The 230,686-nt window shown below is 45.5% G+C and carries 189 protein-coding genes, 1 pseudogene and 1 riboswitch (2 of these 191 cut by a window edge); of the genes and pseudogenes, 139 read left to right on the top strand and 51 right to left on the bottom strand.

Going from position 1 to position 230,686, the window contains the following annotated elements:
* Together ACFTRD_RS10895 and ACFTRD_RS10900 are read right to left on the bottom strand one after the other, a co-directional pair.
* Positions 1 to 260, bottom strand: the start of a protein-coding gene (locus ACFTRD_RS10895; protein WP_379379636.1) for an HXXEE domain-containing protein. It extends 367 nt beyond the left edge of the window; only the first 260 of its 627 coding nucleotides appear in the window; it begins with the start codon at positions 258 to 260; its stop codon lies off the left edge, out of view.
* A gap of 24 nt (positions 261 to 284) precedes the next feature.
* Positions 285 to 866 (bottom strand): TetR/AcrR family transcriptional regulator, encoded by a 582-nt coding sequence (locus ACFTRD_RS10900; protein WP_379379638.1) that lies wholly within the window; start codon positions 864 to 866, stop codon positions 285 to 287.
* A gap of 292 nt (positions 867 to 1,158) precedes the next feature.
* Here ACFTRD_RS10900 and ACFTRD_RS10905 point away from each other — a divergent pair, with 292 nt between their 5' ends.
* Positions 1,159 to 2,064: a poly(ethylene terephthalate) hydrolase family protein gene (locus tag ACFTRD_RS10905; RefSeq protein WP_379379640.1), complete on the top strand. Its 906-nt coding sequence runs from the start codon at positions 1,159 to 1,161 to the stop codon at positions 2,062 to 2,064.
* 153 nt (positions 2,065 to 2,217) lie between these two features.
* Here the strand turns inward: ACFTRD_RS10905 and ACFTRD_RS10910 are convergent, their stop codons facing one another.
* The gene (locus ACFTRD_RS10910; protein WP_379379642.1) at positions 2,218 to 3,333 is read right to left on the bottom strand and encodes a GntR family transcriptional regulator; all 1,116 of its coding nucleotides are present in this window, start codon (positions 3,331 to 3,333) and stop codon (positions 2,218 to 2,220) included.
* Between the two features lie 406 nt (positions 3,334 to 3,739).
* On the opposite strand from ACFTRD_RS10910, the gene ACFTRD_RS10915 reads away from it, so the two are divergent.
* The 12 genes from ACFTRD_RS10915 to bshB2 all read left to right on the top strand — a co-directional run bounded on the left by ACFTRD_RS10915 (position 3,740) and on the right by bshB2 (position 24,874).
* Entirely contained in the window at positions 3,740 to 5,119 is a 1,380-nt protein-coding gene (locus ACFTRD_RS10915) for an ABC transporter substrate-binding protein (protein WP_379379644.1), read from the top strand.
* Between the two features lie 73 nt (positions 5,120 to 5,192).
* Positions 5,193 to 6,086 carry a carbohydrate ABC transporter permease gene (locus tag ACFTRD_RS10920; RefSeq protein ID WP_379379646.1) on the top strand — a complete coding sequence of 298 codons (894 nt, stop codon included), beginning with the start codon at positions 5,193 to 5,195 and terminating at the stop codon, positions 6,084 to 6,086.
* A gap of 12 nt (positions 6,087 to 6,098) precedes the next feature.
* Positions 6,099 to 6,917, top strand: a complete 819-nt coding sequence (locus ACFTRD_RS10925; RefSeq protein ID WP_379379648.1) for a carbohydrate ABC transporter permease — start codon at positions 6,099 to 6,101, stop codon at positions 6,915 to 6,917.
* Positions 6,918 to 6,957: 40 nt separating this feature from the next.
* Positions 6,958 to 9,711 (top strand): alpha-mannosidase, encoded by a 2,754-nt coding sequence (locus ACFTRD_RS10930; protein WP_379379650.1) that lies wholly within the window; start codon positions 6,958 to 6,960, stop codon positions 9,709 to 9,711.
* 140 nt (positions 9,712 to 9,851) lie between these two features.
* On the top strand, positions 9,852 to 15,419 hold the full coding sequence (locus tag ACFTRD_RS10935; RefSeq protein WP_379379652.1) for a glycosyl hydrolase family 28-related protein: 5,568 nt from the start codon (positions 9,852 to 9,854) through the stop codon (positions 15,417 to 15,419).
* A 45-nt stretch (positions 15,420 to 15,464) separates the two neighbouring features.
* Entirely contained in the window at positions 15,465 to 16,688 is a 1,224-nt protein-coding gene (locus tag ACFTRD_RS10940) for an enolase C-terminal domain-like protein (protein WP_379379654.1), read from the top strand.
* 34 nt (positions 16,689 to 16,722) lie between these two features.
* Positions 16,723 to 17,580, top strand: a complete 858-nt coding sequence (locus ACFTRD_RS10945; RefSeq protein ID WP_379379656.1) for an NAD-dependent epimerase/dehydratase family protein — start codon at positions 16,723 to 16,725, stop codon at positions 17,578 to 17,580.
* An 18-nt stretch (positions 17,581 to 17,598) separates the two neighbouring features.
* Positions 17,599 to 19,290: a carbohydrate-binding protein gene (locus tag ACFTRD_RS10950; protein WP_379379658.1), complete on the top strand. Its 1,692-nt coding sequence runs from the start codon at positions 17,599 to 17,601 to the stop codon at positions 19,288 to 19,290.
* Between the two features lie 51 nt (positions 19,291 to 19,341).
* Positions 19,342 to 20,670, top strand: a complete 1,329-nt coding sequence (locus ACFTRD_RS10955) for a family 43 glycosylhydrolase (protein ID WP_379379660.1) — start codon at positions 19,342 to 19,344, stop codon at positions 20,668 to 20,670.
* A gap of 330 nt (positions 20,671 to 21,000) precedes the next feature.
* On the top strand, positions 21,001 to 23,472 hold the full coding sequence (locus ACFTRD_RS10960) for a family 43 glycosylhydrolase (protein WP_379379662.1): 2,472 nt from the start codon (positions 21,001 to 21,003) through the stop codon (positions 23,470 to 23,472).
* A gap of 359 nt (positions 23,473 to 23,831) precedes the next feature.
* Positions 23,832 to 24,176 (top strand): YojF family protein, encoded by a 345-nt coding sequence (locus ACFTRD_RS10965; RefSeq protein ID WP_379379664.1) that lies wholly within the window; start codon positions 23,832 to 23,834, stop codon positions 24,174 to 24,176.
* 23 nt (positions 24,177 to 24,199) lie between these two features.
* Complete coding sequence (gene bshB2 / locus ACFTRD_RS10970; protein ID WP_379379666.1) at positions 24,200 to 24,874, top strand: bacillithiol biosynthesis deacetylase BshB2; 675 nt, start codon at positions 24,200 to 24,202, stop codon at positions 24,872 to 24,874.
* 222 nt (positions 24,875 to 25,096) lie between these two features.
* Here bshB2 and ACFTRD_RS10975 read toward each other — a convergent pair whose 3' ends face one another.
* Positions 25,097 to 25,771: a class I SAM-dependent methyltransferase gene (locus ACFTRD_RS10975; RefSeq protein WP_379379668.1), complete on the bottom strand. Its 675-nt coding sequence runs from the start codon at positions 25,769 to 25,771 to the stop codon at positions 25,097 to 25,099.
* Positions 25,772 to 25,906: 135 nt separating this feature from the next.
* On the opposite strand from ACFTRD_RS10975, the gene ACFTRD_RS10980 reads away from it, so the two are divergent.
* Together ACFTRD_RS10980 and ACFTRD_RS10985 are read left to right on the top strand one after the other, a co-directional pair.
* A complete protein-coding gene (locus tag ACFTRD_RS10980; RefSeq protein WP_379379670.1) occupies positions 25,907 to 26,065 on the top strand; it encodes a hypothetical protein in 159 nt (52 codons plus the stop codon).
* Between the two features lie 30 nt (positions 26,066 to 26,095).
* Positions 26,096 to 26,506, top strand: a complete 411-nt coding sequence (locus tag ACFTRD_RS10985) for a hypothetical protein (protein ID WP_379379672.1) — start codon at positions 26,096 to 26,098, stop codon at positions 26,504 to 26,506.
* 175 nt (positions 26,507 to 26,681) lie between these two features.
* On the opposite strand, the gene ACFTRD_RS10990 is transcribed toward ACFTRD_RS10985, so the two are convergent.
* Both ACFTRD_RS10990 and ACFTRD_RS10995 read right to left on the bottom strand, forming a co-directional pair.
* Positions 26,682 to 27,479, bottom strand: a complete 798-nt coding sequence (locus ACFTRD_RS10990; RefSeq protein WP_379379674.1) for a DUF817 domain-containing protein — start codon at positions 27,477 to 27,479, stop codon at positions 26,682 to 26,684.
* Between the two features lie 151 nt (positions 27,480 to 27,630).
* Positions 27,631 to 28,488, bottom strand: coding sequence for a bifunctional 5,10-methylenetetrahydrofolate dehydrogenase/5,10-methenyltetrahydrofolate cyclohydrolase (locus tag ACFTRD_RS10995; RefSeq protein WP_379379676.1), 858 nt, complete (start codon positions 28,486 to 28,488; stop codon positions 27,631 to 27,633).
* A 52-nt stretch (positions 28,489 to 28,540) separates the two neighbouring features.
* A riboswitch (ZMP/ZTP riboswitch) is annotated at positions 28,541 to 28,622 on the bottom strand.
* Positions 28,623 to 28,852: 230 nt separating this feature from the next.
* On the opposite strand from ACFTRD_RS10995, the gene ACFTRD_RS11000 reads away from it, so the two are divergent.
* From ACFTRD_RS11000 to ACFTRD_RS11010, 3 genes are read left to right on the top strand one after another with little or no spacing between them, the layout of a single operon-like run.
* Positions 28,853 to 29,335 (top strand): MarR family transcriptional regulator, encoded by a 483-nt coding sequence (locus ACFTRD_RS11000; RefSeq protein ID WP_379379678.1) that lies wholly within the window; start codon positions 28,853 to 28,855, stop codon positions 29,333 to 29,335.
* Positions 29,336 to 29,346: 11 nt separating this feature from the next.
* Positions 29,347 to 29,931: a nitroreductase family protein gene (locus ACFTRD_RS11005; RefSeq protein ID WP_379379680.1), complete on the top strand. Its 585-nt coding sequence runs from the start codon at positions 29,347 to 29,349 to the stop codon at positions 29,929 to 29,931.
* A gap of 17 nt (positions 29,932 to 29,948) precedes the next feature.
* A complete protein-coding gene (locus ACFTRD_RS11010) occupies positions 29,949 to 30,434 on the top strand; it encodes a nitroreductase family protein (protein ID WP_379379682.1) in 486 nt (161 codons plus the stop codon).
* 171 nt (positions 30,435 to 30,605) lie between these two features.
* On the opposite strand, the gene ACFTRD_RS11015 is transcribed toward ACFTRD_RS11010, so the two are convergent.
* The 3 genes from ACFTRD_RS11015 to ACFTRD_RS11025 all read right to left on the bottom strand — a co-directional run bounded on the left by ACFTRD_RS11015 (position 30,606) and on the right by ACFTRD_RS11025 (position 33,722).
* On the bottom strand, positions 30,606 to 31,868 hold the full coding sequence (locus tag ACFTRD_RS11015) for an MFS transporter (protein ID WP_379379684.1): 1,263 nt from the start codon (positions 31,866 to 31,868) through the stop codon (positions 30,606 to 30,608).
* A gap of 40 nt (positions 31,869 to 31,908) precedes the next feature.
* On the bottom strand, positions 31,909 to 32,814 hold the full coding sequence (locus tag ACFTRD_RS11020; protein WP_379379686.1) for an ArsR/SmtB family transcription factor: 906 nt from the start codon (positions 32,812 to 32,814) through the stop codon (positions 31,909 to 31,911).
* Positions 32,815 to 33,059: 245 nt separating this feature from the next.
* Complete coding sequence (locus tag ACFTRD_RS11025) at positions 33,060 to 33,722, bottom strand: MBL fold metallo-hydrolase (RefSeq protein ID WP_379379688.1); 663 nt, start codon at positions 33,720 to 33,722, stop codon at positions 33,060 to 33,062.
* Between the two features lie 247 nt (positions 33,723 to 33,969).
* Here ACFTRD_RS11025 and ACFTRD_RS11030 point away from each other — a divergent pair, with 247 nt between their 5' ends.
* The 4 genes from ACFTRD_RS11030 to ACFTRD_RS11045 all read left to right on the top strand — a co-directional run bounded on the left by ACFTRD_RS11030 (position 33,970) and on the right by ACFTRD_RS11045 (position 38,724).
* Positions 33,970 to 34,887 carry a hypothetical protein gene (locus ACFTRD_RS11030; protein ID WP_379379690.1) on the top strand — a complete coding sequence of 306 codons (918 nt, stop codon included), beginning with the start codon at positions 33,970 to 33,972 and terminating at the stop codon, positions 34,885 to 34,887.
* A gap of 285 nt (positions 34,888 to 35,172) precedes the next feature.
* Positions 35,173 to 35,808 (top strand): glycoside hydrolase family 11 protein, encoded by a 636-nt coding sequence (locus tag ACFTRD_RS11035; protein WP_379379692.1) that lies wholly within the window; start codon positions 35,173 to 35,175, stop codon positions 35,806 to 35,808.
* A 211-nt stretch (positions 35,809 to 36,019) separates the two neighbouring features.
* Positions 36,020 to 36,859 (top strand): formylglycine-generating enzyme family protein, encoded by an 840-nt coding sequence (locus ACFTRD_RS11040; RefSeq protein WP_379379694.1) that lies wholly within the window; start codon positions 36,020 to 36,022, stop codon positions 36,857 to 36,859.
* A 431-nt stretch (positions 36,860 to 37,290) separates the two neighbouring features.
* Entirely contained in the window at positions 37,291 to 38,724 is a 1,434-nt protein-coding gene (locus ACFTRD_RS11045; protein WP_379379696.1) for a hypothetical protein, read from the top strand.
* 79 nt (positions 38,725 to 38,803) lie between these two features.
* Here ACFTRD_RS11045 and ACFTRD_RS11050 read toward each other — a convergent pair whose 3' ends face one another.
* Both ACFTRD_RS11050 and ACFTRD_RS11055 read right to left on the bottom strand, forming a co-directional pair.
* On the bottom strand, positions 38,804 to 39,187 hold the full coding sequence (locus ACFTRD_RS11050; RefSeq protein WP_379379698.1) for a winged helix-turn-helix transcriptional regulator: 384 nt from the start codon (positions 39,185 to 39,187) through the stop codon (positions 38,804 to 38,806).
* A complete protein-coding gene (locus ACFTRD_RS11055; protein WP_379379700.1) occupies positions 39,180 to 39,542 on the bottom strand; it encodes a winged helix-turn-helix transcriptional regulator in 363 nt (120 codons plus the stop codon). The genes ACFTRD_RS11050 and ACFTRD_RS11055 overlap by 8 nt, the downstream gene beginning before the upstream one ends.
* Before the next feature lie 104 nt (positions 39,543 to 39,646).
* Here ACFTRD_RS11055 and ACFTRD_RS11060 point away from each other — a divergent pair, with 104 nt between their 5' ends.
* Positions 39,647 to 40,561 carry an arginase family protein gene (locus ACFTRD_RS11060; RefSeq protein WP_379379702.1) on the top strand — a complete coding sequence of 305 codons (915 nt, stop codon included), beginning with the start codon at positions 39,647 to 39,649 and terminating at the stop codon, positions 40,559 to 40,561.
* 228 nt (positions 40,562 to 40,789) lie between these two features.
* Here ACFTRD_RS11060 and dapA read toward each other — a convergent pair whose 3' ends face one another.
* Positions 40,790 to 41,686, bottom strand: coding sequence for a 4-hydroxy-tetrahydrodipicolinate synthase (gene dapA / locus ACFTRD_RS11065; protein WP_379379704.1), 897 nt, complete (start codon positions 41,684 to 41,686; stop codon positions 40,790 to 40,792).
* Between the two features lie 111 nt (positions 41,687 to 41,797).
* Here dapA and ACFTRD_RS11070 point away from each other — a divergent pair, with 111 nt between their 5' ends.
* Both ACFTRD_RS11070 and ACFTRD_RS11075 read left to right on the top strand, forming a co-directional pair.
* Positions 41,798 to 42,670, top strand: coding sequence for a LysR family transcriptional regulator (locus ACFTRD_RS11070; protein WP_379381304.1), 873 nt, complete (start codon positions 41,798 to 41,800; stop codon positions 42,668 to 42,670).
* Positions 42,671 to 42,728: 58 nt separating this feature from the next.
* Positions 42,729 to 43,184, top strand: a complete 456-nt coding sequence (locus tag ACFTRD_RS11075; protein ID WP_379379706.1) for a VOC family protein — start codon at positions 42,729 to 42,731, stop codon at positions 43,182 to 43,184.
* Between the two features lie 389 nt (positions 43,185 to 43,573).
* On the opposite strand, the gene ACFTRD_RS11080 is transcribed toward ACFTRD_RS11075, so the two are convergent.
* Positions 43,574 to 44,617, bottom strand: coding sequence for an SIS domain-containing protein (locus tag ACFTRD_RS11080; RefSeq protein ID WP_379379708.1), 1,044 nt, complete (start codon positions 44,615 to 44,617; stop codon positions 43,574 to 43,576).
* Between the two features lie 329 nt (positions 44,618 to 44,946).
* Here ACFTRD_RS11080 and fba point away from each other — a divergent pair, with 329 nt between their 5' ends.
* From fba to ACFTRD_RS11125, 9 genes are all read left to right on the top strand, one after another.
* Positions 44,947 to 45,813, top strand: a complete 867-nt coding sequence (gene fba / locus ACFTRD_RS11085; protein ID WP_379379710.1) for a class II fructose-1,6-bisphosphate aldolase — start codon at positions 44,947 to 44,949, stop codon at positions 45,811 to 45,813.
* The gene (gene pfkB / locus ACFTRD_RS11090; RefSeq protein WP_379379712.1) at positions 45,777 to 46,739 is read left to right on the top strand and encodes a 1-phosphofructokinase; all 963 of its coding nucleotides are present in this window, start codon (positions 45,777 to 45,779) and stop codon (positions 46,737 to 46,739) included. Before fba ends, pfkB begins: the two co-directional genes overlap by 37 nt.
* 185 nt (positions 46,740 to 46,924) lie before the next feature.
* Positions 46,925 to 47,725, top strand: coding sequence for a DeoR/GlpR family DNA-binding transcription regulator (locus tag ACFTRD_RS11095; RefSeq protein ID WP_379379714.1), 801 nt, complete (start codon positions 46,925 to 46,927; stop codon positions 47,723 to 47,725).
* 70 nt (positions 47,726 to 47,795) lie between these two features.
* The gene (locus tag ACFTRD_RS11100; RefSeq protein ID WP_379379716.1) at positions 47,796 to 49,088 is read left to right on the top strand and encodes an ABC transporter substrate-binding protein; all 1,293 of its coding nucleotides are present in this window, start codon (positions 47,796 to 47,798) and stop codon (positions 49,086 to 49,088) included.
* Positions 49,089 to 49,103: 15 nt separating this feature from the next.
* Positions 49,104 to 50,039 carry a carbohydrate ABC transporter permease gene (locus ACFTRD_RS11105; protein ID WP_379379718.1) on the top strand — a complete coding sequence of 312 codons (936 nt, stop codon included), beginning with the start codon at positions 49,104 to 49,106 and terminating at the stop codon, positions 50,037 to 50,039.
* A gap of 21 nt (positions 50,040 to 50,060) precedes the next feature.
* Positions 50,061 to 50,885, top strand: a complete 825-nt coding sequence (locus ACFTRD_RS11110; RefSeq protein ID WP_379379720.1) for a carbohydrate ABC transporter permease — start codon at positions 50,061 to 50,063, stop codon at positions 50,883 to 50,885.
* An 18-nt stretch (positions 50,886 to 50,903) separates the two neighbouring features.
* Positions 50,904 to 52,205: an alpha-galactosidase gene (gene melA / locus ACFTRD_RS11115; protein ID WP_379379722.1), complete on the top strand. Its 1,302-nt coding sequence runs from the start codon at positions 50,904 to 50,906 to the stop codon at positions 52,203 to 52,205.
* A complete protein-coding gene (locus ACFTRD_RS11120) occupies positions 52,202 to 53,155 on the top strand; it encodes a carbohydrate kinase family protein (RefSeq protein ID WP_379379724.1) in 954 nt (317 codons plus the stop codon). Before melA ends, ACFTRD_RS11120 begins: the two co-directional genes overlap by 4 nt.
* 52 nt (positions 53,156 to 53,207) lie before the next feature.
* Positions 53,208 to 54,755 (top strand): choice-of-anchor Q domain-containing protein, encoded by a 1,548-nt coding sequence (locus ACFTRD_RS11125; RefSeq protein ID WP_379379726.1) that lies wholly within the window; start codon positions 53,208 to 53,210, stop codon positions 54,753 to 54,755.
* A 1,006-nt stretch (positions 54,756 to 55,761) separates the two neighbouring features.
* Here ACFTRD_RS11125 and ACFTRD_RS11130 read toward each other — a convergent pair.
* The gene (locus ACFTRD_RS11130; protein WP_379379728.1) at positions 55,762 to 56,637 is read right to left on the bottom strand and encodes a helix-turn-helix domain-containing protein; all 876 of its coding nucleotides are present in this window, start codon (positions 56,635 to 56,637) and stop codon (positions 55,762 to 55,764) included.
* Positions 56,638 to 56,789: 152 nt separating this feature from the next.
* On the opposite strand from ACFTRD_RS11130, the gene ACFTRD_RS11135 reads away from it, so the two are divergent.
* Positions 56,790 to 58,196 (top strand): family 4 glycosyl hydrolase, encoded by a 1,407-nt coding sequence (locus ACFTRD_RS11135; RefSeq protein ID WP_379379730.1) that lies wholly within the window; start codon positions 56,790 to 56,792, stop codon positions 58,194 to 58,196.
* Positions 58,197 to 58,318: 122 nt separating this feature from the next.
* On the opposite strand, the gene ACFTRD_RS11140 is transcribed toward ACFTRD_RS11135, so the two are convergent.
* Both ACFTRD_RS11140 and ACFTRD_RS11145 read right to left on the bottom strand, forming a co-directional pair.
* Positions 58,319 to 58,687, bottom strand: coding sequence for a LysR family transcriptional regulator substrate-binding protein (locus ACFTRD_RS11140; protein ID WP_379381306.1), 369 nt, complete (start codon positions 58,685 to 58,687; stop codon positions 58,319 to 58,321).
* Positions 58,638 to 59,234 (bottom strand): LysR family transcriptional regulator, encoded by a 597-nt coding sequence (locus ACFTRD_RS11145; protein WP_379379732.1) that lies wholly within the window; start codon positions 59,232 to 59,234, stop codon positions 58,638 to 58,640. The genes ACFTRD_RS11140 and ACFTRD_RS11145 overlap by 50 nt, the downstream gene beginning before the upstream one ends.
* Before the next feature lie 190 nt (positions 59,235 to 59,424).
* Between ACFTRD_RS11145 and ACFTRD_RS11150 the strand changes: the two genes are divergently transcribed.
* From ACFTRD_RS11150 to ACFTRD_RS11175, 6 genes are all read left to right on the top strand, one after another.
* Complete coding sequence (locus ACFTRD_RS11150; protein ID WP_379379734.1) at positions 59,425 to 60,141, top strand: acetoacetate decarboxylase; 717 nt, start codon at positions 59,425 to 59,427, stop codon at positions 60,139 to 60,141.
* A gap of 43 nt (positions 60,142 to 60,184) precedes the next feature.
* A complete protein-coding gene (locus tag ACFTRD_RS11155) occupies positions 60,185 to 61,222 on the top strand; it encodes a ketopantoate reductase family protein (protein WP_379379736.1) in 1,038 nt (345 codons plus the stop codon).
* Between the two features lie 479 nt (positions 61,223 to 61,701).
* Positions 61,702 to 63,360, top strand: coding sequence for an extracellular solute-binding protein (locus tag ACFTRD_RS11160; protein ID WP_379379738.1), 1,659 nt, complete (start codon positions 61,702 to 61,704; stop codon positions 63,358 to 63,360).
* Between the two features lie 75 nt (positions 63,361 to 63,435).
* The gene (locus tag ACFTRD_RS11165) at positions 63,436 to 65,274 is read left to right on the top strand and encodes a sensor histidine kinase (RefSeq protein WP_379379740.1); all 1,839 of its coding nucleotides are present in this window, start codon (positions 63,436 to 63,438) and stop codon (positions 65,272 to 65,274) included.
* 3 nt (positions 65,275 to 65,277) lie between these two features.
* Positions 65,278 to 66,849, top strand: coding sequence for a response regulator (locus tag ACFTRD_RS11170; protein ID WP_379379742.1), 1,572 nt, complete (start codon positions 65,278 to 65,280; stop codon positions 66,847 to 66,849).
* A gap of 201 nt (positions 66,850 to 67,050) precedes the next feature.
* Positions 67,051 to 69,099, top strand: coding sequence for a glycoside hydrolase family 16 protein (locus tag ACFTRD_RS11175; protein WP_379381308.1), 2,049 nt, complete (start codon positions 67,051 to 67,053; stop codon positions 69,097 to 69,099).
* A gap of 248 nt (positions 69,100 to 69,347) precedes the next feature.
* Here ACFTRD_RS11175 and ACFTRD_RS11180 read toward each other — a convergent pair whose 3' ends face one another.
* Both ACFTRD_RS11180 and ACFTRD_RS11185 read right to left on the bottom strand, forming a co-directional pair.
* The gene (locus ACFTRD_RS11180) at positions 69,348 to 70,922 is read right to left on the bottom strand and encodes a M56 family metallopeptidase (RefSeq protein ID WP_379379744.1); all 1,575 of its coding nucleotides are present in this window, start codon (positions 70,920 to 70,922) and stop codon (positions 69,348 to 69,350) included.
* A gap of 9 nt (positions 70,923 to 70,931) precedes the next feature.
* A complete protein-coding gene (locus ACFTRD_RS11185; protein WP_192267077.1) occupies positions 70,932 to 71,306 on the bottom strand; it encodes a BlaI/MecI/CopY family transcriptional regulator in 375 nt (124 codons plus the stop codon).
* A 297-nt stretch (positions 71,307 to 71,603) separates the two neighbouring features.
* Here ACFTRD_RS11185 and ACFTRD_RS11190 point away from each other — a divergent pair, with 297 nt between their 5' ends.
* From ACFTRD_RS11190 to ACFTRD_RS11200, 3 genes are all read left to right on the top strand, one after another.
* A complete protein-coding gene (locus ACFTRD_RS11190) occupies positions 71,604 to 72,230 on the top strand; it encodes a hypothetical protein (protein WP_379379746.1) in 627 nt (208 codons plus the stop codon).
* A 282-nt stretch (positions 72,231 to 72,512) separates the two neighbouring features.
* Positions 72,513 to 76,583, top strand: coding sequence for an S-layer homology domain-containing protein (locus ACFTRD_RS11195; protein WP_379379748.1), 4,071 nt, complete (start codon positions 72,513 to 72,515; stop codon positions 76,581 to 76,583).
* A gap of 196 nt (positions 76,584 to 76,779) precedes the next feature.
* The gene (locus ACFTRD_RS11200) at positions 76,780 to 77,784 is read left to right on the top strand and encodes an ABC transporter substrate-binding protein (protein WP_379379750.1); all 1,005 of its coding nucleotides are present in this window, start codon (positions 76,780 to 76,782) and stop codon (positions 77,782 to 77,784) included.
* A gap of 304 nt (positions 77,785 to 78,088) precedes the next feature.
* Here ACFTRD_RS11200 and ACFTRD_RS11205 read toward each other — a convergent pair whose 3' ends face one another.
* Positions 78,089 to 78,940 (bottom strand): MurR/RpiR family transcriptional regulator, encoded by an 852-nt coding sequence (locus ACFTRD_RS11205; RefSeq protein ID WP_379379752.1) that lies wholly within the window; start codon positions 78,938 to 78,940, stop codon positions 78,089 to 78,091.
* Positions 78,941 to 79,120: 180 nt separating this feature from the next.
* Here ACFTRD_RS11205 and ACFTRD_RS11210 point away from each other — a divergent pair, with 180 nt between their 5' ends.
* Positions 79,121 to 80,140, top strand: a complete 1,020-nt coding sequence (locus ACFTRD_RS11210) for a Gfo/Idh/MocA family oxidoreductase (protein ID WP_379379755.1) — start codon at positions 79,121 to 79,123, stop codon at positions 80,138 to 80,140.
* Position 80,141: 1 nt separating this feature from the next.
* Positions 80,142 to 81,125: a Gfo/Idh/MocA family protein gene (locus ACFTRD_RS11215; RefSeq protein ID WP_379379757.1), complete on the top strand. Its 984-nt coding sequence runs from the start codon at positions 80,142 to 80,144 to the stop codon at positions 81,123 to 81,125.
* Between the two features lie 101 nt (positions 81,126 to 81,226).
* Here the strand turns inward: ACFTRD_RS11215 and ACFTRD_RS11220 are convergent, their stop codons facing one another.
* Positions 81,227 to 82,144 (bottom strand): LysR family transcriptional regulator, encoded by a 918-nt coding sequence (locus ACFTRD_RS11220; RefSeq protein WP_379381310.1) that lies wholly within the window; start codon positions 82,142 to 82,144, stop codon positions 81,227 to 81,229.
* Positions 82,145 to 82,253: 109 nt separating this feature from the next.
* Between ACFTRD_RS11220 and ACFTRD_RS11225 the strand changes: the two genes are divergently transcribed.
* The 3 genes from ACFTRD_RS11225 (at position 82,254) to ACFTRD_RS11235 (ending at position 85,792) form a co-directional block, all read left to right on the top strand.
* Positions 82,254 to 83,645, top strand: coding sequence for an MFS transporter (locus ACFTRD_RS11225; protein ID WP_379379759.1), 1,392 nt, complete (start codon positions 82,254 to 82,256; stop codon positions 83,643 to 83,645).
* 87 nt (positions 83,646 to 83,732) lie between these two features.
* On the top strand, positions 83,733 to 84,659 hold the full coding sequence (locus ACFTRD_RS11230) for a helix-turn-helix domain-containing protein (RefSeq protein WP_379379761.1): 927 nt from the start codon (positions 83,733 to 83,735) through the stop codon (positions 84,657 to 84,659).
* A 140-nt stretch (positions 84,660 to 84,799) separates the two neighbouring features.
* Complete coding sequence (locus tag ACFTRD_RS11235) at positions 84,800 to 85,792, top strand: aldo/keto reductase (protein ID WP_379379763.1); 993 nt, start codon at positions 84,800 to 84,802, stop codon at positions 85,790 to 85,792.
* 25 nt (positions 85,793 to 85,817) lie between these two features.
* Here ACFTRD_RS11235 and ACFTRD_RS11240 read toward each other — a convergent pair whose 3' ends face one another.
* Genes ACFTRD_RS11240 through ACFTRD_RS11250 form a run of 3 tightly spaced genes read right to left on the bottom strand, consistent with a single transcriptional unit; the run spans position 85,818 to position 87,767 of the window.
* A complete protein-coding gene (locus tag ACFTRD_RS11240; RefSeq protein WP_379379765.1) occupies positions 85,818 to 86,447 on the bottom strand; it encodes a DUF2306 domain-containing protein in 630 nt (209 codons plus the stop codon).
* A 50-nt stretch (positions 86,448 to 86,497) separates the two neighbouring features.
* The gene (locus ACFTRD_RS11245) at positions 86,498 to 87,532 is read right to left on the bottom strand and encodes a DJ-1/PfpI family protein (RefSeq protein WP_379379767.1); all 1,035 of its coding nucleotides are present in this window, start codon (positions 87,530 to 87,532) and stop codon (positions 86,498 to 86,500) included.
* 19 nt (positions 87,533 to 87,551) lie between these two features.
* Positions 87,552 to 87,767, bottom strand: coding sequence for an SHOCT domain-containing protein (locus ACFTRD_RS11250; RefSeq protein WP_379379769.1), 216 nt, complete (start codon positions 87,765 to 87,767; stop codon positions 87,552 to 87,554).
* Between the two features lie 199 nt (positions 87,768 to 87,966).
* Between ACFTRD_RS11250 and ACFTRD_RS11255 the strand changes: the two genes are divergently transcribed.
* On the top strand, positions 87,967 to 88,650 hold the full coding sequence (locus tag ACFTRD_RS11255) for a response regulator transcription factor (protein ID WP_379379771.1): 684 nt from the start codon (positions 87,967 to 87,969) through the stop codon (positions 88,648 to 88,650).
* A gap of 1 nt (position 88,651) precedes the next feature.
* Positions 88,652 to 89,983 (top strand): sensor histidine kinase, encoded by a 1,332-nt coding sequence (locus ACFTRD_RS11260; protein WP_379379773.1) that lies wholly within the window; start codon positions 88,652 to 88,654, stop codon positions 89,981 to 89,983.
* Positions 89,984 to 90,097: 114 nt separating this feature from the next.
* On the opposite strand, the gene ACFTRD_RS11265 is transcribed toward ACFTRD_RS11260, so the two are convergent.
* Positions 90,098 to 90,943 (bottom strand): AraC family transcriptional regulator, encoded by an 846-nt coding sequence (locus ACFTRD_RS11265; protein ID WP_379379775.1) that lies wholly within the window; start codon positions 90,941 to 90,943, stop codon positions 90,098 to 90,100.
* Positions 90,944 to 91,337: 394 nt separating this feature from the next.
* Between ACFTRD_RS11265 and helD the strand changes: the two genes are divergently transcribed.
* The gene (gene helD, locus ACFTRD_RS11270; RefSeq protein ID WP_379381312.1) at positions 91,338 to 93,764 is read left to right on the top strand and encodes an RNA polymerase recycling motor HelD; all 2,427 of its coding nucleotides are present in this window, start codon (positions 91,338 to 91,340) and stop codon (positions 93,762 to 93,764) included.
* A 129-nt stretch (positions 93,765 to 93,893) separates the two neighbouring features.
* On the opposite strand, the gene ACFTRD_RS11275 is transcribed toward helD, so the two are convergent.
* Positions 93,894 to 94,778 (bottom strand): aminoglycoside phosphotransferase family protein, encoded by an 885-nt coding sequence (locus ACFTRD_RS11275; protein WP_379379777.1) that lies wholly within the window; start codon positions 94,776 to 94,778, stop codon positions 93,894 to 93,896.
* A gap of 331 nt (positions 94,779 to 95,109) precedes the next feature.
* On the opposite strand from ACFTRD_RS11275, the gene ACFTRD_RS11280 reads away from it, so the two are divergent.
* On the top strand, positions 95,110 to 96,516 hold the full coding sequence (locus tag ACFTRD_RS11280; protein ID WP_379379779.1) for a phospholipase D-like domain-containing protein: 1,407 nt from the start codon (positions 95,110 to 95,112) through the stop codon (positions 96,514 to 96,516).
* A gap of 82 nt (positions 96,517 to 96,598) precedes the next feature.
* On the opposite strand, the gene nrdF is transcribed toward ACFTRD_RS11280, so the two are convergent.
* Genes nrdF through nrdI form a run of 3 tightly spaced genes read right to left on the bottom strand, consistent with a single transcriptional unit; the run spans position 96,599 to position 100,035 of the window.
* Complete coding sequence (gene nrdF, locus ACFTRD_RS11285) at positions 96,599 to 97,561, bottom strand: class 1b ribonucleoside-diphosphate reductase subunit beta (RefSeq protein ID WP_379379781.1); 963 nt, start codon at positions 97,559 to 97,561, stop codon at positions 96,599 to 96,601.
* A 43-nt stretch (positions 97,562 to 97,604) separates the two neighbouring features.
* Positions 97,605 to 99,689 carry a class 1b ribonucleoside-diphosphate reductase subunit alpha gene (gene nrdE, locus ACFTRD_RS11290; protein WP_379379783.1) on the bottom strand — a complete coding sequence of 695 codons (2,085 nt, stop codon included), beginning with the start codon at positions 99,687 to 99,689 and terminating at the stop codon, positions 97,605 to 97,607.
* Positions 99,676 to 100,035, bottom strand: coding sequence for a class Ib ribonucleoside-diphosphate reductase assembly flavoprotein NrdI (gene nrdI, locus ACFTRD_RS11295; protein ID WP_379379785.1), 360 nt, complete (start codon positions 100,033 to 100,035; stop codon positions 99,676 to 99,678). Before nrdI ends, nrdE begins: the two co-directional genes overlap by 14 nt.
* Before the next feature lie 368 nt (positions 100,036 to 100,403).
* Here nrdI and ACFTRD_RS11300 point away from each other — a divergent pair, with 368 nt between their 5' ends.
* From ACFTRD_RS11300 to cydC, 13 genes are all read left to right on the top strand, one after another.
* A complete protein-coding gene (locus ACFTRD_RS11300) occupies positions 100,404 to 101,132 on the top strand; it encodes a response regulator transcription factor (protein WP_379379787.1) in 729 nt (242 codons plus the stop codon).
* Positions 101,133 to 101,160: 28 nt separating this feature from the next.
* Positions 101,161 to 102,006, top strand: coding sequence for a sensor histidine kinase (locus ACFTRD_RS11305; RefSeq protein WP_379379789.1), 846 nt, complete (start codon positions 101,161 to 101,163; stop codon positions 102,004 to 102,006).
* A complete protein-coding gene (locus ACFTRD_RS11310; protein WP_379379791.1) occupies positions 102,003 to 102,656 on the top strand; it encodes a response regulator in 654 nt (217 codons plus the stop codon). The genes ACFTRD_RS11305 and ACFTRD_RS11310 overlap by 4 nt, the downstream gene beginning before the upstream one ends.
* A gap of 181 nt (positions 102,657 to 102,837) precedes the next feature.
* Complete coding sequence (locus ACFTRD_RS11315) at positions 102,838 to 104,196, top strand: right-handed parallel beta-helix repeat-containing protein (protein ID WP_379379793.1); 1,359 nt, start codon at positions 102,838 to 102,840, stop codon at positions 104,194 to 104,196.
* Positions 104,193 to 104,768: a nitrous oxide reductase accessory protein NosL gene (locus tag ACFTRD_RS11320; protein ID WP_379379795.1), complete on the top strand. Its 576-nt coding sequence runs from the start codon at positions 104,193 to 104,195 to the stop codon at positions 104,766 to 104,768. Before ACFTRD_RS11315 ends, ACFTRD_RS11320 begins: the two co-directional genes overlap by 4 nt.
* A 25-nt stretch (positions 104,769 to 104,793) precedes the next feature.
* Entirely contained in the window at positions 104,794 to 105,615 is an 822-nt protein-coding gene (locus ACFTRD_RS11325) for an ABC transporter permease (RefSeq protein ID WP_379379797.1), read from the top strand.
* Entirely contained in the window at positions 105,608 to 106,321 is a 714-nt protein-coding gene (gene ccmA / locus ACFTRD_RS11330; protein ID WP_379379799.1) for a heme ABC exporter ATP-binding protein CcmA, read from the top strand. Before ACFTRD_RS11325 ends, ccmA begins: the two co-directional genes overlap by 8 nt.
* Before the next feature lie 11 nt (positions 106,322 to 106,332).
* The gene (locus ACFTRD_RS11335; protein ID WP_379379801.1) at positions 106,333 to 106,551 is read left to right on the top strand and encodes a hypothetical protein; all 219 of its coding nucleotides are present in this window, start codon (positions 106,333 to 106,335) and stop codon (positions 106,549 to 106,551) included.
* Entirely contained in the window at positions 106,544 to 106,873 is a 330-nt protein-coding gene (locus ACFTRD_RS11340) for a TlpA family protein disulfide reductase (protein ID WP_379379803.1), read from the top strand. Before ACFTRD_RS11335 ends, ACFTRD_RS11340 begins: the two co-directional genes overlap by 8 nt.
* Positions 106,874 to 107,486: 613 nt before the next feature.
* Positions 107,487 to 108,851 carry a cytochrome ubiquinol oxidase subunit I gene (locus ACFTRD_RS11345; RefSeq protein ID WP_379379805.1) on the top strand — a complete coding sequence of 455 codons (1,365 nt, stop codon included), beginning with the start codon at positions 107,487 to 107,489 and terminating at the stop codon, positions 108,849 to 108,851.
* Complete coding sequence (locus ACFTRD_RS11350; RefSeq protein WP_379379807.1) at positions 108,848 to 109,864, top strand: cytochrome d ubiquinol oxidase subunit II; 1,017 nt, start codon at positions 108,848 to 108,850, stop codon at positions 109,862 to 109,864. Before ACFTRD_RS11345 ends, ACFTRD_RS11350 begins: the two co-directional genes overlap by 4 nt.
* 67 nt (positions 109,865 to 109,931) lie before the next feature.
* Positions 109,932 to 111,773, top strand: coding sequence for a thiol reductant ABC exporter subunit CydD (cydD, locus tag ACFTRD_RS11355; RefSeq protein WP_379379809.1), 1,842 nt, complete (start codon positions 109,932 to 109,934; stop codon positions 111,771 to 111,773).
* A complete protein-coding gene (cydC, locus tag ACFTRD_RS11360; protein WP_379379811.1) occupies positions 111,770 to 113,527 on the top strand; it encodes a thiol reductant ABC exporter subunit CydC in 1,758 nt (585 codons plus the stop codon). The genes cydD and cydC overlap by 4 nt, the downstream gene beginning before the upstream one ends.
* 418 nt (positions 113,528 to 113,945) lie before the next feature.
* On the opposite strand, the gene ACFTRD_RS11365 is transcribed toward cydC, so the two are convergent.
* From ACFTRD_RS11365 to ACFTRD_RS11375, 3 genes are read right to left on the bottom strand one after another with little or no spacing between them, the layout of a single operon-like run.
* The gene (locus ACFTRD_RS11365) at positions 113,946 to 114,926 is read right to left on the bottom strand and encodes a sugar ABC transporter substrate-binding protein (protein ID WP_379379813.1); all 981 of its coding nucleotides are present in this window, start codon (positions 114,924 to 114,926) and stop codon (positions 113,946 to 113,948) included.
* Complete coding sequence (locus ACFTRD_RS11370) at positions 114,923 to 116,506, bottom strand: response regulator (RefSeq protein WP_379381314.1); 1,584 nt, start codon at positions 116,504 to 116,506, stop codon at positions 114,923 to 114,925. The genes ACFTRD_RS11365 and ACFTRD_RS11370 overlap by 4 nt, the downstream gene beginning before the upstream one ends.
* Positions 116,490 to 118,316 carry a cache domain-containing sensor histidine kinase gene (locus tag ACFTRD_RS11375; RefSeq protein WP_379379815.1) on the bottom strand — a complete coding sequence of 609 codons (1,827 nt, stop codon included), beginning with the start codon at positions 118,314 to 118,316 and terminating at the stop codon, positions 116,490 to 116,492. Before ACFTRD_RS11375 ends, ACFTRD_RS11370 begins: the two co-directional genes overlap by 17 nt.
* 257 nt (positions 118,317 to 118,573) lie before the next feature.
* Between ACFTRD_RS11375 and ACFTRD_RS11380 the strand changes: the two genes are divergently transcribed.
* The 5 genes from ACFTRD_RS11380 to ACFTRD_RS11400 all read left to right on the top strand — a co-directional run bounded on the left by ACFTRD_RS11380 (position 118,574) and on the right by ACFTRD_RS11400 (position 124,338).
* Positions 118,574 to 119,590: an ABC transporter substrate-binding protein gene (locus ACFTRD_RS11380; protein WP_379379817.1), complete on the top strand. Its 1,017-nt coding sequence runs from the start codon at positions 118,574 to 118,576 to the stop codon at positions 119,588 to 119,590.
* 151 nt (positions 119,591 to 119,741) lie between these two features.
* Positions 119,742 to 121,253, top strand: a complete 1,512-nt coding sequence (locus ACFTRD_RS11385) for a sugar ABC transporter ATP-binding protein (protein WP_379379819.1) — start codon at positions 119,742 to 119,744, stop codon at positions 121,251 to 121,253.
* 5 nt (positions 121,254 to 121,258) lie between these two features.
* Entirely contained in the window at positions 121,259 to 122,299 is a 1,041-nt protein-coding gene (locus ACFTRD_RS11390; RefSeq protein WP_379379821.1) for an ABC transporter permease, read from the top strand.
* Positions 122,289 to 123,257: a galactofuranose ABC transporter, permease protein YjfF gene (gene yjfF / locus ACFTRD_RS11395; RefSeq protein ID WP_379379823.1), complete on the top strand. Its 969-nt coding sequence runs from the start codon at positions 122,289 to 122,291 to the stop codon at positions 123,255 to 123,257. Before ACFTRD_RS11390 ends, yjfF begins: the two co-directional genes overlap by 11 nt.
* A gap of 25 nt (positions 123,258 to 123,282) precedes the next feature.
* Entirely contained in the window at positions 123,283 to 124,338 is a 1,056-nt protein-coding gene (locus ACFTRD_RS11400) for an ABC transporter substrate-binding protein (RefSeq protein WP_379379825.1), read from the top strand.
* On the opposite strand, the gene ACFTRD_RS11405 is transcribed toward ACFTRD_RS11400, so the two are convergent.
* On the bottom strand, positions 124,310 to 125,257 hold the full coding sequence (locus ACFTRD_RS11405; protein ID WP_379379827.1) for an AraC family transcriptional regulator: 948 nt from the start codon (positions 125,255 to 125,257) through the stop codon (positions 124,310 to 124,312). The two genes, ACFTRD_RS11400 and ACFTRD_RS11405, sit on opposite strands and share 29 nt — an antisense overlap.
* A 197-nt stretch (positions 125,258 to 125,454) precedes the next feature.
* Between ACFTRD_RS11405 and ACFTRD_RS11410 the strand changes: the two genes are divergently transcribed.
* The gene (locus ACFTRD_RS11410; RefSeq protein ID WP_379379829.1) at positions 125,455 to 126,975 is read left to right on the top strand and encodes a glycoside hydrolase family 43 protein; all 1,521 of its coding nucleotides are present in this window, start codon (positions 125,455 to 125,457) and stop codon (positions 126,973 to 126,975) included.
* 84 nt (positions 126,976 to 127,059) lie between these two features.
* Here the strand turns inward: ACFTRD_RS11410 and ACFTRD_RS11415 are convergent, their stop codons facing one another.
* On the bottom strand, positions 127,060 to 127,833 hold the full coding sequence (locus tag ACFTRD_RS11415) for a helix-turn-helix transcriptional regulator (RefSeq protein ID WP_379379831.1): 774 nt from the start codon (positions 127,831 to 127,833) through the stop codon (positions 127,060 to 127,062).
* Positions 127,834 to 128,009: 176 nt separating this feature from the next.
* On the opposite strand from ACFTRD_RS11415, the gene ACFTRD_RS11420 reads away from it, so the two are divergent.
* The 5 genes from ACFTRD_RS11420 (at position 128,010) to ACFTRD_RS11440 (ending at position 136,669) form a co-directional block, all read left to right on the top strand.
* The gene (locus tag ACFTRD_RS11420; RefSeq protein ID WP_379379833.1) at positions 128,010 to 129,839 is read left to right on the top strand and encodes a family 43 glycosylhydrolase; all 1,830 of its coding nucleotides are present in this window, start codon (positions 128,010 to 128,012) and stop codon (positions 129,837 to 129,839) included.
* A gap of 19 nt (positions 129,840 to 129,858) precedes the next feature.
* Positions 129,859 to 131,418, top strand: a complete 1,560-nt coding sequence (locus ACFTRD_RS11425) for a glycoside hydrolase family 43 protein (protein WP_379379835.1) — start codon at positions 129,859 to 129,861, stop codon at positions 131,416 to 131,418.
* Positions 131,419 to 131,551: 133 nt separating this feature from the next.
* Positions 131,552 to 133,240, top strand: a complete 1,689-nt coding sequence (locus tag ACFTRD_RS11430; protein ID WP_379379837.1) for an extracellular solute-binding protein — start codon at positions 131,552 to 131,554, stop codon at positions 133,238 to 133,240.
* A 58-nt stretch (positions 133,241 to 133,298) separates the two neighbouring features.
* Complete coding sequence (locus ACFTRD_RS11435) at positions 133,299 to 135,056, top strand: sensor histidine kinase (RefSeq protein WP_379379839.1); 1,758 nt, start codon at positions 133,299 to 133,301, stop codon at positions 135,054 to 135,056.
* Positions 135,041 to 136,669, top strand: coding sequence for a helix-turn-helix domain-containing protein (locus ACFTRD_RS11440; RefSeq protein WP_379379841.1), 1,629 nt, complete (start codon positions 135,041 to 135,043; stop codon positions 136,667 to 136,669). Before ACFTRD_RS11435 ends, ACFTRD_RS11440 begins: the two co-directional genes overlap by 16 nt.
* An 88-nt stretch (positions 136,670 to 136,757) precedes the next feature.
* Here ACFTRD_RS11440 and ACFTRD_RS11445 read toward each other — a convergent pair whose 3' ends face one another.
* Positions 136,758 to 137,525, bottom strand: a complete 768-nt coding sequence (locus ACFTRD_RS11445; RefSeq protein ID WP_379379843.1) for a helix-turn-helix domain-containing protein — start codon at positions 137,523 to 137,525, stop codon at positions 136,758 to 136,760.
* Positions 137,526 to 137,819: 294 nt separating this feature from the next.
* On the opposite strand from ACFTRD_RS11445, the gene ACFTRD_RS11450 reads away from it, so the two are divergent.
* From ACFTRD_RS11450 to ACFTRD_RS11515, 14 genes are all read left to right on the top strand, one after another.
* A complete protein-coding gene (locus ACFTRD_RS11450; protein WP_379379845.1) occupies positions 137,820 to 139,181 on the top strand; it encodes an extracellular solute-binding protein in 1,362 nt (453 codons plus the stop codon).
* Between the two features lie 112 nt (positions 139,182 to 139,293).
* Positions 139,294 to 142,191: an extracellular solute-binding protein gene (locus tag ACFTRD_RS11455; protein ID WP_379379847.1), complete on the top strand. Its 2,898-nt coding sequence runs from the start codon at positions 139,294 to 139,296 to the stop codon at positions 142,189 to 142,191.
* Between the two features lie 58 nt (positions 142,192 to 142,249).
* Complete coding sequence (locus ACFTRD_RS11460) at positions 142,250 to 143,167, top strand: carbohydrate ABC transporter permease (RefSeq protein WP_379381316.1); 918 nt, start codon at positions 142,250 to 142,252, stop codon at positions 143,165 to 143,167.
* A 2-nt stretch (positions 143,168 to 143,169) separates the two neighbouring features.
* Positions 143,170 to 144,045 carry a carbohydrate ABC transporter permease gene (locus ACFTRD_RS11465; protein ID WP_192267117.1) on the top strand — a complete coding sequence of 292 codons (876 nt, stop codon included), beginning with the start codon at positions 143,170 to 143,172 and terminating at the stop codon, positions 144,043 to 144,045.
* A gap of 15 nt (positions 144,046 to 144,060) precedes the next feature.
* The gene (locus tag ACFTRD_RS11470; RefSeq protein ID WP_379381318.1) at positions 144,061 to 145,524 is read left to right on the top strand and encodes a hypothetical protein; all 1,464 of its coding nucleotides are present in this window, start codon (positions 144,061 to 144,063) and stop codon (positions 145,522 to 145,524) included.
* On the top strand, positions 145,508 to 146,143 hold the full coding sequence (locus ACFTRD_RS11475; protein ID WP_192267118.1) for a Yip1 family protein: 636 nt from the start codon (positions 145,508 to 145,510) through the stop codon (positions 146,141 to 146,143). Before ACFTRD_RS11470 ends, ACFTRD_RS11475 begins: the two co-directional genes overlap by 17 nt.
* 15 nt (positions 146,144 to 146,158) lie before the next feature.
* Positions 146,159 to 148,729: a DUF5696 domain-containing protein gene (locus ACFTRD_RS11480; RefSeq protein WP_379379852.1), complete on the top strand. Its 2,571-nt coding sequence runs from the start codon at positions 146,159 to 146,161 to the stop codon at positions 148,727 to 148,729.
* Positions 148,726 to 149,628, top strand: a complete 903-nt coding sequence (locus ACFTRD_RS11485; protein ID WP_379381320.1) for a carbohydrate ABC transporter permease — start codon at positions 148,726 to 148,728, stop codon at positions 149,626 to 149,628. Before ACFTRD_RS11480 ends, ACFTRD_RS11485 begins: the two co-directional genes overlap by 4 nt.
* Before the next feature lie 16 nt (positions 149,629 to 149,644).
* Positions 149,645 to 150,589 carry a carbohydrate ABC transporter permease gene (locus tag ACFTRD_RS11490; RefSeq protein ID WP_379379854.1) on the top strand — a complete coding sequence of 315 codons (945 nt, stop codon included), beginning with the start codon at positions 149,645 to 149,647 and terminating at the stop codon, positions 150,587 to 150,589.
* 103 nt (positions 150,590 to 150,692) lie between these two features.
* The gene (locus tag ACFTRD_RS11495) at positions 150,693 to 152,387 is read left to right on the top strand and encodes an RICIN domain-containing protein (protein ID WP_379379856.1); all 1,695 of its coding nucleotides are present in this window, start codon (positions 150,693 to 150,695) and stop codon (positions 152,385 to 152,387) included.
* A 268-nt stretch (positions 152,388 to 152,655) separates the two neighbouring features.
* Complete coding sequence (locus ACFTRD_RS11500) at positions 152,656 to 154,974, top strand: helix-turn-helix domain-containing protein (protein WP_379379858.1); 2,319 nt, start codon at positions 152,656 to 152,658, stop codon at positions 154,972 to 154,974.
* Positions 154,975 to 155,314: 340 nt separating this feature from the next.
* Positions 155,315 to 156,169 carry an ABC transporter permease gene (locus tag ACFTRD_RS11505; protein WP_379381322.1) on the top strand — a complete coding sequence of 285 codons (855 nt, stop codon included), beginning with the start codon at positions 155,315 to 155,317 and terminating at the stop codon, positions 156,167 to 156,169.
* 27 nt (positions 156,170 to 156,196) lie between these two features.
* Entirely contained in the window at positions 156,197 to 157,126 is a 930-nt protein-coding gene (locus ACFTRD_RS11510; RefSeq protein ID WP_379379860.1) for a carbohydrate ABC transporter permease, read from the top strand.
* A 34-nt stretch (positions 157,127 to 157,160) separates the two neighbouring features.
* On the top strand, positions 157,161 to 158,810 hold the full coding sequence (locus tag ACFTRD_RS11515; protein ID WP_379379862.1) for an ABC transporter substrate-binding protein: 1,650 nt from the start codon (positions 157,161 to 157,163) through the stop codon (positions 158,808 to 158,810).
* 184 nt (positions 158,811 to 158,994) lie between these two features.
* Here ACFTRD_RS11515 and ACFTRD_RS11520 read toward each other — a convergent pair whose 3' ends face one another.
* A complete protein-coding gene (locus tag ACFTRD_RS11520) occupies positions 158,995 to 160,137 on the bottom strand; it encodes a family 8 glycosyl hydrolase (RefSeq protein WP_379379864.1) in 1,143 nt (380 codons plus the stop codon).
* Positions 160,138 to 160,440: 303 nt separating this feature from the next.
* Between ACFTRD_RS11520 and ACFTRD_RS11525 the strand changes: the two genes are divergently transcribed.
* The 5 genes from ACFTRD_RS11525 to ACFTRD_RS11545 all read left to right on the top strand — a co-directional run bounded on the left by ACFTRD_RS11525 (position 160,441) and on the right by ACFTRD_RS11545 (position 167,980).
* Positions 160,441 to 162,687 carry a glycoside hydrolase family 95 protein gene (locus ACFTRD_RS11525; protein WP_379379866.1) on the top strand — a complete coding sequence of 749 codons (2,247 nt, stop codon included), beginning with the start codon at positions 160,441 to 160,443 and terminating at the stop codon, positions 162,685 to 162,687.
* A 189-nt stretch (positions 162,688 to 162,876) separates the two neighbouring features.
* Positions 162,877 to 164,091 (top strand): SGNH/GDSL hydrolase family protein, encoded by a 1,215-nt coding sequence (locus tag ACFTRD_RS11530; RefSeq protein WP_379379868.1) that lies wholly within the window; start codon positions 162,877 to 162,879, stop codon positions 164,089 to 164,091.
* Between the two features lie 52 nt (positions 164,092 to 164,143).
* Complete coding sequence (locus tag ACFTRD_RS11535) at positions 164,144 to 164,914, top strand: alpha/beta hydrolase (RefSeq protein ID WP_379379870.1); 771 nt, start codon at positions 164,144 to 164,146, stop codon at positions 164,912 to 164,914.
* A gap of 253 nt (positions 164,915 to 165,167) precedes the next feature.
* The gene (locus ACFTRD_RS11540) at positions 165,168 to 165,488 is read left to right on the top strand and encodes an ArsR/SmtB family transcription factor (RefSeq protein WP_192267130.1); all 321 of its coding nucleotides are present in this window, start codon (positions 165,168 to 165,170) and stop codon (positions 165,486 to 165,488) included.
* Positions 165,485 to 167,980, top strand: coding sequence for an FAD-dependent oxidoreductase (locus tag ACFTRD_RS11545; RefSeq protein ID WP_379379872.1), 2,496 nt, complete (start codon positions 165,485 to 165,487; stop codon positions 167,978 to 167,980). Before ACFTRD_RS11540 ends, ACFTRD_RS11545 begins: the two co-directional genes overlap by 4 nt.
* Positions 167,981 to 168,157: 177 nt before the next feature.
* Here ACFTRD_RS11545 and xynC read toward each other — a convergent pair whose 3' ends face one another.
* A complete protein-coding gene (xynC, locus tag ACFTRD_RS11550; protein ID WP_379379874.1) occupies positions 168,158 to 169,429 on the bottom strand; it encodes a glucuronoarabinoxylan endo-1,4-beta-xylanase XynC in 1,272 nt (423 codons plus the stop codon).
* 920 nt (positions 169,430 to 170,349) lie between these two features.
* Between xynC and ACFTRD_RS11555 the strand changes: the two genes are divergently transcribed.
* The 5 genes from ACFTRD_RS11555 (at position 170,350) to ACFTRD_RS11575 (ending at position 174,363) form a co-directional block, all read left to right on the top strand.
* Positions 170,350 to 171,588, top strand: a complete 1,239-nt coding sequence (locus tag ACFTRD_RS11555; protein WP_062319327.1) for a saccharopine dehydrogenase family protein — start codon at positions 170,350 to 170,352, stop codon at positions 171,586 to 171,588.
* Position 171,589: 1 nt separating this feature from the next.
* Entirely contained in the window at positions 171,590 to 172,717 is a 1,128-nt protein-coding gene (gene nspC, locus ACFTRD_RS11560; RefSeq protein ID WP_379379876.1) for a carboxynorspermidine decarboxylase, read from the top strand.
* Positions 172,718 to 172,894: 177 nt separating this feature from the next.
* Positions 172,895 to 173,122: a small acid-soluble spore protein Tlp gene (tlp, locus tag ACFTRD_RS11565; protein ID WP_379379878.1), complete on the top strand. Its 228-nt coding sequence runs from the start codon at positions 172,895 to 172,897 to the stop codon at positions 173,120 to 173,122.
* Between the two features lie 24 nt (positions 173,123 to 173,146).
* Positions 173,147 to 173,335 carry a hypothetical protein gene (locus ACFTRD_RS11570; protein ID WP_379379880.1) on the top strand — a complete coding sequence of 63 codons (189 nt, stop codon included), beginning with the start codon at positions 173,147 to 173,149 and terminating at the stop codon, positions 173,333 to 173,335.
* Positions 173,336 to 173,490: 155 nt separating this feature from the next.
* Positions 173,491 to 174,363 (top strand): YitT family protein, encoded by an 873-nt coding sequence (locus tag ACFTRD_RS11575; protein ID WP_062319334.1) that lies wholly within the window; start codon positions 173,491 to 173,493, stop codon positions 174,361 to 174,363.
* 143 nt (positions 174,364 to 174,506) lie between these two features.
* On the opposite strand, the gene ACFTRD_RS11580 is transcribed toward ACFTRD_RS11575, so the two are convergent.
* A complete protein-coding gene (locus ACFTRD_RS11580) occupies positions 174,507 to 175,400 on the bottom strand; it encodes an AraC family transcriptional regulator (RefSeq protein WP_379379882.1) in 894 nt (297 codons plus the stop codon).
* A gap of 156 nt (positions 175,401 to 175,556) precedes the next feature.
* Between ACFTRD_RS11580 and ACFTRD_RS11585 the strand changes: the two genes are divergently transcribed.
* The 4 genes from ACFTRD_RS11585 to ACFTRD_RS11600 all read left to right on the top strand — a co-directional run bounded on the left by ACFTRD_RS11585 (position 175,557) and on the right by ACFTRD_RS11600 (position 178,272).
* Positions 175,557 to 176,465 carry a DMT family transporter gene (locus ACFTRD_RS11585; RefSeq protein WP_379379884.1) on the top strand — a complete coding sequence of 303 codons (909 nt, stop codon included), beginning with the start codon at positions 175,557 to 175,559 and terminating at the stop codon, positions 176,463 to 176,465.
* Between the two features lie 49 nt (positions 176,466 to 176,514).
* A complete protein-coding gene (csaA, locus tag ACFTRD_RS11590; RefSeq protein WP_379379886.1) occupies positions 176,515 to 176,847 on the top strand; it encodes a chaperone CsaA in 333 nt (110 codons plus the stop codon).
* A gap of 174 nt (positions 176,848 to 177,021) precedes the next feature.
* Entirely contained in the window at positions 177,022 to 177,537 is a 516-nt protein-coding gene (gene paiA / locus ACFTRD_RS11595) for a spermidine/spermine N(1)-acetyltransferase (RefSeq protein ID WP_379379888.1), read from the top strand.
* Positions 177,538 to 177,705: 168 nt separating this feature from the next.
* Entirely contained in the window at positions 177,706 to 178,272 is a 567-nt protein-coding gene (locus ACFTRD_RS11600) for a sugar O-acetyltransferase (protein ID WP_379379890.1), read from the top strand.
* 68 nt (positions 178,273 to 178,340) lie between these two features.
* Here ACFTRD_RS11600 and ACFTRD_RS11605 read toward each other — a convergent pair whose 3' ends face one another.
* Positions 178,341 to 178,754, bottom strand: coding sequence for a MerR family transcriptional regulator (locus ACFTRD_RS11605; RefSeq protein WP_379379892.1), 414 nt, complete (start codon positions 178,752 to 178,754; stop codon positions 178,341 to 178,343).
* Positions 178,755 to 179,063: 309 nt separating this feature from the next.
* Here ACFTRD_RS11605 and ACFTRD_RS11610 point away from each other — a divergent pair, with 309 nt between their 5' ends.
* Positions 179,064 to 180,104 (top strand): NAD(P)-dependent alcohol dehydrogenase, encoded by a 1,041-nt coding sequence (locus ACFTRD_RS11610; RefSeq protein ID WP_379379894.1) that lies wholly within the window; start codon positions 179,064 to 179,066, stop codon positions 180,102 to 180,104.
* A gap of 122 nt (positions 180,105 to 180,226) precedes the next feature.
* On the opposite strand, the gene ACFTRD_RS11615 is transcribed toward ACFTRD_RS11610, so the two are convergent.
* The gene (locus ACFTRD_RS11615; protein WP_379379896.1) at positions 180,227 to 181,102 is read right to left on the bottom strand and encodes an AraC family transcriptional regulator; all 876 of its coding nucleotides are present in this window, start codon (positions 181,100 to 181,102) and stop codon (positions 180,227 to 180,229) included.
* 233 nt (positions 181,103 to 181,335) lie between these two features.
* On the opposite strand from ACFTRD_RS11615, the gene ACFTRD_RS11620 reads away from it, so the two are divergent.
* From ACFTRD_RS11620 to ACFTRD_RS11635, 4 genes and pseudogenes are all read left to right on the top strand, one after another.
* Positions 181,336 to 182,556, top strand: a complete 1,221-nt coding sequence (locus ACFTRD_RS11620; RefSeq protein ID WP_379379898.1) for an MFS transporter — start codon at positions 181,336 to 181,338, stop codon at positions 182,554 to 182,556.
* Positions 182,557 to 182,930: 374 nt separating this feature from the next.
* Positions 182,931 to 183,275 carry a rhodanese-like domain-containing protein gene (locus ACFTRD_RS11625; RefSeq protein ID WP_379379900.1) on the top strand — a complete coding sequence of 115 codons (345 nt, stop codon included), beginning with the start codon at positions 182,931 to 182,933 and terminating at the stop codon, positions 183,273 to 183,275.
* Positions 183,276 to 183,285: 10 nt separating this feature from the next.
* Positions 183,286 to 183,585 (top strand): annotated as a pseudogene (locus ACFTRD_RS11630) (NADPH dehydrogenase); the annotation flags it as partial.
* Positions 183,586 to 183,885: 300 nt separating this feature from the next.
* A complete protein-coding gene (locus ACFTRD_RS11635) occupies positions 183,886 to 184,323 on the top strand; it encodes a MarR family winged helix-turn-helix transcriptional regulator (protein WP_379379902.1) in 438 nt (145 codons plus the stop codon).
* Between the two features lie 86 nt (positions 184,324 to 184,409).
* Here ACFTRD_RS11635 and ACFTRD_RS11640 read toward each other — a convergent pair whose 3' ends face one another.
* A complete protein-coding gene (locus tag ACFTRD_RS11640; RefSeq protein ID WP_379379904.1) occupies positions 184,410 to 185,084 on the bottom strand; it encodes a YetF domain-containing protein in 675 nt (224 codons plus the stop codon).
* Positions 185,085 to 185,423: 339 nt separating this feature from the next.
* Between ACFTRD_RS11640 and ACFTRD_RS11645 the strand changes: the two genes are divergently transcribed.
* The 3 genes from ACFTRD_RS11645 (at position 185,424) to ACFTRD_RS11655 (ending at position 189,997) form a co-directional block, all read left to right on the top strand.
* The gene (locus ACFTRD_RS11645; RefSeq protein ID WP_379379906.1) at positions 185,424 to 187,553 is read left to right on the top strand and encodes a M1 family metallopeptidase; all 2,130 of its coding nucleotides are present in this window, start codon (positions 185,424 to 185,426) and stop codon (positions 187,551 to 187,553) included.
* Positions 187,554 to 187,830: 277 nt separating this feature from the next.
* Positions 187,831 to 189,276: an amino acid ABC transporter substrate-binding protein/permease gene (locus ACFTRD_RS11650; RefSeq protein ID WP_379379908.1), complete on the top strand. Its 1,446-nt coding sequence runs from the start codon at positions 187,831 to 187,833 to the stop codon at positions 189,274 to 189,276.
* A gap of 4 nt (positions 189,277 to 189,280) precedes the next feature.
* Entirely contained in the window at positions 189,281 to 189,997 is a 717-nt protein-coding gene (locus ACFTRD_RS11655) for an amino acid ABC transporter ATP-binding protein (protein ID WP_379381324.1), read from the top strand.
* A gap of 278 nt (positions 189,998 to 190,275) precedes the next feature.
* Here ACFTRD_RS11655 and ACFTRD_RS11660 read toward each other — a convergent pair whose 3' ends face one another.
* Positions 190,276 to 191,655 (bottom strand): sugar phosphate nucleotidyltransferase, encoded by a 1,380-nt coding sequence (locus ACFTRD_RS11660; protein ID WP_379379910.1) that lies wholly within the window; start codon positions 191,653 to 191,655, stop codon positions 190,276 to 190,278.
* An 11-nt stretch (positions 191,656 to 191,666) separates the two neighbouring features.
* A complete protein-coding gene (locus ACFTRD_RS11665; protein WP_379379912.1) occupies positions 191,667 to 192,482 on the bottom strand; it encodes a DUF6492 family protein in 816 nt (271 codons plus the stop codon).
* Between the two features lie 198 nt (positions 192,483 to 192,680).
* On the opposite strand from ACFTRD_RS11665, the gene ACFTRD_RS11670 reads away from it, so the two are divergent.
* Positions 192,681 to 193,442 (top strand): YheC/YheD family protein, encoded by a 762-nt coding sequence (locus tag ACFTRD_RS11670; RefSeq protein WP_379379914.1) that lies wholly within the window; start codon positions 192,681 to 192,683, stop codon positions 193,440 to 193,442.
* Between the two features lie 166 nt (positions 193,443 to 193,608).
* Here ACFTRD_RS11670 and ACFTRD_RS11675 read toward each other — a convergent pair whose 3' ends face one another.
* The 3 genes from ACFTRD_RS11675 to ACFTRD_RS11685 all read right to left on the bottom strand — a co-directional run bounded on the left by ACFTRD_RS11675 (position 193,609) and on the right by ACFTRD_RS11685 (position 196,695).
* Positions 193,609 to 194,439, bottom strand: a complete 831-nt coding sequence (locus tag ACFTRD_RS11675) for a carbohydrate ABC transporter permease (RefSeq protein ID WP_379379916.1) — start codon at positions 194,437 to 194,439, stop codon at positions 193,609 to 193,611.
* Position 194,440: 1 nt separating this feature from the next.
* The gene (locus ACFTRD_RS11680; RefSeq protein ID WP_379379918.1) at positions 194,441 to 195,313 is read right to left on the bottom strand and encodes a carbohydrate ABC transporter permease; all 873 of its coding nucleotides are present in this window, start codon (positions 195,311 to 195,313) and stop codon (positions 194,441 to 194,443) included.
* A 68-nt stretch (positions 195,314 to 195,381) separates the two neighbouring features.
* Positions 195,382 to 196,695 (bottom strand): ABC transporter substrate-binding protein, encoded by a 1,314-nt coding sequence (locus tag ACFTRD_RS11685; protein ID WP_379379920.1) that lies wholly within the window; start codon positions 196,693 to 196,695, stop codon positions 195,382 to 195,384.
* Between the two features lie 206 nt (positions 196,696 to 196,901).
* On the opposite strand from ACFTRD_RS11685, the gene ACFTRD_RS11690 reads away from it, so the two are divergent.
* The 3 genes from ACFTRD_RS11690 (at position 196,902) to ACFTRD_RS11700 (ending at position 201,440) form a co-directional block, all read left to right on the top strand.
* A complete protein-coding gene (locus tag ACFTRD_RS11690) occupies positions 196,902 to 198,665 on the top strand; it encodes a cache domain-containing sensor histidine kinase (RefSeq protein ID WP_379379922.1) in 1,764 nt (587 codons plus the stop codon).
* Between the two features lie 18 nt (positions 198,666 to 198,683).
* The gene (locus tag ACFTRD_RS11695) at positions 198,684 to 200,198 is read left to right on the top strand and encodes a response regulator transcription factor (RefSeq protein WP_379379924.1); all 1,515 of its coding nucleotides are present in this window, start codon (positions 198,684 to 198,686) and stop codon (positions 200,196 to 200,198) included.
* Positions 200,199 to 200,306: 108 nt separating this feature from the next.
* Positions 200,307 to 201,440 carry a serine hydrolase domain-containing protein gene (locus ACFTRD_RS11700; RefSeq protein WP_379379926.1) on the top strand — a complete coding sequence of 378 codons (1,134 nt, stop codon included), beginning with the start codon at positions 200,307 to 200,309 and terminating at the stop codon, positions 201,438 to 201,440.
* Positions 201,441 to 201,579: 139 nt separating this feature from the next.
* Here the strand turns inward: ACFTRD_RS11700 and ACFTRD_RS11705 are convergent, their stop codons facing one another.
* Positions 201,580 to 202,521 (bottom strand): DMT family transporter, encoded by a 942-nt coding sequence (locus ACFTRD_RS11705; protein ID WP_379379928.1) that lies wholly within the window; start codon positions 202,519 to 202,521, stop codon positions 201,580 to 201,582.
* Between the two features lie 310 nt (positions 202,522 to 202,831).
* Between ACFTRD_RS11705 and ppsA the strand changes: the two genes are divergently transcribed.
* From ppsA to ACFTRD_RS11785, 16 genes are all read left to right on the top strand, one after another.
* A complete protein-coding gene (gene ppsA, locus ACFTRD_RS11710; RefSeq protein ID WP_379379930.1) occupies positions 202,832 to 205,429 on the top strand; it encodes a phosphoenolpyruvate synthase in 2,598 nt (865 codons plus the stop codon).
* Positions 205,430 to 205,716: 287 nt separating this feature from the next.
* Positions 205,717 to 205,992, top strand: coding sequence for a phosphopantetheine-binding protein (locus tag ACFTRD_RS11715; RefSeq protein WP_379379932.1), 276 nt, complete (start codon positions 205,717 to 205,719; stop codon positions 205,990 to 205,992).
* Positions 205,993 to 206,059: 67 nt separating this feature from the next.
* A complete protein-coding gene (locus tag ACFTRD_RS11720) occupies positions 206,060 to 207,370 on the top strand; it encodes a hypothetical protein (protein WP_379379934.1) in 1,311 nt (436 codons plus the stop codon).
* 21 nt (positions 207,371 to 207,391) lie between these two features.
* A complete protein-coding gene (locus tag ACFTRD_RS11725; protein WP_379379936.1) occupies positions 207,392 to 208,498 on the top strand; it encodes a glycosyltransferase family protein in 1,107 nt (368 codons plus the stop codon).
* The gene (locus ACFTRD_RS11730) at positions 208,470 to 209,645 is read left to right on the top strand and encodes a radical SAM protein (RefSeq protein ID WP_379379938.1); all 1,176 of its coding nucleotides are present in this window, start codon (positions 208,470 to 208,472) and stop codon (positions 209,643 to 209,645) included. The genes ACFTRD_RS11725 and ACFTRD_RS11730 overlap by 29 nt, the downstream gene beginning before the upstream one ends.
* Before the next feature lie 60 nt (positions 209,646 to 209,705).
* Complete coding sequence (locus tag ACFTRD_RS11735) at positions 209,706 to 210,689, top strand: ABC transporter ATP-binding protein (protein WP_379379940.1); 984 nt, start codon at positions 209,706 to 209,708, stop codon at positions 210,687 to 210,689.
* Positions 210,686 to 211,495, top strand: coding sequence for an ABC transporter permease (locus tag ACFTRD_RS11740; protein WP_379379942.1), 810 nt, complete (start codon positions 210,686 to 210,688; stop codon positions 211,493 to 211,495). Before ACFTRD_RS11735 ends, ACFTRD_RS11740 begins: the two co-directional genes overlap by 4 nt.
* A gap of 12 nt (positions 211,496 to 211,507) precedes the next feature.
* A complete protein-coding gene (locus tag ACFTRD_RS11745; protein ID WP_379379944.1) occupies positions 211,508 to 212,311 on the top strand; it encodes an ABC transporter permease in 804 nt (267 codons plus the stop codon).
* 66 nt (positions 212,312 to 212,377) lie between these two features.
* A complete protein-coding gene (locus ACFTRD_RS11750) occupies positions 212,378 to 213,421 on the top strand; it encodes a hypothetical protein (RefSeq protein WP_379379946.1) in 1,044 nt (347 codons plus the stop codon).
* A 218-nt stretch (positions 213,422 to 213,639) separates the two neighbouring features.
* Positions 213,640 to 214,629: a LacI family DNA-binding transcriptional regulator gene (locus tag ACFTRD_RS11755; protein WP_379379948.1), complete on the top strand. Its 990-nt coding sequence runs from the start codon at positions 213,640 to 213,642 to the stop codon at positions 214,627 to 214,629.
* A complete protein-coding gene (gene rbsK / locus ACFTRD_RS11760; RefSeq protein WP_379379950.1) occupies positions 214,622 to 215,503 on the top strand; it encodes a ribokinase in 882 nt (293 codons plus the stop codon). The genes ACFTRD_RS11755 and rbsK overlap by 8 nt, the downstream gene beginning before the upstream one ends.
* Positions 215,500 to 215,901 (top strand): D-ribose pyranase, encoded by a 402-nt coding sequence (rbsD, locus tag ACFTRD_RS11765; RefSeq protein ID WP_192267163.1) that lies wholly within the window; start codon positions 215,500 to 215,502, stop codon positions 215,899 to 215,901. The genes rbsK and rbsD overlap by 4 nt, the downstream gene beginning before the upstream one ends.
* Before the next feature lie 15 nt (positions 215,902 to 215,916).
* Positions 215,917 to 217,398, top strand: a complete 1,482-nt coding sequence (locus ACFTRD_RS11770; RefSeq protein ID WP_379379953.1) for a sugar ABC transporter ATP-binding protein — start codon at positions 215,917 to 215,919, stop codon at positions 217,396 to 217,398.
* A 1-nt stretch (position 217,399) separates the two neighbouring features.
* Positions 217,400 to 218,371, top strand: a complete 972-nt coding sequence (locus ACFTRD_RS11775) for an ABC transporter permease subunit (RefSeq protein ID WP_379379955.1) — start codon at positions 217,400 to 217,402, stop codon at positions 218,369 to 218,371.
* A 14-nt stretch (positions 218,372 to 218,385) separates the two neighbouring features.
* Positions 218,386 to 219,315, top strand: a complete 930-nt coding sequence (gene rbsB, locus ACFTRD_RS11780) for a ribose ABC transporter substrate-binding protein RbsB (RefSeq protein ID WP_379379957.1) — start codon at positions 218,386 to 218,388, stop codon at positions 219,313 to 219,315.
* A gap of 182 nt (positions 219,316 to 219,497) precedes the next feature.
* On the top strand, positions 219,498 to 219,869 hold the full coding sequence (locus tag ACFTRD_RS11785; protein ID WP_379379959.1) for a hypothetical protein: 372 nt from the start codon (positions 219,498 to 219,500) through the stop codon (positions 219,867 to 219,869).
* Positions 219,870 to 219,928: 59 nt separating this feature from the next.
* Here ACFTRD_RS11785 and ACFTRD_RS11790 read toward each other — a convergent pair whose 3' ends face one another.
* Together ACFTRD_RS11790 and ACFTRD_RS11795 are read right to left on the bottom strand one after the other, a co-directional pair.
* On the bottom strand, positions 219,929 to 220,381 hold the full coding sequence (locus ACFTRD_RS11790) for a hypothetical protein (protein WP_379379961.1): 453 nt from the start codon (positions 220,379 to 220,381) through the stop codon (positions 219,929 to 219,931).
* 37 nt (positions 220,382 to 220,418) lie between these two features.
* Positions 220,419 to 220,865 (bottom strand): hypothetical protein, encoded by a 447-nt coding sequence (locus ACFTRD_RS11795; RefSeq protein WP_379379963.1) that lies wholly within the window; start codon positions 220,863 to 220,865, stop codon positions 220,419 to 220,421.
* Between the two features lie 173 nt (positions 220,866 to 221,038).
* On the opposite strand from ACFTRD_RS11795, the gene ACFTRD_RS11800 reads away from it, so the two are divergent.
* The 5 genes from ACFTRD_RS11800 to ACFTRD_RS11820 all read left to right on the top strand — a co-directional run bounded on the left by ACFTRD_RS11800 (position 221,039) and on the right by ACFTRD_RS11820 (position 225,667).
* Positions 221,039 to 221,611: a TetR/AcrR family transcriptional regulator gene (locus ACFTRD_RS11800; RefSeq protein ID WP_379379965.1), complete on the top strand. Its 573-nt coding sequence runs from the start codon at positions 221,039 to 221,041 to the stop codon at positions 221,609 to 221,611.
* Between the two features lie 215 nt (positions 221,612 to 221,826).
* On the top strand, positions 221,827 to 221,955 hold the full coding sequence (locus tag ACFTRD_RS11805; RefSeq protein ID WP_379379967.1) for a DUF6254 family protein: 129 nt from the start codon (positions 221,827 to 221,829) through the stop codon (positions 221,953 to 221,955).
* 236 nt (positions 221,956 to 222,191) lie between these two features.
* A complete protein-coding gene (locus tag ACFTRD_RS11810; RefSeq protein WP_379381326.1) occupies positions 222,192 to 224,765 on the top strand; it encodes a glycosyl hydrolase in 2,574 nt (857 codons plus the stop codon).
* Positions 224,766 to 224,938: 173 nt separating this feature from the next.
* Positions 224,939 to 225,376 carry a ribonuclease gene (locus tag ACFTRD_RS11815; RefSeq protein ID WP_379379969.1) on the top strand — a complete coding sequence of 146 codons (438 nt, stop codon included), beginning with the start codon at positions 224,939 to 224,941 and terminating at the stop codon, positions 225,374 to 225,376.
* A 15-nt stretch (positions 225,377 to 225,391) separates the two neighbouring features.
* Positions 225,392 to 225,667 (top strand): barstar family protein, encoded by a 276-nt coding sequence (locus tag ACFTRD_RS11820; protein ID WP_379379971.1) that lies wholly within the window; start codon positions 225,392 to 225,394, stop codon positions 225,665 to 225,667.
* Between the two features lie 160 nt (positions 225,668 to 225,827).
* On the opposite strand, the gene ACFTRD_RS11825 is transcribed toward ACFTRD_RS11820, so the two are convergent.
* Together ACFTRD_RS11825 and ACFTRD_RS11830 are read right to left on the bottom strand one after the other, a co-directional pair.
* A complete protein-coding gene (locus ACFTRD_RS11825; protein ID WP_379379973.1) occupies positions 225,828 to 228,134 on the bottom strand; it encodes an MMPL family transporter in 2,307 nt (768 codons plus the stop codon).
* Between the two features lie 47 nt (positions 228,135 to 228,181).
* Entirely contained in the window at positions 228,182 to 228,805 is a 624-nt protein-coding gene (locus tag ACFTRD_RS11830) for a TetR/AcrR family transcriptional regulator (protein ID WP_379379975.1), read from the bottom strand.
* A 348-nt stretch (positions 228,806 to 229,153) separates the two neighbouring features.
* Between ACFTRD_RS11830 and ACFTRD_RS11835 the strand changes: the two genes are divergently transcribed.
* Complete coding sequence (locus ACFTRD_RS11835) at positions 229,154 to 229,792, top strand: sugar O-acetyltransferase (protein WP_379379977.1); 639 nt, start codon at positions 229,154 to 229,156, stop codon at positions 229,790 to 229,792.
* A gap of 95 nt (positions 229,793 to 229,887) precedes the next feature.
* On the opposite strand, the gene ACFTRD_RS11840 is transcribed toward ACFTRD_RS11835, so the two are convergent.
* Positions 229,888 to 230,686, bottom strand: partial view of an MATE family efflux transporter gene (locus tag ACFTRD_RS11840; protein ID WP_379379979.1) — the 3' portion only. It continues 554 nt past the right edge of the window; 799 of the gene's 1,353 nt are visible here — the last part of the coding sequence; the start codon falls outside the window, past its right edge; it ends in the stop codon at positions 229,888 to 229,890.

A 230,686-nucleotide genomic window follows, 5' to 3' on the forward strand; every position in this document is an offset into this window, starting at 1 on the left:
AGATTAATAATCATAGCTGACTGCTGATTTAACGGATATCTCTCAGGTTCTTTACTTTGGAACAGAACTTTATTAAACAAACCTGCAAAGTAACCTGGCCATCGGTATTCTTCAAATTGATGCAGAAGAATGGCTACAAAACTTAACCATAAAATGCTGTTAATGCGCGGAAGCGTTCCCCAATCCATGATGAGATAAATACATACAAGGAGTGCAATGATCAATCCCAAGTCCTGCCAGTATTTTCTTAACATGTTCAACTGAATCATCTCCATCATTATTTTTTAATGAAAGTATCTTTCAAAGAGCAAGTCGATTTGTGCATCCATAGAAGCAATCTTCACAAAAGCTCCCTTTTCCAGAATAGGACTCATAAGTGCTGGGAGAAAAAGGGCCCCAAAAATTTGCGTCATCATTGTGATCAATCGTTCCGGTTCTTGTTCTCCGGTGATCTCTTTTAACGTATTTTGAACTTTGGGGAACCCCATTAAATTTAAAAATGAGCCGTACTCCTGTTGAGATGAGAAGTCTGCTGAACCCATAAGAATAATTCTGGATAAAAATTCGGGATATTCACGGATGACTTGTAAATAATCCACCAAAAATTGCTTCAAACGATCTCTGGCCGGGATGGAAAATTCGTCAAGTATATCGAAGGTATGCTGAAAGCTACTCAAAATCATTTTAATAGATTCGCTGATCAGATTTTCTTTGGACCCGAAGTAATAATTAACAAGGGATACATTAGTGCCAGAGGCTTCGGCAATTTTTCGGATGGTAATGCCTTCAAATCCGCTTTGTTTAGTGAACTCCAGTGTGGCCTGCATAATCTTTTCTTTTGTTTCACTTTTCTTGTCTGGTTCCATATGTAACACCTCCAACGAATTTTTCAAACAATGTTTTAAACGTTGTTTGAATTTATAATAACACGTTTTCCTAATATTGCAAGCCATACATTTGGAAGTATTGACCACTCACTAAGAAACATCATATCGCGGGCTTTTCATGAAGACATGTTCAGTTTTCGCAGATGTTTTTTTATGAAGTGAGGAAAGGTTGATGTAACAAAAAATATCTCTAAACAAAAAGCGTTATACCTGTGGTATGTTTTACCTATGAATATCCCGCTTCAATGTGAGAGGAGATTGTATGCCACAGATGAAAAGAGTAATCCGAAGCAAGTGGTTTCTATGGATGACAGGTGTTGTCTTCATTTTGATCGCTGCATTTTGCGTACTATCCTTCATCCTTGTAAATTCGGTATCGGCAACCTTCGAAACTGGAAGTATTGAAGAGAAATATGCTCTACCCGGAGCGTATGAGGTAGATACCCTGGAGATCAAGGGCAAACAAGGCGAGAAGCTGTACAGGATTTATTCACCGCAATCAACGGATGTCTTGCACCCACTCATCGCTTGGGGTAACGGAACGGCGGCATTACCTGACAATTATGATGAGTTGTTAAAACATCTGGCCAGTTGGGGATTTATTGTCATTGATACATACAGCCAAACCACAGGCACAGGAAAAGAAATTATGGCTGCGATTGAATATATGCTCAGTGAAAATGAAACGACGGTCAGCCCGTTCAACCACAGGATTCAAAAAAATCGGGTCGGTGTGGCAGGGCATTCGCAGGGATCAACGGGTGTGATTAATGCTCATACGAATTTTGAGAACGGGGATCTCATCAAAACGGTTGTATCGATTGCTCTGCCTGATCTGAAATATTGTGATCCAGAGGATGCGTATGATACATCTGCACTGAAAGTTCCGTTTTTCGTTCTCGGGGGAACCCGAGATTTTATCATATCGCCGTCAGACTCCAATAAATTGGCTTTGAGAAATGCCAATCTGCACATTCCGACCATGATGGCGATGGCGAAGGGTGCTGCACATACAGCGATAGAGCAGGACGGCGGTCAACATAGAGGTTATTTAACAGCCTGGATGAGGTATTGGTTGGTGGATGATTGGGTGGCAAAGGATGCTTTTGTTGGCAATAATGCTGAAATAGGAACGAATAAACATTGGAAGGATGTTACTTCCGCAAATTTACAATAGTATGGTTCACATAATTCGAAGGACCCTTCTGAAATGGAAGGGTCCTTCTTCGTAATTACGTGGAAAAACATTTAGAAGCATTGAAATGGTGTTATTTACTGCCACTATAAACGTTTTCAGTAAAGGCATCCTGTTAAACAGCAAGTAAGGTATCTATGATTTCGCCTTTGCTGTTGACTGTCTGGGAATAAGCATCGTAGGTAACTTAACCTGAAGGTACTCGCTGCTTGGATTCTCCACTTGTTTCAGGATGACTCTGCCCGCTTCTCGCCCGAGTTCAAGTTCCTGCTGGACAACAGCCGTGGGCGGAATGATACAGAACTCCGGAAATTCGACATCATCGAAGAACACGACGGATAAATCTTCCGGTACAGAGATCCCCATCTGCATCGCCGCTTGAATAACATGAGGGCTGAAATTGGAGGACAGAAGGGCCGTCATCTGCGGATTTGCCTTTAAAAACTTCTGAATCATCGTGATAACCTCTTCATTGCTGTCACTCATGGCCAGACGTGTCATCTGTATACTGCGATCAATCAGAATATGACGGTCCTCCAAGGCTTTCTCATACCCGTGCAACCTGTCCTCAATACTTGATGTACCCTCAGCAAGAGTGGAAATAAAGCCAATTCGACTGTGCCCAAGCTCATGAAGATGCTTAACCGCCTGAATTGCTGCCTCATGGTTGTCCGAGCTGATGGAGTTGGTCTCCACCCCTTTTAGATTGCGGTCCAGAAGGACAAGGGGGAAGCGATTTAGCGTAAGCGCAAGAATCTCATTGTTATAGTGCTCACCCTCAACGGGATAGATAATTAGTCCTCGGACGCCTGCCTGTTTCATTTCCTGAATTTTGAGAATCTCCGTCTCTTGTGAATCATTCGTCTTGGCAAATAACAATTGATAGCCATTCTTGGAAAGGGTGTCCTCAATTCCGCTCAGCAGATTGGCGGTGAACCGATTGTCGAGACGGGGGAGAAGGAACCCGATTGTTGGTGCTGTGAGCTGCTCTTTTACCGCTGAAGTGATGTTATGAATTTCCTCTGGACTGTGATCGTTAACAAAGGTGCCTTTACCTTGAAGTCGGTAGACCACTCCTTTATCAACCAGAGCAGTAAGGGCATTTTTTACCGTGATGCGGCTCACGCTGAATTGTTCAGCCAGTTCATTTTCGGAAGGAATTCGGCTGCCCGGTTTCCAATGTCCGCTTCGAATCTGGTCGATGATATATGTTTCGATTTTCTTGTACATTGGCTTGAAGGTTCTCACCATCGCATTTTATCTCCATTCACTATTAGTTCGTTCTAAATATATTATATTAATACAACATATACAAGTACTAAAAATCAATAACAAGTGAGTAAGACAAGAAGTTTAAAATTACGAACAAAAATGATAAAAAAACCTTATAAATAAACAATTTATTAAGAATACACTTTTTTAAGTTGTATCTAAAAATAAACATTTACAAGTAAAAGTATGTTGTTTATATTGTGTTTAAAGTTTGCTGGATAAAGCGTTTCCAACGAGCTTCGCATTCTTATCTATGTTATAAATTTTTTCTCAAGAGTTCCTTTATTGAAAAAGGGGGTGCAGCAGTTTTTAACGCCAATTTGTTGTCGTGGAATATTCATTAAGCCAGAAACGAACCAAAATTAAAGATAAGGGTGGTTGCGGGATGAAAAAAAGAGCAGGCATGATCGTTACTTTGTTAACTGTTTTCTCACTCATTGTAAGCGCTTGCGGTGATGCGCAGTCCGGGGGGACGGAACCCAAAGCGAGTAAAGAGCTGACGATGTGGACATGGAAGGTTGCTTACACGCCAGGGATTGAAGCAGCTGCGAAATTGTATGAAGAGAAAACAGGAATTAAAGTCAAACTCGAGACCTTTACACCAGATGATACGTATCGCCAAAAATTCCAGGCAGCAGCCAACTCCAAAAATTTGCCGGATATCGTGAACTGGTGGGCAACGGCAGGGGATTCCATCGAAAACTCGGTTCTCGAGCTGTCTGGTGAAGTCGACGATGATCTGTTGAACAGCTACTACAGTGCAGCAATGGACCCGATCATTGTTACACAGAGCCAGGTTGACTCCTGGAAAGAAGACAAGAATGCCACCACAATTCAAAAGTCACTGAAGACTGGACAGTTCTACGGACTGCCGCTCGATATCGGAGGATTCTTTACTTTCTATGGAAACAAGAAGTTGATCGAAGAAGCAGGGCTGACAGCGGAAGCGCCCAAAACATGGGAAGAATTCGTCACCATGATGGAGACTGTCAAAGAGAAAACAGGTACGCCTGGGCTTGTGTTTGGTGCAAAGCTGCCTGATCTGTGGGAAAACTGGGCCGGTTCGGCACTGTCCATCATGCTGAACGAACCTCAGGGTTATATTGATCTGCTCGAAAGAAAGTCCAAACTAAGCGACCCTTCAAATCTCCCGGTTGTGAAAGCGATGGAGACACTGGCAAACACAGATCTGCTTATGCCGGGAATTTTGTCAACGGATATTGACGGAGCAGACCAGGCGTTTGCTGCTGGCAAGGCCGCTTTCGATCTCGGTGGTTCCTTCACGATGTCTACGCTGCTGGCTATGGGAATGAGTCCTGAAGATATTTTCACCTTCCCGGTACCACCACTTGAAGGGTCGAAAATTAACGGCTGGACGACTGATCCATTCACGTTAACGATGTTGTCAGTGAATAAGGATTCGCAGAACAAGGCTGAAGCGCTCGATTTCATTCAATTCCTGACCGGTGATCCGGATGCAGCTGTCGCTTTTGCTAATGCGGCGTATACAGTACCTGCGCTGAACTTGGGAGATCGTGCAAATGATCTGGATCCGAACCTAAAATCAATTTCAGAAGCATTCGCTGCCGAGCCTGGTCCTTACAGCCAAGCTTCACCAGCAATCAATACGTATCGTGGCAAGCACAAAGAGTGGGAAGTGTATGCCCAGTCCATGCAATCCATGATCGAGAAAAAGATGACTGCTGAACAAGTCGCCAAGAAGTTCGACGACACCATGGAAAGTCTGAAAGCGAGTGGGAACTAGGACAATCCAAGCAATCGGCAGGCCCCGAAAGGGGCTGGCGATTTCCAAATATGAGAGCAAAAGGTGATTGATCATGATAAAAAGTCGAAATAAGTGGATGCCGTATCTCTTTTTACTGCCTGGCGTGCTTTTGTTTCTTGTCATCGGCGTGTATTCGGTCGGATTCTCGATCATGCTCAGCTTTTATAACTGGTCCGGGATTGATTTTTCCACCGCAAGGTTTGAAGGTCTGGCGAATTTCCGTCAGTTCCTGCTTGGTGATGACCCGATTGTAACCCGGAATTTCTATAATGCCGTTCTGCACAATCTGATTATTGCGGTTTCACAGGTTGTGGTCGTCGTTCCAATCGCACTTGTGCTGGCATTTGTGCTGCAAAATACGAAGGCAGCAACCTGGTACCGGACGATTTATTTTCTGCCGATGATCGCATCTGGCGTAGCTATCTTTTATGTATGGAAAGGTTTGTTTGAACCTAGTGGAGCATTCAACTCACTCTTCTTATGGATGGGCTTGGATTTCCTTGCTGTACCTGGTGGAATGCTGGGGAGTTCGTCTACTTCTTTACTTGGTATTATTTTGACATCGATATGGGGCGGTCTGCCAGGAACGCTGATTCTGTACTACGCCGGTCTGACTTCCATTGATCCGACACTCTATGAAGCAGCAAGTGTGGATGGTGCCAAGAAAACAACCATGATATTGAAAATTACCTGGCCGTTACTGAAGCCAATCACGCTTATTGCCGTCATTCAGATGGTGAACGGAGCCTTTCAGGCCTTTGAGAATGTGTTCATCATGACGGGCGGTGGACCGGCTGGCAGTTCGGAGGTTATTGGTACGCTCGTGTACCGTACCGCTTTTCTAAACAATGATTATGGTTTGGCCAGCGCCATCGGGTGGGTATCATTTCTGATTACAGGTGCCATAGCCATATTCAGTATTCGCTCATTCAAGGCAGACATCTAAAAGGAGGAGCACATGGTCAAATATATTAAGCATATCATTCTAATCTTGTACGGATTGACCTGCCTGTATCCTTTTGTCTGGATGATCGGCACTTCGTTGAAGACATCACAGGATGCACTAGCCAATCCACAGAGTCCGTTTCCACAAGCTGCACCGTTGTGGTCCACATTTGGTGACGTATGGAACAAATTGAATTTCTATCAGTTTTTTATAAACAGCGTAATCGTAAGTGTGGTCGTGATTATAGGCGTCATTCTCATCTATACCATGATGGCCTATTCGTTTGCCAAATTTGTTTATCGGGGCAAAAAATTTATCTACTACACGTTTATTGCATTGCTGCTCGTTCCAGGTGTAACCACATTAATTCCACTTTATATCAACATGACCAATCTGGGGTTGCAAAACACGTATATTGGCATGATCCTGCCCATGATTAATGGTGCTGCACCCTTCGCCATTTTCCTATTCACCAGTTACTTCCGCACAATCTCACATGAGCTTTACGAGAGCGCCGTCCTGGATGGATGCAACAATTTCAAAATCTACTACAGAATCTATCTGCCATTGGCGCTGCCAGCTATCGGAACCATTGCCATTCTGAACTTTATCGGAAGCTGGAACAATATTTTATGGCCTATGATCATCGTGGATAGCCGGGATATGTTTACGTTACCGATGGGACTCATGTATCTGGATTCATCTTCATTCAAGAAATGGAATGAACTCATGGCAGGGGCTTTGATTACGGTCATTCCAATCCTGCTTGCCTTCCCGTTCATGCAGAAGATGTATGTCAAGGGCATGACGGTAGGTTCAGTCAAAATGTAAACACACAACCACTAAATCATACAAGATTGGAATGAAATGAATGACTACAAAAACCGCGCATATTGTCGCACATTCTCACTGGGACAGGGAGTGGTATCTATCCTTCGAGAAACACCGAATGCTGCTCGTTCAGCTTATGGAGGATTTAATCGAGACGTTTGAAAATGACCCGGAATTTACGAATTTCCATCTGGATGGGCAGTTTATTGTGCTGGAGGATTACCTGGAAATCATGCCGCACAGGTCGAACCAGGTCCGCAAGTTAATTGAACAGGGCAAGCTGATTGTCGGTCCATGGTACATCCTTCAAGATGAATTCCTCGTCAGCAGTGAAGCCAATGCACGCAATCTGTTAATTGGTATTCAAGCCTCTGAACAAATGGGAGGATATGCGAAAATCGGATATTTCCCGGATTCCTTCGGCAATATGGGCCAGGCACCACAGCTCATTAGCCAGGCGGGCATTGAGGTAGCTGTATATGGACGTGGAGTGAAGCCAGTTGGATTCAATAACGAAATTCAATCTGGCAATGAGCATACTTCCAAATACTCGGAGATGTTTTGGGAGTCACCCGATGGTACTCGTGTACTGGCGATCCTGTTCGCCAATTGGTACAACAACGGCATGGAGATTCCGGTGGAACCGGAGAAGGCGAAAGCTTACTGGACCGACAAGCTGGCTGCCGCAGAAGAGTTTGCTTCAAGTTCGGAACTCCTGTTCATGAACGGATGTGATCATCAGCCGCTCCAGAAGGATCTGACACAAGCGTTAAAGACAGCTACCGAGATTATGCCAGATGTGATTTTTCGCCATTCCAGCTTTCCCGAGTACATTCAGGCTTTACAAAAAGCGAAACCACAATCATTGGATGTCATTCGCGGTGAACTTCGAAGCCAATGGACCGACGGCTGGATCACACTTGTAAATACTGCTTCAGCAAGGGTGTATATCAAACAGCAAAATGTAAAAAGCCAGACGTTACTGGAGAAAGTGGCTGAGCCGCTGGCAGTCATGGCCTCTCTGAACACGGGCATTTATCCACGGCATGAACTGTTATATGCCTGGAAGACGTTACTGAAGAATCATCCCCATGACAGTATCTGCGGGTGCAGTGTTGACGAAGTCCACAGGGAGATGATGACCCGGTTTGCCAAATCGCAAGAAGTGGCTGAAGCCATTTCGGTTCAGAGTGCTTGTACATTAGCTGAATCCGTGGATACATCTGGCTTTGACGCAGATTGTGCGTTGCCTTTTGTAGTATTTAACACTTCGGGACATCGTCGATCCAATGTGATTGTAACTAGATTAGACGTTGAGCGACGTTACTTTGATCACCAGCCTCCGCATGAAAAGTATCAGGAATTCAAGCGCGAATATGAAGCTTTTGACCCGAATGATTGGATTGTATTGAACGCGGAAGGCAAGCAAGTAGCAGCCGTAATCACACCCGTTGGACCGACATTTGGATATGATTTGCCGGATAACCGATTCCGTCAGCCTTACTGGGCCTATCAAGTGGATATAGAGCTTCATGTCCAGAACATCCCGGGTTTTGGATATCATACTTTTGCTCTTGTGCCTCAGAGTGTTTCTGGAGAGGATGCGCTTAGAGAACAGAATACCCCTAAACTTGTTGCAGGAGAGCAAGGGATGGAGAACGATTATCTGCGTATCGAGATTGCGGGGGATGGATCGTTTACCATGTTGGACAAAGTGAACGGACGTAACTATACAGGGCTTGGCATTTATGAGGATACGGGGGATATCGGAAATGAGTATATGTACCGACAACCGGATCATGAAGCTCCGTTGACTACGCAGGGGCTGCCTGCCCGGATTAAGCTGGTGCATCATACACCACTAAAAGCCGTTTACGAGATCGTGCATAAGTGGGAGCTCCCGGCCTGCGCAGATGAACTGCTGGATGAAGAGATCCGTTCCATGATTCCATTTCGTTACCGGAAATCCCGGCGGGTTGATGAAACTAGGGAGGTGAGTATTCGTACTGAGCTGAGTCTTGAAAAAACGGAGCGTTCGGTTGGCATTAGAAGCTATATCGATAATACGGTTCAGGATCATCGAATTCGCATGTTGTTCCAAACGGGACTCGAAGCAAGTCATGTTACCGTTGACTCTATTTACGAACTGGCAAAGCGCCCGATACAGCCGGAAGCGGAATGGAGAAATCCTAGCAATGCGCAGCATCAAAATGCATTTGTCAGTATCAGCAATGGTCGTGAAGGGCTGACGATTGCGAATAAAGGTCTTAATGAGTATGAAGTATTAGCTAGTCAGAACACCATTGCTGTGACACTCCTGCGTGGGGTTCGTGAGCTTGGGGATTGGGGCGTATTTCCAACGCCGGAGGCCCAATGTCTCGGACAGCACATTCTGGAAATGGAGCTCATCTCACATGATTTGGATGTTATAGAGTCCGATGCTTATGTGCAGGCGTATCAGTTCCCGGTTCCCTGGACCGTTCAACAGACAGGCGTACACGGTGGTACGTTACCCGCTATTCACGAGTTTTTGCAATGGGAGGGTGATCATCTTGCTTTTAGTGCGCTTAAACGGGGCGAGGCAAATGATGACATGCTGTTCAGGGTGTTCAATGTATCACCGGAGACGACTTCACTGAAGGTAACGCCTTCGTTTGAAGCTAAGGAAGTGTACGAAAGTACCATTGTTGAAGATCGTGGTGAAGCCATGAAGGTAGCGGATGAGGGAAGTTATGTTTTGAATGTGGGACCGGCAAAAATTCAAACGATCGGCATTCAACCCACAACACGTTAAAATAAACAATTCAGTCTTGGAGTTCTCTCCACTGCTGCGGCTTGAAAACGGATGCATCATATTCCATATACAACCATACGACAACCCTGTTTTCGTGCAGCTTGATTACATGATCAATCAAGTTAATGGGAGGTACGATTGTGAACAAACGATTATGGTTAGGTGCCAGGTGTACCATTTCAGTGCTGTTGACGATTGTCATGTTATGTTCAGGGCTATACATTACACCAGCAACCACACACGCGGCAGCCGAGAGGGAAGATATTATTGAACAGGGAGACGTTCATCTAAATGATGTGTCACCTGACTCGGTAAGTATTACGTTGGGGGAAACTCCCGATCAGCAGGGCATTACTGCTCGTCCCGGCGATGGACCTCCAGCAGGTCTCCAAGTGGGGACGTTTGACGGCAAGGCGTATTGGAAAACCAATCAGACGGTGAATCCAACGAATCCGGCGGATAACATCCTGTATTTTTACTTCAATGTTGCGGATGAATATCTGTTTGAAAATACCGATCAGGACGTATTCGTCACTGTTGAATATTACGATAACGATAGTGGAGCTATGGTTCTCCAATACGATTCGAAGCAATCCAGTTTCAAGGATGCTCCTTTGTTCCGTTATGAAAATACGGGAACGTGGAAGACCCATACCTTCAAGCTCAGCGATGCCAATTTCGGTAACCGCACCCATGATGCGGATTTCCGAATCGGGGTTAGCGGCGCAGGCGCACCAGCCAACAATCCGGAACTTCATCTGGCGAAAGTAACCGTCCATAAGCAGCCTCAGCAGCAGGCGGGTGCTCAGACCAAGGTCTATGAAACGGAATTCCCTACATCAGATATCGTCATTGCAGATCGGAGCGTAACCGATTATGGAGCAATAGGGGATGGAGTTTCAGACGATACTCAAGCGTTCAAGGAAGCGCTGGCAATAGCGGGAAATCAAGGCGGCGGAGTTGTGTTCGTGCCATCCGGAACCTACAAATTAACCGGAGAGCTGGTTATTCCAACAGGCGTTACGCTTCGCGGAGATTGGGCGAATCCCGACGAGCATGACGGGCTAGTTAAAGGAACGATCCTTGCTGTATATGGTGGCAAAGGTCAATCTAACGGGAACAGCTTCATCAAGCTGGAGCCTTCCAGTGGGGTAACACATGTGTCTATCTGGTATCCCGAACAGAATATGAATAACCCGGTGGCCTATCCATGGACGATGGAACAGCTTCCAGGTGACAGTACCACGGTGAAAAATGTAACACTCGTCAATGCGTACCAGGGGATTAAGATTGGCCCGGAATGGAACGAACTTCATTATGTGAAAGATGTATACGGCACTACACTGAAAACCGGTATCTTTCTGGATTTCACAACAGACATTGGGAGACTGGAAGAGCTTCACCTGTCCCCGGATGTATGGGCAAGCTCAGGTTTGCCGGGAGCACCTGAACGGTCTCAACTGCGTGAATATATGATACAGCAATCAGAAGGTATCGTGATGGGGCGCTCGGATTGGGAGTATATGTCGAATATTCATATCTCGGGTTACAAGACAGGGATACGAATCACGACAAGAACAGGAAGCCTTGAAACAGCCAATGCGCAGCTGTACAAGATCCAGATCGACGACTGCAACGTAGCGCTGAAGATTGAAGGCGTCAATGATTATGGATTGCTGGTAACAGACAGTCAATTCGAAGCGAGTGCTGGTCCGAATCCTGTAGCCATTTATGCAACGGAAGGCTTTCACTCCATTGCCCAGTTTAACAGCGTAACGGTGGGCGGGGAGCCCAAACATGCGGTTGTGAATGAAGGGCGTGGAACGTTGTCCTTTGAGAGCAGTTCTTTCGAGAATTGGAGTGAAGGAAGCGGAGATTACGCCATAGTTGCCAAAAGTGGTTCGCTTATACTGGGTAGTTCTACCTTCGCCAAGCCGGATCGGCACCTGCTTCTTCAGGGAGATGTGGCAACAATCAATGCCATCCATTCCGGACACGAAGGCAACCTTGCAGTGAACGATGAAAGTACCTCGGCGGAACTGAACATCCATCAGGAAGAAAATTTGGTGTTGGAAACGATCCCTAATGTTCCTTCAGTGGATATTGCTGTGCAGCCCAAGCCGGGTACTCGCGAATTGTTTAACGTAGTGAGCCAGCCCTATTTGGCTGATAACACAGGGAATACGGATTCATCCCAAGCCATTCAACAGGCATTGAATGATGCCGAGGAGGCAGGTGGAGGAACGGTCTATATGCCGGCTGGCATATACCGCGTTGAGCAGGCTTTGGTGGTCCCGACTGCCGTAGAACTGCGGGGTAATTATGATGTACCTCATCATACAATCGGGAATGGAACCGTTATTTTTACGAACTATGGAGAAAACGACCCCGATGGCGATGCCTTCATTCAGCTGAAGCAAGCAGCAGGGTTACGCGGGTTATCCGTCTATTACGACCAACAAACATGGTCTGATGCCCATCCGGTGAAGCCTTATGCTTGGACTGTGCAAGGTCAAGGGGAAAACGTATACCTGATTGATACAACCTTGGTTAATCCCTATCAGGCTGTCGACTTCGGCTCCCATGATACAAGTGGTCATTATATCGATTATGTTGCGGGATCTCCGCTCAAGGAAGGCATATATCTTGGTGGTGGGGCAGACGGAGGATACATGCGGAATGTGCAGTTCAATCCGCATTATTATGGACGAAACAATTATCCGAATCATCCATCCAATGATGAAGAATTTAATCAAATTTGGAATTATCAAAAAGAGAATCTGGACGCCTTCCGTATTGGTGATGTTACCAATCAGGTTATTTTCAATACATTTGTATACGGTTCAAAGTACGGTATTCATTTTGAAGAACAGAATGGAAGAGGGCCTGAGGCTGTCGTTATTGGTCATGGCACGGATGGCAGTAAAAAGGGTGCGGTATTGCAGCATGCGGGAACAGCAGGTCTTTTGTTTATCAATACAGAGCTTGTTTCCATGAGTACTACAGACAAGGTGTACGTGGAGGTTGGGCCCAACTTCAGCTCTAAAGCGGTGTTCTTCAATACGTCCATGTGGGGAGATACAACAAGGTCCTTTGATATTCACGGAGGAGATATTCGCATACAGCAGGCAAACTTCACAAACGTTGGTGAAATCGGCATTAACGCCATTGGAGGTGATATCACCCTCTATAATTCCTATTTCCAACAGCCTCGTACGAATCATGTGGTTGCAGGTCCAGACATCGAGAAGATGGTGATATCCAACAACCTGTTTAATGGAGGTTTTCAGATTGAGAATGAGGCCCCACCCGGAAAAGTGACGGGTACCAATCTGTTTCCTTTGGCACTCAAGCTGAACCAGCTAGGATATGATCCATCCAGACCAGGTGAACCCGGAAGCACGCTGACTTTGACGAATGTTGCAGGTGCAGCTTTGCTGAAAGGGCAGATCGAGCTGATTGAGCCGAGCGTGTATCAGTCGATGTTTAAGTCAGTGCGATTTGATGGACTGGGTATTGGAAAAAGCATGGATGTGGCGCTTCCCTATATATCAAGTGATTTGCTCAAATTCAAAGTAACGCTTGAGAACGGGTTCCGTTATGAGACTTCAGTCAAGCTGTCACAATCCTTTGCCGCACAAAAAGATGCTGCTGGAACGCTGCCGTTCATTGAGGTTTCCAGTCCGGAGCACTACAACAGTGTCGGTGGAAGCTGGGGAGGTACGAATGACCTCAGCATTCAAGCTAAAGCAAGTTGGGATGCGGAAAATCTGATTCTCCAGGTGGACGTCAAGGACGATATTCACCATCAATCCAATACCAATGGCGATATATGGCAAGGAGACAGTTTACAGCTCGGTATTGACCTTGGCAAAGAGGATGGGGCGGCCAGCAAACAGGTGAATGAGCTTGGTTTTGCACTGAATCAGGAAGGTGTCATTACGAAATGGAGATGGAGAGCTCCAGAAGGCGTTGCTACAGGGATATTGGAATCCGCTTCTGCCAACATTACCCGGGACGAGACGACCCATATTACTCAATATCAAATTAAGTTACCTTTCGGAGCACTTCATCAGGAAGGGTACACGTTCCGACCAGATAAACCCATCGGCTTTGCATTGCTTGTCAATGAAAACGATGGGGAAGGGCGATCAGGTTTTATGGAGTTTAATGGAGGGATCGGTACAAGTAAAGATGCGCGATTATTCGGAAACTTGTATCTGCTCACGGGTGATTACGTGACATTGTTGGAGCAATCGGCTGAGGTGAGTGTTCGTACTGCGGAGCAAAAGAAAGATGTTACCTCTATAGACACAGCATCCAACTTCGTCAATCTGCTGCCGGGCGGAACATTGAAGTCCTCATTACTCGTGAGACTTGCTGCTCTTACATCAGGTTCCAATCCGAATCACGGGGGACCCAATCCACAGCCAGGCTCGGGTTCGGGCTCAGGTTCAGAGCAAGGGAATGGAGCAGGCTCTCCGACTGGAGGGAAGAAAGAAGCAACCCCCGCCGCTCCTGGTGCTGTAATGAAGCTCCAGCCTAAGCTGGATAAAGCTGCAACATTGGCAACAGCCGAGCTCACCAACAAGATGATGGAGGATGCATTTAACCGCATCGCCCCTGATCAGGACGGGAAAAAGAAGCTGATTGTGGACATCGAGTCCGTGGATGGAGCTGAGGGATACGCATTGACACTTCCATCGAGCTTTTTGCAGGAAACACCATCTACCCACTGGCTGGAGATTCGAACAGGATGGGGAGTGCTGCTGGTTCCGAGCAATTTGTTGGCTAATACCCAAGGAACGCTTGGAGAGAGTATCACCTTGATATTAAGCAAGGCTGACCGAAGCCATTGGAGTTCCGAGATGAAATCAGACTTCAGAGAACGGCCTGCGATCTCATTATCTGTCATATCGGATGGCAAATCCGTTGCATGGCAAAATTCCATTACGTCAATCACAGTAAGTTTACCTTATCAGCCTAATGTAACTGAACTTCTGGACCCGGAAAAACTCGCAGTACAACGTATAACGGATGACGGTCAAATGACCTCCGTTCCGAATGGGAAGTTTCATAAAGAATCAGAACAAATGGTTTTCAAAACACGGCAAGGTGGAGTTTACGCGATTACTCACAATAATCGAACATTCCAGGATATCCGGCAGTTATCATGGGCCCGCCACGCTATCGAAGTTCTGGAGTCCAAAGGGATTATTCGTGGCATGTCAAAGGCAGAATATCAGCCTCAATCCATGATCCGCCGAGCGGATTTCGTAACCCTGCTTACCCATGCCTTAGAATTACAACCTGATCAGGGAACCAAGGTGGAACCCTTCGTGGATGTACCTGAGCAAGTTTATTACGAACAGTCCGTAAATACTGCAAGAACGCTGGGCATCATTCAAGGGGCCGGTGCCGATCGATTCTCGCCAGCGTCTCCAATTACCCGGGAAGAAGCAGCAGTTATGATCTACCGAGCTTTGCAAGTTATTGGGATGCAGCCTCGTCCTCTTCCTGAAGGCGAATCCGGTCTGAATGGTTATAAAGATAATCATTTGATTAAGGCATATGCCCGCGATGCCATTGACTCGTTAACCAGATCAACCATTATGGAAGGAAGCAATGGCAGCTTCCATCCGGAAGATACATTGACTCGTGCTGAGACAGCGGTGTTGCTGTATCGCTTATACAACCGTTTGCCTTAAATCTTCCGGTAGGAGCGAAATGGAGCATATGAGGAGAGGGAACATATGGCTAAAATTACACGGATAGAATGCATACGCACAAGGCATGACGGAAGCTGGACGATTGTGAAGATTTCGAAGGATCAGGATGGTCTTTACGGACTGGGGTCCGCTTCCGATCTTTATAATCCAGAAGCGGTGGTACAGGTCATCGAACAACTGCTGGCACCATTACTCATAGGAAGGGATGCATCCCGAATTGAAGATTTGTGGCATCTCATGCATATGAGCGGATATTGGAGAAACGGCGCAATTCTTCAGACCGCCATTGGTGGCATTGACATGGCTCTGTGGGATATCAAGGGCAAAGAAGCAAATCTTCCGGTATATCAATTGTTGGGAGGGGCCTGCCGTGCGGCAGTTCCCTGTTACGGCCATGCCGGAGGCGCTGATATCAGCGAGCTGAAAGAAGATGTATCTCGTTTTATGGAAGAAGGGTATACGGTCATTCGAGTTCAGATGGGAGGTTACGGTGGCGGGGGATTTGTCAGCGGCAAGGAAGCGAATTTGCCAAACGAGCCCTGGAGTAGCGGCCCTGTATTCGATGAACATGCGTATCTGCATGCCATCCCTGACATGTTCGAGAAGTTGCGCCTTGAATTTGGGAATGGAATTCAGTTTACCCATGATGTGCATGAGCATTTGTCTCCCATTCATGCCATACAGCTGTCGAAGCGGCTTGAGCCTTATCATCTTTTCTTTCTGGAAGATGCACTTGCTCCGGAACAGATCGGATGGTATCGACAGCTTCGTCAACAGAGCGCTACGCCGCAGGCCGTGGGAGAATTATTTGTTAATCCTCAGGAGTGGACTGGTCTGATTCAAGAGAAGTTGATTGATTTTATCAGAGTTCGGGTATCGAAAGCAGGCGGAATCAGCGCTTGCCGCAAGATCGCTACACTGGGCGAAGTCTACGGAGTACGAACAGCCTGGCAGGAGGGCGGGGAGAATGATCCTGTTAACCAGGCAGCAGCTGTCCATCTGGATATGGCTATGTGGAACTTTGGTATCCAGGAAATCAATCATTTTAAACCTCATGAGTTGGAGGCATTCCCGGGACATATCGTCAGAGAGGGCGGATATCTGTATCCCTCCAACAAACCGGGACTAGGCATTGAACTGGATGAAGTGAAGGCCAAATCATTACTAAGTGACTCATGGGATCCCGACAAATATCATCGGCCGTATCCTCTGGACCGCAAAGCGGATGGGACTTTGGTGCGACCCTAACGAAGTGACCAGAACAGACAGGAGAGATATAGGAATGAAGACGATTGCAGTTACAGGCGGAGGCGGAAAGCTGGGTTCACAGGTCATTGAGAAGCTGCAATTACAGGGTCATGATGTCGTATCGCTGGATAAACACCTGTCTGACCGGGTCCGTTGCAGACAGATTATTGTTGATTTGAACGATTATGGTCAAGTCGTGGGAGCGTTTGCCGGAGTGGATGCGATCATCCATCTGGCCGCGATTCCTGCGCCGCTTCACTACCCTCACACGTACATTTTCGCTAATAATACACTTTCTGGATACCATGTACTGGAAGCAGCCTCTTTGCTCGGTATACCAAAGGTGGTTATGGGCTCCAGTGAATCATCCTACGGATTTGCCTGGGCCAACAAACCCTTCGCTCCCAATTATTTCCCGGTGGATGAACAGCATCCGCAACAGCCGCAGGAATGTTATGGCCTGTCCAAGATCGTTAATGAGGTCACTGCCGAGATGTTTCATCGGAGAAGCGGAATGCAGATAATTTCCCTCCGTTTTTCAATGATTGTGGGACCGGGAGAGTACAGACATCTGGCTATTACGAAGGCGGAAACGTTCAAGCACATATTGTGGAGTTACATTGATATCAGGGATGCCGTGGATGCTTGTTTGGCTGCTCCGCACGTCGATTATGATGGAGCTGCTCACGTTAATGTTACCGCTAATGACACGTTAAGCGATCACCAAACGACAGAATTGCTCGCCACCTTTTATCCCGAAGTAAAAGATCTACGGACAAATTTCTCTAATCGAGAAGCCATGGTCAGTAATGGAATGGCGAAAGAGGTTTTATCCTGGGGTCCGAAGCATTCGTGGACGGATGAAGAACAGGAGCAGTTTACACGCAACTAAAATGAATAGGGGGATACTATGCTAAATTTCATGCAAAAAAACAAGAGGGTTTTGGCTTTTGCAAGTGCGGCATTATTGATTCTTACGTTGTGTTTGTCTATTTCTCCTTCCATCGTATCGGCCGCTTCCGCCTTTAATCAAACGCAGGCTTCCAGCTATAACAGTCAATCCGGAGTCCAGCTGGAAAGTTCCAGCGAGGGCGGCCAAAATGTCGCATTCATAGACAATGGCGATTACATCGTATTCAACAATGTGGATTTTGGCAGCGGTGCCAATTCAATCGACGTTAGAGTGGCTAGCAACAACAGTGGCGGTACCATTGAGGTTCGTCTGGATAGCCTTAATGGAACACTCGCGGGAACGGTAGCTGTTCCGGGTACGGGCGGGTGGCAATCCTGGCAAACCAAGTCCGGGGCGATCAGTGGTGCCACTGGTGTACACACGGTCTACCTTAAATTCACTGGCGGAACCGGAAATTTATTCAACCTGCTCTGGTTCAAGTTCAGTGCTTCTGCCGCAGGCAGCGGAGGCGATGTCGTAGGCAAATTGTATGCCGGATATCAAGGCTGGTTCAACGCAGCTGGAGACAGTTCGCCGAACGGAGGCTGGGTGCATTGGTCCAAAAATAGCAGTGCACCAACAGCAAATAACAATGTGAATTTCGAACTGTACCCGGACCTTCGGGAATATTCCAAGCTGTATCAGACAAGTCTGGCGAACCTCGGTAATGGTTCTCCTGCCAAATTGTTCTCTTCATATGACCAAGAGACGGTCAACAAACATTTTGAGTGGATGCAGACCTACAATATCGACGGTGCAGCATTGCAACGGTTCGGCGCAGATGAGAGTGACACACCTAACAACTGGAAAAGCAACCGGGACAGCGTAGCCGTCAAGGTTAAGAACGCTGCGGAATCCTATAATCGCAAGTTCTATGTCATGTATGACATTACGGGAATGAATGCGAGCAACTGGGTACAGGCAGTCAAGCATGACTGGACGACCAATGTCGTGAACAGCATGCACCTCCCATCATCTTCGGCCTATGCGAAGCAGAACGGCAAGATGGTTGTCTGTATCTGGGGCATTGGCTTCACGGATCGTCCGGGTACTGCAGCAGAGGCGGCCGATTTGATCGGTTGGTTCAAAAATCAGGGAATCTATGTCATCGGCGGTGTGCCTACGTATTGGAGAACGGGTAACAATGACTCACGATCTGATTTTATAAACGTCTACAAATCGATGGATATGATCTCGCCTTGGTCTGTTGGCCGCTTCGGTAATATTCAGCAAGCAGACAATTTCAAAACGAATCAACTTCAGCCTGACCTGGCCTTCACCCAGCAGAATGGAATTGATTATCAGCCAGTGATCTGGCCGGGTTTCGCTTGGTCCAATATGACCGGTGGCCCAAGAAACGAAATTCCGCGTTTGCATGGTGACTTCATGTGGAGGCAGGCCTACAATCTGAAGAGTATAGGTATCAATACCGGATATATTGCGATGTTTGACGAATACGATGAAGGTACTGCCGTTGCTAAGGCGGCAGAGAACAGCTCCATGATTCCATCCAATCAGTATTTTCTGACGCTGGATGCCGACGGTGTTGCCGTATCTTCTGACTTTTATCTCCGTCTTGCAGGGGACATCAATCGCATGTTCAAAAACCAGATTCCAGCGACGGCAAACCATCCAACAAGCCATCAATAGAGCCCAAAGGGCGCGATTTTAACAAGTGAGTATTCGTTCAGGAGGATTAAAATGACTACTAATGATATTGACTTTGAGACCTTACGCCAGAAGACTACATCCCTTAATCCAGCAATCACATCTATATATACAGCAGATCCTTCGGCCCATGTATGGGATGACGGCAAAGTTTACATTTACGCGTCTCATGATATGGACCCAGCCAGAGGCTGCGATCTCATGGACAGATATCATGTTTTCTCCTCGGAGGATATGGTTCACTGGTTGGACGAAGGGGAAATACTCCGTTCAGACGACGTTTCCTGGGGCAGACCGGAGGGAGGTTTCATGTGGGCGCCTGACTGTGCGTACAAGAATGGAACCTATTACTTCTATTATCCGCATCCGAGCGATTCGAACTGGAATGATTCCTGGAAGATCGGGGTTGCGACCAGTCGCTACCCAGCGCATGGCTTTACGGATCAAGGATATATCGAGGGGCTTGGCGGGTTTGCACTGATTGACCCGTGTGTACTTGTAGACGATGACAACAGCGCTTATATCTATTACGGTGGCTGCAGTGTTTGTCTGGGAGGCAAGCTCAATGAAGATATGATGTCACTGGAGGACGGCATGACAGAAATGCAAGGGCTCGAGGATTTTCACGAAGCAGCCTGGGTATTCAAAAGAAACAAACTTTATTACCTTACCTATGCGGATAATTTGGAAAACAACAACCGTATGAGATACGCAACAAGCGAGAATCCGTTTGGCCCTTGGACGTACCGAGGCATTTTTCTGGAGCCGACCGGCTGTTCCACGACCCATGGCTCTGTAGTGGAATTCAAAGGGCAATGGTATCTTTTTTATCACAATCAAGCGATCTCTGGTGAAGGTACGCTGCGCAGCGTATGTATCGACTATCTGGAGTTCGATGAAGATGGTTCCATCAGACCTGTGGTTCAGACAAGGGAAGGTGTGTCCTCCGTCGGTCCAGCTCCGATTCCTGTCCAGCAACGGAAGGTTTATGCAGGTGCATCCAGCCAGATTTTTGGCGGAGCTGAAATCAGGGAATTGCAATCCGGTCAAACCGTGGTCGGGAATCTTCAATCATCAGAAGCGTACGCCTTGTTTAAGAATATAGATGGAGGCGAAGGCGGCAGAGCATCGATTGAGCTCCATTATGCGACAGGTGAACGATTGGCTAAATTGCATCTGACGGTCAATGACCAGGATTATTCCTTGCTGAATGCGCTATCCACTGGCGGTTTGCAGGAATTCGGTGGGATCACCAATATCACCGTTCCTGTGAAGCCAGGCAATGTTAACACCATCAAAATTTCAGGTGGAAATGGTGAAATTAATCTTCTATGCGTCACCGTTATCCCACTGTTGGATTAATACGTAAGAAACTGGATATACGTCTAAACCTCAGGAGAGTTTTCCTGAGGTTTTTTCTTGTTTATATGAACGAGTGAGTTCTAAAAAATAAGCACTTTTTTCCAACAAAATGCCAAATAAATGACAACGAAATGTTATTTCTATTTGTAACTGCTTACTTTATGCTAGATTTCAACACCCGCTGAAGAGACTGGATTATGTCTGCAAATATGGTTACGAGGGTTAGTCGTTGGCAGAAGAAACAAGTTCTTAAGATGTAAGAAAAAGCGAACGAAAAGAACCTCAACTCAATTGTAAGCGGTAACAAAAAACAAACTAGGAGGAAATCATGTGAGGAAGAGTCGTCGATTCATGTTCACACTATTGGTCATTTTATTTATGGTTTCGTCAGTGCCACTATCCGCCACAGCCTATCAAAATCCGCAAACGTTACCGGATGAATGGGGACAATATGGACTCGGAGACCCCTATGTTTTGAAATTTAATGGATACTATTACCTGTATGTAAGTACAAGAGATACGGACGATGGTGTAAAAGTCTGGAGCTCCAAAGACCTGGTGAATTGGTCGTACCGTGGATTAGCTGCAACAGATCCTATTACGCACGGAGCTTATGCTCCTGAAGTCGTTTACTGGAACGGTATGTTCTACATGTATACATCACCTGCCGGTAAAGGTCATTACGTGCTGAGCAGCACAAGTCCTACCGGACCTTTCAACGTAGTAACGGGCAACCTTGGAAAGTCGATTGACGGAAATGTGTTCATTGACGATGACGGCTCGTTCAGCTTCTACCATGCCGCACAGGGCCGTATAGATGCAGCACCGATGAGCAGTCCGACTGAGATCGGAGTGAGTGCGTCAACAGGAGTGGGGATGGGAGGCTGGACCGAGGGTTCAACCGTCTTCAAACGAAATGGAAAATACTATATGACCTATACAGGTAACCACGTATTTAGCAAAGGATATCGGGTCGATGTGGCTGTTAGCACCACAGGTCCGAGGTCCGGATATGTTACGGATAGCACTAACCCGGTATTAATTCGTACAGAGGGCCCAACCGTGGGATTGGGTCACAACACTGTAGTAACAGGACCTAATCTGGACACTCACTATATGATGTATCACAACTTGGAAGGTAACGGAATAATTGGACCGCTGCGGCATCTGAACATGGACCGAATTGTATGGAATAACGACAAGATGATCGTGCAAGGTCCGACTTCAACGGATCAACCCAACCCAGAAATGCCTGTGTTCTATGACTACTTCGATCGTACTGTAATCGGAAGCAATTGGTCCAACGTGAACGGTGGTAATTGGGGCATCTACAATCAGGAACTCATGTGGCAAAATTCATTGGGCAGCTCAACTTGGTATAAACAAGTGACGGCTTCGAGCAGCGCATCGGATTATACGGCTGAATTTAACATGAAGGAAATGAATCGGGGAACGTCCACCAATCCGAGATACGGCGCTACATTCTCCTATACGAATGAGAACAATTACGGGGTTGCGCTGATCAGTTCGAAGAACAAAAGACTTGAGACATTTTTCCGAATTAACGGTGTGGATCAGGCTTGGCAAACATTCGATTTGCCTGCCGACTTCAATTATTCGAAATGGCATAACATACGGATAGAAAAATCGGGATCAACGTTTAAATACTACGTAGATGGTATGTTCAAAGCAACGCGTACCGCCAATGTAGGAGCAGGCAAAATTGGTGTTCTGACAGAGGATACGCATGCGGACTTCGGCTATACTGCTTTTAACAATGATGTAAACGGAAGCAGTGCTTGGAACGCCTCCAAGCCGATTCCAGGCACCATCGAGGCAGTTCATTATATAAAAGGAGGCGAAGGTGTCGCTTATCATGATACAACAGCCGGGAACCTGGGCGGGGCTTATCGGACCGATGCCGGGGATATTCGCCTGAATAACGAAGGACTGTTCAACTTAGGCTGGAATCAGACTGGAGAATGGTATAAATACAAAGTAAACGTCGAGTCAAGTGGATATTACGATATTGATTTTCGCATGGCAACTTCGTTGGACGGGGCTCAGATTCGAGTGTGGGATGGTGCGACCGACTTAACGGGTATCGTCAATGTACCTAATACGGGCGGATGGGATAATTGGAAAAACATATCGAAGAAAAAGGTCTATTTAAACGCCGGACAACGGGAGTTAAAGGTTGAATTTGTAACAGGCGAGGCCGATTTCTCAAGAATGACATTTCAGAAAAATGTTGATGTTACAAACGTGAGCGATAATTTTAACGATGGCAACGATAATGGATGGACCCGGTTTGAAGGAACCTGGGCGGTAGAGAATGGTGAATACAGTGCAGCAAGCTCCGGGCCTGCCAAATCTACATTCGGGGATTCAGGATGGGCGGATTATACGGTCGAGGCTGATATCAAGATGAATGACTCAGGGGGTGACGGGGGGTTGCTCGTCAGAGTGTCCAATCCATCCCACGGTACGGAACTGGGCCAGAACAATTATGATGCTTTACAAGGTTATTACGCCTATCTAACTACAAGCGGAGTCAGTCTGGGCAAGATGAATTATAATTGGGTGCTCCTCAAGAGCAATGCGCAATCATATGCTACCAATACCTGGTATCATATGAAAGTTGCTGTTAATGGTACAAACATCAAAGTGTATGTAGATGATATGGTCAACCCGAAGATTGATTATACAGACAACAGCCTAAATCCGTTCACACATGGCAAAATCGGTGTTCGCACGGCTAACAAGCACACGCATTTCGATAACGTATCTGTTTCCCCTTGAGGTCGAAAGCATAAACGCGGAGAATGAAATGGTTATAAAGAGAACTGAGACGTATAAAGCCGCCAATTGGCGGCTTTTTTGTCTTAACAATATAAGCCATCGTCATTTCTCAGTAGCTAATTCAACAAATTCATTGTTAATGAAATGATGTGGATGATATCGTGCATCATCCCCAACTTGCGTCACTTCCGAAATTGCTTGAGCCGCCGTCCATCCACGTGCAAAAAGAAGAAGATTTTACAGAAATCAGTGAGTAGAGAACTGCAAAAACATTACACTCTTTCATTTGCTGTCTATTCTCACAACACATATGTTAAAATGGATCTAGCAACTTACTTTTTATGAACAAGGAGGCCGCCATGCAGCCAATAGAGCCTCAAGACATCCAATCACGGATTGATCGTTTTCTCGATCAGGACCTATATATGCATCTCGAACTTACATCAGGTGCATACGCCAGTCACTTTGATAGTACCCGTCATCCAGGGTCGGCGTTCATTTCCAATGCGGTTATACGATATACGCAAGGATCTATCTCCGGCACGGGACCCTACCGAGTTGGCTTAAAAACAACTCACGGCTGGGTATATGCTGAGGGACTTACACACATTGACGAGCTGGAAAAGGAACGACTCATTCTGGCCGGTCACGACAGTCAAGGAAAGCTGGTTGTAGCTTTACAACTTAGTCGGGAAATGTTCTGATGAAAGCGGAGGATCAATTAAGAATGAAAAACAAACAGTACGAACATCAGCGTATTTTGGTTGTGTTTCCGCATCCCGATGATGAAGCGTTCACGGCTTCGGGAACGTTGGCGAAGTACATAGAAGGCGGTGCTCACGTCACTTATGCTTGCCTGACACTAGGGGAGATGGGACGTAACATGGGCATTCCGCCGTTCGCCAACCGGGTCACCTTGCCAGCAATCCGTAAGGAGGAACTCATAGAGTCCTCCAATGCAATTGGCATTCAAGACCTGAGGATGCTCGGTTTTCATGATAAAATGATTGAATTCGAAGACCCTGAACTTCTGGATGGTCAGATCATGGCACTCCTCAAAGAACTGAACCCGTCACTGGTCATAACATTCTATCCAGGGTACAGTGTGCATCCTGATCACGACGCAACCGGAGCTGCTGTTACGCGAACGATTGGCCGTCTACCCGCAGAAGAAAGACCTCTTGTGTATTGCTGCGCGTTCTCGAACAATCACGAGCAAGATATCGGTAAAGCGGATGTGATTGAAGATGTGACCGGATTCCTTGCCCCCAAAATGGCATCGATTCGAGCTCACCGATCACAATTCCAAGCGCCGGAGCTTGTCGGCAAGCTGGAATTGGATGATGAACAAATCCGAAACCGATTTGGACGAGAAACATTTTGGACATACCGATTCCAATAATTTTTATTTTTCAAATTGTCAGACCAAAAGTCGCCCGATGGGCGACTTTTTTGGTTTTTACCTCCCAAGTTTCTTCAAATAGAGTAATTCAAAAATAAACAGATATAACAATATTCCCGTGAACTTGATTAATGACAGCACAGGTTTGGTTTGACACGGCGATAGAGCGCAGAGATTGTAAGACCGGACCCTGAGCATTTGTTGCTCGTAATCCGGCCTTTGTTATTTTTGTGCGCAAAACACCGCGAAGTCCAAATATTTATACATGTAATCCACCATGCTGAAGCCGGCTTCCTCCAACCACACTAGCTGATCTTCCAGAGGGGCGTTGATGTCTGCTTTCCGTCGTTCAATCGAAGCCGAGATGGCCTCATCAGATAATCCGCTCCGATGAATCGATTTCAACCAGCGTTGGCGGTAATAAGTGTCCGTATCAACTGTTCTTCCCTGAACCTGGTCCGCGTTAATGAAGAGCCCACCAGATTCCAGCAGCTCGTGAACAGTACAAAATACGTTTTTCTTGTCAGCATGGTTCAGATGATGTATGGAGAGGGATGAGATAACCATATCGTAGGAACTGGTAAAATCATGTCTGGAATAATCCCCTACGACATACTGCACTTGGGTAATATCTCTAAACCTGTGACGTGCTCCTTCAAGCATTTTTTCACTAATGTCTACCAGAGTCAGCTGTGCTTTTGGGTATTTTTGCAGCAGCATTCCGGAGAGTAGTCCCGTACCAGCGCCCAAATCAAGAATACGCGGGGATTCTAGAGGGCTTTCCATCAGATCCAGAGCCATTCCATAAAACTCATCAAAACAAGGGATTAGCTGTTTTCGTTGCACATCATAGTCTTCGGCTATCCGATCGAACAGTTGCTTAACCGTAGGTTTCATTGACGCATCGCTCCTTGAGGTCTTTTTCAATATTTTACAAGAGCGATAAGCTAAGGGGAAATACTGAATATGGATAAGTCTATAGGTTAGAACTATGGGTTTCGATCCACTTTCAAGGGTAATCCCGACTACTATGTGGATATTGAAACGCTGCCCTCTGATTATGATCTGAAAGAGCTTGAGACAGCGGGGCGAGATGACTTGGCAAAAGCCGGTACGGTGTCTGACTATAGTGGAGAATTGATCAAGCACCCGCTTGGTTTCGCTGAGCTATCTACCGTTCAAGTAGAATAGTAGTTATCGTCATCTTAAGGAGTAGTTATCGTGATACAAAGAATGCGAAGCAAACGAATCTTTCGAATCACAGCGATCGTCATCTTACTTTTGCTCACATTATCCATCGCATTTGTTTATGTTAATGACAGAGCTGGAGGGTTGTCCGATCAGCGTATGTCCAAGGCAATGGGGATGAGTGATACCCTTCATATACCTGTAGGTAAAAGTCCTGAAAAAGCAATTCAGAAATTTAGAACCAATGGCGAATCATCACAAATCATTCATCAAGAACCGGTCGATGGCGGCATGATCTTGTTTACGCATAGAACGAGTCAGGAAAATAACAGCAATCTACAGGTGGAGTATGCTCGAAAGATATTATTCGGGTGGAAGTGGGTATGGGGTGGAGGTGGGCTCGGAACAAATAATCTGGTTTGTGTTCTTGCCCTCGTCAGCTAAGATCCCCTATGAGATTAAGGGATTCAACGATAAAGGAGAGCTCATAACCCATAAACAAATTGAAGATCCGAATGACAGTGGTTCCATGGTTCTAGGAGAGAGTTAAGGATTGTGCAATAAAAAGGGAACAACCCATGGTGTAAAGGCTGTTCCTTTTTTGCTATCGCCAATAAAACTATCTACGATTGGCTTTGACGTATTTTAGTTGTGCAACAATGATCACACTAATAATTACCAGTAGGAACCAAGAGCTGATCTTGCTAAAACTAACCAGTTGCCACGAGTCATGTTGGTCAGGGTATTTCCAGCCATTAAAAAATGTGGCTATATTTTCAGCCGTCCAGATGAAAAAACCTACGATGATAAAAGCCAGTGTCAATGGCATTCGATATGTGCTTAATCGGACCCGGTAGATAATCCATGTTTTCCTAAATACGATAAATACAAGCGCCGTCAGCCACCAACGAAAATCGGGAATGAAATGATGTGTAAAAAAATTGATATAGATGGCTCCGCCTAACAGAACCGAAGACGCGAACCCAGGCCAACCAGTCATGTCCATACGCAATCTGCGCCATATTTGACACATAAAGCTTGCTACACTTGCATACATAAATCCACTATAAAGGGGGACGCCAAAAAGCTTGGTAAAAGCAGGCTCAGGGTATGACCATGATCCCATCCAGACTTTATAAATCTCCAGCACCAAACCAATTAAGTGAAATATACATATGACTTTGATTTCATCACGTGTTTCCAGCCCGCTGCGGTACATAAGGTATTGCACTAGTAATAATACAAGTAGAATGGCATCATAGCGGTGAAGGAAGGGAATCTCTATAACGCTTGACAGGGCTAAGGTTCCAAAGATCGCCACAGGAAAAATGCAACTCATCGCCTGATGATAGCCAAAATGCAGGAGCTGTACTAAAGGTTTCAATTGATGTTTATCTCCTTCCCAAGCCTTGTTCATAATAATATAGATATAATCCATTTGTAAAAAGAGAAAAAAATATCTCCGAATTTTCTTGTTTTCCGTTCAAAAAGCGTATGCAATGTGACTACAGCTACTTGAGGATATAATTAAAAAGATCCCTTCGAATTGAAGGGACCTGACTGTGGATCTAATTCATTGACTTTTCAGAAAGAATGGTTGCTGACTTAATCGTATGTTCAATGAGTGTAGCAATGGTCACAGGGCCAACGCCGCCCGGTACTGGTGTAATTGCTGAAGAAGGAGCAAAGCAAGCATCATAGTCCACATCTCCGACATTTCCTTTGTTATAACCTGCATCGATAACGACAGCACCAGATTTAATCCATTCTCCTTTAACAAAGAGCGGTTTGCCCACGGCTGCAATAATGATATCGCCAAACTTCACGATTTCTTCCAGATTCATGGTTTTGGAGTGGCAGGTCGTCACCGTTGCATTCCGGTTAAGCAGCATGGCTGATACAGGCTTGCCCAGAATTGGACTTCTTCCAATGACCACCGCATGTTTGCCTTCGATTTGAATATTGTAGAAATCCAGAATACGCATAATAGCCTGTGGTGTACAGGAAGGAAATTCGGCTTCTCCAAAAGCATTAAGTGCAAAACCAAGGGTCGTTACACCGTCAACGTCTTTCTCGATACTGATGGTATCAAAAGCTGCTCTTTCATCGATATGATTCGGGACAGGGTGCTGGAGCAAAATGCCGTGTACGGAAGGGTCATCATTTAGCTTGTTGATCTCTTGAATCAATTCCTCTGTGGTGGTGTCCGCAGAAAGAACGACCTTAATGGAATGCACACCAATGCGAGCACAAGCATTTCCTTTCATACGCACATAGGTCGCTGAGGAAGGATCATCTCCGACCAAAATCGTCGCGAGACAAGGCTGGATGCCTCTTTTCTTAAGAATGGCAACCTTGGAGGCCATGTCTTCCTTCATAAAATCCGCTACCGTTTGTCCATTCAAAATCAGTTTGTCTGTACTCATATCTCACATCGCCCTTTCAATATAAAAAAGAGGCAAGGAAATAAATATTCCTTACCTCTGCCCAGGCGTACGGCTTATTACAAAACCATATGCTCCCTCACGGTTCACCGTGTTCGCCAGTTACATATGGTCGTTTAAATTGTTTAGATAGATAGTACTTGAAAAAGAAGAAATGTTCAATAGTTTGGCAAATGAGCAGACACGTTGTCAGCGAAAAAATTTTAATCATGCTCAATGTAGTTGATAACCATTATCATTCGTGATATATTGTTAATTAGTAAACAATAATTATTAGAATTCGTAATTTTATACTTGAATTTAAAACATTTTTTTTGTTTATCGGTAAATAAGGAGTGATAGAAGGATGGATTCAAAAGATCGAACAAAACAGTTGCTTTATGACCAATTTATCCGTTTATTACATGTATATGAGAATCACAAGGATACGGAAATCGAGCATTTTCTAAGTATCGCCCAGCGTGAAAGCATCGAGAAAATTCCTCAGCATTTGACCGCGATTCATATGATAGATTGCATTGGCAAGCATGAGCCTATTAACAACACGGGGATTGCCGAGGCGATGAATTTGTCCAAAGCAAGTATCACCAAGATTGGCAAGAAACTGCTGGAGGAAGGATTCGTCAAACTCACGAAAATGAATGACAACAAGAAGGAGAGCTATTTCCGGTTGTCAGCGCAAGGCAAAAAGATATTTGAACTGCATGAACGTCTGCATGTACATGAGGCTGAACATTTCTATCGTACTTTGGACAAATATTCGGAAACGGAGCTAAAAGTAATCCATCGATTTCTTCAAGACAGCAGTATAAATATTGAATCCAGGTAAAACGAAGGAGAGTGAAGCATTTGAGTCTGGCGGAATTGATCAGGGAACGCAGAAGTATTCGTAAATGTAATTCCAAGCCGGTGGAACAGGAGTTAGTTGTTGAATTGCTGCGCAAGGCCACACGGCTTCAACCATTTGTTGAAGCTGGCTCGTGGCGTGTGGTATATGCCGGAACTCCCGAAGCACGCAAACGGCTGGTGGATTGCATGCTGGAACAGATGTCGCAGAGCAAGTTGGGGAAGCTGATTCCGGGAAAACTGCTGGATGTTTTTAAAAAGAGGTTTAGCGATATTCCTGCTCATGCCATTGTTATGTCGACTGTAGGACCGGATCGTCTGACCAATGACCGCAATTATGCGGCTGCCTGCGGGATGATGCAGAGCTTCCAACTGCTGGGCTGGGAACAAGGGTTAGGAATGCTGTGGGATACAGAGTCCATGATTCAGCATAAAGGATTTTTCCAAGGGATTGGACTGCGTGAGGATGAAAGATTTGTTGGCATTCTTCATATGGGATATTACGACAAAGCGCCAAGAAGTCGGAAAAGAACGCCAGCTGAGCAGAAGTGGACTGTATTGCGAGGGCAGGCTACGTAGAAGAGGAGGATGTAAAAATGAAATTGTTCGATCTGGAAGGAGACATGAATAATCCGAGTGAGTTTTTGGATCGACCGGTACCGCAGGCGCTAATCCTTGAATTGCTCAATCATGCCGTATGGGCGCCAAATGATGGACTCCGTGAGCCATGGCGATTTATCTTTGCCGATAACCGTAATGGGAAGCTTATGCAGGGATTGCAGGAGCACGCTCCAGCGTATCTTCTGGTCCTGGTGAAGGAAGAGGCGGATCATCATAAGCGGGAAGAGGACTTTGCAGCCGTCTTCTGTCTGATCCAAAATTTTCGATTGCTGGCTCATGAGCAGCGTCTGGGTGTGCGCTGCACATTGCATGACTGGATGTACGATCGGAGCCGTGCTGAAACGTTTGGTGTACGGAGTAACGAGCGGATTGCTGCGGTACTAGAATTGGGATATGGCGCTGAACAGCTGGAAGGGAAAGCTGAAATAGCTGAACCTCAGCTTCAGTTCGAACTGTTGTAGCGAGGAAGATGTAAGGGAAGAGAATTCAAATGAATGAGGAACGACAAAACCTTGATAGGGATTGTCGTTCCTTTTTATGTGGGGGTGTGTATCAGATTTGTAGGTTACAAGCCAGCTAAACTGGATATGTACGACGAATCCAAAGATCTACCACTGTAGAAAATGACATTTCTATAATATATTAATTCCCTTGTTATGAGAATTAAATTGTGATTTATTCTGTAAAGTAGATAAATCACCATCTAAATTTTTCAGATTCGGAAGGAATGCTGCGGCGGCCGAACAAAGCAAGGGTAGAAGACCCAAAGACAAGAATAGGATAGGCAGACCGTAGCGTTCTGCCACTGCTGCACCTGCCAAAGCACCCACAGGCTGCAGTCCTCCACCAATGAGGAAACGTATCGAGTTGACTCTACCTTGCAGAGATCCAGGAACAAGCGTGCCATGCAAAGAAGAACTGAGAGAACCAAAGAAAGGCCCTGCAGCACCAGCGGCACATAAGGCAACGAGCGCAAACGGGTAACTCGGGAATAGGCCCAGCAAGGCGTTAAAAAGCCCGATGGCGGCTAGGCTGCACAGCATCACTGTCCGTCGTCTTTTGATTTCGCCCATCCACGAGATGACTACTAATCCTACTAATGTGCCACATGCGGAAGCGGTGGTCAGTGTGCCCATAGCAGCGGCATCCCGATGTAACACTTCACGTACAAAAGGAATCATCATCGTCCAGATGGCCACAGAAGACATGTTACTGATCGCAACCATTCCCATAATCGAGAGCATGGCGGGGAAACTACGATAAAAGGAGAACCCTTCATGAATATCTCTGATATACGCTTTAATGGAAAAGGAGTCCTTTGCTGACGCCGGCTTCTGCATTGCGGGCAGACAGAGCAATGTGGCGATGGCGGCGGTGTAACATACGGCGTTGATGCCAAGCGTCGGCAACGCTCCGGCGGCGGCAGTAAGCGCTCCAGCCAGGGCCGGCCCCAACAAGGCAGCTGCATTACGGCAGCCGTCGATTACCGCGAATGCACGCACCAGTTTGCGCTTACCTGACACTCCCGGAACAATAGCCATCGCTGTGGGCATGAATAGGGCAGAACATGCCCCGCTCAACCCTGCGGCCAGAAAAAGATGCCATAATTGCAAGTGGCCTGCGAGTCCCAGACTCAGCGGCAATAAGAGAGCAAGCAACCTAACAGAAGCAAGCACTGCCATGAACCGGCCCCGGTGCAGCCGATCAGACAACGGTGAGCCGATCAACCGAAAGGCCACTTCTGGAATCGTAAAGCATAGTGCCATCGCACCCATGGCCATTTTAGATGCAGTTATTTCATAGACAAGCCATTCCATAGCCAGAAGACCAAATACGTCACCAAAAGAACTAAGAGTAACAGTAGCTAATAAACCATAATAACTGCGCTTAAGCATGAGAGCTCCTCCGTATGCGTGGGTTAAAGGGACCTGATGATCATTCTTCGATATAAGCTGAAATCTGTTCCGAAAGTTTGTTGAGGGCTTCCAGACGCAGGCTGTAAGAGGTCGTTTTCTGGTTATAATGCACGATCACAAGGCCCGCTGCCCTTAATGAAATCAGGTGGTAGTGTACCGTGCTCTTAGAAAGTTTAACCTCGCTAACGATCTCAGTGAATGTTAACTGCCTTCCAGCCAACAGGCGGAGGATGTATAATCTGGTTTCGTCGGACAATGCTCGTGTTAGACGCAGCAGTTTATGTTCAGGCCGCCCCGCTGCTGGAGGGAGAATATCGGCAGAGTAGCTGGTGAAAATCACTTCATCAAAGATGGCTGAGGTGACAAAGGGACGGGCATGATATTGAGGAATTAGAATCACTTGTTTGAGCAGAGGGGTGGGATAAAGACGCATACCCTCCGTAGCCTCCTCATAGACCTCTAGGTCATTGGTTCCGTTTAGAGTGGACCGTCTGGTTTCAGCTTCTAAGGCAAGACCTTCGATAACCGCCGAATCGATTTGACTGAAATAGTGTTTATCCCATTCACGCAGCGCTTCGGTTGTCCGACTGCGCAGTTCCGGGAGATTGGAGGGCACGGACAACTTCACATTAGCAGCGATATCATACAGCTGGCCTGTAGACAGATCTTCAAGCCAATCCAAAAAAGCACTCACTGAGCGTTCTCCGGGGCAACTCCAAATATAAGGCGCAAGGCTGAAATCGCCTACAAGTTTTATCGTCTCCCGCATTTGTTGGAGTTTGGCAGGTGCGAATCGATCCTGTACTTCTTTAACCCATAGTTTTCCGGCATCCAGAGCATTATGATTCTGTTTGCTCATGAAAACCGTCAGGCTGCTTACACATTCATAAATGGGTGCGAAATCAACTTTCACTTTGTAGTTCATAACTCGAAATTTCTCCTCGTCTCTATTGTTCTATATTTATAGAACAACTCATTTGTTTTATTTTATACGAACAATTATGGGTTTGCAACAAAAAGTCTAATGATTCACTTATTCTCTTCAACGAAAAAAGACGTTCCACGGGTGGCGAGCACCTGAAGAATCGTCTTTAGGATTTATTCTGACAGCAAAATGAGCAGACATTAAAAAATAACCGAGTAATACTCTCCAAAAGTGTATATTAAACTTTAATCTTGGATGAGTTCTGCTAGCTGATCTTTCACATTTACATCACTTAATCCCCCGTGGTAACAAATGACAGATGTAATGTCTAGATCTGCATACTTTCTTAACGAGAGTTTTGCTGCGTTCATATCCGGTGTAGTCGGGGCGTGAATTCCCCCAAGCATACCGTCTACACTGTACATGGAGTCTCCGGCAATGAGAATTTTGCTTTCCTTCAAATAAAGACTGATATGCCCAGGTGTATGCCCAGGCGTGTGAATAACGCAAATCCCGCCGCAAAACGGCAGTTCCTGACCATCTATTAAGGTATCGTGTACTTTGCCCTTTGGAGGATTGTCCAAGTGACCATCTTTCAAGAGAGGCAGCTCCCCTTGGATGTACGGCTTATCCAGTTCGTGTGCATATACATTAATAGTGTTGCCACGCGTCTGCAAAATCTCCGGAAGATTCCCTATATGATCGACATCCTGATGGGTCAAAATCACTGCATTTAATTTGTCTAACGAGACGCCAGTCTTTTCCATTGCCAGACTCAGATCCTCAAATTGACCTGGAAAACCAGTGTCTATTAGAATCGTCATTTCTTGATCCTTTAAAAGAATGGGGTGGATCACATTCCCATGATAATCCAGATGGAGCATTTCAACTCCCTTTGAAATTTCCATAATATTCGTCCTCCGTAGAAAGAAATTGATAAGTAAAGTATCTCTTTGTAAACGAATCAAGTTCCTAAAAAGATATGGGGTACAGTTCCTTCAAAAATAAAATTAATGGTAAAATAAAAAAAGGAGGGGATATCATTTAGCTTACACAGCTACAATATTTGAGCAAAAAACTGAATTCAAAATGGTAAACTTTTATTATTGAGTAAATACACAGATGGTATAGAAATGTTGGAGGTGCAAGGTCATAGTGAAGAAATTAATCTTGGCAACACTATTATTCTTAACGAGTTACTTATTATTCTCATCAAATTCAACGGAAGCTTCAACAACAGTTAAAACCGCTGTACATACCTATAAAGGTCAACCGTATGTTCAAATTAGTGGTGGAAATGCAATAGTTATAAAAAAAATAAATGATACTTTAAAGGAACATACAGTAAAAGTAGCTAATGACAATAAGGCTCTCCAACAAAATAATAGTGTAGCTTGGAACAAAACGAGCGTGAAAACAACGTACAATAATAATAAAATATTATCTGTAGCATACACAGATGGGCTCAATTACAGCGATGACAATATAGGAACATATGTATCAATTATTTTTAATTTTGATCTTGCAACAGGTGACCGAATTACATTATACGATTTAGTAGATTCTGATCAAAAAAAGGCCAATCTTGTGTCTATTTTATCTCATAACCTTCAGCTCAAGTATAATAAGGGAATTAAAATTTATGAAAAGAGTATATATGATGTTCCGATAGGCTCTTTCACACCATTTTATTACTACGATAAGGGTATAGTTGTTCGATTTTATCCCTCTCAAATTGCAGAATTGTCAGAGGGGTTTATAGACATAAAGGTTCCATTCTCACAGTTAAATGAAGAAATAAATAGATTGGACCCTCGTATCACTTATTTAGATTATCTCCAAAACAATGTGACTGATTATGTTGATACTGAGATGGAATACTTTGATGGATATAGTATAAGGAATAGTTATCAACTCTTAAATGGTGAAATATGGGATCAAGTTGAGCCAAATTTTTTTAGCCTTCAATCATATTCGTTGTATCCGAAAGTACGCATATATAAAGATAAAACACGCTATTATATGTGGGTTGAGGGTACAGATGACGCAGTAGAGGTTGAGAGGATTAAATAATTTATAAGCATAGAATTTATTTCTCAGCCGCCCTTCTGGGCGGCTTTTTGCCTATTTGTTTACTTGTAGGTACAAGTCGATTTTTATAAGGACAGCAGAGATAAATCTAAACATATTAGAGATTAATCTTTAGTTTGCCAGGTTTTTATGTAACCGCTGTCATTCTATAATTTAGTTAGAAAGGAGGTAAAAGTAAAAAAAACCAATGGTAAACCGAATACACCACAGAAAATCAAACTAACCGTAGTTTTATAGTGAAAATACAAACATATCAGGAGGTAGAGTATGTTCAAATTTGGTAAAAAAATGTTAACGGTCGTTCTGGCAGCTTCCATGAGTTTTGGGGTATTCGCGGCAACCTCAAGTGCGGCAACAGATTATTGGCAAAATTGGACCGATGGCGGCGGAACAGTCAATGCTGTTAATGGATCAGGCGGTAATTACAGTGTAACATGGCAAAATACGGGGAATTTTGTAGTTGGTAAAGGTTGGAATGTCGGATCTCCAAACCGGACAGTTAACTATAATGCAGGTGTCTTTGCACCATCTGGTAATGGGTATTTGACACTCTACGGGTGGACAAGAAATGCACTCATTGAATATTACGTTGTAGATAGTTGGGGAACGTATCGACCAACCGGAACTTATAAAGGTACAGTAAACAGTGATGGTGGCACGTATGATATTTATACAACGATGCGATACAACGCACCTTCTATTGATGGCACACAAACCTTTGCCCAGTACTGGAGTGTAAGGCAGTCGAAGAGAGCGACTGGGGTCAACTCTGCGATTACATTCAGCAACCATGTGAACGCCTGGAAAAGCAAAGGAATGAATCTGGGCAGCAGCTGGTCCTATCAAGTATTGGCGACAGAAGGATATCAAAGCAGCGGAAGTTCCAACGTAACGGTGTGGTAAGTAATCTAAAGTAAGCTATTTTATGGAAGTAAAACAGTTTCTTATACATTAGGGACAGGCACAATGCCATTCCCACAGAAAAAAAGTAATATCATCAGTCCGGATGCGTTAAGGCCGTTTCTCGTCAGACAAACGGTCTTCGACGTTGCCGGATGCGAATGACAGGCATCATAGCCTATTATTTTCCCATTAGTTTAAAGGAGATCGTTCTATGAGAAAGCTATTAACGTTCTTTTTAATAGCAACAATGCTAGTGATCAGCGCTTGTTCGCAGGATAAACCTGAACCCAAGGATAACCTTATATTCGTGGAAGGCGGGACGTTTAAGAACAGCAAATCCAATTTCGCGGGGAGAGATGTGACCCTGTCGAACTTTTATATCGGTAAATATGAGGTAACTCAAAAAGAATGGGCTGAGGTCATGGGAAATAACCCCTCCGGTTTCAAGGGAGATCAATTGCCAGTGGAGATGGTGAGTTGGTATGACGTGGTGGAGTACTGCAACAAAAGAAGTATTCAAGAAGGCTTAAAACCGCATTACAATATAGATAAAAATACCAAAGACCTGAATAATAAGAATGATAACGATAATTTAAAGTGGACAGTAACCATTAATGAGGGAACTAACGGTTACCGACTGCCTACAGAAGCGGAATGGGAATATGCCGCAGGCGGAGGTCAGGAGAGCAAAAATTACACATACAGCGGAAGTAATAAAGTCGACGAAGTCGCATGGTATTGGAAGAACGCCGGAGACAAAATCTTAACCGGAGATTGGAACTGGCCTGCCATAGAGAGCAACAAAAATAAAACAAAAACGATAGGTACCCAGAAACCCAACGAGCTTGGAATCTATGATATGTCTGGCAATGTTAGAGAATGGTGCTGGGACTGGTACAGCGACGCGGAGAGCCAAACTGCTTCCTTTCGGGTGGTGAAGGGCGGGGGCTGGATCGGCGGTGTTAACAATAACGAAATCGCTTTTCGAGGCAAATTCGATGCCAATGGGTTTGGTCCCGATCAGGGTTTTCGTGTCGTTCGCGGGGAATAAGCCGGAACATCGTAAAGTGCCCTAACAATTTAAGCAAGCCTCATATGCTGCAAAGTAATTCGTTGAACATAAAGAGATGCTCCACGCTAATGTAGATTAGCCAGGGCATCTCTTTTTTGAATGCTTGTAATTCCTACTAATGCAGCGGTTGATCATGTTTCCCTTGTCCATGTCAGGAGCGTGGGTTCGTTTATCGAAGAATCCTAGCAACAAAGCAAGAAGACAGATGAATCGCCGGCTTTACTAAATGCATTGTCGTACAGTTTGGGCCTTTATTTTGCAGGATCAAAAAGTATCCTACGATACATAAATGATCGGATCATACAAAAAAGTGCGTACTACTCAACGATCTGTGAACCTGATAATCTAACAATCGTACGGCAAGCTGAAAACTGTCGTTCAATATAAAATCATACAGATGGGGTGGAAATATGCCGGAATATCAACTCAACTTGAAAGATAAACGTATCCTCTGGGGGAACGCAGTAGATGTAGAGTCTCTCATTGGCGCATATTCACAGGACTCGATTAGACCAGGCGAGAATGCGGCTATAGATTGGAAATTGCCCGATGGCATATATAGAGCAAGAGAGGCCGTCATAGAGCTCGATAAACTGCTTGAGGCGATACTGGTTCAGCTTGGCGAACCGATAAATGGCAATCCTACGGTGTTATTGGATAGCCTTCAGGCCAATTTGGCGATCTCCGGTGATGTGTCATCGCTACCGCTTGGGCCTTTGGCTTTGAAGGATAAGGCGGGTGTTGAAATTACGGCACAGGCGGCACGCATTGGTGAACAATTGGTTCTCTGGGCACGAGAGATTAATTCAGAAAAGAGGGCACTCACACAATATGGACTGGGAACCCTTGGAGAGCTGAATTTTAGAAGTCACTGCTATGGTCATACCTTAATACCGGAAGCTGTTGCTCAGGTTTTGGGACCCGTTGGGGGACCAAGAGTTATGCAGCTATATAATGAATACCTGCACCAATTTGTACTGCTGCGGGATGCATTACTTCCCTTTGCCAATTGGGAACAAGTACCCTTTGAAGTCAAGGAACACACGCAATTCAAAGGACTACGTTTTGTGGAGCCTGCCCGTAAGGTCTTTTTAACTCAATTGCTCGGGAAGGAATTAACTCACAAGGCGATTGTTCAATATGCACAGAGTGTGCTTGGTTCGGGTTTGACCTCTGCTGGTTACGGTTTTCAATATTCTCTAGGAACCGTATTGCCAGCTGGCTTGGGAGAGTCGGCTGGCGCGGCTGCCCGTTATCTTCTGAAGTGGCATCCGGTACAAACCATTGAGGCTGAAGATACAAAAGATATAGTTGCCATCTCATTCGAATATGAATATGACGATTATTATGCTGCACCACGCGAAGAAGCAGGACCGGGTATACCTGGAAGTAAGGATCACCTTCACATTTCTGAAGAGCACAGTGACAGTGATCTTCCATCCATCGCACGGTTGCTGCCGAATACGGATTCAGACCGAACGACCGTTCGTTTCAGTCTGGAGAAGGGAGGTTGCGTATTTACTGTAGATCTCGGCCAACTCTTTAGAGGCCATCGATTTTCATATCGGCCAGAAGGGAACATTAATTCCAAGAGTGCTATTATGAAGCGAATATCAACCAGTTTTCATCGGGTAGAGGACATACTGTCGCATTCCGGATTGGTGACAAATATTGATGAAGGAATCCATTTCATTCCGACGGGCAGAAATGAACTTGTGCAATGGGCTTTGTTAGGCAAGCTGTATCCTGAAAACGTGGTGTTGTTGGACAAAGGAGATGAAGAGGAGCTGGAAGCAGCTTTTGTTTCTGGGAAAGGGTATGGAACACAATTCATGGTGTTGTAATTCTTTAAACACTTATGATAGATGAATGGACGGCGGCAGCGTATTCAAATAGAGCTGCTGCCGTCCAATCACGACAACTTTAATTTGCGTTAACGATCTCACGGGGAGAGTCATCATTGTCGCAGAATACTTCGCCGGGAAATTTCTCAATATAGGTTGTGCCAAACTTGCACAACATCTGTAGCATGGGGGCCAGTTCCTCGCCTAGATCGGACAAATAATATTCTACTTTTGGTGGTGCAACGGGGTAAACCTTGCGAATAATCAGACCATCGGTTTCAAGCATTCTAAGCTGCATCGTGATCATGCGTTGGGTTGCGTCAGGAAGAAGTCGCTGCAGCTCATTAAACCGAATGGGACCTTTGGTTAAGTGATTGAGTATAGATATTTTCCATTTTCCGCTAAGTAAGCCCATAACAATTTCCGAGGTACAGCGATAGGTTTTATTTCTAAAGTTAATCATCCTTCAACACATCTCTTTCACTTTGATTTTTTACTCCCCACTCACATAAGCCTTCCAGAACGGGCAATAACGTTTCCGCTTTAAGTGTCAAACTGTATTCCACTTTAGGAGGGACTTGAGGATACTCTTTCCGTTCGACCATACCATCTGCTTCCAATTCCTTTAGTTGTGAACTCAATGTTTTAAACGTAATCGCTCCAATCTGTCTTTTCAGTTCGTTAAAGCGTACCGGTTGGTTTTCAGCCAAAAGATAAATAATGACCATCTTCCATTTGCCGCCAATAACAGACAATGTGTAGCCAAAAGGGGTGTCTTGAATATGTTTAACCTTACCTTGAAATTCAGCCATACTCATATTAGCGCTATCCTTTCAGGTAGTACCTATCATAATAGTGCGTACTACTTTTTGATTTGCGTTCAGTTTATACTAACCTTACTTTGAAGTAAAGGAGAGAGAACATGAATCAAAAAACAATACGCCTGTTAATGCCGCAGTGGCAAGGAGGGAATAATCCCAACTACTCTTTTGGAGCGGAACTGCTTGCTTGGCTTGCTCCGGATAATGATCAACCGTTGATTCAAGTTCCTGTACAAACATATGATGGAACTCCACTGGAGAACGAAAATGGTGTAAATGGTAGAAAAGAGTTAATGGAGCAATTGGAAGCAGCCCAGCATATTATTCATGCTCACAACCCTGACCGGATCATCATGTTTGGGGGAGACTGCTTGGTCGAACAAGCCCCATTTGCCTATTTGAACGAACGGTATAATGGAGAATTAGGCTTGATCTGGATTGATGCACACAGTGATTTGGTAGGATATACGGGGTATGATAACGCACATTCATTACCACTTGGTAATCTTTTGGGAGAAGGAGATGAGGAGTTTGCAAAACATGTAAAAATTCCTCTAAAACCTGAAAATGTATTTATCGCGGGGTTAGCAACGCCTACAGAGCAAGAAAGCGAAGTCATTTCAGAAGCATTTCAAAGATTAGGTATCACTACTGCAGAATCAGATACAGAAATGATTCAAAGATTGGGCATCAGAACAGCAGGAACCGAAGAACTTGCGAACAGTACTGAGTCTATAAAAGAGTGGATTAAGGAAAGCGGCATTAAACATCTGGCTATCCACCTTGATCTGGATGTGCTTGATCCCAAGACATTTCGTTCGTTATTATTCGCCAAACCTGAGGAGCCTTACATCTTTTCTCCTGCCGGTTCCATGCGATTCCCGCAGCTCCTTCATTTGATAAAAGAGCTGTCTGATCAAGCAGATGTCGTTGGTTTGGGTATAACCGAACATATGCCATGGGACGCAATAAACTTAAAGAATCTACTTAAAGAAATACCTATTCTGAACCATTAATATAATAGTTGCTCCAGTAACCTAATAAATGTATCAAACACAAAAAAGAGCCGTATTTCAATACGGCTCTAGTCAGTATAAGCTTATTATCCGAATAAAGCTTATTGTTCGACAGTAATTTGAAGTTCAGGCAAGATACTGCCAGCTTTTTATAAATCCTGTGTGTTATAAAGGACCTGTTTTCTGTCATTTTGCACGATTGGAAGGGCACTTCACAGATAATCTTGTTTAAGAAGGTACGACTATATTCATAAGTGTATCTGCCAACCTTTGTTTTGCATTTTCCGTTGCGGCGGTCAGTGGCAGTCGCAGTTGGGCAGATGAAATAAGCTGTTGCTGAGCGAGCCACCATTTGATTAAAGCTGGTGCAGGTTCTGTAAACACTTGATGGATTAGCGGTTCCAATTGCTTAAAGCTGTCTCTTGACCCATTGATATCACCAGAAGCAAAGCGTTGATATACCTCAACGTACTGTTGGGTGTGTATACTCGCAGAAGCCAGCATGCCTCCTGCAGCACCTTGGCAGAGCATGGCATGGAAATAAGCATCCTCTCCGCTTAGCACAGGCTTCATCTCATATTGAGTTAGAGCCAATAACAGATCCAAGCCACCCGAACTATCCTTCAGACCAATAACCCCGTCCAGATCCATAACTTTTCGCACAGTATCCAAAGTCATCCGACTCCCGGTTCGAGCCGGAATCTCATAGACCATGATGGGCAATCCTGTCCGGGAAACGCTGGAAAAATGCGCTAGCATCCCTTCTTGCGTTGGTCTGTTGTAATAGGGAGTAACCACCAGAGCTGCATCCGCTCCTAATTCAGCAGCCATCTCGGTCCGTTTGATGGTGGAATAGGTATCATTTGTTCCTGTCCCCACGACGACGGGAATTGTTTTGTTCAACCTGATTAGAATTTCCTTCGTTGCCTGAACCATTTGCTTTACTTCATCCCATGAGACAGTCGGAGATTCTCCTGTCGTGCCGTTTACGACCAATCCCTGAATGTCATGATTGGCAAGATGGGTAATATACTTCCGATACGATTCAATATCCAGCTTGTTGTCATTCGAAAAAGGTGCAATTACCGGTATGAAAATTCCATGAATTTGTTGTTCCTTCATCATAATCTGCTACCCCTTCACGTTATATTGAAACTAATGTATCATAGGAACCAACATCACAGTTATCTATAACAAATGATAGTTGTCATCAATATTTTCGATGAGGTGAGCAAGCTGGATTTAATCTATCTTCAAACGTTCAGAGAAGTCGCACTTCGCGAAAGCTTCACCAGAGCCGCAGAGGTGCTGGGTTATGCACAATCCAGCGTTACTACGCAAATTCAGAAGCTGGAAAAAGCATATGAAGTCAAATTGTTTGAACGCTATAGCAATAACAAAATTCGTCTGACTTCGGCTGGGGAAGAGCTGTTCAAGCTTGCCGGACAGATGTTGGAACTGTATGAACAATCCAAGGAAAAAATGGCGAAGCAGGGTGGGGGCTCCTTGACGATTGGTACGATGGATTCTATCGCTTCTTACTTTTTACCTCCATATATGCAAGCCACCCGTAAGGAATACCCGGATCTTAACATACGACTGCATACGAATCGTGAGGGGTTGATTTTGCATCAGGTCAGGGAGGGCGAAGCTGACATAGGGCTTATTCTCGCAGACGATTCGAGCGATCCAGCTTTGCAATGGATTACCATTCGCAAGGAACCGCTTCTGCTGATTGTCCATCCTCAACATCCGCTTATCGGCAAAGAGCAGGTTGTGTTGAATGATCTAATGGATATGGAGTGGATCATGCCTGAAGATACCTGCAATTACAGGCAGCTGCTGGAAAGAGTGCTTCGGGCAAACTCAATCCCCTATCGAATCGGGCTGGAACTTGGCAATCCGGAAGCGATCAAAAGAAGTATTAAGACAGGAGAAGGCATTTCCATTTTGCCGCAAATGGCTGTGATGGAGGAAATTGAGCGTGGGGAACTGAAAGCCTTATCCCTTGAACATGCAGAACTTCAACTCGAAATTCAGCTCGTTCTTCATCCAAAGAAGTGGGTGTCCAACGCACTGCACTATTTCATGGAAAGTTTGAAAAACTAAAGCACCGAAGGTGTTAGATGAGTAGGTAATAAATTTGTACACATAAGGAGATAAAACTATGGCAGAAAACAAATTACTAAGAATGGACAATATTGGCATCGTTGTAGAATCCCTTGATGACTCGATCTCTTTCTTCGAGGAGATTGGCCTGAAGCTCGAAGGGCGAGCTACTGTTGAAGGTGAATGGGCTGGTCGCGTAACCGGGCTGGGTTCACAGTGTGTAGAGATTGCTATGATGGTTACCCCCGATGGCCACAGCCGACTTGAACTTTCGCGATTTCTCACCCCGCCTACTATATCAGATCACCGAACCGCTCCTGTCAATGCCCTCGGTTATCTACGCGTCATGTTCACCGTTGAAGACATTGACGAATTGATATCCAGACTCGCGAAGCATGGCGCTCAGCTCGTTGGCGAAGTGGTTCAGTACGAGAACTCGTATCGGCTCTGCTACATTCGTGGAAATGAAGGACATCTAATCGGTTTGGCTGAACAACTCGGTAAAAATAAGTGACGTTTAAAAGAAGAGTTAACTGAAATATACATTGCTAGAGGTGACCCTCGGTCCGGGAAACAAGGGGGATCTTCGATTTGGGTTTAGCCATAAAGCATTATAACAAGCTGTTAAAAAAATAAGTGCGTATCACGAAAGGCTTAGGCTTCTACTCTAGAAACCTAAGCTTTTTGTTTGTAATGCTCAAGATTAAATGCGTTCATTCATCGTTCCTGACTGATGTAACAAAATCATTTTTAGGTACACAATGTTTGATCAAATTTTGTCGTTTAGAATCAATCGAAAAGACTTCTATTCTGTTCGAATAGAAGTCCAGGATTTTCCTCAAAAGTAGAAATTCCCCCGCTTTGAACCGTTCACCGTACCGGAAAGAACCTGACCGATTTTGCTTACAGCTTGACCCATGCGACCAGCCCATCGGGTTGATCCGGGTTAATACCTTGGCGTTCGGCATTGGCCAAAGCAGCAATTTGCGAGATGAAAATGAAAGGGATACCTCGCACCGCAGTATTAAGCGGATGAGTTGTTGTGATCTCAAGGTCGATGAATTCCTGCGGGATGCCCGTCGCCCGATCGGCAAAAGCAATAATGGTGGCTCCACGCTCCTTAATATCCCTCAACAGATTGCGTTGATGTTCAATACCGCTGTCCGACAAGGCAGCGATCACTAAAGTATCCGGACCCACGGTGACCATCGGCCCGTGCCGCACATCAAGGAGATGGTATGCGTGGGCTTGCGTCTTGGCAATTTCGGTCAGAGCGATGGCACCTTCGGCTGCCAGCCCTTGTAGTTCACCGTCTGCAAGCAGGACTGCGTTCGTCCAGTTGAAGTCGGAGACGCGGCGGATGCTTTCCTCTACATGTGCCATGTAGGCTTCACCTTGATGAATCGCCTTCTGCATATCGATAATAAGCTCCTCATCACCAGCAAGAAAAGCAGCAAGCAGCAGGTTGGCTGCATACAGATTGGTTACGGTGCGGGTCTGGCAAACGCTATGGTCGAAAGCCCAAGGCAGTTCCAGAGGGAAATCGGCGCTTTTGGATAACGGTGAGTCTGTTACACAAGAAATCGTTAATAAAGGGATATGTTGATCGGACTGGAGTATACGTAGCGCTTCAACCACTTCACTGGTGCTGCCAGATCGTGACGGCGCTATGATCAGGCTACCCTTCAGCATGGGACGATAGCGATCTGCATGGAGCATGAGATCACCCGCGGCAAGTGACATTGCAGACAGGCCAGCACGCAAACGGAAGGAAAAAGCGGCCGCTTCACTCAAGCAATAGCTCGACCCGGCGCCTACAAAGGTTACGGAAGTAATCGCTTGAGCTTGGACAAAGGCAGTAAATTCCGCTCGTTTGGCCAGTAAATAGTCATAGGTCTGCTGCAAGGCCCTATATTGTTCTTTTACTTCACGATACGTCAAACTCATAAAAGTACCTCCCGGAAATAATTTGGATTGAAAAATTCATCTCGTGATCTTTTTGATCAAATGTATAGTTATATGATTGTGTTAATCATAATTATGCCGTCATCCCCCACTAAATTGCAATAGTTTTCCAAAATAATGATTGATTTAATCAAATAAAAAGATTATTATGATCACAAGCTTAAAATTATTAAATGTTTCCCAATCTCATCTGACCCGTGAAGGGAGGTGCAGGATCGTTCGAATCGTCGCTAGGTAACCTGATAGAAGATGTTAATTTAACTTGAATCCTTGAAACAGGAAGCGACGAAACCTTAAAAGGGGGAATGGATATGCCACTGATCTCATCCACTGAAATGCTTCAAACAGCTCGAAGGGACCAATACGCCATCGCTGCATTTAACGTACACACCCTGGAGATGCTTCAGGCTGTCGTTGAAGCGGCTGTGGAAACCGAATCACCGCTGATTATTCAAACCACGGTGGGCACAGTCAACCATTTGGGTCCGGATTACATCGCCCATGCGGCTAAAACCGCAGCGGACTTGGCGGATATCCCCATCGCACTTCATCTGGATCACTGCACTGATTTTTCGACAATTATCCGTTGTATACGAGCAGGTTATACATCCGTTATGATCGATGCATCCATGTATCCTTTTGAGGAAAACGTGAACCTAACCCGCAAAGTGATGGAGGTTGCCCAAGCATCTGGTGTGAACGTGGAGGCGGAGCTTGGCAAGGTCGGCGGTGTTGAGGATGATATTGTCGTCGAGGAACAGCATGCGTCCCTGGCTGATCCCGAAGATTGCGCGCAGTTTGTTGAACGTACGGGTGTAACTACACTCGCTCCGGCAATCGGAACAGCACACGGGATTTACAAAGGGCTGCCGAACATTGATTTTGAACGAATTGAAACCATTGCGAATCGTGTATCGGTTCCTTTGGTGCTGCACGGTGGTTCAGGCATTCCAGCCGAACAAATTCATCGGGCGGTCGCGCTGGGCATGTCCAAGGTGAACATAGCCACAGAGCTGCGTATTGCGTTTTCCGAAGCCATCAAGGATGTATTCTTAATTCATCCGGAAGAGAATGATCCACGCAAATATATGGCTCCGGCGAAGGAAGCTGTTAAACGGCTTGCCATGGAGAAAATACAGTTATGCGGAAGCACTGGCAAAGCCGGCGTGGTTCGATGATCACCACAGTCACACTCCATGCGGCCATTGACCGGACGTTGTACGTTGACAAGTTTGGCGTAGACCAAGTGCATCGGGTGACCCGAGAGGTTAACGAACCGGGAGGCAAAGGCAATAATGTTGCCAAAGTAATTCGGCAGCTTGGCGGTCAAGTCACAGCCACAGGCATGATTGCCGGCAATAACGGTGTATTTATTGAGAGCAGTCTGACTGAACGGGGGATACGGACTTCTTTTATCCAATCAGCGGGAGAGTCGCGGGTCTGCCTTAACATTGTGGACGAATCCAGTGGTAGCTCAACCGAACTGCTCGGGCAGGGTCCAACCATGTCAGAAGCCGAAGTTGAAGCGATCAAGGAAAAAGTACAGGGACTTGCCACCCAGTCCAGTATGGTCGTCATGTCCGGCAGTTTACCCCCAGGTGCACCGGACACATTGTACGCAGAACTGATTCATATTGTCCGTTCAGCAGGCGCGCGAGCCTTCCTGGATACAAGCGGAACAGCTTTCAGGGTTGGATTAAGTGCAGCGCCCCATTTCGTAAAGCCGAATGAGCAGGAACTGGCCGAATGGTTGGGGCATAAGCCGAGAGACGTAAACGAATGGGCATGTTCAGCGCACAGGTTGGCGGATCAAGGTATTGATGAGGTGTGCATTACACTTGGCAGTGACGGTGCTCTGGCTATTTTAAACGGAAAAGCATATATGGTGAAGCCGCCATCCATTCAGCCTTTGAATACGGTAGGTTGCGGAGACGCCTTTGTGGCCGGCATGGCATATGCAGGAGAGCGCGGTGATTCGGCCGAGTCCAGACTGCGTACGGCTGTCGCTGCTGCGGCTGCGAATGCAATGTCTTCTAAAGCAGGTGACATCGACTCTAGTCTTTTTGAGGAGTACAAACATCTGGTGCAGATTATACCTTTATGAAGGTTGAAGATGTTGAAAATCAGCTTCTTATCCCTCATGAATAACCGCCTGCGAGATGCTTTTCTTATGGGATGCAGTTCACGTCGGCATATTGCAATCCATCCTTTCATCCTACACAATAGAGCTAGCACGGGCTGAGGTTAACGGAATATCATGCAAGCCCAGACATATTAAAGGAGAGACTTATGCAATATTCAAAGGGTGAACTGCGCAGGGCACAAACATTGGAACTGATTAAATCGCATGGAAAAATATCGCTGCAGGAGATTGTCCAAACCATCGGCTGCTCGGAAGCAACCGCAAGACGGGATTTGGACGTGCTCGAAAAAGCGGGCGAGATTATTCGGACAAATGGGGGAGCCATATATGAAGGGAGTCTGACTTCGGCGGTATCGGAGCTGCCTTTTGCCGCAAAACGCGATTTCAGACGGATGGATAAGGAACGGATCGCCGCCACGGCAGCCGCCCTCGTTGAAGAGGGGGACATTATCTGCCTGACGGGAGGTACAACAACGTTCTTTATTGCGAAAGCTCTCAAAAAGCACCGTAATATTACGATTGTCACAAACGCGGTGAATATTGCTTATGAATTGGCTGATGCCGAAGATATTCAGGTCGTGGTTATTGGCGGCGTTATGCGTTCCAAAAGCTACGAATTGTGCGGTCCGCTGGCGGAGAGCGTGATTGATAAAATTAACATTACGAAAATGTTTCTCGGGGTGGACGGAGTAACGCAGAATTTCGGCTTTACGATGCATTCCGAGCTTGAAGCCCGTATAGCCCAATTAACAATGGAACGTTCCAGCGAGGTTTATGCTGTATTCGATCAAAGCAAGGTTGAGAAAAGTGCTTTGTTTACCATTGCTCCCTTGAATCAGGTGACAGGGGTAATTACGAATAAGCAGCCGGAGGGATGGTTTGAGCAAGCGTGCAGGGAGCAGCAAATTGCTATACATACAACTACAGATCACAATGCTTCTATATAAGTACACCTGATTCTCAAACTTCCCTCTCTTCAGATGCTGGCTAATTTGCAGAACAAGGGAGGATATGCGAATGCATTTTTCCAAGTTTATGCTGATCCTTGCGATGATTTGCGTTGTAATCGCTGAAGCGGGATGTTCCAGTTCTTCCACTTCGGGCGGCGAACCATCCGCAGACTCGCAAGGCAAGGTGAATCTGGTCTTTTGGAGTCATCAGGAAGACGCCATAGTGGGCGCCTACAAGAAATTAATATCCAAATATCAGACCTTACACCCCGATGTAACGATCGAGTATCAGACCTTTCCGTATGATGTGTACAGCCAGAAGCTGAAAGCTTCATTCTCCGCGAAGAAACCGCCCGATATTGCCGAATTTTTCGGCACCTGGGTGCCCGAATATTCCAAGAACGACCTGCTTGTCGAGATCCCTGATAGTGAAAATGTAAAAAAAGCATACTATGAAGCCCCCCTGGGGGGATATTTGCGAGACAACAAGTTATATGGGCTGCCTCTGGAATACAACATTGAGAACGGCGGCATGCTGATTCATCCGCAAATGCTCCAAGAACAAGGCTTGGATCATCCACCCTCAAGCTGGAGAGAACTTGTGGATTACGCCAAAAAACTAACCGTACATGAAAGCGATATCATCAAAGTAAAAGGATTCGATTTTGTATCGGCAGACAATATTACATTCACGTTCCTATCACTAATTTTGCAGCAAGGCGCAAGTTTTATGGGCGAAGACGGACAGGTGAATTTTCACACGCCGGAGGCTCAGAAAGCGATGTCCACCTTGGTCTCGCTCGTGGCTGATGACAAAGTCGCAGATTTAACCACTTTCGGTGGTGAGCTGGATACCTCTGACTATTTTTTTCAGGGGAAGTCAGCCATGACCTATCGCGGACCTTGGACGATTGCTGCGGGACAGAACAACTATAAGGTAGATGATTTTGAATACGTATCCGTACCTTCCTTTACGGAGAATCCACCTGTTTTTGCTGCTGAATCCGGTTGGGGGCTTGCCGTATCCAAGCAGAGCAAACAGCAGGAGGCCGCGCTTGATTTCATCCAGTTCATCTCGGAGAAGGACAATCTCTCGACATGGAATACGGACACCTTTACGGTTCCAGCCAAAAAAGAAATTGCCGAAAATCCGGAATTCCTGAAGAACAATCCCCACCTAAAGCCTGCACTGGACATATTGGCATTAGGTCAATGGATTGGTCCTATAGCAGACCGGGATTTCTTCTTCAAGCAGATTAACGACAATTTCCAACTGATGGCGAGTGGACAGCAGAGTGTCGAGGACGGATTGGCAAACATCGAACGAACGATCAACGATAATCAGGATCAACATAAGTGATAGGGGTGCTGGGGCATGAGTACTGCTATATCTACCAACAAGGCGGACAAGGTTAACCCAGCGGCAAAGTCGACAGCTTACAGGGCAAAACGAAGGTTCATCATCATCTCACTCGTACCAATCTTGCTTCTGTTCGGGGTGTTTGCTTTCCTTCCCATCGCATGGAGCCTGGGCTTGTCCGCATTCAAGTATGACCCTCTCAGCTCTAACGCGGTATTTGTTGGGGCGGAGAACTATATCCGGATGTTCCAGGATTCCATATTTCTGAAGTCACTATGGGTAACCTTCAAATTTGTAATTATCGCCGTACTGATCAATATTGTCATTACGCTGTTGATCGCTTCAGCGATTCAGCGAGTCAGCATCCCGTGGCTCAAAAATCTGTTTCGGACCGTATTCTTTCTTCCTACGATCGCTCCGCTGGCGGGAACAGCCATCGTATGGAATACAATGTTCAATTACAATGACGGCTTGTTCAATATGATTCTCGCCAAGCTGCATATGGCCCCGATCCAGTGGCTCAGTGATCCGCATTATGCGCTCTACTCCGTCATTATGATGACCTTGTGGGCTGATATTGGCTATAATATCGTTCTTTTCATTGCCGGATTGGACTCCATCCCGGATATGTATTATGAAGCAGCGAAACTGGAGGGAGCGGGTCGATGGCATGTTTTTGTTCACATCACATTGCCCTTACTGCGCAGAACGACGCTATTTGTTTCGATCACGACAGTCGTGTCCTATTTTCAGGCCTTCCCGCAATTTCAGATTATGACCAAGGGCGGACCCTTCAACGAAACACGAGTGCTGTCACTGCAAATTTATGAACAGGCATTCTCCAGTTCCAACATGGGGTACGCATCCGCTATGGCAACCGTGTTTCTAATGATCATCCTGCTTGTGACGCTGCTGCAACTGCGATGGGGACGCACACAATGGGAACATTGAGGAGAACAGGAGGAGAAGGCGATGCCGCGTAAATTAAGTCTGTGGGAAGGCGTCACTATCGCAGTTCTTGCAGTTATAGCCTGTATTATGCTTTTGCCTTATGCCTGGATGGTATTGTCATCTCTGAAAAGCAACATGGACATCGTCTCGGGTTCCGGCGGGTTGTTTCCAAGTAAGCCGAGCCTGGACGGATACCGAACGGTTTTTAGCGAGGCGCCGTTTGTGACGTGGCTGCTGAACAGTCTGGTGACTTCTGTCATCATAACGGTAATCACCTTATTTACCAGTGCTCTGGCCGGATATGTATTTGCCAAGCATCAGTTTAAAGGCAAGAAACTGCTGTTCATTCTGATCCTGGCAACCATGATGATTCCTTTTCAGGTTATTATGATTCCAACGTATTTGATTACCGCTGAGTTTGGACTGGTTAACCATTTGCTGGCGATCATTTTGCCCAATCTGGTCAGCTCCTACGGTGTATTTCTGGCTAAACAATTCATTGAAGAGATTCCACAGGAGCTGCTGGAAGCAGCAAGGATGGACGGTTCAGGCGAATTCAGGCTGATGCTTCGTATCGTTATGCCGCTTATTATGCCCATGCTGTCAGCCTTGGGGATATTCACGTTCATGAACTCCTGGAATAACTATCTGTGGCCATTGATTGTATTAAATGATGAGAGCAAAATGACCGTTCCGCTGGCATTGGTTTATTTTAACGGAACGCATCAGGTCAATTACAACGTCGTCATGTCTGCTGCAGTACTGATTACGATACCGGTTATTATAGTGTTCCTGATCTTCCAGAAGCAATTTATTAAAGGCCTAGCTATGACGGGCATGAAATAACGGGTGAGGAGAAGAGTTATGACTAAAATCTCAATTATCGGAGCGGGTAGTGCATTTACGCGCGAGATCGCTATGGATATCCTGCTGATTGAAGGCTTGGAGGGTGGCACCATTGCCCTGGTGGATATCGACGAACGTCGGCTTGAGTTGGCACGCAGGCTGGTACTTCAGATCGTGGAAATGACAGGAAAAACGTGGGAAGTGCTTGCCTCTACGGACCGCAGAGAGGTAATTGGCGGTTCACAGTTCGTGATTAACCAAATTGAAGTCGGTGGGTTGGAGACGGTTCATTATGAATATGAAATCCCGTTGAAATACGGGGTAAAGCAGTGCATTGGCGATACGCTGGGACCAGGAGGACTGTTCAAGACGCTCCGTACGCTTCCCAGCTGGATGGAAATTGTGCGGGACATTGAAGCGCTCTGCCCAGACTGCATCATTCTGAACTATACCAATCCGATGTCTGCGGTTACACTCCTGACTTCCCGTATTACGGACATTCCTGTCGTGGGACTATGCCATTCGATCCAAAATACGTCGGCACAACTGGCCGAATATGCCGGAGTTCCATATGAAGAAATGTCATGGAAAGCCGGAGGGATTAACCACATGTCCTGGTTTGTGGAGCTGTCGCATGCCGGGAGGGATCTGTATCCTGTTTTATTGGAGAAAATACAAAGTCCTGAGCTGCTGCGGCAAGACCCGGTCCGCTTTGATGCTATGAAATACCTAGGAGCTTTCGTCTCGGAATCCAGCGGCCATTTCTCGGAATATATTCCGTATTACCGCAAACGCCAATCGCTTATTGATCAGCATTGCAGCACAGGTTATAACGGAGCCACAGGGTTCTATGCTGACAACTGGCCGATCTGGCGGAGGGAGAATGATGAACAGATCGTTTCACAGCTTGAAGGAACGGTACCGCTTGAGCTTCAATCGAGTAATGAATATGCAGCCATTATCATCGAAGCAGTACTAAAGAATGATCCGAAGGTCATTTATGGTAACGTCCCCAATCGGGGATTGATTGAAAATTTGCAGCCTGACGGTGTAGTGGAAGTGGCCTGCCTCGTTGATGGGAAAGGCGTTCAGCCTTGCCGCTTCGGAAGACTGCCTGAGCATTTGGCCGCATTGTGCCGCTCGAACATGGCTTTTTTTGACCTGGCTGTGGAAGCTGTACGGAGGAGTGACAAGGAAATGGCACGCCATGCACTGATGCTGGACCCGCTAACTGCCGCCGTGTGCTCTCTGGAGGAAATCGGAAGCATGTTCGATGAACTGTATGAGGCGGAACAGGGATTTGTTCCGGTGTTGAAATGATGCAGAGACAGCAAACGAGTCCCGTTGTTGTCATCGCTGGCGAGCTAAATGTAGACGTCATTGTATCCGGAACGGATGTCATGCCGGAATGGAATCGGGAAAAAATGGTTGATGGCTTCGAAATTGTACTTGGTTCCTCTTCAGCAATAACGGCCTGTGCGCTGGCAAGTCTGGGAGCAGATGTGAGATTCGTTAGCGTAGTGGGGGATGACGATTTCGGAAAATTCTGTATCGCTGAGCTGCAGCGTATGGGCGTAAATACAGAGCATGTAACCCGATTGCCGGGCATCAAGACAGGTGTGACCCTTTCCCTTTCCACACCCGTCGACCGCGGGTTGTTAACTTACGCTGGCAGTATCCCATTGTTGACACCGGATTATATTCCAGAGTCACTGTTACAGCAGGCCGCACATCTTCATTTTGGTTCCTATTATTTGCAGGATGGAATGAGACCTCATTGGACAGAACTTTTTTCGAGGTTGCGGGCAAATGGGATCAGCACGTCTTTTGATACAGGCTGGGATGTATCCAATCAATGGGACCGTGAGGGCATAAGTGCACTACTGGCGGTGACTGATTTGTTTATTCCCAGTGAGGATGAATTACTGCACATTTTCCCTGCCGACGGGGTAGCCCATGTGCTTGATTCCATGCTTTCTGCCGTGGTGGGTTTGGTAGCGGTCAAACAGGGGTCAAAAGGTGCTGCACTGCGAGAGCTGGACGGAAGTACAATATCGGCCGGATCCTACACTTTGACTCCTGTCGATACGACGGGAGCAGGCGACTGTTTCAACGCGGGAATCATATATGGATATTTGCTCGGAAAGCGGAACGATGAACTGCTGCGGTTTGCCAATGCATGTGGTGCATTGTCCACGCTTGGCATCGGTGGTACAGGCAGCTTGCCGACGATGGAGGCGGTACTTCATTTGCAAGAAGGGCTTGAATAGCAGACTCTGGCTTTACTCTGCGCAACAAATTTAATCAAAGGGAGTTGAGGGTATGTTGAAATTCGGAAAATCGCTGTTGATAGGATTAGGTATAGTTGTCGGGATCGGGCTGGCGCCAGGGATCGGGTGGTCCTCATCTGCTGCCGCAGCAGGCACGGATTATTACGTGGCGACAAATGGAAATGACTCCAATGCGGGAACGAGCAGCGCGCCGTGGAAGACACTTCAGCACGCAGCAGATGCTGTTCCAGCAGGCAGTACAGTGCACGTTCGCGGCGGTGTATATAACCAGAAGCTGAAGATCACCCGCTCCGGCTCTGCGTCACAGGGACCGATTGTATTCACTAACGATGGCACAGAGGTTCCAATCATTGACGGCACCGGACTATCCGTTAGCGGCATTGAAGGGCTGGTTGATCTGACCGATGTGAATTACGTTACCATCCAGGGTTTTGAAATCCGCAACTATACCACGGCGACTAAGGACGTCATGCCCGTAGGCATCTATGTTCACGGATCAGGCAGCTTCATCAACTTGTCTGGCAACAAAGTTCATGATATCAAAAATACGGCTACCCCAACCGGAAGTGATCTGCTTGGCCGCGACGCACATGGGATCGCCGTATATGGCACAAAGGCACCGGAATCCATTCACGATATTACGATCAACGGTAATGAACTGTACAATCTTGTGCTCGGCTCCAGTGAATCGCTGGTTCTTAACGGTAACGTAGACACCTTCTCGGTGACCAATAATGTTATTCATGATAACGACAACATCGGCATCGATCTCATCGGTTTTGAAGGTAAAGCTCCGAATACCGCATACGATCAGGTACGGAACGGACTGGTGAAGGGCAACAGAGTCTACAACATCTCTTCCAATAATAATCCTTCCTATGGAAAGTCACTTCCGAATAACAGCAATGCGGCAGATGGCATTTATGTCGATGGTGGCAAGGATAGTATTATTGAACAGAACTACAGTTACAACAATGATATCGGTATCGAGATTGCGTCCGAGCATGCCGGTAAATCTACCAGCAATATTACAGTTCGCAGCAACGCCGTCTACAACAACCGACTGACCGGCATTGCGATGGGCGGCTATGATACCAAACGCGGCTCCACAGTAAACTGTAAGATCGTTAACAATACCGTATACAAAAATGACACACTTGGCGATGGCAGCGGCCAGCTTTACGTTCAATACGACACACAAAATAACGTAATTAAGAACAACATTTTCGTAGCCAGCTCTTCAGATGTGTTGATTTACAATGAATATACCAAGAATTCTGGGAACGTTGTGGATTATAATCTTTATTTCGCCCCTGCCGGAAGTAATGGAGCCAACTGGACTTGGAAAAATAAAAATTATACAGGATTCTCCGCTTATAAAACGGGAACTGGAAACGACGCTCATTCCTTGTTCATCGATCCCAAATTTGTGAATGCTTCAGGATTCGATTTCCATCTCCAATCTTCCTCTCCAGCGATTGATGCCGGGAACACGGACACTGCAATCATCGGAACACTGGATATTGAGGGGAAACCAAGAGTTCAGGGAGCTTCTGTAAATATCGGAGCTTACGAGTAAGACCTATAATCGAATGGGAAAATACAAGTATCCGTGATGGACAAAACGTGTTCGATTACTACCGACTCGCCTAACTAACTGATCCATTTTGTCCGCTGACTCCATAAGCTAACGGGCAGGTCACCTATGTGGCCTGCTCGTTTTTTTGTGTATGGTGAAACAAAATGGGTTAGAACCATCATGCAAATATGCGTCACCTGTTTGTCCAAAATAAAGAGCAGTTGGCTGCAAATATTCAGTATTTCTACGCCTACGCCGAAGAGAAAGGATATCGCTCACAGGGGCCAATAATCATGGTAGAACGATCCTACTTGTTCCAGTGTTCACACTGATACATTGGCCTCCTAAATTTATACAATAGCGGAGTTTATTCTGATATAATTGACACTTCATTATATTATTACTGAAAGGAATGAAAAATGAGAATCTACATATGTGGATGTGCGCAGCTGTGATCAGGATATTCTGATTCGTACTATTGCGATGCTGTAGAGTTATAAATAAAAAAGCTAGAACAATATGGAATTATAGGTTATATTGTGTACATCCAAACAAAAGGAGTGAATTTTAATGTCTAACAAGGTGATTGTGCTTTAGGTCCACGAAAGGATATTTGCGGTTTAGGGATTTCTTTTGTGGACATTGCAGTGCGGGAAACCGTCCCATCAATGTTTACTGGAGGAGATCATTATTAATTTTAACGAAGCGGTTCATATTAGCAATACTCACTTACTTGCAAGCGCATGCAAGTTATTTGACTTGGAGGATTACCAAGTTCAGCTTATCCCGCCACATGAGGGCGAGGAATTGTTATATCTGATCAAATGTATGGAAGAAGCCATCCCTTACAAAGGATTTTTCCATGAGATGTATTCCACGGAAGCTCCTTTTGCATATGGGGAACGGTAGGGAAATTCACTTGCAAGCCATGAATAACCAGGTAATTTTATCAAATGGAGAGGCCGTCGGTATATACCGATTGCCTCTTTGTTTGGCTTTTGGCAAGCTATTCAAATTTGGAAGGCGGCACATGGTACACTTTTTTGAACGCTTTCGAGAACGTAAAGGGGTCGGGGTAACCCAGGAATCCGGCAATTTGCTGGATCGTATATTTTTTCTCATATAAATAGTCCCTGGCCCGGTTCATTTTAATCTGATTCATATACTGCCCGGGTGTAATCCCCAGCGTTTTCTTGAACAGTGAGATAAAATATTTCTCGGAGACGCCGGCTAGGGCTGCAAGCTCATGAACCCGAATGGGGCGATGCAGATTCGCATCGACGTATTGAAATACGCCTTGCAGAACCTCCAGATTTCCTTCCGTTTTATTCCGTTGGTCATCCTTAAGAAACTTGCCATTGTACCGCTCCTGCCCATGAAACTCCAGAATCTTTGAAATGACAAGCAGCAGGGTGGCTTTTAAATAAAGCCGACTTCCGGAAGCAACGCTGCCTAGTTTGAGCCGTCGGTAAGAAGAGATGAACAGCGCCGTTTCCTCACAGATCAGATCTCCCGGCACAATGCCAGGAAGTTGGAACTGTTCCAAAATTCGCCTTTGCTCGGCGATGCCGAAGTCAAAATGTATATAGATGAATTGGCACAACTCTCCGGTCGCGCAGGCTGTATAGGGCATATTTGGATAAAAAAATACGACATCACCCGGAACTGCGATATGTTCCATTCCATCGATCGTGATCTTGATAGAGCCGGCTGTAATGAACCACAGATCATAATCGGAATGTGATTTGTGTTCGATCCATTTTCCGTCATGAGCCTGTTCCAGGTAAGAACTCATGCGAAGTGTAACATGTTCCGAAAGTTCGTCGATGATGCTCCTATTTACAGGACGTGTATGCATAAGGTTTACTTCATCCTTCTCCACTTTATGACATCCTTCAATTTTCACTAATATATCAAAGGATTTAACTCTTGTTAAGTATCGTACTATATGACATGTTTTGAAAACTATCATCCATTCCGATTCAAGATCACTCCCCTATAATGGACTTATATCGTTACAAGGAGGCGTTATGGATGAATCCAGCAAATATGCAGCACCCAAAAGTCGTTGTCATTGGAGCAGGCAGCCTGTTCTTCGGTCGTCAGTCCATCTGGCAGATGGTTCAATCGCCCTACCTGAATCAGGGAACACTTGCGCTGGTGGATACGAACGAGGAGAGACTCACGAAAATGGTAAGACTGGCAGAGATGGTCGCTCGGGAAAACAACGTTTCTCTTAAAGTGGAAGGCTCGGTGGACCGCAGACAAGTACTGGCGGGGGCTGATTTCGTTGTACTCAGCTTTGCAGAGCAATCGGTGAAATACCGGGGAATCGACTGTCAGGTCTCTTTGAAGTACGGCATTCGCATGTGTTCCGGGGATACAATTGGTCCAGGAGGGATCTTTCGGGCAATGCGTGAACTGCCGATTATTATGGAATATGCGAAAGACATCGAAGAGTTATGTCCTGAGGCATGGGTAATTAATTACATTAATCCGTCTACAGTTCATGGCATTGCACTGCATCGTTATGCACCTCAGCTCAAATCATTTGCACTCTGCGATAGTCATCATATGCCGCATAAGAAAGCCTATTACGCCGTGCGAGCTGGTATTATTGGAGATAATAGCGAGTTCACCGAAGAGATTGACCGGAAGTTCGATTTTCGCATCGCTGGTGTCAACCATTTCACATGGCTGCTCAAAGCCGAGTATGAAGGGCAAAATGTGATGCCCAAGATCGCGGAAGCCATGCGCTTAATGGCAGGGGATGAGAACAATGGCGGCGATCGCGGTGCCAAAGCGATTTTCAACGACGCGATCACTTATGAGCTGTATGACATTTTTGGTATCATTCCCACCTGTACGGCACACACGAAGGAATACGTACGGTATTGGCAAGGTCTGGGCCAAACGTCGGACGCCATCCCGCCTTTGTCGATCTGGGAGACGGAAGACCGATATCAGCGTCACGACGAAATGTGGCAGCAGGTAGAAGGCTTTCTCTCTGGTGAGATTCCGATTACCGATTATATGAGCACCTTTGGTCCGGATCACGCAACGGACATTATTGAGAATATGGTAGGGAATTTGGGCAAAAAGTTCTTCATCAACACGCTGAATCAAGGCGCGGTAACCAATATGAATGAAGATTCGTTCCTGGAACTGCTCTGCGATGTGAGCATGGATGGCGTGAAGCCGCTGCATGTTGGCGAGATGCCAAGGGGAATTCGGGGCATGCAGGAGGTGGTACTGGATACACATGAAATTACAGCCGAGGCTGTTGTGGAGCAAAGCTATGAGAAACTGAGAAGGGCGATGCTGACCGACCCGCTTGTGAACTCCATAAGTGATGCGGACAAGATCATTGCCGAACTGCTCGAACTTGAGCGGGAGATGATCCCTGAAGGCTGGTACAAACACGGATTGACAGTTTCCTGATTATCACTAACGTTGTCGTGTGACCGGAATATACTCCGTTCATTTTGTGAGCAAATCACTTATATACAACATAGAGACCACAGCTTCCCCTACCGGGAAACTCGTGGTCTTTTGGTCTTTTTTTAACGGATATCATGACGGACCTTAAACTGGGCGGCGTTCGACTCATAGTACGAGGTAATAAATGCACGAAACTGCTGAATGGACGGAGATAACATCCGATGTTTCACCCAAGACAAACTGATCGGATATATCGCTGCCTGGTCAGCAATGGATATAAAATGCAACCCCAGATTACGGCAGACGGAAACGGGAAGCAACGCAACGCCCTGATCCAGCTTGATAATCTCGACCAGTGTATGGGAATCGACTTCAAAAGCGTGATGGGGAACAAAGCCGGCCTTCTCGCATAACATCGCAGTAAACCGGCTATATTCTTCATTATTGGCAAGGGAAAGGAAGGGTTCGCTTGCGACAGTACTTAGAGAAATATTCTAGAGAAATATTCTCATCTCCGCCGTAAGTATGTTTGGATGGCACAACCAAAACGATGTCTTCCTCAACCAGCACACGGCTTTCAATCTCTTCATCCTGAATCGGGTGGTGACCGGTGATGCCGAGATCTACGTCTCCCTTTTTCAACTGGGTGATGATGTCACTCCGGCTTGCAATCCCTTGATGAATCTGAGACTCGGAAAAACCTTGAATATATTCACTAATCAGGCCAGAGAGAAATCTGGAATTCGAGATCGAGATTCGGATCAGCTTGGAAAGCTCATGTTCCTTCTCCTGCATCGCAAGCTTTGCATTCTCAAGTTCAACAAAAATCCGGTTCACATGTTTCAGCAGGATTTCTCCCGACGCATTCAATTCGATATTTCTTCCTTTCCTGTGAAAAAGGGTGGTTCCCAATTCATCCTCCAATCTCTTGATTGTCAGACTAAGTGAAGGCTGGGCAATATTCAACTGTGCGGCCGCTTTGGAGATATGTTCCGTATACGCAACGGTTTGAAAGTATTTAAGCTGGAGCAGTTCCATTTGTATGCTCTCCTTATTTATTTGAATAAATATATATAGTGCTTATTATGTATTATATTAAATTTGAATATTAATGTAGAATTTTTTTATAAGGTACGGGACACTGATGGCATTACACACTATCATACGCGTACCACGAACCGTATTCTTGCAGCTAAACTAACCCTATTTCAAGGCAGGTGTTTTTGTGATGAAAATGGATGTGAACAACATAGCCAAAAACCTGAATACCCCTTTAACCGCCCCGGCATATCCGATGCCACCCTATAAATTCGTCAACCGTGAATACCTGAACATCATCTACCGGACAGATGAACAGGCTTTACGCGCGGTAGTTCCCGAACCGCTGGAGATCATCGAACCTTTGGTGAAATTTGAAGTGATGTGGATGCCCGATGTTTCCGGGCTTGGTGCATACACCGAAGCGGGTCAGGTCATTCCCGTGCAATTTAACGGCGAAGACGGCGATTACGTGCATTCCATGTACGTGGACAATTTTCCGGCGATTGCAAGCGGGAGGGAGCTGACCGCATATCCGAAAAAGCTTGGTGCTCCGAAATTATATACGGATTCCGATACACTCGTGGGCACACTGGACTACGGAACACTGCGTGTAGCCACCGCGACGATGGGCTTCAAACATGTAGAGCTGGACAAGGATGTCGCGAAAAAAGAAATCTGTCGTCCCAATTTTATGATTAAAATCGCTACGGACTATTCCGGCAATCTGCGAATCTGTGACTTGATCCGTACTCAAATTACGGATATCGAGGTGAAGGAGGCCTGGACAGGACCTGCCCGCCTGCAGCTGTTTGAACATGCACTCGCGCCTCTGGCGGATCTGCCGGTACTCGAAGTTATGTCAGCTTCACATATTCTTACAGACTTAACCTTAAATGCGGCGTAGCCTGTATATAACTACCTGGAGAAAAAATAAGGAGGCAACAAAGATGAGAATTGCAATTGTAGGAGCAGGTTCTTTGGGAACCATCGTTGGTGCATATCTGGCAGATGGCGGAATGGACGTTGAGTTAATTGATGCGTATCAGGAGCATGTAAATGCCCTTAATCAGACAGGTGCCAAAGTGACCGGAACCACCGAGTTTCAGGCAAAAGTAAAAGCGATCACCCCTGAGCAAAAGTCAGGGCAATATGATCTGGTGCTGCTGTTGACCAAACAGTTGTATAATGATCCAGTGCTACAGGAATTGCTTCCGTTCTTGCATGAGGACAGCATGGTATGCTCCCTGCAAAACGGAATTCCGGAAGACAACGTCGCATCCATTGTGGGTGCAAAACGTGTCATAGCCGGCTCCGTTGAATTCGGCGCTACGTTTATTGAACCTGGTATTTCAAGCCTGACCACAGCGTACACTCAATTCAAGCAGTATGCATTCCAGATTGGTGAATTGAACGGAGAACATACCGATCGGATTCAGCGTGTAAAAGAAGTTCTGGATCTTGTCGGGGGTACACACATCTCCGATAATCTTGTGGGAACCAAATGGTCCAAACTGCTGATCAACAATGCATTTAGCGGTTTGTCTGCAGCACTGAACGGTACGTATGGTGACATTCTGGACCATGAAGCGGGCATTCGAAGTGCGGTTCATATCGCGGACGAAACGATTAAAGTCGGACATGCAAACGGCGTTTCCTTTGTGAAAATGAACGGATTCGTTATCGCCTCACTGGAGCTTCTCAACGAATCAGACATTGCTGAACGCATTCAGACCTTGCGTTATGTGATGGAGCCTTCGAGATTGCTCAAAGCGAGCATGCTGCAGGATTTGGAGAAAAAACGCAAAACGGAAATTAATTTTATCAACGGAGTGGTTTCAAACAAGGCGAAAGGAACGGGGATTGCAACACCGTACAATGATTTGGTGGTTCAGTTGGTGCAAGCGGCAGAAGAGGCACAGACCATACCGCAGTTTGACACCAACATCCTGGCTTTTGAAGAATTGCTGAATGTTCTGAATGCCTAAACCTGATTAATCGTACATTGACACAAGCAGCAAGCGAATGAAAAACGAATAAACCGGTGTAGAACAAAAAGAAGCCTGGCTCGAATCGTTAATCTATCTAAGATTACTGGTTCGGGCCTTTTTATCCTATACATAAGAACGTACCTTTACTTCCAAAAAATAACCCCGGTGAAAGTCGCTGTGTCGCAGCGTCTCTGATCAGGATTATCCAATATACAACAGGTTTCACTGCTTGTTAAAGCCTTCGGAACGCTCCACCGCGCGTCAGAGCAAAGAAAATCAGCAGGGCAATGATCGACCCAATGATCGCGGGTATGATTGTGTTTCGTTAGGGGGGAATGTTGCGGATCATCTGAGAATCGACCATGAAATCATTTCCATTTTAATCCAAGGATAGTAAAATCGGTTGTACCACCAGTTGTATGAATGCTGATGGAGATGGGGATTGTAGATGGCCAGTATAGAAAGGAGACGCTCAGATGTTTATGGTTCGTAGCCCTTTCATCTTAGCCTTGTCGATGATGTTTCTGATGTCAGGATTGGCTGCTTGTTCCGATTCAGGGCAAGCGGAAGATAAGGCTGCTTCGACAGAAGCTGACCGAACGGAGCAGGTGCAGAGCTTCAGGCTGAATCCGGAGGAACCGGCATGGAAGCTGGATACCACACCCGTGAATGTAACGTGGTTCGTTGGAGCCGAATGGTACGGGCACACCTGGGGTGAGAGTCTGACTTCCAAATATGTCACCCAAAAAACAGGAGTCAATATTGAATTTGTAGTGCCAACCGGCGAACCAAGTGAGATGTTATCACGGATGTTAACGTCCGGTAGTTTGCCGGATTTGATAACCATCGGCTCCTGGGAAAGTGCGGTTAACAAGCTTCGGGAGAGCAACCTCATCTATGCCCTGGATGAGCTGGCCAACCAGTATGATCCGTACTTTTACAAGGTAGCAGGTGATGGTGCTCTACAATGGTATCGGCAGGAAGATGGCCATACCTACGTCATTCCCAATGATGCGTACAGTCCCGAACAGATGCGTGCAACCGGCCTGACGGGAGCGAACCAAACCTTTCTCGTACGTAAAGATCTGTATGAGTCGATGGGCAAACCGGACCTCAGCACGCCGAAAGGTTTTCTAAATGCGTTGCAATTGCTGAAGAATCAATATTCTGTCTATAAAGGCCAACTAATCAGTCCATTTTGGGCACAGGGGAATGCATCCTACGGGATGACCGAATATTTGCAAAATCTGCTCGCGATCCCCCATGAACAGAACGGTAAAGTATATGACCGTATTACAGATCCCGATTATATTCAGTGGCTGAAAACATTTCGTACCGCTTATGAGCAAGGCCTGATTAATGTGGATTTTCTGGTCGACTCCAGTGCACAGGTGCAGGAAAAAACCAACCATGCCCAATATTTTATGATGATTCGGGAATGGACAGACATATCGGACCTCAATTCGAAATTGGCAGTCCGTACGAACCAGAGCTCATCCTATATTGCTATGGATGGACCCCGCAACAGCAGGGGAGAACCCGCCAAACTGTTTCCCGGTAGCATGGATGGCTGGATGGTTACGATGATTAGCAAATCCACCAAAAACCCTGAACGAGCTATCCGCTTTTTGACCTATCTGGCCAGCGAAGAAGGCCAGAGGGATGTATTTTTGGGCAAAGAAGGCGAAACCTGGGCGATGGAGAATGGTAAACCGCAGTTGACGGCAGACATGGTCGAGTTGCTTGATATGGATAGGGAGCGGCTGGAAAAGGAATATGGCATCATGGATACCTACTGGATGCTGCGAAATCCTGCTTTCGTTAACCCGTGGAGACCGGAGAAGGCCCCATCCAGTAAGCAAATGGAGGAGTTCGCCAACCAACAGGCCGACCTGGACAGCGGCATCTATAAGGGATTAGATCCTGTAGGAGATTCCGATATAGCATTAGCCTGGTCACGTATTTCTCAGAATTGGGATGAAGTACTGCCTGAACTGATCACAGCCAAGGATGAAGCTGCTTTTGATAAAATATTCGAAAATTTCTTGGCACGTCGTGTGAATTACGGGTTTAATCAGGTGATGGAATACCGTCAGGCCGAGCTGGATGCGAGAAAAGCCAAGATGGCTAAATAATCATTCCTTAACATCCTTGCTCTCTATCAGCTAACTTGTAATATATGGTATAACAAAGGTGGTGAGGGCATCAGAATGAAATACCTACTGGCTAGATTGAGGAAACTTTACCGGAATGCCCGTATATCCCAGAAGCTGTTTTTGGCGTTTAGCCTGATGATTGCCATACCTGTTATTTTGGTATCCTTTTTGTATATCCGCATGCAAGAAAACCAGCTATACAAGGATGCTATGGCAATGGGAAACAGCCACGTTTCATGGCTAAACGAACAATTGCGCAGCAGAATGAATACCATTGAGAACGCTTCCACAACCGCGCTAACTCAAAAATCATTTGTGGATTTTATCCATTCCAATATGCTTGTGGATGGACTTCGACTAGTAAAATTTAAGCAAAACCAGTTTGAGCAGATGCATAATATCATTCAGAGCAATGCGATGATTAGTGAGCTTAGCTTTTACGTCGATAACCCGAACTTGTATGAAATATGGCCTGAAATCTATCATTATCAGAAATTTTGGCCGCAGGATTATTGGGTAAAGCTTCGGGATGAAGGTGGCGCGGCTTACCGTTTATTTTCTTTTAAGGATGGTGAACATACGTTATCCTACTACCGTCTGGTTCGCCTTCAGGGGCAGGAACAAAAACGTCCTAGTATCATGGAAATTCGCGTCCCGCACAGCATGTTTTTCAATGACCTGCTCCAGGAGAGCAAGGGGGAATTCTTTTCAGTTTTGATGAACGAAAGCGATCCTCCCCAGTATGTTTACAATCCCCAGCATGAATTTTCTCAAAAGTCCGGGCAGGGATTGGACGAGATTCTTGGCAGTATCCATCGCCAGTTGAACGTACTGCCACAGGAAAGTCCCGTCAAGGTTAAGGTTGGAGAACAGAGCTACTATGCACTATACCGGTACATTGCTCCGTTGAATACTTATGTGGTCGATATTGCCTCCCATCAGGCGTTGATGAAGGGGCCTCGCAGTTGGTATGCATTTGTGGTAACGATTACATTGTGTGTACTGCTGCTGCTCTTGCTACTCGTATCACATACAACTCGGCGTATTTTCCGAAGGCTGGACAGCGTACTGGCTTCAATGCGTCAGGTACGGAAAGGGCAACTGGATGCAACAATTGATACTGGCCTTGAGGAGAACGAAAGAGGGGATGAAATCGATGAGGTAGCTGTGAACTACAATAAAATGTTACATGAAGTCAAACATCTGATGACACAAGTTGTGGATAAACAGTTGATTGCCAAAAACGCACAGTTGCACTCCCTGCATTCGCAGATGAACTCCCATTTTTTATACAACGCTCTGGAATCGATCCGTATGGTGGCAGAGGTACAGAGGCAGCCTGCTATAGCTAATTCATTGGTGTCGTTGGGCTCCCAGCTTCGCTACAGCATGCAGTGGCGAAGTGATACCGTTGCCCTTCGTGAAGAGCTTGCCAATATCCAAAGTTATGTTGAATTTATCAACTTTATGGAAGGCAGCAATATCGTTATGACAGCGGATCTTCCTCAGGAGATACTTCGCTATGCCATTCCCAAGATGTGTATGCAGCCCATCGTTGAAAATGCAGTTCATCACGGGGCACCTTCAGGCGGCAGGGTATCTATAGAGATTACCTTTTCTGTGGAGAATGACAGTCTGCTTTTCATTAACATAAGAGATGACGGAGAAGGGTTAGAGCCTGAGATGTTACACCGTCTTCAGGCAGTACTGCGGAGCGAATCGGATACGCCGATTGTTTCCAGCAAGAACGGTCTTGGTTTGGAAAACGTGAATAAGCGACTGCAGCTTCATTATGGCAAGAATTGCGGTCTTTGGATTGAGAGTGTTCAGGGTGCATATACCTGTGTAACGATACGCTTGCCTTGGGAAAATGCAAATCTTGGAGGGTGGTAGGATATGATCAATATTCTGATTGTGGACGATCAAAAGCACATCCGTGATGGTCTGCAGGCGATGCTACTTCAATTTCCTCTGGAACTGAACCACATTTACTGTGCCGCGAGCGGAGTAGAGGCGCTAAGCCTTTTGCGCCAGCATAGCATCCACATCGTTATTACCGATATTATGATGCCGGATATGGATGGACTTGCACTCATGGCACAAACCAAAGAGGAGCGAATCGAGCTGGAATACCTCATTATCAGTGGTTATAGTGATTTTACATATGCTCAAAAAGCCATCGGACTTGGGGCAAAGGGCTACTTGCTAAAACCGTTGAAGCGAGAGGATCTGCAAACTTCGCTAGAGCATATATGGCAAGAAATCCAAACACGGCAGGCACTTACCTTTAACATGCAGCATGTATCCCGTCTCGCCCAAGAGACAGATCGTAAAGAATTACGAATGTTTATGCAAGGTGCGTTAATCGATGACGCATGGATTCTTCAGATTCAGCAACAAAATCCTGCCCTATGGTGCAACTATCGCCTGTGCCTGCTGCGGGAGAAATGTTGGATTAATCAGCCCGGAGCCATCAGCGCCCATAGCATGGAAGCCATGGCTTATCGTGTGTTTGGCAGACAAGGTTGTATTTGTCTGCAACACCGCCCGTACTTGATTCTTGCGGTAGATGCGTCGATAGATCCAGGTGTTTTACCTGCAGCGCTCAAGGGAGGAAAGATTGATGCGATAACGGCCATTACTAACCCGATTCAAGGGTTAAAGGGGCTGCCAGGCAGCTATACACAAGTCCTTGAGCTCTATCGCCATAGTTACCTGTTTCCGGATCAGTACAGTATCCTGCCAGCACATATTGAGCATATGGATCAGCAGTGGCAACTTCCCTATGAAGATTTATATGAACTGTTCCAGTCCGTTGGAACCGACAACAGTAGTACAATCACTCAGGGTATTTCCGCAATATTTCACAAAAATGTGCTGCAACGCTATCCTATTCGCTATACCCAACAGCTCTGCGCCGCCACCGTGCAGATGATGGAGGAATACGAACGAGTTATTCGCCCTTACTTGGGGGAAGAAGCACTGGACCTTGAGTCTGTGCGTAATCTCTTCGATTATCCGGGGATGCGCGATTATATGCAGGCGCTGCAACAGCAGCTGCTTCGGCTGAATCAGTTCTATTTTGAATATAAGTGCAGCTATCGCCATTCGCAGGACTTAAATGAAGCCATTCGTTTTATACACGAGAGTTACCATAAACCGCTGGACCTCGCGATGGTATCCAATCATGTGTCGCTTAATTATGCCTATTTCTCAAATCTGTTTAAGAAGAATATTGGTAAAGGTTTTGCCGAATACCTGCGAGATGTGCGTCTGAATAAAGCGCGGCGACTCCTGGCCGAAACCGATCATAAAATTGTTGAGGTGGCTGCTATGGTTGGCTATGAAAGCTACAAAAGCTTTACACGGGCGTTCCGCCTTGTGATGCAGATCCAACCCACAGAGTACCGACAGATGATGCGGCAGAAGGCAGAGCACGAAGCTCAGTACGATAACGCTACCCCATGAAACAGCATAATCAAACGGACAATTTCCTATGTTAAATATGCGAATTGAATCAAAAGCCAAAAAAATGGGATATAACAAAAACAAATGTACCTTTTCAGCAAATTAACCTATTCGATAGAATAAAGATATTCCCCCATGTAAGCGATTTCCTTATTGCGCATAGACTGGGAGAAACTATGATTCTATTAAAGGAGGGCAATGATGAAACCATCTGACTTTACGGAGAAACGGTTGATTAAAGAGGTATTTGGCATGTTCCTAGTGGTTGTGATGCTGGTTAGTGTTGGTGTATTGCCGGCTTCAAAGGTTCAGGCAGCCGGAACTACTGTTACCTCAATGGAGTACTTCTCACCAGCAGACGGGCCTGTTATTTCAAAATCAGGGGTTGGCAAGGCCAGTTACGGATTTGTCATGCCTAAGTTCAATGGAGGCTCTGCGACTTGGAATGATGTTCACAGTGACGTGGGTGTGAATGTAAAAGTAGGCAACAACTGGGTTGATATTGACCAAGCAGGCGGTTATATCTATAACCAAAATTGGGGGCACTGGAGCGATGGTGGCTTCCAAGGCTATTGGTTCACCCTCTCCGCAACAACCGATATTCAACTGTACTCCAAAGCGAATGGTGTTAAGCTTGAATATCAACTTGTATTCCAAAACATAAACAAAACAACCATCACAGCGATGAATCCGACACAAGGGCCACAAATCACAGCAAGTTTCACAGGCGGTGCAGGCTTTACATATCCAACGTTCAACAATAATCCTGCGGTCACCTATGAAGCTGTTGCGGATGATTTGAAAGTGTATGTCAAACCTGTAAACAGCAGCACTTGGATTGATATTGATAATAACGCAGCCAGCGGCTGGATCTATGATCACAACTTCGGCCAATTCACTGATGGTGGTGGAGGGTACTGGTTTAACGTAACGGAATCGATCAATGTCAAATTGGAATCAAAGACTTCTTCGGCTAACGTCATTTACACGATTACCTTTAATGAACCGACAAGAAATTCATATGTTATTACGCCATATGAAGGAACAACTTTCACAGCAGATGCGAATGGTTCCATTGGAGTACCGCTTCCAAAAATTGACGGAGGTGCGCCAATCGCCAAGGAACTGGGCAATTTTGTATACCAGATTAACATCAATGGGCAATGGGTCGATCTGAGTAACTCCGGTCAGAGCAAATTTGTTTACTCCGGTAATGGCTACAATAATATGTCTGATGCCAATCAGTGGGGATACTGGGCCGATTACGTCTATGGTCTTTGGTTCCGGCCGATCCAAGAGAATATGCAGATTCGTATCGGCTATCCACTGAACGGACAATTAGGTGGAAATATCGGCAACAACTTCGTCAACTATACCTTCATCGGTAATCCAAATGCCCCGCGCCCGGATGTATCGGATCAAGAGGATATTTCAATCGGAACACCAACGGACCCGGCTGTCGCAGGCATGAATCTCATCTGGCAGGATGAGTTTAACGGAACTGCACTGGATACAAGTAAATGGAACTATGAAACAGGCTATTATCTCAATAACGATCCTGCAACCTGGGGATGGGGTAATGCAGAACTGCAGCACTACACGAACAGCACCCAAAATGTATATGTTCAGGACGGAAAGCTGAATATCAAAGCTATGAACGACAACAAATCCTTCCCGCAGGATCCGAATCGGTATGCAAAGTACTCCTCTGGCAAGATTAATACCAAGGATAAACTCTCCTTGAAGTATGGCAGAGTCGATTTTCGTGCCAAGCTGCCTACAGGCGACGGGGTTTGGCCGGCACTTTGGATGCTTCCAAAGGATTCGGTATATGGCACATGGGCTGCATCAGGTGAAATTGATGTTATGGAAGCGAGAGGCCGTTTGCCTGGCTCAGTAAGCGGTACTGTACACTTTGGTGGACAATGGCCCGTGAACCAGTATTCGGGTGGCGATTACCACTTCCCAGAAGGGCAAACTTTTGCGAATGATTATCATGTATACTCTGTAGTGTGGGAAGAGGACAACATTAAATGGTATGTCGACGGAAAGTTCTTCTATAAAGTCACCAACCAGCAGTGGTATTCTGCAGCCGCACCGAATAATCCGAACGCACCTTTCGATGAGCCGTTCTACCTCATTATGAACCTGGCGATCGGCGGAAACTTTGACGGCGGCCGGACTCCGAACGCATCTGATATTCCGGCTACCATGCAGGTGGATTACGTGCGAGTGTATAAAGAACAGTAACAAGACCACCGTGTTCATGATCACGGTCGTGTGGAGGCCATTCAGCCTAGCCGACAGACCATTGAACGCTGAAAGAGGACAGATAAAGACCAACAACATTTTTGTTGTTGGTCTTTACCATTTTAGAAGAGCACTGAGCATTTTCTCTTTTCAACAACAATCAAGCAGCCTTCGTTCCAATGCTGGACAAAGGCTGCTTAGAGTTTTTATATCATGCCTGGTTAAGTTGCGATTTCCTGAAAATGCCCTTAATGACTGGCATCTGCTTGTGCCGATGGGCGTGCTACTCCAGGAGCTTCCCGAACTTCGGCTTGTGCCGATGGGCGTGTTGCTACAGAAGCGTCCTGAACTTCGGCTTGTGCCGATGGACGTGGTACTACAGAAGCGTCTTCCCGAACTTCGGCTTGTGCGGAAGGACGTGCTACAGCAGGAGTTTCCCGAACTCCGGCTTGTGCCGATGGGCGTGGTACTCCAGGAGTTTCCCGAACTTCGGCTTGTGCGGAAGGACGTGCTACAGCAGGAGTTTCCCGAACTTCGGCTTGTGCCGATGGACGTGATACTACAGGAGTTTCCCGAACTTCGGCTTGTGCGGAAGGACGTGCTACAGCAGGAGTTTCCCGAACTTCGGCTTGTGCCGATGGACGTGATACTACAGAAGCGTCTTCCCGAACTTCGGCTTGTGCCGATGGACGTGATACTACAGAAGCGTCTTCCCGAACTTCGGCTTGTGCGGAAGGACGTGCTACTACAGAAGCGCCTTCCCGAACTTCGGCTTGTGCCGAAGGACGTGCTACCCCCGAAGTGGTTTCCTCACTCGCAACCACCCTGGGCGTATTGCTGGAAGCCCAAGCCGTTGTTACGGTACTAATTGCAGTAACCAGAAAGAGCGCTGATATCGCTATAACAAAGGTTTTCTTTTTCACTTTTTTTACGTTAAGCATCATGGTTAATCTCCTTTTTAGTTGTTTGCCATCCCCGGATAGTGAGGAGCACAATGGGGTGGGTAAAATCCTTGATCCGGCGACTACGTTCAGGATCATTTCCCCATAACGTTTACGATCCGCAATGGACATTCCCTTTACGACTTCTTCATCGCAGGACAGTTCACTCCATATGTGAATATCCCTGGAAAGTGTATGAATCAGCGGATTGAACCAATGCAGCGCACGAGCTACCAATATGAGCGCCTTGACCCATAAATCTTTCCTTTTCAGGTGAATCAGTTCATGATGAAGCACCATGGTGAGATCCACATTTGCTACATTCTCCAAAGGCAGATAAATCGTCGGTTTCCACAACCCAATCAGAAAAGGACTGCGAATCATGGAGCTATATGCAAGCCGAACCTCGCTTTTGAGACCCAGATTTCTCTTGACGACAGGGAGCAGCTCGGCAACTTCGCTGTTCTTCGGAACGATGGTTCGCGTAAGTTCTAGTTTCTTGAGAAACCTGTGGTATCCATATATTTGCCATGATGCAAAAACTATGGCTCCAGCTGCCCATACGCATATAAAAGAGAGCGCTAGGTTTGCTGAAATGGACTGTACCGGGATGGAAGGAACCAGATAGAACGGCTCAGCCAACCCCTGTTCAACTGTTAAGGGTAACTTGGTTACTGTTGCATTGGATATGAACCTTGTAAACACCCAGTGAAAAGCAAGAAAGATGGGTAATAGATACAAACCCAAAGCGATTTTCCCAATGCCAAAACGCCATTTTGCCGGAAAAGTCTGAAAGGAAAAGAGGCGCAGTAACAAGATGAAAGCGACGACAACACTTCCGGCAACGGTCAAGGTAGACAATAATACAAGAATAGTATTCATCGTATTCACCTACTTTTCCGAAAACCATTGTCTCAGCTCTGCAATGTCTTGATCGGAGAGCTTGTCGCCGTCATACAAAGCTGAAATCAAATTTTTGACTGAGCCTTGATATAAATCATCCAGGACTTGTTGTGTTTCCAGTAACTTGTAATCTTCGGGCGAAATACGAGGCACATACTTGTTGGTGCGTCCATGCCTTGTTGCCATAAGAGCTCCCTTGTCTACCAGCCGGGAGAGAAAGGTGGAGATTGTTTGCGCTTTCCAATCTTTACCCCTTTGTGAAAACAGGTGCAGCAGTTCGGTGGAGGTGACTGGTGGCTCACACTCCCAGATCGCTTCCATCAGCTCCATTTCAGTATCCGATAATTTTTGAATTTGGTTCACGGTGAACACTCCTTACTTCGCTATGCGTCCATAACAAAGGGTATTACTACACTACGTAGTACGACTAACTTACTACACCATGTAGTAGATAGTCAAGTGTCGAAAGGATGTTGAGGAACAACAGAGGCTGATTTGTTCTAACGGTAAGGTAAATTCTAATTTAGGACTTTGTAATAAACGATTAAGCATTGCTTTTTCCAGAATGAAAGAAGAACTTCGTTTGATTTTAGTGCAGAGACGAATGCTTGGGGTATATACTTAGGCATAAATCCTGAAATCACAATAGGGAGGGACACCATGAATTTGTTTCATATACAATCTACATTGCGAGGAATTAACTGGACTGCATCGTTCCTGGAGAATAACTTTATTGGCATTGCCTGGCCTGGGATAGGGGATCTGGAGCACGAGCCACCGGAAGAATGGAAGCACCAACTGATCCAGCGTTACGGGATAGGAGAGACGGAACTGACACAAGTACTGGAGACTCTCCATATGTTTGTGTATATCATGCAGGATGGAGATTATCTCCTGGTAGATGATGCTGAATGGGCATACGTCGGGGATCTTGGCGATTATTTTTACGATGATTCGTACGGCACGGGAGAAGAGTCCCTATGTCACCGAAGAGGTGTTACCTGGCTGGGACGTATCCCTCTGATGGAGTTAAATGACAAAGTACAGGCATTACGTAATCAACATTCAATCATTGCGAAATTCGAACATCCCATATCTCAGGCACAATTGGACCCCTGGCTCTCGGTCAACTCTGAAACGACTATAGAAGATAGTCATTCTTCGGTCAGAGTAGATGAAGACACAGTTAAAGAAGCCCTCGATGTGTTGAAAGAAGCGCTGCACAGCGAAGATGCTGACTTACGTGTCCGTGCAGCGGCAGCTATTTTACAATATGTAAAACCCTAGATAGAAACGGACAGTCAATAGCTGTCCGTTTTTCAATTCAGTGAATTTCTCTTGTACAACATTTTGAAAAGGTACCAGCGACCAAAAGATAAAGCAGCTTAGTTTAGAAGACATTACGACACTTCCTTTCAGCATACGTAAAATGAAATACAAGAAATCAAAAGAGTATAACCCTTTACATAGGTTTTACTCACGGATAACGCGTCCCTGATCTTCCCTTGTTATGCTAGCTCTGTTTGGGTTTACATAAGCCAACCAATCATACATACAAAGGAGAGAATTATGATCAGTCACCTCTACAAGAAGATGTTAGCCATCCTGTTATCCATTGCTTTGGTATTTGGATGGTTTGCGGGATTTGGGGGAGCCAATTCAGCGCAAGCCGCATCATTGTCTGAGCCAGATATTCTGTTAGAGCGTAACGCCAATTGGAAATATTTCGATCAGGGTCAGGATTTACCGTCGGAATGGCGTGCTTTATACGATGATTCGTCCTGGAATTTCGGAACTGCTCCGTTCGGTTACAAGGACAACGGCAATGGCATAAGCACCACCTATTTTGGACCTCTCCAAACGGAAGTCAGCTACGGTCTGGACAAAAAATTAAAACCCCGCACAACCTATTTCCGGACAAATCTAACCGTTAACAAGGACCAAATTGACGGTTATGGACAAATTCTCGGCACATTCGGCATCGATGACGGTGCAGTGATTTATGTAAATGGTGTGGAAGTCCGTCGCTTTGGCATGCCAGACGGCGAGATTCAATACTCCACCAAAGCAATCTCCAGTCAGGACTTGCCGGTAATGTATGAGGATATCGACCTGACTGAGCCAATGAAAGCCTATTTGCATGATGGATCAAACGAAATCGCGGTCGAAGTACATCAACAGAGTGACAGCAGCTCTGACCTGTATTTTGATATGGAGCTTAAAGCATTGGCTGAAGCGCCATTACTGGATATAAGCAAAGTAACCGTTACCTTCTATGGTGACGCAACAACAAGCAAAGGCTTCACTTGGTATACCCCTCTTGCATCGGTACAGAGCGATGTTCAAGTGGTACCGAACCAGGGAGGCGTTGCTGACTTCAGTCAGGCTCAAAGCTTCAACGGGCGCGCGTCCGTGGCTTCGAACTCCCCGGGAGAAATGGTGCATAAGGCGGAAGCGACGAATCTTATGCCAAATACGTCCTATTATTTCCGCGTTGGCGATCAGAATCTGGGCATATGGAGTGAGGTTGGAACGTTCAAAACGGCTCCCATTGATGGAGCGTTTACGTTTATTGACCTGACGGATACTCAAGCAAAGGAAGAAGATGAGGCCATCCTGTCCGGCTCTACACTTTCCAAAGCGCTGACTACTGTTCCGAATGCGGAGTTTGTCATTCATAACGGAGACGTTGTGGAGAACGGAACGTCAGAACAGGAATGGAACTGGCTGCTTGGTCACTCACAAACCAGTTTGATGAATACGACCATTGCACCCTCCCCAGGCAATCATGAGAACAAAAATTATGCGTTCTACGAGCACTTTAACCTGAAGCAGCCCGATAACGCTGCAACAGTAACAGGTGCATATTACTCTTATAATTACAGCAAAGCCCATTTTATTGTACTGAATTCCAATGAGAATTCCGCCGAATATGCCAATTTCTCCAATGAGCAAGTGGCATGGATGAAGCAGGATGTGGAGGAGGCAAAAGCAGCAGGAGCGGAGTGGATTATCGTTAACATCCATAAAGGTCCGTATACAACATCCAATCACGCCACCGACAGCGACATTATTGGCGAGAACGGTGTAAGAAAAAAAATCGCCCCGTTGATGAACGAACTGGGTATCGATCTGGTACTTCAGGGACATGACCATATCTATGCACGCACGAAGCCAATCAAGAGCGACGGCACTGCGGAAGATGTCTCCAAAATAAGAGAGACTCTGAATGGCCAAAGTATCGAGTACGCAGTTAAGCCTGATGGAACGATCTATATGATTCCCGCTACCGCCGGGGCCAAAGTATACTTCAAAAACGTAAAGCCAGAACTTGGTGAAGCCTATTTCAGCTTGTTCGAGCGTGCTGAAGAAAACCACGCACGCCTATATGGCGACACTACAAGTGCGGCCAGAGGTCAGGTCCAAAACTTCGTTTCATTGACAATCAACGGTGGTAAACTGACAGCCGTTACGTATGAGATAGACCAAAATAGTAATAACGCACAACCATATATCGTCGATCAATTCGGAATCAACAAGGAATCGGATACAGTTCCCATTCCGGAACAGGTAAACAAAGTAACTGTAACGTTCCATGGAGATCCGACCAAGAGCAAGGGCTTTACATGGTATACATCCGATCAAGTAACAGAAAGCAACCTTCAAGTTGTGGAGAAAACAGCTGCAACACCTGATTTCACACAAGCCAAATTGGTTCAAGGACGCTCTAGTCAGCCTGCAAATGCTCCAGCGGAGCTGATGCACAAAGCTGAAGTGACAGATCTGAAAGCCAATTCGACCTATTATTTCCGTGTAGGGGATGCTTCCAAGGAAGTCTGGAGCGAGACAGGTACGTTCCGTACAGCGCCGGAAAAAGGCAAGTTCACTTTCATTGATTTGGCGGACACACAGGCGAAGGATGAGGATGAGGCTATTCTGTCCTCCGAGACAATGGCCAAAGCAATGGCTACGGTACCGGATGCACAATTCGTCGTGCATAACGGGGATATTGTGGATAAAGGCGTCAAAGAGGAACAATGGAATTGGCTCCTTGGCCATTCGCAGGAAAGCCTGTTGAACACAACCATCGTCCCATCCGCAGGGAATCATGAGGACGAAAACTATGCGTTTATCGATCATTTCAATATCCAGTCACCAGTGAATTCTGCAACGGAGACGGGAGCTTACTATTCTTATGATTACAGCAATGCGCATTTTGTTGTGTTGAATTCCAATGAGGATTCGGGCGATTACGACAACTTCTCTACAGAGCAGGTCGAGTGGCTGAAGAAAGATGTTCAAACTGCCAAGAAGAACGGAACCCAATGGATTATCGTCAACATTCACAAGGGGCCGTACACAACGTCAAATCACGCAACGGATTCCGACATCATGGGAGCAAACGGCGTACGTTCCAAGATTGCACCGATCATGGCGGAGCTTGGCATTGATTTTGTCCTTCAGGGCCATGATCACATCTATGCCCGCACCAAACCGATTGATCAGAAGGGAAAAGCACGTCAGCCAGAGATTATCACCGAGATGCAAAATGGACAGAAAATCGAGTACGCTGTGAATCCGGATGGCACGATCTATCTGATTCCGGCGACAGCTGGTCCAAAAGTCTATTACAAAAATAAAAGTGAGAGTCTCGGGGACGCCTACTACAGTCTCTTCGAACTGGCAGAGGAGAATCATGCAGCCAAATATGGCCCTGATCCGAGTGATAACCGCCGTCCAAAACGAAGTCAGGTACAAAATTTTGTGGGCATTACGATCGATGGTAATAAACTGACAGCTATAACGTATGAAATTGACCAAAATCTGAACGGAGCAACCCCGTTCATTATTGATCAGTTTGGTATCGTGAAGAAGACGGTGACACCAAATCCTGATCCAGGAACGTCAAATCCAGGAACATCGAATCCGGGCTCGGGTTCTGGCTCCGGCTCAGGTAATGGATCCAGCAGCGGTAATGGCACCTCAGGAACAGGTGGAAATACTGCAACTGGGAACGGTTCGAACAACGGTGCTGGCAACGGAAGCAATTCCGGAAATGAGACGGGTACCGGATCAAACAATAGCGGGAATGGTGGAAATGCACCGATACTGAAAGATACGGCCGGGCACTGGGCAAAAGCAGCGATTGATAAAGCCCTGACGGCTGGATTCGTGAATGGCTATGGCGATCAGACCTTCCGTCCGAATCAGAAAGTTACACGTGCCGAGTTCATTACGATGCTGGGCCGTGCCTTGAATCTGAATACTGAAAGCGAGAGTATTCACTATACAGACGATAACAAGATTCCTTCATGGGCGAAGCCTTATATTACAGCAGCTGCATCCGCTGGCATTGTCAATGGTTACGAAAATGGCTCGTTCGGCCCTGGCAAGACGCTGAGCCGGGCGGAGATGGTAACTATGATTGCACGCGCTGGCGGAATCCCTGCGGATTCTAACGCCAAGCTCGACTTCAAAGATGCGAAGGACGTTCCGGCATGGGCTGTCCCATATGTAGCTTCCACTGTGGAAGCTGGCCTAGTAGGCGGGGTTGGTGGCAATCGTTTTGCTCCAAATCAGACAGCGACTAGAGCAGAGGCAGTCACACTTATTGTCGGTCTTCTAGAAAAAACAAAATAACTCTGGAATAAATACAACAAAGAAACCAATGTGGGGCTTTCCTGCATTGGTTTCTTTGTTGTATGGTTGTCAGAATAAATGAATATCCGAGGTTTAATCTGATAGCCATCATAGTCTCAGAAATCATCTTGTCAAGTTCTTTGTGACATGATATTATTGATAACGATTATCAATGTCATTTGAAGGTGGGTTTATTTTGTACAAACAACGAAATTGGATAGGATTGCTGCTGGTAATGTGTGTGGTACTCGTTCTGAGTGCATGTGGCCAGTCAGCGACAATGAGCAACACAACTGGTAAAAACACAGCTGTGGGCAATGAAGCAACAAGCGACTCCGCTTCAGGGACAATTGATGAAGGAGAGACCAAGACCTATCAGTCGGATGCAGGTGAGGTACAAGTGCCTAAGAATCCGCAGCGTATCGTCGATTTGACAGCATTTTCGACCGGATACTTTGTTGCACTGGATGCTCCGGTCGTGGGTGCTTTGTCAGGTGCAATGAAAAACAAGTACATCAAAGACCAGCTCACAAGTGAGGGCACAATCGATTTGGGTGAGCAGCCAACAGCCGAGAAGATCATCAGCTTAAAGCCTGATCTGATCATTGCTTATACGGGTACAGAGGGAATCGATAATTTATCCCAGATTGCACCTGTGGTACAAATCAAATATGGTGAGCGGAATTACAAGGACCTCATGCTGGAATTGGGCAAGCTGACCAATAGAGAAGAGGCAGCGAAAGCCTGGATTACGAAATGGGAGACACAGATTAATGAGTTGAAGCCTAAGGTGGAAGCCGTTGTCGGGAACCGTACAGTCTCCATCCTGAACCCATATTCAAAAGGTCTGTATGTATTCGGTCATAATTTCGGTCGTGGTGGCGAAATTATCTATGGCGAATTTGGCCTCAAGGCTCCAACCAAGGCTCAGGCAGAGGCGATTGACAGTGGTACAGGCTGGGCCACCATCTCCATGGAAGTGCTGCCAGAATATGCGGGTGACATCATCTTCACCAGTCCATGGTCGGGAGATAAAAGTGATCCCAAAATTGTCTATGACAATACGCTATGGACCAATCTCCCAGCGGTCAAGGCTGGCCATGTGTTCCAGCTCGATCCGACTTCGGACACTTACAACGATCCAATATCGCTGGAAGGTCAGCTGAAGTTTATATCGGAGAGCCTGCTTTCCGTTAAGTAAGACGCGACACTCTTTAATTTCACATAAGTTAAGAAGATTCGAGAGTATTCCTGACAGTCACCGTGTGGCAGAGGAATGCTCTTTCTTGTTGAGTAAGGTTATGTTGTCTTGCCCCATGGAAATGTTAACCCTATTATGGGAGGCTGGCTACGATCACATCAAAGAGTTGATACGTATCCGGTGGGAACATCCGGTTGACTTCTCTACTTGAGAAAATAATCGAGTTCAATAGGATGGATGCGAAGATCCCTGTTTTATAAACAAGGGATCTTCAGGCTTGAAGTTATAGAAGGAATTTGATTCATCATTCGTCGACATAGAATTTCAGGTAGGATTTGGTTGTGGTTTGTTTGTTGTTCAGGTAGTCGATTTTATAAATACAGGAGTAAATGACATTTAACACATATTCAAAGGCGATTTGCGAGGAGAATGTACCAATCTTGGCATACTTCACTTCATCGTTAGGAACCTGTATACAGATTGTGCTGATACTAGCCAGTTGACTTTCGCTGGTTGCCGTGATGGTTATAAATGGGATGTTTTCGCTTTTGAAATATTGTGCAGCTCTTATGTAATCCTTCGACTTTCCGTGATAGGTTAAGAAAATCGCGCAATCACGGGGTGTGAGATTGACCGTATGATGTGCCCATTCAGATAGTTCTGTGGCAATCACGACATATTTGTTGATTTTGAACAGTTTGTTTTGAAAACTCTTCGCCCGGATTTCTGAATCACCTTGTGCATAGATGAAAATTCGTTCTGCTTGATTCAGCAGATGCGATGTTTGCGTCAACAATTTATCATCCATAAACGCAACGTTTTTTTGAATCGTTTCCTTCATTAATTCCGCAATCTCTTTTGCAACCTGAAGGGACGATTCATTCAAACTGAATGGGTAATTGGGGTCGACATTGGAAATATTCTGAGTGCTTTGTTGGAATTCGCGAGCAAGACTGATAATGAACTCCTTGAAGCCGGATAGTCCAAGCTTACGAGTCAAGCGATTTATCGCGGAATGCGAAGTATATGTAACTTTTGCAAGCTCTTGAATATTCAAGTGAAGGATATGCTCCTTATGAGTCAAAATATATGAAGCAATGCTTTTTTCATTTGGTGTAAAATTGTGCATGTCTGATAATTGCGTCAATATTTTCAACAGGTTCACCCCAGATTAATTGAAATAACGTTGATCGAGAACGTCTAATAAACATTTTGTTTAAAAATAAGCCTTCCTACATACAAATGATTGGTCATATGTACCGTTATTGCCGCAAATCCCCTACGCAGGACGTTCTTCTTCTATAATAAATGAAAAAGTGCCTGAAGGGGAATGAATATGCTGACTATTGGATACATCGGGAATGGCAAAAGTACAAACCGTTATCATCTTCCTTTTTCATTGAACCGAGACTATTTGAAAGTAAAAACGATATACGCTCGTAATCCGGATAAAGCGGAGTGGGATAGAGCTCCCGGCATCTACTACACAAAAGATATTGCTAACGTGATGAATGACGAGGAGATTCAGTTAATTGTAATCTGTACTCATACCGAATCTCACTATGACTATGCAAAAATGGCGCTCGACCACGGAAAACACGTGCTTGTTGAGAAACCTTTCATGTTAACCAAAGAAGAAGCGGAATCCATCTTCCAATATGCCAAAGAAAAAAATCTGCTGATCCAATGCTATCAGAACCGACGATATGATTCAGATTTTCTTACGACCAAGAAGGTAATCGAATCAGGAAAGCTTGGAGAACTGCTGGAGGTGGAGATGCATTACGATTATTATCGTCCGGAGATTCCGAATGCTACCTCCCATTTTTCCAAATACAAGAGCTATTTATACGGGCATGGAGTTCATACCATTGATCAAGTGTTATCTTATTTCAAAAAACCGGACAAGATTCATTACGATGTTCGTCAATTGCTCGGATCTGGCAGAATGAATGATTACTTTGATCTCGACTTTTATTACAATTCACTCAAAGTATCGATTAAATCGAGCTTTTTCCGCCTAAAACCTCGTCCGAGTTTCGTTGTATACGGTAAAAAAGGAGTCTTCGTCAAGCAAACCGAAGACCGCCAAGAGGAACACCTGAAATTATTTTACTTGCCCAAAGGTCACGCTGACTTTGGTATAGATCTACCGCAGCATTATGGCATCCTGACATACCTGGATGATGAAGGGAACTATCATGAAGAGAAAGTACCTTCCGAGAAAGGCGATTATGCCAGAGTATACGATGATATGTATCAAGCCATCATACATGGCAAAGAAAAAGTAATTAAAGACGAAGAAACGATTACAGCCATGGGAATACTCGAAAAAGGCATGGAGGAGTGTAACTAACATGAAACTCGGAATCGTCGGAGCCGGAATGATTGTAGGGGATCTATTGAGCTTTATACAAGACATTCCTACCGTAATTTTACAGGCTATCAGCTCCAGACCCAGCCATCGCGATAAATTACTGTCTTTACAGAACCAGTATGGGTTTGACCAGATTTACACAGAGTATAGTGCAATGCTTGCGAATGAGGATGTAGATACGATTTACATCGGACTGCCCAATCACCTGCATTATTCATATGCCAAAGAGGCTTTATGTGCGGGCAAACATGTGATTTGTGAGAAGCCATTTACTTCTAATCTCCAAGAATTTTTAGAACTTAAAGAGATTGCTCAGCAAAAAGAACGAGTATTGATCGAAGCCATTTCAAATCAGTATTTGAAAAACGTCTTATCCATGAAGCAGTATTTGCCTAAACTTGGTGATATCAAAATCGTGGAATGCAACTATTCTCAATATTCATCCCGTTATGCAGCTTTCCAAGCAGGAGAAGTACTGCCCGCCTTTAACCCCGAAATGTCTGGCGGAGCGTTGATGGACATTAATTTATATAATATTCATCTGGTAGTAGGTTTCTTCGGGAGTCCTGAGAAGGTGGAGTATTGGGCCAACATGGAACGCGGCATTGATACTTCAGGCATGTTGCTGTTGGATTACGGGAATTTCAAGTGTGTATGCATAGGTTCCAAAGATAGTACAGCCCCTAATGCAGTGAACATTCAGGGCAATAAAGGACATATACACATGGCGAGCTCAACTAATAAATGCGAATCCTTTGAGATCACACTTCACAAGGAAACGCCTATTTGGGTAGATCATAAAGATCATCCACATCGCATGTATGACGAGTTTGTGGAGTTTGATCGTATCATCAGTGCACTGGATCTGAAGAAAACAGGCGAAATGCTGGAGCATAGCGAAAAGGTGATGAAGGTTATTGAACAGGCGAAACAGTCTGCTAATCTTGTATTTGGCCGTACTTAGCCGTCGATGATATGAAAATAGTCGCTTAAAAAGTCGCCCATGGCGACTTTTTGATTTTGGAATACCAAGTCCTAACCCCAAGCGTGAACAAGAACCTGATGTTATTCCCCATTTGTTTCTATAGGCAGGACTCCATAAACCTCTTTGGACATTGCACCAAAATACGCCGTAACAACACTGCGAAACTCTAAAGCAGCCTTCGAAATATACCTGTTTTTGTGTGACAATAAAGCAATTTCACGAACGAGTCCGTGTTCCTCTACCTGGAGATATGTGATTCGCTCATGCGGATTTTTGGCTGTACTTGGTATAAACGCGAGACCGATCTCTGCTTCCACAAGAGCGGTTAATCTTGCAGGTTCATCTCCTTCATATACATATTTCGGTACAAAACCGGCGGAATGACATGCGGAGTCGACCAAATCACGAACACCATACCCATTCTTCACACCAACAAACCACTCGTCTTTAAGCTCAGCTAAGCTTATACCACTTCGATCTGCATACCGATGACCCACGGGAACGGCTACTACGATGGGATCTGCGAAAAGTATCTGACATTCGATATCATCACCTTGAATCGGAGGGGAGGACAGACAAAAATCAACCTCACCCCGATGCAGGAGCCTGGACATGTGATCTAGGGTTACCATTTGTACATGAAACTGAATATTCGGCTTGTTTTTCCGGAATTCCCGCAGTATTCCTGGCAAAGTGCTTGCCGTAGTTACAGCCAATTCGAGTGTGCCATGATCCGAATTGGAGAGGTCCGCAATTTCCCGCTTTCCCTGTTCCAATTCGAACAGGGCTTTTTCGGTTCGGTGAAGAAATGTTCTTCCGAATTCGTTTAGTCGCAGTTTTCTTCCAATTCGATCAAATAAAGGAGCTCCAAGGTCATCCTCTAACCGTTGTATCGTTTTGCTCAGTGAGGATTGAGTGACGTGCAGCTTTCCCGCGGCTTCGGTTACATGCTCGCATCGAGCCACAATCAAGAAATATTTTAGTTGAAGAAGCTCCATTTTCATCATTCCTTCATTCCTTTTAGTACATCAAATCATAACATACAATGCGTTGGAATAAATAAGAGACTTCGAGTAAGATGACAGCATAGAAGAAGGAGGTTGCACAATGAATGTTCGAAATAAATGGTTAATGTTATCGGTTGGATTAGGAATTATGCTGAATCCGTTAAACTCCTCCATGATCTCTGTAGCCATCGCAAGACTGCAACAAGTGTATCAACTTGATTTTAAAGCCGTTTCGTGGATTATTTTTTCATTTTACATTGCGAGTGCTGTTGCTCAACCTGTCATGGGCAAATGCAGTGATCTGTTTGGCCGCAGGAAAATATTCCTTATTGGTCTGGTTATTGTCTTCGTCTCATCCATGTTGGCACCGTTGTCCCCAAGTTTTTCTTGGCTTATCGTATTCCGGATCATTCAATCTGTTGGCACAAGCATGATGGTAGCTGTGGGGATGGCGATTATACGAATTTATGTAACTGAAAAACAAGCTTCTGCCTTGTCCGTCTTGGCGATTTTCCTATCTGGAGCAGCAGCGATCGGCCCCTTTATTGGCGGTGTATTGATTCATTGGTGGGATTGGCATAGCATATTCATCGTTAATATTCCGTTTGTAACTGCAAGCTTTTTGTTCGCATGGAAAACAATCCCGAAGGATGATCAATCCAAACCCGTCACTGGCCGTTTAACTATTCGGAAGTGGCTAGAGTTGATTGATGCACCAGGCATCCTGTTATTTACAATAGCTCTGGTGACGCTGTTAATTGGTTTACTTTCAGTCAAATCAACGGGAGCTATAGCAATGTGGCACCTTATTGCAGGGGGAATCGGTTTGATGGCACTAGTAACGTTTATACGACATGAACTAAAAACAACATCCCCCTTTATCCCTCTGAGAGCATTCTCTACATATCCCGAAATGACTTGGGTGAATATACAGTTCACACTGGTTAACATTCTGTTTTACGCTCTTTTTTTTGGAATGCCCACTTATTTACAGCAGGTGCGTCATCTTAACGAAGTCCATACAGGAATGATTATGTTAGCCCTCGGTTTATGTTCCCTTATCATTTCTCCTGTTGCAGGGCGTTGGATTGACAAATCGGGACCACGGCCAGCTTTAATCGTTTCTGCTGTGTTAATGACATTCGGTTCCATATTGGTCATACTATTGCAAGAAGCTTCCCCGGTCTTCATTGTAGTTCTTGCCTTGGCAGTATTTGGGGTAAATAATGGCTTAAACGCTGTTGGCATGCAGGCAGCTCTGTTCAAGAGCACGCCAAAAGAAATGATCGGTGTCGCATCAGGTATTTTTAATACATCCAGATATTTGGGTACCATTTTATCCTCTTTATTGATCGGTATCATCATGGGAGAAACATTTAGTGTTACAGGATTCCAAACGCTTGGAGTCATCCTTACGGTATTAGCTGTTTCTTTGATCTTCATGAGCTTACGTCGTCAGGAATCAACGGATAAATCAGGATATTTGGGCTAATTGAACAAATCATTGAGCCTGGTAGCAAATCATTTGTTCTCGTTTCCTGTTATCCTTATATTAAAATCTACAAAGGCGGGTCTACTCATGTCCATGAGAACCGAAAAAATAGCCAAAGCACCGCAAAAACTGGAAAGTTCACCAGATAAACAAGGAAGCCTAAAGCAGAACGGGCTATCCATTATTAAATTTTGCCTGCACACACATGGCACAACAGGATCATATTTTCTGAAAGATCACCTGTTGTTATTCGTTAAGTCGGGCATATATACAGTTCGTTTTGGGGACCAAGAGTACACCGTACGCAGTAATGAAATGGTGTTTCTTCACAAATCGATTCGGATTGACTACGAAAAATCGGGTGAACCCGGTTCAGAGTTCAAGTTGGATTACATGATGTTTTTCCTTAATGAGAATATACTTGAGGAATTTGTCCGATTTTCTGGTTATAAGCCGATGTATCCGGTGAATGAACTTGTTCCGGTGTCCATCATTACAGTCAATCCATTCACTCAAGCTTATATCGAATCTTTAAAACCTTATTTTGAAAGTCCGGATGAGGTAAGTGACGGACTGGTACGACTGAAGTTCATGGAGCTCTTGTATCACTTGGCGGACTCCAATAATCATTTCTTACTTGAGTTGCTACAACCAGGTCATAATAAAAACAGCAACATTAGCAAGATTATGGAAGAAAATTTTACAAATCCTGTGTCTATTAGCGACCTGGCTTATTTGTCTGGCAGAAGCCTGTCTACGTTCAAACGTGATTTTCAGGCCATGTACCACACCTCACCACTGAAGTGGATTCGCATTCGAAGACTGAATGAAGCCAAGAAACTGTTGTTAGAGACGCCACTGTCAGTAACCGAGGTCTGCTTCACAACAGGATTCGAAAACATGGCCCATTTTTCCAAAGTGTTCAAGCTTCAGTTCGGGCTTCCACCGTCAGAGTTTCGACTTCAAAGTAATACGAGAGAGGAAGAACCAGGCCAGGAAGAACCATTGAGCTAAATAAACAAATAAGATGAGCTTAGCAGCAAAGTAGTGGTTCAACTTTCTTGATATTCTTAACTCAGGCGGAACAGTTGGCGCAGAATATATCTTGAGAGCGCCTGAACACCCATTACGATGAAAAGAGAGGAATCGATCAAATGGAATATGTGAAACTTGGAAATACAGGATTAGATGTATCTCGGCTGTGCCTTGGCTGTATGGGCTTTGGTGAAGCAGGTCGTGGATTTCACCAATGGGTACTTGATGAAGAGAATAGCCGCCCGGTGATTCAAAAGGCTCTGGAGCTTGGTATCAATTTCTTTGATACGGCTAATGTATATGCAGGCGGGACTAGCGAGGAAATTCTCGGCCGGGCTCTTAAAGACTATGCCAATCGCGATGAAATTGTCCTTGCGACAAAAGTGTTTTCCCGTATGCATGAAGGTCCCAATGGCTCCGGACTTTCTCGTAAAGCCATTATGAGCGAAATAGATAAGAGCCTCAAGCGATTAGGTACCGACTATGTGGATCTATACCAAATTCATCGCTGGGATCAACAAACCCCCATTGAAGAGACCATGGAAGCACTACATGATATAGTGAAGGCTGGGAAAGCAAGATATATCGGTGCTTCTGCCATGTCTGCATGGCAATTCCAAAAGGCTTTATATGTGGCTGAGAAAAATGGATGGACCCGATTTGTATCCATGCAGAATCACTATAACCTGATCTATCGTGAGGAAGAAAGGGAGATGCTCCCCCTATGCCTGGAAGAAAAAATTGGTGTAATTCCATTTAGCCCGCTTGCGTCTGGTCGTTTGACACGAGATTGGGATGAAACCACTTATCGTTCAGAAACCGATCAAGTTCAAAAGGCAAAATACGATGCAACAGCCAGTACCGATCGATTGGTAGTAGAGCGGGTTGCAGAAATCGCAGAAAAGCACGGCGTACCTCGGGTTCAAATCGCACTTGCCTGGTTGCTGCAGAAAGATCCGGTTACAGCCCCTATTATCGGTGCAACGAAAATATCTCATCTCCAAAATGCCGTAGATGCACTTTCCATTACGTTAACTTCTGACGAAATTGCGTCTTTGGAAGAGCCGTATGTACCACACCCTTTATATGGATCAAACATTGGTTTTAAATAATCGTACATCTCAAGCCCCCGAATAATTATTCGGGGGTTCGCTTCATTCTGATAATTAGTTCTGAAATAAAGAGTAATAATACAATAGATCCATAAATACCAATCGTGTAGCTCGTAGTATAAGCCAATCCGAAACTCTGATGAAGAAGGGTAGTCATGAGATGAATGAACATGTTCGTAAAACAGAAGGCATAACTTCGGATCATCCAGTTCCGGTGTTGGATCATGTGTTTCTTTTTAATCTGTATAAGAGCCGTAATTGTAATAAACAGCCATAGGATATTTAGCGCATTGAAGCCCATACTGCTTATCTTTCCGCCAGTGGCGTAAGGGGCCATATATCCGGATGTCAGTACAACAAGCAGGACGGATACGATGTATACATAACCGTTTATGCGGTGGAACTTGCGGCTCTTTTCAAAGATTCGGTTAGAGAAGTTAATCAATCCGGACGCCATGGCCAAACATGCAAATGCAACATGAACGTACATAACATTCAGCCAGATTGGAAGATTAAGCTCACGCTTCAAACCCGTCTTTTGGCTTAAAAATCCCGAAGCTTCCGGGTCAATCCAATAGTTCTTTATCAAAGCATACAGGATAAATAAAATGCTGACACAAGCCAACCATCCATATGATGTTGTCCGTTTCTTCATATCATTCCACAACCTCCGAGACTACTTTTTGTTACTCCTAGATAAGCGGGCTAGTTTATTCGTTTTCCTGTTAATTTGGATGCAGGAAGGAGGCCGGCCTTAGCGATTCCACTCATCTGATCTCCGTCTGCGCCAACTTCAAATTTCAAATTCAAACGCATAGGTTTGGTGATCGCCAAAGACCAAGTCAGTTTGTTGTTGTAAAACACAGGGTTCAGAAACGCAATCGTTTCATCGCCTTGTGTTGCTGTACCTTCGATCACATTGTTACTTGTCGTTATGCAGAGCTTGACCTCCAGCTTACCGACAGGTGTAGCGATTGTCGCATCCCAATTTCCGGCGAAGAGGGAAGCCTCTGTATTTTGGTTATGTATTGGGGCAGAGGTCACCACCGATTGGTTTTTTACAATGTTCGATTCATTGTCCGTCAACACATGGGGAGTGCCTGGCTCAATTCCATCCTCCCTCCAAACCGTTCCTCTTCGTTCGTACTCGAACAACTGCTCTACTGCGTGGGCGATGCGTGGTCCCAGTTCACGTTCCACCAGATACAGCGCGACATCGAGCCCCGAGGTCACACCGCCGCCGGTAACCAGATTCCCATCATCCACTACACGTGCAGGGACTGGAATTGCCCCGGTTGCACCAAGTAGTTCCATACCCAAACGATGCGTTACCGCAGCTCTGCCTTCCAGGAGTCCTCCCATGGCTAACAAAAGGGAACCGCCGCAGACCGTAGCCACTACAACGTTTTTGTGTTCGAGAGCTGCCCTGATCATTGTTGTTAATTCCGTATTCATGGCCCTGCCCAGAATAGCTGGAATCGAGTTTGGACCATCGCCTTCAACCTCACCGGCTGCGCCAGGCACAAGTATGATACCCGGACGTGCCGGGTCCAGTGTCCCGTTCGCCTCAATTTTCAATCCATTTATACCGCTAGTCACAGATCTTGGTCCTTCAGCCGTAACCAGTTCTACCGTTAACGCGTTGTCGATATGCATGGAAGCGGAGCAAAATACTTCATAAGGCGCAATGGCATCCAGTAGATCGAAGCCATCAAATAACACGATTTGTACAGTTATCATTCATCCAACCCCCTTATCTTTATTTGGTCAAAAGATCTTTCAGCCTGTGATATTCGTCTTCGTCAATTTCGCCTTTAGCCATTCGACTTTTCAAAATCAAAGGGATGTCACAATCTTCCCTGCTGCGATCATTGTTATTATGACGAATCATGTATATACGAAGCGTCACGAAGCAAAACAGCGTGAGACAAAACAAAGATCCAAAGTAAAAAAATGAGAATCCACTATGCTCCATACGATAACCTCCTTTTTCTGCTGCGTTGGACGAATTAGAATGTAGGTCGTCCATACTCACAGGTAAAATCATAACAAACGAATATCTCAAACAAAGTCGTAAAAAGGTCACAAAACTATAAACAAATCATCACAAAATATAACCTCGTCTTGGTTCGAAAAGAAAAAATGATAAACTAGATGGTAGAGGTGGGATAAGTATGAGTATGTTGAATACGATACTCGTCGTTGACGATGACCAAAGTATCGTTGAGTTATTAAGGGATTTTCTGGAGAATGACAACTTTCACGTCATGACTGCTTGTGATACGGAACAAGCGTGGGGCATACTCCAGCAACATTCCATAGATTGCATTGTTCTGGACATCATGATGCCGGGACCAAATGGATTTGAGCTATGTCGTCGAATCCGAGCTGAAAATAATGTTCCCATCCTTTTCTTGAGTGCGCGCAGTGATGATGTGGATAAGATTCGAGGTCTGACGCTCGGCGGAGATGATTATATCGTCAAAACGGCTTCGCCTGGGGAAATCGTTGCCAGAGTAAAAGCCGTTTTACGACGTTCCGCTTCCCGGCAGACCATAGAGGAGAAGGTGCTGGATTATGGTCGCCTCCAGTTAAATTTGTCTGCAAGAGAAGTTGTTGTGGAAGGTAAAAATGTTGAGCTTACACCTAAGGAATATGAGTTACTCCGATATTTTGCTGAACACCCGAGACATGTGTTCTCCTATGAACAATTACTCGCGAAATTTTGGGATGGGGTGGGAGACAGGCACACCATTCGAGTCCACCTTAGCCGCCTTCGGGAGAAAATTGAGTTCGATCCCAACCATCAATTCCTGATCAACGTATGGGGAGTAGGGTACCGCTTCGAAGGAGGATAACATGAGAAAACTGCGCATTCGTACATTTACTATGCTTTGTTTATTCTTCTTACTTACGTTGCCGTGGATCTTTTTTGTTACGGCTCACTTTATGGACAATCAGACGTTTAGCATTTCGAATAGCCACCAGCAAAATGAAACGTTGCAAACACATCTGACCGAGATGATCCACATGATTGAAGTTAACACGGATCAATGGACGGATCCAAGCTGGCAAAACAAATTACAAACCCAATTGCGACAAGCAAAGATGGATGTGGTCATCGAGTCTTCATCGAATTCGGAAATTTATCGTTCCAGCCCGAAGCGTCACAGTCGGATATCGTCGACTGAACAGTTCTCTGTCATTGAAGATGGACAATTAATTGGTAGGGTTGTTCTATATCTGCCTAAGTCCAATGGGGGACAACTGATTTCCGCATTTGTTGGACTGCTGCTTGCTTTCTTTGTTGTTGGTGTAGAGATGAGAAGATTCCTTCTCAAACCCCTTGAGAAAATGAGCAGAGCAGCTAGACAAATTGCGACAGGACACTTGGATGTGCAGTTGCCTAAGTCCAGAATCGCGGAAATCGCTGAAGTTCGCGACGGATTCGAGGCGATGGTAGAAGGGCTGGAACAATCCCATCGGAAACAAGTGGAGCTGGAGGAAGAACGCAGATTTGTTATCGCAGCAGTCGCGCATGATTTACGTACGCCTTTGTTCGCTTTGCGAGGGTATTTGGATGGATTGGAGCAAGGTATTGCACAATCACCAGAACAAGTAACCCGATATATAACCGTCTGCAAAGAGAAATCTGCTCAACTGGACCGATTGGTAGAAGACCTTTTTACGTTTACAAAAATGGAGTATTTGGAAAGTGAACTTAACAACAAAACGCTAAATCTAACACAGATTTTCCGAAAGTCGATGGACAGTTTGAGTCCGCAGGCTGGGCAAAAACATATCTCGATCTTAAACGACTCTGCAGATGAGTGTTTCATTAGCGGCGATTCGCATTTATTGGAGCGTGCCATGAACAATATGTTGGAAAATGCCGTAAGATACACACCTTCAGGTGGGGAAGTTACGGTCCAATGCTACAAAGAAGGCGATAAGATCAAGTTTACGATACGTGACACTGGACCTGGGTTCTCATCTGAAGAACTGGAGCGTGTGTTTGAACCCTTATATCGGGGGGAAGCATCTCGAAGTCGTACAACTGGGGGCAGTGGATTGGGTTTAACGATCTCACAACGAATCATGAAGCAACACGGAGGCGAACTTGCCGTAAGAAATCATTCTGAAGGCGGGGCCTTGCTTGCTGGCTGGTTACCAGCAACTGATCTGAATTGATCCATATGAAAAACAGACCACCAGGTGCAGCAGGTTAAGGTACTCAACTTGGCCTGGTGGAACAATTGAGGGTAGTGTAGGGGAAATAAGACCAACTTATCAAAAGCTACCGCATTATTTAATCGGTATCCAGATTTGGGGTGGTTGATTGGGCCCCGGATATACTTCCAGCTCAGGTATACCAGCATGCTCATAAGGATTAGAAGGGAACCATTCGGAAATAATCTGTTTCCACAGACTCTGCATACTCTCCGGCATCGGACCTTGCACTTCGAATACACTCCACTTGGAAGCACGAATCTTGAATGATAATAATCCTTCTGGCACCTCACCATCATAAGCCGTTGCAATCCAGTATTCCATTTGCTTCTCCTGAATCTCGTTCTGATCCACACATACTCCAAGTAATCCATGAATTGCACCATTGTTCAGTTTAAATAAACGATCTTCTGTACCACTCGTATACGCTTCTTGCCACATCTTCGCAATTCCTCGTAAATTTTCCCCATCTACATAAGAGAAAGCTTGTTTGATTCCAACTAACGTGAACTCGGCTTGTTCAACAATTTTGTAATTCATCGGTTCTGCTCCTTTTAGACTCAATTGAATGACCAATCGATTATACGATGTGATAGAGGTACTATTCTTGCGTGCTTCAGTAGGTGCAATCCCGTGTTGTCTACGAAACGCTTTCGAAAAAGATTCAGGAGTGTCAAAACCATACTTGTGAGCCAGATCGATAATTTTGTGATCACTCTGCAAAAGTTCATTTGCTGCCAATGTTAATCGTCTCCGTCTTATATATTCGGCTACTGTAACATCAGTTAACAAGGAAAAAGTACGTTGAAAATGGAAGGGGGAAATATATGCTTGAGCGGAAATCTGCTCGATCGTCATATTTTCAAGTAAATGGTCTTCCATATAATGAATAGCTATCTGTAATGACTCGATCCAGTTCATATCGTTAATCGCTCCTTGAGTTCTATAGTAAACGAATACATATCCAAAAGCCTGTCATTATGTGCTGTGATTTGTCCGGTTAGGATAGTAGAGGAGGGCCAGTTATTCGCTAGTATAGCGCCATGGGCATAAAAAAAGATGACCCCGATGATTCAAGGGCCATCTTCTGATAGCTCAATTCCGCAGTAATTGATTTAAATCGTCCATAATCCAGCTTTGATAAAAAATAAATTGAACGCGAAAAAACGCTGTGATATAATCGATAGCGTCATTGAGAAATAAAATCCGGATATGTATTCATCATTACTCCTATTCTTAGTTTACATCTGGAACTTGGATTTGTCAATGCTCTTTTTTAGCTCAAAAAATGGAAAAAGGAGTGGGTTCAGGAATGATGGAAACAAAGGATTGGCAACAGGAACAGGAACGGTTGGAAATGGTCAGAAACAAATTGCAGGTGAGAATCTCTGAACTGGAGCCGGAGGTTGCTGGACTGCATGATCAGGCTACGGATATCCGTAAGCGGTTCTGGGAAGAAGTTACGATGAACACAAGTACCAACGAAGATTTCGAAGAGTCGTTCTATACAATTAATCAACAGTCCGCAGTATTGGCCGAAAGGGAGCGCGGCCACAAGCGGTTGACGCAGCAATGGAAAAACTTGAAACGTCTGCTCCCGTCACCTTATTTCGGACGTATTGATTTCAAGGAGAAGGGACTGAATCTCGACGAGCAAATCTATATTGGTGTATCTTCCTTCGTCGATCAGGACGGATTGAGCTTTCTGATCTATGACTGGCGTACACCAATAGCAAGCCTGTACTACGATTCCTCCCCCGGACCGGCTTCGTATGGCACCCCAGCCGGACAAATCGAAGGCACGATGGAGCTTAAACGGCAGTTTCAGATTCAAAATGGAAATATTGTCAACATGTTTGATGCAAGTGAAACGATCGGAGACAATTTGCTGCAGCAGGTGCTAGGCAATGGTGCAAACTCGCAAATGAAGAGTATCGTGGCAACGATTCAGAAGGAACAAAACGCCATCATCCGCAATGATAAAAGCCGAATGCTTATCGTGCAGGGGGCTGCCGGCAGTGGTAAAACCTCCGCAGCTTTGCAGCGGGTAGCATACTTGCTGTACAAACACCGTCAGACCATCAAGGCGGATCAAATCGTTCTTTTTTCACCCAATCCGATGTTTGCCAGCTATATCTCTACTGTCCTTCCAGAGCTCGGTGAAGAGAACATGCAGCAGACAACGTTTCAAGAATATCTCGACTATTGGCTGGATTCCTCGTTACGGCCGGAGGACGCCTTTGATCAGATTGAATTTGTCCTGACTGCACAAGGTACACCAGGGTATGAGGCTCGTCTTCAGGGGATCGAGTATAAAACTTCCGAGGTTTTCTTGCAGGCCCTGCAGAACTATGGAATATGGTTGGGACGGGAAGGCATGCGATTCAATGGTATTCGGATACAGGAGCGCGAATTCATTACAGCAGAGCGGATGAAAACCAAATTTTACGAGTATGACAATGCTCTGCCGCTAATCAATCGTGTTGTTCTCTTGCAGGAGTGGCTATTGAATGAACTCTCATCGCTGGAGCGATTGGAATGGGAAGCGCCTTGGGTACAGGAGGAGTTGAACTATCTCGATACGGAGCAGTATGTGGAGGCTTTCGGGATGCTGCATACGGAGAAAGAAGTATTCGACGTTGCGGAACGATATGCAGCAGTTCTCAAAAATAATAACAAGCGTCGTGGAGATGAAGGCGACTTTGATTTCACTCAGAGAGAGGAAGAGCTGCTCCGCCGAAGGATCGTCAAAGAATACTTTAAACCACTAAAGAAAAGTGTGAAGAAATTCTCTTTTGTAGATATCAAAGGCATATATAGCCAATTGTTTGTGGATGAGGCTACTTATCAGGAGAAAACGACTGGAGCTTTCGTTCCCACCCTATGGCCACAGATCTGCAGGCAGACCAAGGAAATGTTAGATCGAAACGAGTTATTTCACGAAGATGCGACTCCGTATTTATATGTAAAAGAATTGATTGAGGGTGTCCGGACGAACACGGAAATTCGGTATGTTTTTGTTGATGAGGGCCAAGATTATTCCTCGTTTCAATATGAATACCTGAAAAAACTGTTTCCTCGTGCCCAAATGACGGTGCTCGGTGATTTCGGGCAAGCAATCTTCATGCAGTCAACAAGCTTGGCCGGGGAGAATTCGCCGCTGGTCCGCCTTTTTGGCGAAGCTGAGACAAGTCTGTTCTGCCTTTTACGCAGCTATCGTTCGACTAGAGAGATTGTTGAATTTACAAAATCGATGCTTCCAGACGGGGAAGACATTGTACCTTTTGATAGGGAAGGCCCCAAACCCCTTCTGACTAAGTTGGACAGCAGGGAGAACCGTGATTCGCAAATTTGGGCAGACATTACTGCACTCAAGGCCGAGGGTCTCGAATCCATCGCCATCATTACGAAGACCGCAGCCGAGAGCCGCAAGGCTCTTGAATCATTACGAATTCAAGGGAACGAAACTCTGCAGCTCATTACTAAGGAGACGGCGAATTTTGAAAAAGGAGTGATGGTTATTCCGGTCTATCTCGCCAAGGGTGTCGAGTTCGATGCAGTCTTGGTGTATGATGCTTCACCTGAAGCTTACAGTCGCGACAATGAACGCAAACTTCTTTATACCGCGTGTACACGGGCGATGCACCGGCTTCATCTGTATACGACTGGTAATTGGTCTCCATTCGTGGAATCATTATCTGCGAATTTGTATGAATTATCGTCTTTCACAGCCCTTGATTAACTTCGTTTCGCATGTATACAGATAGCCTTGGCCATTAATCAGCCAAGGCTTTTTTTTGTGAATTATATTAGGATGCATAATGGATTTATCTTAAATGAGAGGTCGTGAGGAGAAGAGGAGGTCCGTCATTTATAGCGATTTGTACTCTTCGATAATGACATCAATCACATGTTTGCCCCAATTTGAAGCTTCCGAGCTGTGTTCATTCCATGCATAAGTGATGAGTGCTTTCCACAGAGCCCAGCCACGTGCACGATTAACCATATCTGGGTCAACATTCATGCAGCTCAGAAATATTTCGCGGCTTGCGTCGTCAAAAAAGTTCCATGCCATCACCAGGTCGCTTGAAGGATCACCGACACCCATAGTTCCGAAATCAATGACACCGGACAAACGTCCATCTTGCACGAGCAGATTGCCCACGGCAACGTCACCATGAAGCCAAAGCGGTGTTGATTGATATCTCGTCGCAAGGGCTGTTTCCCATATTTCAGTGAGGAGTTTTTGATCGTATTGCTTTGAACCGGATAAGCTCTCAATGACGGACCTAGTATCTTGATCGTAAACCGCTAAGTTTCCTCCACGATGAAAGTTTTGTATTCCTGCCGGAATACCGTGTCTTGCATCAATCGCTTCTAATTCTTTCAGAAAACTCGCGAGGTCTTCGGCAAATGCGTTTAGATTCGGTACGTTGGCATGTGTGACGGTCTCGCCTTCAATCCAACGGTTAATCGACCAAGGAAGGGGATACAGGTCCGTCGCTGTGCCTTTTGCTACAGGAACCGGGATCGGGAGGGAGAGAAGAGGTTTGAAAACAGGGAGCCACGTCAGTTCTTTCTCCACCGCCGAGGCGTAACTTTCATGGCTCGGTAGACGAATCGTCATTTCGCATCCCAGTCTATAAGTGCGGTTATCGTGGCCACTTTTTTCTACAGGTGTTATTGCTAAATCTTTCCACTCGGGAAATTGGCTATCCACTAATTGACGGACCAGTTCAGGGGTTATTTCAATCATTCCTTCGCCTCTTTCTATTGAAAGTTGGTGGGGATCTAAACCATACATAAATCTTAACCATTCATCTTCATTTCATCAAGGCTTGGCATACGCCTGAGATCATTCCATAAATAGCGGTGGAAACTGCGCAAAAATAAGAAAGAAATGAGAACAATACGTTGATAGCAATGATGAACAGTTCTGTATATCGATTAACTTTAGCTTAGTTTAAATAGCATATTTTATATACGAAAGGAGATAGTACTGTAATGCAAGTATTGTTTCTTTTTCTACATAATTTGACCAAATAAGCGGGCAGATTCAATTGAATACTAAAATGGGGGCGTACTAAATGATCCTTAAAACCATACTCGCAATCATTCTCTTGTATAGTGTCTACGTTTTTTTCACAGCTTACCTTTTATTTTTGGTTCCATCTCCATCTAAAATTGAGAATACAGATATTGAAAAAACGTTAACAGAAGGAAATACAACAGATCGCGTGATGCTCTTGGAGGACGGATTTCGCTCCGGTCAGGTGAGAATTCAGACCATTCGAGAGGCTACAACAAGCATCGACCTGACGTATTACTCCATCCAAAAAGGGAAAACTTCTCAACTCGTTTTTGCTGCTTTATTCGATGCAGCTGATCGAGGCGTTCATATTCGAATCATTTTAGACGGGATTTTTCACAATTTGCGCGGAGAATTGCGTGATATTCCAGATGCCATTGCAGCCCATCCTAATATTGAACTAAGGTATTATGAGCCACTTCATCTGCTTAAACCATGGACATGGCATAACCGTCTGCATGACAAGATCCTCCTTGTCGACAACACATTTGGCATTATCGGCGGCCGGAATATTGGCGATAAATACATGGCTTTGCAGCCCCCAAAAGATCATGTATTCGATCGGGACGTTCTTGTTTACAATCCATACCATGACACGAACAGCACGGTTGTTGAAATGAAAAAATATATAGATCGGTTATGGAACCATCCATTCACCAAACCAGAAAAACATGCAAAACGCCAGCATCATGCAAAAGGGTTAAAAGAGCAGGCTCAATTGGCTCAGTTATATAAAGAAGCTCAGGCTCAGAACGATCCTTTTGTTGAAGTATTGCCGAAAAAATGGGCTCAGGCGTCCCTACAATCCGACCACGTTATGTTCATTCATAATCCAATCACAAGGTTTTATAAAGAACCTATGATGTGGAATGTTTTTGTTCGATTCGCAAATCAAGCACAATCGAAAGTTTATCTGCAGATGCCATATGCGATTCCTACCCAAAAAATGCGTAAAGCAGTAAACGTGTCGATCAATCAAAATGTAAATGTAGAATATCTCATGCTAACGAACTCAATCAATCAAACACCGAACCCCTTGGCTTTCGCCGGGTACTTAAGTTCTAAGAAACAGCTGCTTGATACCGGTCTTTCCATTTACGAATATGAAGGTCCTAACTCCATTCATGGCAAATCATTTGTCATTGATGATTACCTCAGCATGGTTGGTTCGTTTAATGTGGATGCCAGATCCACCTTTCTGAATACAGAGTCTGCCGTGGTCATTTCCAGTCCTGCATTCGCGAGCCAATTAACTGAGGCGATGGATAACAAACGTGCAAATAGTACTCACTTTACTACAGATGATCACTCTAAAAAATCCACAAATCAGAAGGGCTCTTCCTTCAAACGAATGGCCATTACAGCTTTATCGAAATTGTCATTTCTTTGGAAAGCTTTTTTGTAGAGATTAAAAAAGGGCTATCCCAATCATTAGCATGACAGGATACACCCAAACAAAACCGAATCGTATCATCTTAGCCATTTAACTACTCAAAATTGAAGTCTTCATCCGTCAGTGGTACTACATTCAAAGCACGGATATAACCGTTGCCTTTCTTGGAGAAAAAGTCATGCTGTTTGGTGTGAGTACTAATCCCGTTTAACACAATCGGGTTCACTTCCTCATCTTCAAATAACGGCTCAAAGCCGAGGTTCATCATCGCTTTGTTTGCATTATAGCGAAGGAAGGCTTCCACTTCCTCGGTTAAATGAATAGGGGAATATAATTCCTCCGTGTAGTGCAACTCATTTTGATGAAGAACCTGGATCAGATCAACCAAACTCTGGTACATTTGGTTTCGCTCCATTTCATCAAAGCTTGTGTATATTTCCTGTGCCAACACACCCACATATACACCGTGAATACTTTCATCCCGCAGAATCAGATCAATGATCTCACCACTGCAAGTCAGCTTGCCTTGTCCAGCCAAATAGAGGGGATAGAAGAATCCGCTGTAAAACAAATAACTCTCCAAGAGTACGGAAGCAGCCATGGCCATATACAGATCTTTTGCCGTTTCAATGCTCGTGTAGTACTGACGTATAATCGTCGCTTTGGTTTGCAGATATGGATTTTCTTCCACCCATTTAAATACACTGTCAATCTCTTCGGTTGATGCCAACGTGGTAAAAATACTGCTATACGATTTGGCATGAATTTGTTCCATCATCGCCATGAAGCTAAGTACGGCTTTGCGCTGTAATCCATCAACATGCTCCATAATCTGGGGCATACCCACACCGCCCTGAATGGTATCCAGAAGGGTTAACCCACCAAGCACTTTCATATATGCTTCTTTTTCTATATCACGAAGCGTTACCCAGGTCATTTTATCATCGGATAAAGGTATCTCGTCATCGGTCCAAAATTGCATAATGTTCTGATTCCAGAACATCAGTGTGAAGTCATCATCTGCACGATTCCAGTTCACAGCTTGAATTGCCGGCATGTATATCCAACTCCAATCATAATGCCCAATTAGGGCCATTTGTTTATATGGAACAAGCGATGCATTCTTCCATCGTCAGCTTGTTGGTTCTTGTATAATACAGGGATTTCAACCCTTTATGAGCAGCATACAGGTAGCATCGAGCCAAGTCTCGCGTGGATACATCACTGTTTACATGAAGAATCGTTGAGATTCCTTGGTCCACATGCGGCTGAATCTCCGCAATCAAATCAATCACCTTGAATTGATCCATCTGATACGCTGATTTGTAATAGAAGACGTTATCCTTTTGCAAATAGGGCATTGGATAATAGGTGGTTGAATTCGCATAAGTTCGTGTTTCAATTTGTTCTACTATCGGCATCACACTGGATGTCGCGTTCTGAATATAGGAGATGCTTGCCGTTGGAGCAATAGCCATCCGATAGGCGTGATAAAGGCCTTTCTCCATCACTTTGGACTTCAGCAGACTCCAATCATCGGGAGATGGAAGTTCAATTCCTTGGAACAATTCCTGTACTCTTGAGGTGTTGGGACGATAATCATTGGTCAGATAACGATCAAAATATACGCCAGTCGCATAATCAGACTTCTCAAACCCATGGAACCGTTGACCCGTTTTCTCTGCAAACTCCATGCTTTTCTCCAACGAATGATAATTCATGGTCATAAAGAAGGTCCGTACAAAATCCTTGGCTTCCAAGCTTTCATAAGCAATCCTGTTTTTGGCTAAATAACCGTGCAGATTCATGGCACCCAAGCCAACGGAATGCATTTCGGCATTGGCTTTGGCCACACCTGGAGCATTGGCCACATGCGTCATGTCGCTGACGGAGGTCAGTGCGATCATTCCCTCATGAACAGATTCCTTGATTTTGCCGCTCTCCATAACATTAACAATATTGAGAGAGGCCAGGTTGCAGCTGATATCTCTGCGGATAATATCCGGTTGACCATAGTCTGTAATTTCAGAAGTCTCCTGGAGTTGGAAGATCTCTGTGCACAGGTTCGACATTTTGACTTGTCCTACGTTTTTCAAGGCATGTGCTTGATTGGCATTTGTTTTATTAATGATGTACGGATAGCCGGATTCGAGTTGAATCATGGCTATTTTGGTCAACATGTCCCGCGCACCTAACGATTTTTTTTTCTTCACACGATCGTCAGCCAGCAAGGTATCATACATTACGTCGAGATCCATATCATCCAGATGGGTTCCATACGCCTTATAGACACTATATGGAGCAAAGAGATATAGAGACTCATTATCCTGAGCCAGCTTGTAAAAACGATTGGGGATAATAAGTCCAATAGAGAGTGTTTTTAAGCGGATTTTCTCGTCCGCATTAATCTTTTTGCTATCGAGCAGTTCCATGACGTCCCAACCAAAAATATTATAGTAAGCTGCTCCAGAACCTTTGCGTTGTCCCATCTGATCGGCGTAGGAGAAGCCATCTTCCAATAGTTTGAGAACAGGCGTAATTCCTTTCGCAGCACCTTCAACACCTTTGATGACTTCACCACGAGCACGCAGCTTTGACAGATTGACAGCAACTCCACCGCCAATTTTGGATAACTGCATACAAGTGTTCAGTACATAGTTTATGGAGTTCAGTGAATCATCCATTTCAAGCAGGAAGCAAGAGACCAGCTCACCACGCCGACTTTTTCCTGCATTCAGAAATGTAGGGGTTGCGGGTTGAAGACGCTGCTCCATCATCGAACGAGACAGCAAACAAGCCGTTTCAAACTGTCCTTGACCCAGATGAAGAGCTACAGCTGCCACTCGATCCGCATATTGCTCAAGATATGTTTTTCGATCATATGTTTTCAACGCATAGTCAGTATAGAACTTGGACGCTGCCATGTAAGAAGGGAAGTTATACTGATAGCCGCGTGTAATTTCAAATACTGTTCTAACTTCGTCGGTTGTATAAGAAGCGTAGAAATCCTCGTAATAATCATGATCGATCATAAATTTGACTTGATCATCAATGCTGGCAAACGCCATGCTTTTATCCTGGATTTCGTTCATAAACTCCTCTACAGCCTCTTTATCCTTATGTAACTGGAAGAAGCCATCAGAGTCGCGCTTTAGCAGCATGTTATTTAATTCAATATGACGCAATGCGGCTCACCTCCTGTTCAAAATGCTCTACATCTCTTTTCGAACCTGATAATTCAAATTTACTGATAACAGGGACGTTATAGAAATCAGAGATTAAATCTGCACTTTTGGCAAAACGTTCACCCCAGTTACGGTTACCGCTGGCGGCCACGCCAATCAGGTATTCAGAGTTTTTTTGCAAAAAAGAAGACACCTTATCCGGTATCTGCCCAAAACCTGTTGTATATGTCACAAGTACGTATGGTTCATCAATCGTCATTTGATTTTGAATCTGAACTGCCGGCAGTTGAAGCTTGGAAATAAACCTCTTTACATTCCCAGTGATTGAATCATACACAATTAGCACTATCATTAACCTCCTTGACAAATGAAAGGTAATCGACGACAAATACTATATATAGATCTTTTTCTTAATTTTATATCAATATATAGGTTTGTCAAATACTCATTGGGTACAATTCTGTGAAAAACCCGATGAAAGGGCTATATTGCGAGGTTTATAAAAGTGGGGGCTTAGTAGATATCCATATTCTAAGACATGATAATTGGTGCATGAGAGAATTGTGGGTGGCAAGAAATAAGCCTGAGCATAATCGTTCATACATTGTCTACAATTCAGAGTTGGATTATTAAAGGCATGGCTCTATGGAGTCATGCCTTTTGTGTATGTTGAAGGTATGCTGATTACATATCACGAAGATTTGGAGGTAAGACATGAAAGGGACCCTGCCGCAAAATAGAATATTGATTGTAGACGATGATGAACGGGTCCGAAGACTTCTTCGAATGTATTTGGAGAAAGAGCAATTTATCGTTGAGGAGGCTTCGCTGGGCTGGCAAGCCTTAAGTAAGCTTCATCATGATTCGTATGCCATGATTATCTTGGATTGGATTCTCCCTGATATCAAGGGGATTGAAATATGCCATTATCTTCGAACAAACTTAAGCATACCCGTCATGTTTCTGACAGCCAAGTCAGAAGAAGGGAACCGGCTTGAAGCTTTCAAAGCAGGGGCAGATGACTTTGTCATGAAACCATTTAGTCCGAGGGAAGTTGTGCTCCGTATCAAAACCATGATGGCTCGTTATAACGGATTGGTCGAGCCTTCACCAAAAGATCATTCAGCGAGCGAGGTGCTGATTTCCTCCATTTTAATTAATCCAGCGTCCCGAAGGGTCACAATAGAAGATTTGGAAATTCATATGACACCCAAAGAGTTTGATTTGCTTTATCATCTTGCGACACACTCGGAAATAGCTTTCTCCAGGCAGGAATTGCTGAAAATTGTTTGGAAAGTTGAGCATGATGAAGATCTGGATTATCGAACTGTAGATACCCATGTGAAACGGCTGCGTGACAAACTATCCAAGCATATGCCGAATCGGGAAGATCTGATTCAAACCCTGTGGGGTTTCGGTTATATTCTTCGTTTGCCACACTGATTCTTATCTTAAAGTGCAGGAGGCGAATATGTCTTACAAACAAATCAAATGGATGATTCTGCTCATTCCCACCTTGACCGTTGGACTTTGGGAATATGTACGACACCAGTTTCTACTACCCTACATATCGATGGATTTGGGGAACTGGCTTACGCCTGTCATTGTATATGTTGTAAGTATAACGTTGTTAACACGGCTGTTTTTCATGTTGGAACGTATTCAAAAAGAGCTGGAGTATGAGCGTGAAGCCAAAGCTGCATTTGAATCTCGGGAAAAGATGGCCAAGGAACTCCATGATGGAATCGCCCAATCTCTTTTTTTATTATCGGTGAAAGTCGGACGTCTGGAGGAGCAAGCCAAGCAGGGTCAACAGCTGGACGATGTATATTCGATCAAAAAAACGGTTCATGAAGTCAATCGTTATGTGCGTCAGGCCATTGCAGATTTGCGTTATGATCCTAACGTTGATCAAGCCTTGACTATGAACGAATCGGTCACACTGCTTGGTCAAATTCGAAAAATTACCAAAGATATCCCCGTCCGAATCGAACTGGATTGGAGCATCCCGGATGATACATTTACTGACAAAGAGAAGGTAGAACTGCTCGCTTGTATTCGCGAAGCTCTTTTTAATATTCAAAAACACGCATCTGCTTCCCAAGCATGGATTCAGGGAAACGGGCACAAGAAGTGCTGGAATATCATGATTCGAGATAATGGAAAAGGGTTTGAGATGAACCCTTTTGAACGAAAGGATCGATATGGTTTAAAAATCATGAGAGAGCGGATGAGTGAACTGAACTTTACCATGCAATTTCGAAGGGAACAGCAGTTTACTGTTATCGAATTTTCAAAGGATGGTGAGATGAAATGAGCCATACTCGTGTTCTTGTTGTAGACGATCACGCTCATGCGAGGGAAGCCATATGTGAAATTTTATCCATGGATTCCGGCTTCGAAGTGATTGGCGTCGTATCGGACGGTCAACAGGCGATTAATTATACAGAACAGTGGCTTCCCGATCTGATCCTCATGGACATTCAGATGCCGATTATGAACGGTCTTGAAGCAACACAACGGATCAAATTGGCCTTTCCTTATGTGAAGATTGTCATGATTACCGTCTCGGATGATGTACTCCACCTTTTGGAGGCGTTGAAGCGGGGAGCTCAGGGCTATCTTCTCAAAAACCTTGAACCGTCCATGTGGCTGGAATATCTTCATTCCATCGTTACAGAAGAAGCTCCTTTGAGCCGTGAGGTTGCGTACCAAATTCTGAAGGACGTCTCACTAACGGAGAAAAAAGAGCCTGATGTCCCATTAACCACAAGAGAAAAGGATATTCTCTATGGTGTAGCTGCTGGATGGACCAACAAAGAAATCGCTGTGAATTATACGATCTCAGAATATACCGTCAAGAATCATTTGAAAAATATTTTGCAGAAACTGCAGGTTCAAAATCGCGTTCAACTGACACGTTATGCACTGGAGCAAGGGCTTATTACAGACCACAAACGTCTGTAATAAGCTTTTTTACTATATTCTTGGTGTTCTTTCTGTGTAGTGGGATATCAATTTTTTTGCTTTTAACTACAATGACCTCACAAATTGGACACAAAAATTCCAGTTCTATAGCCAGATTGAGCTATATGGTAAAAATTTGTTTTTATGTACACTATGAGCAGTGTGTTTCATGAAGGAGGTTATGTTGTTGAACAAACGGATTGTCCTAGGCACATTACTCATTATGGGTATACTGGCGATCCTATTATCTTACCCGCTTGATTCTGCAAACGCTGCTTCTGGAACAAAAGACGCTACTCCACTCCAGCCAATCATTGATGGTTCTAAATCTGGTGAAGTACTTGTACTCGAGCCTGGAATGTATGCTGGTCCCGTAAGTATAGACAAGAGTATATCCATTCGAGGGGACTCATCCGTAACGGTATTGAATTCGGAAGCTGAATCCACGATCACCATTCGTTCAGATGGAGTGACATTGCAGGGTTTCACGGTTCAACACTTTACGAATGAACCCACTGCTGCGATTCAGGTTGAAGGAGATCGTGTAGAGATCAGGGATCTTGATATTCAGAGTCAAAGTTTTGGAATCGTGCTGCGGGGTTCCGTCGATGGGCTCATACATAGCAATACTATTTCATGGGCTGGACCGGAGTCTGCTTCCAGTGGTCAAAAGGGGAACGGCATTGACCTGTACAACTCCCATCGTAATCACATCGAAAACAATAAAATAAAAGGTATGCGGGATGGCATCTATCTGGAGAACAGCCGTAATCTTACGGTTAGGGGTAACACGCTGCTTCATACCAGGTATGGAATTCATTGTATGTATATCGATGGTTCTTCTGTTGTGGACAATGTGGGGGAGAACAACAGTACCGGGGCCATGATAATGGGCGTCAAGAATACGGTTGTATCCGGAAATTCCTTTCGTAAACAGAGCGAAAATGTGCATTCACAAGGGATTTTGTTGTATGACGTACACCGATCCACGATTCAAAACAATGTTGTGGAAGGTAATCGTGTTGGCATGAACATTGCCGAATCCTCAGGAAATGAAATTCGCCGTAATGCGGTGCTTCGCAATTTCATTGGTATCCAGCTCGTTCTGGCAGAGGACAACCAATTCATTAGAAACCAATTTGTTTCGAATGTGATTGAAGCTTCAGCGATGGACAGCCGGAACAATGAGATGAAGGAGAACTACTGGGATTCCTTTCAGGGTCTTGACCTGAACGATGATGGAATTAGTGAACTCTCCTATGAGATTAATCCTTTTTATGAGCAAGTGGTCAACCGGAATTCGGCTTATCAGCTTTTCTTTCAATCTCCAGGCATGCTCTTTATGAGCAGCTTGTTTACGGAAGGCAAGGAAGAGTGGGCAACCGACAGATCGCCGTTAATAAGCATGAAAGCGGAATCACTGGCGGCGGAAACAGGTGCACAAGCGGTGAAAGAGACAACTGAAGTTTGGATCATCGGATGTATCCTGCTGGGTATGGCAACTTTTATTATGATCTATACGGGGGTATTACGAAAATGAAAACGAAAACAAGTTTGAAAACAGTTATGGTGCTTCTCTTTGGGGTGCTGTTATTAACAGCTTGCGGAAAAAAATACGAGGCATTGCCTATAAATGAAGACGTGGATATCTGCGCCATTTGCAAAATGCAAGTGAAGGATGATGCCTATGCGACACAGCTTACCACGAAAGATGGTAAAAATTATAAATTTGATGACATTGGTTGTATGCACCAGTGGAAAGAAGAAAACGGAACAGATAACGTCGGTATGGATTATGTTCGTGATTATAATGACAAGGAATGGATTGAGTACAGCAAAGCCACTTATGTATACGATGCTTCACTGCGTACACCGATGGCTTACGGCATCCTCAATTTTAAGGATAAACCATCTGCCGAAGCTTTTGTTGCCGAGCAGGGTGTGGGAACGATTATGACCGCTGAAGACCTCGCCTCCCACGACTGGAAACAAAACACGGAGATGATGGATATGATGGGTGAGCACGGGCATTCCGAAGAGGGAATGAGTGAAGGCATGCACGAAGAAACACATGGGGAAAGCGAATCAACGGAAGATTCAGGCCATAAGTAATGACCAATGAATATGGTGATGCATGATGGGAGATATGTTACAAGTAGTCCGACGAGAAGTGAAAATGGGATTTCGCAACCCCTGGGCCTATTCATTTTTGATTCTTTTCTGCGTGTTTAGCCTGAGTCTGCTGATCATTAATTCTCAGAATTTTGTAGCAGGATACTCTGGCACTACAGGTTCCATGTTAAATCTTATTCTTTATCTTTTGCCGTTGATGACCCTCTTCTTGGGCTCGTTCTCGTTAACTTCTGAGAAGGAGGAGGGCAGCTGGCAGCTGTTATCCACATACCCCATCGGCACGATGTCTTTTATTGTTGGCAAATATCTGGGTCTATCGGTTGTATTAATGACTATAGTTACATTCGGATATGGTCTGATGGGACTTCTCAGCGGATGGTTGGACAGCCCTTTAGATGTTATGACGTACCTTTTGTTTCTGGTATTCTCCTGTGGACTGGTCCTGCTATTTCTGACTATTGCAATGTTCATCGGTTCGTTATCCAAAAATCGGTGGCAAGCGTTAACGATATCCGTGTCCGTTTGGTTTTTCGCTGTGATTGGATGGCCAACACTTCTAATCTCCGTACTGGGACTCATGCCGTATCAGTGGGTAAAACCCTTACTCACCTTGCTAACCTTCATCAATCCGGCTGAGTTGGTACGTTTGTTTGTTGTGATCAAACTTGGCGGGGGCTCCATACTGGGACCGGAATATTATCAATGGGTAAATTGGGCGCAACCATCCAGCGGAAGCTGGATCTTTATGGGGATATGCCTGCTGTGGATTGCATGTTCGATCGTGGCGGTTTACGTGATCTGGGAAAGGGGGCGTTCCCGTGGATAACGTGGAAGCAGAGATTGTGGGACTGTGTAAATCCATAAAAAAACAACAGATTGTTGAAGGTATATCCTTTCGCGTTTCTTCCGGTCATGTGCTTGCCTTATGCGGCGGAAATGGGGCCGGAAAAAGCACCGTTCTGCGTATGCTCGCAGGTATTCTTCAACCTACCTCGGGTGAAATCATTGTAAACAAGATGCGCTGGTCCAAAGAACGAAAGCGATATTCGGAACAGATCGGATATATGCCGGATGATTATCAGTTCAACCAGGGGTTGACGGCAGAGGAAGTGCTCCAGTTCTGGGCAGCGTTAAGGAAAGTGTCCAATGAGAGAGTAACGGAAGTGCTAACCATGGTAGGCTTGACTGATCAAAAAAATAAGCGGGTCACGACCTTTTCCAAAGGCATGCGGCAGCGTGTATTATTCGCCCAGGCTCTGCTGGCCAAGCCTCCGCTGCTGATCATGGATGAGCCGACGAATGGACTGGACCCCTTCTGGATGCAAGAGTTTGCAAATCTGATAAAACAGATCAAGAAGGAGGGACATATGGTCGTGTTCTCCACCCATCAGCTTGAGATCGCAGATGATGTTGCGGATCACATTGTTTTTATGAACCAAGGACGCAATGTGGGAGATGGCTCTACTGAGGAGTTTCGTCAACAGTTCGGGTCGCTTCATGCTGCTTTTCATCATAGTCTTGGCTTAAAATGAAGGTGAATCGATTGAAACAAAAGAGTCCAAAAATACGACGTTTGATTACAATCCTTATTGGAATGGCTGCTTTGCTGACCGCTGCATGGGCAGTGTATCAGGGGACTTCATCATCCGAGCCCAAAAGAACCGGTACCATCGAAGCAGGTGCAGCCGCTCCCGAATTCACTGCAGTTAACTCAGCCGGAGAACAGGCTCTCGGATTATCGGGGCAAGGTCGTCATGATTAACTTTTGGGCTTCATGGTGTACTCCTTGTGTGAGGGAAATGCCGATGATTAATCAGATCGCTAAGACATATCAAAATGACGTGGAGACCCTGTTTGTCAATGTGGGGGAAGCGAAGGGGACGATTCGTGAATTTATGGAGAAACAGCAATTCGATTTCCCTGTTATCATTGATGTAACTGGAAAAGTCTCCGGCCTGTATCGCATCACCGGGTTGCCAGCAACGATGGTCATAGATCAGAAAGGCATGTTCAGCCACATTCTGTTTGGTGAGTTGACCGAGGAGATTCCCTTGCAGCAATGGCTGGAGGAGATCGTACAATAAAGGAATGGAAGCCTTCCAATACTTAAGAACAAAAGAAGTCGCTCTGTAAAAGTGGCTTCTTTTGTTTTATTTGGAGACTGCTATACGAATCGGAGCAACCGCGAACGGTTGTTCCAAACACCTTGCACTCATAGTGGAAAGAAAATGCATATCACGGTTGTGCCCAATGAATCAATAGCTCCTTTGGGTACTTTTTACGCTTTTCACCGAGTTGTCAGAAAGAGTTGATCCTTTCTTGAACATTTAGGGACGAAGACGTGTCAGCGATTGAATTGCTAACTTACAAAGATATAATAATTTTAACTATTAAGTCATTTTCAGTCCTTTGACCCTTTAGTAACAGGAAAAACAGGCTCCTCAACGCATGCTTAGTCCAGGATCAAAGCATGCCAGCGCGCAATGCTGGTTTGTAAAGCCTTCTTCACCCCTTACTTTGTGAAAAAATTCTCTTTATATATACAAAGATGAAGGAACGCTTTATAGATGAATCCTGCACCCATCTCGCGAAGCCTATCCAATCCTGATATTGAATGTAGCCGAACGCTGGTTGACCTAATGCGAAGTAAAAAATCATTACGAAAATCGAACAGAGATTGAAAGGAGGCAGTAAAGAATGGCAATCGATACGGTGATGTGGAGCAAACTGGTGACAGGTATGACGCTCGGGTTCCACGTTATTTTTGCAACGCTTGGTGTCGGTGTACCGTTAATGATCGCTATTGCAGAGTTCATGGGGATTCGCAAGAAGGACCCCCATTACATACTGATGGCGAAGAGGTGGTCACGAGGGTTTGTCATTTCTGTGGCGGTTGGTGTGGTGACGGGTACAGCGATTTCACTGCAACTGGCCCTGGTGTGGCCGAATTTTATGAAACTGGCAGGGAATGTGATTGCACTCCCACTATTCATGGAAGTGTTTGCGTTCTTTTTTGAAGCCATCTTCCTGGGCATTTATTTGTATACGTGGGATCGATTCAAAAATCCGTATATTCACTGGCTGCTGACAATTCCAATCGTCACCGGGGCAGGCATGTCGGCTGTGTTTATTACAACAGTGAACGGATTTATGAATCAGCCTGGAGGCTTCGTCATGGAGGCAGGCCAATTCACAGCGGTTAACCCGGTGCAGGCGATGATGAATACGGCGACGTTCTCCAAGGTGTTTCATGTATTAAGCTCAGCCTATTTGACGGGAGCTGCCCTGTTAGCCGGAATTGCAGCCTTTGCAATGCTGAGAAAAGGGGCATCTGCCTACCACAAAAAAGCCTTGAACCTCATGATGGCGGTGGTTCTGCTGTTCGGCTTGCTGAACACGTTAGCGGGAGATGTGTCCGCCAAGTTTTTGGCCGAGCATCAGCCGGAGAAACTTGCAGCTGCAGAATGGCATTTTGAGACGGAAAGCGGCGCAGATTTGATTTTATTAGGATGGCTGAATGCAGAGCATGAAATTATAGGGGCTCTTCACCTGCCAAAACTGCTCAGCTTCCTGGCCTTTAGTGACTTTAATGCAGAGGTAACCGGACTGGAGGAGTTTCCGAAGGACGAATGGCCGCCGCTGCTCGTTCACTACCTGTTTGATTTAATGGCCGGAATCGGATTCGCTCTGCTCTCCATCTCGGTTCTGTATTTCCTGTTTGTGTTCTGGAAAAAGCGCAATGAGCTGAACAAGTGGCTGCTTGGGATCATAGCGCTGGGCGCACCGATGGCTTTTCTCGGGGTTGAACTGGGATGGTTCTATGCTGAATTGGGACGACAGCCGTGGATTATCCGGGGATATATGCGTGTGGAGGAAGCCGCCACTTCATCACCCAATATACGAATGATATTTTTCTTATTCCTGCTTCTATACATCGTTCTGGGAGTCATGTGTGTCCTCGTGTTAAGACGTTTGTTCAACAATAATCCGGCTGAAGTCGAGATGGAGAAATGGATGAAGGAGAAGCGCAATCAGTCTACAGAAAAGGGTGAGCGTACATGATGAGTTATGAGCTAATTGGCATCTCGGTGCTCTGGCTGTTCCTGTATGGCTATTTAATTGTAGCCTCCATTGATTTCGGAGCGGGCTTCTTTGCCTTCTATGCACGCTTGACGAAACAGGATCACCTGATTAATCGTCTGATCTCCCGTTATTTATCACCGGTATGGGAGATTACGAATGTATTTTTTGTCTTTTTCTACATTGGGATTGTTGGATTCTTTCCGGACACGGCCTATTACTACGGATCAGCACTACTGGTACCGGGAAGCATTGCGGTCATTTTGCTCGCCATTCGCGGGTCATTTTATGCTTTTGAGAACTATGGTTCCAAAAATAACATTGTGTATCTGTTTCTATATGGAGCTTCGGGTTTGCTTATCCCAGCCTCATTATCAGTGGCGCTAACGCTGTCGGAAGGCGGCTTTATCGTGAAGGAGGGTTCGACGGTTTCTCTGGATTACTGGACGCTGTTCACCAATCCGTTATCGTGGAGCATCGTGGGATTGGCGATTGTGTCTGTCTTGTTCATTAGCAGTTCATTTCTTGCCTTTTATGCATCCCGGGCAGAGGATCATTCTGCGTTGAAACTGGTGCGGACCTATGCCCTGTTCTGGAGTACACCGACGATTATCACCGCACTGACTGCATTTATTTATTTGGGACAGCACAATGAGCGACATTTTCAAAATATGATGGATCTGTGGTGGCTGCTAGCCCTTTCCGTTGCCTTCTTCATGATTGCCATGTGGCTGATCTATAACGGACGCCGCTACGGATTAGCATTTGTATGCATCATGCTGCAATTTTTCAGTGCCTTTTTCGCTTACGGAATTGGTCAATATCCTTATATCCTTGATCCGTACATTACGATTCAAAACAGCGTCACCTCACCAGCGATGGGCTTCGCACTGGTTGTTGTGTTTATCGGTGGTATATGTATGTTGATTCCTTCCCTGATTCTGGTCTTCAGACTTTTTCTGTTTGATGCGGATTATGTAAAGGGAAAAAAATAAATTGGATTCATTTTAGCGATGTAAGGGAGTAATCTCATAGGCATTCATTGAAAGGAGGGGAGTTCGCATGAAGAGAAAGACAAGCCTGATCTCTCAACAATTGTCTGGCGAGCGAAAACGTCTCGTTATCCTCGCGGTCATTTCACTCGCGCTGGGTGCAGCCATTGTGAGTCAGGCCGCACTGCTTGCTGAAGCAGTCCAACGGATTTTCGTGGAGAAGGCCTCCCTCTCGTCGGTCGTCATGCTGCTCGGGCTGCTTCTGGCTGTCATGGTCGTGCGCACAGGGCTGTCTTATGGTAACGGGAAAGTTGGTTTGCATATGGCTGCCAGTGCAAAGACGAATATGCGGACAGCTGTACTGCAAAATTTGACCCATGCGTCGATGCGTTCAACTCTTCGCGGACAGACCGGGGGAAAGGTCAGTGTTGCCCTCGATGCTGTAGATGAGGCTGAAAGTTATTTTAGTCTGTATATGCCGCGCATGATGGAGGCTGCCATCATTCCGATTCTGATTTTGGTAGTAACGTTTACACAGCATGCCAATTCAGGCTTCATTATGCTGTTTACGGCCCCGTTTATCCCCTTGTTTATGATTTTAGTGGGACTAAAAACGAAAAACAAATCGGAGGAGAAATATGCCCAACTGGCCGAGTTCTCCGGTACGTTCCTGGATTCTCTTCAAGGGCTGGTAACGTTGAAAATATTTGGACGGGCTCATCGCCAGCAGCAGGAAATTGAACGAAGCAGCCTCGGTTACCGTGATGCCACGATGGGCATTTTGCGCATTGCGTTTACGAATACGTTCATGCTTGAATCTATCGTAATGCTAAGCATCGGAGTTGTGGCTCTCGAACTGGCCATCCAGCTGCTTGTTTTCAAATCGATGTCGTTCCACACCGCATTTCTCGTTTTGCTGCTGGTTCCCGAGTTTTACAGCCTGTTGAAAAATACGGGAACAGCCTTTCACAGCGGGCGTACAAGTATGGGAGCGATTCGTAAGGTAGAGCAGATGCTTGAGGAAACGGTTGTGGAGAGCAAGTCGGTAGATGGAAAAGAGGGACAAGGTACATCCGTTGGGATTGACGAGATCAATAGCATGGATGATCGGATTGCACGGAAGGTCAAGGAAGGCACATTGCAGATTCCTCGTTCTAATGACTGTTCCATGTCGCCATTCATTACATTGGACCATCTCAATTTTCGTTATGCGCCGGATTCATTCAAGCTTGAGACTGAACGGGTCCAGCTTCGTCCGGGAGAACACATTGCCATTGTGGGCAAAAGTGGCTCAGGGAAAACGACGTTGCTCCATCTGATTGCAGGTTTGCTGAAACCGACTTCGGGAGAAGTTCTGGTGAATGATCGCCCATTACTGCAATACGGTGAGACCGCTTGGTTCGAACGTATAAGCTACATTACACAGCATCCGTATATCTTTGCAGGCACATTTGCTGAAAATATTGCGATTGATGCGGGGCGGAACGTGTCCAGAGCTGAAATGGAGCAGGCAGCAGACGAAGCTGGACTTACTGCATTAGCCGCTCAGTTGGAGGACGGATTTGATACCTTGGTTGGTGAAGGAGGCCGTGGCCTGTCTGGCGGGGAAAAGCAACGGCTTGCCTTGGCACGCGCATTTTTGAAGCGGCCTGCCGTTATTTTATTTGATGAACCCACAGTGGGACTGGATCTGCACACGGAGCGTGTTCTCCAGCGCTCCATTGCCACATTGGCAAAAACAGCAACGATGATTACGGTCGCTCACCGATTGTATACGATACAACATGCCGATAATATTTGGTTTATGGACCAAGGCGTATTAGTTGATTCAGGGCGGCATGAGGAACTTCTGGAGCGCCTGCCCCAGTATGCCGAGATGATTAATGTTCAACGGAAAGGTGGATTAGCATGAGTGAGCTGGCGATTTTGTCCAAAGCAATGATTCAGGAGCGCAAGGATATTGTCCTTTCGATTCTAGGTGGGTTTATTGCCGGCATAGCCGGCGTGGCCCTCTTCTCGGCGAGCGGCTATCTGATTTCACAAACGGTATTTGCTCCACCGCTGTATACCTTAATTGTACTCACCTCACTGGTTAAGCTGCTTGGCCTGCTTCGGGCAGCGAGTCGTTATGGAGAACGCTTGTATTCTCACCGGGCGACGTTCTCCATGCTAAGCCGTTTGCGTACATCCTTTTTTGCCAAGCTTATTCCGTTAACGCCAGGTATATTGAACAAAAATCGAAGCGGAGATTTGCTTGCGCGGATCGTCGGGGATGTGGAAAGCTTGCAACATTATTTTTTGCGTGTTGCTTATCCGCCAATCATTGTTGTCATGGTCTTTTTGGCGACCGTGTTGTTTACTTCTGCTTTTTCCTTCTGGATTGCGGGTCTGTTTGCACTAGGGATGCTCATAACGGCATTGGTTGTACCGGGAATCGTTCTAATTGGGCAGCAGAAAATACATGGACGTGTTCGTCAGCAACGGGCGTTACTTTCCACGGAAGTTACCGAAGTGTTGTATGGTTTCCGGGATTTGAAAATATACGGCCAACTGGCACAGCGGGAGCAGCAGCTTGAGCAGGCTTCCGCTGCATTAACTGAGGAGCAGCAACGGGCAGCCGCTCACCTGCTGCGCGGGCAATCCATGCACGCTCTGGTTACATTTCTCATCTCCTGGGGGGTGCTGGTGCTTGGAGCCTATCTCATTATCGACGGAGCACTTGCTGGCGTGTTTCTTGCGATGCTGGTCATGGCCTCGCTAACCGTATTCGAAGAAGCTGCGGCAATGGCGACATTACCCTTGTATAAACAGGATAGCGAACATGCAGCCAAACGACTGTCGGAAACGGTACAGACCGAAACCATCCAGACCTCTGATGTGCATGTTCCTGCTAAGAGGAATTTTGATTCCAGTGGGGTGCTCTCTGATGACAAAGGCGTTTCGCTTGAGCTTTCCGGTGTTACCTTTCAATACGAAGGAGAGTGGAACCCTGCTTTGAAGGATGTTTCCCTGCAAATATTGCCAGGCTCCAAAACAGCGATTGTCGGACCGAGCGGGTCAGGTAAGTCAACAATAATTGAATTGCTGCTTAAGTTACGTGCACCAACGACAGGTGAACTCCGATTAAATGGTGTTTCGGTGAAGGAACTGGATGAGCAGAGCATTTGGCAAACGGCTAATGTGGTGTTACAGCAAAGTCATTTCTTCCGGGGAACGATCCGGGATAACCTCATGCTGAATGAAGAAGAACATTCGGATGAACAATTGCTGGATATTCTGGTTAAAGTGCAGCTGCCCAATACCTCATTGACCGATGTCGTATATGAAAAAGGAGAGAATCTATCAGACGGCGAAAAGCAGCGGTTGGCTCTGGCACGGGCGATGCTTCGCAAGGGACGGTTATGGCTTCTGGACGAACCTACATCCTCACTGGACTATGTTACAGAAGATCGTGTGTTGAAACATCTCTACGCGCAAGCTGCTGAAGATACCGTTCTCCTGATCTGTCATCGTCTAACCGGCCTGGAAGAGATGGATCGCATTATCGTTATGGACCAAGGAAGGGTAGTGGAAGCAGGTTCCTATGCAGAGTTACTGGAACAAAAAGGCTATTTTTATGAGATGAAAAACATCGAGGGACAACTGATCGGAGAAATTAGAGCGTAAAGACAAGATATAACTTTGAACGGATGATTAAAAAAGGTTTTTAATCGGGTCTAAGAACGGCTTCTGGTGAAATAACGAGGCCGTTCTTGGGCCTTTTTTGCCATTAAACGAACTAAGCGTACCCTCTTGGACCCCATTATACAGATTCAGCATTGTAACGAATCGTAGACGCTTTATTTCCTCGCTGTATGCCTTCATTAGCTGGAATCTGCGGGAATCTGCCCGAATAACGTCGCTGGAGATTCGTTAGCCTTTTCATATCAGGCCAAACTTCAAAATAAAGGTGTGTGGGATTCCTTAGCTTGCTGAATACGAGGATACAAGGCATGACTACCCTCAGCTCGTAAGCACCCCGGGTCAGTCCTGTACTATCGGGAAGTAGGCATGATCTCTTGAAACATTTCATTCAACGCAGGATTCACGGAGCCTCGGCATCAATCACCATAACATCCGTATTAAGCTTCTCTGGAACAAAGTCTCCTTGGGTGAGTCGCATCAAGGTGTCTACAATCTTTTGTCCCCACTGATGCTCATTCTGCGAAATGATTTTTGATATTTGTCCGTCGCTCAGCGATTGTTGTAGAGCCGGGGTCAGGCCAAGGGCAAGATTAAACCGTTTCAGCCCTTTGGCCTTCCAAACAAGCACCGAGCTTGAACCGGATATGAAGTCCAGATTGATCAATGCGCTGAAATGAGGGTGATCCGAAATCATCTGCTCCAACTGCTGAGTGGCATGTTCCTCGCTTCCTTCATTATGGCGCATGTCCAATATGTCGATCCGGGTATGCTCCTGTAGATACTTGCGAAGGCCATACTCTCGTTCCTGTTGGCTTAGCATATCCGATATACCGGATTGGACGAGAATCATGCCGCTCCCGCCGAGCAGTTCATTAATGGCTTCACCGCTCAACGTACCCATTCTAACGTTGTCGGCGCCAATGAAAGCCTGACGGCTGCTTGACGGTGCATCCGATTCAAAACATATGACCGGAATTCCCTGGGATACCGCTTTGTTAATGACAGGGGCAAGCGCCTGTGAATCCAGAGGAGCGACAGCAATACCGTCAACCTTACGTTTGATCATCATTTCCATGATCCCCATCTGCTGTTCGACATTGGCTTCCTCCGGAGCCTGAACCAGCAGGCGGGCAGGGTAATCCGCCGCTGCTGCTTCGGCATCCTTGGTGATCATCTCATAGGTATCATTAACCATCGGATAGATGATGCCGAATGTGAGCTGTTTATCGGAAGAGGGGGGCGCAGGAAGAGGCACGGCAGCATTGTCTTCGCTTCGCGGCGACGAATCATTAGCGCCATAACATCCACCAAGCAAAAGCCAAACACAGGCAAGACAAAGCAAAAAGAGAGGTGAAGCCATCTTGGGCTGGTGATGAATCATACCTGCTTTCTCCTTGAGGGAGGAGATGAAACTGGTTCGTCCATTTCCGCAGCTTTGCGATAGGCCATCGGCGTCATGCCCGTCACTTTTTTAAACAAATTGGAAAAGTAATGCTGGTCATTATACCCCACCTGATAGGCAATCTCAAAGGTTTTGCAGCGTGTTGTCCTTAGAAGCTCCTTGGCCTTGCCCATGCGGGTGGCTGTCAAAAATTCGTTCATGGTCTGCCCGGTTTCCTGACTGAATATTTTGCTTAGGTGGCTTGGGCTTACTCCGGCCTTTCGCGAGAGATCCTGAAGGGAGAGCTGCTCGTCATCATAATGCTCCCGTATGAGCTGTTTGGTCAGCTCGATCAATTCACGGTATTTGTCCAGTTTGCCAGATCGCCATTGCCACAAGGCTTCATATAGTTTATTAAGATAATTCAGACAGTCCCGGGTACCCGAAATCAGGCCGATTTGCGCTTGCAGTTTTTGCAGGAATAGTTGCTCATTCTCTTCGGGATGGAAGTACTGTTTCCCGGCATGAACGAGCTCCAGCGAAATATTGTGAACAACGTAGTAAGTGTACATGGAATGCCAATTCATCTTATCGAGATCTGCAACAAATTTGTCCAGAAAGTCTGGCAGCTCCCCTGAGTTGCCCAATTTAAGAAATTCAACGAGCCGATTACGGTCTAGCAAAATGCTGGCAGAGGTATCGAAGGAGTCTTCCAGAAACGAAGCTTGTTTGCTGTTCATCATTTTGGTGTTGATGCGTTCATGCTCTGCTTCCAGATAGGAGAGGTGAATGTCCTGCAGCCGTTCCTTCGATTTCCCCACATGTATGGACCATTCCAGACCAGTCATTCCCGACTTATGTTTCATCCTGTCGCAGGCTTGTTCAAGGGTGCTACTCATGCCATCAGGGCTATGTGCTCTAAAGATCAGGACAGCCTCTGTTCTGCTGCGCTTATAGCTGAGCACTTCCGAGAGCCCGGCGAGCAATCCGTGCAGCAGCAGATCAGCCTCATCCGGTGAAGGATAGAGCGAGCTGTTGGAGGAGGTGTCCTGATGCACCAATTCTACAATCGCTACGGTATAACAAGGTGCAGTCAAAGGGAGTCCAAGCTGGGCAGCTGTGTCAAGCGCTGCTGCGGCCGTGATCAGTCCTCCGCACAGATCGGCATAAAGCTTCTCGGGGGTGCAGGCGTATTTGCGCTTCAAGTGCTGTTCTTCATCCATGCGGTTACTGACAGAATGCAGGATTTGAAGCAGGTCGGCGGAACTGACCGGTTTGAGGCAGTAGTCTGCCACGCCAAGACGCATGGCGGACTGGGCATAATGAAAATCGTCATGTCCACTCAGGATGATAATTTTGATATCCGGGAATCGCTGCAGCACGGCGGCACTGAGCTCCAAGCCATTCATAAAAGGCATTTTAATATCCGTAATCAGAATGTCGGGACGTTGCTCCATTACGATGGGGAGCGCTAATTCCCCGTCAGGAGCATCGCCGCAATATATAAATCCTTCCTTTTCCCAATGTACACATTCCCGAATGCTTTCACGGATTAAAATTTCGTCATCTACCAGCATCACCTTTTTCAATTCGGTGCCTCCCGTCTTTGGGTATGCGAACCTTAATCTCGGTGCCTTCTCCATCTTTGCTTTCAATCTCAATTCCGTATGTTTCTCCAAAATAAAGCCTTAGTCGCTGATGCACATTGAGCAGCCCGAAGCCGCCCTGCACCTCTTCAGTTGTTTCCGATGGTGACGGATGCTCCAGATAACCGCGGATATGCTCCAGCCTTTCCGGGGAGATACCGACGCCGTTATCGGTAACCGTCAGCACAATCGAATCCTCATGAATATGACCTCGGATGTCAATCCTGCCCTTGCCACGTTTGTTTTTGATCCCATGATAGAGGGCATTTTCAAGCAAAGGCTGGAGGGTCATATTCAAAATCGGATACTCGTACAGTTCAGAAGGCACCTGAATGGTGTAGTCCAGGATGTCACGATAGCGCATGCTTTGAATGATCAGATAACTGCTCGCGTGCGCCAGTTCCGAACGGATCTGCACCCAATCCCGACCGTTGTTCAAACTAAAATGGAAGAAGTCGGATAACGCTTTCACAATTTGAATGACACCTTCGCGTTTTCCAGCTTCCGCCATCCATACGATGGAATCGAGCGTATTGTAGAGAAAATGCGGATTGATCTGTGCCTGCAATGTACGAAGCTCTGCCTTTTGCAGCAGGCGCTCTTTCTGTATGCTTTGCTGCAGTAACTCCTTGATGTTCTGCACCATAATATTAAAGCTTAACCCCAGATTGGCAATTTCGTCGTTTCCTTCTGGAGTGATGTGGGCACCAAAGTAACCGCTCGCAGTAAGCCTCATCTTATGCTGCAAATTCTGAATGGGTCCAATAAGCCGTTTGGTAAGAAAATAATGAAGCAGGATAGCAAACGCAATACTCAGCACAACGCTGACAATGATTAACTGTCTGATACGATTGGCTTCTGCGACGATTTCCTGTAAAGGAGCCATTCCCACAATCGTCCACCCGCTTGAGTGAGTGGAGGTATGCACTACAAACCGGGGCGGACCCTTGTTCGTCAGTACAAATCCACCGTCATGCACTGTTTCCGACCCAGGAAGAGAAGTACTGCGAATCAAAGCCTTGTCTGTGACGCTGACGTTTGGAACGTAGATCGGCTCTCCATACGCATCAAGCAGGTAAAAAAAACCGGTTTTTCCGATCTTCATCTTGTCACAAAATCGTTTGATCAACGAATCGTCCAGATCAATAACAATAAATCCGACGAGCTCATGTGTGACCTGTTGTTTAACCGCCGCAATAATGGATATGACACCACGCCCGCCGTAGGTGAACCCGTCAACCCGATCATACTCTGAAATGAGGGGAGGAGGGACACGCAGAATCTCATTGGGACGCTGAGTTAATGTCTGAAAATGTGGATTGCGCATCGGATTGAATTGGGTATAAAAAATTCCACGACGCTCGCTGATGCCTTTTCCATACAGATTAATCAGGCTGACATTGAGCACATGTTCATACTTGTATGTATCCCGGTACAGCTCGAAGGTTTGCAGAATATGTTTGGCTTCCTTGTACGTTTCCGACTGGGAGATCAAAAAATGGATGACCTTCGGGTTATTACTAAGCTCCAGCAAGCGCTCTGTATCCTGGAACAGATTGTCGATGCTGGTGGCCAGTATGTTCGCCTGAAGTATGCTGGAAGCTTTGCTGTGATTGGATATGGAGGTATAGGATTTATGATATGAGATCAGCCCAACAATCACCAGGGGTACTACGGTGAGCATAATGAACAAAGCCATCAGCTTGGTTCGGAGACTGGATAAAGCCCAGCGCAGTATTCTCATCGCCACAATCCCTTCATTAACTGACGTTACATAATATACATTTTATAACAGATAAAGAATAAATAACAGATTGAAAGAAAGCGCAATCATAAATTACACCATTTGACTAAAAATTTACACCAGAAACCATATCGGAAACTAAAAAGCCAAAAAATGAAAAGGTTCCGCACAAATTTATCCATATCCTGTAAGATCATCGTCTTCTACAATGAGTGCACACCAACAAATGGTGAATGCTCAGGGGGAGGAATGTTGAAATGAAAAGATGGATGGGGAAAATGGGGTCCATGGTAGCTCTTGCTCTATCAATCACACTGCTTGGCGCATGCAGCAACGGGGGAGATGCTCCCAAGGAGACAGATTCCGCAGGCAACCCGGGTGGCTCTTCCGCGAAAAGCAGCATCGTATTGGGATTCTCCCAGGTTGGAGCCGAGAGCGGATGGCGGACTGCCAATACGAAATCGATCCAGGAATCGGCCAAGGAAGCAGGCTTCACCCTGAAATTCTCGGACGCTCAGCAGAAACAGGAGAACCAGATCAAGGCGCTGCGATCTTTTATCCAGCAAAAGGTGGATGTTATTTCTTTCTCCCCGGTGGTCGAATCAGGCTGGGATACAGTGCTTAAAGAAGCCAAGGATGCAGGCATTCCAGTGGTGCTGACCGACCGGGCGGTAGATTCCAAGGATTCCTCGCTATATGTCACTTTTCTCGGTTCGGATTTTGTAGAGGAAGGCCGCAAGGCGGGCCAATGGCTGGTAGATCAGTATAAAGACGCGACAGAAGAAGTTAACATAGTTGAGCTTCAAGGTACAACGGGCTCTGCCCCGGCCAATGACCGCATGGCAGGTTTTGCTGAAGTGATTGCAGGTAACCCCAATCTCAAAGTCATCGCTTCCCAAACAGGGGACTTCACCCGTGCCAAAGGGAAAGAGGTCATGCAGGCATTTTTGAAAGCACATAAAAAAATTGATGTGCTCTATGCCCACAACGACGATATGGCTCTTGGCGCAATTCAGGCTATTGAAGCTGCGGGTTTGAAGCCGGGCGTGGACATCAAAATTATTTCTGTGGATGCAGTCAAAGACGGGATGCAGGCCGCAAGTGAAGGCAAGATCAATTTTATCGTTGAATGTAATCCGCTTCTCGGTCCGCAGTTGATGGATATCGTGCAAAGCGTGGTAGATGATAAAGCTGTTGAGGCACGAATTGTCGTGGATGAAACGACATTTACCTCCGAACAAGCCAAGCAGGCATTGCCTGAACGTCAATATTAGAACTTAAAACTCACATGGCGGGGGCGATTCCCTAAAGCCAACGGACAGGGCCTTCAGTTTTTCGTGAGAGGCCCTTTCTTTGCAGGGTTGAGTCGTACGCCCACATGTAAAATGCTTGTATACGTAGGTGAATAAAGGAGTGGTTGCGAGAATGAGCTCATCGATACCCATACTGGAATTAAAACATATTCATAAACGCTTCCCTGGAGTCAGAGCACTGAGCGATGTCAGTCTGCGCCTGTTTCCCGGTGAAGTACATGCTCTAATGGGTGAAAACGGGGCGGGTAAATCTACGCTGATTAAAGTGCTGACAGGTGTGTATTCCATTGATGAAGGCATGGTGGAAATGAGTGGTAATCCAGTCGTCATACAAAGTCCCCTGGAAGCACAAGCCGTAGGCATCAGCACGGTTTATCAGGAGGTTAATTTGTGCCCCAATTTGACAGTTGCAGAGAACATTTTTATCGGCAGGGAGCCACGCAAATTCGGAAAAATTGTATGGAAGGACATCAACCGCCAGGCCGAGGAATTGCTGCGCGATCGACTCCAGCTCTCTATTGATGTAACTCAGCCACTGGAGAGCTATTCGGTTGCGGTGCAGCAGTTGATTGCCATTGCAAGAGCGCTGAATATTTCGGCACATGTGCTGATTCTGGATGAACCGACATCAAGTCTGGATCAGAACGAGGTACAGCAGCTGTTTCAGATTATGAGCCAATTAAGAAAGGATGGACTGGCGATTTTATTTGTCACGCATTTTCTGGATCAGATGTACGACATTTCAGACCGGGTAACCATTCTCCGAAATGGAGAGTGGGTGGGTGAATTTATGGCGGAACATCTCACGCGACTGGATCTGGTGCTTCACATGATCGGGAAGGATCTGAATGTGCTGGAGGAACTGCCTCATCTGGAAGCGGCGGATACCAAGGCTGTCGGGCAAGTATTGCTGAAAGCAGAAGGGTTGGGGCGAACTGGCGGAATCAAGCCGTTTGATCTGTTTATTCGTACAGGTGAAGTTGTAGGTCTCGCAGGACTGCTCGGGTCAGGACGAACGGAGATGGCGCGTCTTTTTTTTGGAGCCGACAAATCGGACTCGGGCAAACTGATCCTTTCGGGCAGGGAAGGAACTATCCATTCTCCACGCGAGGCAATTGAGCAGAGGATTGCTTTTTGTTCGGAAAACCGGAAAACTGAGGGCATTATCGGCGATTTGACGGTGAGGGAGAATATTATTCTGGCTTTGCAGGCCAAGCAGGGCATTTTCAGGACGATATCTCGCAGAAACCAGCTTGAGCTGGCTGAGCATTATATTCGCATGCTGAACATTAACCCGCCCAATCCGGAGCATCTGGTCAAAAATCTGAGCGGAGGCAATCAGCAGAAAGTGCTGCTGGCCCGTTGTCTGCTGACCGAACCTCAATTGCTTATTCTTGATGAGCCTACCCGCGGAATTGATATTGGAGCCAAAACCGAGATCCAGAAGCTGGTGCTCTCGCTCTCGCGGGGAGGAATGTCGGTGCTGTTTATCTCTTCAGAGATAGAGGAAGTACTGCGGGTCAGCGACCGGGTTGCGATTATGCGGGACCGACATAAAGTGGATGAGCTTTCCGGTGCGGATCTGAACCAGCAGCAAATGATGAAAGCCATCGCAGGAGGGTGAGTCTGATGAAAAATATGTTGAAACATCATCTGTTTTGGCCGCTTGCCGTTCTCGCCGGACTGCTGCTGTTTAATCTGCTGTATTCGCCTGATTTCTTCTCTATTTCTATGAAGGAGGGGCACTTGTACGGCAGTCTGGTTGATATTCTTAATTTTGGTGCGCCACTGATTGCTGTAGCCATTGGCATGACCCTGGTGGTGGCTACGAAAGGCATTGATCTTTCGGTCGGTTCGGTTGTGGCCATTTCCGGTGCTGTGGCCTGTCTGACCATCAGCAAAGCTGCGAATCAAAATGCGATCAGCCTGATCGTTACTGCCATTTTGCTTGCAATCGGTTTATCACTGGTGCTGGGAGTATGGAACGGTCTGCTCGTATCTGTTGCAGGCATCCAGCCCATCATTGCTACATTGATTCTGATGGTTGCCGGGCGTGGAATTGCACAATTGATTACAGATGGTCAAATTGTTACGGTCAGCAGTGCCAACTACGCTTATCTCGGAACAGGCTCACTGTTTAACCTGCCCTTTTCCATCTTCATAGTTATCGTTTTGCTGGTCATCGCGATCCTGATCACACGTAAAACGGCACTGGGCATATTCATTGAATCCGTTGGCTGTAATCCGACTGCCAGCCTGATGGCAGGTATTCGTGCCAAAGGCGTGATTCTGGCTGTTTACCTGTTCTGTGGGGTTTGTGCCGGCATTGCCGGACTGCTGTTAAGCTCCAACGTGTCCAGTGCGGACGGGAACAACGCCGGGCTTTGGTATGAGTTGGATGCCATTTTGGCGGTTGTTATCGGTGGCACCTCTCTTAACGGGGGGCGCTTTTACCTTATGGGGACAGTGATTGGTGCATTGATTATTCAGACCTTGACCACAACGATCTACATGATCGGTGTTCCGCCGGAGATCACACTAGTTGTCAAAGCCGTTGTTGTTCTAGCCGTTTGCCTGATTCAGTCAGACACGTTCCGCCATACACTTACCGCTCGCTGGAAGACTCGGCATTATCCTGGAGAGAAGGAGGTGGCTCGCCATGTCTCTTAATCGCAGATTTATTCCTATTGCCGTTACGATATTGTTGTTTTTGATCATGTTTGGTGCGGGTGCCTTCCGGTACACCGGTTTTTTCTCCATGCAGGTGCTGATGAACTTGCTGGTGGACAATGCGTTTTTACTGATTACAGCTGTAGGCATGTCGTTTGTCATCGTTTCAGGAGGCATTGATTTGTCGGTTGGTTCCATGATTGCGTTATCCACGATGGTTTCGGCAAGCCTGGTACAACAGCAGGGCTGGTCTCCGATTGTCGTTATCCCGCTTGTTCTGATTATGGGAGTCGTTTTTGGCGGAGCGATGGGAGCGATGATCCACTACTTTAAAATCCAGCCGTTCATCGTAACCCTTGCTGGCATGTTTCTGGCCAGAGGTTTATGTTATGTTATCAGTACAGATACGATAACGATCGATCATGCATTTTATACCGCAGTAGCACAAACCAAAATTCCTCTTCCAGGAGGCAGCTATCTGTCCATCAGCGCAGTTATTGCCCTGATTGTGACTGGTGCTGCCATATACATCGCTCATTACACAAGGTTTGGACGCAACGTCTATGCCATTGGCGGAAATGAACAATCGGCCCTTCTTATGGGATTGCCTTTGGCTCGTACCAAAGTGATGATCTATGCGCTGAGCGGATTCTGTTCAGCACTTGCAGGGGTTGTATTCACATTTTATATGCTGTCCGGTTACGGCCTGCATGCGGTTGGTTTTGAATTGGATACGATTGCGGCAGTGGTTATTGGAGGTACGTTATTGACCGGAGGGGTGGGTTACATATTTGGGACCTTCTTCGGTGTACTGATTCAGGGCATCATTCAAACGATGATCAGCTTCGAAGGTACGCTCAGCTCCTGGTGGACCAAAATTGCGATTGGTCTCCTGTTATTTGTTTTTATTTTGTTGCAGCGACTTTTAGGTTCAAGGCGTTCTTCCGTAAAGTTGTAGTGAATTGAAGGAGGGGGGCTGTGTAATGATGATTATGATGAGAAAATGGATGATTCTGTTAGGGGGATTGCTTCTGACCGCTTTCCTCTTGGCAGGGTGCTTTGATGAAGGAACACCAGGCGCCAAGTCCTCAAGCTCAGTGGAAAGCTTGCCTGTGAAGATCGAAACCCCTCCTGTTACTACATCAACAACGGAGAGGTCTATCATCCTCGGTTTCTCCCAGCTAGGCTCTGAAAGCGCTTGGAGGGAAGCGAATACTGCATCCATTCGGGAAGCTGCTGAGGAAGCCGGTATCACTCTAATCACCGCGAATGCAGAACAATCCCAAACCAAGCAGTTTGAAGCTATCCGTTCGTTCATCGACAAAAAGGTGGACGTCATTGCGATTGCGCCCGTTGTGGAAAGTGGCTGGGAGGAGGTGCTTCAGGAGGTTAAGCAAGCAGGCATTCCAGTCGTTGTAATGGATCGTTCTGTGAAAATCCAAGACCCTTCACTCTTCGTAACGCTGATTGGTTCGGATTTTTACGAAGAAGGTGTTAAAGCGGCGAAATATATGATGGATAAAATGCGGCATACGTCAGGAGCCATTCAAATCGCTGAACTGCAAGGGACAGTTGGCTCTACACCTTCCATTGACCGCGGACGCGGTTTTCGGGATACGATTGCGGGCAAGAACCAATTTCAAATTGGGCTAAGCCAATCTGCCGATTTTACCCAAACAGGCGGGAGAAAGGCAATGCAAGCCTTTCTTGATCTTCCTCCAGACCAGTGGCCGCAGTTGCTGTACTCTCATAATGATGATATGGCCATTGGTGCAGTGGAGGCGATTGAAGAGGCAGGCCTCAAACCCGGTCAGGATATTATTATTATTTCCGTGGATGGGACTAGACGAGCCTTTGAACAGATGATTGCCGGGAAAATCAACGCCGTTGTTGAGTGCAATCCGCTGCTCGGCCCCTTGCTTATGCAAGCCACCAAAGAAATCATGGCGGGAAAAACTCTCCCTAAGCGCATGGTTCCTTCAGAGGATATTTTTCCACAGGAGTTGGCGGCTATGGAATTGGCCCATCGTCGCTATTAGGGGCATAAGCGTTGTATCCGTCCGCAGGGCGGTTTTTTTTCGGTGTATGATTCTCAAAGGAAAAGAATAGCTCGGCAGGACTTCGCTTTTGTTTGACAAATCTGCCCGGAGAGATTCCGGCGACCTTGGTGAAACTGCGAATGAAGTTGGCATAGTCGCTGAATCCCGACTGGAAGCAGGCATCCGTAATGCTCATCCCGTCCGACAGGTAATATCTGGCGAGCTCAATACGCCGATTCAGGATGTAAGAGCGAAGCGTCAGTCCGGTATGCTTTTTAAACTGGCGGCTAATATAGGTACTGTTCAGATAAAACGTCTCGGCAAGCATCGGAAGTGTAATCTCCTGTGTGATATGCGCTTCAACATAATCCATCGTTTGACGAACAATCTCAGGCATGATGTCCGTAGGAGTAAAGGTTGTATCGTGAAACGACTGATTAATCAGTACCAGCAGCTGCGCAATCGCTGCATTGATTTTGATGTCCATTCCATACGCGTCCGAAGCAAGAGCATACTCCAGCTCTTCAGCCAGCTGAAGGAACTGCTTCATTTGGCAATCGTGCAAATGTACGATATTTCCTTTTCCCTTTGGACGATAATCAAAACATGCGGACAGATTTGTTGCCGTAGTGGAGAGCCGTTGCAAGTATGATTTCTTGAGATTAATGGTAATTCGTTCATATTCGGATTCGTCCATGATAAAAGAACGGTGCATTTCTTCCGGAGAAATGACAAGCAAATCGCCCGGTTCCAAATGGTAACAGCGATTCTCAATATAAAAGTTAACGTTACCACGAAGGAAAAGGTAGATCTCATAGGCATCGTGGTGATGATAAGAGGATTCCAGCTTGTATGTGGTCACGCGGTGCAGATATAAGAGTTCAGGTCGGATGGGATCATACAAATAGGGTCCGTTCACAAAGCACCTCGTCCTTTCACGCAATAAACAGAGCGGAATACGCAATGAAAATGCACTCGGTTTACCTTAAAATGTAATCATCCTATCATGATGCACCCATTCTTGCAAACGGTTTCGTTTATAACTTGTACCTGAGACAAGGATAATGCAGCTCTATTCATGGGTCATACATTAACGTTTAATGGAGGAATCTTTCAATGAACAATAATTCGATAAGCAATGCCGGGGAACAAACGGGAAAAAGCGCAGCGTCTACCTATGCGTCAAGTATTAAGTCACCTATCGGTAAAATGCCTCCAAACGGAAATCCGCTGGTTGCCCATAAATTTGGAGCCGATCCTTATGCCCTTGTGTTTAATAATCGGGTCTATTTGTATATGACAAGTGATACACTGGAGCAGGATGCGGACGGTCTTCCTCAGAATAACAGCTTCAAATCCATCAATCGCATTACCATCATCTCCTCAGATGATTTGCTCAACTGGATCGATCACGGCGAAATTCAGGTTGCCGGACCGCAAGGTGCAGCTACATGGGCTACGCAATCCTGGGCGCCCGCTGCTGCCCATCAAATCATGGATGGTGAGGACCGATTTTTCCTGTATTTCTCCAATAATGGAAGCGGTATTGGGGTGCTGTCTGCCCCAAGTCCGGTAGGACCCTGGACAGATCCTATTGGAAAAGCACTAATTACCAGCGAGACTCCTGGGGTTGAAGGTGTGCCGTGGGTGTTCGATCCGGCTGTGCTGGTCGATGATGATCACAGAGGTTATATCTATTTCGGGGGTGGAGTTCCGGAAGGACAAGCAGAGAGACCCGACACGGCAAGAGTCATGCGATTGGGAGATGATATGACCAGTGTAGTAGGCCGGGCCAAGGTTATCCCTGCCCCGTACATGTTTGAGGATGCGGGGATACACAAATATAACAACATTTACTACTTCACGTACTGCTCCAATTTTCACGAAGGCATTCGCCCAGAGGGCAGTCCGCCGGCTGGTGAAATTGCTTATATGACAAGCGACCAGCCAATGGGACCTTGGACGTATAGAGGAAGTATTCTCAAAAATCCGGGGCACTTTTTTGGCGTCGGCGGCAATAACCATCATGCCATATTTCAATTTGCGGAGCACTGGTACATGGCTTATCACGCCCAGACTTTATCCCAAGCTCTGGATGTCCCTGACGGCTATCGTTCCACACATCTGAACCGAATTCACTTCGGTGAGTCTGACGGACACATCTATGAGATGGATGCAGATTATCAAGGGGTTGATCAGGTAAAGCTGTTTAACCCATTTCAGCGCGTAAATGCTGCGACCATGGGATGGAGTGCGGGAGTGAAGACGGCGAGAGTCAACTCATATGGTACTGAATCTTCTCGTGATGAATCGGAGGTTATCGTCACGGATATGGAAAATGGCAGCTGGATCGCTCTGTCACAGGTTGATTTTGGTTATGAAGGAGCAGCCAGCTTTAGCGCAACGATCTCCAATAGCGGTACCGAGGGTTTTGTAGCCCTTCGCCTGGATCATCCTGACGGACCATTAATCGGGCAGCTTCTCATTCATGCATCAGACATGAGCAATACGTGTCAGGAATACTCAGCCCCAGTTACAGGCGCGCAGGGCGTTCATGATTTATATATTGTGGTTGGTGGAAGAACGAATGAGAAGCCTCTCATTCGCATGAGCCAATGGAGATTTGATCAAAAATAAGATTGAACTTGACCATGGTTCCGCCGGCAATGAGCTCCCGGCGGAATTTTTATGTCCATTGAAGGAGGATCTTCTGCAAGTCCGTTAGGACGGAGAAATGATGGATCTGCGATAACTGCGCGGTGTACAGCCGACCACTTGTCTGAATTGCCTGGAGAAATGCTCCACATTCCGATAACCGCAAAGTTCACTGATGTCTGAAATTCTGGACTGGCCATGGATCAGTCTTTCTTTGGCGAGACGAATTCTGGATTGAATGACATCTTCCATACAGGAAATGCCAAATGTGGTCTTATATAATGATTGCAGATAGCCTGGACTAAGATGAACATAGTCAGCCATGATAGAAACGCTCCATTCTAGGCCCGGATTGTGGTTAATGGCTTTCCGCAAATGAAGAAGATCCTGATAATGAGGCTTATTTTCGATGGACTGAGAGGCTTCGAGAAGCTTGTTAAACATAATCCGAAACAAATAATCAATGGAGAGCTCACGGTAGTCACACTGAAGAAAATTTTCGGTAGCCAGCAATTGAAACAACTGATGACAATAACCGGGATCCGGAAGAAGAATGGGAGTGCCCAACGGAATAGCTGTTTCCAGTACATACGATTCATCGGAAAGAAATCGCACCCAGTCATTCACGTATTGATCCGAGCATGCACGATACATGATTTTCTGATAAGGCGGGTATAAGACGGCACAATTGGCCGGATATGCTTTTATCTCACCATTTATCCAGAATTCCGCCGGAGTCTGTGTAAGAATGAGAAGCCAGAAATCATGACCTTCGGGTATGTCATAAATGAAATCAGCAGGATGAGCGGCATCGTAACCGACATAAAAAATAGTATTCATAAGATTCTCCAATCTTGGAATAGATCAATTTTGCGTTAGCATATATCATTCTTTGAAGGGCACTTCTATTCTATAATTTTAAGGGAAAACCATTAAGAAATCATTCATTAATCAATAGAACGTTACGGCTATATCGACGGATAAGTCTTTGAAATGATCAATAAAGGGGACATATTATGATGATACCAGAAGTGGAAAAGGAAAAGGAGTATCACTATATCCTCTCCTATACCCGTTCTCCTCAAGAAAAAAAGATCTACGCACCCAGGCTTGCATACAGCATGCACCTTGCCTACAGTGAAGATGGATCAAATTACCGTGCGCTCAACCATAACTCAGGTGTATTGTTTGCAAAGGCAACGAAAAATGAGAATGGCACCTTGAATGCCAAAAGTTTGCATAATCCATATGTGTTCATTCTTCAAGATGGTACATATGGCGTTATTGCAGTGCGAACAGAAGCCGAAGGACAGCACGATACAGAGAGCAAGGGAGCTGTGTTGTTTTTTCATTCATCTGATCTGCTGCATTATAGAGAAATTGGTCTAATTGACCTGAAAGGCGATGTACATGTCCATGACGTGATGTGTGAATATAATGAGTTAACCCATTCCTATGTGATTCGATGGAGAGATGAGAATGGCTGTTTTTTTCAAAATACGATGCAGAATCTCTTTCGCCTAACAAGTGCTTCCACCCCGACAAGGACAGAGGCATTTGTACTGACATCGGCATCCCCGGATATTGAAGGAATCATTCCCCGCAATGTGCTTCGGGTTTCACGTCAAGTTGCACAGCGCGCAGTCCACCGACTAACACCGCCTGCTAACATAGCGATCCAAGTCCCGGACCGTATCATTGCAACATCAATTGAAGATTTGAAAGCGCTTAAGGCAATCGCAAAATACAGCGATGGTACCACATCCCTCAAGAAAGTGAATTGGAATGGGGAGATGGTAACGTGGGAGGAGGAAGGAACTTACCTTGTGACAGGTACGGTTGTACAGGAGCATTATGCATTTCCCATTGCTGCTAACCGTGCAGATCCCTGCATTACAAAATGGAAATCCAAGTACTATTTTGTAGCAACAAATGATGAAGATCATAACCAAACGCTGTATATTCGAGAATCGGATACGATAGCGGGTCTCGTTGAAGCCCGGGAAACCTTGATTCTGGACACCAGCACATATGACGATATTAAAGGTTTGTTGTGGGCGCCTGAGCTGCATACCATTGCAGATGAGTTATACCTTTTTCATGCAGCTACCTCGGGTGATTTTCTGAATGAAGAATGCCATGTGATGAAACTGAGTACTGGTGGTAACCTAACTCATGCAGCGGATTGGTCCAGACCTCAGCGCGTGCTTCGAAATGATGGAACCTATCTGTGTGAAGCCGGAAAAGTAATTTCCCTCGACATGACGGTCTTTAAATGGAACGATGAATATTATGCGTCCTGGTCTGAGCGCCAGTTTGTACCTGTAGATCGTGGAGCATGGCTGTACATTGCCAAACTTGATTCCAAAGAGCCATGGAGGTTGAGCAGTGAACCCGTCTTGTTGTCCAAACCGGATTACGGCTGGGCAAACAATCACACGTATGTCGATGAAGGGCCGTTCGCCCTCATCCGAAACGGCAAGCTGTTTTTAACATTTGCGAGTGCAGCGGTAGACGCCACTTATTGTGTAGGGCTTCTAACCCTGAATGGAAATGACAATTTGTTGGACCCGGAGCAATGGACAAAATCGAATTATCCTCTGTTAACATCCAGGAGTGTTGCGGGAGAATTTGGACCGGGTCACAATTCCTATGTAGTGGATGATGAAGGTATCACATGGAATGTTTATCATGCCAGACCCGGTTTGGATGCACCTCGAGCCTGCGGAATTCGCCGTGTCCATTTTGACATCGATGGATATCCGGTTCTGGATTTAACCGAGGATCGCGATCTTAAACGAGAATTTGATAATGTATCTGTTGAGGTAGTGGTGAAACATGACTAGAAAGGGGAGAACAGAAAATATGTTTGCAAACCCGATTATTTGGGCTGATTATCCGGATCTGGATGTGATTCGGGTCGAAGATACCTATTATATGGTCAGTACAACGATGCATATGATGCCAGGCTGCGTCATCCTGCGATCCTATGATTTGATTCATTGGGAGACCGCTGCTTATGTGTGCGATAGACTTGATGACACACCCGCCCAGCGTTTGGAGGAAGGCCAGCAGATTTACGGCAAAGGCATGTGGGCTGCCTCGCTTCGACGCCATAACGATACGTTCTACGTCATTTTTGTTGCCAATGATACGCAAAAGACATATTTGTACACAGCCCAGGAAATAACGGGTCCATGGACCAAGCAGTATGTGGAAGGTTTTTATCATGATTGCTCGCTGTTTTTCGACGATGATGATCGAGTTTACCTGATTCATGGCAATGCCGAGATTTATCTGACCGAATTATGTTCCGATCTCTCTGGACCCAAAGAGGGCGGAGTACATCGCATGATCGTAAAAGACAAACAGCCTTATTTCCTTGGCTATGAAGGTGCACACTTCTATAAAATTAACGGGAAATATGTTGTGTTTCTGATCCACATTTCCAAGGCTTCCGGCAGAAGAACACAGGCTTGTTATACGGCCGATGCGCTGGAAGATGAGTTTGTTGGTGGGGAAGTATTCAATGATGATATGGGATATTTCAATTCAGGGGTAGCCCAGGGAGGAATCGTAGATACGCCAGTCGGAGACTGGTATGCCATGCTGTTTCAGGATCATGGTGCCATCGGACGCATACCCGTGCTGGTCCCGCTGCACTTCGAGAACGATATTCCGGTGTTTGCCAAGCAAGCGCCGAAGCAAATCCTGATTCCAAGCACGAGACCGGATTATACATACAAACCTCTGTTTGGGAGCGACAGCTTTTATTATGAACCCGGCGATGACGGAAGTGTACGACTGAACGATTTTTGGCAATGGAACCATAGCCCGCACAATGACCTCTGGTCCGTTACCGACAAACCGGGCGTTTATCGAATTCAATCCGGTCATATTCGTCCCAATCTGACCTTTGCTGTTAATACGCTGACTCAGCGCGCAATGGGACCAGTATGTGAAGCGACTGTCACACTGGATGGAAGCAGGCTGAATGACGGTGATTATGCAGGTTTGTGTTTTTTGATAGGCACATACGGTTTGATTGCACTTACGAGGAATGAAGGTCGTTTATATCTGGTCATGCTGGCAAGAAGCAGTGAAGATTCAAGCATCTTCGGTAATCTGATTGATGAGGAGCCAGCCACCGAATACGCAAGAATCCCTATAGGGGAAACAGAAGTTAAACTCAAGGCCATTGGGAATTTCATGGACAATCAGGACGAGTGTACTTTCTACTATCTGGAAGGAGCGGAGTGGAAGCCGCTTGGTATCACTCACAAGATGATTTATAAGCTGGATCATTTTATGGGATGCCGGATCGGGTTGTTTTTATATTCCACAAGAGTGCTTGGAGGAATGGCTGATTTTTCAAATTTTGAATATCAGGTGATGCTGCCAGATGAGCAGAAAGAATGGGAGTGAAGTCGCCGAGCTGGCGGCTTTTTTAACAATATATTGCCTCTTTCTGCTTCGGTGAAGCTATTTCATGTACAATGAGAACAGATCCCAATATCAGGAAAACAATATTCATTTCAGCCGAATAGGGGTGCATCATATGCGCATCACTGTATTAACCAAAACAAAATTGGCTGTGATTCTATTGCTCAGTGCATGCATACCAACAGGACATACACGTGGATATTCGGAACAGGGCTTTATAGATAGGAACGTGCAGGCTGCGGATCAAGAGCCGAGTTTTAGAAAATACAGCTCCCCGGTACAGGTATCTTTTGTCAGAGAAGCAGGGGACGACCTGGAACAAATGATCAGCCAGCTGCCCGGGGAGACATTACTGGACAATCGCTGGACCAGGTTATATGAGCAGGAGTTGGGGATTCAGCTTCAATATGACTGGATTGCCAAAGGAGATGTGTACGGACAGAAGCTGGGTATCTCTCTTGCTGCCGGACGTATTCCTGACATTGTCAGAGTAAATCCTTATCAGCTAAGGCAGTTGAGTAATGCAGGACTGATTCAGAATCTGTCCGAGGTGTACCAAACCTATGCCTCTCCTCTTACGAAGAGCATATTGGAAGCAGAAGGAAGCGGTCCGTTTGACGCGGCAACCATTGATGGCAAGTTGATGGCTATACCTGAAACGGCATCCTCCATTGAAACAGCCCAGTACTTGTGGATTAGAACGGATTGGCTTGAACGCCTGAAGCTTCGCCCACCTGAAACCATGGCAGATGTGCTTGAGATTTCTAAAGCGTTTACAGTAAGGGACCCTGACGGTAACGGTCTACAGGATACGTACGGACTTGCCCTAACGAATCACTTGTGGGACCCGGTCATGGGGGTTGCCGGCCTGATGGCCGGGTATGGTGCATATCCGAATATATGGATCAAGGATGGGGATGGCAGACTCGTATACGGGGGCATACAACCCGAAGTCCGAAAGGCGCTGCAAGTGTTGCAAAACATGTACCTTGATGGCCAGCTTGACCCCGATTTCAGCTACAAAAAAGGAACGAATGAAGCACGCCTGATTCAGAACGGAACCATTGGCATGTTATATGGTGAACAATGGACTCCTTTTATGATCCAGTCGAGCCGAGAGGCCGATCCAGAAGCAGAATGGCAGGCTTTTCCCATCACAGGAGAATCCGGCAGTTTGGCGAAGGTGCCGCTCCGCACCAATACCTGGAAATATTTCGCCGTTAGAAAAGACTATGCCCATCCTGAAGTCATCATGAAGCTCATGAATTTGCATTTGGAGACCAACTGGGGCGAGCATGCAAAGTACGAAACCTACTACAATGACGATTCCAAGGCCGTGTGGATGCTCTCGCCAGTCACCCCTTTTCCAGGAACCAAAAACCTCGACGCCTATCGCCAAATTCAGGAAGCGAACCGCTCAGGGGATCTTTCGGTCCTCCAAGAGGAAGCATTGGCTATTCAAAAAAGAATTCAAGCTTACATCCATGAAGACGTGGAGAGCGGTTGGGGATGGGATCAAACCTATGGGTCGTCTGGAGCGTTCAGTATTGCTAATGGCTACGAAAGAAATGGACAGCTGCTATACGATCAATTCACGGGAGGAATTACAGATACGATGATTGACCGACAGATGATACTGAATAATCTTCAGCTTGAAGCCTACCTGAATATTATTTTGGGCAGACCCATAGAAGAGTTCGATCAGTTTGTGACCAATTGGAAAAGGTTGGGCGGAGATCAGATCACAGCGGAGGTTAATGCGTGGCACGATACCAAAAATACAAAAACGGCATTGGAACGTTAAATCCCTCCTCAAGGGTGCGTTCAGACAAGAAGGCAATTCGTATGCTGGAGGGGATGAGTTGATTAAATTCCCGGCCCAATCATGGCGCAGCAGCATCTTCGCACGACTGGTCGTGACCTATCTGATCTTTGTTCTTCCGCTAATCCTGTTGGGGACGTATCTGTACAACTGGAGTTATGACAATGCCAGCCGGGAAATATCGTCATCAACGGAAAGACGGCTTGCCCGTTATCTCGAAGAACTGAATCGAGAAATGGAATGGATGGAGTTGCAGCAGTTTGACATTGTGGAAGACAGAAAGCTGAACAGGCTTGCCATTCTCTGGAACATGATGGATCAGGTAGATCGTCGAGAAACACTGAACTATCTGGCCGAAAGGCTGGCTACATTTAAAAATAGCAGTGTCTATATCAAGAATGTCCATGTGCATATTCGCACGATTGGCAAAAGCGTCTCCGCCACCCACGGAATTGATGATTACAACAGCGATTCCTATAACTACTTCAGCTCAGGCGACCAGGGGAATGGAGCCCGTTTTAGGATAAAGGAGGGTGGAATGAACCTGAGTGCCGTGAAGCAGGCTGGGAAAAAGGGAGAGGCTCCGTTGTTCGCGGTCCAGGTTGAGCTGGATACAGAACAATTTCAACATGCACTGACCCAGCTTAATCTTTACCCTGACAGCGGTTCTTTCCTGATAGAGGAAAAAACGGGTCTTATCATTACAGACCTTTCGCAGCATGATTTTATCCTTTCTGAATATCGCGACCATATAGCCAAGAAGGACTATGGTGCATTTCAGGTGAAGGTGGATGGCATACGCTATTATGTCAGTCAGAGCCGTATGGAGCCTCTGGGCTTGTCTGTAGCAACGTATTTGCCGGAAGAGAGTGTGAAGAGGCCGCTCAGCAAGTTCTATCATTGGGCCTGGTTGTTTGCCATTACCTCATTTATTGCTATTTCGGCCTTCCTATATTCCAGTTATAAGCTCATCCACATTCCCCTGCTTTTGCTCGTCAAGAGGTTCAAAAAAATGGAGATCGGTGTACTGGATATTCCTATCGTACACAAGCGTAAGGATGAGTTCGGCTTCCTGTATACCCGGTTTAATCAAATGCTTGAAAAGCTTCAGTTGCTGATCGATCGGGATTTCAAACAAACGATGATGACGCAGCGCGCCGAATTGAAGCAGCTTCAGTCCCAGATTAATCCCCACTTTTTATATAACAGTTTCTTTATCCTCAATTCACTTGCAAGAACAGGGGATACGGAGCGAATTGAACAATTCACCAACATGCTTGGCGAATATTTCAGGTTTATTACCCGGAACGAAACGGATCATGTAAGGCTGGAAGAAGAGGCATCCCATTCACGGATATATACCGAAATCCAGAAGCTGCGTTTCTCCAGACGCATACAGGCAGATTTCGGGGATTTGCCAATGACAATGGAGCGCATTTGTGTTCCCCGATTGATCATACAACCAATCATTGAGAATGCTTATGAACACAGTCTGGAAAAAATGACCGATCCGGGCATGCTTCGAGTTCGGTTTGGCATCAAGGAGCAGATCGCAGAGATTAGTGTGGAGGACAATGGACATGAGTTGGAGGATCACCACATTGAGGCGCTTCAACGACGTATACTGGAAAAAAGCGACTCGGATGAAATGACCGGTTTAATAAACATCCATCGACGCCTGGTGCTGACATACGGGGAAGAAAGCGGGTTGTTTTTGACAAGAAGTGAACTGTCGGGATTAAAGGTCACAATCCGAATTCATTTGGAAGGAAGGGAAGACGGATGTATCGACTTTTGATAGTGGATGATGAGGATATTATTACGGATGCTCTATATGAAACCTTTGCAAGATATATGCCTGACCGTCTTGATGTGTGCAAGGCTTATTCAGCGAGTGAGGCATTAGCCTGGCTGGAACGCTCCAGAATTGATATCGTTTTGACCGATATTCGCATGCCAGGTATGAACGGTCTTGAGCTGACGGAGCAGGTTCAGGCCTATTGGTCGCACTGCCGCGTTATTTTTCTAACAGGCTACAGCGATTTTAACTATGCTTACAGGGCTTTTCAGATGCCCAATGTCCGTTATTTGCTCAAAACAGAAGGTTATGACAAGGTGTTATCCGTTGTGAAGGAAGTAATGGAAGAAATCAGGAAAAGTCACCACATGCATGAGTTGCTGGAGAAGTCATACGAGATTACTTGTAAGCTGGATCTGCTTCAGCAGGAAGAGTATCTACGGAATCTGCTACTGAACAGCCATGCGTATGAGAGCTCTACTTGTGAAATCCAGAAACAACTGGATCGCTGGGACCTTGGGATGCATACTTCTTCCCCTGTATATGTTGTGCTCGGCCGGATTCATTCCAGGGATAAATATGCCCATACGGAACGCGCCAAGATTCAGGCATCGATGCAATTGATCGTTTCCTCCCTGATGGATGAGCAGACTCATCACGTGAGCGTACCGGACCATTATGGGGATATGGTATGGCTTATTCAGCCCAAGCAGACGGAAACCGAGCCAAGCAGTTCCCTTGTCCGATATCTTGAGGGTACATTGGAATTGGTCCAGGAAGCATGTATGAATTCACTTGACAATGCTGTGGCATTTGCATTGGCTGGAAACAGTTGTTACTGGTCCGGAATTCCACGACAATACGAGAGGTTGAGACAGCTTCATTGGATGAAGATTGGCGATGGAATTTCCATGGTGCTTCGGGATTATGATGAGGTTCTGCCGAATCAGGGCCTAAAGGAGCTCACACGGGTCAGTAACCGGATCGATCTGATGTCAGGGTATTTGGAGACGGGGCGAATCCAGCAATTTTACGAAGTGTTTGAGGAATTGGCCAATGAACTGATGCAACAGGATGTCACCTTGGAGAGGGCCATGGAAACCTACTATAATCTGGCGCTTCATCTGTATTCAACCATCAATCGTTGGGGTCTGCATCAGGATATACCCGATCAGCGCAGACTGCTGCATCTCAATGAGTATACGTGTATGAAGGATGCGGTGAAGTTTCTGTACCAGGCAGCCGACCAACTGGTTCGCTTCAAAAGCTCGAATGAACAGGATCGGGCAAATGCCGTAATTCATTCCCTCTGTACTTACATCACGGAACATCTGGAAGAAGACCTTTCCCTTGTCAGACTGGCAGAGCTTTATCATTTCAATCCATCGTATCTGTCCCGTTTCTTCAAACAGGAGATGGGTATTAACCTCTCCGAATTTATTGACGAGCTGCGAATACGGAAGGCGAAGGACTTGCTTCGAAATGCCGATTTCATGGTTCGTGAGGTTGCGCTTCAGGTCGGCTATGAGGCAGCTCATTCCTTTACCCGTTTCTTCAAAAAGGTGACAGGTATGACTCCCCAGGAATTCAGGGAATCTTTAATGGTTCGTTAATTGGGAAGAGAAGTAAGGTCACGGGCTTGAATCTCCTGTGGCCTTACTTTTCTTTTGGTTTAACGGCTGGCTAAGGTAATTTTCCGAATTAAGCGGTGAACGTTTTTAGTTTACGATAGGCATTGGGACTCACGCCTGTGTACGCCCTGAACTTTTTATAAAACCAGTCTGTATCCATATATCCGACCTCGGCTGCAATTTCGTAAATCCGCAAATCGGTGGATTTCAGCAGCAGTTTGGCTTTTTCCATTCGCTGCTGAAGCAAGTAATCATTGAAGGACATGCTCTCTTCCAATTTGAATTTTTGCCCAAGGTATGCACAGTTAAAATGAACCATATCGGAAATTTTTTTCAATGTGATATCCTCACTCAGATGATCGAGGACATAAGCTTTGATTATCTTGATGACCTCTGCGGAGGGGATATGTTTACCCTCAAGTTGAAGGATTGGCCTTACGGATGACGAATTCCGTCTGGTCTGCTCTGGCTCAAGCCTGGATTTGAGTCTGTTCAGGCTATTCAGGAGGGCAGAGGCGTTAAACCGACCGGGCAAATAATCACTTACTTGATAGGCCAGTGCTTTGCGGACAAGCTGAAAGTGATCATGGCCTCCCATGATCAGAATGGGAATCTGGCTTATTTTTCGTATATGGTGACATACCCACAACCCTGCAGCAGCACATCCTCCGGTGCTTATGAGCACTACAGTGAACTGCTGCTTAGACAATGCAGATACCGCAGACTGGGCAGAATCAACACGATCTCCAATGATATATTCAGAGTTGCTGCGGCGCAGTAGCTGTTGAATATCCCCGAACACACAGCAACTAAAATCCACAAGCAAGATGTTATGCATGAAGCAATCCCTCGCTTTCAATTGATATATACCGACTCCCCGCACCTCAATACCTGAATGACAAATGTCTTAATTTCATTATGAGAAAAAAAGAAAGCGCATACAATGTGCATTTATTTGCAGAGGGAGCAATTGTTTACCAATTAAATAGGTAAATGCTTCAATCTGTATTCAAATTGCCAAAACCTATAATTTGCCAGGGTAAACACCTGTAATTAGACATGTTGTTTGCGCTTTCATTTAAAAGCTACACTTTGATGGAAAACGACAAAACCACATTCAGGGGGGACAACAATGAGAAAAAACATGTTCATGCTGATGAGTCTGATTCTAGCAGTCATGCTGTTGATGAGTGCTTGCAGTAACGGCTCCAGCGCCCAGACAGAGCCAGACACAAAGGCACCGCAGGAGGAGCAGGCCACGAACGAAACAGAAAAGGAACCAAAGAATGAGAAATCTACCCCAGAGATGGATTTTGACATGGGAGGAAGAACCATCAAGGTGGTTGCCTGGTGGGATATGAAAATGACAGATAGCAACCCGGACAACATTCAACGAATCGAGAACCTGGAGGCGCTGAAAAAGAAGCATAACTTTGACATCGAATACATTTCGATTGATTTTGGTGAGTATCAGGAGAAGGTCGTGGCTTCCCTTATGGCAGGTGAGCCGCTGGGTGACATTGTGAGGCTGGGCAAAGACTATGCCATCCCGGCACTGACCAAACAGGACCTGTTATGGCCCATTGATGAATACACCAAGAACGATAAGGTATTCAACCAGAAAACGACGAACCAGTACATGCAGTATGAAGGCAGAGGTTATGGATTCACTGAAGATCAATCTTCATTTATCAGTGGAATCTTTTACAATCGGACACTCATGCAGGAGCTTGGCATGAAGCCGTTGCAAGAATATGTGGACGAAGATCAATGGAACTGGGATACGTTCGTTGAAGTCGCCAAAAAGGCGAACAAGGATCGTAACAACGATGGAAAACTCGATACGTGGGGATTGGCCCAAACGGGACTGCTTGAGCCTGTACTGTATTCCAACGAGGCCTCTCTGACCAAGGCTGACAAACAAAATTTGGAGGACCCAAAAACAAAAGAAGCGCTGAGCTTTGTTTCCAAATTGGCGACAGAGAAGATAGGAAGACCTACGGAGGGCGGAGACTGGACGGAACCGGCGACGTTCTTCCGTCAGGGTAATACGCTCATGTACTCGGGAGCCATGTATGAGATTGAAGGCATTCGTACAGATATGAAAGACTACGATATCGGTTTTGTTCCTTTTCCAAAAGGACCAAGTGCTACAGCGTACCACTCCGGGGAATCGCGTTATCAGGCGCTGACGATTCCGAAGGCAGTAGAACACCCGGAACAGCTGATGTATATCTGGGAAAAAATCAACGAGATTGACTCCATATACGATTACCCGAGTCAGTCTACCCTCGAGACTCACCTGACGGAAGAAGCCGACATTGAAAATGCCAAAACCGTTGCCGAAGGTATGCTGGTGCTGGACCACAATACGTTCCCGTCCCTGCCGTTCTGGGATTTCAACGGTGAGCTGCTTGAAGGTGTATCCGTATCAACGGTCATTGAAAAATATAAGGCGCCCTTCCAAGCTTCCATTGACGAGGTCTACAAATAAGCACTCTTAACTGCTCTCGGGATGAACAGGGCTGTCAGGCCCATATCCCGAGAGGCAATTCAATCCATAACCATCATACTCCACGGCAGAAGGAAGGGGGACGTATTCGAACATGCGGTCACGAAAGAAAAAGGCACTGATCCTGCTGCTCGCTATGGTGATGATTCTCTCATTATGGAGCATTTACTTTACAAGGGATCGTGGTCCTGGCATCGTTCAGGCACGCGAGGATTTCGAAGCGGTATCCGGTACAGAAGACTCTCGCAGCTATGAGCATTACCTCTCCGTTCATGCTGACGCAGACAAGCCGGTGCAGACCATACGGATTGAGGGGGAGTCATTCACCCAGGCTTTGAACGGCAAGTTCGAGATCGTCAACGGGTATGCCGACTTAGACGGGAAAGCCGTCATCACTCCGGAATCCGGCACCATCAGTTGGGAAGTTCCCGTTCAAGTCAGCGGGTTATATCAATTGCGAATACATTATTATCCTGCTACAGGCAAAAGCTCAGGGATTGAACGGCAGCTGGAGCTGAATGGAGAGGTTCCGTTCAGAGGAGCCGATGTGCTGTTATTTGACAGGGTATGGGGGAATCGCGATGACAATGTTCGCAGGGATGATCGCGGCAACGACCTCCGGCCAAGGCAGGTTGAGCAACCTGACTGGCAGCTTGCTTCTTTTAAGGACAGTGCGGGTTACTTCGAAGAGCCATACCAATTTTATTTTGAAAAGGGAACACAGACACTGTCGCTGACATCGCTGCGCGAAAGCATGGCGATCGATTATATCGAGCTGTACCGGGAAGAGAGCATTCCAGCTTACACAGAGCTTCAGACGACTTATGAAGCAGCAGGTCTGAAGCCGGCTGATCCCGTCATGATCAAGGTACAGGGAGAGCACGCAGTGAGTAAATCCTCGCCAACCCTCGCCCCTATCTCCGATCGTTCAAGCCCGTCTTTGGAACCGTATGATGTATCCAAAATCCGTGTCAATGCCATTGGGGGCATCAACTGGAAGCTTCCTGGTGAATGGATCGAATGGGATGTGGATGTACCTGAGGACGGCCTGTACCAGATTGCGCTCAAAGTAAAACAGGATCAGCTTCGCGGCGTGTATGCCACACGAAGTCTGACGATCGACGGCAAAATTCCTTTTGAAGAAATGAAGCGCATTCGATTCAACTACAGTCCCGATTGGCAGACACAGGTACTGGGCACAAGTGAGAGCGAGCCTTACCTGTTTCATTTGGAGAAAGGAAGTCACCGTTTGCGCATGACCGTTACGCTGGGCGATATCGCTCCACTGCTGCGTACAGTGGAATCAAGCGTGCTGGAGTTAAACGAAATGTATCGCAAAATTCTGATGATTACCTCCAATAAACCGGACCCCATGCGGGATTATCAGCTGGAAACTCGGATTCCGGAGATGATTGAGGTATTCAAGCGGCAGGCAGATATTCTTCGATCGGTTGCTGACTACCTGGAGAAGGCAACAGGTGAACAGAGCGATAAGGTCGCCATTCTCCATGCCATGGTTATTCAGTTAGAGGACATGGCGGCAAGACCGGAAACCGTGCCCAAACGTCTGGATACTTTTAAGATCAATGTGGGCGGCTTAGGTACATGGATTCTATCCGTACGTGAACAGCCTATCTCACTGGATTACGTCCTGGTATCCTCACCGGATCAGGAGATGCCGAAGGCAGAGGCGACCATGCTGCAGCAGATGAAACATGAAATGGGAGCTTATGTCGCTTCTTATACGGAGGATTATGACAGCATCGGAAACGTTGAACAGAATAAGGATTCCATCACGGTATGGATTACAACGGGACGCGATCAGGCACAGGTTCTGAAAGGTCTGATTGATGATTCCTTTACACCGGAAACGGATATATCCGTTCAATTGCGCCTCGTTCCGCCTAATATTCTGCTGCCTGCTACGCTTGCCGGGGAAGGACCGGATGTAGCCATGCAGATGGGCGAAGATATTCCGGTTAATTACGCCATGCGGAATGCAGCGGCTGATCTGAGCCAATTCCCGGATTTTGAGCAGGTTGCAACCCGATTTCGCGCAAGCGGACTGACGCCTTACCAATTCAACAACGGAGTGTATGCCCTGCCGGAGCAGCAGCATTTTCCGATGTTGTTTTATCGAAAGGATATTCTGAATGAGCTTGGCCTGGAGCCGCCAAAAACGTGGCAGGATGTGTATAATGCCATTTCGGTGCTGCAAAAGCACAACATGGAGTTCTACCTTCCGATTGAGGATACGACGAACAATGCCAACATGGTACCTAACGCGACCTTTGCCATGCTGCTCTACCAGAACGACGGCGAATTTTATTCGGAAGATCAGAAGGAAAGCGCATTGAATTCGGAGATTTCCATGGATGCATTCAAGCGTTGGACTCAATTTTATACCAATTACAAATTCCCTCTCAAAGCTGACTTTCCAAACCGCTTCCGTACCGGGGAGATGCCGATTGGCATTGCGGATTACACCACCTACAACATGCTGACGGTCATGGCACCGGAAATTCGCAATCTTTGGGATTTCACGATCGTTCCCGGCACGCAGCTGGAGGACGGGTCCGTAAGGCATGAGGTGGCAAGTGCTACGAGTGCGGTGATGATGCTGGAAAACGCCAAGAACAGAGAAGCTGCCTGGATGTTCATGAAGTGGTGGACCGACAAGCAGACACAGATCGAATATGGCAGAGAGATGGAAGGGCTCATGGGGGCAGCGGCGCGTTATCCGACTGCCAATATTGAAGCGCTGGAGCAGCTGCCATGGCCAGTTAAGGATTATCAGAACCTGAAGAAACAATGGGAGTGGGTAGAAGGCATTCCTCAAGTTCCCGGCGGATACTTTACGGGCCGACATCTCGATAACGCATTCCGCAAGGTGGTTAATGCCAATGAGAATCCGCGTGAAGCCTTGGCTGATTATGTCCTGTACATTGATGATGAAATCGAGCTCAAGCGCAAGGAATTCAATCTGAAGTAGAGAGAAGGGAGGGTAACGGTTGCACGCAGAAACCACCAAGTCATCCACTGCTCCTGCCATCAACACAAGGCAGAGCAGCTGGTGGTCCCTTTTGAAAAGGGATTTATACCGAAGCAGGCACTATTATGTGCTGATGGCACCGTTTATGCTGATCTTTTTCATGTTTACTGTCATTCCGGTGGGCATCTCGCTGGGGCTGAGCTTTTTTCACTTCAACATGCTGGAGCTGCCCCGATTTGTCGGCTGGCAAAATTATTCACGGCTGTTCCTGAACGATGATGTTTTTTTGATTGCGCTTAAAAATACGCTGCTGTTTGCCGTTATTACGGGGCCAGTCAGCTATATTGCCTGTTTCTTGTTTGCATGGATTATTAATGAGCTGTCACCCAAAATTCGTGCAATCATGACACTTGTCTTTTATGCACCATCCATTTCAGGAAACGTTTTTTTCATCTGGCTAATCGTTTTCTCGGGGGACAGCTACGGATACATGAATGGTTTTCTAATGCGCCTCGGCGTTGTTCTCGAACCGATTCAATGGCTGTCGAATGAGAAATACGTGCTGGCTATCGTCATCGTCGTACAGCTGTGGCTCAGTCTCGGCACAAGCTTTCTTGCCTTCATTGCCGGACTTCAGACCATCGATCGTTCCCTGGTGGAGGCGGGTACGGTGGACGGTATCAAAAACCGGTGGCAGGAGCTTTGGTATATTACGCTGCCTTCCATGAGACCACAGCTGATGTTTGGTGCGGTCATGCAGATTACAGCCTCGTTTGCCGTGGCCGAAATCTCCATTGCACTGGCTGGTTTCCCGAGCGTTAACTATGCAGCACATACCGTCGTAACCCATTTGATGGACTTTGGAACCATTCGGTTCGAGATGGGCTATGCGTCCGCGATCGCAACCGTTTTGTTCGTCCTGATGCTGGGAACGAACGTGCTGACACAAAAAATGCTTAGAAAGATAGGTGAATGACAATGACCAGCAAGGTACGTGCCGTTTTCGGCATGCCGAGAAGACTTAATCGGTCATTTACCGTCAGTCTGATGTTGTTTGCACTGCTGGGTCTGTTCGGGTCATTTATGGTATTGCCATTGATCTACACGATCAACAATGCCTTCAAACCTTTGGATGAGCTGTTTATTTTTCCACCGCGATTTTGGGTGAACAACCCGACGATGGAAAATTTTGCGGATCTGATCAATCTGATGGGCAACTCCTGGGTTCCTTTATCCAGATATATTGCCAATACGCTGTTAATTACGTTGCTGGGAACGGCAGGGCATATCCTTCTTGCTTCCGCAGCGGCTTATCCGCTGGCCAAATACCGATTTCCCGGCTCAAATGTACTGTTTACTATCGTCATTCTGTCGCTGATGTTCTCACCACATGTCACGGCAATTCCGAACTACATGGTGATGTCCTGGCTTGGATGGATCAACACCCATGCGTCCATCATTGTGCCTTCTCTCGCATTCTCTCTGGGGCTGTTCCTGATGAAGCAGTTCATGGAGCAGATTCCGGATGCGCTGCTGGAGGCCGCCAAGATCGACGGGGCGAACGAATACCGCATATTCTGGAGCATCGTCATGCCTAACGTGAAGCCTGCTTGGCTCACGCTTATGATTTTACAATTTCCAGCATTATGGGGAACAGACGGCGGAAGCTTCATCTACAGTGAAAACCTGAAAACGCTGCATTATGCGCTTAGTCAGATTATCCAGGGGGGGATTGCCCGGGCAGGTGTCGGTGCTGCGGTAGCACTGCTGCTCATGATCGTGCCTATTACCCTGTTTATCATCTCTCAGAGCAGTGTCATGCAGACGATGGCAACTTCCGGAATGAAAGAGTAGAAGGGGGGCAGCAACATATTGAACAGCGTGTGGAAAAAAAGCGTGTGGCTCACCCTGGGTCTTGCCTGCCTCCTGAGCTTGGGAAACGCAGCGTCAACGGCTTTCGCTGACGGTCAGACGAATGCGTACAATTATTCCTACTGGGGAGATGCGGTTCGTTCTCCTGCCGCTTATGAGGCGACGGGAATTGTTACGGGCAAGGAACTGGATATTGGACCATTCAAAGAACCGAACGATATGCACGTCACTGCTGATCAGCGGGTGTATGTGCTGGATTCGGGCAACAGCCGTATTGTCGAGCTGAATCAAGAGATGAAGCTGACAAGGGTTATCGATTCTTTTGATCATGATGGAACGAAAGAAAAATTCAAACTTCCGCAGGGATTATACGTATCGGACAGCGGGCAACTGCTCATTGCGGATACGGGTAACCAGCGGGTTGTGCATCTGGATAAGCAAGGTCAACTGATCAAAATTGTGGAACAGCCACAATCCGAGCTGCTAAAGCCAGACTTTCAGTTCAAACCACTGCGCGTTGTTATGGATAAAGGCGAGCGGATCTATGTCATGGCCGAAGGCGTATTCGATGGCTTTATGGAATTTAATTCCGATGGAACCTTTGCTTCCTTCATTGGAGCCAACAGAGTCCAGGTTGACCCGGTGGAGTACTTGTGGAAACGGTTCGCAACTCGTCAGCAGCGCAGCCAGATGGTCATGTTCACACCTACCGAGTTCACCAATATGGACATGGACGGAGAAGGCTTCATCTATGCAACCAGTGGAGATAAGACCGGATTACCCATCAAAAAACTGAATGCACAGGGCTTGGACATTTTGAGAAGAGAAGGATATTATCCACCCCAGGGTGATTTGTTGTACAGCAATGAAAAGGGGCCTTCACGTCTCATTGATGTCGACGTTGGAGACAGCGATATGTATTCCGTGCTGGATGCCAATATGGGACGGATCTTCACCTATAACGGGGATGGATATTTGCTGCACATGTTTGGAGGTATCGGAAATCGAATTGGACAATTCAACACCCCTGTTTCTCTGGAGCGTGTGGGGGATCGTATGCTTGTGCTGGACAAAGCGCTCGGAGAAATCACCGTTTTTCAAACCACTGAATACGGACGTACGCTTCATGAAGCTGTACGCAGTTATTTCAATGGGGACGAGGAGGGTTCTGCGGCGAACTTTGCCAAAGCAGCAGATATGAATGCCAATCTTGAATATGCCTACGCAGGTATCGGAAAAGCGCTTTTGCGTCAGAAGGATTATGCGGAATCCACGCAATACTTTAAGCGAAGCATGGAAAGAGAAGGGTATTCCAAAGCGTTTCTCCTGTATCGAAAAGAACTGCTCCGCGAGCATTTTTCATGGATCATGTCGGGACTGTTACTGGTCATTGTCATGCTGGCGATGGCATTCATAGTCCGCAGGCAGAGAAGGGGGAGCACACATGCAAGCATCAAGTAGACAGCTGATCCAATATCCGCTTCATCTTATTTTTCATCCATTTGACGGGTATTGGGAGCTGAAGTATGAACGAAATCAGAGAACAACACTGATGATCGCATGGATCATTCTTGCAGCACTCATGGTGACAACGATTCTTCAGGCCCAATACAGCGGTTTCCTGGTCAATTTCAACAACCCGAAACGACTCAACAGTCTGATGGAAATGGTCTATGTCATTGTCCCGGTGCTGTTCTGGTGCACAGCGAATTGGTCCTTAACCACACTTATGGACGGCGAAGGCAAATTTTCAGAAATCTTCATGTCCACATGTTTCGCACTGGTTCCGCTGATTCTGGTACAGTTTCCCTGGATTTGGCTAAGTCTGATCATTTCCAATCAGGAAACCGCCTTTTATTATTTCTTTAACATGGCTGCCACGGCCTGGACGGTATACCTGTTATTTGTCGGCAATATGACGGTGCATCAATACTCACCCGCCAAAACGGTGCTGACCATGCTATTGACGCTGGTTGCCATGGCATTCATGGCCTTTCTCTGCCTGCTGTTCTTCAGTCTGGTGCAGCAGATTGTGTCCTTTGCAGCCACCATCTATCAGGAACTTGTACTCCGGGGCTAAGGAAGGAGAATGGAGATGAACTATGACGTGGCCAAAAAAATGATCGTGATCCTGCTCGTGTTCGGCCTGATTCTTGGCGGATGTCAATCCGATTCTGCGCCGGTAACCAGGATGTCGACGAATGCAGATGAGCAAGCGGAAGTCCCTGTGCTTCCACCTGGAGAGAAGCTGGCATCGTCTTTCAGTGATGCCCGTCTGCCGGATATGCTCGGTCTAGCTCAGAATGATGAGCTGCAGCTGCTCATCCAGGAGGATACAGCCGAGATTGCGGTGGTTCACAAGCAAAGCGGGCAGGTCTGGCGCAGCAATCCCGAGGAGCGAAATCTGGATTCACTCGCGGCAGGAATTAACAAGGACCTGCTGTCTGCGCAAGCTAAGCTCACTTTTTATAACAGCTTGGGACAGAGCAACTCGGTCAATTCCTATACGGATAGTGTAGCCTACCAGCAAGTAAGCTACGAATCATTGCCAAACGGCGTTCGGGTGAATTACCAGTTTGGAAGCGATGAGCGCTCGATCGATGATCTGCCTGTAAAGATCAGCAAAGAGCGCTTTGAGCAGAAGCTGCTTGCTACGCTCGACAAGGCTGGGCAGCGGGCTTTGAAGATTGGATATGCGCAAGATAAGAATGAAGATGTTTATGTACGAAACGACAAGGCGATGCAGGGGCTTCAGCTAACGCGTGCTCTGAAGGCTTTTGAGACAGCCGGATACACCTCCGAGGACCTTGAACTGGACAATGCCGAGAACGGCGTTGAACAGGAGAAAAGCGGCCCCCGAATGTTCATGGTCTCCATCGAATACGAGCTGGACGAGGAATCCTTGGTTGTACGTGTCCCAGCAGAAGGCATTCATTTTCCAGAGCAATATCCGATTAACAGCATTTCTGTACTGGATTACTTCGGGGCAGGTGCAGCGGATCAGAAAGGGTCCCTGTTTGTTCCTGACGGGTCAGGAGCGCTTATTCATTTCAACAATGGAAAAGTTCAATATCCTGCCTATCAGCAGGACGTGTACGGACCTGATCTAACGATGAAGCTTCGGGAAGTGGACTCTTCCGAGGAAAGAGCCAGGCTGCCGGTATTCGGTCTCATTCAAGAGGGTGGTGCTTTCCTTGGCATCATTGAGGAAGGTGCAGCCGCGGCCGTTGTGAATGCAGATATTAGTGGAAAGCTGAATAGCTACAACAATGTGTATCCAAGCTTTTACGTTGTAAACAAGAGTGATGTCACACTTCAGGCCAGCGATATGGTACGGACACTTCCCAAGTTCCAGAAGACGCCGACCGCATCCGATTTTGTCGTTCGTTATGCTTTTGCTGGAGAAGAGAAAGCCTCTTACTCTGGTCTGGCTTCCTTATACCGTGACTACTTAATCAAGACAAATGGCCTTCCAGCGAAGCAAATGGCTGAGGGGAACAAAGACATTCCGTTCTACTTGAAGCTTATCGGAGGAATGACGACCAAGAAACATATGTTGGGCATACCTTACGACTCCACCGAAGCGTTGACCACCTTTGATGAAGCCCGCCAGATTTTGTCGACGCTCAAGGAAAAAGAAGTATCCAACCTTCAGGTTCGGTATGCGGGATGGTTCAACGGGGGACTTCAACACCAGATGCCGGATTCCATCCATGTAGATGGAGCGATTGGAGGACGAAAAGGCATGCAAGCGTTCAGCGAGTACACACGTGAGGAGGAAATTGGCTTTTATCCCGATGTTGCTGTACTGAATGTACACTCCAAGAAAGGGTTCAGTCCTTCCAAGGAGGCTTCACGCACCCTGACGCAGGAACCGGCGCTTCTGTATCCCATGGACCCGGCAAGACTGCGGCGTGATCGGGACCGACTCCCGTCCTATATCTTGTCTCCACGTTTGCTGAGTGATGTGACTCAAGACATGCTGGAAGCCCTCCAGCCCTTTCAGCTAGGTGGATTGTCGCTGCGTGATCTCGCTGAGCAGTTGAACAGTGACATGAATCCGAAAAAACTGCTGGATCGTACAGGGGCGCAAGTTGCAGCCACCGAAACCTTGAAACAGATTGCACAGCAAGGTATACCCGTTGTCGCTGAAGGAGGCAATGCTTATGCCCTGCCATATGTGACAGGTCTGACGGATGCACCGATGTCCAGCAGCCGCTTCAAATTGGAGGATGAGGAAATTCCGTTCTTCCAACTGGTGACACATGGGGGAATCAGCTATACGGGAGCAGCCTATAATCTGTCCACGTATACTGATGCGAGACAATACGTGCTAAAGCTCGTGGAGTACGGCGCAAGTCCTTATTTCACTTGGTTTAACGCACCGAATCATGTGGTTAAGGAAACGGATTACGATTATCTGTATGCTGCACATTATGAGCAGTGGCTGGATCTCGCAGCCGAAATGTATAAAGAGGTCAATCAGGCGAATCGTGCATTCGCAGGATCTCACATGATATCCCACGAGAAGCTTGATGAAGGAGTGTTCCAAACGAGCTATGAAAACGGCGGTTTTGTGGTTGTGAATTATAACGACTTTCCGGTACAGGCAGCAGGTCAAACTGTCGAAGCCAAAAGTTATGTGACAGGTGGTGAGCAACTCTGAAAGCGCTATTGAGAGGGAAGTGGGGACGTCGAACCTATGCCCAACAGAAGGCCGCATGGGGAGTCATTTATGTGCTTCCCTGGCTTATCGGGTTTGTACTGTTTTTCTTTGTTCCGCTGCTGGCTTCTCTGCGTTACAGTTTGAGCTCCATCCAGGCAAATGCAGAAGGCATAACTATCCAGTTCACAGGTCTTTCTAACTACATCCAGGCATTGACGGTTAATACCAGCTTCAACCGGGCGCTTATTGAATCCATTACGGATGTTTTAGTCAATGTGCCGCTGATCGTTATCTTTAGTTTGTTTCTTGCTGTTATTCTGAATCAGAAGTTCCCGGGTCGGGCGATCGCGCGGTCCATCTTTTTCCTTCCGGTCATTCTGGCATCGGGGGTCATTATGTCACTGGAAAGCACCAGCCTGATCGAGGCTGTAAATCAGAGCAGTACCGGCGGCAGTGCCTTGGGCACATTTGCGCTGGAAAACCTGATGCTGGACGCCGGGCTGAGCGAGTGGGTTGTGACGTATTTAAGCGGGGCTGTTGACCGTATTTATCAGATCGTTAGTCAATCGGGTGTACAAATTCTGATCTTCCTGGCCGGAATTCAAACCATATCACCCCAACTGTATGAGGCATCCAAAATGGAAGGGGCTACCGGCTATGAAGCCTTCTGGAAAATTACATTTCCGATGGTCAGCCCGCTTATTTTTGTCAACGTCATCTATACCATTGTGGATTCGTTTGCCAACAATGCCATGACAACCCTTATTCGGGATACAGGTTTTGTCAAATTCGATTTTGGATTAAGCTCAGCCATGGCGTGGGTGTATTTCGTGGCCATTGCTCTCATTTTGGTGCTCGTGTCCCTCATTTTCTCCAAACGTGTCTTCTATCAAGATTAGAAAGGGGGTTGTTCGGATGATAATATCCAGACTGTTTTCACTTGAGCAGTGGAAAAGCTGGCTGTGGTCCATCGTGCGATTCACACTGATTACCGGGCTATCCTTCGTGATTCTGTTTCCCATATTTCAGAAAATATCAACGTCCATCAAGGATAAGAGTGATTTGTATTCAGCTGTTGTGGTCTGGATTCCACAGAATTTCTCCTTCGATAATTTCCGGGAGGCTATTCGTGTCATGGATTACTGGGCAACACTGTTCAATACGTTTGCGTTGTCCGCAACAACGACCATTTTGACAACGCTTTCCTGTGCACTTGCCGGATACGGGTTTGCCCGTTTGAAATTTAAAGGCAGCAACCTGTTATTCGCCGGGGTTATCCTGACGATTCTGGTTCCACCCACCACGATTCTGATTCCGGTGTATCTGAATCTGAAGAGCTTTGATCTCATGGGTCTGATGACTCTTCTTTCTGGCAAACCCGTGAATTTGTTGAATACGTACTGGCCGTTTATCCTGACCGCCCTTACAGCGAATTCACTAAAGGCAGGCTTATATATTTTCATCTTCCGTCAGTTTTTCAGAGGTATTCCCAAGGAGGTAGAGGAGGCAGCCTACGTCGATGGTGCAGGCATCAGCCGTACATTTGCACGAATTATGCTGCCGAACGCCGTTCCGTCTATCGTTACGGTGTTGCTCTTTTCCTTTGTGTGGCAATGGAATGACAGCTTCTATACGACAACGTATCTGACATCCAGCAAAGTCATGTCAACCCAGCTGTCTTCCCTTCCTTACAATCTGGCCCAGCAGGTAAGCGATGGTGCATCCAAAGCCGATCCATTTTACCTGAGCATGATTCAGGATACGGGTATTTTGCTGGCCATCTTGCCTTTGATCATCATTTACCTGTTTGTACAGCGTTATTTCGTTGAGAGTGTTGAACGTACAGGCATCGTAGGATAATGATTCTCACTTGGATGGGGGCTGCAAGTCTAGCCCCTTCATAGTAAAGGAGGTGATGCCGTCCGTTTTAACGTTTTACACTTTAAGCTCAGGAGGGATTATATTGAAAAAATTGTTGATGTCATTGAAATTCATGCTCGTTCTTGCTTTGCTGTTGTCCATTACACCACTCGGGCCGGGACGCGCGGAAGCATGGGTCGGCATGCCAATGGGCAAGCTTCACGTAAGTGGAAAGAATCTGGTTAACAGTAATAATCAGCCCGTCTTACTAAGTGGTTGGCATCAGCCCTCAGGTGCTTATTGGACATACCAGGACAGCAAATATTATCTGAATCTTCATGGCAACAACCGCCATGCAGCCACATTGGCTTATCTGAAAGACATTACGGATACGTTCACAAGCACAAGTCCAAAATACGGAAGCAGCCACGGCTGGAATATGAATCAGATTCGTCTGTTCATTGACCGTGATGACATGGGTGACGTAGCCGCAGGTACTTACAATTTTGCGGGTTTACAAACGGTAACGCAGAATGTCATTATCCCTTATATCCAATATGCAAAAACGAAAGGTGTCTATGTCACGCTCGGCCTTGACTTCACACTGAAGGATGACCAGGGGACTACTGCAGCCAATCTGCAAAAGTTCAACCAAATCTGGGGCTATCTCGCTTCCCGCCCGGAGATCAAAAGTGCAGACAACGTACATTTCGAGCTGATCAACGAACCGATTAAATCGTATGCCAACGGTCATTGGGGTGGATATAATGGCGAGAACGACTTTGTAGATCACTGGAACGATCTGCGCAATTTCCAGAATTCCATTATCTCTACCATCCGGAGCCAAGGTGCAGATAACGTCATCTGGGCCGCCGGACTGGGATACAACCAATTCTACAGCCTGACAGCAAGCCATCCTTTGACAGACCCACTGAACAATTACGGTTATGCGGTTCACTGGTATCCGGGGTATGGTGCGTATGACAACATGTCGATTTTGCAAAATCAGTGGAATACCAATGTGAAGGCAGCTGCCGATAAATATCCAATCAATATCACCGAAGTAACGTGGTTCAAAAAGAAAGCAGGCGATTCCGCATATTGGGATCTGTTTAACGGCAGCAATGAAGGCTTTGGTAACAATACAAAGACCATTTTCAACGCGGCCGGCAATGTCAGTATTGCGGCTCACATGAACGGATTTATTCTGGATGCAGGACCACGGAGCTCCTTCGCCGATCCGACGGCAGGCCTGAAATGGGACGGCGATGCTTCACGGAGCGCGATGGGCAGATTCCTCTTCAACTGGTTTTATGAACGTGCTCAGAACTACCCGAACGGTGGCACTCCATCAACCGGTTTGATCTCGGGTGCAACATACAAGATTGTGGCCAGACATTCCGGCAAGGTGATTGATGTGCCGGGTGGGGTAAATGAGAATAATTTGCAGCTACAGCAATGGTCTGATCTGGGAGGCGATCCTCAAAAGTGGGTCCTGAACCAGATTGCTGGTGGTAGCTACAGTCTGACGAGTGTGAATTCACCCGATAAGGTCATCGACATTCGAAATGGAACCAGCAACAACGGAGAAGCGGTTCAGCTTATGAGCAATTTGAATACCACAGCGCAGCATTTCAAAATTAATGATCTGGGCAATGGGTACTGGAGCATTATAAATGTAAACAGCAATAAAGCCGTTGAAGTAGCAGGTTCTGCGACGACAGACGGTGCAAAATTGCAGCAAAATACCTTTACCAATGCGACCAACCAGCAATGGAAGTTTGTTGCTGTCAATTAAAAAAACATGTACAAGCAGGACCTCCCAAGCCATAATATGGCCGTGGAGGTCCTTATTTGTATTGAGGAGTGGAAATCAGCAAAAACATGAAAAATTAGTATACGGATCAGACGTAACGGGCTCTATTCTATTTAACGATACGGGGTCTTGTCATGGGTTTTTAAGGATTTGTACCAAAAAGCAGAAGTTGTACCTTCACCTTGTGCAAATGAAAGGTGTATCATTAACAGAACTGATTTGTAATCGCTTACGAAAGAAGGAGGTACATATGCAGCGCTTATGGTTCAAATTCTCGCCGTTGTTTCGCAGATTCATGATTTCTTATCTTATTGTTCTCATGATTCCTCAAATTGCCGGATATGCCTCCTACAGAGCATCCATTGAAGCAGCGAGGACAAGTTCTATTGAGAACAGCTTAAAATCACTCAATCTTGGCAAGGAAATTATTGAACGAAATCTCATGCAGGTCGAGGACTTCACGAGACAATTGGCCATTAACCAGGATTTATACCGTTTAATAGCCGATCCCAAGCCGCACGACGCTAATAATGTCTACGGTCTGAGCCGCATGCAGCGCAGTCTGTCCATGTACAGCAGCACCAATGATTATTTGTCTCATTTCTTCATCTATATTCCGAACTATAATGTCATTATTACGCCTACGACGGTTTACTACCGACCTGAACATTATTTTGCTGCCAATCGCCTGGAAGGCATGACGTTCGAAGAGTGGAAAGAGAACATATTAAAAAAGCCGCATTTAAACGAAATCATTCCCCTACAAAACTATAAGAAGGAGATACGCAGTAATGTGCTTGTGGACGCTCCTGCCATCACGTTTCTTCAATCGCTTCCATTAAACAGCTTTAACAAACCACAAGCTACAATCGGCGTCATGATTGATGAGAATAAGATGGCGAGCCTGACTCACCATATTGTGGAGCAATATGGAGGATGGACACTGGTGACAGACTCCAATGAGAATATCATTTTTTCGCGGGGTCTGAATAAAGACGAGGCAAAGAACTTAAAGGTTATGACTGCCAGCAAGGAAGATGAAGCGAAGCCTATGGGCGACGGTCGTCTGCTGATTTCCATTCGCTCCGAACAAAACGGCTGGAATTACATGGCTGGCATCCCCGAACGTGCGCTTATGGTCAAAGCAGACCAAATCAAGCAGGTTACCTTTACCTTTACGCTAGCAACGCTTGGTTTCGGATTGTTAATCGGGCTTCTGCTCGCTTATCGAAACAGCGCTCCGATTCATCGGCTTCTGTCCGTGTTCCGGGAACAGGATATTGGGCTGCCTGGAAAGACAAGCAATGAATACGACTTTTTGGCCAGCAACATTACGAGTCTCATTACGAACAACGATCTTCTCAAAAACGCATTAAATGAGCAGCTCCCGATGCTGCGGGACGGGTTCATTAAACGTCTGCTTACCGGAGAGTTTTACACAACGCGCGAGCTGGAGGCCATCTCCTCCCAGACAGGCATTTCGCTCCACATCAGCCGGGGGTTTGTAGGAATTCTAAAGGTAGACGGTTATGGCAGTCCAGATAGTGAAGAAATTATTCAGGAGTTAAGCGTTGCAAGGCTCATCGTGCGGGAAGCCATGACGGCATGGAATTCCGAAGTATTGGTAACAGACTGGGGAACGGATCAGATTGCTTTTGTGTATCCCCTTAGCGGAGATTCTTTGGATAAAGCCCTGCGTACATGTGAAGCTGAGCTTGAAAAACTGACGCATGCTGTATACCGGGATTACCGGGTATCGACCACTATTGGAACGGGCTCTTCTTATGATGTATGGAATGATGTTGGTCGTTCGTTCAACGAGGCAAGGCACGCGCTGGAATATGCCATACACACCGGAAAGGATCACATGATGAAATTCGAGGACGCGGTGAAGGAAACGGAACTGTACTACTATCCGATTGAGTCCGAACAACGGCTGCTAAATACGCTCAAGGCGGGAGAAATGGAAGAGTCCAACCGTATTTTGGATCAGTTGTTCAGCCGAAACTTTACTGAGCGAGAGCTGTCGTATGACATGACACAGCAGTTCATTATGGAATTGAAGGGAACATTTTTGAAGCTGGAACCTAAAATTATGCTGGACGAATCGCTTGTGGAGGAGCTTAAGGATCGGGTTTCGGCGATTCAGGTGACGGATAAGGTTGCCATACTTCAAAGCAAGTTCCATCATCTGGCGAAAGACGTATGCCAAGACGTTCAGCGTAAAAAATGCAACATGCATTCCGGATTTGTTAACGAGACGATTGCTTATATCCAGGAACGTTATGCTGATGCAAACTTGACGGTGTACCGGATTGCAGAACATATGGGCAAACCGGAAAAATATATATCTCAGTTATTCAAAGAGCATACCGGGGAGAACCTTTCCGATTATGTGGAAGTGGTGCGAATCAACAAAGCCGCTGAACTGCTGCGGGAGAGTCAGCAGACGATTGATGAAATCGCACTAGCAACCGGATATAACAGTGCGCATTCGTTCCGAAGAGCCTTCAAACGGGTTCGAGGTGTCTTGCCTAGCGCATTTCGACAGATGCATGATCAAATTTAAATCAAGCAGGAGGCATCCATCTTGATAAAACAAAGCGAAAATCACAGGGAAATCCCGGCGTAGTTCAAGGGAATATCAGGCCTCCCAGCCTTCTTGACTGGAATCGTACCTCATTTTGTAAAGTGTACCTTTACGCAACCGGGTATGCACTCTTATGATTACGAGCAAGAAAGCGCTATCAAATTGGGAAAGGCTTATTTCCGATAGGCCACCTACTGGGGGGATGACTCTGAGAACGACAATTTCGAATGGCAAAACGGTTGTTAAAGAAGGCAGGCGATCCGCATTGAAGCTGGCCTTGTCCAAGAGTTGGAGGAGACACTGGCAGCTTTACTTGCTGATTATTCCTCCCGTCGCATACTTTATCATTTTCAAGTACGTGCCTATGGTTAATGCAGTGCTCGCTTTCAAGGACTACAACGTGATCAAGGGAATATGGGGAAGTCCGTGGGTAGGAACCAAATATTTTGAATTGCTATTCCAAAACCCCGCATTCGCTACCCTGATCAAAAACACATTGTACATTTCGTTCTACAGTTTAATTGTCGGGTTTCCAGTTCCTATATTGCTGGCGCTGGCACTGAACGAAGTGAAGAACGCCAAATTCAAGAAAACGGTACAGATGGTTACTTATGCACCTTACTTTATTTCTACGGTTGTGATGGTATCCATTATCATGATGTTTCTTTCCCCGCGGCTTGGCATTGTTAACACAATTGCAGGTGCGCTGGGCTTTGAGGCCATCAATTTTCTTGGAGAGCCGGGCATGTTCCGGTCCATCTATGTATTTTCTGATGTTTGGCAGAGCATGGGATATTCGGCGGTCATCTATTTGGCAGCCCTATCGGGCATTGATCCTTCATTGTACGAGGCTGCCAAGGTTGACGGTGCTAACCGCTTTCAGAAAATGGTGAACATCGATCTGCCCGGCCTGCTGCCGGCGGCGGTTATTATCCTGATCCTGAGCGTTGGAAACATCATGGCAGTTGGGTTCGAGAAAATCTATTTGCTGCAAAACCCGCTGAACCTGTCCGCTTCGGAAATCATCTCCACCTATGTGTACAAGATGGGATTGCTTAACGCCAATTACAGTTTTGCTACCGCTGTTGGCCTTTTCAATTCGCTTATTAACCTGATTCTGTTGTTAACAGTCAATGCTGTCGCCAAGCGTCTATCCAATACAAGCCTGTGGTAATACGGCAAAAGGGAGGGGGTTCATACGATGAGCAAGTTGTTATCCCAAGCCAACCGTTCATCGGTTAATCCGAGAAGTACGATCAGAGAATCTTTTGGGGACCGTGTGTTTATGGCTATCATTTACCTTATTCTGACGGTGGTCTTGATTGCTGTACTTTATCCGCTAATCTATATCGTAAGCTCATCTTTGAGCAGCCCGGCAGCGGTTTCTTCCGGCAAAGTATGGCTGTGGCCCATTGATTTAACACTGGACGGCTATAAGTCGGTATTGCGCAACGATCAGGTTATCATGGGTTACGGCAATTCGTTATTTTATACTGCAATCGGTACACTGATTAGTGTAGCACTGACCATTATGATTGCTTATCCACTATCCAAAAAAACCTTTGTTGGGCGCAGCCCTCTCATGATGTTCGTTACGTTCACCATGCTATTCTCCGGCGGATTAATCCCAACTTATCTGGTAGTCAAATCCATGGGAATGATCGATACTCGCTGGGCCCTGCTGATTCCAAATGCCGTTTGGGTGTGGCAAGTGATCATCGCACGCACCTTTTTTCAAAATTCAATCCCTGAAGAGCTGTCCGAGGCAGCTGATATTGACGGATGCAGCGATATCCGTTTCATTTTCAGCGTCATTCTGCCTCTGGCCAAACCTATCGTTGCCGTTCTGTCGCTGATGTATGCCGTTGGACAATGGAACGCATATTTTGATGCCCTGATCTATTTAAAAACGCAATCGCTCTATCCGCTTCAGTTGATTCTCCGCAGCATTTTGATTCTGAGCAACGGCACGGGAAATATGAATTTGGGAGAGATGGTGAAACAGCAGCAAATGGCCGAGTTGATGAAATATTCACTCATTGTTATGGCCAGCTTGCCCGTACTTGTTATTTATCCGTTTGTGCAGCGATATTTCGTTCAGGGCATGTTGATTGGCTCTGTTAAGGGCTAGTTCATTACAACCATTCATAAGGGAGAGGGTCTATTTGAGAAAAACAGGGTCATTTGTACTTGCTTGCTTGTTGTTTCTGTCAGTGGTACTGGCGGGATGTTCATCCTCAAGTCAAGGCAGCGGGGAAAAGGGGGACGGTGCTTCATCGGGGGACAATCTGTCCATTAACGTGTTTGCGCATCAAAGCTCGGATACCAACCTTCAGACGAACAAGTTTACGAAAAAAATGGAAGAGAAGTTCAACATTAAGATAAACTGGACGACGGTTCCTTTTGACGGTGCAGCTGAAAAAAGGCAAATTTCACTGGCTTCGGGTGACTACCCGGACCTGTATTTACTCATTCCATGGGTGGACCGTTTTTCTCAAACGGACTTGTTGAAATTTGGGCAGCAGGGTGTTATTGTGCCGCTCAATGATCTAATTGACCAATATGCGCCAAATATTAAAAAGGTGCTGGACAGCAGTGAATATTATAAAGCGATGAATACGGCGCCCGACGGCAATATTTACGGTCTGACGGGCCTGAATGAATGTTTTCACTGTTCCTATCCGAACAAGATGTGGATGAATACCAAGTGGCTGAAGCAGCTCGGATTGTCCGAGCCCACAACGACAGAGGAGTTTAAGGAAGTGCTGAAAGCATTCAAAACAAAGGACCCGAACGGTAACGGTAAAGCCGATGAAGTTCCGCTTAGCGGTTCCATTGAAAATTTCGGCGTGCACATCATTCCGTACTTGATGAACGGGTTTATCTACGACGATGACAGAACCTATCTCATTGTAAAGGATGGCCGGGTTGAGACGGTTGCAAGCAAACCGGAGTGGAAGGAGGGACTTGCCTATATCAAGTCGTTATATGATGAAGGTCTGATCGACCCGGGTGCTTTCACACAAAATGTCGGAGCCTTCAAAAAGATCGGAGATAACGCGGATGCGCAGCTTCTCGGCGCAGGTGCGGCCATGCACCCTTCTCTTTTTGTAAACACTGCCGAGGATTCTCCTTATGGGAAAGATTACAATCCGATTCCTCCGTTGAAAGGACCGCATGCCAATTATGCGACCTATAACTATCCGATCGATCCCGGAGCTTCTTTTGTACTGACAAACAAAGCAAGCGAAGAAACACAGATTGCTGCCATAAAAATGCTGGATTATCTCTACACCGAAGAAGGAGCGATGAGCTCTTATCTTGGTGAGGAGGGCACAAGCTGGCGCAAGCCGCAAGAAGGCGAGGTGGCTCTGAATGATCAGGTGCAGCCACTCTACAAAGCCATTCCGCTCCCAACTGGAGCGGAGCCGCGCAATGACAGCTGGGGTGCGCTGAGTCAGTATAATCACCACAGGGCATACCGTGATGCCGAAGTTCAGGGCAAGGACATCTATGCAGGTGACGGATATGAACGCCGACTATATGAGGCAACACTCCTGATGGAGGGCAAAGAACCCGATGAAGTTTTTCCGCATTGGGCACTATGGGTGGATCCGGCAAACGCCGATGAAACAAGCATGATGCAGACGAATCTCAAGGATTATATTGACCAGAATGCTCTGCAATTCATTACAGGAGCGAAGAGTCTGGATAAGGATTGGGATGATTACGTAAAAGGGCTGGAGGGCTTGAATATCAAGCGTTACCTCGAAATTATGCAGGCCTCCTATGATTCCTCGTCCATTTCCAAGTAAGTTCGATCTAAATCTTCAGTAAACGGGAAGAGATTAAGCGTGAGAAATAAGTGTGGAAGCACAGAGCGTCCTCTTCCTAAAAAAAACGGACCCGCTTCGCATTCCTGCGAATCAGGTCCGTTCTTATTTGTATTTTTACGGCAAGTTAATACTAATATTCTGTATTTGGTTACAGTGGACCGCATTAATAGATACGATAATTACCGCTCAGAGCCAGCAGACTGAAGAAGTACAGACAGTTGTCATAGTATCGGCGCTCACCCTGGCGCAGTGGAGTGTTCCAAAACTGGTGCACAAACTGGCTGGCATGTGGACCGTCCGCGGCCAGAGAAGCCATGGCATTGGTGGCGAGAAGTCCAACAGGATGCAGTGATGGTTCATCGAAAGGTTCACCCTCGATCGTATAACGACGATAATCGGTTACTTCAATGTCACTGAAAAATGCCTGTATGCGATTGGACTGCTCTACTTGCCAACGATCTTTGGCAAACCATTCCCAGTCAAGGGCTATGTTGGCCGCAACCCGGTAAGCGTCACTGTAAAAATGTCTGAAATCTCCATGACGTTGAGGCGGTGCGGGTGTGCCGTCAAAATTGGCGTACTCGGGTGAGAGTCCAGTCACCGGGTGACACGCTTTGTGCAGATACGCCCGGCTGGTTGCCGCAGCCTCTTTCCAAAAAGCTTGATCGCACTCATCTGCGTATTTCGCGAACAGTTCATAAAAATGGGGCAGATGATAGGATGGGTCACTAAATGGTGATTCCGGTATGAATTTGATTAATTTCGTTTCCGGGTCCCACATCGGATCGCCCTCACCGTTTTCTCCTTGATGCACGCAGGCGTGCAGTATTGTTCTCGCTTGCTCCGCATAATCATATGGAGCAGGACCATCCCCCCAGCGATTGGAGGCAAAAAAGAGGGCCATGGCAAAAAATTCTTCCCCGTCTGGAGCAGGTCCTTGTGATATCCGCGTGCCGTCAGGTTTGCAATGCCATGCAAAATAATCCTTGTATCGGCCATCGGTATGCTGCATGAACGTTTTCGAGAAATTCCAGAGTCGATCGAATTCTTCTTTTTTGTCCATTTGCACAGCCATCATCATGCCATAGGACATGCCTTCCGAGCGAACATCGAGATTGCCGGTATCGAGGAAGTATCCTTTGTCCTCATCCATGGGGTAATATATTCGCGTATCGGGTTCACCGTAGAACAATTCGGTCCAAGTGTCCTCGATTTTCGCTCTAATTTCTTCGTCGGTGTAGCCGTTTTCCAAAAACAGATTTCTGTATTTTGAAGTATTGTAAGCGCCTTCAAATAGGTGTGACAATTTCTTTCCTCCTTAGTCGATCATACTCGCTACAGTATATCATGCGAATTAGTGATCAAATTAAAGCCTTATCCCGAAAAATTATAGTATATCCGCATGAACGATTGGCTTGGAGAAAAATATGCGCAATAATCCAATGGTGTCATATCGAAGTGGATTTTCCAATGAATCATCTCTATCGAATCTACACGTCATGAAAGAGTACTGATCTGCTGGAATAAATCATTTTCTTTCCTTATTTGGATGTTTAAAATTAGATCAAACTCTTACAAATTTCATCGGATATTTTAGTGGAGGTGCACAATGAAAGAATCGATTCAAAGAGATCATCGATTATGGTACAGCAAACCTGCGAAGGTGTGGAACGAGGCTTTGCCAATCGGGAATGGTCGTCTCGGTGCAATGATATTTGGAGGCGTAGCTGAGGAGCGCTTGCAGTTGAACGAGGACTCGATGTGGTATGGTGGGCCACGTGATCGTAATAACGAAGATGCACTGCCTAATCTGCCGCATATCCGCAAGTTAATTACAGAAGGGAAACTTCGTGAGGCTGAAGAGCTTGCGTCCATGACGATGGGCGGGCTTCCGGAAGCGCAGCGACATTACCTGCCACTTGGCGAACTGCAGTTATCATTCGGCCATCATGATGGTCCTGTCGATGACTATGTTCGGGAGCTTGATTTGGACCGGGGTGTCTCCAGAGTTAGCTACCGAATCAATGAAATCCGTTATACACGCGAGTTGTTTGCCAGCTATCCCGATCAAGCCATCATCATTCGAATTTCTGCAGATCAGAAAAATGCCGTATCAGTTAAAGCCCGATTTAATCGACAGAATTGGAGGTATTTGGAGAAAACAAAAAAGTGGGAGCAGAGTGGACTCATCATGCGTGGTGAATGCGGCGGTAAAAACGGTAGTTCGTTTGCAGCTGTTTTGAAAGCGATACCAAATGAAGGTACCTGCCGGCTCCTTGGCGAGTACCTGCTGGTGGAGAACGCGAGCTCGGTCACGCTGATGCTTGCTGCGGGAACGACTTTCCGTCAGGAAGATCCGGAATTATACAGTGAATTTCACGTGGAAGAGCTTAGTCGGACTCCTTATGATACGTTGCTTGCACGGCATACATCGGATTATTGTGAACTGTACAACAGGGTTACATTGAATCTGACCAAAAGGTCTAATCACAATGATCTTCCGACGGATGAGAGATTAGAACAGTTCCAAAAAGGAGAAGACGACCCTGGATTGATCGAAACCTATTATCAGTTTGGTCGTTATCTGCTCATTTCCTCCAGCCGGCCCGGGTCTTTGCCTGCAAATCTACAAGGCATATGGAATGACAGTTTTACACCGCCATGGGACAGTAAATTCACCATTAATATTAACGCACAAATGAATTACTGGCTGGCCGAAAACTGTAATCTCTCAGAGTGTCACGAGCCATTGTTCGATCTGATTGAGAGAATGCGGGAGCCGGGCCGAATTACGGCACGGGTAATGTATAATTGCCGCGGGTTTACGGCCCATCACAATACGGACATATGGGCAGATACGGCCCCTCAGGATACCTATCTTCCAGCTTCCTTCTGGCCATTGGGTGCTGCTTGGTTATGTTTGCATTTATGGGAGCATTATCGTTATAGCCAGGATCGCCTATTTTTGGAACAGGCTTATGAAACGATGAAGGAATCTGCCCAATTTCTCCTTGATTATCTGATCGAGGATGCACAAGGCCGCCTCATTACCAGTCCATCTGTCTCTCCCGAGAACAGTTACAAGCTGCCAAGCGGTGAAATTGGGGTGCTTTGCGCAGGTGCATCAATGGATTTTCAGATCATAGAAGCTTTGTTCACTGCTTGCATCCGCAGTGCCGAGTTGATCGGTAGAGACCATTCATTCCAGAAAGAACTGGCTGCTGCCCTGAAGCGAATTCCGAAGCCGCAAATCGGCAAACTCGGGCAAATTCAGGAATGGATGGAGGATTATGAGGAAGTGGAGCCGGGACACCGCCACATCTCGCATCTATTCGGGCTGTATCCAGGAGAACTGTTCACTCCAGAACATACGCCGGAACTCGCGGAGGCTGCACGTACCACGCTGGAACGCAGGCTGGACAATGGTGGGGGACACACAGGCTGGAGCCGGGCCTGGATCATTCATTTCTGGGCAAGGCTTCAGGATGGTCAGAAGGCTTACGAAAATGTCAGGGCTCTCTTGGAGCACTCCACGTTGCCCAATCTGTTTGACAATCATCCGCCGTTTCAGATTGACGGTAACTTTGGTGGATCATCGGGAATTGCCGAGATGTTAATGCAGAGTCACACCGACGTGATCCGGCTTCTGCCTGCCTTACCTTCCAGCTGGTGTGAAGGGAGTGTCAAGGGGCTCAGAGCCCGAGGTGGCTACACACTTGACTTCTCCTGGATGATGGGGAAAGTGACGGAAGTCACCGTAAAAAGTACAACTGATGGACTTTGTCAGTTGGAAGGCCCTGGACTTGAGAATATTTCCTTCAATGCAGAAGCCGGACAATCGTATACTTTTGCTTAAGCCAATTTCGTTCAACCTGTTGTCATTAGGCCAACTATCAAATGATTAAAACTATACTTTGTCAGGTAACGACATAGCATTTATCAGGTTGTTGAGTTCAACTGTGAGCGTTACACTTTGATTAGCCAAATAAAATTTCACTTGAGTATATGACATGACTCTTATCTACCGGGGAGAGGATGATTTCCCATGCAAGACACCCGTGAGCCTCATTTGGACTTTGAATCAAAGGCTTATCGTGAGTTAATTTCGAAATCGTTGTTGAATAAAGGGCATAACGCCAGACTGAAAAGGGCTATTGAGAAAACAAAACGAGGTGAGCCAGTAACGATTGCTTACATCGGTGGCTCTATTACCCAAGGTGCCGGGGCTGAACCGATTCATACGAGTTGTTACGCTTACCGATCCTTTGGCCTTTTCAGGAACATGTTTGCTCCAACAAGCAACGTTCCTTTACGTTTTATTAAAGCTGGTCTAGGCGGCACACCTTCCGAGCTTGGAATCATCCGTTATGATCGGGATGTCCTTAGAGAAGGAACAGCCCTGCCAGACATTGTCATTGTGGAGTTCGCGGTGAACGATGCCGATGATGAGACCCAAGGAACATGTTATGAGAGTCTTGTGCTCAAAGCTCTTGGAGCTGACAATGATCCTGCTGTCATACTGCTGTTCAGTGTGTTTGAGAACGACTGGAATTTGCAGGATCGATTGGCGCCTGTAGGTTGGCATTATAACCTCCCGATGGTTAGTGTGAAGGATGCTGTTGTGGATCAGTTTCAACTTACGCCAGAGGATGGAGGGATCATTTCCAGAGAGCAATTCTTCCACGATATCTATCACCCGAGCAATGCCGGGCATCACATCATGGCCGATTGTCTAAGCTGGTTGTTCGATGTAACGAATCATTCTGATCTGGACAGAGAGAGTCATGTAATAGATAAACCACCGCTAATCGGGAATGAATTTGTGGATGTGAAGCTCCTGGATCGACTGAATGAAGATAGTGTAGCCAACATCGAGGTGGGCGGCTTTGGGAGAACGGATACGGATCTGCAAATGGCAGAGATGGATGATGACCCCTTTGGCACTCCTCATTTTCCTAATAACTGGATGCACAAGGGAAAGCGAGAGAGCGGTGATGGCAGCTTTAAGATGATCCTGTGGAGCAAACGCCTTATCCTGGTCTACAAGGACTCTGGAAGTAACGAGTTCGGGATCGCCAATATAAGAGTGGATGGTAAGCTGGTAAGAATAGCTGACCCAAGTCAAATCAACTGGACACACTGTCATGCCATGCTCCTGTTTGATGAGAAGCATGCCAGAGAGCACACCATCGAGATTGACATGGCTGAAGGTCACGAGGACAAATGCTTTACAATTCTCGGTTTTGGTTATGTCAATTAAACGCTGAATTAAGGCAAAACAGTAGATGCAAGTGCGGAGGAGGAGAAGTAGTATGTTAGCAGCAGCACCACAAGGATATGACCAATTTAGGGAGAGCATACCACGCGGAATCATTGAATTGGTGGAATACTCCTCGGCAACGGTTGGAAATTCGCGCAAAGCGATGGTGTACACGCCCCCCGGATTTTCTTCGGCAAATACGTATCATGTCCTTTATCTTTTGCATGGGATAGGAGGAGACGAAGCCGAATGGTATACCCATGGCGCTCCACAGATCATTCTTGATAATCTGTATGCTGATAACAAACTTGAGCCGATGATTGTCGTTTTCCCCAATGGTCGTGCCATGCCGAATGACAGGGCAGAAGGAGATCTGTTTGATCCTGAAAAAATACAAGCATTTGAACGTTTCGAGTTAGATCTGATTAACGATTTAATACCTTTTATCGAATCGAACTATCCGGCACGAATAGGGCGGGAAAACCGGGCAATTGCAGGTTTATCCATGGGCGGAGGCCAGTCCTTGAATATCGGATTGAATCATCTGGACCGGTTCGCATGGATTGGCGCCTTTTCTGCTGCTCCAAATACTCGAGATCCGGGGTTGCTCGTTCCAAATCCTGATGAAACTGCTGCGCGAGTAAGAAAGCTTTGGCTGTCCTGTGGGGATGAGGATAATCTCAAGCATATCAGTGATAATGTGCACGCTTATTTGACTCAACAGAACGTTCCACATATTTGGCAAGAGGAAAACGGAGGGCATGATTGGCCCGTATGGAAAAGCGGTCTGTATCAGTTTTCTCAACTCCTTTTTCAAGGATGATATAAATGAATTCTCACAAGTGGATTGCAACGGAAATCTACATAACACAATCAATATTATGTAAACTGGTAATGGCGAGTTTTGGCTTTGTCATGTTGAACGGTACTAAATCTTTCTTTGTTTAATTATTTGATGTTGAATCACCGCTAGCACACGCTGGCGGTTTTTCTATTGGTTAGATCGAAATAAATCAACATCAGTTTGACAATAATATCGCTATATCGTAATATTGTAATATATTGATTTGGGAGGAATGAGTTTGAGTACTTCTGCATTTGACAGTGACGATTTAAAACAGTTTGACGAACCGGCTAATCTACTGAAAGCTCTGTCTCACCCCATTCGCCTGTGCATTGTTCGTGGGTTGATGCGTAAAAAGAAATGTAATGTTTCATATATGCAGGAGTGCCTGGGTCTTCCGCAATCAACGGTGTCTCAGCATCTTCAGAAACTACGCAGTGCAGGTGTCGTAGCCACCGAACGCAATGGCCTTGAAGTGAATTATGTGCTGGCTGACGAACGGATTGTACAGATTATACCTATTTTATTTGGAGAGGAAGATTGTGAATCATGAGCAAAAAAATACTGATTGTTGGAGGAGTAGCAGGTGGTGCATCTGCCGCTGCACGTTTGCGGCGTCTGGATGAACATGCCGAAATTATTATATTTGAGAAAGGACCTTATATATCTTTTGCCAATTGCGGCTTACCTTATTATATTGGAGGCGCGATCGCTGACCGCGAGCGCCTTCTGGTACAGACACCTAAAGGCATGGCTGACCGCTTTCGTATTGATGTGCGAACAAAGAGTGAAATCATGGCTATTGATCCGCATAATCAAACCGTTCAGGTACAAAACCAGGAGCGGGGTGAATATGTAGAAAGCTATGACGAGTTAATTTTGTCACCGGGTGCACGTCCGATTATTCCCCATTTGCCGGGTGCAGACCATCCTCTTATTTATACCGTCCGAAGCGTACCTGATATTGATCGCATCAAGAAGCAAATAAATTCATCTAACAACCAATCTTCAATTGTTATAGGTGGAGGGTTTATCGGTGTGGAAATGGCAGAAAATTTAAAGGAGGCTGGACTGGACGTAACACTTATTGAAGGCAATGAACAACTACTAACCCCTTTTGATGCCGAACTGGCAGCAGGATTGGCACAGGAGATGGAGCAGCAAGGGGTTAATCTGCTATTTTCACAGCGTGTTCAGGGCTTTCGTACGGTCGAGAAGGGCATTGGGGTGGAACTTGCAAGTGGTGAGGTTCTAACCGCAGATTTGGTAATTCTCGCCATTGGGGTGACTCCTGATACAGCCTTTCTGAAAAGTAGCGGCATCCTGCTAGGCGAACGTGGGCATATTGTCGTTAACGAAGCGTTAGAGACGAGTCTCCCGCATATTTATGCTGTTGGTGATGCTATTGAAGTGATGGATTACATTCATGGAACAAAGACGGCCATTCCGCTCGCAGGGCCTGCGAATAAACAGGGTCGAATTGTTGCTGATCGTATTGCTGGACTTAATTCAACTTATAAAGGAACTCAAGGCACATCCATTATTAAAGTGTTTGGACTGACTGGAGCTGCAACCGGCAGTAATGAAAAAACACTAAAGCGTCTCGGCCTGGAGTATCAGACAGTGATCGTACATCCTAGTTCTCATGCATCGTATTATCCGGGTTCCAGTGCAATTACACTTAAACTGTTGTTTACACCGGCAGGAAAAATTTTGGGTGCTCAAGCGGTTGGTTATGAGGGTGTTGACAAGCGGATTGATGATATTGCCGTAGCCATTCATTTTGGAGGACATGTTAGTGATCTGACAGAGCTTGAACTAAGTTATGCGCCGCCTTATTCCTCTGCCAAAGATCCGGTAAATATGGCTGGTTATGCAGCTGATAATATCATTTCCGGTCGTGTGCATGTGTACACTTATGATCAGTTATCGTTACGCAAACCGGAGCAGTCCATATTGCTGGACGTGCGAAGTGATCTGGAACACCAAAATGGACATATTCCTGATTCATTATCCATTCCGGTCGATGAGCTTCGTCAAAGACTAGATGAATTAGATTCCTCCAAAGAAATCTGGGTTTACTGCCAAGTCGGTTTACGCGGGTATACTGCTTCGCAAATTTTGCGTCAGCATGGTTACAATGTCAAAAATTTAAGTGGGGGTTATAAAACATACCGTCAAGCGCAATTCCGACCAACGCCAGTACAAGCCATGAAGCACGAAGATCATGGCCGTCCGGGTCACAATGAACAGAGACCAGCATTAATAGGAACCTCTTCCGAACAATTAGCGTCCGGGAAATCGCTTCAAGTTGATAAAGAACTGGATGTACGTGGTTTAAGTTGTCCAGGTCCGTTAATGCAAGTCAAAAAAACCATGGATCAATTGACGGAAGGACAGGCATTACGTGTAACAGCTTCCGATCCGGGATTTTATGAAGATGTGAAAGCTTGGGCTACAATGTCAGGTTCCCCGCTGCATCAACTAGTACGAGGAAAAAATGGAACTATTGAGGCCGTCATGTCCAAAAAATCAAAGGATACTGCGGTCTCAACAGTGGAGACTGTTAACGCTGAACCTGCGAGCACTATGGTTGTCTTCAGCGGGGATCTGGACAAAGCAATTGCTTCCTTCATTATAGCTAATGGTGCAGCTGCAAGTGGACGCAAAGTTACCATGTTTTTTACATTTTGGGGTTTGAACATTATACGCAAGCCTCAAAGGCAAGCAGTCTCCAAAACGATAATAGGCCGTATGTTTGATACAATGCTGCCTCGCGGCAGCCGCAAGCTTGGCATGTCCAAAATGAATATGTTTGGTATTGGGCCAAAAGTGATCCGTGGGATTATGGGGAATAACAACATCGCTTCTCTCGAAGAGCTCATTCAAAGTGCAGCAGAGCAGGGAGTTGAAATGGTTGCCTGCCAAATGTCAATGGATTTAATGGGCATTCAACACCAGGAATTAATGGAGCAGGTTAAGATTGGTGGCGTAGGGTATTATTTGGGACAAGCAGATCATGCCAATCATAACCTCTTTATATAAATATAGTGCGCTGTAATGTATATTTGACACAAAAAGGGACAGGCGAAGCGCCTGTCCTTCCTTTATTGAAGCAACTTCCAGTAGAGGTTGTCTCATGGGTTTTGTCCTTGAATGCGGTTACGAATTAATATGGAATTGGAATCTTTCCTGTTGGTTATTCAGGAAATGTATGTGTATTTAATTTAACTGTGCTACGAATGTAGTAACACTTTGAGAAGGAAGTTGGGCAGTAAAAGTATTGCCTGTCATGTTAATCGAAGAGCCGGCTGCCAGATTCCTTGTACTGTCTGTAATCCAGGAAGATACGTTTGACGCGTTTCCGTTCTGCAATACAAACTTTTGGTTTACAGCGGAAGTTCCTCGGTTGATTGCTACGATTACTACTTTGTTGTCTCCTTTATATGCGGAGATAAACGTTTGAGTATCCGGATTTTTAGTCGCATCCACTCTTATGAAGCCTGGGCGAACAAACTTGGAGAAATGGGCCATATTATATCCCCGTTTGCTGATGGTGCCATCCTCTTTCATGGGACCGTATTGTCTACGAATGTACCACCATACATATGCCTGGAAGTCTGCCTCTACCATTGCATTATGGATGTGATAGGAGACATCCAGCGCTTCAGGCCAATTATCTGCCGAATTTGCATTACTATTGGGGTAATATACCTCTGACATCCAAAGTTCCTTTCCAGCACCTTTTTGTTTAAAAAGGGGATACGGGAAATTACTGAATTGCGTACCATACGTATGGGCACCCAGAATGTCCATGTTGGCTAGAGCTTGCGGATCATTCAGTATGGGGTCTGACATTTCTTTCAGGTAAGAGAAGGATTCGGGCGCCATTACTTTTGTACCGGTAATGGAGCCGGCATAATCTTTCATGAATCGAAGCATTTCCTGAGGCGTCCACCACGTCCAATCATGCGCATAATCCGGTTCATTTTGTACGGAGATTGCATAGAGATTAACTCCGTTGGATTTCATGTAAGAAACAAAGTCGTTCAGGTGCTGGGCATACGCAGCGTATTTGTCGTATTTAAGTCGCTTAGCCGCAGTGTCTCCATTGCGATTGAATGTTTCAACCATATCACTGGGAGGATTCCATGGTGAGGCAAAGACGATGGCGCCTTGTTCAATGGCTCGTTTTGCCGTTGGTATTTCTTTATACCAATTGTTCTTGTTTTCATCAATATACATGCGCAGGATGGAGAACCCCAGCTGATTCTGTCCATTACCAAAAGCCGTATCTCTTTGTGAAGACGTCAAATCTCCGATCCAGGCGGGGTGATTAATTCCTCCAAACCCCTTGATCAGCTGCTTTTGAGAGGATAAGTTTACAGTAACATCGCTTGCGGCCGAGACTTGGATCGGCGTCAACATAAGCGGCAGGGCAGTAAGGCAGGCCAAAAGAATGTTGATCGATTTCTTCAACTTGAATAACAACATGTACATCCTCCTCTTAAAATGAATTTATCAATCGGACAAGCAAAGAAATGATATGATATGCTTGTTTTGGACATTGACTTGCTTTAAATCACCTCCTTTCATACTTGGAAGAAAATTTCGCATGATTTATATTTTTTTGTATATTTATGAATTTAATTCTATTAAAAAATACAAAGGAATTAAACCGGATAAATTCCAGTTATTTGTGTAATGCAAAAGACCACTTATTTTCGTAATTCCCTTGGGAGAAGGAGTTGAATTTCAGGAAACTAAGGGGATTTCTTTGAAAAGAGGGGAACTTCCATTGTCATACAGAGGAAGATTCATAGAAGATGTTACAGGCAAATCAGGAGTGAACAAATGAAAGGAATAAATTTATTTTTTTTGATCCCTTGATTTTTTTAAAAGTATCTGATATCGTAAGACCTGTGATTTTGGAAAGCAGATGTATCGACATTAATCAGGTCTTTCCAGCAGATAATTTTTGACCACTCCTTCCAAGGAAGTTAAGGCCATACGGACAGCCGGGTCAAACGCCGATTGGCAACTTATGTTGCCTTATTGATTGAGTTAAAAGCTCAAATTTTATAAGTTGGTTACTTTACAACCAGTGCATCTGCACATCAACTTGTGAAACGGTCAATAAGAGTGGTAAAGGCGAATTATTTGCTATATAGACTCTGATCTGATATTGATATACATGATGAAGCTTTCCACTAGAGGGGTTCTTTTGAACTTTTTTAGTTATGGAGACTTTGCGTCTTTTTTATGATGTATATCGACAAGCAAGTGTGATGATGCGCGATTGTGGCATTTTTCACCTTGCTTTTTTTGTTGGTTCAGAACGGGCGGAAGTTGAAAAATGAGAAAAATAATGAAATTAATTTAAAAAAATTCATATTGGGTTAGGAGAATGGAAAATGGGAAAAGCACTAATCATCGGCGCCGGTGGCGTAGCTTCAGTAGCGGTTCATAAATGCGTTCAAAACAGCGAAGTATTTGAGGAAATTTGCATCGCAAGTCGTACAAAATCCAAATGTGACGATCTCAAAGCCAAACTGGACGGCGGCAAAACAAAAATTACGACAGCTCAAGTGGACGCTGATAACGTTGACGAACTGATCGCCCTCATCAACGAAGTTAAACCGGATATCGTCATGAACCTGGCATTGCCTTACCAGGACCTGACAATCATGGATGCTTGCCTTGCAACTAAAACCAATTACATGGATACAGCGAACTATGAGCCAGAAGATACAGCGAAATTCGAATATAGCTGGCAATGGGATTACAAAGAGCGTTTCGAAAAAGCCGGTATTACGGCACTGCTCGGCAGTGGATTTGACCCAGGCGTAACTGGCGTATTCTCTGCTTATGCCTTGAAACACTATTTTGACGAGATTGAATATATTGATATTCTGGACTGCAACGGCGGCGATCACGGCTATCCGTTCGCAACCAATTTCAACCCTGAAATCAATATCCGTGAAGTTTCGGCAAACGGAAGATATTGGGAAAATGGTGAATGGATCGAAACAAAACCGATGGAAATTAAACGTGTCTATGACTTCAAGGAAGTTGGCGAAAAAGACATGTATCTGCTATATCATGAAGAGCTGGAGTCCCTGGCCAAAAATATGCCTGGTCTGAAACGCATTCGTTTCTTCATGACATTTGGCCAAAGCTACCTTACACACCTGAAAGCACTTGAAAATGTGGGCATGACATCGATCGAGCCTATCGAATTCGAAGGCAAACAAATCATTCCGCTGCAATTCCTGAAGGCGGTATTGCCAGATCCGGCGTCTCTGGGACCACGGACTGTAGGCAAAACGAACATTGGTTGCATCTTCAAAGGCAAAAAAGACGGCCAAGACAAAACGTACTACGTGTATAACATTTGCGATCACCAAGAATGCTACAAAGAGGTTGGTTCCCAAGCGATTTCTTACACCACTGGCGTTCCGGCCATGATTGGTGCAGCAATGGTGATGACTGGCAAATGGAACAAACCAGGCGTATACAACGTGGAAGAGTTCAACCCGGATCCGTTCATGGAAGAATTGAACAAATGGGGACTTCCATGGGTTGAAGATTTCAATCCGGTACTCGTTGACGAACTGCCGGAAGAAGTCAAGGAATCGGAGCTCGTTCGTTAAGATGCGTTTCGAGCAATTACCGACGCCATGCTTTGTTGTTGACGAGGGACTTATCGAGAGAAATCTCAAAATTCTGAACGGTGTCATGCAACGTACAGGAGCCAAAATCGTGCTGGCTCAGAAAGCTTTTTCCATGACCACGATGTATCCGCTCATTGGAGAATACCTGAGCGGTGCAACGGCTAGCGGGCTGTATGAAGCCCGCCTGGGTCATGAGGAGATGGGCAAGGAGAACCATGTTTTTGCCCCGGCCTATCGCGAAGATGAGATCGATGAAATCCTTTCGATTTCCGATCATATTATTTTTAATTCATTCTCCCAACTGGAGAAATTCAAGGACAAAGCACTTCAGGCTGGCCGAAAAGTGGGTCTCCGTATTAATCCTGAATGCTCGACTCAGGAGGGTCATGAGATTTACGATCCATGTTCTCCTGGTTCAAGGTTCGGTGCCAAGCACGAAGATTTCCGGGCGGAGTTGCTGGAAGGTGTATCCGGACTACACTTCCATACATTGTGCCAACAAAATTCCGATGATCTGGAAACGACGTTGAATGCAGTAGAAGAGAAGTTTGGACAATGGCTGCCTCAAATGGAGTGGATCAACTTCGGCGGTGGTCACCATATCACACGCGAAGATTATGACATTCCAAGACTGGAAGCATGTATCAAACGGATGCAGGAAAAGTATGGTCTGGAAGTATATCTGGAGCCTGGCGAGGCCGTTGCGCTGAATGCGGGGTTCCTGGTAACTTCCGTACTTGATTTCCATAAGAATGGAATGGATATTGCCATTCTGGATACCTCGGCCACTTGTCATATGCCAGACGTACTTGAGATGCCATATCGCCCTCCACTTATCGGTTCGGGAGAAGCAGGGGAGAAAGCCCACCTGTACCGACTTGGCGGTCAAACCTGCCTGTCAGGTGATGTGATCGGCGATTATTCATTTGACCAACCACTGAAGACGGGTGACAGGTTAGTATTTGAGGACATGGCGATTTATTCCATGGTCAAAACGAATACGTTCAACGGCATGCCGTTACCAGCTATTGCTGTGAAAAGAAAAGATGGCGATTGCGAAGTGGTTCGTGAGTTTGGCTATCAGGATTTTAAAATGAGATTGGCATAAATGATTAAACACACAACCGGATTCGATACCAGAATCCGGTTCTTTGTGCTGTAAAGCAGCGATCAAACAAGCAAAGTATAGTTACATTTTGAATTTCATGCATAAGCAACACGCTCTTATGGAAAACTTCAGTAGTGCGTATAAATAGCATGATTCCATTTATGGGAGGTGACAAATATGAGCAAACCGGATAATCGTAAGGATAACGTAGAGCACTTGCAAAACGCCGTTCAAAACACGATCGAAAATTACCGGGAAGCGAAGGATTATCTCGAGGAATTCGGAGATGAAATTTCAGGACAGGAAAAAGCGCAAATCGAGGAAAAAAATGAACGCCGTAAACATAGCATTTCCGGATTCAGAGAAGAAATTCAAGATGAATCCAAACACCAGCAAAACTCATAAATATGATTTCTTGGAGGTTAACATATGGCAGACCAAGATCCGCAGGAGCTTCTTAAGCAAAAACACGAGCTGGATGAGCAAAAAAGGCAGTTCACCAATTTTTCACGAGTTGTTTCTGGCCCGGGTGAGGTAGAAGCAGGTCAGGAATTTAGTCATGACCGCGTGCCTGATGATCAAAACCGTATGAAATCTGTCGAGAACAAACGTGCTTGATCCCAAATAACTAAAATAAGGCTATATGAATAAGCTGATCCTTTTCTGGATCGGCTTATTTGTTTTACTTAAAACTAATGACGATTAATTTGCAAACGTAGTGACAATTATTATAGACTATTTCCTATCGGTTAAATGTCCAAGGGGGAAAAGGAATGAATCAAAGGAACACGCAAAAATCAAACAAACTGAAAATCATCTCGAAAGTGTTATTGATTATGATTGGGGCTTTTATAACCTCATATGGTCTTGAAGCCGTATTAATTCCCAACAATGTCTCAGATGGTGGTGTAACAGGTCTGAGTATCGTTGGTTCTAAACTGTTTGGTTTACCTTTAGGGATGCTGATTGGTGTAATCAACATTCCATTTGTCTGGTTAGGCTATAAACAAATAGGTAAAAGTTTCGCGATTTATTCCATTATCGGTATTGCCTCGCTAGCCGTTGGTACAAGCCTTATGCACCATGTGCCAACGATTATACAAGGAGATACCTTGTTAATTACCGTCGTGGGCGGGATTATCATCGGTTTTGGTATGGGTTTGGCGTTGCGTAATGGTGGGGCTTTGGATGGAATAGATATGCTGGCTGTTCTGCTTTCGCGAAAATTACCTTTTGGAACCAGTGATCTAATCTTATTCTTGAACATGTTTGTCTTTATTGTCGTTTCAACCGTATTTGGTCTGCAAGGGGCTATCCTGTCCGCACTTGCATATTACATCGCTTCCAAAGTGATTCATATTGTTGAAGAAGGATTGAGCGGCTCCAAAACCTTTAAAATCATCACAAATCAACCTGAAATCATGGTGGAAACCATTCGTGACCGTTTGGGTCGTGGAGCAACCTATACCGATGCTTATGGCGGTTACTCCAATGAACAATTCAAAGAAATTACTTGTGTAATCAACCGTATGGAAGAAAGCAAGATCAAAGATATCATTCATGAAATTGACCCCAATGCTTTTATTGTAGTCTACGATGTAGCCGAAGTTAAGGGCGGTAATTTTAAAAAGAAAGATATCCATTAATCACTAAAATAATGCGTTGGCAGAGAAGTTCTCTCGTCAGCGCATTATTTATTGAAATCCTATACAGTGGACCTGGTTCAGATCTTTGGATTGACTTTGCCCCCTAAACATCTTGGGTTTTATAATCGAGCACGGTTCTTTTCCTATAACATATTCGCGTTTCGGAATTTCCGAAAATCTTTGGGTGTTCTTTGATGATGTTTTTTAAAAGACTGAATGAAGTTGTTTACATGGTTAAAACCGACTCTGTTAGCTATTTCGGTAATCGTATAATCTGTAGAAATTAATAACTCGATGCTCTTCTTGATCCGGTATTTAATTAAATAATCATAGGCTGTCATATGAATGGTTTTCTTAAAACTACGATTGCACTCTGATACACTTAAGTGGACTACATCAGCGATTTCTTGCAGCGTAATGCTGGTTGAGTAATTCTGATGGATGAAACTGAGCATTAATTGAAGTCGTTCTTGTTGCAACTTTACGTACTTGGGTTCTTCTTCAGAAGAAAGCGAAATATTAGAGATCAAAATTAGCCATAACTGTACCGTTTTGATAGAAACCTCGTATTCCCATCCCCACTTTTTGGTCTCAACAAATCTCTTTCTCATCTCCCGAAGCATAGAAATGATATCCCTTTGCCATTGCACATCTCCCTTGATCAGTAGCGACAATAAAGAAGAATTTGTATAAGGTGATACATAATTTTTCTCCATGGCACTGTCAGCATAAAAAGCCAACAACTTCTCAGGGAAATTAAAACTCACATACTGACCATTATGTGTGAGGTTCGTAGTCACATGAAGGACGCCCTTATTAATAAAAATAGCCTGTCCTTCATCTAGTTCATGATCCATACCATTAACTTGTATAACCAGTTTTCCATGAGTAACCAAAGTAATCTGTAGTTCTTCATGCCAATGTAAGTCATTAAATCCTCGTCCCTCAGGAATCATTTTCGAAGAAGTAGCTGTGTACATAATGTATGGAAATGAAGCATCTGGAAAGAGAATGGTCTCATGAAGTTGTTTTGACATTGAACACACTCCTCTCTAATGATGATATTTATATATAATATAGCGATATTATTAAACAAATCAATTGATAATGATGATATTATTATATCCAATCTTTGTTTTATCACTACAATCCTGTGCACAGAATTTTGGATAGAACATCTTGGAGGATTCTATGTGAACACATTTAAACCGTTGTCCCCGTCACATCCATATGTATTACTATGTATCAGCATATTGTCCATATCGCTCTCGTCTATCATGATAAAAGCCTCAGATACGCCAACTTCAGTAGCAGGGATGTACAGATTGTTTATATCGGTCATCGTGATGCTTCCGTTTGTTCCCTGGAAAAAGCTGCGATTTATTGAGATGCGCAAAAAGGATTGGGGAATTGTTTTTTTAGCTGGTCTTTTTCTAGGGTTATACTTCTTATCTTGGATGGAGTCATTGGTATATACCTCTGTTGCAAGCTCCATGGTCATTTTATCATTGCAACCTTTATTCGTAATGATCGGTTCGTACTTCATTTTCAAGGAACGGGCAAATCTAGTAACTATTTTATGTTTGATCACTGCTCTTGTAGGTTCAGTCATTATAGCTTGGGGAGACATTGGGATTTCAAGAGAGGCGTTAATCGGAGATGGATTATCTTTATTAGGAACCATTCTGGTTTCGGCATACATGCTGGCAGGACAAAAAGTAAGTCATAAAATCGATGCAAATATCTACAGTGTTATTGTTTTTTCTCTTGGAGGAAGTGTCATGCTCGCCTACAGTTTGGTCCATAGTTACTCACTCACGGATTATCACGCCTCAGAATGGACGTATTTCTTTTTGCTGGCATTAATCCCTACTATTTTCGGGCAATATATTATTAATCTGCTGTTGAAATCGTTGGGTGCAGCCACTGTATCTGTAGGTATTATTGGAGAGCCTGTTATCGCTATCGTTCTTGCCTATGTATTTTTGGGAGAAACGATCTCTGTTATTCAATTCGTAGGTGGGATGATGACTTTACTCGGCATGGGTGTGTACTTTTGGGCAAAGTCTACCAGCTATACTCTTGCTAAACATCAAATTTAAAAGGAACAATGCAAAAATTCATACGAACTATAGATGAGGAGAATGTTTCATGGCAACCATTGATGACTTTTTGAAACTGGATATTCGTATTGGAACAATTATTAACGCTGAGTTTTTTGTAAAGGCAAAAGTACCTGCAATCAAACTTGAGATTGATTTTGGACAAGAGATCGGGAGAAAAAAGTCCAGTGCACAAATTACTAAAAGATACGCGGCCGAGGAACTCATAGGGAAACAAATCATAGGTATAGTTAACTTTCCTCCGCGTCGGATCGCCGGGTTTAATTCAGATGTCTTAGTTCTGGGAGGCATACCCGAAAAAGGGGATGTGGTTCTATTGAAACCAGATATTGAACTGCCTAACGGAACACCCATTGGGTGATCCACTTCCTACAATGGAATTTAAAAAAAGTTGAGCATAGTTATCTGACTATGTTGCAAACCATGTCATTTTAGGATAAATTAAATATGCGTAATTTTTTGTTGCATATACAACAAAAAAATAATAAGAGTGAGTTGACAAGTAGTTAATTCATTAAAGGAGTGACATATTGCAATGGCAGTAACAATAAAAAAATGTGATCATGAAGATTTACAAAAACTCCAAAAAATAAGTATTGAAACATTCAAAGATACATTTGAAGTCCAGAATTCCCCTGAAAACATGAAGGCTTATTTGGAAAGAGCGTTTAACGCCACACAGTTAAAGGAGGAATTATCCAATAGCCATTCAGAAATCTATTTTATCTATTTCGATGAAGATCTCGCCGGATATTTAAAGGTAAATATGAATGAAGCTCAAACCGAGAACATGGGGGATGATTCGCTGGAGATTGAAAGAATATATATCCAAAACAAATTCCAAAAACATGGGTTAGGTAAATATCTGCTCAATAAAGCTATGGAGATCGCCATAAAACATCACAAGAAGAACATTTGGCTTGGCGTCTGGGAAAAAAATGATAATGCTATTGCTTTTTATAAGAAAACGGGATTTATTCAAACTGGCACACACTCATTTTATATGGGGGATGAAGAACAAACGGATTTGATTATGGTCAAAAAACTTTAGGAAATACTGTTTAGTATCAACGGCAAACTGAGTTTTTAAGTCACTGATCTCAACTGATTAGTGACTTTTTTATAGTTCAAATGCAGATTGTAGTTGACCTAGAGTGGAATCGAGGTTGTACGGTAATCATGTTCTAGTCTTAAAAAAATATTGAAGGGTGATATGATAATGAGTAAAGACATCTTTGAAAGAGACCGTTCTGGTGAAGTCGTTTCAATTCATGACCCGGAGTTTTATAAAATTGGTGAAGCGATTGAACGTGCACAAAAGCTGATTGCAGAATTAAATACGGGGAATCATAACGCCACCAATGTTAGAGAACTGTTCAGCCAATTAACAGGAGAAATGGTGGATGGAACGTTTGAGTTGTTGCCACCATTTTACACAGACTATGGTCAAAATATCCGAGTGGGGAAAAACGTATTTATCAACCAAGGTTGCACGTTCATGGATCGAGGTGGCATAACCATTGAAGATCATGTTTTGATAGCTCCCAAAGTCAATCTCGTGACGATTAATCATCCTGTTGCACCCTCCCAAAGAAGATCCACCATTTCCAATCCCATTGTCATCAAAAAAGGGGCCTGGATTGGCATTGCGGCAACCATTATGCCCGGTGTAACCGTCGGTGAAAATTCCATTATTTCGGCAGGGGCCGTTGTGACAAAAGACGTGCCTGCCAACACCATTGTGGCTGGTATACCTGCAAAAGTGATCAAAACAATTGAAGAATAAAAAAACTTAAACAAAAGCCTAAAAGTCAACAGACTGACTTTAGGCTTTTAGTAGTTAGTATGCAGTTGTTAACGGGTAACAAAGTTCCTCATTCTATTTATTTTATGAATTTCTTCCGTTCCCGCTTCCAGTGCAGTCTTGTAATAGGAACGTTTATGTTCAATGACTTCCATCGTCTTTTTTAGTTCTTCCATCTGGGCTTCTACACTAGCCTTGCGTTCCGTAAACATATTATATCTTTCCTGCAAGGTGGAATCGCCTTCGGAGCACCATTCAATGAAATCTTTGATATCCTTGATCGGCATTCCTGTAGATTTCAAACATTGTATGATTTTCAGAAAATCGATGTCTGACTCTTTAAACTTTCGTGCTCCGCTAGGGGTACGTTCTACAAAAGGCATGAGTCCTTCCTTATCGTAGTAACGCAAGGTATACACGGTAAGATTCAATTCTTTTGCAACTTCGCTGATCGAATACGCCATTGGATTTTCTCCTTTTCGCACTTGATTAGACTTCGAGTTAACTCTAGGATCTTACGGGATTCTACCACGCTGTATGTGGGATGTCAAAGTTGACATACATCGTACAGCCCAAACAATAGATACGTTTGATTTCAAATCTTTCTGTAATGAATTTTTATAAAGATATTTGACCTAGAGTTAACTAGAGGGATTAAGATGGATTTGCAAGAGAAAAAAACAGGGATGAATTCAACGAAATTTGAATCGGGTCATGACCTTGTACCCTATGAGCGAACTCTCTTGGAAATGAAACTTTAGGAGGCTTTTTTAATGATAACTGCAAAAGCACGAGCTGTAGACGGTCCGCACCAATCATTCCGGGCAGCTGAGATTAAACGACGTGATCTGGATTCTCATGATGTCCTGATCGAAATTAAATATGCTGGTATATGCCACTCTGACATTCATACGGCACATGGCGAATGGGGCCCAGTAAACTATCCCCTCGTACCTGGACATGAGATCGCAGGAATTGTCACAGAAGTAGGACCCGAAGTTTCAAAATACAAGGTTGGTGACCGAGTAGGGGTCGGGTGCATGGTTGACTCCTGTGGTGAATGTGAAAACTGCCGTCGAGGAGAAGAGCAATACTGTCTCAAAGGAAATATTCCTACCTACGCGGGTGTTGACAAGTACGGCGAACCTACGCAAGGCGGGTATTCCACTCACATTGTCGTAACCGAAGGCTTCATCGTCCGTATTCCTGACAACATCGAGCTTGATGCGGCTGCACCACTACTTTGCGCAGGTATTACGACATACTCGCCGCTGCATCATTGGGGAGCTGGACCTGGTAAAAAGGTAGCTGTTGTAGGTATGGGCGGACTTGGCCATATGGCGGTCAAAATTGCGCATGCCATGGGTGCAGAGGTAACTGTTCTGTCACAATCATTGAAGAAGAAGGAGGATGGCTTGCAATTTGGAGCAGATAGTTACTATGCTACAAGAGAGCCAGAAACCTTCGAAAAACTCGCTGGCTCCTTTGATTTGATTATTAACACCGTAAGTGCGAATATTGACATCAATGCTTATTTTGCACTACTTACTCTGGATGGTACTCTGGTTAACGTGGGTGCTCCCGGGGAACCGTTGGCCGTAAACGTAATGTCCCTGATCGGTCATCGCCGTTCGTTCGCAGGTTCAATGATCGGCGGCATCCGCGAGACACAGGAAATGCTTGATTTTTGTGCAGCACATGACATCGTGCCTCAGATCGAAGTCATTTCAGCTGACCAAATTGACGAAGCGTATAAACGTGTATTAGCTTCCGATGTGAAGTACAGATTCGTAATTGACACTAGCACCATTTAAATTGCAGTCGTATCGTATTATTAGGTCAACCAGAATCTTCTGGTTGGCCTTCTTTATTTTCTTTTTACGATAGTGAGTGGATATATATCGATTAATTCCTTTTACATTTCCATCTATTACGGTTACCTGTTTGAGTTGGATGACGGGTCACCAAACATGTCCTTCTGATTTCTTTTGCGGAAACTTCTCGGTGATTCACCAACCGTTTTGGTAAAAAGAATCGTAAAGTAGTTCGGGTTGTCGTAGCCGACCAGCTTGGCAATTTCCCATACTTTTTTCTTGGTTGATACCAACAACCGGGTCGCTTCTCCCATTCTTCGCTGGATCAAGTAATGATAGGGGGAAGTGCCATAGCAGTTTTTGTACATATGGATCAGGTAATAGAAATCAATATGGAACTGATCTGCCAGATCCCTCAACTTGATATTTTGCCTGTAGTGCGTGTCCAGGTAATCTTTAATGCTTTTAGCGAGTGTATTGCTCCGAACGATCTCACCTGCAGTATGCTGATGGCGTGACATGCGATCGACGATCACCAGCACCGCTTTCAGCAGATGATGGGAGATTGAGTCGTAGCCTTCTTCCCGAATTGAAAATTCATTGAACATGGTCTGCATCAATGAACGGATTTCTTCTGAATAACGGTTTGCACGAACGACTGGCTCATTGCCGGGAGGAACAACCCAATCCTTATTTCGTCGGGTACCCTCTTTAAAACGAAAGCCGCAATAAAAGGTTGATAACGGGAATTCCGGGTCCGATCTCTCCTCGTGAAGCGTGCCTTTGTTATAAATGAGAAGATCTCCTTTTTGGGCTAAGTGCTTCGTCCCATCAATCGTGAAGGAGCCTTGGCCCTCATTCACGTATATGATTTCATGCAAGTCGTCATGTTTATGGGTCGGAAAACTCCAATGGGGATTGTCTGCCAACTTTCCTACATAAATAATGATGCAATCTTGACCTTCATGCAGTCGGTCGGGTTCATGGCGTGTATTCATTAATGTTTTCCCTTCAAGATTCTGTGGTGAAATGACAACATGCATAATGTTTTGAATGAAGACCACAACAACCTTGATTGTCGTCTAACATGTCTGACAGTACAATTTCACTATTCAATACTATGTACTATATAACGAACTGGAGGAATGAGACAGCGAAATTTGCTTGGGAAGAGAAACACTTGAGAAATTGAAACGCTTGCAACATTAGAAAGAATTGTGAGGGCTTATTCATGACTAGAAAAAGAGGAAATTTACTTATTTTAACACTTACACTTGTTAGCTTTGTATTAGGAACAACCGAATACGTGATTGTGGGCGTATTGAAGGAAATCGAAACCTACATGAAAGTATCATTGGCTGCCGCAGGTGCGCTCGTATCCGGATTCGCTATCGCCTACGCGATCGGGACGCCGTTTGCCGTTGCTTTTCTGGCCAAAATATCTCGGAGAAATTCCATTTTGATCGGGTTTGCAATCGTGCTTGCATTGAACCTACTAACCGTATTCTCAACGACGTTCTTTTCCTTGATGGGTATTCGAATCGTATCGGCCATTGCATGCGGACTTACGATATCGCTTTCGATCTCGATCGCAAGCGACGCAGTCAACAAGGAACGGAGAGGGGAAGCCATAGCCTGGATTCTGGGCGGATTTTCCATTGCCAATGTGCTTGGCGTCCCGCTAGGCACCTTCATCGGACAGCATCTGAGCTGGTCCATGACGTTCGTCGTTACAGCATGTATCGGTGCAGTGCCGTTTGCGTTCATGTTCCATATACTCCCGCGCCAAACGACAACCATTGCCGGTACATTTAGTGATCAGATGGCTCTCTTTATGAAGCCACGCATATTACTGGCATGCTTGATTCCAGTCCTTGGAAACAGCTGCATCTTCGTGATCTTTACGTATATTACCCCTTTACTGGGGCAATCCATGGGTGTATCCGCACGTTGGATCAGCGCCGTACTTCTCATCTACGGAGCCTGCAGCATTCTGAGCAACTGGATTGGTGCCAAAATAGCCAAAGGTGAGTTCTTATCCAAACTTAAGTGGCTTTTCGTAGTTCAAGCGGTCATTTTTCTAGGACTAAGCTTCACCGTGTCCCACCTGTGGCTCGGCTTGACGTTCCTATTCCTGATCGGATGCCTGTCATCCTCCATGAGCGCTGCGTCTCAACTATATTTGTTCGACGTATCCGGAGCAATCGCACCGAATTCTAAACCGTTTGCGTCTACGCTACTACCTGTGGCGGCAAACGTGGGTATTGCGCTCGGCTCCGGAATAGGCGGGCTTGCCGCCGACATGGGGGGTGTCAAATGGGTACCTCCGGTAGCTGTAGTATTAGCTTTGCTGGCTTTTGGGGTTACAGCGATATGCCAGCGTTCAATTCAATTGAAGCCGGACAAAGCAACCGCTCTTAAAGTGGATTACACCATTCCAAGTACGCATTAGTTTCGAGATAGGCACCTGGAATTGCAAAATGGTTGATCAGCCGGTGTTGAAATACTGCTATAAATCATAAATAAGACCTGATGTATATCAATTCAGTATACATCAGGCTTTATACCTTAACGTTACATCACAGATGTGCGAAGGCCACCAGGGAGGTTGAAGTATTGAACCGAAAGGACTTCATGTCTGAACTTACTTGACAGCATCTGTTTTTTACGTTAAATTACATGCATGCGCATGCTTTTATATGTTTGGCATGAATCCATCGATTTAATCCGGGCGCTGACAGAAGGCTGGTGGATGGAGAGTTTTAACGAGGAGGGGTCCGCTATGGGGCGAAAAACAGGCGATGATGCTCTGGAGAGGGTTTCGGCATGCTTTGGTTGATTTTTATATCCGTTATCATCATTTTTTTCGCAGTTGGACGTCAATTATGGCCTGTACCAAACCTTAAACATCTGGATTACAAAGACTTTATGAGCAGAAGAGATGAATTTGGTGATTACAAGATATTGGATATTCGAGATGCATTTGAGTATTGGACTGAGCCTACAACGGGGACGATTAACATCTCGCTGGGACGCCTTCCTTATGTTTGGGAAAAGCATCTTGTGCCTGATGATCGTGTAATGATAATGCCTACTGGGATATTCAAATCCAAAAAAGCTGCACGAATATTGCGAAAGCAAGGATTTCAATTTATCTACGTTATTAAATAAAGTATTACACATGCCGCTTTTAATGCGTATTTCAGCAAAGGAATATGTTGAGGGTGGATATGGCATTCATGAAAGCATAGCTTTTGCCAAGGATTATCTAAAAGCAGGGGTAGACATGTTCGATATTTCCTCTGGTGGTGAGGGGCCAATTGCTGCTTGGGGTAGACCAAGAACGCATGCTTATCAAGTGCCTTTAGCTAAAGATATTAAACAAGCTCTTGATATTCCAGTGATGGCTGTATGGAGACTTGACGATCCAACGTTAGCTAACGCTGTCATCGGAAATGAAGATGCTGATTTGGTTGCGGTTAATGCCTAGTTCCAAATACCCTTAAAAGGTCAACCTTAATATGGTTGGCCTTTTCTCCATAGGAAACATTAGAAGTTAAGAGTCTTCTCGAATGACTATCTAAGTGGTTATATGGTGAAAATCTAAATATGGATTTTTGCTTGTTTTATGCTGTGTATGTCTCCAGCCATCGAAGTTATAATAACGAAAGCTCTGGTACGGATACCACGTGAAGGTTATAATTACAATATGCAAATCGACATAAGTCCAGGGAGATAACCGATTGACTAAATACTACGATATAGAACAGGTGAACACTTGATGAATACCCATATGGATAACAAACTTTTAGATCGTTGGCTAAGCTTTAGTGATATTCAGACTAGGATTAATAATAGGTTGGAAAGTGCTTTAGAAGAGAAGTACAGCCTGTCATTAAAGGAATTTTATGTTCTTTATTTTCTTTCTCAAACTCATGATAAGCAACTAAGATTGCAGCAATTGCAAGACATGATCGGTTTGAGTCAGAGTGCCATATCACGACTTGTTGTGAGAATGGAAGCCCAAAATTGTGGTGCTTTACAACGGCATGTTTGTGAAGATGATCGAAGAGGGGTCTATACCTGCTTAACTGACCTTGGGGAGAGTAAATTCAAACAAGCATTAATTACTTTTAATGAAATCATGCAATCGGCTTGCTTGGAAGACGAACTTCAAAAAGAAATTCAAGCATTGATTCAGCAAAGTACAACAGAATGAATATTCTTACACAACAATCGTTTCTTGGTATTTAACCTCGGAACGATTGTTTATTTTTTCACTTCTATTTATAATTGGTGTTTCGTTCACTTTCTCGGAATGATATAAAGCGACCCATCTTCGCAATACTCTGCATATGCTATATCCTTAATATTGTCGTATCCCTGTTTCTGCATCTCCTTCCTTACCTTATCCATATCAATTCGACTTCCTCTCATCGACTTCTTCAGTAGCTCCCCTTTATCAATCACTGTAATAGCGAAATTATCGGATTGTGTTTCCAAGCCCAAATCTTGAGCAGTTGGCGGTTCATATTCAGGCTTGCGAAGGACGGACAGCGATCCGTCTATTTCTAAGACGGCATGTTTCACTTCCTGGAGCGAAAAAACATTCTGTTTTCTAAGCATGGAGAGCAACTGTTTAAACTCAATATCATATTTCTTCATTAAGCTTTGATTTACGATTCCATTATCAATTAAGAGAGCAACTCTACCCTCTGCCACATAACCAAATTTCACAAATCGGGTTGTTGCTTTCTCAAAAAGGTACGCGAGGGCAGTCCAAACTGCCAATGCAAATATAAGATGAGTCACTTTTACCTGATCGTCATACAGCGTATTCCCCACAATTTCACTTAGTACTAAAGAAGTTAGGAAGTCTAGTGGTGTAAGTTGACTTAGCGTTTTTCTACCTGTGATAAAAGTAATGGCCCATAGACCGAAAAAGCTAATCACTAGCTTGATGGTTAAATCCATAAACATATTGATATACCTCCCAAAAAAACAATATATGATGAACAATTACCCGATTATTTATATAAAAAAACATACATAACTTTGAATGTCCAATTCATCCAGAAGTCCAATATTTGACGCTTTATAAAATAAGTGGAGATATCTGGAAATCCGTTTAATGAAAACCGTCCCTTTTTTTAAACGAAATTTAAGTTGATCATTAAACCAGTGTAAGGTTGGCCGACTATACTTTCATCAGTGCTTCACAATTCATTCGAAGGAGAGATTTATATTTATATCAATCATTCAAGTTCATTAACTTCAAATCTAATCAGAATAGCAACCGTCAGCACACTCACTCTGATTTTGGCGGCATGTCCAATCTTAAGCACGGGTATCGCTGCGGCTACACCATCTACAGGATCTACGCTTTCACAAGCCACAGAAGATGTTAAAGCCCAGGCGTCTATTCAATACCGAATTCAAGCCCGGCTGAACGAGAAGAATATGACCGTAGAGGGGAATGAATCGATTACTTACCGAAATACAAGTAAAGATACATTGAAAGAGTTAGTTTTTCATACTTATGCGGATGCCAATCTTTCGAAATCAACACAGACGACCATGTTTGAACGTTCCAATGAAGAAATAAGCAAAAATAACCCTGATAAGAAACCAGAGGACTTTCTTGGTGGGATTGATATTCAACGAGTGACGGGCGGAAATCAAGCTCTTGATTTCAGTAATAAAAACCAGGCTTTGACGGTGAAATTGGAGCAGCCGATCAAGCCAGGGGAAACCGTTTCTGTTAAAGTAGGATTTAATGTGAAGATTCCATACGGCTCACAACGCTTATCGTATTACAAAGATATAATCAATGGAGCTCACTGGTTTCCAGTAGTGTCTGTTTATGACGAGACCAAGCATGAATGGGATTCCAAACCCTATAGTCAATCCTTTGAAACGGATTACTACACTTCCGCAGATTATGAAGTTCAGTTCGATGTTCCCGAACAATATCAGGTCATGATGCCTGGTACGATAACAACACGGAATAGTGACAAAAATGGGCGCAAAGTGGTGTCAGCTGTGGCCCAGAATACGAGAGAATTTGTTTTCTTTGCCAGCCCGAACTTCAAAGTGGACAGCGTAACCCGGAATGGGCTTACCGTAGAGTATTATTATTTTGACAACCAACCGGGAAAGAAAAAGATGGTTGAGGGGTATATTGATCAGGCATTTAAAGTCATTAATTTTTTCAGTGACAAATATGGTAAGTACCCTTATCCGGAATTCCGGATTGTTGAATCGTATGTGGAAGGGGTAGCAATCGAGTATTCAAGAGTCATTCAAATGGGGCAAATCCAAATGAATTCCCTTCCTGAACGGGACACGGTATTTGTCCATGAAATTGCACATCAATGGTTCCATGCGTTAATCGGAAATAATTCGGAGACAGAATCTTTTCTGGACGAAGGGTTTGCTGACTTTTCCAAGGTGTATTTTGCTGAGAAGCATGGGCATCCGCTAAATGGCTTTAAAACCATCCAATTTGACGATGCCACTGTGGATAAAGCCATTGCTTCACCCAATGACGAGGTGGGAGACTGGGCAGGTACAGTTTATTACGATAAAGGCCGCCAGGCGATATATCAACTGTACCGATCCGTCGGAGAAGAGCAATTTGATACATTTATGAAAGCCTATTTTAAACGTTATGTGTACCAAAATGCTACGATTGACGGTCTTCTCCAAACGATAGAAGATGTATTAGGGGAAACGGCGAGAAACGATATGAAGCAGGCCCTTTATCAGCCTAACTTTGTACTGAAGCCTGAATATCAACTGTCGAAAGAGGAAAAAAAGGCGTATCTGCATGAACAGTTTCAAACATTGTATGAATCATCTTTAACTCAGCTTCCGAATTTGCCTTTTGAAACGATGAGCCGTGTGATGAATAAAGCGTTTCAGGGTGAGCCACTGGCCATTGTGCTCAGTGATCAGGTGAGCAAGTCAGCGAACAAACAACAGGAAGCGATGGTTGCTCAACTCACATCACTTCTAGATTTATCCGGAGTGAAGTATGATGTAATTCAAGACCGTCAAGTCTTGAAGAAAAAAATGAAAAAAGAGCTTGGTACCAGTAACCTGATTGTGATCGGTAATACGCAATCGAACGGTTTGGTTCAAGCATTAAAGACCAACATCATGGACCGAGCTGATAAAATCGATTTTCAATGGAAGAAAACCATGAATCAGCCATCTGCGAATGGAGCCTATGTTATCAAACATCCGTATAATCAAAATCGCTTGATGCTGCACTATTTCTGGAATGAAGATCATCTGAGTGCGGAAGCACTTGAATCGTACTTGATGAAAATGCAGGAATCCACTGGATTTACCGATGCTTTTTATCAGTACTATGTGCTGGACAGAACAGGCAAGGTAAAACTGGATAAAAAAGTGGACAATCCCCTTTCGAAATTTTTCGAGTAGAACTAAGCCCAAGTCGCCTATATGGCGACTTTTTTGATTTGAGATCATTTCTGGTTTGTTTGGCTGCTTGACGGGTAAGTATAACGTGGATATTTAAATGGAATCAAATAATACGCCGTGGAGGACAATGAAGAATGTGAGGGAAAGCATTGATTGTTAATATACTGCAAATAATAACAATATAATGTGCAAAGACATCTAAAAGATGGGTTACAGCAACATCAATGACAAGAAAATGATCATTAGTATTCGGAGAACACCGAGATGAGGAGGACATATGAAAACAACCAAGGTCTCATTTTTTGTACTATCACTAATTCTGCTTCTAGTGGCGGGGTTATCCGGATCGTCGGGGGATGCGAGTGCAACTTCCACTTCAGGTAAAACATACGTGATCGGCACAGACATCACATTTGCTCCATTTGAGTTTCAAGATGTGAATGGCGATTTTGTCGGTATCGATATGGATTTGCTCGATGCCATTGCCAAAGACCAAAATTTCAACTATGAAATTAAAGCGCTGGGCTTTAATGCAGCAGTGCAAGCACTTGAGTCGAATCAGGTGGATGGTGTCATTGCGGGAATGAGTATTACGGATGAGAGAAAACAAAAGTTTGATTTTTCAGAATCTTATTATCCATCAGGTGTTGTTATGGGGATTAGCGTAAATAACGATACCGTGAAAAGTTATGAAGATCTTCGAGGCAAAAAGGTTGCCGTGAAAACGGGAACAGAAGGGTACAGCTTTGCTGAATCCATCGCCTCCAAATACGGCTTTACGATCGTTCCGTTTGATGATTCTGCGCAAATGTATGACGATGTGAAAACCGGGAACTCCGTAGCCTGTTTTGAAGATCACCCCGTATTGGCCTATGGGGTGAACCAGAATAACGGTTTGAAAATCGTTACCGAGAAAGAAGAGGGAGCCTCCTACGGATTTGCGGTAAGCAAGGGTAAGAATCAGGAATTACTTGAGATGTTTAATACAGGCCTGACGAATATTAAGGCTAATGGTGAATATAAACGCATTACTGAAAAATACCTTGGTGAGAATGCTCCAACTGCCAACCTGGGTCGCTGGGAATTGATTCAGAAATCGCTTCCTTCACTATTCAAGGGTTTGGGAAACACACTCTTATACACGATTGTATCTCTGTTTTTTGCTTTTATCATCGGCTTGATTTTTGGCTTTATGAAAGTGGGACAAAATAAATTCCTTCGTGGGGTTGCGACCGTATTTGTGGATATTTTCCGAGGGATTCCGTTGATTGTCCTTGCGTTCTTTATCTATTTCGGGATTCCGCAGGCCATGGGCTTTACGATGCCGCTGTTCCTGGCCGCCATTCTGACACTGAGTTTGAATGCAGGGGCATACGTAACAGAAATTATTCGTGGAGGTATTCAGTCGATAGATCGTGGACAGATGGAAGCGGCTCGTTCATTGGGCCTTCCTTATCGCAAAGCCATGATGAAGATCGTCATTCCCCAAGCCATACGGGTGATGATTCCTTCGTTTATTAATCAGATGGTCATTACACTGAAAGATACGTCAATCTTGTCTGTCATTGGCCTTGTGGAGTTGACGCAATCCGGTAAAATTGTCATCGCAAGAACGTTCGCCTCGTTTGACATTTGGCTAGTTGTTGCGGTTATGTACTTGATTGTCATCATCACATTGACTAAAATCGCTGATTATCTGGAGGTGAAGGTTCGTCGTGGGTAAAATTATGGTTGAAGGATTAAAGAAAAGTTTCGGTTCAAATCAGGTTCTAAAGGGAATTGATATGTCGGTCATCGAGGGTGAAGTGGTCTGTGTCATCGGACCGTCCGGTTCGGGTAAAAGCACGTTTTTGCGCTGTATTAATCAGTTAGATGAGATTACAGCTGGACGGGTTATTGTAGATGATCAGGATCTGAATGATCCCAAAACGAACATTAACAAAGCACGCGAAAATATCGGCATGGTGTTCCAGCATTTTAACCTGTTTCCTCATTTCAGTGTGCTGAAAAACATCATGTTTGCCCCCAGAGAACTTGGGATATTAAATGAAAAGGAAGCGCGGGACACCGCGCTCCGATTACTTGAGCGTGTCGGATTGTCTGATAAAGCAAACAGCTATCCAAATCAGCTTTCGGGTGGACAGAAACAACGGGTTGCCATTGCCCGAGCACTTGCCATGAATCCCGACGTTATGCTATTTGATGAACCGACTTCGGCGCTTGACCCCGAGATGGTAGGCGAAGTACTTGGTGTCATGAAGGATCTGGCGAGCGAAGGAATGACGATGATCATCGTTACCCATGAGATGGGATTTGCCCGTGAAGTGGCTGACCGGGTTATCTTCATGGATGGCGGCTATATCGTAGAGCAAGGTACGCCTGAGGACATATTCGGAAATCCGAAAAATGAGCGGACGATCAGCTTTTTGGAAAAAGTACTCTAAATTTTCAACGGGGTAAGAACATTGAAAGTCGCTAATATAGCGGCTTTTTTGCTTATGGCTTTAGCAGTGGAGTGTATAAACGCACGAAACCTGCTTATGCGGGCGGGTGGAGGTAATCATTAATTGCTAAGTCATCATTTTGCAGAATTCGATTATTATCGCACATGGGTACAATAACAAAATAACCTTCCCGGTACAACTCCGAGAAGGTAGGCATGTCGAGCATGCTATACGACAGCATGAGTTTATGATGTTATATCATGGACCCGGATACTGCATTAATCGAGTGATTTGTTCGTTCCAGCCCGTTCTATGATGACTTTCCAGTCCTCTTCTACAAAAAGTGCCTCATCCTCATCCTCCGGTCCACCGATCCGGGCCTCAAGAATGACCATCCTGGTTTCAGCCAGAATAGAAAATAGACCCTTCAAGGTAATCGCGAACTGATGGCCTGTAGTCACCTGCATGATCTCACCATTGATAAATACCTGACCGCTGCCTGAAAGGATAGTCCATGCTTTGCATCCTGACCGATGCTGTCGCAATCCGATATGTTTGCCGGGCAGAAGTATGATACTCAATGTGGTTACGGTTGTATTTTCGTCTTCCACCGCTTTCTCCATAACACGATAGCTGCCCCAGGTTGCTTCACCGTACATCGATTGCAGTGGCAAACTGCCCAATTGCTCTTTAATTTCATCTGAATTTTTTTTGTTCGCAATGAGAATGCCGTCTGGACTTGCCGCAGCGATAATACCCGGGATTCCGATGATCTGGATCGGGTAGGGCAGTACGTTAACGATATGGGAACCCGAAGATTGTCCGGATATTCCGCCTTTTCCGAATACATTCGAATCCAGCTGGGCGCACAGCGCATCCCAGCTTCCGATATCCTGCCATTCTCCGTTATACGGAAGTACAACGGACCGCTGCGTTTGTTCAGCAACTTGCTTGTCAAAACTGCGTTCAGGCAGCTGTTCATACAAGGTTAATAATTGTTCATAATGAACAGGAAGCCCGGATTTTTCAATATGGGATAACATAAACGCGAGTGGGAAGGCGTATACCCCGGAGTTCCATAGTGCGCCGCGCCTTAACAGGGCTTCAGCAATATCCGCTTTCGGCTTCTCTATAAATTCTGCTACTGTCGAATAAGCATCCCGTTCTTTCTTGTCAGGCAGGATGTATCCATACTGTTCCGAAGCATGTGTAGGCCTTGTCCCAATCAAAGCGATATCGGCATCGGACTGCTTCAATATGTCAGGAAGCAAACTGAAGCTGCTAAAAAAGTCTTCGCTTGCGAACACATCCGCCGGCACGATACAGATCATATCGTCTGCTCCAGCTATGCCGAAGGATTGCAGATACAATGTCGCCAAAGCGGCTGCAGTAAACGTTCCCCGCTTAAAGGGTTCCCCGATAACGGGTATCTTGCCTTGGGTATGCCGGGTCGTTATGTTGACCTGATCCTGGTGTGAGATAATGATCGTTGAATCGAGCAAATGCAAGCTTTCCAGCTGTCGGCATACTCTGCCCATCATGGACTCCCTTCCACCTGAGGGAGAGGGAAGTATATCAACAAACAACTTGGAGCGAAGCTCATTGGATAGCGGCCAGAGTCTTTTGCCAGAGCCGCCGCACAGCAGTACGATATGCATGGGCTTCCTCCTTAAGCTTTGGGAGCTTTACTGTAGATTTTACGTTTGTGAAAGGACAGCGAACGGTATTTAAGCGCCAATTTGCGGAACTCTTGCTCTTTTAACGAAGAAGCATTTGTATTCAGACTTTTGTTCATTGCACTTTTGAGGATCATGCTCCCCGGACTGTTCGTGTACATAAAGTTGGCATAGGTCTCGTACTCGGAGAAGCCGAACTGCTTCTTCTTATTGATATTGGAAATAACCGCTTTGTACCACGGCAGCTGATGGATGGCTTCGATTTTCTTTTTCAGGGCAGAGAGCTTTGACTTTTCGAACAGCATATAATGGGTCACAAAAGAGCGGGGACGGGGCGCTTTCTTGCCCAACAGCTTACGATAGGTATTGAAATATTCCGGCTGGCTCCAATCGCGGCAGTAAAATACAGTCTTGTTTTCAACCGTAAATGAATGCGGCTTAATCAGGACGGTATCCGCATCCATTACCAGAAAGTACTTCGCTTTCACAATATGATCTCCGTTCATTTTAAGCAGCTGCTGATACAACCAACCTGACCGATTCCAGCGGGAAGAATGATAATGTATATCGTTTTTGGTGATCGGCAGAACGGTCCGTTCATTAACAAAAATACAATTTTTGCGGGAACAGAGTTTTCTGATTTTGTTGCTGGCAGGCGAAACGATATAAATGCGTCCAATCGGATGCTGTACATAACGGCGAATGTTATCGATGACGAGAGGAAGAGTGCTTAAATCTTTTTCAATTGCAGGTATTAGAACATCGATCATAGGCGCACTTTTGATCTGTACTCCGCGCTGAACTCCCATTTCCTCAACTCCTTGCACATTTGATTACGTCTTGTTCATGGTATGTGTGCAGAGATGGTTTGGTCAGGGCATGCGCCAAAACAACATTTTTTTTACGAACAGGGCCTTTGTTTAGGATTGTTTTATCCCTGTTGCATATGTTGCATGATCTTGATGAAACAGCAGGATTTGATTCTTTGCTGAAGGAAGAGGTGTGCTATGGAGATTGATAAATTGCGACCGTTAAGAAGCAAATGGTTGAAAACAAAGGTGATCCTCAAAAACGATCTCATCAAACCGTATATCCCTGACACGCAGAGATATAACAAAAGCAATCTAAGGTCCATGATCAAAAAATACAGTATGATCTATATTAAACCGGAGAGAGGCACGTATGGAATGGGTGTCATTAAAGCGGAGATGGCGAGTGATCAGAACTTTGCTTATCAGATTGAACAAAAACGCCTGACGTTCGACAGTTTTGAGTCGTTTCATACAAGTCTGACACGTCAGGTGCATAAAAGAAGTTATTTGATTCAGAGAGGAATCCATCTGCTTAAGCATAACAACAGACGTTTTGATATCCGAGTCATGATCCAGCTAAGCCCGAAAAATCAGTGGGAAGCTACGGGGGTCATCGGCCGGCTTGGCCATCCGAAAAAAATCGTGACCAATTATCATAGCGGTGGGAAGCCGATGGATGTTCATGAATTGCTGAAATCCCATGCATCTTCAAAGCGCAGGAATGAACTGGTTCAGGAGATGAATGAGCTTGGCTTACGCATAGCCCGTCACATGAAGAAAAAATACCCGCACCTGAAGCAAATCGGCGTGGATATCGGGCTGGACCGAAGTCTGAAGCCCTGGATTATTGAAGTGAACGTCAAACCGGACCCCTATATTTTCAATCAATTAAAGGACAAATCGATGTATCGCAAGGTGATACAATATTACCGCCACACTGCGAAAACAACGAAATAACGTTTCACTTTTAATTAGAACACACATGTGAAACTCGATAATTTGTCTCGCTGCTGGTTTAGTGCACGAGCAGACCAAAAACCCACCTAAAAATGGTGGGTTTTTGGTCCGGGATTAAGTATTTTTGGAACATTCAAGATTGGTGAATTTCCAGCACTAATTTTATTTACCCTTTCACTGCACCTGCAGTAAGTCCGCTGACAATGTATTTCTGACCAAACAAGTACAGAATAAAAACAGGCAATGAAGTAAGAACCAGATTTGCAAAAATGAGATTCCAGTCCCGGCTGTATTTTCCGTAAAAGTTATAAATCGAAAGCGGCATCGTCCAAGTAGAGCTGTCTGTCAGGAAGTAAACCGGAATCGTGATGTCATTCCATACGGACATGAAAACCATGATAGCGACCGTTGCATTAACTGGCAAAATGAGCGGTGTGACGATGCGGAAAAATACGCCGAAGACACTGGCACCTTCCAGAAAAGCCACTTCATCAAGTGCTCTTGGAATCGTTTTAATAAATCCGCTATACAAAAATACACTAAATGCCGTGTTGAGGGCCGCATAGATCAGAATAACACTGCTGATGCTGCCATAGAACCCTAAACCTTGCACAACCCGGATCGTCGTAATAATTGACATCGGTGCAATCAAGCCCATGAAGAAATACATGTAAATCGTGCCTGAAATTCGGGTCTCACGTCGTGCCAGAATAAATGATGCTGCCGAAGAGGCAATGATGTTGATGATGGATGAAACCCCGGTAATCCAGATGCTGTTCAGGAATGCCCTGGATAAGCCACCTTCCTGAAATACGCGAACATAGTTGGAAAACTGCCACGTCTCCGGCAAGCTCAAGGAGAAGCTGAGTACCTCAGCGCTCGTTTTGAACGAACCCAGAATTAGGACGACCAGCGGCAATAGGACGAGTAGGGAGGCCAGGATCAGGAAGCCTTCAACAACATAGTTGCGGATGGTGATTTTGCGTGTATATCCCATGTTATTCAGTAACCTCCTTACGCCGCATAAAAATCAACAGCGGAATGGCAATGATCGTGACGACCACGAAGAGAAGTGTATTAACTGCCGTACCCAGTCCCCAGTTGCCTTCTCCAAAGGAGCGCAGAATAATCGTGCCGACCACCTGTGACGCGTTGCCTGGTCCTCCACCGGTCATGACATACACTTCCGAGAATACTTTGAGACCACCGATCAGCGTCAGCATCAGATTAATGTTGATGGCTGGCAACAGCAGCGGCAATGTTATTTTGAAAAAGCTTTTCCATGAACTTGCGCCGTCAATTTTGGCGGCTTCATAATACTCTTGGGAAATGGATTGCAAACCGGCCAGATAGATAGCCATTTGAAACCCTGCGCTCTGCCAAATGGAGACAATGGCAATGGTCCAGATGACGATGGACGGATTGGTTAGCCACGCCTGACTTAACGAATGTAACCCCACAGCTTCCAATAAGCTGTTAATCGTCCCCTCCGTGCGGAGCATCGGTGTGAACAGAATGCTAATAACGAGAATACTCAGAATCGAAGGGGAATAGAAGATGGCACGCAGCAGGTTTTTGGTTTTTAATCTCATATTCAGAGCCACGGCAAGCAGCAGACCAATGAGGTTTTTGCCAATGACCGTGACAATCGCAAAAATCGCTGTGTTTTTAAGTGCCAGGATAAGTGTTTTATCCGAGAAAATTTTCTCGAAATTGGCCCATCCAACAAACGTCAGATCAATTCGATCCAGCCGCCAGTCTGTAAAAGAGTAGTAAAAAGCTGCGATAGCCGGAACTACAAAAAAGATGGAGTAGATAAGCAGTGCCGGAAATACCATGTAATACGAATATAAGTTTTTTGCCCTTTTCATGTCTCACGCTCCGTTATGACCAGACAGCATATCATTCAAGAATGACATGCTGCCCTGTATTTCACTGCTTAGAAACCGGAAATGCCTTTATCCTGCATCAGTTGACTGAACTTCTCATCCCAGGATTTGAGGACTTCCTCCGGAGTCAGACCGCCAGCAAATTGATCCTGCAGCAGCCTGTATAGCTCACTGCGATCAACCAGCATGTAAGCATCTGTCGTCAGCACGGTTTTCTTGGGCGTGATGTAATGGTCTACGATATCTTGCTTGTACGCAGGTAGTTCCGGAGTCGTCACGTCGTTAAGATTGGATACATAACCCTTTGAATCTACGATCTTCTGCGCGATTTCCTTGGAGGCGATAAAGTCCAGGAACTTTTTGGCTTCTTCCAGATGTTTGGATTTCTTCGGAATGAACAGTTGTCCACCGAGCGGGCTTGCCCCCAGGCTTGCATTCTCTGAGGAAGGAATCGGGAATACGCCGAGCTCCATGCTAGGGTCCTGCTCCGCAACCCCTTCGATTAACCAGTCTCCCATAAACATCATTGCCACTTCTTTGTTCAGGAATTTGCCTACCGCCATATCATAGCTGTCGCTAAGCACGTCTGTATTGGTATACCCCTTGGTATACACTTCGTACTGCTGCTCCAGGAATGTTTTGAATTCCGGAATATCGGACCATTTTCTCTTGTTGCTATTCAGATCATCAAAAAAGGTAGGATCATTTTTGGCAATGAAGTCAGCAAAGGCAGCAGCGGGCCAAATGTTCGCGGCCCAGGCATCTTTATAAGGCATAAAGACAGGAGTAATACCGCTCGCTTTGATCTTTTCGCATATCGCCAAAAATTGCTCGTAGTTTGTTGGAATGGACAAGCCGAGCTCCTCAAAGATCTGCTTGTTATAAACAACCCCTTGCATACCCGTATCCTGGCTGACATGGAAGCTGTAGAGGTGCCCGCCAGAGGACAGCACATCTTTGTTTACAATTCTGCTGGCCCAGGGCTCATTATCCAGAATCTCGAAATTGCGTTCAAGATTCAGATCCGTAATCGCGCTGGCCAAATTATATTGAATGATGTCGGGCGTTTCATCCACAGCCAGCTTGGTTTGCAGCACGGTCGTTGTTTGCTCAGCCGGAATGAGCTGCAGATTGACAGTAATATTGGTCTGTTTCTCAAATTCATCGAGAACATCCTGTTGAATAAAAGCGGAATCCTGAGAGCTCTTGGAAATGGCCAACTCCAGTGTGACCTTGGCGTTCTTGTTGTCGCTGCTTGCAGACGTGCCAGAATCAGTACCTCCTGACCCACAAGCGGTCAACGAAATGGACAACAAGCTGGCCAGAACAATAGATGCTGCTTTTTTTCTTTTATGCGTTTTCAATGCAAATCCCCCTCTAAACCATGTAATGAATCCGTTTGCAAGTCCAATTATAAAATCTTAATCTTCTCCGGTACATGTCTGTGGTTGAACATTTATGTGTAAAATCCTGAACTTGAAATCGCTATCATTTCATTCAGACGCATGATACAGTAAGACGTGATACAGCTAAGTTTCGTAGCATAATAGAACAGGAGGCTTCTCAAAGAATGGTCAAATTCATACATAGAGCTACACAGTTCAGCTTGCAGACCAAAGTGTTTTTAACATTTCTGGCATTGCTTTTGTTCGTGCTTGGCTGTTTTATTGTTTATGTAAACCTTGTCGTTATCCGGCCGCTCAAACAAAAAACAGAGGAGGATACACGGGTCACTGCCACAAAAGTGCGAGAACAGGTCGACTTATACGTAGAGCAGCAAAACCAGATGTCCCAGCGCATATTGTCCAATAAGGATATCTTCACAACGATGGACAAGAGTTCCTCGGCTCCAAGTAATTATGAAAGATTGAAACAAATCCGGAAGCTAAAAGATATTATGTTCCAGGCTATTGGCCCCAGCATGAACATCAAGGACATGTCCATATATGATAAACAAGGCGTACTGCTCACATCGTATCTGGGTTCAGAACATCCGCCAACGATCCTAAGCACCATGATGGAAAACAGCAAAAGTGGACGAGAGTGGAGCGGGAACGGTTTTATCCTGCTCCGACAGACTGATACCATCTTCTTCGTCCGCACGGTCAACGATCAAAATGGCAAGTTATATGGATATCTTAGTATTCAGATGGATCAGGGCTATATTCAAAACCTTACGGAAGGAATAACCGCAGGGGATGTTTTTATCCTGAACAAGCAAGGTGAGCAAATGACTGGCTCCGAACCAAAAGGGAATATATTGGAATGGACAGAGCCTGTAACCGATGAGGGGCTGGCCGTCGACGAACAAAATAATTACGTTACCCACTCCACATCTCACAAAACGGGGTGGATAACGTTTATCGTAACACCGAAAAACTCGGCTTTAGGTTCGATCCATTCGGTACAAAGCATGTCCATTTTGCTGATTACTGCCTTGATCCTCATTTCTTTTGTATACATTTTCTTCTCTACACGGAACCTGTTGCTTCCCATTCGCAAGCTTCGCAGTCAGATTTGGCGCATCAACTACAGCAATATGAAGCTGAAAATCGATGATCGGCCCAAAAATAACGACCTGCTGCTGCTGAATGAAGCTTTTCAGGATTTGATGGAGCGATTACAGGAGTCCATTGACCGCGAGAAGAAGGCAATGCATGAAGAAGTCACCGCACGGAATTCCGCACTGCAAGCTCAGATTGCTCCTCATTTCATTCATAACGTTCTTTATTTGATCAGCATTGCTGCTCAAGAGGGGAAAACCCGGGTCGTGTCGGATATGTGCAAGCATCTGTCAGACAGTTTGAGGTATATCGTTTCATCCCCTTATGCGCATGTGACCATAACGGATGAGCTTGAGCATACGAGACATTATTTGTCGTTGGTACAGCAAAAGTATGAAGATGATTTGGAATGGAACATCCATGCGGATGCACTGACGAGTGAAATTCGGCTGCCGCGGTTGGTCATCCAGCCATTCGTTGAAAACTGTATTGAACATGCATTTTTCAACACGACACCTCCTTGGCGTATCCAGATTACCGTGAAGCAGTATAACGGATTATGGGCTTTGGAGATCAAAGATAACGGAGAGGGCTTCCCACCAGATAAAATTAAAGAGATTTTGTCCAATATTCAGAATTCCGGATCGGGTATGAATCAACCTGCTAATCGCCAGACAGCTCTTGGCAACATGGGGATCGTCAATAGCGTTAATCGGCTTAAACTGATGTATAGCAATCGGCTATTTTTTAATATATACAACAATCATTTGGACGAGGAAAAAGGGGCAACCATTCAAATCATCGGTTCGATGACGAAGGATTTTTACTGAGCACAGGAGGAATATACCATGTACAATATCATGATCGTTGAGGATAGCAAACCGATATTACGCAATATCAAAATGCTTTTGGATAAGCTGAACTTTCCAATTCACGTGGCTGTTACGGCCACGAATGGGGAAGAAGCGCTGACAGCGCTTCAGAAGCATTCCATTGATCTTCTGTTGACCGACATACGAATGCCCAAGATGGATGGCTTGTCCCTAATTGAGCAGGCAAAGCTTGCCCAGCCGGGTTTGAAGGTCATTCTACTTAGTGGGTATAGCGATTTTGAATATACGCGAAAAGCATTAAATTTGCAGGTTTTCGACTATTTGCTGAAACCTATCGAGCTGGAAGCTTTGGAAGAAGTCATGAGCAGAGTTATTAAACAGCTTGATAACCAAAGGTCAAGGAACTTTCATGAATTGCAGGAGATTGTTGATCCCCATGATTATGCTGAACTCAAGCCAGAAGAACATTCTGCTTTTTTAAACCAAATGATGATCGTTCTGCGGAGGCAGCCTTTCACCCCGGAACGGGAACGATGGGGGCAAAAGACGTTACAGGCTTCATTGGAGGATTTTTTTGCTCCACGCCCCTGTAAAGTGTTTTTGAGCCAAACTCCGCAGCAATACATCGTTTTTGTGAACAGGAGCATTCTCGATCTGTATTCTTCTGTACATGAATGTCTCGAATCGTTGCGGCGGCATCTGTATGCACAAGGTATGGATACAACCATCGGGGGACAGCCGGCATGGTCGGAAACCGACGATAATCTGTCTGAACTTTACCACCAAATATCGTTTATTTTATTGACACATCAGCGATTGAACAATGGATTGGTGTTGGATACCAGAAATTCAGTCACCATGACAAGAACCGAAGCAGGCTGTCTGGATTCCATAAGTGAATCGTCTTTTGTCCATATGATACAAGCTCATCAGAAGGAACAGTTCGCCCTCAAGCTCTCCGAGTTGATGAATCAATGGAGGGAGGAAAACGTGCATGTAAAGGAAGTGGAACGATTTATCGGATTAGTAGTGGATACATTCGCACATTTGATTGAAGAACAGGGTTCGGGAATTAGGCTTGGTCTGGATCTCAGAGCAAAAAAGCTATGGGATGGAGTAACTTATGGCGATTTTTGCCGAGAATTAACGGAATGGATCGGACAATGTTTTGAAATGCTTCAATCCCATGGACGGAAGAGCAGAGAAGTTCTATTTGAGCAAATGGATGAGTACATCCAACGGAACAAGTATACTCAAATATCCATCAATGACATTGCTATGAAGTTTCACGTCAGTCCCTCGTACGTCAGCAGAGTCATTAAAAACGTAACGAATGTCACATTTGTTCAGTATTACAGCAAGCTTAGGATTAAGGAGGCATGCAGACTCATGGAGTGCCAGCCTGAGATGAAGTTTAAGGAGTTATCGGATTTGCTTTCGTTCAGTGATCAGCATTATTTCTCCAAGGTGTTTAAGGAATATACGGGACTCAGCCCGACAGAATACAAAGAAAGATTGTATAATCGGTAGTGGTCAATGGATGGGAATGGTCGTATATTAATAATATGTGGTCATCTGGACAAACACAGATCCACATTGTGCTATAACTAACGATTCTACATAAAAGGACGGGGAAACATGGACTTTAAACCACTTGCTTCATTTATGGACCGCATCACATCCTGGAGAATTCCGTGGGCAGAGGTGCTGGTGATGCATCAAAATGATACCGTTTTCCATTACCGTAACGGTTTCGCCAACCTGGAGGAGAAAACGCCGATTGGCGATGGAGCGATCTTCAACCTCTATTCCATGACAAAGATCATGACCTGTGTGGCTGCGCTTCAACTTGTGGAAAGAGGGCAAATATTGCTAAGCGATCCGGTATCCGACTATCTGCCAGAGTATGCCGAGATGAAGGTGAAGAAAACACTGTCGAACGGAGAAGTCAGGCTGGAAAAAGCAACAAGGGTGATAACAGTACGCGATTTGTTTACGATGACTGCGGGTTTTTCCTATGACGTTGGATCACCGTCTATTCAGGAAGCGGTGAAGAGTACGAACGGTACATTATCGACACGGGATTTTGCGAAAGCGCTCTCCAATGAACCCCTTCTGTTTGAACCAGGTACACATTGGAACTACAGCATGTGTCATGATGTTCTTGGAGCCTTGGTAGAGGTAGTAAGCGGCAGACGCTTTGGTACGTATCTGCGGGAAGAAATCACCGGACCGCTTGGCATGAATGATACAGCATTTGATCTGAATGATGAGCAGCAGGCTCGCCTAATACCGCAGTACGTGTACAATGATGAGCTTGAAGAAGCCGTACGTATGGACGGGAACGGATTCCGTGTAGGTACGGAATTGGAGAGTGGAGGCGCCGGACTATTGTCCACCGTTAGCGATTATGCCTTGTTCCTGAACGCCCTGACTGGGCGCGGTACCAGTCCGGAAGGTGTGCGCATTCTGTCACAGGCTTCAGTGGATTTGATGCGTACGGACCATCTGAACGACATGACCCGTAGTGATTACTCATGGGATCATATGAACGGATACGGCTATGGGCTGGGTGTCCGTACTCATATCAGCAAGTCAGGCAGCGGCTCGCTAAGCCCTCTCGGGGAATTTGGATGGAGTGGGGCTGCCGGATGCATGGCCATCATTGATCCGGACTCCAAGCTCACCGTTATGTATGCCCAGCACTTATTGAACAATCAAGAGCCATATATTCATCGACGCTTGCGCAATATTGTCTACTCCTGCTTGTAGTCATTCTTACAATGAAAAACAGGGACGCGAACATGACCTGCACCTCCAATTGTTGATAATGTCTAACAATTGGGGTGCAGGTCAGCAACGCAGCCCTGTTTTTATTTTTTTCTTGAATTGAGATTCGGGGGTATTGCGACTATGTAGAGGTTATTCGATTAACCAAGTAGATACCGATCGACACGAACAGCAATGCAACTAGATTTTTCAATTCCATAATCGTTTCTCCCAGAAACAACGCTGATAATAACGCGCCAAACACAGGGATAAGAAAGTTAAATACAGACACTTTCCCCACTTTGTTATATTTAAGCAGTAGATTCCACAAGCAAAATGCGGTTGCTGACAATAAAACCAAATAAATTAAGTTACCCGTAGACTCCAACGTAAAATGCGTAACACTCCCACCAAGCAAGAATCCCAGGAGGGTAAGCACCAGACCACCGACAAACAGACTAAAACCCGTAATGATCAAGACATCGATGGAGGTTGTTAAATGTTTGGCGTAAATGGCTGTAATGGAAAAAATAAGAGACGCCATGATAACGAAACCTTCCCCGGTGAATGAAAACGAGAATGCCAGTAGGTCTGAATGGAAATTAACAATGATTACGCCGATGAATCCAAGCAAACAGCCAACAACTTTATTTTTGCTGAGCTTATCATTCTTATAAAGAAAATGGGCTAGAACCACACTGAAAAAGGTCGCTGTTGCATTCATGATTGAGCCTTTGACGCCGGTTGTATTGGATACACCCACGTAAAAAAACATATACTGTAATCCAGTTTGCAATACGCCAAGCATGGTTAAACTTGCCCACTGACGCCTGGACAATCCAAACTTCTTCTTTCTTACGATACGAAACAGGATCAAGAGTAGTAAGCCCGCCAATATAAAGCGATATCCAGCAAATACAAACTTTGAAGCAATATCTTCTGGCATTATGCCAAAGGCAACATACCCAAGCTTAATGGAAGGGAATGCACTCCCCCATAATAAGCAGCATAAACTTGCGATTAGTGTTACTAATAATGGATTGCTGAATTTGTTCGGTTGTTCAATTGCTTTTATCTCGTTCACGGTCATACTTCTCCTCGCATTGGTTACATATGTACATGTGCTTATAGCACTTCCTCAATGACCATATCACAAACTGTCACCGCTTGTAATAAAAAATCATGAAACGTAATAATATGGGCAAATAAAAAAGAACCTGGATAATTTATCAGGTTCTTTTTTATTGCATATAAAAAGGCACGATGATATAATCAGATCGCTCCTAATTTATTTATTAATTTATAGATATTCCATCCTATATCTTAATATTATCATGCCGCGAAACTCTTGTCAAAAGTTTTTTTCACAATTTAATGGTTAGGGGAGATACGGAATGAGTTCTATGGTTCTCGGTTTTCAGGAAATGGAAAAGACGCAACTTTTTCTCGTGGGTGGAAAAGGGCTGAATCTAGGGGAGTTATCCAAGATTAAAGGAATACATGTACCCGAAGGATTTTGTATTACAACCGCTGGATATCAAAAAGTCGTTGAACAAAACGAAGCATATCACGCTTTGCTCCATCGACTAACGATGCTAAAAGCAGAAGATCGAGCTCAAATTGGTGAAATCAGCCGCGAGATTCGACAACTCATTATGGACATGGAAATTCCCTCCGATGTAGTGAGAGCAGTTGCTCACTATTTCTCCCAGTATGGCGAGGAGCATGCTTATGCAGTGCGTTCCAGTGCGACTGCTGAAGATTTACCCCATGCGTCTTTTGCGGGTCAACAAGATACGTACTTAAATATCATTGGCATAGAATCCATCTTGCACCATATCAGCAAATGCTGGGCTTCTCTGTTTACGGATCGAGCGGTGATTTACCGAATGCAAAATGGATTTGACCACAGTCAGGTTTATTTATCCGTTATCGTTCAAAGGATGGTTTTCCCGCAGGCTTCGGGAATTTTATTTACCGCTGATCCCGTTACCTCCAACCGAAAGTTATTGTCCATCGATGCCAGCTTTGGCCTTGGAGAAGCGTTAGTCTCAGGCTTGGTATCTGCCGATGGTTATCAAGTCCAGGAAGGGGAAATCGTCGATAAGAGGATAGCAGCCAAGAAGTGGGCGATCTATGGATTGAAAGAAGGCGGAACAGAGACCCGGCAGATCGATCCTGATCAGCAACAGGCTCAAACACTTACTGAGGACCAAATTTTGGAATTGGCACGTATCGGAAGACAAATCGAAGCTCATTTCGGCCACCCGCAAGATATTGAATGGTGTTTGGCGGATGATACCTTTTATATTGTCCAGAGTCGTCCAATTACGACTTTATACCCGATTCCTGAAGCGAATGATCAAGAAAATCATGTTTATTTGTCCGTTGGACATCAACAAATGATGACAGATCCCATAAAACCATTGGGATTGTCTTTTTACCTGTTAATTACTTCTGCACCTATGCGTATAGCCGGTGGGCGGTTGTTTGTTGATGTTGCACCTATGTTGGCTTCACCTGCCAGAAGGGAACCTTTTTTAAATGCCATGGGTTCCGATCCGCTCATAAAAGGCGCACTCATGACCATAATAGAGCGAGATTTTATAAAATTGTTACCCAATGATCAAACCGCACCGGTTCCGAGCAGAAGTCATACAGATGCACCGGCACAATTCGAGAACGATCCGACCATCGTTTCTGAATTGATCAAGCGTAGTCAAACATCGATAGAAGAGTTAAAACAAAACATCCAAACGAAATCAGGATCGGATTTATTAGATTTTATTCTGGAAGATATCCAGGAATTAAAGAGAATTTTATTTGACCCGCAGAGTACGGCTGTGTTTATGTCTGCTATGAATGCTTCATCCTGGATCAATGACAACATGAAAGAGTGGTTGGGCGAACTAAACGCAGCTGATACGCTTTCTCAATCTGTGCCAAACAATATTACTTCGGAAATGGGTCTGGCGCTATTGGATGTCGCAGATGTGATTCGTCCCTATCCAGAAGTCATTGCTTATTTACAACACGTAAAAGATGATAACTTTTTAGATGATCTGGTGAAGTTTGCTGGTGGGCAGGAGGCCCAGGCTGCGATCTATGCTTTTCTTGGGAAATACGGAATGCGATGTTCTGGAGAAATCGACATCACCAGAACCCGTTGGAGCGAAAAACCAATCACACTTGTCCCGTTAATTCTGGGCAACGTCAAGAACTTTGAGCCTAACGCCAGCCAGCGAAAGTTTGAGCAAGGGCGACAGGAAGCTATGGCGAAAGAACAGGAGTTATTAGATCGGTTAAAGCAATTGCCAGATGGTGAACAAAAAGCAAAAGAAACCAAACAAATGATCGACCTCATCCGGAATTTCATCGGTTATCGGGAATATCCGAAATATGGATATATTAATCGCTTCTTCGTTTATAGGCAGGCTTTACTGAAAGAAGCCGAACTACTTGCACAAGCGGGTGTTATCCATAACAAAGAAGATGTGTATTATCTCACTTTTGAAGAACTTCGCGATGTCATACGCACCAATAAACTGGATTACCAGATCATTAGCAAACGAAAAGACGATTACAACGTTTTCGAGAAACTAACTCCACCACGCGTTATCACGTCCGATGGTGAAATCATTACCGGTAGGTACAACCGAGATAATTTGCCGGCTAATGCGATTGCAGGTCTACCTGTTTCTTCCGGTGTGGTAGAAGGAAGAGCGCGTGTCATTTTAAACATGGAAGATGCCGACCTGGAAGACGAAGATATCTTGGTCACTTCTTTTACTGATCCTAGCTGGACACCACTGTTTGTATCCATAAAAGGTCTGGTCACTGAAGTTGGCGGTCTGATGACCCATGGAGCAGTGATTGCACGTGAATATGGCTTACCCGCAGTTGTCGGAGTAGAGAATGCGACCCAATTGATACAAGATGGACAACGCATTCGTGTGCATGGAACAGAAGGGTACATTGAAATATTGGAATAGCATGTTAAGAAGGATGAGTAAGATGGGTGTCCATGGATTATTTTGCTCCAAAACACCTCGCAGGATGCCGCCGAAATGGCGGCTTTTTGTGTGCAACGGGCATTGTTCACAAGATAACATCGTAGGTTTTTATCCCTTGACATAAAATGTCATTAAAAAGATAATATTTGTAAATTCAGAAGGGGGAGGCGCTTCTACATCAGACTTAGTTTTATCTATGGCATCTACTTAAGCGTAATAATATCAGTTGTCCCCTCACGCCATTATTACTTTAAAGGAGTGTAGTCATGTACGATAAAATCGTAGACATTTTGTGCTCTATCAAAGAAGACCAACCGGAACTTCGTCCATTGTTATCCCCGGCAACAGATCTCAATAACGATATAGGTCTCGATTCACTGCAAATGATTCAGTTTATGTTAAAGGTTGAAGATCAGCTGAACGTTATCATTGATTATGACCAATTCGATTATGAGCACCTTCAGTCGATCGACACATTTATGACTTTTCTGAAAAGCTGCCAGACTCAGGAGCAATCATTGTACGAAGATGTCCAGAAGTGAGGCTGGTGTGAATCCAACGGTCGTTATGGGTACATTTGATCCCGAAACGCGTTGGAGGGATCCGAACTTGGCAAAGTTACCCGCTATGCCTGATAAGGACCGGGAATCCATTGTCTTATGTATGGACGAGCTGTTATTCCCATTCTGCGGGCCCGACGACATCCTCTACAGCCGCTGTAAAATCGATCCGAAGCTGTACGATTACCTAAATGGTTTAGGCTTTTCTTTCCGAAGCCGTTATCACTTTGATCTGAATGATGAGACCAAGTCTCTTCCTGGACCGGACATTTTCAATCCGTGCATATTCATTCTGGCTGCTGGCGGGCTACAGCCTGAAACGTTATTGACCCACAATGTACAATGTCTCTCTCCTTATGCCGTTACGGCTGATACGGAAAAGTATCTGCATGGAACCGGACTAACGGGTTCTTTGCCGGACCTTGAGACGGTTAAGCGTGTAAATTCCAAATTCTACTCCAACCGACTCCTGAGCAGAATCGGAGTGAAGTGCTACGGCATGGAGGTGAATAGTGCAGTGGAAATGGAGGCTGTCGGAAATACGTTGCTGAAGCGAGGGGCCTATTTGTTGAAAGACCCCTTCGGTGTATCGGGCAAGGGGAACCTGCTCATCGATAGCGAAGCCATGCAACGAAGGATAGCAGAGCATCTGGTAAAGCAGGAGAGAAGAGGATTGCGCTCACAATTCCTGCTGGAGCCACTGCTGAGAAAAGAGATTGATTTCAGTTCACACTGGTTCATTCGAAAGAGCGGTGAGAAAGATTTCATTTCCGTTCAGCAGATGGTGAATCAGCAGCAGAATTACGGCGGTTCTATACGAGCCGAGGAAGAGTTGATCCTTCAGCTGAAAAATGTCGGTTATTTCGACGTGATGGAAAAAGCACTCCAGATATTGGCGGACGATGGTTATCACGGCTTCGTTTGCTTCGACTCCATGATTCTGGAGGACGGAGAGGTCGTCCCCATTGTAGAGATCAACGCTCGCAAATCCATGGGCCTCATTAATGCTTATCTCGATAAAGGCTTAGAGATTTATGACCATACCGGCCTGCTCACTTTCCTTTCCTTGGGTCTGCCTGAAGGCTTCACATTCGGAAAATTGCTGGACGCTCTGCATGTATCCGGCCTTCTATTTACAGGCAAAGGGGGATACGGAATTTTACCTCTTTCGTCTAACACCTTAATGGTGAACCATTTGATCATATCTCGTCGTATATCCGAGGGAATCCAGAGTAATCGGGGCATGCCGAAGGGACGGTTGTATATCTCGGTGGTGGGCCGTGATGATGAACATCGCAGAGAACTGATTTTAAGTCTGAGGAACATACTCGCCGACTTGTGCATTAAAGTGTACAACTAATCTGGAATGCGGAGGCTGCGCATGAATTCAGTTTCGGTTACCCTGCTTGCGTCGGGCAATTCGCTTGGTGCATACATTCCGGCTATGCATCTGCACACGTACCTGCAAGATCGAGGTGTTAGAACGCAAGTTCACGTTCTGGAGAACCTGTATCACGAAGAAATCAGGTGCAAGATTCATTCCACCAAAAAAGCATTCCATGCCGATTTCTCCGTTGCTCTTATGGGCCATAAGCTGGCCAAGCCTGTTGACTCCTCCCTGAATGAGGCGGAAGTCCAGCGACTGTTGGACACCTGGATACGTGACGGTGTATGCCGCTTTGCTGTGTTTACCGGTTTCTGGCTCCCGATCCTGGAGCGCTACAAAACCATGGCACAGACGCCTCTGGATATTCAACTGATCCGGTTGGATGCGTGCGATACGCCATCGTTTAAGGTACACAAGTCTTCGTATCCTGCCTACGATAACATCTGGCTTTACGAGCCTTCAAGGTTGTCTCCGGATTACTATATTGCTTCAGATGAAAGGGAACTTCTGCCTTATGCGCTGCGTACGGGACGCATTCTGGTCCATGGCGGCGGCTGGGGGATCGGGACGTACGCAGCAACGATTTCAGAGCTTCGTCAACTCGGTTACCCGTTGGATGTGATCGTGTACGATCCTTCCGAGGTGGAAGAGGACGATGGGGGTACACGGTACTTCGGAACAGATGCTTCATGGAACCCGTGGAGCCGGAATGCCCAGGGGTGGCATACGTTTCCGCCAATGAACCGTTATGTGCGTGAAGATGGTATTCTTCGGGAAATTCCGCTTGGTGATTATTCCGTTTACACGGACTTGATGCGCAATTGCGCTGCAATGATCAGCAAGCCGGGAGGAGCGTCACTGAACGACTCGCTGTCTTACGGAATCCCTTTTGTCATGTTAGAGCCGTTCGGTGACCATGAGCTTCAGAATTCAAACTATTGGGAGTCCTGCGGTTTCGGTATCCGATTTGCGGAATGGAAAGCCCTAGATTACGCGGAACAACATCTCGAAGAAATGTACAGACGTTTGCTGAAGCAGCGTTTAAAAATCAATCACTTGGGGAGGAAAACACATGCAGCCGAAAACAGCAGTTACGTTTGACCAGCTGACATTCCAAAATATGAAAAGAACCCTCGTTCCACTGGCGGAAACGGGAAGGAAACGCCGGGAAGACCCGACGTATGCAGCACCCGTACCTTATGAGATCGGAATCAAGCTTAATAACGGCTGCAACCTGCGCTGCAAGCATTGTTTTGAATGGAATCCAGACGGTTTCCATCACGGCTTTGCCAGTGAAGTGAAGAGAGACGAAATCGAGATTCCTGTCGTGGAGAAACTGTTGGCCGAAACGAGAGAACGCAAATCACGTGTGTTCCTGTGGGGAGGAGAACCGTTATTCTACTCCAAGTTCGATGAACTGGCAGAACTGCTGGCCAAGGAAGATCGACACACGACCATTTGTACGAACGCGATTCTCATTGAACAAAAACTTGATTCCATTTTGAAAATGTCAAAGAATCTGGTTATGCTGGTGAGCCTGGAAGGTTTCGAGAAAGAGAATGATGCCATCCGGGGCAAAGGCACGTTCAAAAAAGTGATTCACGCCATACAGCTGCTGTTGGATCTGCAAAAGCAGGGCTTGTACCAAGGCAAAGTGTCCGTAGCTCTGACCGTAAATGACCAGATGGTTGACCAGCTTTATAGCTTGATGGAATTCTTTGAAGAGATGGGCGTGGATTCCGTTTACTTCTGCTTCCCATGGTACATCCCTTCTGATACAGCGGAAAAAATGGACACCTACTTTGATGCCCACTTTCCGCATCTTGCCTCCCGCTTTGCGAGCGACCACAAGAACAGCTGGCACTCTTTCACGTTCCACATCTCGCCGGACCGTTTCGATACGCTAATAGAGGAATTTAAACGAGTCAATTCACGTGTGTGGAATGTACGTATCCGCTATCAGCCAGCGTTGGAGCCCGAAGAGGTAGAAGGTTTTATTCGCGGTAGCGAAAAGCCAGCCATGAATCGGACCAAGTGTTTCTCGATCTCGAATCGGATGGACGTGATGCCAGACGGTAAGGTTAATCCATGCAAATTTTTCCCGGAATTCAGTGTTGGTAATTTGTACGAAGAAAGTGTGGCCGATATTTTCCATGGTGAGGATCTGCGAAAACAGCGGGAGATTCTGGCCTGCGGTCTGACACCGATTTGCTCGAAATGCGTGCTTCTGTATAACAACGGAGTTTAATCGCTTTAACTTTAAGCCGTCCGATTAGGGAGAACATGCAATCATTCAGGAGGAGCGGGGATGGACTATATCCGTGTGCAAGAGCTGCGCAAATCGTTTGTGTATTACCGGAAAGAAGCAGGACTCAAACATTCACTGAAAAACTTGTTTGCACGCAAATCACTTGTGAAGGAAGCGGTTAAATCCGTTTCCTTCGATATCGGCCCCGGAGAGTGCGTTGGATTTCTGGGTCCTAACGGGGCAGGTAAAACCACGACGCTCAAAATGTTATCGGGCATTCTATATCCCACAAGCGGAAAAGCCGACGTACTCGGCTATGTGCCTTGGGAGCGAAAGAACGAGTTTAAACGGCTTTTTTCCATTGTGATGGGCCAGAAAAACCAGCTTTGGTGGGACCTTCCCGCCAGTGACTCGATTTATTTGAACAAATGTATATATGATGTGGAGGACGCACTCTACCGTCGAAGTCTTGCCGAACTATCGGAAATGCTTGATGTGCAAGACCTCCTGGATGTACAGGTACGCAGGCTGTCCTTGGGTGAACGTATGAAAATGGAACTGATCGCCGCTCTGATCCACCGACCGAAGCTGCTGTATCTCGACGAGCCGACGATCGGCCTGGATTTTCCCTCTCAGAAGAGGGTGCGGGAGTTTCTGAATTACTATAATGAGCAGTTTGGCGCAACGATCCTGCTGACGAGCCACTACATGAAGGATGTGGAGGACCTGTGCAAGCGGACGATTATCATTAACGAAGGAAGTCTGCTGTATGACGGGGATCTTCACAAAATTAACGATCTGTTTGGTGAGCACAAAATTGTGAAATTGCAATTCTCGGAGCCGGTTGCCGAGCAGCGCTTGGCCAAATTCGGGAAAATAATCAGCTCCGACGACTACAGCGTTGTCCTGGAGCTGCCCAAACACCGCTTAAAAGAAGTATCACGAGCTGTGCTCGATTCGTTTCCGATCGTTGACTGGACAATTGAGGACATGCCGATCGAGGAGAGTATCTCCATGCTCTATCAAAAGGAATCCGTCGGATGAATGGACGCAAATTGTATACGGCTGTATTTTCGATGGGTGTGCAGCAATCAATGGAATACCGATTTCACTTCTTTCTTGGTCTCCTCGGAGCCGCGTTTCCGATTCTGGTCCAGTATTTTATATGGACAGCAGTGTATCAACATTCTGGCGAAGCAGCGCTGTTCTCGTATTCATACAATCAAATCATATTGTATACAATCTTGGCGGGTTTGGTATCCAAACTGATCGCTACCCAGTTCGAGCACCAGATCGTCGACGATATCAAGAACGGCGGCCTTAACAAATATTTGATTAAACCGGTTAGCTACTTCGGGTATCGTCTAGTATCCTTTTTCGGACAAAAGGCGATCTATTACGGAGTTACTGCTGTACTGCTCGTCGGGATTATCTGGGTTGCATCCGTCGGGGACGTGCTGGAGCTTCAGGTCATACGGCTGATCTTGTTCGCCGTCACGCTGACGGGTGCGCTTTTGCTCAATTTCTTGATTTCCTACTGCATCTGTGCAAGTGCTTTTTATCTGAACGAAATCTCTTATTTTTTCGTTATTACGAGTCTGCTCGTCAATATTTTGAGCGGGGGGATGTTTCCGTTGGAGATTTTCGGGGATTCGATTGTAGGGGCACTTCAGTACACACCGTTTCCATATACCATTTATTTTCCGGTCAATGTCCTCAGCGGCAAAACGGAAGTAACGGCAATGTATCAAGGATTGCTCATCCAGTGCGGGTGGATACTCCTGTTTTTATGGCTATCCCGTCTAACGTGGCGAATATCCATGAAGAAATATTCAGCGGTTGGGGGGTAGCGGAGATCCCATATGTATAGAGTCCTGAGAAAATACGCACATTTGTATGGCATGTTCATCAAAAATTGCCTCATTGCCCAGATGGAGTTTCGAGGCAATTTCATGATGAGCCTGCTGGTGGAATCCGTCTACCTGCTTGCCAAACTGTTATATGTGCTCGTTGTGTTTCGCACCGATCTTCACGTCGACGGCATCCCTCCTGAAGGGCTGCTTCTATTTATAGGCATGCACACTGTAGTGACAGGTATGTATGTCGGTCTGTTTTTCACAAATTTCACGAAGATCCCGGAATATATTAAGGACGGATCGCTTGATTTAATGCTGACAAAACCGGTTTCTCTCCAGTTTATGGCTTCTTTGCGTTATGTCGATCTGGCACTGCCCATTCCTGATATACTGGTTGGTCTCGTCATGATTGGCATCGGATGGCATGCTATGGATATACCGTTGACACTACTGCAACTTGCCGGGTTTATGCTGCTGCTATTCGTCTCTGTTGTCATCACATACTGTCTGATGATTATCCCTGCATTACTTTCATTTCGGTTCGTTCAGACAGGTTCAGCATCCGAGATCGCCCATTCCGCCTGGGACGCCAACAATTTCCCAATGGCAATATACCCGACTTGGGTCCGACGGATCGGCACCTTCATCATCCCGCTGTTTCTGATTACCAATTTCGGACCCATGTTCCTGCTGGGGCAACTCGGCTGGCTCTATACAGGACTGGCGCTGGTCGGTTCACTTATTTTTTTCACAGCTATACGAGTGTTCTGGAAACAGGCTGTGAAGGGATACAGTAGTGCAAGCAGTTAAGGCAAATTCTCAGACATAAGGTGAAGCAGCAGCCCAAAAACTCAGAAAACAGAAGGGGGAGAAAGAATGAATGCAGTTCAGCTACCCGTGTTGAATCCGCCGCTTAAAGGATTTCTGCGGTGGGCTTACACACTTTCGATTACCAGTGCACATGAGGAAACGATTCCTTGGTATTACAGCAATTTCATTCAGTTGTCCTGCAAGAAAACCTTTCTGGAGGATGGTAGACAGTTTTATATCGATTTCTTCCGGGGCCAGCCCAACGAACTGAATTTTAACAATCCGTTTCTGCTCACATGCTCCGTCAATTATACGATTCTGGAACATTTGGCGTTGGACGCCTGGCCCCAATTTTTCGCAGATCAGATTCACAGCGGCTATTATTGCATCGTATTTTTGGACGAGTCCAGGTTATCTCCAGCGGCAGCCTATCAAAAAGAACCGTTTCCTCATCATCTTTTTCTGTATGGTTACGATTGGGACAAACGTATTTTTGATGCTTCCATGTTTGACCATACAGGAGTATATCGCAATGTACAGATTCCGTTCACGGAGTTCCTGGATGCTGTCCATTCTATGAGACATCTGCTCACAGAGGAACTCACCGCGGATCATCACACTTATTTTTACAAATACGAGCCGCATTCTCCGTATCCTTTCGATAGAATCGTAGCGCTCGACCAACTGCATGATTACCTGAACGGAGAGACCCATCTGAACCGCATTAATTACAATCCTGACGAAGAACAGGCTTTCGGAATTCACGTCTACGATTATTTGCAAATGTACTATGATGCTGTAGAGAGCAACGATCCCCGGCTTGGCGACCGTAACGATGTGAGGCATCTGCATGTGCTCTGGGAGCACAAAAAAATGATGAGTGAACGGATTGCCTATTTGATAGAAGAGGGGATAATCCCATACGACGAAGAACTTGTGAACGGTTATCAGGATATAACCACCAGGGCAATGAAGCTAAGGGATCAATATATCCGTCATGAACTTCGTGAAGACAAGGCAGTGTTTGAAAAGGTGAGGCTACGATTGGAGGAATTCCGCAAGGAAGAGCCTGCTCTCCTGCAAAGACTGATTTCATTGCTCGAAAGCTGAACTAACCCCTCTCTGAAATTCTTACGGAATCAGCAGTCCAGCCTCATTCGAGGATGGACTTTTTTTCTGTTAACTTTAGCCCTACGTCTTACGCCAGAAAGTACTTACGCCTTTTTCTAGCCGACTTGGATATATTTCCAGTAACAAAAGGATTGTCAAACGAAATGAAATATGATATTTTCATATCTGTAACCGGTTACACATAGGGGTGAACGTTCATGACAACAATTAAAGATGTAGCTCAACTGGCTGGCGTATCAGTAGCCACTGTATCACGGGTCATTAATGAAAGAGGTTATGTTCATGCAGACACGCGCAAGAAGGTGGAAGAAGCGGTCAAGCAGCTTAACTTCTCTCCGAATGAAGTGGCTCGCTCTTTATATAAACGTAAGTCCAAGCTGATCGGCCTGCTGCTTCCGGATATTGCAAACCCTTACTTTCCGCAGCTTGCACGCGGTGTGGAGGACAGGATGCAGGAACAGGAATTCAGACTGATTTTCGGAAATAGTGATGAGGATGAACAAAAGGAACGGGATTATGTTCAGACTTTTGTCCAAAATAATGTGGTGGGCGTAATCTCTTCAACAAACTACCCTCATTCTTCAATATATGAAAGCTTGAAGATCCCTGTGGTATTTCTGGACAGGACGCCGCTGGACAGTCCCTCCGTATATGCGGATGGGAGAGAGGGCGGGCGCCTGGCTGCAAGGGAGATCATCAAGCGTGGAAGTCGCCGAATTACGGTCATGAAGGGACCAGCACATATCAAACCTGCGCAGGACCGTTTTGAAGGCGCCATCGAGAGCATACGTCAGGCTGGTCTTGATTACCGCGTAATTCAAACGACATCTTTCTCCTTTAATGATGTTGGGTTATGGGCGGAAGAGCTATTCAGCAAGTACGGCGATACTGACGGGGTCATTGCCAGTAATGACATCGCGGCCATGGCGGTACTGCATGAAGCATTGCGAATCGGAATCAAAGTTCCGGAGGATATGCAGATTATCGGCTTCGACGATATCCCAATGAGCAGCTTGTTATCGCCTGCCTTGTCGACCATTCGCCAACCGGCATATGAGATGGGGAGAGAAGCCGCCGGATTGCTTATTAAACTTGTAGAACAAGCACCAATCGAAAATAAACACATACAATTGCCTGTCAGTTTCATTGAACGGGGCACAACAAGAAAGGTGAATTCGAATGGCTAAAATTTGTGTTATTGGCAGCAGCTCCATGGATCTGGTTGTCACTTCCTCAAGACGTCCGGGGGCGGGTGAAACCGTCCTTGGCGACAGTTTCAAAACAGTTCCAGGCGGCAAAGGAGCTAACCAGGCAGTCGCTGCTGCAAGGCTGGGGGCCGAAGTTGTGATGATTGGCCGGGTAGGCGATGATGCTTTCGGTACGGCCATTTTAAATAATTTCAAAGCAAATGGTGTAAATACGCAAAATGTGAAACCGGTTACACATATGGAGAGCGGTACGGCTCATATCGTTCTGGCAGAAGGTGATAATAGCATTGTAGTCGTTGAGGCGGCCAATCGCGAAGTAACACCTGCCTATGTTGATGAATTGGCAGAAGTAATCCAAAGTGCCGATATTGTGCTTATTCAACACGAAACTCCAGAGGAAACCGTTGTTCGTGTCAGCGAGATTTGTGACCAAAGCGGAACCCCCTTGTTGTTGAATCCAGCACCGGCAAGAAAAGTACCGGATGCAGTCATCGAAAAAGTCGCTTATATCACACCGAACGAGCATGAGGCCGGGATATTGTTTCAGGGAATAACTCCAGCAGAAGCGCTGCGGCAATATCCAAACAAGTTGTTTATTACAGAGGGCAGCAACGGAGTTCGTTACTTTGACGGGGAGCAGGAAATCGTTGTCCCTGCTTACAAGGTTGAACCAGTGGATACAACCGGAGCGGGTGATACGTTTAATGCCGCATTTGCGGTCGCTTTGGCGGAAGGTAAGCCGCTACAGGACAGCATTAGATTCGCCAACCGGGCTGCATCGCTATCCGTGACCAAGTTCGGAGCGCAAGGAGGCATGCCGATGCGGAATGAAGTGGAGGAAAGTCTGAAATGAAGAAACAGGGAATGTTGAACAGTCATATTTCCAAGGTGCTGTCTGATCTGGGCCATACGGACATGATTGTCATCGCAGATGCTGGTCTTCCGATTCCGGAAGGAGTACCCAAAATTGATGTGGCCCTGAAGTTGGGAACACCTGGTTTTCAAGAAATCGTGGAACTGATTGAGGAGGATATGGTTGTCGAGAGAGTGATTTTGGCGGCCGAAATCAAAGCAGGAAATCCTGCAGCTTTGCAGTTTATTACCGAGAAATTCGGGGATGATGCTATTGACGTATCCCTCAGTCATGAGCAATTCAAGGCGTTGACCCGACAAGCCAAAGTGGTCATTCGCACGGGCGAAGCCACACCATATGCCAATTGCATATTACAATCAGGCGTCATTTTCGGTTAAAAGGAGGACGACATTATGCATATTCAGATGCAAGGCATATATAAAGCGTTTGGCACCAACCAAGTGCTGAGCGGAGTGGATTTCAATTTGAAAGAAGGCGAGGTTCATGCCCTGATGGGGGAGAACGGGGCCGGCAAATCCACACTAATGAACATTTTGATCGGTCTTCATGGGCGGGATCAGGGAACGATCTCTATTGACGGCAAAGAAACCTATTTTTCCAGTCCAAAGGAAGCCGAGAAGATGGGGATTGCTTTTATCCATCAAGAGTTGAACGTTTGGCCGGAAATGACGGTGCTTGACAATCTCTTCATCGGCAAGGAATTAACTTCGACTTTCGGATTACTGAACACGCGACAAATGAAAGCGCTTGCCACGGAGCAGTTAGCCAAGCTTTCGGTGCAGATTCCGCTGGACCGTCCTGCCGGGGAATGCTCTGTCGGTCAGCAGCAAATGATTGAGATTGCCAAAGCACTAATGACCGATGCCAGAGTTATCATTATGGACGAACCAACGGCGGCACTTACAGAGCGTGAGATCCAGAAACTGTTTGGCGTAATCGCTGTTCTCAAGAAAAATGGAGTGTCCATCGTATACATTTCGCACCGGATGGAGGAAATTTTTACGATCTGCGACCGGATTACGGTAATGCGTGACGGCAAAACGGTGGATACCAAGTCGATCCCGGAGACCAGCTTTGACGAAGTGGTACGGAAGATGGTCGGTCGGGAACTTACGGAGCGGTATCCTGTACGGAATCCTTCATACGGTGACGTGGTTCTGGAAGTTCGTGACGCAAGCAGCACAGGATTGTTCCAGAATGTCAGCTTCACAGTGAGAGCAGGCGAAATTCTCGGCTTCTCAGGGCTAATGGGCTCGGGACGTACCGAAATCATGCGGGCGATCTTCGGTTTGGAAGCACTGGATAGTGGAGACATTATGATTCGAGGCAAGAATGTTCACATTCGGAAGCCAGCAGACGCAGTAAGACATGGGATTGGATTTATTACTGAGGACCGGAAGGATGAAGGTTTGGTATTAGATTTCTCCATACGTGAGAACATGGCTTTACCGAATTTGTTCAGCTTCTCAAGTAAAGGTTTCATCTCGACTCAGAAAGAACAGGAATTCGTCGATACACTCATCAAACGTTTGCAAATCAAGACGCAATCCTCCGAGACAGCGGTACGAAACTTGTCAGGAGGCAACCAGCAGAAGGTCGTTATCGCCAAATGGGTCGGCATCGGTCCAAGCGTGCTCATTCTGGATGAGCCCACACGCGGTGTGGATGTTGGAGCCAAACGAGAGATTTATCAGTTGATGAACGAGCTGACGGACCGCGGAGTCGCAATCATTATGGTATCTTCCGAGCTGCCTGAAGTGCTCGGCATGAGCGATCGAATCGTGGTTGTGCATGAGGGACGCATTACTGGCGAACTGACGAAGGACGAGGCAACACAGGAAAACATTATGACATTGGCTACAGGGGGACAGTAATATGACAACTTTGCAGGAAAACCAACCCGCGAAAAGCGGCTTCCGTTTGACAAATCTGACACAGAAATTGGGTCCTTTATTAGGGCTGATCATACTGATTATTATCGTATCCGCATTAAATCCAAGCTTTTTAGAACCGCTTAACATTTTAAATCTATTACGACAGGTTTCGATTAACGCACTGATAGCGTTTGGCATGACGTTTGTTATTCTGACAGGCGGGATTGACTTGTCGGTAGGCTCGATTCTGGCTTTATCGAGCGCCTTTGTAGCCAATATGATGTTGTCCGGCCTGGATCCCATTCTCTCAATCATTATTGGGGTCGCGCTCGGTGGTGCTATGGGGATGGTAAATGGATTGATGATTACGAAAGGCAAGATGGCTCCATTTATAGCAACATTGGCGACGATGACAGTATTCCGGGGATTGACACTCGTGTATACGAATGGTAACCCGATTACGGGATTGGGTGACAGCCTGATGTTCCAGCTGTTTGGACGCGGTTATATGCTTGGCATTCCAGTGCCGGCCATCACCATGTTAATTACTTTTGTAATTCTCTGGACAATCTTGCACAAAACAGCCTTCGGTCGCAAAACGTATGCGCTTGGTGGCAACGAGAAAGCTTCCATCATCTCAGGCATTAAAGTGCATCGCGTGAAAATCATGATTTACTCACTGGTAGGTATGTTATCGGCACTGGCAGGCGCAATTCTGACCTCCCGTCTGAATTCTGCGCAGCCTACGGCAGGTACTTCATATGAACTGGACGCCATTGCTGCTGTTGTTCTGGGTGGAACAAGCCTGTCGGGCGGTAGAGGACGGATTGTCGGTACACTAATCGGGGTCCTAATTATCGGCGTGTTGAACAATGGTTTGAACCTGCTCGGAGTGAACTCATTTTATCAAATGGTTGTGAAAGGCGTCGTTATTGCCATCGCTGTCCTGCTGGACCGCAAGAAAACGGCTTAAGGAGAGAAGCGAACATGAAAAAACTAACCATATTGCTTGTAAGCGTAATGATGATCGTTCTGGCGGGATGCTCCCTGGAGCCTCCGGGCTGGGCCAAGCCCGACTCTGCCGGAAGCAATGGACAGAAAAAAATCGGCCTGTCGGTTTCCACGTTGAATAATCCCTTCTTTGTATCCCTCAAAGACGGGGTAGTTGCAGAAGCCAAAAAACAAGGAATTCAGGTCATTGTAGTTGATGCGCAAAATGATTCGGCCAAACAAACCAATGATGTGGACGACCTGATTCAACAGGGCGTGGATGCTCTTCTGATTAACCCAGCGGATTCCGCTGCAATCTCCACGGCCGTTCAGTCTGCCAATAGCGTGGGCATTCCTGTGGTTACACTGGACCGTTCGGCGGACAAAGGGGAAGTGGCGGCGTTGGTTGCATCCGATAACGTCAAGGGCGGACAGATGGCAGCAGAATATTTCGTAGAACACCTTGGCGAGGGAGCAAAAGTGATTGAACTTGAGGGTGTACCTGGAGCTTCCGCAACAAGAGAGCGGGGGAAAGGTTTCCATGAAGTCGCCGACCAAAAACTCGATGTGGTTGCCAAACAGTCTGCCGATTTCGATCGCTCCAAAGGTTTGAATGTGATGGAAAACCTGCTGCAGGGCAATCCAGACGTACAGGCGGTATTTGCCCATAACGACGAGATGGCACTAGGCGCAATCGAAGCGATCCAAAGCTCGGGCAAAGACATTCCCGTGATCGGATTTGACGGCAACGATGATGCGATCAAATCCATTCAGGACGGAAAGTTGACGGCCACCGTTGCTCAGCAGCCGGTACTGATTGGCCAGCTGGCAGTGCAAGCCGCTCTGGATGTTCTTGGCGGCAAGCAGGTAGAAAAATCAATTCCGGCTGAATTGAAGCTGGTAACTAAGGAAAACGCCAATAACTAAATATTCTTGTACATCCCGCTCTGGACCAAGCACCAGAGCGGGATTTTTCGCTTTGTATTCAACCATTTCGGAGGCGACCCAGTTACGGACTTACAACTTTACAATGCGGACTTCCAGACATAATATGTAAGAGAACGAATGAGCGGAATAAAATCACAGATATGAAGAGAGGTCTGTAATACATGGATAACGTATCTACTGAAGTTAAAATGGAATCATTCCAAGCCTTTCAATCAGTAATCCGCAAATCGGAAAATGCCCTGGCTAATATGGCTCAGAAAGAAAGTAACACCACCTTATTAGATAAACGCCTCAAAGCATTGTACATCGGATTAGCCATGCTGGAAACGGCTTGGAATCTGAAACCTTATCATTACAGTGAGGCAGATTTAACAGAAGCTCGCCATGTTTTGACTGGTTTATTCCCATTACTTGAGAAAATGAATGGTAAGTCAAAAACGGGTAGCCCTCAAAAAACGCTTATCGAACGAAGAATTAAAGCATTTGAACTTGCTGTTCAGGCTATGGATGAGCTTCTGAAAAATTCAAATTAACCATCTCAATAATTTGAGATGGTTAATTTATTCTCATAATAGGCCTCAAACCTAGTTACTTAATCATCTGAATAAATGGTTGCATTGAAACTCTCAGGACCTAAACGAACGTTACTCACATTATAAATTGGATTATAGGAGAATATGGCATACGCTGAGTAGACAATCTGTCCATTACCTGGTGGTGGCACATTGAAATCCGAACCGGTAAAGCTTAATACGCAAGGACTGAAAAACGGGTTGGCCAACACAATTGTACCCGTCGCATAAACAAGCTGTTGCGAACCACCCAATCCTCGGTACACTACGATCACCAAGTCCCCGTTAACAGGCAACTGACTTGCTGTTATTTCGACTATCCCTGAAAAAAGAGTCCGGATTCCCATGCCCGGGTTACTGACTTGCAGTCCAACTTGGGCAAACAATAGCGGAACGCCATTCGTGAAGCTGGGCGTTAACACCTGCTGCCCGTTGGAGCCTTGGGAAGTTCGTGCATCTAACGTTTTAACCATGGGATTTGCCTCCTTCCGTCCTTTTCATAAAAATAAGTTAGTCGTCGCTGTACGCAACCGCATTGAAGCATTCCGGACCAACACGGCTGGCTTGTTCTGATGGGGATACCGGAACAAATGTCATATAACAAGAATAGATAAGCTGCCCGGTAGGAGGAGGAGGCACATTGTAATCAGAACCCTCGAAGCTTGCCAGTATGCTTCCTACAGAAGGAAATACAGGTTGGGAAACGACGTAAATTGGCGTACCTGTATTAGTCGAACCTCTGAAAATTTCGAACCGAATGGAAGAAGGTTGAGAAGACAAATTAGAACCCGAAATTCGATAAGTTCCATTGAACTGAGTGCGAATAACTAAACCTGGATTGACAATGTTCAATCCAAGAATTCCCACCAAGGTAGGGGTGTTTTGCGCAAGAGGGATATTAAGCGGAGTAGTACCGTTAGAACCAAGAGAAGTACGAGCGTCAAGCGTACGAACCATAGCAATTCCTCCAATCTATTATTTGGTATATCTTATGTAGATAGTTTCAAAGAGTTGTCAGCTAAATGGCAAGCATTTACTATGTTTTTGAAAACCAACCTTATTGCCGCTGGTACAAGGCGTGTTTCCCAATCGTGCACTTAAATGTATAATGATTATTCGAGGTGATGAGGATGGCAAGATCAAAAGAATTTGAAGTAAATGAAGTATTAGATAAAGCAATACATCTGTTCTGGACACAAGGATATGAGAAAACTTCAATGCAAGACCTCGTTGAATATATGGGCATTCACCGAAGAAGCATCTATGATACGTTTGGGGATAAGCATGCTCTATTTATGAAAGCACTTGAACGATATGAAACAAAGCAGTTGAACAAAATGAGCTTTTTAGTTCATACACAAAAGCCGGTCAAAGAGATCATTCGGGCTTTGTTTGAGTCTACAGTAAGAAATGAAGGAGAGCCTTTAGGGTGTTTTCTTGTAAATTCAGGCGTGGAACTGGGTGTACTCGATCCTGAAGTTACATCCTTAGTGAATGAAAGTTATTTACGAACCGAGGAATTCTTGACCAACCTTCTTTTGGCAGGTCAACAAACGGGTGAAATCAAGGCAGATTTCGATCCTGTAGTTACTTCTCATTATTTAATGAATGCATGGATCGGACTACGGACATTGGTTAAGACTACAGCGGATCAGCAAAAATTAAACAATATTATTCATGTGACACTATCCATTTTTGATTAACGCGCCATTATGGCATGACGGACAAAGGGAGTCTCATCAATTGCGGACTGTTTGTTATAGTGATACAGAATCAATCCAATGTATTTCACTGCTCAATAAAACGTGGGAATGATGTCTGTTCACATAAATTTAATACCCATGAATGAAAGTAATTCATAAATGACATCATAGTGAAGTAGTATACACTCTAATTTTGCCAGAGGAGGAGATCTTTTATGGCTCGCCAGAAGAAAAGGCAGGAAGCTGCCTGGAAGTCACGAAAGCAAGAACAGCATCCTCATGGTAAAATCAAATCGCTTAAAGAATTATCAAGCGAATATGAAGAGAAACATACTACGCTTTAAGCGAAAGACTGCCGGGTAAATTTCCGGCAGTCTTTCGCACGAATGTCACTGACAAAAACATTGTTTATTGAAAGCCGCTAAATAGCGTTTTTTTTATTTACATAAGTACTACAACTTTTTTTCGTCCATATATTTGCAAAACTTGATACATATGCTATCTTTACAATGAAAGCGCAACCATGAATGGACAGATCGAACAATTCTTTCTCATATTTCACTTGGAGAGGAAAATGAAAATGAAAAATTTGTTCAAAAAGGCAAGCGCAATGATGATGTCATTCATTCTGCTGCTCGGATTGATGACAACGCCCGTTCATGCAGTAACCCCGCTTTTTATGATTGAAAGCGAAAACGCTTTACTTTCCTCCGATCTTCAAGTAGTGACTGAAATTTACGGCCAGCCCAAGCCCGGATTCTCCGGGAGTGGATTTGTGTGGATGCAAAATTCCGGCACAATCACCTACACAGTGACTGTCCCGGAAACCGGCATGTATGCGATCTCAACCCGTTATATGCAGGAGTTAAGTCCAGACGGCAGACTTCAATATTTATCCGTCAATGGTGTGACCAAAGGTTCGTATATGCTGCCTTACACGACCACATGGAATGATTTTAATTTTGGCTTTCATAAGCTGAATCAAGGAAGCAATACCATTGAGCTGAAGGCAGGCTGGGGATTTGCTTATTTTGACACCTTTACTGTGGATCATGCAGTTCTAGATCCTTTGGATGTACAACCGGTGCTCACCGATTCTGGGGCCACACCTGAGACTCAACTGCTGATGAATTATTTAACAGAGGTTTACGGTAACCACATTATCTCCGGTCAGCAGGAAATTTATGGAGGCGGGAATGACGGCAATACAGAGTTGGAGTTTGATTGGATTTATAATTTAACCGGAAAATATCCTGCGATCCGCGGCTTTGATTTTATGAACTATAATCCGCTCTACGGATGGGAGGACGGCACAACGGATCGGATGATCGATTGGGTGAATAACCGGGACGGCATTGCTACAGCTTCATGGCACATCAATGTGCCTCGAAATTTTACTACCTATCAGCTTGGAGAGCATGTGGATTGGAAGGAAGCCACCTACAAGCCAACAGAAACTAATTTTAATACAGCCAACGCCGTGATTCCTGGTACGAAGGAATATCAATACGTCATGATGACTATTGAAGATCTAGCAGAACAATTGCTGATTCTGCAAGATAACAATGTGCCGGTTATTTTCCGTCCTTATCATGAGGCGGAGGGCAATGGCGGTTTGAATGGGGAAGGTGCGTGGTTCTGGTGGGCTTCAGCAGGTGCGGACGTATACAAGCAGCTCTGGGATATGCTCTATACCGAACTTACAGAGACATACGGCTTGCATAACTTGATCTGGACATACAACAGCTATGTGTATAACACTTCTCCTGCATGGTATCCTGGTGATGATCAGGTAGACATTGTTGGCTATGATAAATACAATACGATCTACAACCGCAATGACGGTTTGTCTGGCGTACCTAATGAGGATGCCATTACTTCGATTTTCTATCAGCTGGTTGATTTAACGAACGGTACGAAAATGGTTGCCATGACGGAGAACGATACGATCCCAAGCGTTCAGAATCTGACAGAAGAAAAATCTGGATGGCTCTATTTCTGCCCATGGTATGGCGAACATCTAATGAGTTCCGCATTTAATTATCCTGCCACTCTTACAACACTTTATCAAAGTGATTATGTTATCACACTGGATGAGCTGCCCAATTTAAAGGGTAACCATCCTAATCCAAGCGCATCCATCACACCTGCAGCCGTTGAATTTGACAAATATGCACCCAATCAAAGTGACAAAACCATTTCCCTGAATTTAAATGGAAAAACATTAAACGATCTCCGGGTAGGGACCAATGCATTAACCGCGTCTCAAGATTATATTTTAAACGGAAGTATGCTGCTGCTGAAAAAAGAATTTTTGGCCGGGCTGCCGGCTGGTGATCATTTGATTGTCTTTGATATGAATCAGGGTCAAGATCCTGTATTAAAAGTTAAAATCGTCGATTCAACACCAAGTGCTTCGATTTCGCCCGTGAATGCGACATTTGATAAAGCCGTGAATCTAGGGAAGGATATTTCCGTGTCTCTTACCTTAAACGGGAAACAGCTTACCAACGTAACGAATGGAAACTATACACTTGAATCGGGCCAGGATTATGCGGCATCCAACTCTGGTGTCATTCTGGGTAAATCCTACCTTTTCACGCTTCCGCTGGGCCAGAATGCGATAACCTTTCATTTCAGCGGTGGAAATAATGCTGTTCTTACTGTAAATGTAGTAGACAGCAGTGTTCCTATTCCCTCGGGTGACTTGGCAATTCAGGCTTTTAACGGCAACACGAGTAGTTCCGCTAACGGAATCTCACCCAAGTTCAAAGTAATCAATAGCGGTGATTCGCCCATTGAATTAAGTGATGTAAAACTGCGGTATTATTATACGATTGATGGGGAAGACGCACAGAGTTTCTGGTCTGACTGGGCCAGCATCGGAAGTGCGAATGTAACCGGCACATTCGTTAAACTGGCGACTCCGGTTACTGGAGCGGATTATGTTTTGGAAGTTGGATTTTCGAGTTCGGCTGGAACGCTTAGTCCTGGACAGAGCGCAGAAATTCAAACCCGATTCTCCAAAAATAACTGGTCCAATTACAACCAGGCTAACGATTACTCGTTTAAGGCATCCACCAGTCAGTTTGCAAACAATGAACAAGTCACCGGGTATATGAACGGCCAGCTTGCATGGGGGATTGAACCGTAAGAAGAGGGGAATAGCCGGGTTGGGATGGGGAATTTACTCTGCCCGACCCCTTTACTGTGTGGGGGTTGAACGTTTGGAGACAACTATAGGGTTCCATTGAGTCGCTATTTTAGCGGCTTTTTTGTTATGATGGGTAGGATGCTAAAAGCTCAGAAGGAGATTGATTATTAACAATGTATTTCAAAAAATGTTTAAGTGCTATGCTTATTATTCTAGCGACTATCTTGTTTACGGGATGTTCACTCGAAACGGCTTCATTAAATGACTCATCTCAAGCTAGTTCACCTCTAACGCAATTTGATGAAGTAGCTGCGTATATTTCGGAGCATCATGAACTGCCAGAAAATTATATAACCAAAAGAGAGGCCAGGGAACTAGGCTGGGAGCCGAGCAAAGGAAATTTGGAGAACGTGGCCCCAGGCAAAAGTATAGGCGGTGATGTATTTCAAAATCGAGAAGGGTTGTTACCCAAGAAAAAGGGAAGGACTTGGTACGAAGCAGACATTAATTATTCAGGAGGAACGCGAGGAAGCGATCGGATCCTATACTCCAATGATGGATTAATCTATAAAACAACCGATCATTACCGTACGTTTGAACAAATCGAATAGTGAAGGGGAGATATTATGAAAACCATTGTCATCCATGGAAAGGACATTCATGGCCAAGAAGAGTTACATGACGTTCTTCAGGAAAGACTTGAGTTAGGCCCCTCTTACGGCCGGAATTTGGATGCATTATGGGATTGCTTGACTGGCTTCGTCTCCATGCCACTTACCATTCAATGGATTGATTTTGATACAAGCAGGAAGTACCTTGGAGAATACGCGGATCGTTTATTAGACGTAATGCAAGAAGCGGAGGAAGAGTTGGAAGAGTTTACATTTGATTTAATCATATAATGACCATATGGTGGACAAGAAAATGAAGTAGTTTCCTTCTTGGACACCAGATTCATTCAGCTAACGGTATATGACAGAAAATAAGAACCAGCAGCCAGTAAGTGGCTGCTGGTTCTTATTTTGATATCCAAACAAATTCAAATCATAATAACACGCTACATCAAGACCTGGAATGTTCATTTTTTTTGGCATTGAGCGTAGCAATCAGCTTCTCACCTTCGACATCAAGGTTCGGCAGAATGCGGTCCAACCATTTCGGAAGTGCCCAGGATTTGTCACCGAAAAGAGCCATAATGGCAGGAACCAATCCCATCCGAATGATGAAAGCATCGATCAGAATTCCTACAGCTAATGTGAAACCAATCTGTTTAATCATGACGTCATCCGTAAATATAAATCCTGCAAATACAGAGACCATGATCACCGCAGCGGCTACAACGACACGACTTACCTGGTTGTACCCATGAACAACGGATGCTATCCCCCTGTGACCATGAACGTAGGATTCCCGCATAGAACTAACAAGGAACACCTGATAGTCCATCGCCAGCCCATACAGGATACCGGTCACGATGATTGGCATAAAGCTTAGCAGCGGACCGCCGGTATCGAAGCCAAAGAGAGAATGCAGCCAGCCCCACTGAAATACAGCTGTAGTAATCCCGAATGTAGCCAGAATGCTGAGCAGGAAGCCGATCGTTGCTTTAATTGGAACGATGATTGAACGAAATACAAGCAGTAGAATGATAAGCGACAGCAGGATAATAATTCCTACATAGATAGGGAATACCTGTGCCAATTTGGATGACATATCAATGTTAACGGCAGTGAGTCCAGTAACACCAAGCTTAACATCATTCGTCTGTGCGATGCTCGATTCGGTAGATCGTAAATCGTTCACCAGATCTTTCGTGATTTTATCGTTAGGACCTGTTTTCGGAATGAGACTGAAAATAGCCAGATCCTCTGTCATGCCCAGCGGGGTAACCTGTGCAACATTATTTTGGCTTTGGAGCTCCTTCACGAGATTGCCCAAGAGTTCCGGAGTAATCTGAGCGGCAGAATTATTAGGTTCTGCGACCAGAATAAGCGGGCCGTTAAACCCTTCTCCGAAGCCTTCGGAGATGGCATCATAACTTTGTCTTGCCGTCGTATCCAGGTTCGCTGAGGATGCTCCCGGGATGCCCATTTCCATTTTGGTTATAGGCGTTGCTGCAGCACCAAGAACGATGATGATGGCGATAATTGTGATCCAACGATATTGGATAACGAATTTAACCCATCTGTCAGCAATTCCGTGGCCACCCTGTTTAGAATGTTTCGTGCTTTTCTCGCGGGCCTTGGGCGAACAGATGCGTTCACCTACCAATCCAAGCAGAGCTGGCAACAGGGTTAGAGCAACGAACACGTTGATAAGAACGGTAGCAGCAGCGACCAAAGCCATCGTGGATAAGAACGTGAGTCCGATGACAAGCATACCGCAGAGTGCAATAATAACGGTCAAGCCGGCAAAAAATACAGCGCTGCCGGAAGTGCCAATCGCTCTTGCCGCAGCCTCTTGTGCGCTCAAGCGTTGATCAATTATCATTCGACGTTGGCGATTGACAATGAATAGAGCGTAATCGATCCCCACGGCCAATCCAACCATCAGAGCCAAGACGGAAGTCACACTGGGCATTTCTATAAATTTGGAGATGGAGAAGGCTCCACCTACTCCGATACCAACACCAAGAAGCGCAGTGACAAGGGGAAGACCTGCTGCAACGACGGAGCCGAGTGTTATCAGCAAGACAATTACAGCAATGATTAGTCCGACAATCTCTGCCGAACCAACACCGATGGATACCGTTTTGAGTGTTTCGCCAGGGAGCACGGTAATGTTGGTTCCATTCTCAACGGTCATGACGGAATGAATAACGGAATCAAATACATCTTGAGTAATTGCAGATTGCTCGATAGTAAACTGAAATTGAAACAGTGCAATTTTTCCGTCAGAAGAAATTAGGACACCAGGAACAGGCACACCCTCCACAATCAAAGGCCCATAGGGAGGAGGAGAGGATGTTGCTGATTGCTGCATATTGGCAGCTTGAGCCATGTCAGCGGCTGCACCCGAACTGCTTGCCTCAGCTGCATAATCGGCAGGGTTTATCACATCGTTCAACCCGTATACTTCACTAACACCCTTCATAATTGCAGCCAAACGTTCAGGGGTATCCAAACGCTCGTTATCAGGGGCTTCGAATACTACACTTCCTTGACCACCAGAGGCCGCAGGAAGTTCTTTTGCTAACTGGTCCAGAACCTTTTGTGACTCAGTACCTTCAATCTTCATTTCGGAACTGATGTGAATACCATTAAAGCTGATCATCGAAATGACGATCCCCAAAATTAAAATCCAGCCAATGATGAAATACGCGGGTTTGCGAAAAGCAGTCTTTCCCAGTTTGTATAATAATGTAGACATTTCTCTATTTTACACTCCCTCTAAGGTGAATATGGATTGTTAGCGCACTAGAATCCTTTGCGCAAATAAACAAACATGGTTTCTAAAAACTCGTCGAACGTTACAGCCCCAGCCCTTTGGTGATCACTCATGTTTTGTCCCGGCAGCAATACGTTAAGTCTTCCGTCAATCAAAGGAAGAACGATCCCGTATACCGCATTTATTAGAAGATAAGTATATACCTCGTCATCGTTTCCGTCTGACAAGTCCAACAATGTTTCTTGAGCAGTCGTTTGCATATGGTGCAATACCCTGAGGAAATGTGGTTCTAGCACAGGATATTTTTGGGAAAGTAATAAAAGTTCACGTAATCTTCCGATAAGATCCGTTGTAAGCTGCATCTGGATTAGTTGATACAGAACGTCAAGCAAAGAGGCATTTGGGGGAATTTGCGTGAGTAAATTCTCGAATTCAGCAGTGTTATGGACCGCTGTTGCTCCCATCGCTACTGCTTCTTCCTTGCATGTGAAATAATTTGCGAAAGTTCTTCTGGAGTAACCGGCTTTTTGCACGATATCTTCAACAACCATGCCGTCCAATCCATGTTCAAGCGCAAGTTCGAATGCCGCAATAGCAAGCGATTGCTCTGTCGCTTCTTTTTTTAAATGCCGCAAGGTTTGTTTCGCCATCATTTTCCGCTTATGCGTACAGCTCCTTTCTCATCTAAAGGTGTTTTTGAAAAGCACATCATTACAAAGCACTGAAAAAATGAAATATTTTTCAGAGATATAACGTTCTAAGGATTATTTTAACTTTAATTTGCCCATTGGGCAAATTTGCTCAAAGGGAAAGTTATTTTAAAGTTTTTTTAAAAATGTATCCTTTATAAAAAATCATTATAAAGGTAGTATATGAAGTGTGGCTTTCAGCTAATTTCGTGCAAGGGAAGATAGAGGGAAATCATTTTTTATGATTGACAATCTTTTGCGTGTCTCATTTTGCTTATTATTATGGAAATATCTATAACGGGAGTTGATAACATGACTGAAGAAGAACGAATTTTTGAGGGGATTTTATTTAGTCCCGGTCATCCTGATCTTAAGGCCATCAAGCTGCGCTCACACAATCTTAGTAGTCAATACAGTCGTACCTTTGAGGATCAAACAGAGGAACGCGAAGCATTACTTATGCAGATCTTGGGCAGAAAAGGTACGCATTGTTTTATCCAAGGTCCCATTTTCTTTCATTATGGCATTCACACAGAAATCGGTAACCATTTTTTTGCGAATTACAATCTGACCGTCCAGGATGATGCCAGAGTTTCGATCGGTGATCACGTCAGTTTTGGACCTAATGTAACCATTGTTACACCGATTCATCCTTTTATTGCTTCAGAACGTCGACAAATGCTGGACCAAAACGGTGAACCCAAGACTCTCTGCTACGCCAAGCCTGTCACGATCGGAAATGATGTTTGGATATCAGCTAACGTTACTGTGTGCGGAGGTGTTACGATTGGCGACGGATCTGTCATTGGCGCTGGAAGCGTAGTGACCCAAAATATCCCTGAAGGCTCTTTTGCAGCGGGTGTTCCCTGCAGAGTCATTCGTCCAATCACTGCATCGGACAGCATGCGCTATAAACCGGATGTCCTGGCCGATTGCAGCGTAATTGAATAAAAACACACAACATGAACAAACCGTTCCTAGACATGGGAACGGTTTGCTCATTTCGATTAGTACATCTTTGTTTAGTGGGAAGCTATACAATGTTTTTACTGTACGAAATGATCCAATTCCGGCTGTAATTTATTCCGCAGAACATACAGCATGATGGCCCCAACAAAGAACGCGACAACATCGGCAATAACGAGCGACCAAACCACTCCGTGGAAGCCATTCATTCGGTTGGCGATATAGAGCACAGGAATCAGAGTAATTCCTTGAATGACTGACATAATAAACGCTGCAGTTCCTTGCGCTGTAGCTTGAAAGATCCCCATAAACAACGAGGTCATTCCTGTAATGAACAAGGATAGGAACGTGACATGCAGAATGTAGCTGCCCATTTCAATTAATTGCGGGTCATTTGTAAATAAACCAATTAAGTGGTCGGATATCAGATAGACGATAACGCCGAACACGACTGCTAACACCACAATCGCTTTGATCGTAAAACCAATAGTTTGCTTCATGCGTAATTTATTCGCTGTAAAAGAAAAGGCAATCAACGGCACGACTCCCTCGCACAAGCCCATCAGAATAAACTCAGGAAATTGCAATAAACGTGATGAAATTCCATATCCCGCAATGGCCTCATCCCCATATTCGACAAGAAAAAGGTTAAGAATAAGCGACATCGCACCCAAGAAAACACTCATAACAAAGACGGGAACTCCGATTTTGAACACATTGCTCAGAATGTCCTTGGTAATCTTGAACCATTTCAAGGAGACAGTTAAGAATGGACTTTTATAACTCATATGGAAAGCGTAGAAAGCACTCGCAACCATGTTTGAGATGACCGTAGCAGATGCAACGCCGATCACACCCCAATGGAAGATAAAGATGAAT

It is taken from the genome of Paenibacillus sp. NPDC056933 (assembly GCF_042674385.1).
Classification (GTDB): domain Bacteria; phylum Bacillota; class Bacilli; order Paenibacillales; family Paenibacillaceae; genus Paenibacillus.

Excerpts from the sequence above, each read along its gene's own strand:
- nrdF (WP_379379781.1), bottom strand. The coding sequence starts at position 97,561 with ATGCCGGCAATTCAAGCTGTGAACTGGAATCGTGCAGATGATGACTTC.
- ACFTRD_RS11150 (WP_379379734.1), top strand. The coding sequence starts at position 59,425 with ATGAAAATGGATGTGAACAACATAGCCAAAAACCTGAATACCCCTTTA.
- ACFTRD_RS10900 (WP_379379638.1), bottom strand. The coding sequence starts at position 866 with ATGGAACCAGACAAGAAAAGTGAAACAAAAGAAAAGATTATGCAGGCC.
- ACFTRD_RS11500 (WP_379379858.1), top strand. The coding sequence starts at position 152,656 with ATGCAGCGCTTATGGTTCAAATTCTCGCCGTTGTTTCGCAGATTCATG.
- ACFTRD_RS11390 (WP_379379821.1), top strand. The coding sequence starts at position 121,259 with ATGAAAAATATGTTGAAACATCATCTGTTTTGGCCGCTTGCCGTTCTC.
- ACFTRD_RS11060 (WP_379379702.1), top strand. The coding sequence starts at position 39,647 with ATGAATCAAAAAACAATACGCCTGTTAATGCCGCAGTGGCAAGGAGGG.
- ACFTRD_RS11825 (WP_379379973.1), bottom strand. The coding sequence starts at position 228,134 with ATGTCTACATTATTATACAAACTGGGAAAGACTGCTTTTCGCAAACCC.
- ACFTRD_RS11305 (WP_379379789.1), top strand. The coding sequence starts at position 101,161 with ATGTCTTACAAACAAATCAAATGGATGATTCTGCTCATTCCCACCTTG.
- dapA (WP_379379704.1), bottom strand. The coding sequence starts at position 41,686 with ATGATGAAGGAACAACAAATTCATGGAATTTTCATACCGGTAATTGCA.
- ACFTRD_RS11280 (WP_379379779.1), top strand. The coding sequence starts at position 95,110 with ATGATCCTTAAAACCATACTCGCAATCATTCTCTTGTATAGTGTCTAC.
- ACFTRD_RS11770 (WP_379379953.1), top strand. The coding sequence starts at position 215,917 with ATGCATATTCAGATGCAAGGCATATATAAAGCGTTTGGCACCAACCAA.
- ACFTRD_RS11580 (WP_379379882.1), bottom strand. The coding sequence starts at position 175,400 with ATGTCAAAACAACTTCATGAGACCATTCTCTTTCCAGATGCTTCATTT.
- ACFTRD_RS11445 (WP_379379843.1), bottom strand. The coding sequence starts at position 137,525 with ATGCATAACATCTTGCTTGTGGATTTTAGTTGCTGTGTGTTCGGGGAT.
- ACFTRD_RS11820 (WP_379379971.1), top strand. The coding sequence starts at position 225,392 with ATGAAAACCATTGTCATCCATGGAAAGGACATTCATGGCCAAGAAGAG.
- ACFTRD_RS11600 (WP_379379890.1), top strand. The coding sequence starts at position 177,706 with ATGAGTAAAGACATCTTTGAAAGAGACCGTTCTGGTGAAGTCGTTTCA.
- ACFTRD_RS11530 (WP_379379868.1), top strand. The coding sequence starts at position 162,877 with ATGCAAGACACCCGTGAGCCTCATTTGGACTTTGAATCAAAGGCTTAT.
- ACFTRD_RS11660 (WP_379379910.1), bottom strand. The coding sequence starts at position 191,655 with ATGCATATCGTACTGCTGTGCGGCGGCTCTGGCAAAAGACTCTGGCCG.
- ACFTRD_RS11680 (WP_379379918.1), bottom strand. The coding sequence starts at position 195,313 with ATGAAAAGGGCAAAAAACTTATATTCGTATTACATGGTATTTCCGGCA.
- ACFTRD_RS11125 (WP_379379726.1), top strand. The coding sequence starts at position 53,208 with ATGTTGAAATTCGGAAAATCGCTGTTGATAGGATTAGGTATAGTTGTC.
- ACFTRD_RS11155 (WP_379379736.1), top strand. The coding sequence starts at position 60,185 with ATGAGAATTGCAATTGTAGGAGCAGGTTCTTTGGGAACCATCGTTGGT.
- ACFTRD_RS11380 (WP_379379817.1), top strand. The coding sequence starts at position 118,574 with ATGAAAAGATGGATGGGGAAAATGGGGTCCATGGTAGCTCTTGCTCTA.
- ACFTRD_RS11740 (WP_379379942.1), top strand. The coding sequence starts at position 210,686 with ATGAATGGACGCAAATTGTATACGGCTGTATTTTCGATGGGTGTGCAG.
- ACFTRD_RS11635 (WP_379379902.1), top strand. The coding sequence starts at position 183,886 with ATGAATACCCATATGGATAACAAACTTTTAGATCGTTGGCTAAGCTTT.
- ACFTRD_RS11690 (WP_379379922.1), top strand. The coding sequence starts at position 196,902 with ATGGTCAAATTCATACATAGAGCTACACAGTTCAGCTTGCAGACCAAA.
- ACFTRD_RS11190 (WP_379379746.1), top strand. The coding sequence starts at position 71,604 with ATGAATTTGTTTCATATACAATCTACATTGCGAGGAATTAACTGGACT.
- ACFTRD_RS10930 (WP_379379650.1), top strand. The coding sequence starts at position 6,958 with ATGACTACAAAAACCGCGCATATTGTCGCACATTCTCACTGGGACAGG.
- ACFTRD_RS11475 (WP_192267118.1), top strand. The coding sequence starts at position 145,508 with ATGCAAGCATCAAGTAGACAGCTGATCCAATATCCGCTTCATCTTATT.
- fba (WP_379379710.1), top strand. The coding sequence starts at position 44,947 with ATGCCACTGATCTCATCCACTGAAATGCTTCAAACAGCTCGAAGGGAC.
- xynC (WP_379379874.1), bottom strand. The coding sequence starts at position 169,429 with ATGTTGTTATTCAAGTTGAAGAAATCGATCAACATTCTTTTGGCCTGC.
- ACFTRD_RS11165 (WP_379379740.1), top strand. The coding sequence starts at position 63,436 with ATGAAATACCTACTGGCTAGATTGAGGAAACTTTACCGGAATGCCCGT.
- ACFTRD_RS11260 (WP_379379773.1), top strand. The coding sequence starts at position 88,652 with ATGAGAAAACTGCGCATTCGTACATTTACTATGCTTTGTTTATTCTTC.
- ACFTRD_RS11350 (WP_379379807.1), top strand. The coding sequence starts at position 108,848 with ATGATGAGTTATGAGCTAATTGGCATCTCGGTGCTCTGGCTGTTCCTG.
- ACFTRD_RS10945 (WP_379379656.1), top strand. The coding sequence starts at position 16,723 with ATGAAGACGATTGCAGTTACAGGCGGAGGCGGAAAGCTGGGTTCACAG.
- ACFTRD_RS11800 (WP_379379965.1), top strand. The coding sequence starts at position 221,039 with ATGGCAAGATCAAAAGAATTTGAAGTAAATGAAGTATTAGATAAAGCA.
- ACFTRD_RS11400 (WP_379379825.1), top strand. The coding sequence starts at position 123,283 with ATGATGATTATGATGAGAAAATGGATGATTCTGTTAGGGGGATTGCTT.
- ACFTRD_RS11010 (WP_379379682.1), top strand. The coding sequence starts at position 29,949 with ATGAAATTGTTCGATCTGGAAGGAGACATGAATAATCCGAGTGAGTTT.
- ACFTRD_RS11610 (WP_379379894.1), top strand. The coding sequence starts at position 179,064 with ATGATAACTGCAAAAGCACGAGCTGTAGACGGTCCGCACCAATCATTC.
- ACFTRD_RS11220 (WP_379381310.1), bottom strand. The coding sequence starts at position 82,144 with ATGGAGCTTCTTCAACTAAAATATTTCTTGATTGTGGCTCGATGCGAG.
- ACFTRD_RS11815 (WP_379379969.1), top strand. The coding sequence starts at position 224,939 with ATGTATTTCAAAAAATGTTTAAGTGCTATGCTTATTATTCTAGCGACT.
- tlp (WP_379379878.1), top strand. The coding sequence starts at position 172,895 with ATGAGCAAACCGGATAATCGTAAGGATAACGTAGAGCACTTGCAAAAC.
- ACFTRD_RS11170 (WP_379379742.1), top strand. The coding sequence starts at position 65,278 with ATGATCAATATTCTGATTGTGGACGATCAAAAGCACATCCGTGATGGT.
- ACFTRD_RS11730 (WP_379379938.1), top strand. The coding sequence starts at position 208,470 with ATGCAGCCGAAAACAGCAGTTACGTTTGACCAGCTGACATTCCAAAAT.
- pfkB (WP_379379712.1), top strand. The coding sequence starts at position 45,777 with ATGCGGAAGCACTGGCAAAGCCGGCGTGGTTCGATGATCACCACAGTC.
- ACFTRD_RS11145 (WP_379379732.1), bottom strand. The coding sequence starts at position 59,234 with ATGGAACTGCTCCAGCTTAAATACTTTCAAACCGTTGCGTATACGGAA.
- cydC (WP_379379811.1), top strand. The coding sequence starts at position 111,770 with ATGAGTGAGCTGGCGATTTTGTCCAAAGCAATGATTCAGGAGCGCAAG.
- ACFTRD_RS11555 (WP_062319327.1), top strand. The coding sequence starts at position 170,350 with ATGGGAAAAGCACTAATCATCGGCGCCGGTGGCGTAGCTTCAGTAGCG.
- ACFTRD_RS11080 (WP_379379708.1), bottom strand. The coding sequence starts at position 44,617 with ATGAGTTTGACGTATCGTGAAGTAAAAGAACAATATAGGGCCTTGCAG.
- ACFTRD_RS11415 (WP_379379831.1), bottom strand. The coding sequence starts at position 127,833 with ATGAATACTATTTTTTATGTCGGTTACGATGCCGCTCATCCTGCTGAT.
- ACFTRD_RS11025 (WP_379379688.1), bottom strand. The coding sequence starts at position 33,722 with ATGGAAATTTCAAAGGGAGTTGAAATGCTCCATCTGGATTATCATGGG.
- ACFTRD_RS11100 (WP_379379716.1), top strand. The coding sequence starts at position 47,796 with ATGCATTTTTCCAAGTTTATGCTGATCCTTGCGATGATTTGCGTTGTA.
- ACFTRD_RS11665 (WP_379379912.1), bottom strand. The coding sequence starts at position 192,482 with ATGGGAGTTCAGCGCGGAGTACAGATCAAAAGTGCGCCTATGATCGAT.
- ACFTRD_RS10925 (WP_379379648.1), top strand. The coding sequence starts at position 6,099 with ATGGTCAAATATATTAAGCATATCATTCTAATCTTGTACGGATTGACC.
- ACFTRD_RS11035 (WP_379379692.1), top strand. The coding sequence starts at position 35,173 with ATGTTCAAATTTGGTAAAAAAATGTTAACGGTCGTTCTGGCAGCTTCC.
- ACFTRD_RS11015 (WP_379379684.1), bottom strand. The coding sequence starts at position 31,868 with ATGCTTAAGCGCAGTTATTATGGTTTATTAGCTACTGTTACTCTTAGT.
- ACFTRD_RS10955 (WP_379379660.1), top strand. The coding sequence starts at position 19,342 with ATGACTACTAATGATATTGACTTTGAGACCTTACGCCAGAAGACTACA.
- ACFTRD_RS11430 (WP_379379837.1), top strand. The coding sequence starts at position 131,552 with ATGCGCATCACTGTATTAACCAAAACAAAATTGGCTGTGATTCTATTG.
- ACFTRD_RS11375 (WP_379379815.1), bottom strand. The coding sequence starts at position 118,316 with ATGAGAATACTGCGCTGGGCTTTATCCAGTCTCCGAACCAAGCTGATG.
- ACFTRD_RS10910 (WP_379379642.1), bottom strand. The coding sequence starts at position 3,333 with ATGGTGAGAACCTTCAAGCCAATGTACAAGAAAATCGAAACATATATC.
- ACFTRD_RS11055 (WP_379379700.1), bottom strand. The coding sequence starts at position 39,542 with ATGAGTATGGCTGAATTTCAAGGTAAGGTTAAACATATTCAAGACACC.
- ACFTRD_RS10940 (WP_379379654.1), top strand. The coding sequence starts at position 15,465 with ATGGCTAAAATTACACGGATAGAATGCATACGCACAAGGCATGACGGA.
- ACFTRD_RS11655 (WP_379381324.1), top strand. The coding sequence starts at position 189,281 with ATGGTTGAAGGATTAAAGAAAAGTTTCGGTTCAAATCAGGTTCTAAAG.
- ACFTRD_RS11510 (WP_379379860.1), top strand. The coding sequence starts at position 156,197 with ATGAGCAAGTTGTTATCCCAAGCCAACCGTTCATCGGTTAATCCGAGA.
- ACFTRD_RS11835 (WP_379379977.1), top strand. The coding sequence starts at position 229,154 with ATGACTGAAGAAGAACGAATTTTTGAGGGGATTTTATTTAGTCCCGGT.
- ACFTRD_RS10905 (WP_379379640.1), top strand. The coding sequence starts at position 1,159 with ATGAAAAGAGTAATCCGAAGCAAGTGGTTTCTATGGATGACAGGTGTT.
- ACFTRD_RS10965 (WP_379379664.1), top strand. The coding sequence starts at position 23,832 with ATGCAGCCAATAGAGCCTCAAGACATCCAATCACGGATTGATCGTTTT.
- nspC (WP_379379876.1), top strand. The coding sequence starts at position 171,590 with ATGCGTTTCGAGCAATTACCGACGCCATGCTTTGTTGTTGACGAGGGA.
- ACFTRD_RS11640 (WP_379379904.1), bottom strand. The coding sequence starts at position 185,084 with ATGTTTATGGATTTAACCATCAAGCTAGTGATTAGCTTTTTCGGTCTA.
- ACFTRD_RS11830 (WP_379379975.1), bottom strand. The coding sequence starts at position 228,805 with ATGATGGCGAAACAAACCTTGCGGCATTTAAAAAAAGAAGCGACAGAG.
- ACFTRD_RS11230 (WP_379379761.1), top strand. The coding sequence starts at position 83,733 with ATGTCCATGAGAACCGAAAAAATAGCCAAAGCACCGCAAAAACTGGAA.
- ACFTRD_RS11210 (WP_379379755.1), top strand. The coding sequence starts at position 79,121 with ATGCTGACTATTGGATACATCGGGAATGGCAAAAGTACAAACCGTTAT.
- csaA (WP_379379886.1), top strand. The coding sequence starts at position 176,515 with ATGGCAACCATTGATGACTTTTTGAAACTGGATATTCGTATTGGAACA.
- ACFTRD_RS11790 (WP_379379961.1), bottom strand. The coding sequence starts at position 220,381 with ATGGTTAAAACGTTAGATGCACGAACTTCCCAAGGCTCCAACGGGCAG.
- ACFTRD_RS10950 (WP_379379658.1), top strand. The coding sequence starts at position 17,599 with ATGCTAAATTTCATGCAAAAAAACAAGAGGGTTTTGGCTTTTGCAAGT.
- ACFTRD_RS11795 (WP_379379963.1), bottom strand. The coding sequence starts at position 220,865 with ATGGTTCGTACGCTTGACGCTCGTACTTCTCTTGGTTCTAACGGTACT.
- ACFTRD_RS11725 (WP_379379936.1), top strand. The coding sequence starts at position 207,392 with ATGAATTCAGTTTCGGTTACCCTGCTTGCGTCGGGCAATTCGCTTGGT.
- ACFTRD_RS11755 (WP_379379948.1), top strand. The coding sequence starts at position 213,640 with ATGACAACAATTAAAGATGTAGCTCAACTGGCTGGCGTATCAGTAGCC.
- ACFTRD_RS11300 (WP_379379787.1), top strand. The coding sequence starts at position 100,404 with ATGAAAGGGACCCTGCCGCAAAATAGAATATTGATTGTAGACGATGAT.
- ACFTRD_RS11700 (WP_379379926.1), top strand. The coding sequence starts at position 200,307 with ATGGACTTTAAACCACTTGCTTCATTTATGGACCGCATCACATCCTGG.
- ACFTRD_RS11325 (WP_379379797.1), top strand. The coding sequence starts at position 104,794 with ATGGGAGATATGTTACAAGTAGTCCGACGAGAAGTGAAAATGGGATTT.
- ACFTRD_RS11535 (WP_379379870.1), top strand. The coding sequence starts at position 164,144 with ATGTTAGCAGCAGCACCACAAGGATATGACCAATTTAGGGAGAGCATA.
- ACFTRD_RS11095 (WP_379379714.1), top strand. The coding sequence starts at position 46,925 with ATGCAATATTCAAAGGGTGAACTGCGCAGGGCACAAACATTGGAACTG.
- ACFTRD_RS10990 (WP_379379674.1), bottom strand. The coding sequence starts at position 27,479 with ATGAACAAGGCTTGGGAAGGAGATAAACATCAATTGAAACCTTTAGTA.
- ACFTRD_RS11000 (WP_379379678.1), top strand. The coding sequence starts at position 28,853 with ATGGATTCAAAAGATCGAACAAAACAGTTGCTTTATGACCAATTTATC.
- ACFTRD_RS11465 (WP_192267117.1), top strand. The coding sequence starts at position 143,170 with ATGACCAGCAAGGTACGTGCCGTTTTCGGCATGCCGAGAAGACTTAAT.
- ACFTRD_RS11440 (WP_379379841.1), top strand. The coding sequence starts at position 135,041 with ATGTATCGACTTTTGATAGTGGATGATGAGGATATTATTACGGATGCT.
- ACFTRD_RS11695 (WP_379379924.1), top strand. The coding sequence starts at position 198,684 with ATGTACAATATCATGATCGTTGAGGATAGCAAACCGATATTACGCAAT.
- ACFTRD_RS11575 (WP_062319334.1), top strand. The coding sequence starts at position 173,491 with ATGAATCAAAGGAACACGCAAAAATCAAACAAACTGAAAATCATCTCG.
- ACFTRD_RS11570 (WP_379379880.1), top strand. The coding sequence starts at position 173,147 with ATGGCAGACCAAGATCCGCAGGAGCTTCTTAAGCAAAAACACGAGCTG.
- ACFTRD_RS11135 (WP_379379730.1), top strand. The coding sequence starts at position 56,790 with ATGAATCCAGCAAATATGCAGCACCCAAAAGTCGTTGTCATTGGAGCA.
- ACFTRD_RS11040 (WP_379379694.1), top strand. The coding sequence starts at position 36,020 with ATGAGAAAGCTATTAACGTTCTTTTTAATAGCAACAATGCTAGTGATC.
- ACFTRD_RS11320 (WP_379379795.1), top strand. The coding sequence starts at position 104,193 with ATGAAAACGAAAACAAGTTTGAAAACAGTTATGGTGCTTCTCTTTGGG.
- ACFTRD_RS11735 (WP_379379940.1), top strand. The coding sequence starts at position 209,706 with ATGGACTATATCCGTGTGCAAGAGCTGCGCAAATCGTTTGTGTATTAC.
- ACFTRD_RS11785 (WP_379379959.1), top strand. The coding sequence starts at position 219,498 with ATGGATAACGTATCTACTGAAGTTAAAATGGAATCATTCCAAGCCTTT.
- ACFTRD_RS11715 (WP_379379932.1), top strand. The coding sequence starts at position 205,717 with ATGTACGATAAAATCGTAGACATTTTGTGCTCTATCAAAGAAGACCAA.
- ACFTRD_RS11050 (WP_379379698.1), bottom strand. The coding sequence starts at position 39,187 with ATGATTAACTTTAGAAATAAAACCTATCGCTGTACCTCGGAAATTGTT.
- ACFTRD_RS10975 (WP_379379668.1), bottom strand. The coding sequence starts at position 25,771 with ATGAAACCTACGGTTAAGCAACTGTTCGATCGGATAGCCGAAGACTAT.
- ACFTRD_RS11215 (WP_379379757.1), top strand. The coding sequence starts at position 80,142 with ATGAAACTCGGAATCGTCGGAGCCGGAATGATTGTAGGGGATCTATTG.
- ACFTRD_RS11455 (WP_379379847.1), top strand. The coding sequence starts at position 139,294 with ATGCGGTCACGAAAGAAAAAGGCACTGATCCTGCTGCTCGCTATGGTG.
- ACFTRD_RS11120 (WP_379379724.1), top strand. The coding sequence starts at position 52,202 with ATGATGCAGAGACAGCAAACGAGTCCCGTTGTTGTCATCGCTGGCGAG.
- ACFTRD_RS11265 (WP_379379775.1), bottom strand. The coding sequence starts at position 90,943 with ATGAACTGGATCGAGTCATTACAGATAGCTATTCATTATATGGAAGAC.
- ACFTRD_RS11805 (WP_379379967.1), top strand. The coding sequence starts at position 221,827 with ATGGCTCGCCAGAAGAAAAGGCAGGAAGCTGCCTGGAAGTCACGAAAG.
- ACFTRD_RS11345 (WP_379379805.1), top strand. The coding sequence starts at position 107,487 with ATGGCAATCGATACGGTGATGTGGAGCAAACTGGTGACAGGTATGACG.
- ACFTRD_RS11250 (WP_379379769.1), bottom strand. The coding sequence starts at position 87,767 with ATGGAGCATAGTGGATTCTCATTTTTTTACTTTGGATCTTTGTTTTGT.
- helD (WP_379381312.1), top strand. The coding sequence starts at position 91,338 with ATGGAAACAAAGGATTGGCAACAGGAACAGGAACGGTTGGAAATGGTC.
- ACFTRD_RS11045 (WP_379379696.1), top strand. The coding sequence starts at position 37,291 with ATGCCGGAATATCAACTCAACTTGAAAGATAAACGTATCCTCTGGGGG.
- ACFTRD_RS11775 (WP_379379955.1), top strand. The coding sequence starts at position 217,400 with ATGACAACTTTGCAGGAAAACCAACCCGCGAAAAGCGGCTTCCGTTTG.
- ACFTRD_RS11160 (WP_379379738.1), top strand. The coding sequence starts at position 61,702 with ATGTTTATGGTTCGTAGCCCTTTCATCTTAGCCTTGTCGATGATGTTT.
- ACFTRD_RS11340 (WP_379379803.1), top strand. The coding sequence starts at position 106,544 with ATGATTAACTTTTGGGCTTCATGGTGTACTCCTTGTGTGAGGGAAATG.
- rbsB (WP_379379957.1), top strand. The coding sequence starts at position 218,386 with ATGAAAAAACTAACCATATTGCTTGTAAGCGTAATGATGATCGTTCTG.
- ACFTRD_RS11750 (WP_379379946.1), top strand. The coding sequence starts at position 212,378 with ATGAATGCAGTTCAGCTACCCGTGTTGAATCCGCCGCTTAAAGGATTT.
- ACFTRD_RS11620 (WP_379379898.1), top strand. The coding sequence starts at position 181,336 with ATGACTAGAAAAAGAGGAAATTTACTTATTTTAACACTTACACTTGTT.
- ACFTRD_RS11810 (WP_379381326.1), top strand. The coding sequence starts at position 222,192 with ATGAAAAATTTGTTCAAAAAGGCAAGCGCAATGATGATGTCATTCATT.
- ACFTRD_RS11255 (WP_379379771.1), top strand. The coding sequence starts at position 87,967 with ATGAGTATGTTGAATACGATACTCGTCGTTGACGATGACCAAAGTATC.
- ACFTRD_RS11625 (WP_379379900.1), top strand. The coding sequence starts at position 182,931 with ATGCTTTGGTTGATTTTTATATCCGTTATCATCATTTTTTTCGCAGTT.
- ACFTRD_RS11275 (WP_379379777.1), bottom strand. The coding sequence starts at position 94,778 with ATGATTGAAATAACCCCTGAACTGGTCCGTCAATTAGTGGATAGCCAA.
- ACFTRD_RS11365 (WP_379379813.1), bottom strand. The coding sequence starts at position 114,926 with ATGATTCATCACCAGCCCAAGATGGCTTCACCTCTCTTTTTGCTTTGT.
- ACFTRD_RS11235 (WP_379379763.1), top strand. The coding sequence starts at position 84,800 with ATGGAATATGTGAAACTTGGAAATACAGGATTAGATGTATCTCGGCTG.
- ACFTRD_RS11180 (WP_379379744.1), bottom strand. The coding sequence starts at position 70,922 with ATGAATACTATTCTTGTATTATTGTCTACCTTGACCGTTGCCGGAAGT.
- ppsA (WP_379379930.1), top strand. The coding sequence starts at position 202,832 with ATGAGTTCTATGGTTCTCGGTTTTCAGGAAATGGAAAAGACGCAACTT.
- melA (WP_379379722.1), top strand. The coding sequence starts at position 50,904 with ATGACTAAAATCTCAATTATCGGAGCGGGTAGTGCATTTACGCGCGAG.
- ACFTRD_RS11525 (WP_379379866.1), top strand. The coding sequence starts at position 160,441 with ATGAAAGAATCGATTCAAAGAGATCATCGATTATGGTACAGCAAACCT.
- ACFTRD_RS11075 (WP_379379706.1), top strand. The coding sequence starts at position 42,729 with ATGGCAGAAAACAAATTACTAAGAATGGACAATATTGGCATCGTTGTA.
- ACFTRD_RS11240 (WP_379379765.1), bottom strand. The coding sequence starts at position 86,447 with ATGAAGAAACGGACAACATCATATGGATGGTTGGCTTGTGTCAGCATT.
- ACFTRD_RS11020 (WP_379379686.1), bottom strand. The coding sequence starts at position 32,814 with ATGAACTACAAAGTGAAAGTTGATTTCGCACCCATTTATGAATGTGTA.
- ACFTRD_RS11540 (WP_192267130.1), top strand. The coding sequence starts at position 165,168 with ATGAGTTTGAGTACTTCTGCATTTGACAGTGACGATTTAAAACAGTTT.
- ACFTRD_RS10915 (WP_379379644.1), top strand. The coding sequence starts at position 3,740 with ATGAAAAAAAGAGCAGGCATGATCGTTACTTTGTTAACTGTTTTCTCA.
- ACFTRD_RS11490 (WP_379379854.1), top strand. The coding sequence starts at position 149,645 with ATGATAATATCCAGACTGTTTTCACTTGAGCAGTGGAAAAGCTGGCTG.
- rbsD (WP_192267163.1), top strand. The coding sequence starts at position 215,500 with ATGAAGAAACAGGGAATGTTGAACAGTCATATTTCCAAGGTGCTGTCT.
- ACFTRD_RS11605 (WP_379379892.1), bottom strand. The coding sequence starts at position 178,754 with ATGGCGTATTCGATCAGCGAAGTTGCAAAAGAATTGAATCTTACCGTG.
- ACFTRD_RS11105 (WP_379379718.1), top strand. The coding sequence starts at position 49,104 with ATGAGTACTGCTATATCTACCAACAAGGCGGACAAGGTTAACCCAGCG.
- ACFTRD_RS11420 (WP_379379833.1), top strand. The coding sequence starts at position 128,010 with ATGATGATACCAGAAGTGGAAAAGGAAAAGGAGTATCACTATATCCTC.
- ACFTRD_RS11245 (WP_379379767.1), bottom strand. The coding sequence starts at position 87,532 with ATGATAACTGTACAAATCGTGTTATTTGATGGCTTCGATCTACTGGAT.
- bshB2 (WP_379379666.1), top strand. The coding sequence starts at position 24,200 with ATGAAAAACAAACAGTACGAACATCAGCGTATTTTGGTTGTGTTTCCG.
- ACFTRD_RS11310 (WP_379379791.1), top strand. The coding sequence starts at position 102,003 with ATGAGCCATACTCGTGTTCTTGTTGTAGACGATCACGCTCATGCGAGG.
- ACFTRD_RS10995 (WP_379379676.1), bottom strand. The coding sequence starts at position 28,488 with ATGAGTACAGACAAACTGATTTTGAATGGACAAACGGTAGCGGATTTT.
- ACFTRD_RS11385 (WP_379379819.1), top strand. The coding sequence starts at position 119,742 with ATGAGCTCATCGATACCCATACTGGAATTAAAACATATTCATAAACGC.
- cydD (WP_379379809.1), top strand. The coding sequence starts at position 109,932 with ATGAAGAGAAAGACAAGCCTGATCTCTCAACAATTGTCTGGCGAGCGA.
- ACFTRD_RS11480 (WP_379379852.1), top strand. The coding sequence starts at position 146,159 with ATGAACTATGACGTGGCCAAAAAAATGATCGTGATCCTGCTCGTGTTC.
- yjfF (WP_379379823.1), top strand. The coding sequence starts at position 122,289 with ATGTCTCTTAATCGCAGATTTATTCCTATTGCCGTTACGATATTGTTG.
- ACFTRD_RS11450 (WP_379379845.1), top strand. The coding sequence starts at position 137,820 with ATGAGAAAAAACATGTTCATGCTGATGAGTCTGATTCTAGCAGTCATG.
- ACFTRD_RS11195 (WP_379379748.1), top strand. The coding sequence starts at position 72,513 with ATGATCAGTCACCTCTACAAGAAGATGTTAGCCATCCTGTTATCCATT.
- ACFTRD_RS11225 (WP_379379759.1), top strand. The coding sequence starts at position 82,254 with ATGAATGTTCGAAATAAATGGTTAATGTTATCGGTTGGATTAGGAATT.
- ACFTRD_RS10920 (WP_379379646.1), top strand. The coding sequence starts at position 5,193 with ATGATAAAAAGTCGAAATAAGTGGATGCCGTATCTCTTTTTACTGCCT.
- ACFTRD_RS11175 (WP_379381308.1), top strand. The coding sequence starts at position 67,051 with ATGAAACCATCTGACTTTACGGAGAAACGGTTGATTAAAGAGGTATTT.
- ACFTRD_RS11110 (WP_379379720.1), top strand. The coding sequence starts at position 50,061 with ATGCCGCGTAAATTAAGTCTGTGGGAAGGCGTCACTATCGCAGTTCTT.
- paiA (WP_379379888.1), top strand. The coding sequence starts at position 177,022 with ATGGCAGTAACAATAAAAAAATGTGATCATGAAGATTTACAAAAACTC.
- ACFTRD_RS11545 (WP_379379872.1), top strand. The coding sequence starts at position 165,485 with ATGAGCAAAAAAATACTGATTGTTGGAGGAGTAGCAGGTGGTGCATCT.
- ACFTRD_RS11745 (WP_379379944.1), top strand. The coding sequence starts at position 211,508 with ATGTATAGAGTCCTGAGAAAATACGCACATTTGTATGGCATGTTCATC.
- ACFTRD_RS11675 (WP_379379916.1), bottom strand. The coding sequence starts at position 194,439 with ATGGGATATACACGCAAAATCACCATCCGCAACTATGTTGTTGAAGGC.
- ACFTRD_RS11650 (WP_379379908.1), top strand. The coding sequence starts at position 187,831 with ATGAAAACAACCAAGGTCTCATTTTTTGTACTATCACTAATTCTGCTT.
- ACFTRD_RS11615 (WP_379379896.1), bottom strand. The coding sequence starts at position 181,102 with ATGAATACACGCCATGAACCCGACCGACTGCATGAAGGTCAAGATTGC.
- ACFTRD_RS11410 (WP_379379829.1), top strand. The coding sequence starts at position 125,455 with ATGAACAATAATTCGATAAGCAATGCCGGGGAACAAACGGGAAAAAGC.
- ACFTRD_RS11425 (WP_379379835.1), top strand. The coding sequence starts at position 129,859 with ATGTTTGCAAACCCGATTATTTGGGCTGATTATCCGGATCTGGATGTG.
- ACFTRD_RS11315 (WP_379379793.1), top strand. The coding sequence starts at position 102,838 with ATGTTGTTGAACAAACGGATTGTCCTAGGCACATTACTCATTATGGGT.
- ACFTRD_RS11670 (WP_379379914.1), top strand. The coding sequence starts at position 192,681 with ATGGAGATTGATAAATTGCGACCGTTAAGAAGCAAATGGTTGAAAACA.
- rbsK (WP_379379950.1), top strand. The coding sequence starts at position 214,622 with ATGGCTAAAATTTGTGTTATTGGCAGCAGCTCCATGGATCTGGTTGTC.